This window comes from Leptothoe sp. LEGE 181152, from assembly GCF_032906605.1.
In the GTDB taxonomy this organism is placed as follows: domain Bacteria; phylum Cyanobacteriota; class Cyanobacteriia; order Phormidesmidales; family Phormidesmidaceae; genus Leptothoe; species Leptothoe turfae.
Map to the genome: position 1 here is coordinate 114,853 of NZ_JASATU010000001.1, position 169,242 is coordinate 284,094.

Consider the following 169,242-nt stretch of genomic DNA (forward strand, 5'->3'; position numbering starts at 1 on the left):
AAGGCGATATGCCTAACTCAATTCGCATAGCGGTTGCATCCAATACAGATGAGCAATTAGACGGCCATTTTGGCTCCTGCCATCGATATTTGATTTATCAGCTATCGGCGGATGCTATTAAGCTGATCGATGTGCGCTCTGCTCTGGAGGCAGACCTGAGCGATAACAAAAATCAGTTCCGAGTGAATTTGATCAGAGACTGTCCTGTGCTCTATGTTGTGTCCATTGGAGGGCCTGCCGCCGCCCAAGTGATTCAAGCGAATATTTACCCCATGAAAGTGGAAGCTGGAGGAGCTATCCGGGAGATTCTTGCCGATTTACAACGGGCGATCGCAACATCACCCCCTCCCTGGCTGGCAAAAATCTTAGGCATTGGAGCAGACCAGCGGGTAAAGAATTATCAGGCAGTTGGTTAGGTCAACGATGAATATCCAACGACATAAATAACGCATTCAGACAATTCAAACAATCACGGGTCTTCGGCCTACCCATTTTGCCGATCTAATCCGAGTGGCACAACTTGTTTATGATCCCAGTGGTGGAATTTCAAGTTGCTCAACCAGTGATATATCTGATTGATTGTGAATACTTGTAGCATCGGTTATAGACATCGAGGAACTAACCTATAATAATGTTCTCGCAAAGACACCGGTCTATTATTGTTATTTAAACAAACAATTAATAGAAAAATTGCGATCGCAGCCACAAGTATTTGTATTCGTTCATTAGGCATTTCCGGCCTGGATAGTATTGCTGAAACCTATGGGAATTAACCATCGCTCAGAGTTAACCGTGCTTGGATTACCCGCAGAACGGGGTAGGTGGTTGTTAATTCCCTTGGGCACAGTCGTTTTAATGTGTCTGGGCACCGTTTATTCCTGGAGTATTTTTAGAACCCCCTTGGAAGGTGAGCTAAATTTAAGTGCGACTGAAAGTCTTCTACCCTATACGGTTGCACTGGTTTTCTATGCGGCTCTCATGCCAGTCGCAGGTTTTTTCATTCCTCGCATAGGCGCTCGCATGGTGGCGGTAATCGGCGGGATTTTCCTGGGGGCGGGCTATATTCTCTCCAGCTTTGCGACAAACATTGGCATGCTCGTCCTCACCTACGGAGTTATGGCAGGGACAGGCGTAGGCGTTACCTACGGTGTGCCCATGTTTGTCGTTGCCCGATGGTTTCCTGAGAAAAAAGGCCTAGCGATGGGAGCAACAATTGTCGGGTTTGGGCTATCGCCGCTCATTACTGCTCCGTTAGCCAATCGATTAATTGATAGTTACACCGTAAGGCCAACGCTGTGGATCTTAGGCAGCATCTTTATGATGATTGTTCTAGGCATTGCCATCATCCTAAAATTACCGCCCAAGGGCTGGCATCCCCAACAGAATTCTGCTAAGCCAACAGTCACAGGGTTCCACAGTTATCCCAAAAAGCTGCTCAAAAGCCAGTCATTTTATGGACTGTGGGGTTGTTATGCCATTGGCACCCTGATCGGCTTAAGTGCCATTGGTATCTCAGGTCCGGTGGGGGAAGAGATTATTAAGGTTAATCCAGAGACGGCAGCCATTAGCGTTTCTCTATTTGCCCTCTTCAATGGCTTCAGTCGTCCTTTATTTGGGTGGTTAAGCGACCGTTTTAAGCCTCAATATGTGGCAATCTCATCGTATACGCTGGTACTGATTGCCTGTGTGCTAATGATGAACGCACAAGAGGGTCAGTTAGCGACTTATTTAATTGCCTTTTGCCTGCTTTGGTTTTGTTTAGGAGGATGGTTAGCCATGGCTCCTACCATCACCCTCCGATTTTTTAACCCCGATCAATATGCTCAAAATTATGGCATTGTGTTTACCGCCTATGGGGTAGGTGCCCTAACGGGCACCCTGGCCATCGGACAAATTCGAGATTGGTTTGGCACCTATACCTACGCGTTTTATCCCATGGCCCTATTTGCCATCATCGGCATTGTGGTTGCTAGTTGTCTGCTCAAACGTGAGCAGACACGGTCCTAACCCAGATGCCTTACGGATACGTGCTTGCTCAAATCTAGGCTAGACAAGCGGCTAAATCTGCCTCGGGTATGGTGATGGGTTGGAGATTATAGGTGTCCGACAATAACTTCAACACATTAGGTGAGATAAATGCAGGCAGCGTGGGTCCCAAGCGAATATCTTTGATCCCCAGGTGCAGCAGGGTCAGCAAAATAGCCACCGCTTTTTGTTCATACCAGGACAAAATCATTGACAAGGGGATTTGATTAACATCGACCTCAAACGCATTGGCTAGTGCGATCGCAATCTGAATTGCAGAATAGGCATCATTACACTGGCCCACATCCAATAACCGAGGAATACCTTCAATAGCCCCTAACTCTTGATCAAAGAAACGGAACTTGCCACAGGCAAGCGTGAGAATCACACAGTCCTCAGGCACTTTCTCTACCAGTTCAGTGTAATAGTTACGATCAGGTTTAGCCCCGTCACAGCCCCCAATTAAGAAGAAATGACGAATTTTGCCAGCTTTAACCGCTGCAATCACCTGGTCAGCGACCCCCAGTAGCGCATTGCGGGCAAAACCAGTGGTTACCTGCCGGGGAGTCCCTATTTCAGTGAATCCAGGTAACTCCAATGCTTTCGTAATCACGGGGGTAAAATCAGGCAGCCCATTGGGCTGAGCGGGAAGATAATTCAATCCTGGATATCCCACAGGACCAATACTAAACAGCTTGTCCTCATAGTTTTCATGGGGTGGCATCAGACAGTTTGTTGTGATCACAATGGCCCCTGGAAATTTGGCAAACTCCCGAGTTTGGTTTTGCCAGGCCGTACCATAGTGCCCATAGAGATGGGGGTAGGTTTGTTTTAGACGCGGATAGCCATGGGCGGGTAACAATTCTCCATGGGTGTACACTGTGATAGCGGTTCCCATGGTCTGTTTTAGCACCGCTTCCAATTGGGGAATATCATGGCCAGACACGAGAATAGCTTTACCCACTCTGGTGTTGAGGGGCACCGATGTGGGCACCGGATGGCCATAATTACCCGTATGCCCGGCATCTAGCAACTGCATCGCCAGCAAATTGATTTCCCCAACCTTCAAGGCCAGAGTGACCCAGTCTTCCAGACTCAGATCTTGACGCTCCAATGCAGCTAGGGCCTCATAGCAGAATTGATCAACCCGTTCATCGGTTTGACCCAACTCCTGGGCATGGAATGCATAGGAGGCCATCCCCTTAAGACTGTAAAGAACAGTGAGTTTAAGGGAGAAAATATCAACATTGTTTTTCGATTGACCAATAAATTGCAGGGCGATATCCTCTCCCTGAGACGCTAAACTATCCTCAAAGTTGGGTTCATAGCACGTGATATCTGGCCAACTTTGGTCAGATTTTGTAACCTGTTGCACTTGAGTTTTGAGGTGTTCTCGATAGGCCAGCGCTCGACGAATGTAGCTGGTAAATCGTTTTTGATCAAAGTTGACATTGGTCATGGTGGCAAAGATGGCTTCACAGGTGAATCTATCGACCTCATCGGTGGAGATCATCAGATCACGGGCACGGAGAGCAACTGGGGCAAGGCCACGCAGAATATAGATCAGCAGATCTTGCACAGCATTGACCTCTGGACTTTTGCCACAGGCTCCCCATTGATGGCAGCCTTGTCCACTCGCAGTTTGTTCGCATTGTTCACAAAACATTGTCAGATCCTCTTGGGAAGCAGCTGGGTTTACTGTAGGAGAGGAGAACGTTCAATGCTTTGACTTAAGTCAAGGGAAAGGACTAAGGGTAATAAACTTTAGATTTTCTTCTGTATTTCTTGGAAACGGCCCATTAGTCTGAAGTTACAATATATCTCTATCTCTCACTACAAACTGTGACTATCCAATGGTGTTGTCTCCACTCTCAAATTTTTTGAGTCAGACGATGATATTCCAGGATTTACCATTGGAACAGTTGGAAGATCTTGAAGGTTTAGCAGTTACCAAATCCTATGGCAAAGGCGAGGTCCTCTTCCATCAGGGAGATGCTGGAATTGGATTTTTTGTGATCCAATCGGGGCGTGTAAAGGTATTTAAACTATCGCCCCAGGGTAAGGAGCAGATTTTGCATATCTTTGGTCAGGGAGATCATTTTGCTGAAGTGCCCGCTCTGGATGGCAAGTGCTTTCCCGCCTCCGCAGCGGCCCTTGAGTCATCGGAGCTTTTATTCTTTCCACGTCAGCCTTTTTTAAGCCTTTTAGAACAGCGTCCATCCCTTGCCATTAATCTGCTCAAAAGCTTTGCTCGACATCTTCGACGGTTTTCGAACCTGGTGGATAGCCTTGCTCTACAGGATGTTCCAGCTCGCCTAGCTACCTACTTGCTAAATTTGAGTGGGGAATTGAACAACGTAGATATTATCAAGCTTGATCTGCCCAAAAATCAGCTGGCGGCCCGATTAGGAACTATTCCTGAAACTCTATCACGGGCTTTTTCCAAGCTAAATCGCGCTGGTTTAATTTCGATGGATGGCATTGAGATTACATTGTTAGATTTAGAAAACTTAAAGCACCTGGCCAATTGCGATCGCTAGTCTGATCACCTCTTACCCCTTACTGCAACCGCTGTATCAAATGTTCTCCCACTCGCAACGCATTGGCCATTACCGTTAGCGCTGGGCTAACACTGGCGCAAGAGGGGAAAAAGCTGCTGTCTACCACATAGAGATTGTCAATCTCATGGGTGCGGCAGTGGGTGTCTAACACTGAGGTGGCTGAGTCAGTGCCCATGCGACAGGTTCCACTCTGGTAACCCACCACCTGAATTGGCACTTCTCCCCGTGGATATACACCACTGCGCTGCAGACCTTTAGACGTTTTCTCCAGGGCTTTTAACACCTCAATCCATCGGTACACCAGACGATCATGGGCTTCTATATTGTTGGGCGTAAACTCGTAGCGTAGTTTCCCATTTTGAAAATATATTCGATTGTTGGGGTTTGGCAATACTCCCGTTTGGGCTCGCCAGCCAATGGACCGCATTGCTAACTGTTTTAAGCCAGCCCCCGGCATAATCTTGGCAGCCACTGACAGCAATGGCGGAGATTCGGCAAAAATGATGTCTTGCAACAGTCCGCCCGTATTCTCAATGTGTCCCATGGGGTACTCATAGTCACCGTCACCCCAATAAAAATCATTGATGCTAACACTTTGGGGGAATGTCCCTGAATTGTTGGCGGCACTGCGCTCAACAATCATGGTCATCTGGTGCTTCATCAAGTTGCGCCCCACCTGGCCTGAGCTGTTGGCCAATCCCTCGGTGTGTTTGGCATTGGCAGAACTCAGCATCAACGCCGCTGAATTGACTGCACCGCAGGCCAAGACGACGATATCGCCAGCAAATAACATGGCCTGATCGCCAATTTCTGCCTGCACTCCTTTGATTTCAGTACCCGTTGGGTTGGTGTGCAGGCTAACAACTTTTGCCGACGTTTGTAGCGTCACATTGTCATACTTTAAAGCTGGATTGATACCAAAGACTTCAGCATCTCCCGTGGGATCATCATCCTGGCGGGTCAGACTGACGGGTAGGGGAGCCGGGTGCAGTCCCTGCTGTGCGATCGCCTCGACAATTGGCTGCATCAGCGGCTCATGATCCACAGCCCCATGGGGATATGCACTACTGTGGGTAGGCTCTGTTGGGTCTTTACCAGGATCACCATGTACCTGGTAAAGCTGTTCAGCCGCCGTGTAATAAGGTTCTAAATCTGCATACTGGATGGGCCATGCGGGGGCCACACCATCCTGGTATTTGACTGCTCCAAAGTCGCGATCGCGCATTCGCATCAGAGAAGCGCCATAGATTTTAGTATTACCGCCAATGGCATAGTTGGTTTGAGGAGAAAACGGCTCACCGGACTGGTCATACCATTGCTCCGAAGCATGGTATTTTGTCTTTTTCAGCACATCGACCCCTGCGGGATTTTGCTCTTCGAGGGCCATACCGGTTCCCCGCTCCAAAATCAAAATCCGTTTCCCCGTAGGTGCAAGTTTTTGTGCCAGCGTTCCCCCGCCAGCTCCAGTGCCCACAATGATGATGTCGTAGTGCTGGTCATCAATAATCATGGATTTCTCCTCTGCCGGTTACCAATGAGGGTTTTTAAATAATTAAGGTCTTGTATTGTCACGATTAGAGCTATTGCCAGACATAAATCAAGATAAACAGCACAATCCAAATGACATCGACAAAGTGCCAAAATAGTGATGTGGCAGCAACACCATACTCACCGCCAGCATAGTTATTGGGAATAAACGAACGGGCCAGCATAATACTCTGCAGCAGTACCCCAGTTAAAACATGCAGTCCGTGGAAGCCAGTCAACAGATAAAAGGTGCCGCCAAACACCCCTGACTTAAAACCAAAGGGCAGACTCATCCACTCCACAGCTTGACCATAGAGAAAGAAACTCCCCATGGCCATGGTCAACAGCCAAAATGCCCGGAACCCCCACAGGTTATCTCGGTGTAAGTAGCGCTCTGCAAAGTAGATCACAAAACTACTGGATACCAGGACAATCGTATTAATAAATGGCTCTCGTACCTCTAAGCCCTCTACCCCCGCTGGCAACCAGTCGGTGACATTGGTCTTGTAGACAATGTAGCCCGCAAAAAAGCTTAGAAAGATGACGCTTTCAGACAGTAGGAAGACAATGAAGCCAAACATACGATGGTCTTCTTCTTCATGTCCTACACCTTGGACAACCTGGGTATTAACAGTCTGATCAAGCTTAGCTGTGCTCACTGGCCAACTCCTTTGTTGGATTATTTTCAACTAAAGGTTCATTGCTGCCGTAACCATAGGGAGCCGACACAACAACCGGAATCTCATCAAAGTTCTCGTGGGGAGGTGGAGAGGATACCAACCATTCCAAACCAATGGCCCGCCAGGGATTATCTCCAGCTTCCTCACCCTTCACCCAAGCACTCAAAATATTCAAGATAAAGGGCAGTGTTGATACCCCTAATAAAAAGCCACCGAGGCTCGCTAGAACATTCCAGAAGGCAAACTCTGGATCATAGGAAGCCACCCGCCGGGGCATGCCCTGCAAACCCAGGGGATGCATGGGTAAAAAGTTGAGATTGGTGCCAATAAAGGTGAGCACAAAGTGCAATTGACCCAAACCCTCGTAGTACATGCGCCCAGTCATCTTGGGAAACCAGTGGTAAATGGCAGCATAGAAGCCCATCACAACGGCTCCATAGATAACGTAGTGGAAGTGGCCGACCACAAAGTAGGTGTTATTAACGTGGATATCAAAGGGGGCCGACGAGAGCATAATGCCGGTAATTCCGGCAAAGAGAAACATAAATAGGCCGCCTAGGGCAAACAACATGGGTGTTTTTAGCCGGAGCTTACCGCCCCAAATCGTCGCCACCCAGGCAAATACCTTGATCCCCGTGGGTACGGAAATCATCATGGTGGTAAACATAAACAACATGCGCATCCAGCCCGGAGTGCCACTGGCAAACATGTGGTGGACCCAAACAATACCACTCAGCCCAGTGATGATGAGGGACGATAGGACAACAATCTTATAGCCAAAGAGGGGTTTACGGGAATAAACTGGGAAGACCTCTGAGAATATACCAAAAATTGGCAGAATAATGACGTATACCGCCGGATGGGAATAGAACCAGAAGAAATGCTGATAGAGAATTGGGTCACCCCCGCGGGAGGGCTCAAAAAAGCTGGTGCCCACCGTCAGATCCAGCAGTAACATGACGGCACCTGCCGTTAGTGCTGGCAATCCAAACAACTGAATGATCTGAGCCGAAAACACTGTCCAGCAAAAGGCCGGCATTTTAAACCACCCCATCCCCGGAGCGCGCATTCTAAAAATGGTGGTAACAATGTTGACCGCACCCATAATCGACGATACTCCCGACAAGGCTACGGCCAATAGCCATAGGGACTGACCATTGATCAAGTTGCCGGTAGGATTCTGCAAACTGACCGGCGGATAGGCCCACCAACCCGATTGGGACGGTCCACCCGGCACAAAGAAGCTGAGGGTGAGAATGACCCCGAATATCGGCACCAACCAAAACGCAGCAGCGTTTAGCCGGGGAAACGCCATATCCCGTGCCCCAATCATTAACGGCACTAGATAATTGGCCAGGCCGTTGAGCATTGGAAACGTCCACATGAACAGCATAATGGTGCCGTGCATGGTGAACAGTCCGTTATATACGGTGCGATCCACCAGATCCGCTTCGGGAGTAATCAGCTCTCCCCGCATGATCATGGCCAACAAGCCACCAAATAAAAAGAAGACAAACGCAGTGACAATATATTGAATCCCGATGACTTTGTGATCGGTACTAAAACTAAAAAATCTGCGCCAGTTATCCGGGGCTCCCGGTTGGGGTTGGAGATTGGGGGGCGTCACCTCCAAAGATGCATTACTCATGGAAATCGTCCTCTGAACTGGCGTAATTTACAATCGGAGCAGGAGCTGGCTTAACCGTCTTCCACCCTAAACCAATGGGGTTTTGGGTGGTGGTGCGGTTGAACTCTTCATAGGCCACATTCTGGGCTGGCGTGGGGGGCAGAGAGGCCACTGCTGTCAGCCATTGTTCGTAGTCTTCAGCAGACTCCACAACGACGTTGGTTTGATTGGCCGCAAAATAAGTGCCACTATATTCTGAATCTCGCAACCGATAGCGCCCTTCTCGAATGGGGGTAAATTCAAATCCGATCTCCTGGCCTGGGACCACATCCTGTTTGACTCGAAAAGCGGGGACAAAAAAGCCATGGAGAACATCCTCTGAGGACAGCAGTAGCTTAGCCCGCTGATTCACAGGTAAATGCAGCTCGGTACTGCGAATATTGTGTGCTGGATAGTGAAATTCCCAGGCCCATTGCCGCGCATAGACATTAATGGGAGACTGTTCAGCCTCGGGGGATGCAATAGGTGCAGCCTCTGCCATCGACATCCCCATGGCCTTATGCTCCATGGGGCCAAGAATACTCATACGGTCATAGGTTTGATAGCTAAATGTACCAATCCAGATCACCAACAGGATCGGAATCGCCGTCCAAACCACCTCTAGGGGAATGTTGCCTTCAATGGGGGGGCCGTCACTGGCATCATATTTAGCCGCTCGCTGAAACAAAATTGCGTATAGCAGTGCCCCCACTACACCTAAAAAGATGAAGCTACCAATGGTGGTCATAAAGCTAAACAGATTGTCCACTAGTACGGACTCCGCCGAGGCTTGGGGCGGCATCCAGTGATAGGCTTGTTGACCCACCCAAAGGCTAATAAAGAGATCGGCAATGGCTAATCCCATTAAAATTAAAATCGTGCGTCGATTCATCGGTGTCAGGGTTCCTACTATTTGATGGAGAGATTCAGTTGGGTATTGGGATCAAGTCCGGCTCGAATCACCCGATCTGCACTGATGTGAAGACCAAAATCGGCTCCAAGATGTGCTCCTAAGGTGCCATGAACAAACATCAGTACAAAGATGCCAAGACCAGCAATTAAATAGCTCCACTGCACCTGACGTGCTCGATCCTGTCGCCACACATACCGCTGAAATCCACGCCAGACGGTCATGGCAACAATCAGACCTAACAAAAGTACGCCGCCAACACCGTGCCACACCATGGTATCCATTGCGCCCAATCCCCAAGGACTGACCATGTCCTGGGGGGGATCAGCTAACAGAATTTCGTAAAACCCAGCCGCTACCGTAAAAAAGGTAATGATCGCCGCTGCCAGCATGTTGTACCAGCCAACGTCGTAAAGGTTTGAGCTGGTGGCTGGAATGGCGAGAAATTTAAAGATTGCCTTTTCAAGGGGAAATAGGGCAGCCACAATATCAAATGCGATCGCAGCAATAAACAACCCCAACGTCAGATGTACCAGATTAGGATGGATTGGCAAACCATAGGGTAAACCATTGACTCCCATAGCGAACACTGGCGTTACAAGCTCACCGTTGAACAGTTCAAGGGTCATTGCAACAGACCTCCCCGTGCCGCCTCAACCACAGCTTCAGTATGGAGCCCATAGATCCACACCAATTTGTCCCCCAGATAGGTTTGAAATAAGACAATTCCTGTCAGGACAACATTCATCCCCATGTAGGCCATCGGTAATGTATCTGGGGTACGTAGTCGAATGATATAGCGCCAACCCGTAATGGCTGCCAAAATACCAGAAAGGGACCAACCCAGCAGGGTGTGCAGATTTAGATCTCCAGTAGCCACTGTGTAGGGCGTAGCCAAACCAGCTTCAATTTGGCCAAAAATAACGGCAATAAAAATAGAAATCGTCGCAAACATCATATTCCACCAGCTGACCTCATACAGGCGAGTATTTTTGGAGAAATACCCAATCACATCACAAAGAACAGCGAATAACACCATGGCGATAACAAAATGCACCACGATGGGGTGAATAGTATCGGGATAGGGCAGATTGTGATTATTGAGAGGGGGTAATAGATTTTGGAACACTGGTTGCCTCTATGCGAAGAAACGAAGTCAGCTCTTTCTGTATAGAGAATACTCTCTACTTCAAATTAGAATTGTCTATTGAGGAATATCCTCTTATCCATTAGGGCGCACAATTCGTCAATTGAGGCTGAACTTTCAACTCATTTTTATATCTTGGTCAATTGCTACCAAAAGACCCATGGTTTTATGAAAAACGGCTTAGGCACGGAACAACAAATATGAGATTTCTCTCATAAACAACAGTTCTTCTGGAAGGATACGGGCCTGGTTGATCCTTAAAAAAGTCTAAATAAATTCACCTGGATCGGGTGTCAATTCCAGGCGGGACGTTGTTCTAACGAGAGTTATGAGAAGTCAAGAATCAAAAGTCAGGAGGGGATCAGGCCCTCTCTGACGCTTAACTCCTGACTCCTGCACATCTAAAGATCTAGATAGGCTCGCAATTCACCTTGATCTCGCTGAAGGGTAAATCCCAGCTTTTTACAAAGATGCTGCATTGCCTGGTTCTCTGGCAAGATATCGGCTGAAATACGAGTGAGTTCTTCAGCTTGACCGATATTGATTAGCGATCGCAAGAGCTCTGTCCCCAATCCTCGTCCTTGATATTGGTCATTGATCAACATGCCAAATTCTGCTTCATTGAGACCATGAAGTCGGCTGAGGCGAGCTACTCCCAAGATGGTTCTTTGCTGCGTAGCTGGAGCATGATATTCAGCCACTAGCGCCATTTCCCGGTCATAGTCAATAAAACAGATACGGGTCAGACGTTCATGGGCAACCCGGGCCTTTAGGTTGATCAAATGAAAATATCGAAAGTAAATACTCTCTTCTGACAGGGTTTTATGGAAATCGACAATTAATGGCTCATCTTCAGGCGAAATGGGTCGAATTGTCACTCCCATGCCATCAGGTAGTGCCCAAGGCTTAATGTATTGTTTGGGATATGGGCGAATTGCAGGCTTGGGCAACTGATCTTCTGGTATATCGGACTCATGGAGCACCACGCGTGCATCCAAAGCCAGTAGCTGCTCTGCAGATGCCAACAGCGGATTGATCTCAATCTCTTTAATTTCAGGATAGGCCACCACCAGCTGACTAAATCTCACCAGCAGCTGTTCAAGGGCAGCAAGATCAATACTCGGCTGACCACGTACCCCCTTAAGCGCTTTATAGATCTGGGTTTTTTCCATTAGACGCCGAGCCAGGGTGGTATTGAGCGGTGGCAAACCGAGGGCGCGATCGCAATAGACTTCCACCAGCTGTCCACCACTGCCAAATAGCAAAACGGGGCCTAGCTGTTCATCAACGCTACTGCCCAAAATCAGTTCATAGCCATTGCGCAGCACCATGGGCTGTACCGTCACACCCAAACAATCTCCCGGTTGGCCAATGGCCATAATCAACCGATAGGCTGCCCGTACTGCCATTGCGTCTGGCAAATTAAGCTGTACACCGCCCACATCGGTTTTGTGAGTGATGGTATGGGAGTGCAGCTTCAGCACCACTGGATAGCCAATTTGTTCAGCCAGGGTTACCGCCTCATCTACCGAGGTAGCCAGTTTAGTGGTAACAGTGGGAATTCCGTAGGCGTTCAGTAACGCTTTAGACTCCCACTCACTTAACAGCAAACGGTGCTCTGCCCTCGCACGGGTCAATAACTCACCGATGGGGGTGGTATCAAACGTTGGCGTTGTTGTGAGGCTAGGCGTTTCATAGAGAGCATGGAGATTATCACTGTAGCGGGCCATTAACGTAAAGACCTGGGCCGCAGCATCAGGATACGGCAAGGTAAAGATACTGCTCTGATTGAGTTGAGCTTCACCTGTAGCCACCACATCTGTGCCCATCCAGCTAGCCAACAAGGGTCTATCTTTCCAATGACTTACCCTTGACTGTAGCTGGGCCGCTGTTTCAGCGGGCTGGGTCATGGCCTGGGGCGTTAGAATAACCAAAAGACCATCACTGTTGCGGTCTTGTGCCAACACATCGAGGGCCGCACCATACCTTTCTGGGGTAGCATCCCCTAAAATATCGATGGGATTCTGACGGCTCCAATGGTCGGGCAACAATGTATCGAGGGTCTCTACGGTTTCAGCACTCAGGGAAGCTAGTTCTCCTCCACTGCGAATCAGGGCATCTGTAGCCAACACCCCCGGTCCTCCAGCATTGGTGAGAATTGTTAGCCGTTTACCCCGAGGACGGGGTTGTTTGCCTAAGACTTCTGCTAAATTAAACAGCTCGTCAATGGTGTTAACCCGCAACACACCACAGCGCCGAAATGCCGCGTCCAACACCTCATCGCTACCGGCCATAGCGCCTGTATGGGAAGCAGCGGCCTGGGCTGCCAACTGGGTACGCCCTGACTTGATCACAATAATCGGTTTACTCAGGGCCACTTCTCGAGCTGCCGAGAGAAACGATCGGGCATTGCCTATGGTTTCCATATAGATAACAATGCTGTGGGTAGCCGGATCGTCACCCAGATAGTAGATTAAATCTCCCCAGTCGATATCCAACATTGATCCGATGGAAACAAAGGCACTAAAGCCAACATTTTCCCGGAGACTCCAATCCAAGATTGAGGTGCACAGAGCGCCACTTTGACTAATAAAACCAACGCTGCCTGGATTGGCCATGGTGCCCGCAAACGTGGCATTGAGACCGCTGATGGGACACATTAGACCTAAACAATTAGGTCCTAGCACTCTGAGTTGGTGACGTCGAGCTGTAGCTAAAACAGCCGCTTCTAAAGCAGCACCTGCTTCACCCACTTCTCTAAAACCTGCAGAAAGAATAATTACGCCTGCAACACCTGCGATCCCACATTGTTCAATAACCGCAGGTACACCTTGAGCAGGGATGGCTATAATGGCTAGATCGACTTGCTCAGGTACATGACCAATGGTGGGATAGGCCTTAATGCCAAGGACATTGGTCCGGGTTGGGTGAACGGGAAAAACAGTGCCTCCAAAAGAACTACTAATGAGGTTCCAGAGCACGGTGCGCCCTACACTACCGGGACGTTCAGTAGCACCGATAACGGCGACAGTTTGCGGCGCAAAAAAAGGTGAGAGTGGCTGATAATCGTAGCGGAGAATATCGTGGGCAGGATCTGGACAAAGAAGCTGATCTAACTGAAGAGAATTTTGATCTGTTTTATGGGGTATCGTTTCTGTTTCACCCATATAACCACTGACATTGAAGCTAGTCATAAATCGATAATGCCCCAAATACATCTAAAGGTTTAGCTGATTTCACGAGCGAGGCATGCTAGTAGCCTATTTCTAGTAGTAATCCCGAATGGTCTTCTTGGACTATCAATAGCTCAAAGTTTTCAAAGTTCTCAACTCTGAAAACTTTATGAAGATAATGTCCCATGACATTTGAACTTATAAAGTGTATCTTTTTTTTCTATGGATTATATTAAGCAGATATATAAATATTCTTGTTCTTGTTAAAGGTGTTTCTCAACACAAAATTCTTTCGAAATTGGTAACCCCGACAACCTTATTCTCCGGCAAGAAGTTTGGAAACAGGCAGGTTGTTTATTAAGAATGTTTCAATACATCATGATGTTTTTTAGAAACGTAACATAACCGTATCAGAAATACCTTTAGCCTCTATTTTTTTTGCTATGATGAACGAGTAAGCAAGATTACTCATTAAGTGTCGTCTGGGGGCCTTTTCAGATTTTACAGGTTGTAGATAGCTAATTTCTTTTCAGTTGTTTTAGACAGTCTTAGGTATGTAGGCATACGTAGTACGTAAGTAGCATTGAGGATTTATAACTAATCATTAGAATCTAGCTATCAGCATCAATCAATCAACCATTGGGAATTCTTGCGTGGTCAAAGGTGGAGATTGTCTATCGTACGTAAATTACTGAAATTCTGATTTTTTAACTTTGTGAATTTAGTTTTTTCCTTAGCGTAAGGATAACAAAGCGTTATGGAGGAATAAGGCCATGATATGGCCAGGGTTGTCATTTCTGACTATTGTTCACAAAATCAAGCATTTCATCATTCCATAACTGATGTTAGTTATGGTTCAAAACAGTACTGTTGCGAGGAGATCGTAAATCATGAGTGTAGCAAGCACAGTCAACCCTAAAAAACAGGCGACATCGGGTGTTGAAGCTATTCCTTCTTCGACTGAGCCTAAACAGCCATGGCGTCAGTTTTCCATGGGGCCATGGGGCGATGAGATTAATGTTCGAGATTTTATCCAGAAGAACTATTCTCCCTATGGTGGGGGTGGAGAGTTTCTAGCTGGAATTAGCGATCGCACCCGGCAGCTGTGGGAGAAAGTTACCGTGCTAATGCAGCTGGAGCGTGAGCGCGGTATTTTAGAGGCCGATAACCAATTACCCACCGGAATTACGGCCCATGCACCGGGATATATTGATCAATCCCTGGAACAGATTGTTGGGCTACAAACCGATAAACCCCTGAAGCGGGCCATTATGCCCCTGGGTGGCATTCGGGTGGTGAAAAAGTCTTTAGAAGCCTACGGATATCAGCTTGATCCCCAAACCCACGAGATCTTTACCAAGTATCGCAAGACCCATAATGACGGTGTGTTTGATGCCTACACCACAGAGATGAAAAGGGCCCGGCATTCAGGCATCATCACGGGATTGCCCGATGCCTATGGACGGGGGAGAATCATTGGAGACTATCGGCGGGTTGCCTTGTATGGTTGCGATCGCATTATTCTCGATAAGCACCAGCAGCTTCAATCCTTAGAGGTAGATACCCTGGATGAATCGATTATTACGCAACGGGAAGAGATCTCTGAGCAGATTCGTGCCCTACAAGAATTGCGCCGAATGGCGGCAGCCTATGGCTTTGACATTAGCCAGCCAGCTGTCAATGCCAAAGAAGCCGTACAGTGGACTTACTTTGGCTATCTGGGGGCGATTAAAGAACAAAACGGTGCGGCCATGTCCCTGGGGCGGATCTCAACGTTCTTAGACATTTATATTCAACGGGATCTGGCCAATGGCGAGTTAACAGAGCCCGAGGCCCAGGAACTGATCGATCAGTTTGTAATGAAACTGCGAATGGTGCGATTCTTGCGCACACCGGAGTATAACCAGCTGTTCTCCGGAGATCCGGTGTGGGTAACTGAATCCATTGGTGGCATTGGGTTAGACGGTCGTCCTTTGGTAACAAAGACCAGTTTCCGGTGTCTGCAAACCCTGTATAACCTGGGACCCGCTCCAGAGCCAAACCTGACCGTGCTGTGGTCAGAACGGCTGCCTCTGGAATTTAAGCAGTTCTGTGCCAAAGTCTCGAAAGATACCAGCTCCATCCAGTATGAAAACGACGACCTGATGCGGGCCGACTATGGAGATGACTACGGCATCGCCTGCTGTGTATCAGCCATGCCCATTGGCAAACAGATGCAATTCTTTGGTGCCCGGGTGAATTTAGCCAAAGCCCTCCTATATGCCATCAACGGCGGTAAAGACGAGAAGTCTGGAGAACAGATTACGCCTGCCTATGCCCCTGTGACCGGCGATATTCTGGACTATGACGAGGTCAACGCCAAGTTTGATGTGCTGATGGCCTGGCTGGCAAAACTCTATGTGAACACCCTCAATGTGATTCACTATATGCACGACAAGTACTGCTATGAAAGGCTGGAGATGGCCCTGCACGACAGAAATGTCTATCGCACCATGGCTTGTGGCATTGCTGGCCTATCCGTCGTAGCAGATTCGCTCTCCGCCATCAAATATGGTCAGGTGAAAGTGATTCGTAATGAGGCTGGCTTAGCCGTTGACTATGATGTCCAGGCTAATTATCCTGCCTTTGGCAACAATGATAATCGGGCAGACGATATTGCCTCCGAGCTGGTGCAGCGCTTTATGGATCACATTCGTCAGCACAAGACGTATCGCAACGCTGTTCCCACCCAGTCTATTTTGACCATTACGTCCAACGTGGTCTACGGGAAAAAGACTGGCAGTACCCCCGACGGTCGTAAAGCTGGTGAACCCTTTGCCCCTGGTGCTAACCCCATGCACGGTCGCGACACCAAAGGTGCGATCGCAGCTTGCGAATCAGTGGCTCAGCTACCTTACCAGCATGCTCAGGACGGTATTTCCTACACCTTCTCCATTGTGCCTGCTGCCCTGGGTAAAACCGAGACTGATCAGATTAACAATCTAGTCGGTTTACTGGATGGCTATTTCCACAACACAGGACAGCATATTAATGTCAATGTGCTCAACCGTGAGACGTTGTTGGATGCCATGGATCATCCTGAAAAATATCCTCAGCTAACCATTCGGGTCTCTGGCTATGCGGTGAACTTTATCAAACTCACCCGTGATCAACAGATGGATGTTGTTAATCGGACATTCCATAGTCGGTTCTAATGAGTCGGATGTCTCTCCTTCTCTCTAATGGAGAAGGATTTTAATCCCCCCTTCTCCCATTAAGGAGAAGGGGGGATTAAGGGCTCGAAACCTGGGACTACTCTCCGACTTGCTGGATACACGGTAGCCTTCGCTCGGAGAGGAGGGCTGACAACTCTTTAAAGCCGATATTGCCTGCTATGTTAATTCCTCAACCAGCTACAGTTACATCCACATCCACATCCACAGGTCGGATTCACTCTGTTGAAACCTGTGGTACCGTCGACGGGCCGGGGATCCGGTTTGTTGTCTTTACCCAAGGTTGCCCGCTACGGTGTCTGTATTGCCATAACCCCGACTGTCGAACGGTAGAAGGGGGCCGTGAAGTGACTGTCGATGAGCTGGTGACAGAAATTCTGCGCTACCGCACCTACCTGGAACTATCCGGAGGAGGGGTTACGGTCACGGGTGGAGAACCATTGCTACAGCCTGAATTTGTGGCTGAACTGTTACGTCGCTGTCAGGCTGAAGGATTACATACAGCTTTGGATACGTCAGGCTTTTCTGACTTAACAGCGGCTCAACAGGTTTTACCCCATACCAATCTCGTACTGCTTGACATTAAATCCTTTGATCCCGATCTATATCGTCGCGTCACCCACGTTTCCCAAGAACCGACCCTGCGTCTGGCTCGCTATCTCAATGATATTCATAAACTCACCTGGGTGCGGTTTGTTTTAGTGCCAGGATTGACCGATCCACCTGAAAATGTTGAGGGACTTGCTATATTTGTTGCAACCCTTACAAATGTTGAGTGGGTAGAGGTTTTACCATTTCATCAAATGGGGGCCTACAAGTGGGAAGCCCTGGGTTATGACTATCAATTAAAAGACACTCTGCCCCCCAGTCAGGACAACATTGAACGCGTTAAAGCACAGTTTCAACGCCACGGTTTAAACATTCGCTAGAGGACTGCTCTATTATGACTTCACCATCTTCTCCTGCTAATGTTCGGGTAGATACGCTACAGAGTCTCGAAGAATTGGCACTACGGGTGAAAAACGCTCAAGAGATTTATGCCAATTTTAATCAGGCTCAGGTTGATTTTATTTTCAAGCAAGCTGCGATCGCAGCCAACAATGCCCGTCTCCCCTTAGCTAAACAAGCGGTGGCAGAAACAAGCATGGGTGTGATTGAAGACAAGGTGATCAAAAATCACTTTGCTTCGGAATATATCTTCAACAAATATAAGCATGCCAAAACCTGTGGCGTCATTTACTCCGATGTTCACTACGGCATTCAAAAAGTAGCCGAGCCCATCGGGGTGATTGCTGGCATTGTGCCCACCACGAACCCCACATCCACAGCCATCTTTAAAGCGTTGCTCAGTCTCAAAACTCGCAACGCTATTATTTTCTCTCCCCACCCCCGCGCTAAAGCCTGCACAATTGCTGCGGCTAAAATTATTCGCAATGCTGCGGTGCAGGCTGGGGCACCCGCAGACTTAATTAGCTGGATTGATGAACCCACCCTGGAACTCTCCCAGGCATTGATGCAGCACCCTGACATTAAGCTAATTTTAGCCACGGGCGGACCCGGCATGGTCAAAGCCGCCTATTCCTCCGGTCATCCTTCACTGGGGGTGGGGGCTGGTAATACCCCCGCTTTAATTGACGAGACCGCCGATATTCAGATGGCGGTCAGCTCTATTTTATTGAGTAAGACGTTTGACAACGGCATGATCTGTGCGTCGGAACAATCCGCCGTGGTGGTCGACGACCTCTATGACGATGTTAAACAGGAATTTATCAAACGGGGGGCCTATTTCCTCAACCCTGAAGAACAGGCAAGGGTGGGTCAGCTGTTACTGAAAAATGGACGACTCAATGCTGAGATTGTGGGTCAGTCCATTACTCAACTCGCTCAGCTGGCAAACCTGACCGTCCCCGAAGGCACTAAGCTGCTGATTGGTGAAGTTAGCACCATTGGCACTGAGGAACCCTTCTCCTATGAAAAACTCTCACTGATTTTGGCGCTCTATCGGGCCTCAGATTTTGCCGACGGTTTAGACCAGGCAAAACGGTTGGTGAATTTTGCGGGACGGGGCCATACCTCAGTGCTGTATACCCACCCAGATAATCGCGATCGCATCACCCAGTTTGAAGACGAACTTGCCACAGCTCGTGTGTTGATCAACACCCCATCCTCCCAGGGGGCCATTGGTGATTTGTACAACTTCAAACTTGATCCCTCACTGACTTTAGGCTGCGGCACCTGGGGTGGCAACTCTGTTTCCGAGAATGTTGGGGTACAGCATCTCCTCAACATCAAAACGGTGACCGAACGGCGAGAAAATATGCTATGGTTTCGGGTTCCTCCCAAGGTTTACTTTAAGGCGGGCTGCATTCCCGTAGCCCTTGGGGATCTCGCCCATAAGAAACGAGCCTTTATCATCACCGACAAGCCCTTATTTGACATGGGGTTCACCAAAGAGATTACGGACACCCTCGACAGTCTCAAAATTGAGCATCACACCTTCTTTGATGTTGAACCCGATCCCTCCCTCTCCACAGTGCAGCGGGGTCTGGCGATCATTAACAACTTCCAACCCGATGTGATTATTGCCCTGGGCGGTGGTTCACCCATGGATGCCGCCAAGGTGATGTGGCTGATGTATGAGCATCCCGAAGTGAAGTTTGAAGGTCTGGCAATGCGGTTTATGGACATTCGCAAACGGGTCTATGAGCTGCCGCCCCTAGGTGAAAAAGCTGTTCTTGTGGCCATTCCCACCACATCGGGCACCGGTTCTGAAGTCACCCCCTTTGCCGTGGTCACCGACGATCGCGTTGGGATTAAATATCCCCTGGCAGACTATGCCTTGACGCCCACTATGGCCATCATTGACCCGGAACTGGTGCGCCATATGCCCAAAAAACTCACCGCCTACGGTGGCATTGATGCCCTCACCCATGCCTTGGAAGCCTATGTGTCTGTGTTGGCCACTGAGTTTACTGACGGTTTAGCTCTAGAAGCGATCAGCTTGTTGATCAAGTATCTCCCCCGTGCCTATCACAATGGCCCCAACGATCCAGAAGCCCGCGAAAAAGTTCACTATGCAGCCACCATTGCTGGTATGGCTTTTGCCAATGCATTTCTGGGCATTTGTCATTCTTTGGCCCATAAGCTAGGGTCCACCTTCCACGTTCCCCACGGTCTCGCCAATGCGTTAATGATTTCCCACGTGATCCGCTACAACGCTACGGATGCCCCATTTAAACAGGCGATTTTTCCACAGTATGAGTATCCCCAAGCAAAGGCGAGATATGCTGCGATCGCAGATGTACTGAAGCTGGGTGGTGACAGTGATGACGACAAAGTTAATCGCCTCATCGCAGCGATCGAATCGCTCAAACAACAAGTAGATATACCTGGGAGTCTGCGAGCAGTGCTGAGCGATGATGAACATACGTTCTTCGAACATCTTGATCTGATGGCAGAACAAGCGTTTGATGACCAGTGTACGGGAGCCAATCCTCGATATCCCCTCATTCAAGACCTCAAAGCGTTGTACATAGCCGCTTATCGGGACGATCTCCCACTGTCGTTATCAGAAGACAGTTCCCTATCATCACCCCCCATGCAGGAGGTAGCCCATTAGATCCTTGGCTGGTGGCACGTAACGGTGCCACCAGCCATCATTAGTTAGCTGCGAGTGGTGTTAGGACCGAGCACAATGACATGACCTTCAAAATATTGTTAAATGAGCACCCTCAATTTGGCCTAACTGTTCAGCCAGGAAATAGTTATCCACTGGGTGCCAGAGTACGTGACGGGGGGATTAACTTTTGTCTCTATGCCCGCGAAGCAAGAACGGTGGAGCTGTTGTTATTTGCCACACCCGAAGATCCTCAGCCCCAGACAACAATTCGCCTAGATCCAAAAATCCATCACACCTTCCACTTTTGGCATGTCTTTGTCGTAGGGCTAAAAGCGGGGCAAGTATACGCCTATCGAGTTGACGGCCCCTACTATCCAGAAACCGGTCTTCGTTTTAACCGCAACAAGGTGCTACTCGACCCCTATGCACGTTCGGTTGTCGGGTGGCAAAACTATTCTCGCCAAGCTGCCATTGATGGCTCTGATAACTGTGCCCAGGCCCTTAGGGGGGTTGTGGTAGACCCACTCCCCTATGACTGGGAGGGCGATCGCCATCCTAAAACTCCCTACGCTGAGACAATCATTTATGAACTACATGTAGACGGGTTTACCCAGCATGCCAGCTCTGGTCTTGTGCCAGAGAAACGGGGGACCTATGCCGGTCTGATGGAAAAAATTCCATATTTACAGTCCCTGGGGATTACGGCTGTAGAGTTGATGCCCGTGCAACAATTTGACCCCAGCGATGCACCATCTGGAAAAGTAAACTATTGGGGGTATAGCCCGGTAGCCTTTTTTGCCCCACACCGGCAGTACAGTTATCGCCAAGATAACTTAGGGCCAGTGGATGAATTTAGAGATTTGGTTAAAGCTCTCCATCGGGCTGGCATTGAGGTGATATTAGATGTGGTATTTAACCACACCACCGAAGGCAATCACGAGGGACCTACCCTATCGCTGCGGGGGTTAAGCAATGAGTCATACTACATTCTTGAAAACGACAAGGCCTACTATAAAAACTACAGCGGCTGTGGCAATACCCTGAAGACCAGCGCCATCAGCGGATATCTTATCCTAGACTGTCTGCGATACTGGGTCTCCGAGATGCACGTGGACGGCTTTCGCTTTGATCTGGCCTCAGTCCTCTCCCGTGATACCACGGGAGAGCCCTTACATAATCCACCGATTTTATGGATGATCAACACCGATCCAGCCTTAGCAGGGACCAAAATTATTGCGGAGGCCTGGGATGCAGCCGGACTATACCAGGTAGGACATTTTGCCGGGGAGCGCTTTGCTGAATGGAATGGCCCTTACCGTGATGATGTCCGTCGTTTTGTACGGGGGGATAATGGGGTTGTTCGTGCCCTGGCAGATCGCATTGTTGGTAGCCCCGATCTCTATGTGCAGTCACAGCGAGATCCCAACTACAGCGTTCACTTTGTCACCTGCCACGATGGGTTTACACTCTACGATTTGCTCAGCTACGACAGCAAACATAACTGGGCTAATGGGGAAAATAATCGGGATGGGACCGATGCTAACTGGAGCTGGAACTGTGGCGTGGAAGGCCCAACCCAAGATCCAACCATTCAATCATTGCGATTAAAACAGGCAAAGAACTTCTTTACGCTGTGGACCATGTCCCAGGGGACACCCATGATGCTGATGGGGGATGAAGTGTTGCGATCGCAACAGGGAAATAACAATGCCTACTGTCAAAACAATGAACTCAGCTGGTTTGATTGGAATGCCGTCATCACCCAAGGGGATTTTCTACGCTTTGTAAAAGGGTTAATTGGCTTTATTCAATCCCTACAGGTCTTCAAGCACGACCATCCGCTCATTGTCACACCCCAGTCAATCTCAGAGCCAGCTATCATTTGGCATGGAGTGAAGTTGGGGGCACCAGACTGGAGCTATACTTCCCACAGTCTGGCGTTTACCCTATCTCATCAAGAATATGGTGAATCGCTACACGTGATGTTAAACGCCTTTCATCAACCACTGATTTTTGAACTACCCCCTCTGCTTGAGGGACAATACTGGCATCGCATTGTCGATACTGCTTTAGCAGCGCCAGAGGACTTTTGTGAGCCAGACATGGCTCCAAAAGTGAAACAATCTTTTTATCAACTAGAACAATATTCTTCAGTCATCCTAATAGTACAATGAGTAACTAATACCAATTCCTGAAACTGTAGCTACAAATCTCAAGCCAAACCGCCTGTGCACAGGCGGTTTCTATACCTCAGAATTTAAAGCTCAAAACTGAGAACTGGTATAACATCTCCATCTCCAACAATCACTGCAAAGGAGACTTATCAAATGCAAACAGTTATCCAAGGTAAAAACGTTGACATTACTAATGCCATCCATGACTATGCCCATCAAAAAATCAACAAGGCTGTGCATCATTTTGAGGGGTTGTTGACCAAGATTGATATCACTTTATCTGTTCACAATAGTGCTCGAAAGCAAGATCAACAGACAGCCGAAGTAACCCTTTTTGCAAAGGGGACAGTTATACGGGCCGTTAAAAAACATAGCGATCTTTACACCGCTATTGATTTAGTAACCGATAAAATCACTCGACAATTGAAAAAATATAAGGAGAAGCAACAACAGCGAATTCCCGTTTCCACTGTTCAAGATGATGGTCTTGAGCCATCTATCAATCCTACAACCATTATCAACGAACAAAGCCCCACGCTGCCTCCCATGGTTGTGCGAAATAAATTCTTTGCCATGCCCCCCATGTCAATTCAGGCGGCTTTGGAACAGCTAGAACTCATTGATCATGACTTTTATATGTTCCACAATTTAAGCACTGGAGAGATTAACGTGCTCTATGAACGAAATCATGGTGGCTATGGCTTGATCCAACCCCATCAAACCTCTGAGCAGACTACCGTCAGCCATCATAAGCGATATATAGCAAGCCACTAATGCCTATCTCCAAAGGAGAGACTGCGCCAACAGCCGTTTGCTGCACCATCCTAAACATTAATGCACCCCCTACAGGTATCCATACACTCAGCATTTATCTGTAGGGGAGTTTGGTCGTACCAGAGAGATCTGTATCTGTTGTTACCATTGAATCTTTGAACGTTATTCATCTTTGAGCATTTCAGTATTATTTCAGTAATAATGAATACAGCTTCCCCAGACCTTGCGTTGCATACTCTGGGCATCATACGTCGATAGCATAGGTAATCCCTACTTTTAGGGAAAGACCTCACTGACCAAAGGTCCCTGAACTACTAAGGAACCAAAATTAGTTAGGCTCCACTATTGGATGCACAGACGTTGCATGCAACGTCTTTTCAGTTCTCTCAATTAATTGGTATGAGGATGGTTATCACACTCCGTTTTTAGAGAATTATTAGCTATGCAGTCTGCAACCCTAAATCCAGATGCCCTAGGGCAATTACTCTCTCCATTAGAAATTACGCCTACTCAGATCAAACAATTTCATCAGCAGGGATATTTTATCTTAGATAATCTATTGACTGCTAAACAAATTGCAACAATTGTTGAACGGTTCGATTCTCTTTTTAACACTCAGTTTGAGACCGGAGCTTCTCCTGACGAATGGTATGGTCGTCCGGGAGTAAGCCAGCCCAATGCTACCCAGCAGATGACTGGATTATGGCGTTGCGATCGCACCCTTGCCAGCTTTACCCTATCTGCCAAAATTGCCCAACTCAACGCCTCCCTCATGGGTTGGACCTCGGCCCGCTATGGCCTTGATACCTGCTGGATCAAGCCTCCCAATGCTCCCGAAGTTTATTTCCATCGCAATAATACCTACACCACAGCCATTGCTCCACCAGCTACCGTTACCTGCTGGATCGCCTTAAGCGATGTTGCCATGGAAACCGGCTCGTTAGAAATTGTGCCTGGTTCCCATTTTTGGAACTGCACCGATAAGATCCGCGTTCTCCACGCTCCCCGTGAGGATTATCGCGAGCCCCTTTGGCAAGCTGCAAAACAAGCAGGTGTAGAATCCCCCCAGATTGTTCCCATTGTTTTACCCCCTGGCAGTGCCCTCTTTCTCCACGGCAATCTGTGGCGTGGATCGGGTCAAAACCGTAGCGGCAGCAAAACACGCCGCAGTCTGGCCATCAGTTCTCTAGCCGGTCATGCCCGGTTTCAACTACCTGGCATGGGAGATGGCTATATTTTTGAACGCTACCGTCAGCAAGGAAGTTTAGACCTTGACGAAAGCCATTACCCCATATTGTGGTCTCAGGATGGCTATCGCACTCCCTTCTTAGCCGACTATTGTCCAGATGCACTGGTGGAATCCGACAAACAAGCTTAGGTATTCGCTCGTCTCCTGAACAACAGACATTTGAGCCTTGATGGGGTGGGTGGCGACTCACCACACGGCGTCCGCCATGCCTCGCCGTAGGACATTTCATATCCCAAATGTTAAGTTTTCCATTGTTGCCATTGCTGATTTACCCCATGACTCAATCGAAGCATGAGATTTAATCCGCCCCTCTTCAAGACCACACCCGACTGAGACTCAGCAACGCCCTAACGTTAGATCATCGTCAAAACATCAGTGAGTAATCACTGATGTTTAAGCTTGCCAGCCTACGTACCGCATCTGTCTTAAAATTTACCTGGACAGAGCATAAGAAGGGGCGAGTACATGCGACTGTATAAAAAGGTAAGTTTGATTACCGGTGCTGGGTCTGGGATTGGTCGTGCCACTGCTGAATGTTTTGCTCGTGAAGGTGCCACTGTTGTGGCGGTTGATGTGAATGCAGATGCAGCCCAGACAACGCAGGAAGTGATTGAAACAGCTGGGGGTAAATGCCTGGGGCTGGGGGTAGACGTCAGTGACGAAGAGCAGGTGATGGGTGCGATCGCAGCAACAGTTCAGAATTTTGGTCGTCTCGACATTCTCTTCAATAATGCAGGCATCTCTATGCTAAAACCCATTACAGAAACCACCGAAGACGACCTAGACAAACTCTTGGGGGTCAACCTCAAAGGTGTCTTCTTTGGCTGCAAACATGCCATCACTCAAATGTTGACTCAAGATGGAGGAATCATCATTAACATAGCATCAGAGCTAAGTTTAGTGGGTCAACCTCTCTATAGCGGCTACTGTGCCACCAAAGGTGGTGTGCTCGCCTTAACCCGAGCACTATCCACCGAGTGGGCAGCTCAGAATATTCGCGTTAATGCTATTTGTCCGGGTCCCATTGACACACCCATGATCCATACGGAGTTTAATTTGGGTCATGATCCTGCTGCCGAAGAGAAAGCCACCATCGCTACAATTCCTGCCGGACGTTTGGGTAAACCCAGCGATATTGCCCGTGTCGCCTTATTTTTAGCCACCAGCGATGCCGACTTTGTTCATGGTGCTGCCATTGTGGCAGACGGAGGCAAAACTATTATCTAAATGCTAGACATCTAAATGCTAAACATCTAAATGCTAAACAATCGCTGATAAATCTCCTCAACAACTGACTGGTGTCAACATCGTACTACTAGCTTGCTATTGAATCTTGTTGAAATTGATAAAACTTGAGTTTGCTGCGGATGCTTTTCACATGCTTTTTAACCGTGTTGAGACTAATGTATAGCTCAGCTGCAATCTCTTTATAGCTACGGTTGGCGCGCCTAAGCAACCAAATCTCAGTTTCGCGAGGTGTTAAACCATACTTTTTTGACTCAGTAGTTGCCAGACTATGGATAGAATGATTTTGGTCTTCTAAGACAATCAAAACCAGAGGTTGTTCATAGGCATCTAACTGCAAGAGTCGCGCTCGAATCCGTAGAATATTGTCATCCCCATCCCTAATTTCAGATTCAATCACCACAGGGTTGTCAGGATATAACTTATACCCATCAACAATAGCCTGATAGATCCGTCGCAGTTCTTGCCCCAGGATTTGAAATTGATTTTGAGTCTGAGTCAACCTCTCGATAATTTTTTGAGCATTGCTGTTGACATGGAGAAATTTGCTCTGCTGAGTCAAAATCAAAACGCCATCCATAAGCCCTTCAAGCACTCCCTTCACCAAAATACTATTGAAATGGCCACCGTGAGCTTTCAGATTTTTAAGTGCTTCTATGAAAGTATCCATCTAGCAGACCCTCTGTTTATATCCGCACAGCTGCTACATCACAGCTCCATATATCAGTAGATGTACGGATTTTGAGGTTATGCAGTTAGCCAGGCCTGAACTATGTGCGTCAAGCTATATTTCTTCGGTTTCAAGCTCCCTCCCATAGGGATAGTCCCTCCCATAAGGAGGGATTGAATAAACGATCAAAAAAGCATACACAACCGTTTATCCCCCAACTAACTTAAGAGAAGTCTTGTGTATACTTTTTTAAAGTAAATAAGCCTTAAAGAGTAATGGTTGGCAAGATTCCAGCTACAGAGTTTAAGGCTACATTTCTCCAGCAGAACATTCTAAGAAGACTACATTTTGAAATCCCATTCGAAGACTCTATTGTATCCTTCATCCATGTTCTTGCTAATCGTTACGATGAAATCCATCTCATTATCAGGATTTTCAAACTTAATGGTAACATGCACAATTTTTCCGTTAACAGTTTGACCCACGAGTTTTGACCCAATTCTCTGTTTGAACCGACCTTTGTTTTTAGTGTGCTCTTCCCATTGTTCCTTAAGTATGTCTGAAGAGAACTCACTTTCTTTAGAGGACACTAAGTTTTTCCAGGCTCTCGTGTAATTACCTTTGCCTAAGTCATCCACAAACTGTTCAGCAACTAATCGAGTAACCCATACATCTTCGTCGTCTTTAAAGATTGGTAGTTTAAACATCCTTTGCTTATCCTTTGATCCATCAACAGGGTCATTGGACTTTCTGTTTCGAGGGACCCATGGCTTCTCCCCATCACGATCATTGTCATGGGATCTTCGCTTCCCCTCTGAGCCATCAACAGAGTCATTGGGTTTTGTGTTTCGAGTGACCCATGGCTTTTCACCATCATGATCATCATCTTGAGATCTTTGATTCATTAAGGACTGAGACATTTTCTAATTCCCTCCCAAGGAACTCACAGAATAGATTGATGATTGAGAATAAGGAATAGCCGGAATACTACTACAATCATATAAGTGTGGGCAGATAATGCTTATGCAGTTTGCCCCCTAGAAAGTAGTAAAAAGTAGCATATTGTTAAGGGGACTTAGGTTACTTTTTCTGAGTAATCCCAACGACATAAATCCAAAATACACTGGATGGAAATAATAGAGGAATCAAAACATTAGCCCAGATATAAGCCTGTAATCCCCAAAATCCATAAAGCCCTGTCGTGATTGATAATGCAAATAGCCATTTTTGACGTTGATGGGCTTGCTGTTGAGTTAACGTTAGGGTTGCCCATTTTCCTAGTAGTGATGCCATAAGAATCATCCATAAGTCTGGGATACGAGCTACTTGATAGGATGATAATAAATGGTGAGTTGTGTAGGCATGAAGTTCGCCACCAGTAAATGATTGAGGGCAATCACTCTGGATATCTGTTTCTCGATATTTTGAGTTACACCAGTAGGTCAGAGCCGGTAATGGAGGATGGTTATCGCTAGCATCCACATATCCACCAGACGCGATAATTGCAATTTTTGAGTTGAACGTTTTTGGGTTTTCTGAATAGGTCAAAAACTTCCAAGCCGGAATCAACTGGTAAATCTGATCTGGTGAAATGGAGTAGTCAATAATAAGCGGTAAATTGAAGGGTGAACGAACTATTTTTAAAAAAGCACTGATGTCACTAGGTTCATCGTTCTTGGCTGTATCAAGAAAATCATGTATTTGTTGCTGTAAATCAGCTTTATTCTCTAAATTAGGTTGGGGAGGATTAAGTTGAGAGTTTTCGCTTAACGTATCGACGAGTGCCAACGTATAGGCAAAAGGGCATGTTTGAGCGCAGGTTTCATCATCAGGCAGCTTAACTTGCCAGTATCGAGCATAGGCATCACCATGTAAGCTCCACCGAGGGTCTGCGATACTGTCACGTGGCCGCAGGGAATCTCGTTCTCTAGTTGCAAATACAAACCAAGTATTATGGTGCACTATTGCTTGATGGATACTATCCACCAATTTGTCTTCTCTGGGTTCCTGCGTATCTAGAAGATAATCGATACCAATTACTTGGATAGATGAGCCTGATAACTGCTGAATTAATTGAGCAAGGTATTCACGATCCATTGGATGAAGTTGAAAACCGTCTATTTCTTTATCAGCCCTATTAATAGATTCTTGATCAATGGCAATCAGGAGTATAGGCGGAGCGTCATTCTTTTCAGTTTGACTGGTGCGCTCTCGGTACATCGACTGCATCCACAGCCGTCTATCCAGAAGGTCTGACTGAATAGAAGATACGGAACTCAGAAATATGGCGGTTGCAATTAGGAGAGCTTCTTGCTTTGTGGGTAACCATTGCTGAAGTTGACGTTTCCAACCAAACGGCTCAATGCGATAGGCCTCTACTCCAGAAACACCAAATAATGATGGAATCAGATAAGTAGAAGGATAGGCAAATTTTTCAGCTGATTGAAGATGATGACTAGCGGTTAGCAGCGCCCTATGAATATCACTGTGGGCTGCTAACTCTTGACAGAGAGGTTTGAGGAAACTTTGGGCTACATCGTTACGGATGGGTTCGCGCATCACGACGACTTGCAGTCCCAATGCAACCAAGGAATCAGCAATGCTCAGACCGCTACAAGAGTTAAAAATCGCTAGCTGTAGCCCATTTTCCCTTGCTTGAGTCAAGTATTCTTCAATTTCGCTAATGGATAAGGAAATATTGGGAGCAATGGCTATACGTCCCCCAGTCACAGTGGTTTCATGACTGTGACCAGCAAAGAATAAGATATCCCAGCCGCGGTTCTCACAGATTTTAGCGGCAAAGTTTTCTTTAATTTTGGTAGCACTATCCTTGGGTTGCCAGAGAAATCGTTCGATAGTGGCAATGGGTGCAAGCGATCGCACTGCCTTCCAGTCCTCCTGCAATGGCAACCCAGGATCATCGCCTAAAACAGTGAGGATACGAGGCTTACCCAATCGTGATGGTTTCACCCAACTGCCGCCAGGCTCATCCATGACTGTACGGATGATGCGTAGTGAGCCAGGGCGAATAATCTCAGAACCCAATGCCCATGCCCATGCCTCCCAAGGCAGCCTAGCCATCTCATCAGATTCACAGGCCAGGAAAATATCCACGCCCGACTGTTCCAAGACTGCTTTTTCGGATTTTGGATGGGCGGGCGTCAGTCGTATTACCTCATCTCGAATCTGCTGCTGAATAGCGCGTAATTCCACCGCGCCTAACCAGCGTTGAAGCGCTTGAACTAATTCTTTTTCTGCTGCCATCAGGTCATGGGCTAGATCACCTGAACCTGGATTAATGCGACCACTATTGCTGGGGTGGGGTGGGGACGTTAACTGATAAAATCTGTAGTACCAGCGTCGCCATCGCTGATAACATTTTTCGATATCTTTAGAGGATGGCAGACTAGCGTTGAGGTGTTTTTTGCGATTATCCCACAGCAATAAAAAAGTACAAGATTGTTTATCTTGCCGATGCCAGATCTTTAATTCAAACGCTGTACGCATTTCACTTTAGGTGAGAAATTCAGGAATAAACCAGGAATAAACATAGACGTTATCAATCTGCCAGCATGCTCTATCAAGGGTCAATCCAGGAAAGAGTCGCAAAACAGTAAGCTTCTTAAAATAAGTCACTTATCGTTTTTACTTATTATTCTATGGCAATGGCAGTGGTATCAAAACTATAGGACTCTGCTGGCAATATTTGCCCGGTCGGTGAAACAATCGTTGCCACAAGTTTTGTGTTTTGGGTAGCATTCACCCGAACGTAGACAAACTCAGTATCTAGGGCATCTTCTTCTTCACCCAGGGTCCCTGTCAGATCGGCAACGCGGAGCTTGAGGCCATCGGGCAAAAAATCCCCCATTTGGTTTCGCAAAATTAATAATAAGGTCCAGTGTGGACTTGGATCGGGGGTGACTGATGCCCAAGTCGCTGCACACAGCTGCAAGAGATCACCGTCACATTCAACCGTTTGGAACATAGGCCGCAACTCAGACGGCATCTCCATACCTTGATATCTGAGTTCGTCTATGGCCACCTTAAATCTATCGGCTGAGCGAAACTCAGGTGCTGCTGCTAACACTTGGTTAGAGAACCAACCCAGGCTCTGGGATAATTCGTCAAACTCTGCACTCAGCCATTGGGCCGTGTTAATCGTCTGCTGGGTCAAAAGGGTAAAGATTTCGGTGATGTGGATACGTTGGGATGTTGGTTGTTCTGGAGATTGTTGCCATTGGTGGAGCATTCTTAGCAACTCAGGTCTTTGTAGAAGTGAAGCGCCTTTTGCCCAGGGGAGGAGTTGCCAGAGGCATTGTTGAGATGAATGGGGTTGGGACAGAATAGTGTTGAGATCGATCTGGGTGATGGTGGGTAAGGGGGGCTTGGGGAGCACACCTGACAATGCCATCGCCGTAGGATCTAGAAGGCGTACATTAAACAACAGGTGATTGGGTTCTGTATCAAACAGAAATAAGGGAAAGGCATAATTCCAGCGCTTGTCAGCCGATAAATTAATAAGGTGTCGGTAGCTCACAAGTTGATCATAACGACCATAGCCTCGCACAACAACTTGTTTTTGCTCTTCTTGAACCTCAGTGAGGACATAGAAATGGGCTGAGAATTCAGGCAAATCGATCGCTGCTGCAGGTATTGAGATCGTCTCGTTCAATAAATTCTCAGCGGCAAGTAAGCACAGTTTGAAGCCACCGATCCTCAGATTACAAACAGCTGAGATCGCACCAGCATACTCGGGTTGTAAAAGAGAACAGTTCTCCTGATTGACAACAATACTTGACTCTTGCTCAGCAATCCATTGGATAAATCCTTGGAGTCCTAGAGCATTCAAATAGGTTTGCCACTGACAGCTTTCTCCAAGGACCTGGTCGCTCACATGAACGGCCCGATTAAAATAATCTGGCTCCAGGTCAATGACTTCCGGTGCTACCAGCCTCAAGTCATTAAAATCAATCGAAGAACACGGCATCTTCTGAACTCCTTGCTAGTTTTCTAGGTAGTGACGCAACCGTTGAGCGTACAGACTATTCATTGAACGGTTTTTGGCCGTTTTGATTTCTGCAATCGCTACTTGGAACGCTTCTGCATCGACAAAGGCTTCGATGTGCTGCATTAAATTCTGCAAGTAGTCTGGATCTGTCGATAGGGCTGCCAGATTTAGACTACTGACCTTTGTCGAAAGTACTTTAAAGAAATGATCCACAGTCCAATAACGCACGCGATTGAGCAGTGTGGTGGGATTGAGAACACGGCTTACTTGTGATTGATTTTTCATGCCTAATAGATCCGCAACTTTACTTTGAGATTGTCCCTGACAGTAAACCAGCTTTAAGATGGCAGTCACCTTGGATGCAAATATGGTGTATCTTGGCCGCTGATGCAAACTTTGAATATGCTCACGAATGCCTTGATTGATGGCCCAGTCCAAACATTCGATCAGTTGCTGAGCACAGAACTCCCTCAGTTCTTGCTGAGCGATATGGTCAAGATCGTTTGTTGAATGAGGATCACAAAACTCTCTTTGCAGACCAGAATACGGATCGGCGGCCTCTAACGATTCTGATTGAGGCGCACCGTTTTTGCTCCAGATGGCATACTGACGCAGGGTCTGGGCAATCTGCCTAAGTTCTGTAATCAGCTTCGATAGGTTAATGGTGATTCCCTGGGCTTGCAACTGTTGTTGCATTTCGTTGAGTTGGGTCGGGGTTGGGGCTGGGCAAGATTTATGATTGTGTCGTTGCTGGCGTCGATCGCGACGGTAGACAGCATGAAAAGCATTGATAATGTGGCGTTGGTGTGGGGAAAAACTCTCTAACTGGGGTTGGCGGGCTCGATTGAGTAATGCCCAGTCAGTTAATTTGTAAAATCCTCGCTCTGACAACACAGTCTTCAGGTCTTGATTTTGACGAACTTGCAGGTGAATCCAGTTGTCTAAGCTAGCGACCCGTTGACCATTGGGATTAAACTTGCGCAGGGCTTCGACTGAAAATCTCTGATAAGCAGAGGGCTGGGGCTTACCGCTACCGTTGAGCACCAGTTGATGTTTCGGGTCTTGGTCTAGCACAATTTGGATTTCCCCATCATCATCGAGAACGTAGGGCAGCAGATCCTTATGGGAGAGTTGTCCTGTGGCAGCAAACTTGCTTGCTAGAACTTTGCACTCCGCCACAATGGCATAGGAGACATATCCCCGCAGGCACAGGCCAGCTTTGGCTCGCTTCTGTAGGGATACGGCAGAGGACTGGGTTGTAAATTGGCGATGGAGTAACGTCTGAATAGTGCGATGTTTTTGAACCAGGGGTTGCGATCGCACCTGCACTGGCGCATCAGCCAGCACCTGCACTGACGCACTCGTTCGCACGGATCGGTCAGCTGGCACCGTCGATTCGAACAGGTCAGCAAGCTCCGCTTGGAAGAACTCAGACGCTAGAGGCAGCACCTGTTCCTTATATCCACGTCCTTCACCACCAGGATCGATTCTCAAAATTACCCAGTATTTTGATAGAGGCCCCATGATTCATTACCCTGCAGTGGAACCATTTTCCCAGACCTGATTGGGTTGTGTAGTACCCTCTTGGGTACTATTGCTCAGGATTTGCGCCTACATTGCATGGCTAATGCGGCCCTTCATCCTCGTTTTCGCATCTAACCTTCTACCCCTCACACGCCACCCCATCCTTATCGCCGTCCAACCGATGTGGGTCCTCGCCGATGGTCACCACGGTAAAGTTTCTGTCTTCGATCTCCCCACAATCAACGTCATCCGCCCTCGTCTTGTAAACCGGGATGCAGGCACCGGAGTAGTGCGGATCGCATTCTGGTTGCTGTTGATCCGGCTGGAGTTGGGGCTGGTTCTGCGCGATCGCAATCCCCGAAAGCAACTGCGAGGCGATTAATGCGGAAAGGATGAGTCTCATGGGGCCTGTGTACGTAAATGTACTATATATAGTACACGTTGAAATTGTTCGGCCTTCTTTAAAGAAAGCCGAATAACCATACAAGACCGTACTCACAACCGTGCTACTTTGAAACTTAGCATGTCATTGAGAGGTAGATGCTTCAGGTAAGCAATCGCCGCAAAGTGCAATGCTTTATTCAGTCATGATTCATACCTTTCAAATTCAGGGAAGCCCTTGTCGTCGACCCATAGCATTGGAGTATTAGAGAAAAAGGGCAACTACAAAAATACACAAATCCATTTCAGATACATTGTGTAGTATGCATGATACAAAAAGTTTATGGCATTGAGTTATTACCCATGACCTGCTTAGAACGTCTTGCCATGGACTATCAAGGTGTCTTTGTATTGTTGCCGTTGTTGATTTAGGGGATGAATCGATCTAACAAGATCGATCTAACAAGATTGTCCTACACTGGTATTTTCCAAATTAAATTCTTCCGGAGATCAGCAACACTATATTTTCTATAGAACTCTGGAAAAGGAGTTAGACCATCACAGCCGGGAGCATTGCCAATTATTTCTTTGCAGTCATTGCTAAGTCGTCAAGGGGTGATGGCATCAGGCCACATACTACTTCCATTAAGAATATTACGATTCAGAAGTTTTGATATTTCAGCGGAACTGACGGGTTTGCTAAACAGATAACCTTGTGCAGTCTCACAACCAAATTTTTGAAGTGTATAATATTGCTCCGCAGTCTCCACACCTTCGACAATAATCTTATGTTCTAGGTTGCGGCACATTTCTATCATGGAGCCAATCAAGACCCTTGATTTATTATTGATCAGCATATCATTAATGAAATATTTATCAATTTTCAGACAATCAACCGTCAGGTGTTTGAGAGAGGCAAAGGATGAATACCCCGTCCCAAAATCATCGATTGCCAGTAGTACACCTAGATCTTTCAACTCTCGAAAAATTGAGAGATTCTGCTGATCCGTCTGCACAACACTCTCAGTAACCTCCAGTTCTAGTTCCGATGGTACCATTCCTGTCTCATCAATAACACGCTTAATTAATGACACAAAATCCTTATCAAGAAAATGGATGGGAGAAATATTAACTGCCATGCGAATGGCTGGCAAACCTGCCTTCTTCCAGGCAACTGCTTGATTGCAAGCTGTTGTCAAAACCCATTCGGTCAGGGGCTTAATCATGCCTATTCTTTCGGCTGTGGCAATAAATTCGATGGGCGAAATCTGACCTAATTGTGGATGATTCCAGCGTGATAATGCTTCAACACCAATAATGTTGCCAGTGAGTATCTGAATCTGAGGTTGATAAACCAGTGACAACTGCTGTTTTTCGACTGCCTCCCTTAAATTTTGTTCCACGCGAAACTGATACTCTGCTTTTTGAGTCAGCTTAGACTTATAGAACGCATACTGATTTTTTCCACGTTCCTTTGCAGCATAAAGTGAAGTATCAGCTGCTTTTATTAAGGTTGAGAGGTCTTTTCCATCATTAGGGTAGTGAGCAATTCCAATACTGCAAGCCGGAGTGAATTTCCTAGCCGATAGCTCGACTGGCTTTGAGATCACTTCAAGGCAACGTTGAGCCATATGGGCAGCAGCATAATCATCATCTACATCATGCACAAGAATACAGAATTCATCACCACCAAGGCGTGCAACAAAATCAATTTCACGGGTGACCGCTTGCAGTCGTTTGGCAATTTCCTGCAGCAGTAGGTCGCCAGCATCATGCCCTAAACTGTCATTCACACTCTTAAAATTATCTAAGTCGATATATAGAAGACCCAGACGAGAGATATTTCTATCAGAACGTTGGATCGATGCTTCAAGATTTTGATAGAAGCTAGCACGACTGGCAAGCCCTGTGAGTTCATCAGTATACGCTAATTCTCGTATACGCTTCTGAGCTTGGTCTCGCTCCATAACAATCCCAGCTAGCCTTGCTGCAGACTTAAGATCGTTTGACTCCTCTTCATTGGGCAGCGCGGGATAGTCATAATACATGCCAAATGCTCCTAATACCATGCCTGAGGAATTTTTAATCGGTTCAGACCAACAGCAACGCATGCCATGGGGAAGAGCCACATGTTTGATTTCAGCCCATTTTGGATCTGTTTCAATATTCTCAACAAGAACACGCTTGCCGGTATAGGTCGATGTGCCACACGAGCCTACATTAGGACCGTTTTTTAGACCGTGAACTGCGTCGCAGTATTCCTTTGGCAGACTTGGGGCTCCTCCATGCATGAGTCGACCATCTTGTAATTCAAGCATTGAGCAGCGTAATCCAGGATGACGTGCTTCATACATTAATGCGATTTCTGGATAGATCTCTGATGCGGGTTTTCCGGTGGCGATCATCTCCAGAATTTCGGCATTTTTGTCATCAAATACTTCTGTTTTCTTTCGGGTTGTTATATCAACGTGGGTGCCCACCAGGCGAACTGCTTTTCCATCAGAACTACGATGTACCAGAAATGCACGGGATAGCACAAAAATTTCATGCCCTGCTTTATGCTGCATACGCATTTCAACATCAAATGAATCAACTTTACCGACTAAGTAATCTTGAACCATTGTCAAAACCCTGTCTTTATCATCTGGATGAACCAGGTTTTGCCAAGCATTTAAATCATTGGTCAGTTCATCATTTTGATAACCCAGCATGCTTTTCCAGCGTGGTGAATAATAGACTTCATTTGTTTCTAAGTTCCAATCCCAAAGCCCATCGTTGGCTCCGCGCATAGCCAGGGCAAACCGCTCCTCACTTTTCTGAAGTTTTTCCTCTGATTCTCTACGGGCAGTAATATTGCGTCCAATACCTAGTACTCCGATCAGGTCCCCATTGTTGTCATACATGGGAAGCCTTCTTATTTCCAGAAGCTCGCGGTGTCCATCATTGGCAAAGGTCATCCATTCTTCGTTTATGGATGAGGAGCCTGTCAGCAATACTTCTTTGTCGTACTCTCGCAATAAGTCTGCCAACTTAGTATTCACAAAATCGTAATCGGTTTTATCAAGTATCTCTTGTTCAGAGGCTCCGAAAAAATCTTCGAAACGATGATTGCAGGCTAGATACCTGCCATCAGAATCTTTCAACCATATGAGATCAGGTAGAGTGTGGATAATGGTGCTGTAAAATCCAATGTCTTCTCGGAGTTCTCGTGTTTTTTTTTCTGAAACAGAAACTTCCTCAAAGCCAAGGGCTAGAAACGATTGAATCTTACATCTCATGACAGGTTGTTATATGCCTAATATTTAGATATTTTCTGGGTTATACCTACAATATAGGTTAGAATCATAATCGGAATTCGTACTTTGACTGAATAACAACCATCAGCAATTGTGAGTTCCTGATAAACCATCTCTACAACCAAGCAAAAATACTGAAACCCTAGGTGTGATTTCCTGCACTATGCATGTGCACCACAAGTCCCTTCGTAGCTAACGTTGCCCATCATCCGCAGCGCGGGTAGCCTTTGCCTCACAACCGATCAATTTTTAGCATGTCAAGTGCGCTCGGAGGATCAACAAACTGGAAAATGCATTCGATTAATCTTGTCTCAATGAAGTCTCCCACTATCAATCTGCGTGGCAATACCTCACCATTATCTTGCTGCAATTAACACTGGAGTTGAAATATACCGAGAACAAGATTATGTCAGATTGTTAGTCACTTTGACTAGATTGTGACATGTTCAATCATGATGACCCCTTCCTGCTTCACCCTGTTTACTGATATTCCTGTTGTACTACATCGTTACAAATGTTTAAGTCTTATTCAACTTGTGAGGTGGGGGTAGAGAATTTACGTAGATCTTGTGTGTAATATAAATTTTATGTGAATACACCCACTCATTAGTTTCCATCATCTCAGTAGGCAGTATCCTTCATCGTAAGTACTTTATGAGTACTTTTACATCTTTATAAAGTTTACTCTGTTCTGGATATTACTCGCAGATAGTCCACAGATATCTGACTTAGAAGTCCTGACTGGTCGTTTAGCGGTGAATCTATGGTGCTGAGCCTCTACAGAGTTGAGTGAAGCTGTTAGATCAAGTTTTATAGCTAGTATCGACCTCCTGGTTAGACGGTCATACTTTTGGGTCTTGACAGTTATTTAACCGTTTGAGGTTTCTCGTAGTTGCTTGATATAGATTCTGACTTGAATTTGATGGGGTTCTCGATAACGAGGTTTTTAATACAAGAGATGATTACTCGCTGGTCCTCTACGATTTCAAAAGCTCTGTTTTCCTGGATATTCTGCCTCCTGGTAATTCTGGTGGCGTGGAACATGGGGGTGCCACCAGCGTATGCCCATCGGCCCCATGATGTTGTTCCACAGGTCGTTGTTTCGCCCAACTATGAGCAAGACAGTACGGTCTATGCGCTGGTTCGTAAAAATCTACTGCGGTCCAAAGATCAGGGTGAGACCTGGTTTCGTTTGAATAATGGTCTGGATAATCATGAGGCTTTAGTGGCCCTGGCCATTGCCCCTGGCGACCAGTCAACTCTCTACCTGACAACAGCTGGAGATGGCATCTATGGTTCCAAGGATGGTGGTAATACGTGGAAACCCTTTAATGCAGGTCTAGATGATCTGGATTTACAGTGGGTTGAGGCGTCTCCTGTGAATGCCCAGCTAGCTTTTACTCAAAGTCATGATGGTCGTCTCTACCGCACAGACAATGGTGGAGAGCAGTGGTCGATGGTATTGGCCAATGTTGCAGCCACTGAATTGGCGTTTGATCCAGAGAATCAATTCCTGCTGCTTGGGGATGATCAGGGGCAGATTTGGCGCTCGGAAGATAATGGCGTTACCTGGACAACGCTCACTCAAATACCAGACACCGGTATTGTTGAAGCAATTGCCGCTAGCCCATCAGTCATTTACGTTGGTACTGAGTCAGACGGTGTTTATCAATCCACTGATAATGCCAAGTCTTTTTCTCCTGTAAGTGATGGCCTCTTGGATCTGCGCACTCAGGATCTGGCGTTTACTCCTGACGGCAACCTATGGCTATCCACATGGGAAGCGGGTACGTGGCAGTGGGATCCTACAGAGAAGGTGTGGATTACCCTGGCCCAGGGATTGACTCGGGATCAGCAAGCCGACGACATGGAGGTGCCTCATTTTGAGGAGTTGGCTGTTTCCCCTGGCTATGCCAAAGACAGCACGTTGTTTTTGGGTGGGTTTGATGGACTATTTCGCAGTCAAGATAATGGCCAACAGTGGGAGCAGCTAGAGGTGCTGTCCTTGGGCACTGTAGTCAGTATGGCGGTATCACCCACATTTGCTGAGGATCAGACGGTTGCGATCGCAACCTACGTGGGTGAACTTTACATCAGTAATGATGCCGGTAACACCTGGCAAAGCATTAACGAGGGACTACACCTGCCTCTATTTACCAATAGCTTTAAGCCCTTGGATGCAGCCACTAGTGAGCAAGATCCCCGCCGCTTTTTTGACATTGCCCTTTCTAGTAACTACGCCGACGATCAAACCCTCTTTTCATCGATTCTCTACACTAAAATTCTACGGTCAGCCAACGGTGGTCAGAACTGGTCTGTGCATCCATTAAGTCAGGAAGTCCGAGGTGTCAGTTTGGGCGTTTCCCCCAACTTTAAGGCGGATCAAACGGTCTTTAGTACCAACCAGAAGGGACTTGTTTTTCGGTCTCAAGATGCCGGTAAAACCTATGAACGTGTCGGCCAGCTAGACAAGCAACTGGGCAATGATTCCCCATCCCTGGTGATCTCACCTGACTTTGCCAATGATCAGACCCTTTTTAACACGGGAATTCGCGGTGTTTATAAAAGTGAGAATGCCGGTCAGAAGTGGTCGCTATTAACAGAGAATACTGATTTAGAAGAGCTACCGTTTGCACAGATAGCTGTTTCTCCTAACGTTGCTAGCGATCAGACCCTATTTGTGGCCTCAGGCAAGGGCCTATATCGCACTGAAGACGGAGGCAAAACTTGGGAACATCTAGACGGTAAAGGCTATGGAGCCAATCCCTTTATCGAAGCGGTGGATATCTCCCCCAATTACGCCAACGATAAAACTGTGATCGCTAGCGTTCGCGGACGGGGTCTCTTCAAAAGTGAAGATGGCGGCAATTCATTTAAGGCCATCGGCGATCCCAATCTGGCGTTCTCACGATATACCCATGTTCCCTGTGCGGGTCGGGCGCTTCAGTTTTCTCCAAACTATGCAGAAGATAACACCATCTTTGGTTTTGGGGCCGTTGACACCGCCATCTATCGATCCACTGACGGCGGTGAGAACTGGGATGTATTGTCTGTGCCTCGGCTCAAGATCGCTCAAATTGCGGCTCCCAGTACGCCGGAAACCGTGGGCATGTATCTGCGTCTGAACAAACGTAAGCTAACTGGTTTTGGGGTACTGGTAATCTTGGCAGCCAGCGGCATTGCCCTGTTCAAGCGGATTTCGTTTGAGCGCATCTCCACCCGCAACATTCGCTTAATCATTTGTCTAGCAGGTGTGGTGGGCGCAGTCGGCTGGGTTGCCTTTGAACGGCTGTTTGCACCGCAACAGTCGGCAGAAAATGGCTTCTTTATTTGCCTGGGATTTGCCGCCGTTTCCTGGCTGGTCACAAGCCCCTGGTTTGCCCGACGTTTTGTTCCCGAAACCACTGCCGAATCCTTGGCCGCAATTCGCATTGTTAGCTGCGGCACGCTAGTACTCATGACCCTGTGGATGGAGGATCTGCCTAGCAGCGCCCTCCTGCCAATTGAGATTCGTCATTCCATGGGGGTGATGGATTATTTCTACAATATTCCTGGATTTGAGGCGTTCTCTCGTCATCAGCCCAGCCTCCAGCTTTTTGAGTGGATAACGGCCCTGGTACTGATCTTAGGTACCATCGGCTTGAAGACTCGCTGGGTACTGCCATTGGGAGCCCTTTTCTATCTGGTTTTGGGCGGTATTTTACGACAGTACACCTGGTTTTACCACACTGGGCTGCTCCCCGTTTACCTGCTGGCCGTTCTCTCCTTTGCACCGTGTAATGATGCACTATCGGTTGATCGCTGGTTAAAACAGCGGCGCGGTGAGCCCGTGCCCGTCGCCGATGAACCCGCGCCCATTTATGCTTGGGCACGCTATGCTTGTTGGTTAATTTTGGGGGTTTCGTATATTCAGGCCGGGCTGAGTAAGATTTACTTCTCTGGATTCTACTGGTGGGCCCCCCAGAATCTCAAGGCCAAACTACTCTCTACCACGTTAGAGCCACTGCAAACTGACTGGACTATTTCCCTACATTTGGTTCATGCCCCTGACATTGTGTTTGGCTTTTTGGGCTTTGTGGGGATATATGGTGAGCTGGCCTATGGTTTAGTTCTCTTCTCCCGCTGGGCCCGCTGGATCATGCCAGCTGCCATGGCTGCCATGCATGTGGGCATTATCTTTCTGCAAAATATTGTCTTCTTTGATTTAATTCTGGTGCAGCTAATCTTTTATGATTACACGGCAATCCGTCGTTGGTTGAATAGGCGTGGCTGGTTTAAGTTTGCCCAGAGTAACTCCCCTAAAGGAGAGACCTTACGTCCCAAGCGGATATTTTTCTATCCGATTTTAGTTTCGGTGCTGATTGTTACCATGTCATTTATCTGGGTGAAGCATCGGGAGTATTACCCACTAACTTCTCTCCAAATGTTCTCTGGCTATGACGACTCAGGTATGGTTGGCTACAATAAGCTGATTGCCCATTATGATTCTGGGGAAAAGGTGCATGAGCCGACTCATAAATTTATCTATGCACCCATGAATACTCGCTATCGTTTAACCTTTAGAGATTGTCATCAGGAGGTTACTGCCAAGGTTAAAAAGTGCGACAGCCTACTCCAAGCATTTGGCGATGTTCATAATCAGAAAGCCCAGGGAGAAAATAGGATTACTGCATTTGAAGTGCAACGATGGGTTTGGGATTACTTTAATAATCCATCTGATCCAAACTATGGAAAATTAGAGAAAACGCATTTTTATAAGTACAGACCACGGAGCTGATCAGGTTCTCGCAGCCTATTGCCCTAAAAATGTGGCATGGTCTCAATCCAAAACAAACCGGATATACGGCGCATAGAGATCTGGCTCTAGCAAAAAGGAATCATGGCCTTTATCAGAATGCACTGTGATGTGTTTCACATTCATCTGGGCTGCTTTCAAGGCCCTGACAATGACCTTTTGTTCTTCTGGGTAAAAACAAACATCAGAATCGACGCTAAAAATCAGATACTGCTGGTGGGCACATTTTTCAAATAAGGCTGGCTGTTGTGCATTGAGGCTAAACCGCTGCCACATATCCATAATGCGCAGATAGCTATTGGCATCAAATCGCTCTGCAAATTTTTTGCCCTGATGGAACATATAGGACTCAATCGGGTTAGATAGTTCGTAAAACTGCCCGATGGGCTGGTCTATGGTAATTTCTTGCCGAGCCCGTTTTTCCATTATGGCCAGTGACACAAAGGTTTTATGGGAAATAATCCGAGCTAATAACAACCCTTCTTTGGGTGGCTCTGTATCGTAGTAGTCGCCGCCTTGAAATTTGGGATCATTACGAATTGATAGAATTTGCTCAAAGTTATGGACCCGATGGAGCACAGTGGTTTCTAACCCGGTTGCGATGGGCAAAACATTCTTGACCCGGTGGGGGCAGCGGGTGGCTAACAAAATCGAAAGCATACCGCCCATTGACCCACCAATCACAGCATGCAAACAGTCAATACCCAGAAAATCCAGCAACTGTAGCTGACTGCGGATCACATCCCAGGCACTCACCTGGGGAAACTGGCTGCCGTAGGGCTTACCCGTGCGTGGATTAAGAGAGCGTGGCCCTGTTGACCCATAGCACCCCCCCAAGTAGTTAGCACAGATAACAAAATAACGATTTGTATCCAGGGCCTTACCTGGGCCAATAAAGGTGTCCCACCAGCCAACAACACAGTCATCTGTCCACAGGGACTCCGCCCCTGGTAATGTTTTGTTGATACCAGCGGCATGCTGACTACCCGTTAGGGCATGTAGAACCAGGATGGCATTACTGGCATCGCTGTTGAGGGTGCCATAGGTTTCATAGGCCAGGGTGACGGCGTCAAAAGATTCTCCTGAATCTAAAGGAAAAGGTTTGTCTAGGTGGAAAAACTTGGTCTGGACTGAGCCAATACTCATTAGGTAAGCGATGGGAGAGAAGAGTTGAAAGGGGATGACGGAGGCTTGAGTAGTTGATGTGTTAAGCCATGGGACTAATGTTTAGATTGCGCAGAAGAAACAAGACATTCTTATAAAACTACTTTATTTACATGCTTTCCTGCAAACGGAAAAATGAATCAGCCCTACCTTTAATCCCTTTAATCCTCCCTTTAAGAGCTACGATGTACGCACATCTCGGCAGAGAGTTCAGACTCCTGCATTACCTCCCCTCAATCCCCCCTTGGTAAGGGGCTACGGTGTATACACATCTCATGTTGAACCTCAATCTCCTGCACTACCCCCCTCAATCCCCCCTTACCAAGGGGGGAAGCTCCAGTCCTCCCCCTTACCTTAGGCTTTAACCCATGCCCGGAGGGCTTTAGGGGGAGTTAGAGGGGGTGAGGCAATCGTAAAGGCTATTGACGAGCACTTGTGTGTACACCTCCCCTTATGAAGGGGAGGATAGTCCGATGCACCTTCGTAATCAAGGTGCATGTCCTCTATGCGGCTAGGGCCTGTTTGAGGTCATCGATAATGTCATCGATGTCCTCAATGCCAATGGCTAGACGGATTAGTTCGGGAGCGATGCCGGCACTTTGCAGGTCAGACTCTGACAGCTGCGAGTGGGTTGTTGTGGATGGATGAATGGCCAGACTTTTCGCATCCCCTACATTTGCCAGATGAGAGAATAACGTCAGCTGCTCAATGAACTTCTTGCCTGCGTCAGCCCCCCCTTTGATACCAAAGACAACCATGGCTCCAAATCCATTTTTCAGATACCGTTTAGCAGTGGAGTGGGCTTTATCGGTCTCTAGGCCAGGGTAACGCACCCACTCTACAGAGGGATGCTGTTGCAGAAACTCGGCCACGGCCATGGCATTTTCACAATGGCGCTGCATGCGTAAATGCAGGGTTTCTATACCTTGGAGGAATATCCAGGAATTATCTGGGGAAATGCAGGCTCCTAGGTTACGTAGGGGCACAAGCCGCATGCGCAGGGTATAGGCGATCGGGGTCAAGGGGCCCAGGTCATGGGCATATCGCAAACCGTGGTAGCTGGGGTCTGGCTCACTCATGAGGGGAAACTTGCCGGAGGTCCAGTCAAATTTGCCGGAGTCTACCATGATGCCGCCGATGCCTGTGCCGTGGCCTCCTAACCACTTGGTTAGGGAATGGATCACAATATCGGCACCATGTTCTATGGGGCGAATTAAATAAGGTGTTGTAAAGGTACTGTCAACAACAAGGGGCAGGCCATTTTCATGGGCGATCGCAGCGATCGCATCTAAATCCGATACTTCTAACCCTGGGTTACTGACCGTTTCACAGAACACCAGCTGGGTCTTCTCCGTAATCGCGGACCGGAAATTCTCTGGATTGCGGGGATCGACAAAGTTCACCTTGATGCCAAACTGGGGCAGGATGTCCTTGAACATGGTGTAGGTCCCGCCATACAGCGTATTAGCGGAAACAATTTCATCCCCAGCCTGGCAAATGTTAATAATGCTATAAAAAATAGCGCTGGTTCCAGACGCCACGGCCAGGGCTGCAGCTCCACCTTCAATGGCAGCAACCCGCTTTTCTAAAACATCCTGGGTAGGATTCATCAACCGCGTATAGATATTGCCCAGTTCTTTCAGGGCAAACAAGTTAGCTGCGTGTTCAGTATCCCGAAAGGCATAGGCGGTAGTGCGATAGACGGGCACAGCGCGAGCCATGGTGGTGGGATCAGGCTCTTGACCTGCATGTAGACACTTTGTCCCCAATCCGTGTTCTGCACTCATGAAAAACCCTCTTTACAGTGATAAATCGTCATGAAATTCTAGCTCAGGCAAGATAATCCCATGAAAGTCGTCGGTGGATTCTTTACGACCTGACTGCAGTTAATCACAAAACATCTCAAAACATTTCAGACTGACAATAATATTAGAGGGGACCTGGGCAAGAACTGTTACGGTACAGCTAGAACAGCGACGCGACAAAGGTTGTCACGGTCAAAGACCTGTCATCGTCGGCATACTGGCTACGAGCTAGGAATCTGTTTGAATTAGAGCCAGGGCTTGGTCAAGTATGTCAACGGCTTCCTGGGTTTCAGCAGGGCTTAACCAGGCGCGCAGGGGATAGGGCAACCGTTGTACAAACCGGCCCCAGGCTGAATGGTTGGATGGGTTGGTATGTTGGGCTGCGATCGCAACCAGCACAGCAGCCTTAGTCTCCGGTCCGGTCACGGTCTGCGCCACTTCCATGGCCTGATCAAACTGTCCTTGTCTTGCAAATGCAGTGGCCGTACACTGACGGAGCCAAGTTACAGGGTGAGAGTTTGTTTCGCTCAAGTACTCAAACAAAGGCACCACACGCTCCGGTAGTTCCATCCTACAATAGGCGCTGCCAACCTGGGGCAGGAAATCTAACCTGTCAGATTGCTTGGCCAGGCGTTCAGCCTCAGCATACTGTTCAGTTTCCAAATAGGTACGGATCACCTCTCGTTTAGCAAAGTCAGGCGTCCCTATGGACTCCACAAGGCTATTGGCATCCTCCACCAATCCAGCCTTAGCATAGGCCACCGCAATGGCCCCATAGGCCCGTTGTCGTGCACTAACATTCTCTATGGTCTCTGCCAAAGCCAGGGCTCGCTCAAAGTCTTCTGACTCTGAGTATGCTTGTACCAGCGCACGCTGCGCCGATGACTTAGTAGAGGCATTAGGCATTTGCTCTACAATTGTTCTGGCTTTTTCCCAGGTACTCTCGGCTTGATCACTGCCCAGCTTGCTATATAACTGTGCTAAATCGATCCAGCTATGGGCCTCATCTAAAGGAAACCTTGGCGAAGGCTGAATAGTCGGTCTCGTTGCGTCTAAAACAGCGAGTGCTTGTTGCGTCTTGTCAATTTCGATTAACAGTCTTGCTAAACCTAGCACCTGGTAGGTTTCAAAGTCATCTTCAAGAACATCGGTACCCTTATCTTCGAGGAAAGAGAGTATTTCACTCTTTTCTATGACCAATTTTGCCAGATCTTTCTGCTCTTCAAGGATCAACAGACCTGTTGCTGCCAAAAATAGTTGGTTAGCAGTGACGACATCCACCAAGTCTTCATTTTCATACTTCTTCATCTCAGCAACAGCCTGGGCAATCATTTGTTGTGCTTGCCGTGGTTGACCGGCTCGCTCATACTCTGCCGCAATCTCTGCCATTGCCAGGGGGTGTGACCAAGCCTGCACCTGTTGAACCAGGTGCACAGCTAACTCTAAATGGCCCGCTTCAGCATATTCAACCGTCCGGTTAAGCATTGATTCACTGGGCGATGTACCACTAGAGGCGCATTTTCCTTCGGTGTGATCGATAGCAGTCTCCACTGCCCGAGTTAGAAATGTTTCGGCTTTACTGGACTGGTTTACGGCTCGATAACCCACCCCGATTTTTAACCATGCGTTGCTTTCAAAGCAGTCTCCTCCTGCGTATGTAGCAGCTTGCTCCAGCAGGGGAATAGCTTTGTTGGGCTGGTTTGCGATCGCATAGCCAAATGCAATATCTGCCAGCTGTTTAGCCTGGCTAAAATCGGTCGATTGTGCCAGGGCAGAGTGGCCAGACGAAAGCAAAGCAATGGAAGCAATGCCACTACTCAAGAGCGATTTCAAAAAAAGAGTTGACATAACAAGGTATTTAGTAAGGGAATGATCTATTGACAAGTCAAGGAGTTATCTATTGACAAGGGTTTTATGGTTGAAAACCATAGCTATAAACTGTTGATTTGCACTCAAGCTAACAACACCTAATTTGTGTATGTGTTTGTTATACGGATCTTTTTCTAAATTTAAAGGTTGTAAAATATCGATCTCGACAGAAATAGAGATATTTGTGGAAACGCTCCTAAATACTCGTCTCAACCCGAAAAGATGGCAAGTTTACAAAACGAATATATGCTTGGAAAGCAAAATCAATTAACTTCCAAATTTTGAATGTACAGACGTTCCCTGGAACGTCTCTTCAACAGTTACGTTTGGATGTTATTTATGGCTTGCTCCTTACTACAAAAATCATGCTCTAATGCGACTGTAAGCACTCTTCACCAGCATATTGTTAAATAGCTCAGTCTTGTTATGCCTAAATTGCAGTTTATTTATAAGTTTGTCAAATAGTGGAATGCCATCGCCTAGTAAGACAGGGACTCTGGTGATAATCATTTCATCAATCATGTCCTCCGCCAGGAAACTTTGGATGGTGCGACCGCCATCAATATACAAATTGTGGTACCCACGTTTATCCAACTGTCCAACCAGTGTTTTGAGATCGTTGCCACTGACAATTTCCACACTGTCTACTAAGTTATCAGGAACATGCTTTAAGCGATTACTCAAAACAAAAACCAGCTTTTCATAGGGCCAAGTACCAAATGAGAGAACCTTCTCAAAACTGTTTCGTCCCATTAAAATGGCATCGACACGCTTGATAAACTCACCGTAGCCAAAGTCACTCTGATCAGGATTGGGGATGTCGTCAAGCCAATCAACACCACCGTCGGGTGTAGCGATAAATCCGTCGAGGCTGGTTGCAATATAGACGTAGTTGGCCATCGCTTAAAAATCTCCATCAATCTCTGGGATTTGGGCTAAATTGCCGATTATCAAGCTCAGTCAACCAGCAACAGCTCAGCTCCAGCTCCAGCTTCCATGGTTAGAGGCTAACTGCCTGGTAGCTGAATACTGCCACCTTACCGTAGCCCATGGCCATTGTGCAGAACCATCCCTCTTGCCCACCGAATCCAGCCGAATCGGTGGGCAGCAAGATCATCGTTGATCGGATCTCCAACCTCAAGTATAGATATATAGATGTCTACATCAGGGTCGGCTCTGTTGGCATACCCGGCAAGCGGCTCCACTCATTCCATGAGCCATCGTAATTACGTACATTTGGATACCCCAACAAGTATTTCAACACAAACCAGATAAACGCCGAACGCCCACCAATGGCACAGTAGGGAAACACCTCTTTATCCGGTGTAATGCCCCGTTGGCTATAGAGATGCTTGAGATCATTAAATGATTTAAATGTGCCGTCATCATTAACCGTATCGGTATGTTCCACATGCACAGCCCCAGGAATATGCCCTGCCCGTTCCTGTCCCTCCGGAGGCTTCATTATAAAGATCTCACCACGATACTCTTCAGGTGTGCGCACATCCAACAAGACTTGATCAGACTTCTTTAAAGAGGTTTCTACTTCGGCTTGTAAAACACGCAATTTAGAATTCAGGGGTTTAGCCTGATACCGAGTAGGTGCAAACGTAGAGAACTCAGTCGTAACTGGGCGAGATTCTGCTATCCATTTCTGATGACCACCGTTTAAAACCTTGACATTTTCATGGCCGAATAGGGTCAGTAACCAGAAAACAACGCCACCTATGGCGATGTCACTGCCATAGGCAACAACTGTTGTCTCAGGGCTAATGCCAGAGCGTGAGAGTACGTTTTCAATGGTTTCTTGATCCAGCTGGATACTCATGTCTGGCTGGCTTAAATCAGGAAAAATACTCCAAAATACAGCTCCTGGAATATGGGCGTTTTCCAGCAGATCTGGGCCCATGGCAAGTTCAACAATGCGCACGTTGGGATCATCCAGGTGATCGGCTAGCCATTGGGTATCGACAAGAGTATCAGGACAGGCGTAATCAGTCATGGTTTTCTCCTAGAAACTATCTGACAATCTTCTACCTAGCCTAAATTTCAGCTATTTTTCTCGGTGAGACAATTCGCCATGCCCGATGCACCAGCGTAGAGGAAACAGAAACTAAAAAGAACCCCACTAAGGGATGTACAATGGCTAATGAAACTGGCAAAAATGGTGGATGCCAATGAATTGTCAAAAACTGAACTCCTAACAAAATAGGCATACTCACTGTCAGGATACGAATACGCCTTGAAAAAGCGGCCCCATAGGCCCACATGACTAGCACCAGGGATAAACCACTGTATCCCCTCACCAGCCATACATGGGCTTGCCACCAGCTAGGATTCTCAAAATAGGCTACACCCGCTGTCAACAGTTGCACCCCCAAAAGGAGGTTAAACACAACAGTTACGACATAAAACCCAACAACACTAAATCTTGGATTCGGAGTTGTGTCAACAGCCATTGGCAGCGCATCTATCGTCTTAGATAAAGAGGATGAAGGCATAATTATTTTGCTTGCTACACTTCTACCCTAAGGCGGCTATTTTCTGACGCCTAGACCTCGATCGGGTACACTTTTGGCTAGCGGCAAAAAGTGAGTGCCATGGAACCCCTCATCAAAGCTCCTCTACAAAGCTTGTTTCAGACAATTGCCCAGGCACAGACGGAAGCTGAGCTGAGCCAGGTATTTATGGCAGAGGTTGGGCAGTATTTTGCAGCTAAGCGATGGAACCTGTATTTTCTAGACCAATTGCCAACCCTTGATGACCGTACGCCACCATTGCTAAAAAAGGCTTTATCCTTGGATCATAATCCTGTGCTGCGCTACTTGATGCAAAATCATGCAGCGGTTCATGATGAAGTGATCTTGCCCCCTGGTGTATGGCAAACGATTTGCCCTCGCGCCGATCATGGTCATGTTATGGTTGGCCCCATTGTCAGCCAGGGGCATCTGGTGGGCGGCATCGCTGTGACTCGCCATCGCCAGGACCCCAAGTTTACGACTGAAAATCTAGCGGATTTAAGTGCTCTCTGTTTACATGTGTCTACACGATTGGCTGTTTTACAGGCTAAGCCCGCGCCTATTGTGTTTCACAACAACTGCCTCACCCCACGGGAAGCTCAAATCGCAGAGCTGGTTGCCCGAGGGATGACTAATAAAGAAATTGGTACTGAACTGTGGATTACGGAGAACTCAGTGAAACAGGCATTAAAGCGGATGTTTCGAAAGTTAAAGGTTTCATCTCGAGCTGAGATGGTGGCACAGTTGGTGTCTTGATTTAGTCTTTGGTGTTTCGAGGCTTTTGCTGCTTTGCAGAAAACTACAAAGCTACATCGCGCTTTTTAGTCAGAAAGTTGGTGCATTTGATCATTTCAAAAATATTTGTAGGAATTTAAAGTGAGGACATTGAAGCATACAGAGACTTCAATAAACGTCGGTTATTTTTCTGCCACCCTTACGAGGAAAAGCCAATGTCACCTGCAGTTCTTGTTTTTCTACCGTTTGCATTACTGCTTCTGATGGCCAAGGGAGCCGGTGCTAATTCAGAAACTCCAAAGAAAGAGAAAACGTCCTCCGGCAAAATCATGGGCATTTTGACAGAGCAAGGCGATTTCATCCCTTTTTCAGCACTAACTGACCACAACGTTCTTGATTCTGACAACAATGGTATTGTGCTGGAACAGAATGGCAAGCGCTACTTTTTAGCCGCTGCTAGCAAGCAAAATTAGGTTTACAAGGGGGCAGAGCTATCTTCCCCCGGCTACTTCAATAAACGTACCGGTTGTATAGGACGCTTCGTTTGATAACAGCCACAGAATAGCCTGGGCCACTTCCACCGCTTTCCCACCCCGTTTCATGGGTAAAAATTCTTTCACTCGATCCACACGTCCTGGCTCGCCACCATCGCCATGAATGTCCGTATAAATAAATCCTGGACGCACGGCATTGACTCGAATCCCTTCTTCGGCTACTTCTTTAGCCAACCCTAGGGTCATAGCATCTATCGCCCCTTTAGATGCAGCGTAATCTACATATTCACCTGCCGCCCCTAGACGGGCGGCGACTGAAGAGATATTGACAATGGCCCCTCCTGGGCCGCCGCGCTTGGTAGACATGCGTTTGATAGCTTCTCGGGCACATAGAAATGCCCCGGTGACATTGGTTGCCAAAACTCGATTGAGGCGGGCGGCATCTAGATTCTCTACGCGGGTTTGTTGTTCTAAAATTCCTGCATTGTTGACCAGGGCTGTGATTGTACCTAGCTGATGATCTACTGCATTGAAGAGGGCGATCACCTCGGCTTCTATTGCGATGTCAGCTGCGATCGCAACTCCCTTACCCCCTTGTTGTCGAATCTTCTCAACAACCGCATTTGCCGCCTGATGGTTCCGACGATAGTTTACACACACCGCATAGCCACGTTCTGCGGCTAAAGACGCCGTTGCCGCCCCAATGCCACGGCTGCCTCCAGTAATGACCATAACCTTGTCTGTGTTCACGACATGTATGCCCTAATAACAAATACCCCGTCGGGATGCACGGCGAGGCATCCCTGCATTCTGTGTGCCCCAACATCCTACGCTGCCTTTAAGGACCCAGGTTTACCCTGATAGAGATCAAGCCCCACTTGCACAATTCCCATCAGGGCAACAAAACTCATTACCCCCATGGCGGAGAGCTCAGTCCCCACTAGCGCCACACCCAGCATAGCGGCCATACCCACTAATCGATGGCGGGTTCGGGCCTTACACATGAAAATCACCCCCATGCGATGTAGTACGGCCAATGAGCCATAACAAAGTGCCACTGAACCACACAACAGCCATCGTTCTGGAGTGGCTAAAACTCCAGCATGGCCAGCCGATAAAATACCTTTTTCCACACCGATACCGGTTGCTGCTAACCCAATCACCAGGGGTAAATGGATATAAAGCCACAGCTGTAAAATCTGGACGCGGCCAGAGGTGCGGGCAGTTTCTAGGGCAGAGCCGGACACATTTTCAAAGTATAGCCACCAGAGAGAGAAGGCGATGGTGAAACCTGCTATCGCACATAGCGTACTGGCAAACTCCCAATGCATCTCAGACACGCCGTTGACCACCGCAATAATAGCCTCGCCCAACACAATGATGGTAAACAAACCAAAACGCTCAGGCAGGTGCTCCGGATGTGGCGGCAGCTGTTGCACCATGGTCCTCGCTAACATGGGTGTGATAAAATCCACTGCCAGGCCAACCGTCCAGAGCACGAAGCGAAGCGACAGCGGTACAAAGGCCGAAATTAGCCATAGCAGTGCGCCTACACTAAACCCCACAGCGTAGCGATTCGTTAACCCTCGCGCTTGCGGAATATGCCAGCCAGCCCAAAGGTATTCCAGCACCAGCATCAGTCTAGACGCAACATAGGCCAGGGCAAAGCTACTGGAACTGTCATCCAGGCCATGGTGCACATTGACGGCCAGGGCCGCCACCGCCAGCATTTGCAGCCCCATTAAAATGCGCCGGACCACATCGTCATTATCAAACCGGTTGGCATAGAAAGTTGTGCCAATCCAGACCCACCATAGGGGCACAAACAGGGCTGCAAAACTTAGAAATCCATAGACTGAAACATCTACACTGAGTTTGTGTGCCAGCTGAGAAATGGCTACCACAAACACCAGATCGTAAAATAGCTCTAGCCAAGTAGCATGGCGGGGCTGTTCGTCGCGGGGCTGTTCGTCTGCGGTCTCACCTACCCAGAGGCGAGGGGGGCGGAGCCAGGATTTCATCATGGTGGGTTCGAGTAAAACAGAACTGTGATACGAGCATCTTAGATCTGATTCAAATCAGTTTGAATTCTGATATATCCCCCAGGTACACTGTGCTCACCAATGGCTCAATAGCCAAAGCGATTACGAATCTTTTGAGAACTCCGCTGTAGCTGATCGATAATGGCTTTAACATGGGGTCTCTCCAGTTCAGGAATGCCTGCTGCTGTGGTATCAAACACGCCAATTTCTGCCCGTAAAAATTTACCAATAACAATCTGAATATTTCGTATCTCGATCCATTGTTCCAGAGGGATGGAGCCTTCATAATTTTCTTCTAGCAGCTCAATAAGATAGTTGTGATATCCCCAAATCACCTTGGCTGTCGTGGGTGTTAGCAAAATGGCATGGGCAGAAATCCACTCATCATATTGGCGTTGAAATTCGATGAGCTGTTGTTTGTCGGGCGAACTATATTCAATTTTATGGTTGAGCTGATTCAGGGCCTTAAACAGAACAGGATAGACCTCTAAGCGTTTGTCAAAGAGTGACGTTGTGTAGGTCTGTTCTAATTGTTTCGTCAGCTTGCGGAATTCAGTACGGGATTGATAAACCGCGATTAAGGACGATGCCAACAATGTAATTAGCCCCGATACGATAGCTATTACCAATTGCATAATTCTTGCTTATCTATCCTTTCTGATGGCAGCGTTAGTGAGGCTAACATAACTCGAACACTACTCCCGATTCAAACTGTCCCAACCCTCTCGATTGAGGCGATAAACAAAACAGTCACTGCCTCCAAACTGACGACGCTCGATTTGCTGAAAGCCTAGCCGTTCATAAAAACGGTGGGCTCGGGTATTGCTAACCAATGGATCAATCAGCACAGCCACCACAGCTGAGTCGGTAAAACAGCGGGTCAGTGCCAGACGCATCATCTGCGTTCCATAGCCTTTGCCCAGGTCAGAAGCCGCACCAATCCAAAGGTCGATAGCCCTCAAATTGGCAGGCACATCGCCCCAATAGTGACTCTCTTCCAGGGCTGGATCAATAATCTGAATACAGCCAATGGGTCGCCCATCTAGTTCAGCAATCAACTGCTCACGCCAGGTCGGTGAGCGGCTGAGTTCTATCTCCCACTGCCAGTCATCATCAGGATCGGAGGCGATTACATGGGGCTGTTCGTCCCAGTGACGCAGTACAGCTAAATCGTCAGATGTGGCAGGACGTAGAGTAATCATTGGGATAACCTTGGCAAAGTGGATCAGCTCCTGGGTACTTGGCGGGGGCAGGCCATCGCCTATCGCCCAGACTGGGTTGACGACTGTTACAAAAGCGCACCATCTCCATCACTGGATGCTAGAGCCCTCGATTAACTCCACGAGACCGTGAAATAAATCATATTGCCTTGGGGATCAAGATCGACTGAGCCAAAGCCAGCTCCACCGTTGGGGCTAATGGTATAGCGAAATTTGCCCGACTCCAATCGGGTCCCTTCGTCTAAATTCAATCCTGGCGAGTCTTGAATCCACTTTTCTAGAATCGAACGCTCAGCGGAAAATGAGCCCCTAAAGGTTCTAGAAAATGAGCTACCCGACGTCATAATCTGCAAATCCGTCGCCTCGGGTGGGATAGGCGCAAAATTTCCCCATTCCCAGGCCACATCGATCATATGTTGCTGCATGAACGGGTTATGGTTTTCGACCCAGTTAGGAGCCAAGAGCCATAGACTGCCGAGGCCGATGATAATTGCAAGCATGCCAGCACACCCCAAGCATCCTAGCTTTAGTCCATGACTTTTGGGATTAGGCTGATTCAGAACAGTCATGGGCTATCAACAAATGGGCTGCTACTCTCGACGTGCTAGCTAGAGCTTTGATTCAAACACATCAAAATCCATAAAAACTTACCACTAACTGCCTTATCCTCCTAACTAAATATTTCATTCGATTTGGCAACTCACTGGCCATGGCGAAGTAACCTTTTTGGACTACCCTGCCACTATTTATTAGCCAGTTAGTTTTATAGAGCAGACATGCCTGAGGAAAACGATCAGGAATTAATTTTTCTAGTACGGCAGGGAAATAAGGCCGCATTCGGTCAGTTGGTATTGCGTTACCAACCGATGGCCCAACGTCTGGCAAAACGTTTAGTGGGCAATGATGATTTAGCTCAAGAGTTAGTGCAAGAGGCCATGTTACAGGCCTATCTGTCTCTAGAGAAGCTGCGTGAGCCAACCCGTTTTAAGAGCTGGCTTTACGGCATTGTGTTAAACATCTGCCGCAATCACCTCAAACGCCATAAAGTTATCTGTTTTTCCCTTGAAACCATGGTTCAAAAGCTAATGGATGAGCCATTGACTGGTAGTTCAGCCTCTCCTCAGAAAATTGTTGAACAAGAGGAACTGCGCATTACTGTTCTGAATGCAGTTGAGCAACTATCTGAAAAAAATCGATTAGCCACGCTGCTGTTCTATGAAGAGCAACTCAGCTTAAAAGAAGTGGCGGCTCACTTAAATATTTCAGTGGGTGCTGTCAAAGGACGGTTGCATAAATCACGTCATCAACTCAAAGAAAAATTATCACTGCTACAGCCCCAATCTGTTTTCAATATGGAGAATAAAACAATGTCCACTAATCATGCTGCTCAGATACCCACAAAATTTTGCTGCTCATTTTGTGGCAAGAATCAGACTGAAGTTAATTTACTGATTGCAGGATCAGCATTAGATGCAATACCTGCTTATATTTGCAACGAGTGTATTGATATATGCAATCAAATTATCAGTTCCCATACAGATTCAGAAGGTGTTTCTACATCAAAAGTATCTGGCTAAAGGGTTGCTCTGATAAAATCTACAGAGATGTTAAACCATGGTTTTGTTCTTTTGTAAAAGGAGAGAACTAGCGCAAGACAAAGGGCAGGCGGCGAGGCCCGATTTTAGGAGCCTATAGCTGTTCCCACAAAACCTTAACTCCGTCTGGGAGGTAACCGGAAATTTCCTGTACAATTTCTGTGGGCAGTTCATTTCTTACGGTTGAAAAGACAGCGATGGTCACCCCCTGTGGAGTGACATCTTTGGGAACACTGCCTTCTTGGGTAATGCGACGCATAAAGATTTCGGAGTCAATTTTAAGTGGGGGGCGCAATCGACTAATTAATCTCACAATCGGATTGTCGTCTCGCCAGAGCTTAGCAATCTCTTGATTGCTAAAGGCCGCCTCAATACGATCAGATGCTTCAGTTGTCATCATGTCACGCATGGTTCGAAACACAACAACAGTGGTATCACGAGCATCATAGATGTCGGGGAAATTAGCCTTTTGCATTATCTGCTCTAAAAAGCCCTTCTGAGATTCATTGATAGCTGCTCCCGCCATGACATCCTCCTGATATTATCGATTTTAATTTTCGATAATACTCACTAGCTATTGCTAATAACATTTATTTGATTATAACGAAACTTTTAGCGATTGATTGTATGGAAGATTTCAAACAACAAGCACTATATGCTATCTAGTATGGTGGGGGTGTCGACTACTGTTGCGTACTCTTGATGCATATTGGCTAAGGCAAGGGCGTGTACTCGCTCAGCTGGGTGCAGATTTTGCTCTAAATCGAGCTTGTCAAACGTCGCTGTGGCATCTGAAACAACATAGGTATCAAAATTAAGGTTACCTGCAACTCTAACAGTTGCCTCAACGGAATTGTTTGTGATGACCCCTGTGACTATTAGGGTCTGATAGTTATTTTGTCTTAGCCACTGTTCTAAATCGGTACCAATAAAGGCACAATTTACGTGTTTGCTAACAATCTTTTCACCACGGTTAGGAATCACAATATCCTTAAAATCGCACCCTTGCTGTCCTGGACGGTAGGTGGAGTTAGGATCAGTTGAAAGATGACGAACATGAACAATTGGACGCTGAGTAGCCCGCCAGGCACTTAGCAGTTTTGCAATATTTGCCTCAGCTTGTTGATTATTGCGTCGTCCCCAACTGGAATGATCAATAGCCTTTTGCACATCAATAATAATGAGGACGCTATTGGACGGAATCTGCATCAACTTAACCTCCGTAGGGCTCTAGGTGACGCCAACTATGAAAACACCATGGGCATTGCTTGGCTGTGGGGGTACGGGGTACTTTTGCGCAATTGGGGCATCGATTTAGCAAGGTAGGATATTCTCTGACAATGCGATCGCGCAATAATTCTGAAAAAGCTTGCTCGCCAAGCTCAATCAATGCTAAAGCGTTGGGTGCAGTTACTTGACTTTTTTGTTCTAGAGTAGTGGCTATTTTTCCACCATAGAGTTGGGCTTTTTTCCTAAGGCGGAAGTGTGACAGTGCCGCCAATTCAGCTGTTGTCATTACGGATGTACAATGCTGTGAGACATATCCTAAAAGGTGCTCTTGTTCGTTGTATTCCATAGAGCTTATTAAGTAAGCTTCGGCTAAGGCTCAACGATAGCGTAACTATCGGTTAAAGCCATGCTCCAGGGGGGGATAGGTGAGCAAGTTGGTGCCTAGCTTACAGCGACGGGCCGCCATCGGGTTTCGGGGTCTCGGCTCCAGAGGTTGTATTTGGTTTGCCGCATGGCAATGGGATGATCCTAGCGGCTCGAGGTCGGGGGGCGAGCCCGGCTTTGAGTAGGCCTGTACAGCGGAATTTGCCTGCTGGGATTTTGGGTGCGATCGCGCCAACGCTGACCTGTCAGGTCGCACCCAAAATCCGATTAAAAATGGACAATCCTGTAGGGGCATTCCCTTGTGGATGCCCTTCGATATCGAAGGCTATCAATCAGGATTGCGTATCAGAAGTCAGTAAGGGGCTAGATTCTAACCCCTGATTCCTCTTTTTGGAAAACGTCCCGATTTAAACTGTTACCCCTTATCTTGCTCCCAACGTTTCTTCTACAAACGCTTTGACGGTTGCCCGGTCATTGTCTAGCACCGTAAATTGCTCTTCTCGCTCAAACAAATCACTGAGGAAGTTGGGCAGATGGGGGAAAACATCTACGGCCCCCTTAATGGCATCGGGGAATTTGGCTGGGTGGGCGCAGGCGAGGGAAACGTGGACGGCATCATCGGGTAACTCCCGCAATAAGTCGGGGGCGCAGGCAATGGCCGTGTGGGGATCAATCAGCTCACCCGTGGCGTGGTAGATTTTCTGAATGATTTGAGCGATACTGTCATCATCAAATCGTCTGCCGGCAAAGGTTTTGCGCAATTCTGTCAGCACATCGGGCGATACGCTAAAAATGCCGGTTTTCTTAAACTCAGCCATGGTTTTCATGACATGGTCTGCGTCATTTCCATAGGTATGAAACAGTAGCCGCTCAAAATTGCTGGATATTTGGATATCCATACTGGGTGCGATGGATGGGGAAACGGCATCGGTGCTCATTTTGCCAGAATCGAAGAAGCGGGCCAGAATATCGTTTTTGTTGGTCCCTATGGCTAGCTTACTAATGGGCAATCCCATACGCTTTGCGACATAGGCAGCGAATACATTGCCAAAGTTACCGGTGGGTACGGCAAAGGATAGGGTGCGCTCAGGGGCACCTAGATTCAGTGCGGCATACACGTAGTAGACGACCTGCGCCATGATGCGCGCCCAATTGATGGAGTTTACTGCTGACAGTTTATATTTGTCGCGAAAGTCTAAATCGTTAAATAGCTCCTTGACAATTGTCTGGCAATCATCAAATGGTGCGTTTAGTGCAATGTTATGGACGTTTGTCGAGAGCACCGTCGTCATTTGCTTACGCTGAATCTCGGAGGTGCGATTGTGGGGATGGAGAATAAAGATGTCAATGGTATCTTTGTCGCGGCAGGCCTCGATGGCAGCGGAGCCAGTGTCTCCAGAGGTTGCACCAAGGATGGTAACGCGTTCGCCTCGTTCTTGTAACAGGTGGTCGAATAGCTTACCGAGAAACTGTAGTGCGTAGTCTTTGAATGCTAGCGTTGGGCCGTGGAATAGTTCCAGTAGAAAATGGTTGGTGTCTAGTTGCTTGATGGGGGCAATTGCTTTGTGGTGGAAGCCTGCATAGGCTTCATCAATCAGCGTTTTGAGTGCATCTGGCTGGATGGCATCGCCGATAAAGGGCTTCATTACTTCGTACGCCACCACTTGGTAGGGCTTGCCGCGTAGTTGTCGCCATTGCTCTACGGAGAACTGTGGATAGCTCTCTGGCACATATAGACCACCGTCTCTGGCTAGACCGGTGAGGACTACATCGGCGAAATCAAGAACGGGGGCTTGACCACGGGTGGAGTGGTATTTCATTTATTCTCCTGGAAAAGTGATATTTGTGTATCTCGCTAGCATATTTTATATGTTGAGCGTGAACATCAGTGGTTTAGTTCAAAACCATCAACAGGGCAATGGGTTAAGGCGTTGCCGTAATGGGGATTGCACAAAAATAGAGCCCCAGCTTTGGGTTGTGGATGAGTGATGGGGGAATTGGGTGATGGGGGAATCGGTTGATTAGTTAAGCGCAGCGTGTAACTAATGACGCCTATGGGTAGGATCGTTCCGCCGCCCCATGTATGACCCAACGTACTAGATTATTCCTACTCACCACTCACTTACACAACCAGACTGTATTCAGTTGCTCCCGAAGTGTTCTTTACTCTTGAGCAGCAGTACGATGGTCAAACTGCCAATGAGTTTGAATGTTTCAACAGAATTGGCCTGGTACTCTCGCAAAATCTGGGGGCCTAAATTGTCAAAGATCTGAAAATTGTTTAGTTCGGGATAGTGGGGTGGAACAACTTTTTTTGATTGTCGAGCATCTTTTCAAGACAACAAGTTAATAGACTAGATTCTCTCTTGATTTATGAGAGAATCTTCATCAAGCTAAGGCCGTCCCAAATTTGATAGAAAAAATGCATCGTGATGATAGAAATGTGCGTGGCTTGTTAGGACCTTATGGGTTGCAGCTCTTAGTTTAGGCTGGTTAAATTAAGTAAAAAAAGCTTTATGCCAGCGCGTTTACCCCGCTCATCCCTGTCGGATGCATTTATTGAAGAAACCTATCAACGGACACGGCGACATTTATTGGGAGGTGCGATCGCACTAGGCTGTGTTGTCTTATCAGGTGTGCTTTGGTACCGGGTGATTGAGGGCTGGACCTGGCTAGATGCGACCTATATGTCTGTCATTACCCTGGCAACGGTAGGGTTTGCAGAAATTCAACCATTAGGGGCCAGAGGTAGACTATTTACTATTATCTTAATTTTAATGGGCGTTGTTGTCATCGCCTATATCTTAAATTGTTTTACAGAGGCTCTAATTCAAGGTCACCTACAAGCCGGTATTCGTTTGAGACAACGGCGTAAACTTATGAAATCTTTGGCAGGTCATTATATTATCTGTGGGTTTGGCCGCACAGGTCGGCAAGTCGCAACAGAATTTGCGTTCGAGGCTATCCCCTTCATTGTGGTTGATTCCCATGAAGCATCTGTACAAGCCGCTCAGCAGATGGGATTCATCACCTTTCAAGGGGATGCTACCCTAGACCAGGTTCTCTTTCATGTGGGTATTGACCGAGCCCATGGTTTGGTGGCTGCGCTCCCATCCGATGCCGAGAATCTATATGCCGTCCTCTCAGCCAAAACTCTGGCCCCCGGCATTCGCACCATTGCTAGGGCCAGTACTGAAGAAGCTGTCCAAAAACTCCAGCGCGGTGGCGCAGATGTGGTGGTTTCTCCTTATATTACAGGAGGCAAACGCATGGCGGCTGCGGCTATTCGTCCCCAGGTGGTTGACTTTTTAGATGGTATTCTCACCGGAGCAGATCGCACTGTTTATATAGAAGAGTTTCTGATTTCTCCAAAACACTGTCCTCAAATTGGCAGAACCCTGGAAGAGGCCCAGTTAAGAGTAAAATCTGGAGCTTTGATCCTGGCAATTCGTCGCGCGGATAGCTCACTCATTGTTGGCCCCAATGGTGATACTTTACTTTGTTCTGGAGATTTGGTAATTGTCATGGGCTCATCCGATGAACTGCGGCGACTTAATCAAATTCTTGGCCCCATCCATCGAAAATATCGATAAATCTGAATTGATACCCCAAAAACAATCTAATCTTCATTTAAAGGCATAGAATAGATATAAATCTATCAGAGTCCCCTTACAGGTTTAATGAATAATAAAGAACTGCTAAAGGCCTATGAGGCTGGCGAGCGTGATTTTTCTGGGTTAACACTCTTAGAGTTAGAGCTACTTCAGCTTGATTTAAGTGATGCAAACTTTAGTCAATCTGATTTACGGCAGTCTCGCTTAGGTCGAACGCACTTCTGTCGTGTAAATTTTGAAAATTGTAACTTAAGCGAATCGATTCTTTGGGGTAGCGATCTTCGCAGTGCTAATTTAAAGCAGGCACAGCTACGAGAAAGTGACTTAAGCAGTGCCCTATTAACGCAGGCCAACTTAGAAAAGGCAAATCTTATCAAAGCCAGCCTTTGTGGAGCTAATCTCAGCGATGCAAATCTTGCTAATGCTTGTCTGTTGGATGCCGATTTGCGCTCTAATTCTGACCAGAGAACGGATCTAGGACAGTCTAATTTGAGTGGGGCTGATTTAAGCTATGCATTTTTAAGCGGTGCCATTTTACGGGGGGCCAATTTAGCCCAAGCGAAGCTGTGTCGCGCTAAATTAGGCAAAGACTATCGCCCTGGGGGATTTCCCTCCGATCTCAGTGAGGCCAACCTGCAAGGGGCTGATCTTAGCTATGCTGATTTGACAGGCGTGAACTTGAAAGAGGCCAATCTAAAAGGGGCTGACCTAACGGGTGCAGTATTGCATCAGGCAAATCTCTACCATGCCATCATGCCCGATGGTCAGCCCCATGGCTAACCAAGGACTTTTTAACGTACGCTCTCTCCCATAGCCTCAGTGTCTATGGGAGAGAGCAAGGACAGCCGCCGCCGCTCTCCCGTAAACATCTATTGATCATCTATTGATAACTTTCTAGGTATAAATGCCATAACATAGTGCATCCATGCCGCCACAGGCATCATATTTTGTAAGCCATCAGCCGGTCAGCCCAAAGGGATATACGGCAGACTCATCCATAGGTTAGAGCTGCAACTCAGCAAAACGAAAAAATACTAAAGATTCCATGCCGTTTTTCTAGAATTTAAGACTTACCATAAAGCGTAAAGTTTTGAAAATAGGGATCCAGTAATCGTTTAATCGCTATATAGTAATTAAAGCTAAGCCTAACGTTTTTAGCCATGAGTCTTCAAGCCAATCTACCGCAGGCAAATGCAGATGTCGCTTCTCCCCTTCACACATTGGCAATATGGTTATGGGCCCACACCTGAGACGCCAGAAGCAGAGCTATCGAGCCTCCTTCTCAAATCCCAAGACTGGGTGGGCTGGGTCTCAACATCTTGATATTTTCTAAGTTATCTGACAAGTTTTCTGGCAAGAAATATCAATGAGTATCTCCAACTACTTAGAGGTATGCACGTCACAAGGAGGGCTCCTAATTCGTGCCTATGCTCCAATCAGCATTATTTCTTGCCTTTTTTCTTCTTTTAGGCTCCACAGCCAGCTCGATGCAGCAATCATTGAGGGTATACCATGAACCACAACTTAGCTATGCAGTTGCGGGAAGGGACACAGAAGTCTCATGCACTGGCAGAAAACACAGCATTTATGAAATGCTTTCTCAAAGGTGTTGTTGAAAGGGACCCCTTCCGTCATCTAATCGCTAACCTATACTTTATTTACAGTGCTCTAGAAGAGGAAATGCGACGGCATGCCCATCATTCTGTCGTGGGTACCCTGTATTTCCCTTCCTTAGAGCGAGTGCCACAATTAGAAAAAGACCTTGCTTTTTACTATGGCAAAAATTGGCGTGGTGGGATTATGGCGTCCTCAGCCGGTCTCCACTACATAGAACGCATTCATCAGGTGGCTAACCAGAATCCATCCTTATTGGTTGCCCATGCCTATGTGCGCTATATGGGTGATCTCTCCGGCGGGCAAGCTCTAAAGGCCATTATCCGTTCTGCTTTACAACTACCGGAAGGCTATGGGACGGCCTTTTATGAATTTGACGATATCTTTGACGATATCTCTACTGTGGAAGCTCGACGGGCTTTTAAGGGGCAATACAGAGATGCTTTAAACTCATTGCCCATTGAGATGAGTCTAGTACGAAAAATTGTTGACGAAGCAAATGTAGCATTTCGACTGGATTGTAATATTGTTAATGAGCTAGAGCCTCTGGTGAAAGCAGCCATTGGCGAACATGTCTTTGACTTGATTACTCGCCAGGATACACTTGGCCGTACAGAATACCATCATCGGTCACCGACAGTATCTACTGAACTCGTGTCTTCAGTAACTGTCTAATCATTGACTTGTTCATCGGCTACCTCCTCTTCTATGAACCTCCATATCCCCCGCAAGGGGGATTTTTTCATAACTGCTCGATTGACCATATCCAGTAACTAGGAGAAATACGATGCCACTAGCCGAGAAAGATACAACTATACCGCCCAATCACCTCAATATTATGGGGTATGTAAATCGCTCTGAAGTCAACGGTCCAGGGCGTCGGGCCGTGGTATGGGTACAGGGCTGCTTACGAGAATGTCCAGGATGTTTTAATCCGGCCTCCTGGTCTTTTGAACCTAACCAGATAGTATCCATTGATGAACTGGTCAGCCGTATCCTGAATGATCCTGAAAACGAAGGGGTGACATTCTCAGGGGGGGAACCCTTTTGGCAAGCAACTGCCCTGGCAGAAGTAGCCCGACAGGTTAAAAAACATGGGTTAAACGTCATGTCGTTTAGCGGGTTTACATTAGACGAATTACAGAAAACTGATGCCCCTGAAGGTTCCCAGGCACTGTTAAAACAGTTGGATATTCTCATTGATGGTCCATATGTTGAGTCCCTAGCCATCAATGAACCCACTTCACCGGTCTCATCTCGCAATCAACAAGTACGGATCTTTAATCCGGACCTAGCCAATCGCATTACATGGGCCAGTGATCAAATAGAAGTCCATGTTTTCAAGGATGGCAGTCGCCTGGTTACGGGGTATCAAGGCTATTCATATGAATAACTGCGTTGAGAAAAACTAGGGTGTGACTCCGAGCTAATAGGTCGTTTCATAGTGTCGTTGCTAATAGGTCGTTTCATAGTGTCGTTCTTTTTGTAGATATGGCTGCAACCCCTGATGGCCTGGATTTAGCCAAGCGTGCACATCGGTCAATGGTTGAATATCAGCCAATAATGTTTTCAGAGTGTCACCTTCAAGGCTCTCCGCCGTCAGCAGTTTTTGGGCAATTCGTTCTAAGACTGCTTGGTTCCTCGCTAAGAGCGCAGTGGCCATTTGATAAGCATGATCAATTAGCTCTTTGATTTCACCATCAATAGTCTCCGCCAGATGAGGACTAATGGGGCGACGAGGCTGTCCAAATCCGTCTAAAAATTGTGCTTGGTTACGTTCTACAGCCATGGGACCTAGGGTTTTGCTCATGCCATAAAGCGTGATACAGCGTTCGGCTAAGTCTGTTGCTTTTTGGATATCATCACTGGCCCCAGTGGAAACCTTGTTGAAAATCAATTCTTCGGCGGCACGTCCCCCCAATAGCATCATCAATTGGCCTCGAATCTCATCTTCCATCATTAAGAACCGATCGTCCTCTGGTAGCTGGAGTGTATACCCCAGAGCAGCCACACCTCTAGGTACAATTGAAATCTTCTCAATGCTCCCAGTGCCGGGCATTAGGGCACCGATGATCGCGTGTCCAGCTTCATGGCAGGCCACTGTTTGCTTCTCTAGCTCGCTAAGGATCCGTGACTTTTTCTCAAGCCCAGTTAACATTCGCTCAATGGCTTCATTAAAATCAGCCATTGTTACAGCTTCACGGTTTTTGCGAGCAGCTAATAAGGCTGCTTCATTGATTAAGTTGGCTAAATCCGCCCCAGCAAAACCGGGGGTACGGGCTGCTAGCTTAGATAACACAACATCATCTGACAGCTGCACCGTCTTAGCATGAACATCTAGAATGGCTTTTCGTCCCTGGCGATCAGGGCGATCCACGACAATACGACGATCAAATCGACCTGCCCTTAACAGCGCTGGATCTAACACCTCAGGGCGGTTAGTGGCTGCCAGCAGAATCACACCCGCATTGGGTTCAAAGCCATCCATCTCCGCCAAAAGCTGATTTAATGTTTGTTCCCGTTCATCATTGCTAGCGAAAGGGCCATTGGCAGTCCGCGATTTACCTAAAGCATCTAGTTCGTCGATAAATACAATACAAGGGGCTTGTTGTTTAGCCTGCTCAAACAAATCTCTTACCCGTGAGGCCCCGACACCCACGAACATTTCAATAAATTCTGATGCTGAAATACTGAAAAAGGGCACTCCGGCTTCTCCAGCAATGGCTCGTGCCAGCAACGTTTTACCGGTTCCTGGCGGGCCCACTAATAAAACTCCCTTGGGAATTTTGGCCCCCAGGCGAGTATATTTTTTTGAATCCTTTAGAAAATCAACAATTTCTTGGAGTTCGGCCTTAGCCTCGTCTACGCCAGCCACATCGTCAAAGGTAACGCTATTCCCACTTTGGGAATATATGCGTGCTTTGCTTTTACCAACACTGAGGGCTGCGGGGCCTGCTTGCATTCTATTGGCAAAGCTTCCCCATAGTATCCACACTATCAATAGTGGAAATAATAGGCTCCAGAGACCCCCTACCCAACGACCATTGGTTGGTAAGGCCGTAATCTCAACGTCATGTTGTCGTAGGATGCGAGATAAATCTGGGTCGGCGGGTAAGGGCGTTGTCGTTGCCACCTCTGGTTGAGTAGCCGCTTCATCGTTGAGAGATGTATCAACGGGTATGAGCGTATATTCAATTTCATGTTCGCTGATTTTTACGGTGGCGACCTGACCGCTTTCAACCTGGGTGAGGAATTCACTGTAGGGAACTGCCTCAGGGCGTTCTGGCATACGAGTCATCGTAAATACCATAATTAGCAGCCAGACCATAAGCCAGCTGAGATTAATTAGCGCAGGCCTCCAACCGGTTGGATTGTCTTTGGGTGGAGATGAACGAGGAGGGGTACGGTTTTGCATAGCATTGCACGGATAAGTGATGATGTTTACAGGCTTGATCCCGAAGCATTTGCAGCCATATCGTTCAGGGCCTAATGCCACATACTTTGAGTGTAAACAGCTGATTTGAGGAACTTATGAGTATGATCCCCGTGGCGAGACAGGCCTGTCTCCTCGTGCAGTTATCGCCCATTACTGAATTATTATCTCCTGAGCCCTAATTACCCACCTAACTCAAATCTCCCTGCATCACTATCTGACTTTTCTAGGGTCTCTTCTGCACGACTCAGCATTGTTTCCTTTAAATGCTCGGTTGTCTGGCGTTGTTGTGTAACATGTTCACGTTCTTCAGCAGCCACTGAATCCTCAGTATCCAAACTTTCTACTGCTCGATTTAACATCTTTTCGTCTAACTGCTCTGCATGCTGACGCTTTTGAGTGTTAGCGGCTCTAGTTTCCTGTTCAATATTCATGGTGGTTTTTAACTGTAATTAAGCCATGGATAGGGTAATCAAGCATTCTGAGGATATTGTGAGGATTGAGGCTGCCCTGGGGTGTGCGATCGCAACTGAGCATCGGGCTGACGGCAATCATGTCCGGTGCGATCTCATTAACGTGTTGTTACACCCCTCACAAATTCCTCAAGTTTTTTGTCTAAGATCACCACAAGAGTAACAGTGACGCATTTTTACGTTTATTTAATTTGAGTAACTGCCGATAGAAATAATTCCTTGTTTACTAATAGCCAGTATGGTGGCAAATTCAACGTCAAATCCAGCATCCATGATGCCTCCTGCCGTCTTTCATATGGAGCAGGTCAGTAAGGTCTATGTAATGGGCGAGGTCAAGGTGCATGCACTGGAGTCAGTGGATTTAGACCTTTACGAGGGAGAGTTTGTCGTACTACTGGGACCATCAGGTAGCGGCAAGTCGACACTGTTAAATATTTTGGGCGGTTTAGATGTCCCCTCCGGTGGCCAGGTTTATTTTCGCAACCAGGCCATGAATAAAGCCAATGAACAGTCTCTGACTCGATTTCGCCGCCAGTCGGTGGGGTTTGTGTTTCAGTTTTATAACCTGATTCCCAGCCTGACAGCCAGGGAGAATGTGGCCCTGGTGACAGATATTGCTCGCCATCCTATGAAACCGGAAGATGCCCTAGAGCTAGTCGGTTTAGCCGATCGGTTGGATCACTTTCCGGCGCAGCTGTCGGGGGGAGAACAACAGCGGGTTGCGATCGCCCGTGCCATTGCCAAACGTCCCGAAGTTCTCCTCTGCGATGAACCCACCGGAGCCTTAGATTTCAAGACTGGCAAGCGAGTATTAGAGACCCTGGAACGAGTCAACCAAGAATTTGGCACCACAACGGCTGTAATCACCCACAATGCAGGCATTGCCGCCATGGCAGATCGCATCGTCCACATGCGCAGTGGCAACATTGCCGATATTAAACGAAATGAACAGAAAGCGTCTCCGGCGGAGTTGGAGTGGTGAGGGGATATGGCACTGAAAGCCTTAGACCGTAAACTATTTCGAGATCTCCTGCGTATGCAAGGGCAGGTGCTGGCAATTGTCCTGATTGTCACCTGTGGCATGGCCAATCTGATCACCATGATGAGCACCCACGGGTCACTACAGCTCACCCAGGACACCTACTACGACCAGTACCGGTTTGCCGATGTATTTGTCCAGCTAAAGCGCGCCCCCAAAAGCCTGACCGCCCGGTTTGAGCAAATTCCGGGGGTGGGGGTTGTGCAAACGCGCGTGGTCCAGGATGTAACCCTGTCCGTAGAGGGCCTGGCGGAACCGGCTACCGGACGATTAATCTCGATTCCTGAGCACCCCACCCCAATGCTCAACGATCTGTTTATTCGCAAAGGGCGCTATCCAGAACGAGGGGATGAGGTGCTGGCCAGTGAAGTCTTTGCTGAGGCCAATCACCTGGAACTCAACGACACGGTTGGGGCAATTCTCAATGGGCGCTGGCAAACCCTACGGATCGTTGGTGTTGCCCTATCACCAGAGTATATCTATGAGATTCGGGGCACGGAAATTGTTCCCGATAACCAACGCTTTGGCATTCTCTGGATGCAGCAGGAGGCCCTGGCAACAGCGTTTGACATGGATGGGGCCTTTAACGATGTCAGCTTAAGGCTGATGCCAGGTGCCAGTGAAGCCGAGGTGATCTTTCAGCTAGACCAGCAGTTGGAAACCTATGGTGGATTAGGGGCCTTTGGTCGAGAAGATCAAATTTCCCATACCTTTATTTCCGATGAGATTCGTCAGCTGTCGGCCCATGCTGTCTTTGTACCCAGCATTTTTCTAGGAATTGCCGCTTTTTTGTTAAATCTGTTGCTCAGTCGGTTAGTGAGCACCCAGCGAGACCAAATTGCAGTGATGAAAGCGTTCGGCTATGACAACTTTATGGTGGGGCTGCACTATCTAAAACTCGTACTGATCGTGGTGTTGCTAGGTGTCGTTCTAGGCAGCGGTCTGGGTTGGTGGATGGGGCAAGGTATGACCCGCTTGTATGCGGATTTTTATCACTTTCCGGTGCTGCAATATGAGGTGCGACCATCGGTACTGGTGACGGCGCTATTGGTCAGTGGTGGTGCCGCAATATTAGGGGCGTTTCTGGCGGTGCAGCGCGCGGTGTCGCTTCCACCAGCTGAAGCCATGCGGCCTGAACCTCCGGCCACGTATCGGCCTACATTAGTGGAGAAACTGGGCCTACAGCGGTGGTTTTCTGCACCTAGCCGCATTATTCTCCGGAATTTGGAGCGACGTCCGGTGCAGGGATTGTTGTCGGTGGTGGGCATTGCGGTTGCGATCGCAATCCTGGTACTGGGCCGTTTTTTCACCGACGCCATGGATGCCCTTGTGGATATCCAGTTTCGCACCATTCAGCGAGAAGACATTACCCTGGTCTTTAACAATCCCCTATCGAGCCGCGCCCAGTTTGACCTTTACAGCTTGCCAGGGGTATTACGGGCCGAACCCTTTCGCACGGTGCCCGCTCGGCTGCGCTTTGGTCACTATCAAAAACTCAGCGGCATCAACGGTGTGGAGCCCGGTAGCGAACTCCGTCGCCTGCTGGACCGCGAGCAGCGGCCAGTAACATTACCGCCTGAGGGAGTTGTTTTATCCACAAAGCTGGCGGACATTTTACAGGCCCACCTGGGAGACCAAATCACAGTGGAGGTGTTAGAAGGAGAGCGTCCCACGCGTACCGTGCCAGTCACCGGCATCTTTGACGAGCTGGTGGGCATTTCCGCCTACATGGATATCCATGCCCTCAATCGCTTAATGCGAGAAGGATTTACCCTTTCCGGTGCCTATTTACAGGTGGATGAACACGAACAACAGCAGCTTTATGCCGAGCTTAAACAAACTCCTGCTGTGGCCAGCGTCGCCATGCGTCAAACCACCATTGATCAGTTCAACGACATTCTCACCAGGAGCATGGCAGGATTTACCATGGTATTGGTAGGGTTCGCGTCGGTCATTGCCTTTGGGGTGGTGTACAATGCCGCCCGCATTGCTTTATCAGAACGGGAGCGGGAACTGGCCACCCTGCGGATCATTGGATTTACCAAAGGTGAAATTGCGTTCATCTTATTAGGAGAACAGGCGGTGCTATTAACGCTATCAATTCCCATCGGGTTTGCTCTGGGCTTTGGTATGGCGGCACTGATGACTGAGATTTATGACTGGGAGCTGTTTCGCTTTCCTTTGGTCATCACTCCAGCCACCTATGCCTTTGCTTTTGTCGTGATTATGGCGGCAGCGTTGGCTTCTGGCTTACTAATTCGACGGCAGCTGAATCGACTGGATTTGATTGCTGTTTTAAAAACAAGAGAGTAATAGAAGTTATGAAAAGAGCGCACAGGAGATAGGGGCAGCAGAGGATACCGGGGGGAAAGGTTTATTATTAACCACTAATTCTTGGAGCAAAAATCAATGCAGTACTCTTATATAAAAGCTAAAACTTGCTTCCCTCCTGGGATGGCAACGGGGTCGGTTGTCCACTAACACTCCTCAAAACCACTCATCAAGTTCCTCTGCCTAAGGAGATCTCACTATGACTCAGGCCCAGAAACAAACGGTCAAAAACTTGTTTCGACGGAAGCCCAAGGATCCGTCGACTCCTGCGACCCGACGGCAACTTCGTTTGCCTCGCTGGTTGCCCTATGGTCTAGCTGGTGTAGGTATTACTGTTCTGGTGGGTCTCGCCTTTCGACCTACCCCCATTCCCGTGGACATAGGAACCGTGACAACTGGTCCGTTGCAGGTGACTATTGATGCTGAGGGAGAAACGCGGGTTAAAGATCGATATGTGGTCTCAGCACCTGTGGATGGACGCTTACGGCGAATCGATCTAGAAGCAGGGGATCTGGTGGAGGCCAATGCTGTTGTTGCACAGCTTGATCCATTGCCCCTAGATAGTAAAGTACAGACGGCCCAAGCACGATTGCAGGAGTTGCAGGCTGAGCTGGTGGGGGTGGATACCCAGCGACCTAAGGCAGAAGCTTTGGCCCAGGCGTCTGCTCGACTACAGGCGGCCCAGGCAACACAACAGGCTGCCGCCGCAGAGGTGGAAGAGACTCGGGTGGAGCTGGAGCAGGCACGTCGCGATCGCAACCGAGCCCAAGATTTAGAAACACGGGGTGCCATCTCTCGTCAGGCCAGAGAGGCGGCTGAACTTGAGGAAAATCGTCTGACACAGGAACTGGCAGCGGACGAGAAACGATTGGGCAGTGCGATCGCAAATGTGACAGCTGCCCAGGAAGCCCTAGCGTTGCTGCGAGAAGAACAACGCGACCCTGATTATTTAGAAGATGCCTACCGCGCCCAAATAGCTGGGGTGGAGGCAGAGCTAGCCAACCTGGTGGATGAGGCACAACGCACAACAATCTCGGCCCCCATTAGTGGCTCGGTGCTACGGGTACCCGATGAGAGTGCTCGTTTTGTTCAAGCCGGAGACCCCTTACTAGAGTTAGGAAACCCAGGTGATTTGGAGTTGGAGATTGATGTGCTGTCTACAGACGCAGTGCAGATTGAACCTGGCGATCAGATTATTGTTGATCAATGGGGTGGCCCCAAGCCACTGGCAGCTACCGTCAGCTATATTGAACCTGCGGCCTTTACCGAAGTGTCTGCCCTGGGCGTAGAAGAACAACGGGTCAATGTTATTGGCACGTTGACTGAACCTACAGCCAATCCTTTGGGGGATCGGTATCGCATTGAAGCCCAGATTGTCACATGGGCAGACAAAAATATCTTACAAGTGCCAGTTAGCGCACTTTATCGCTGCGGTGAGAGCTGGTGTGTGTTTGTTGTGGAAGATAATCAGGCCCAGCCCCGTGAGATTAACATTGACCACCGCAGCACTATGGCGGCTGAGGTGACGGAGGGATTAAGGGATGGAGAACAGGTGGTGCTACATCCCAGTGAGGAACTTGAAGCTGGACGTCAGGTTAAGGAGAGATAGCTGACTGGCTGAAAAAAAAGTTGCCCAGACTATGAAATAAGAAGATATCGAGAGTAATTCTACTGAATTTGGAGATATAGACGATGAAGGTTTTATTCACCTTGATTGATGACAATCTGCCAAATTTATTCCCAGGTAACAGCACTAAAAGAGTCTGAGGATAATCACTTGTACCTGCGTCATTACAAATAAGAAGTCCCCCATAATCAATAAGACTTATGGAGGACTTCGGTTTAGAGATAGGGGGTTAGTTGATAGAGTGTTCTATCGACCAGATATTGGGTTAGACATAGAGAGTTTGCAATAAAGCATGTTAGCCGTTTGGAGCCACTCTATGCCAGCATGGTTAATACAGACACATGTGAGGAGCAGTCCCAACTCTGTTTTAATATAACCATCAATTTTTCTTGGATTGTGTCTCAGATCACAGCATAGAACTCCGGATAGTGAGGCTCATCAAGGCTTGAACAACTAGCCGTATAAAACATCACGGTCTTCAATAAACAATGGGCTCAGTAATCTAAAGCCTTTATAATTTCTAACATTGAGCGATGGCCGGCTCAATTTTAACAACAGATCAACCGCTACAGATCCGTTGGTAGTTGCCATATGCTTCTTAAAGCAGCTCAATTTTTACATCAGAAACGTAACAGAAAAATCTTGTCTAGAGTAGCGATTGTTACATACTGAGTAAAGTGATAAAAGCTAGTGTCAGAGTACGTAATTACGCCAGAACGAAATATCGAATACCCAATACTAAATGTTGAGTGGATCCATGAGTCCGCTAACTAACTGATCCAAAATTTACGTCTACCTCGTTTATCAGGGAAGTCAACAATATGCCTCAAACATTGTTTAAGGTGGATCTGACAAAATCCATGTCAGAACAAGAATTGCCGGGTCATAATCGCTGGCATCCAGACATTCCAGCCGTTGTTTCTGTCAATCCTGGGGATGTGTTTCGGATTGAGTGTAAAGACTGGACAGATGGGCAAATCAAAGATAATGATAGCCCTGACGATATTCGAGATGTTGATTTAACAGTCGTACATGTGCTCAGTGGTCCTATTTGGGTCAATGGCGCAGAGCCAGGGGATATCCTGGTGGTAGATTTGGTCGACATTGGGGCACTGCAAGGAGATGAGTGGGGATTTACTGGCATTTTTGCCAAGAACAATGGCGGTGGTTTTCTAACGGACCATTATCCTGAAGCTGCTAAAGCGATTTGGGACTTCCAGGGGATTTACACCACATCTCGCCATATTCCAGGGGTAAAATTTGCCGGGATTACCCACCCAGGTTTGATTGGCTGTGCGCCATCCCATGAGTTGTTGGCTACATGGAATAAGCGAGAGGCAGAATTGGTTAATACTGCCCCCGATTTACGTACCTACGGTACTGGGCTATCGGGCGATCAGCCAGTGTTGGCAGCCTTGCCGAATCCAAACAATGCCATTTTAGGCACTGTATCAGCCGCAGAGTTTGATCGAATTGCTGCAGAAGCAGCTCGTACGGTTCCACCCCGAGAACATGGGGGAAACTGCGATATTAAGAATCTCTCTAGAGGCACCCGCATATACTTCCCGGTATATGTGGAGGGTGCCAAACTCTCCATGGGAGATATTCACTTTTCCCAAGGGGATGGAGAGATTTCTTTCTGTGGAGCCATTGAGATGTCTGGGTTTATCGACCTACATGTGGATATTATCAAGGGTGGCATGGACAAGTATGGCATGGTTAACCCCATTTTTAAGCCAGGTCCAGTCGAACCTCACTATTCAGAATACCTGGTGTTTGAAGGTATTTCTGTCGATGAGTATTCAGGTAAACAATATTACATGGATGTGCATATTGCCTATCGCCGTGCTTGTTTGAATGCGATTGAATATCTGAAAAAGTTTGGTTTTACAGGTGAGCAGGCCTATTTACTGTTAAGTTGTGCCCCTGTAGAAGGTCGAGTCAGTGGCATTGTTGATATTCCTAATGCCTGTTGTACGTTAGCGATTCCGACGGAAATCTTTGACCAACCTATTTTGCCAGTTTAGCAAGGAGAAAAATATATGCCACTTTACGATTATAAGTGTGCCGACTGTGGCCCCTTTGATGTGTGGCGAAAGATGGCTGAGGTGAAAATACCCCTGCCCTGCCCTGGCTGTGGTGTGATTGCCACCCGAGTTTTTACAGCACCTAACATCAGTCTCAATACAGGCAGTTTAAGTCGAGTGAGTCACTCCGCTGAACCTCGGTTTGTTAAGCGCCAAGATGTACCACCGACGCCCACTAATCAAAGCTCCAAAGGGGGGCGTCCTTGGATGATTGGCCATGCATCTCAACGCCTTTAAGTTAACTAAGACCAAGACAAAAGGTGTATAAATTCATAGCTGTGGTGTAGGCCGATTAATAAACGGCCCCTAAGCTTTGCGCTTTAGCAAAACGCGTAGAAATCGATAAACCCCCCGACTGATGTCCAGTAAGGCGAGAGGAATACGAACCCTTAGAGGCGAGAGAAAAGGTCTATAAACCCAATAGTAAAATGTCTTTAGATCGTCCCAGGCTAAACCAGAACCTGCTCGCAGAAAGTCTGAAATATCAACAACAAGGCCCCGGCCTTGTTGTATCATGACATTTTTACCATGGACATCGTGGGGGCGTAGTCCTCGACTGCGAGCATAGTCTAAAGCTTGATCAATATCTAAAATCACCTGTTTAGGAATGCGTCGACCCTGGTGTAGACAGTTATATAAGGTGACGCCCTCTAGGCACTTAAGGACTAAAAAATTATCTCGGGCGTAGAAACATTGAGAGAAAGCGGGATGAATGCCTATTCTGCGATAAACTTCGGCTTCATCTTCAAAACCAGGGCGATCTGGGGCATAGATCTTGACGGCTAAATCGGCATAGTCGGGATGGGTAAATACCGCCGCATAGTTGCCCGTACCTAACAACTGCCACGGAGCCGGAATATGCTTGACCTCAATGGGGTCATGGGGCCTAATACTTTTAAGGCTAACCTGAGGACGCAGTTCTTGTTCAATCATCGCCACCAGAGTCTTAATCGACTGGTTGAGCAGCACATTATCCACAACAGGGCTGCTGGTTGAATAATCAGCTCTGTCATACAAGAACATCTTGCTGTAGTGATTATGCATGGCTGACCAGATCGATATGGGGGCATTGCAGCCATTATATAGGCCACGTTCTAAAGTTGGAGCTAGCTGATTGCGCCCATATATAGATAGTAAGAATAGATAAAACTCTTTGCAGGTTGTCTAAGATGGTCACCTTTGATCACAGCGAATAGGATATTGGATTGAATCTCTGGCTCTATATCCTCTCCAGAATATCGTGGTTTCCATTAACTAACCTGAACGTGAAATCTTTAAGAGATATCTTTACCAGTTTATAAGTGCACACACTGGATTTGTTGTTGAACCACTCGCGCACAATTCTGGAAAGCCGATACCTCCGCCTCATTCAGTCGAGTTTCCAAACGATAATGAACACCCTGGCGGCCAACAACACAAGGCACACTGAGGCAACAGTTAAATACATCACAGTACCCATCGATTAATACCGTCACTGGTAGGGTATATCGCGAATCCTCTACGATACTGCGTACAATCATCTCCATGGCTAAAGATACCGTGTAATTGGTATACCCTTTAGCTTTGAAAATAGTCCATGCTGATTGTTTCGCCTTTTCCACCATCTGTTGGCGTAAAGGATTGGCATCAATTAATGCACCACCGCTTGTAGCCGAACTAAGAGCGGCAAATTGACTGTCTCCGTGTTCTCCTAAAATATAGGCGTTGATATCGGCAGGGTGGATACCTAGTTGAGTGGATAACAGATCACGAAATCGGGCTGAATCAATAAGTGTGCCAGTGCCAATTACCCGTTGCCAGTTGATTTCCTCAGACTGTTGTCGAGCAATCTGTAAGATTTGGTAAGTTAATGCGTCAACGGGATTGCTGACATTCACAAAAATAGCGTTCGGGCTATAGCGCGCCAGAGGCGGGATCAACGTTTGCATGATTTGAGTGTTTTGCAAGTACAGCTCATTGCGGTTTATCATGTTTTTAGGCATCGGGGCACTGACTGCAATGACAATGATGTCTGAATTAGCAGTGTCTTCTAATTCACCATCTCGGACCACAAGTCGATAGGGGGTGAGAGCTACAGCTTGCTGAATATCGATGGCTTCAGCATGGGCAATTTCTCTGGTGCGGTTATATAGCACTAATTCGGATGCTAAACCGCCTTTTGCTAAAACAAAGCTAATGGTTGAACCGACTTTACCGATGCCAATGACAGAAATTTTCATGGCCTGTAGTTTCCTGCATACACTACTTAATTCTACTCACCACTTTTCAGTGGAAGGACGAATTTCTACATCAAAGGACCAGGCTGATCGGGGTTGATGGGCGATGTGAAATGTTTCTTCGGCAATATCAACTGGTTGGCAGAAGAACTCTTTAGAAATTGTTATTTGTTGGTTCAAAGGGTGAGTGTTGAGGCCTTGAACAGGTAGATCTTTTGACCAGGGGGTTGCGATCGCAGCATCAATGGTCAGATAGGCTACATGAATGCCTTTGGGTCCCAACTCGCGGGCCAGGGACTGCGCTAAAATCCGCTGTGCCGCTTTCGTGGGGGCAAAGAGAGCATAGGTGGGAATTCCTCTATGGGCTGCTGTGTTGCCAGTCACAATAATGGTGCCACTACCCGTTTGCACCATCGGCGGTGCCAGCTGACGCACCAGGTAAAGCAGAGAGGTCGTATTGACTCGAAAATTATGTTCTAATGTCTCCGGCTCAGCGTTTAGAAACGTTCCAAACGTAGCACTAACGGCATTGTGAATTAGCACAGAAGGGTGTCCCATCTCTGCTTGGATATGTTTTACGGTGGTGAGTAATTCCTCTAAATTACTCACATCACAGCCATAGGCGTGAGCCTGAGGGATTTCCTGCTCAAGTTTCCGGAGCCGCTCGCGGTTACGGGCAAGCATGGCCAACCGATAGCCACTTTTAGCAAATCGGCGGGCAATTGCGGCTCCTGTCCCCTCTCCCACCCCTGTGATTAAACAAATTGGCTGAGTCATGGGTTATCTCCTGATGGAATGGTTATCTCTCCCTGGCTGACTTGAACTGAATTTCCACCAACGCGAATGGCAGATATTTTGTTACCGTCTTTATCGGCCTCAATGTCTAGAAAGCTGGGCCGTCCCATGTCAAATCCCTGTTCAATCACCCAGCGTAATTTTCCAGGTTTTGCAGTTTGGCCCAGATAGCCTGCAAAAGCGGTGGCGGCGGCTCCAGTGGCTGGATCTTCTTGGATACCCATGGCGGGTGCAAACATCCTGGCTCGAAAATCGGAGCCTTCTAATTCTGGATCAGGGGTGAACAGATAAATGTGGGGAGCCCAATAGGAGGCTAATGTTGCTTCCCATGTGGTGAGATTGAGTTGCGCTTTGGCTAGGGTGGTGCGATCGCAAATCGGAATAAACAAAAATGGTACCCCGCAGGATAACGCCTGAGGTGTCCAGTTATCTGCGTGTAAATCTGACGGTTGGAGAGACAGCATAGAAGCTAGCTTAGCCAAAGGGGGAGGCTCTGGGCCAAACTCTGGCAGTTGAGCTGCTGAAAACTGTGCAAAGGTGGGTTGACCATTGGTGCTATGAATGACAACTGGAATATCGCCAACGCCTTCTTCGAAAATAATCGTTGTCTTATTTTCGCTTAAAGGCACCTTGCCGATGGCTGCCAGTACATAGGCCGTACCAATGGTGGGATGTCCGGCAAAGGGTAACTCAGTGCCTGGGGTGAAAATCCTCAGGCGATAGGTTCCCTCTGTGGTCTCTGGCGACAGAACAAATGCAGTCTCAGATAAATTAAACTCATTGGCAATCCGCTGCATTTGCTCTGGTTTTAACCCGTCTGCTTCTGGAAAAACAGCCAGGGGATTACCGCCAAAAATATGTTTGGTAAAAACATCAACGGTGTAAAAACGGTAACGCATAGAGCACTCCAGTAGGTAAGGATTGTTCGTTGGGCCGGGTAACAGAGAAAGCGAGATTCCTGGACGATTTTATCGGTAGTGTCGTTGATCTAACCAGATGCGAACCTCGTTTTCTGAGCTGAAGTAATGCATTTTCTCATCCAGCGGATCGTAGATTCGGTAGTAGCGCTCACCGTTTCTATCCTGGTGTTCTGAAACCACGGGTTCAGTGCTCACTTGATCGTGCAAAAACTGCGCCACGGTCTGAGCCATTGCCATAAAGGCTGCTTGAATTCTGTTTTTGGTGAAGGTTGCCGGAGTCTGCTGATGGGATCTACTTTTAGCAGTATCCGCCAACCGATTTGAAAATGAGGAGGACTTCATGACTGTCTCCTTAATCAGGATGACTAATTGGTATAGTGGGGTGAAATTTAGACTATGGAAAAGAGTTGAATGATGACAGCGAGGGTGAGTGCGATCGCAGTAATAACAACAACTTCTCGATCTGTCTGTTTCATAGCTTTAGGGGTTGGCTGTGACCAATCCTTTGTCTTCTACAAGCTTTGTCAGCCCATGGGTGTCAGTGTTGTAGACATAGCCGTAGATGTTGACATGTTTGGGTGTACCTTTCGATTCCCTGACTAAGCGAGTGTCATACTTCAGGGATGTGGCAAAGTCACCAATGGAGATGCTGGCCCGCTCATAAAGAGCCGCAATGTCCTGATGATGTTCACGTTTATAGGCCTCGATCAGCCCATCCGGTGTGAATGTGGTGGCTCCGCAATAGGTATGATGGACGATGACAATATTCTCAATGCCAAATAAATGTTGTGCCACTGTAATTGAGCGCAGTGCATCCACGGCTCGCCCCCCGGCCACAACAACTTCAAAGAGAGTGGCCGACGAAGCAACTTTATTTCCCTGGACATCGGTGACAATAGTGCCCGGATACACCTCGTCAAATTCTTCTGCCACAGCGATGGGAATTTCAATCACCCTGGGATCATAACAATAGACCACAATTGTTCTCAGATTTGGTACGGCCTTGGCAAATTCCTGACGTACCGTTGGTTCATGGTAGTTAGGTTGTTTTGAGAAGATGTAAGCATCAAAATTTGGTACTGTAGAACTCATGATGTAACTCCTTTGGGTTAATAAATTTTCTCATTTGAGCTGAACTAAGCCCTGGGCCTAAATATGAAGCCAAAACCTAATCCCTTTCTGGGATGGGAAACGGGGTGGGTTAACCGCTAACACCTTAAATTGCTCCCCTCATTACGCCAATTTTTCAACAAAAACGCTGTTGTCATCTTTCGGATTTATTTTCCCAATCCGCATCACCTGATGAATCCGCTTATCCACTTCGTAGACTCGAACCCACTCTAGATCTCCAGCCTGTTTTAATAACCCAGAATGGGGCGATCGCACCGTTTGCCTGTACTGCACCTGAGTCATGCGGCAGGCTTGGCCACCATAGCGATAGAGGTATCCAGTGGTCCCTTCTATCACCCAACGAGCCTGATACAGCTTCCAGAACTGACCGTCATGTTCGTAAATATCAAATGTCATCTCATACTGACTCTCTATTTGAAGATGCCAGGGGTTCCCCTCGATCTTTTTCCAGTCAGTAACCAGACTGCCGTCTTCAAATTCTTGACCTGGAATTTTCCATTGCAGTGTGTTTTTCATGATTGTTGCATGATTAAAATACGACCAGTCGTCTTAAAATAACGATAATTTCTCAATGTAGGGCCGCACAGCTGTGCGGCCAATGCAGGATATTCGCTATTTATCTAAATTTGGACACACGCAGGTGCGTTCTTGCATGGATTGTGGAGAGGTTTAGGGAGCCACCAAATAACTGTTGAGCAACTGCCATAATTTCCGGATGGGTTCTACCGATTGTTCGACCTGCATGCGCAGTAAAGCGCCTTCATAGGCATTGATCAAAAAATCTGCAAGGTCTTCGGCAGAAATATCATGCCGAATTGAACCTTGGGTCTGGCCCCGCTTCAGGGTTTGGAGAAACTGGTTTTTCATGGCGGCAAATCCCTCAATCATGGCCTGTTGGCATCGCTCACTGCTTGCCCCCAACTCTGCTCCTAAATTACCGATAATGCAGCCTGCTTTCACCTCCTGATGTCGCTGCATTTCTTGCTCAAAAAACTGTTCAAGGGCAATCAGTGCGTTGTCCTCTGAACCATTGAGCCAAGCGGCCATGTTTGTCACAACCCACCTGGCATAGTGCCGAATGACATCAGCCCCAAACTGTTCTTTGCTGTCAAAGTAGTTGTAGAAAGACCCCTTGGGAACCTTGACTAAATCCACAACTTCCTTGATGCCAGTGCCATGATAGCCCTGATCCATAAACAGCTTAATGCCTTGGTCCAGTAACTTTTCTCGAGTATTGTCGTTGCGTTTTGGTCTAGCCATGGGCTTATTATATGACCGGTCGTCTTAAAAGTCAAGTGACTGACTCATGGTTGTCAGGAACTTTGTGGGTGGCAACTGGGTATTCATCTCCTTGTAGGGGGCATAAAGAAGACGAGGCAAGGGGTTTGAGTGTGACATGTATAATAGACAAACCACTTGCCCATTGATATTTAGAAGACAACTTGAGCGCCAATAATCAGTACTGCAGCCCAAGAGACTAGGTAGGTGGGGGTTCTCAGGTAAGGGACACCCAGAATGTAAACACTAGCGTGGAATATTCTGGCCCAGAAAAAGACAGCGGCCCAAATGTTAACAATGTCGTTGTTAGCATCGGTTAGATAAGCTGCAAGCACGACAGCGGCAAAGGCAGGTAAGGTCTCAACCATGTTGAGGTGGGTGCGTTGGGCCCGTTCTGCCCATACTGGAATTGCCGGGGCTTCGGCTGGGAACTTTTTGCTGGGATAGTTGCTGGCAAATGCTGGAATGCCCCATACAAAGACTCGATTGAGAATATAGGGGGTCCAAAGGAGGACGCACAGCATGCCGCTGGCAGCGAGATAAAACAAGGATGAGTTCATGATTTTCTCCTGATGAGTTATCAGACTGTGATCCTCTCACATACAGAGGATCACAGTCTTCTGTTGAATTAATTCAGAGAAGGGGATTGTCCGATCAGCTGATCATCGATCAATAAAATTTCTATGGCTATTCAGTGCCACGGAAGGGATAGTTGTTGGGAATGACGTATTCCAATCCCTGAATTAGGAAGTCAAAGCTGATGCGGGAAAAGGGATGGGTGCCCAAGTTAGCTAGGTAGATATGACCGTTGGGTTTGATCAGAAAAAGGGCGGGTTCACTAAACAGAGTGGGCTCATTATCAAAATGTCCCTTGCTTAGGTATAGCCCCCAACGGCGCATATCGTCATAGGTTAGGCCATATCCCAGCGTTAGCTGTTGTGAGTTAGTTTTTGCTTGCAATTGAGCCGCCTTCTCCTGATCATCGCCACTAATGGCAATAACGGTGACACCGAGCTGACTAAAGGCATTGAGTTTTTGTTCTAGTTCGCTGATGTATTGGACGCAAACAGGACAATGCAGACCTCGGTAGAAAACTATCATCGTGTAGTTTTCAGGCGTCTGGTCAGTCAGATTCCAAAGGCCATGGTTCAATGTGTTCACTTCCAAAGCAGGAGCTGTATGCCCCATGACCAGTTTGGCAGAGGTTCCATTTACAGTGGCTGTCATAATTGTTGTTTGAGTTTAATGTTCGCGTTGTTAAGGGATAAGGGCTTTGAGAAGTTATCGTTTGCCCTTGTCTCCTTAATGGTGTCCCAGGTTAAACTATTCAACAAGGCTATTCTGAGTATAAAACCTATAGAAGGTACCTATAGATGGATTTATATCAAGTGCGTTATTTCCTGGCAATTGCTGAAACAGGTACATTTTCACGAGCGGCTGAGCGGCTTTATCTGTCCCAGCCCTCTCTCTCCACCGGGATTAAGAAATTGGAGCAGGAGTTGGGGGTATCTTTGTTTGAGCGCGGGGGGAGGCGCACGGTGCTGACGGCGGCAGGGCGATCTTTTATGGAGAAAGCCCAGGTGATTATGGAGCAGTACCAGGCGGCTTTGCATGAGCTGAAGGGATTTAATGATGAGACTACGCTGCGTCTGGGTGTTTTGAGTACGATGCGCGTTGCGGTTTTGGCTAATTTAGTCAGTTCCTTTCAGCAGCATTACCCCCATATCACGGTTGAGTTACACGATGGCACGCTGGAGACGTTGCAGGATGGGTTAGAGCGAGGGGATGTGGATGTTGTTTTAACGGTGTTGAGTTTGCGTGGGGTATCTCAACCGGTGGTTCATGCTGATTCTCAGACGTCTACTGTGCTCTTTCGGCAGCCGTTGCGGTTAGCGGTGCCGCTCAGCCATCCGTTTTCTCAGCGGACTTCAGTGCGTCTGGCGGAGCTGGAGGGGCAACCGTTTATTGACCGGATTAATTGTGAGTTTTTTCCCCAGGAATGTCAGATGTTGGATGCTGCTCATATTCGTCCTAAGGTTGTTTATCGGGCGAGCCATGAGGAATGGGTGTTTTCGTTGATTCAGGCAGGATTGGGGCTGTGTATTATGCCTTACTGGCAGGGGATACCGGGTATGGTGTATCTACCGGTTTCAGATTTGGACTTTGAGCGCACCATTGGACTAAAATGGCGGCCACATCAGCAGTCTGAGCTGGTGGAACAGTTTTGCCATTTTGCTGCTAGCTATGATTGGCAGTCAAAGGAGCATGCTGCTCTTTAGTTTTTGGTGGGGTGAGTTTACAGTCGATGGCGGCTTTGACGCTGCATTCGACGTTTTGAATGTATGCCTTGATGCCTTATGTTACCTGCATATTTTGCAGCCACTAGTGGCTGTTCTTGGGATGAACTCATCCCTGGGAGACGAGGACTTTTTGCAGCAGCATGAGTAGATCTCGAGTAGTAAACGGTTTATTTAGGGTGCCATCTAACCTTAATTCGTTCGCTACCGAATCTGCCTGCGTTGGGATAATCGCTCCAGTCATGGCCACCACCTTCACCTCAGGCTGAAGCCGTTGCAACAGCGGAATAGCAGTTTGACCATCCATATCTGGCATCATCAGGTCGATCAAAATGCAGCGTACTAAAGCGCGGTGTTCGGCTAGCATTGCGATCGCACCCAATCCATCATTAGCAATCAGCACCTGATACCCATAGGTCTCCAACGACAGCCGCATCACCTTACAAATTGCCGGATCATCATCCACCACCAGAATCACCTCTTGGTGACCGCACAACAATTCTAACGGTGGTGTTGGTACCGAAACAGAATTGGGATCAGCGGGCAGATAAACATGAAACTGACTGCCCTCACCCACCGCTGTTTGCATCGTGATAAAACCATTGTGGCTTTTCACAATATTGAGCACAGCGGCTAACCCCAGCCCCGTACCCTGACCGGTGGATTTGGTCGTAAAAAACGGATCAAAAATATGTTCTTGAATTTCTGGTGCAATCCCTGTGCCCGTATCTGTCACGGTCACCATCACATGGGGACCCGGCGTAGCATCACCATGCATTTGTAAATAGGGCTCATCAATCACCAAGTTTTTTGCAGAGACCCGCAAGATGCCCCCCTCGGACATGGCATCTCGGGCATTGACACAGAGATTCATGAATACCTGGTGCAGCTGTGTCTCATTACCTTTGACCAACCATAGATCGGCAGGCACCTCAACATGAACATTTATAGACTGAGGCAAAGTTTGTTTTACAATCTGATTTGTCTCTGCTAACAAATCGCCGATGGATAGGACACTGCTAACACTCTTGCCATCTTGGGCAAATGAGAGAATTTGCTGGACGAGTTTGATCCCCCGCTGAGCACTACAGTTTAAGGTTTCAATCAGCTGCTGCGACCGTTCGTCGATGGTCTCCAGGGTAATCGGTAATAATTGCCCAGCGGCCAAAATAGGAGTCAAAATATTGTTAAGATCATGGGCAATGCCACTGGCTAACGCCCCTAGACTTTCCAGTCGCTGGGCCTGCAAAAATTGAGATTCCAGCTGTTTCTTTTCAGTAATATCCAAATGGATGCCTAACATTCTCAGGGGTTTGCCATCCTCCCCGTTGAAAATGCGACTGCTGACACTAATCCATCGAATACCGCTGGGGTGGGAGATTCTAAACTCACTGTTGAGACCCTTGCCCACGGTGACAGAGCGCCATAAATCTTGCTCGACCCGAGACCGGTCTTCACTGTGAATTGCCTTGATCCAATTATCATAGGACCCATCAAAGTCACCCCGAGATACCCCATAAAGTGCCTCTAATTCTGCACTCCAGGTAACTTCGTTGGAGCGAATATTCCATTCAAAAATGCCGGTTTTACCCGCCTTTTGGGCCAGGGCTAGCCGCTCCTGCACCGTTTGACGATAGTTGACCTCCTGGCGTAGTCGCTGATTGGCCAGCTCTAACTCCCGCGTCCGTGCCTGCACCCGATGTTCTAAGGCTTCATTGGCTGCCCGTAGTGCCTCGGCCTGCTGCTTGCGCTCAATGGCATAGCGGAGCGATCGCACCAACACCTCATGGTGCATTTGTCGTTTAATCAAATAGTCTTGCGCCCCTTGGCGCACAGCTTCAACCGCAAGCTCAGGATTGTTGGTATTGGTTAAAACCACAATCGGAACGCTGGGTGCCTGGTGGAGGAGCGCATTCAGTGAACTCAGGCCATCGCTATCGGGCAACGTCAAATCCAACAAAACAACATCATAGGTGTTGTCCTGTAGCTGCTGTAGCGCCTTACCAAGACGTTCCACATGGGTCAAGAGAAACTCATCATATAAGGTTTCCCTGAGAAACTCTTGTAGAAGTCGAGCATCGGCAGCGCTATCTTCAATCAATAACACTCGGGTGCTAGTCCCTAGTCTAGGATCGGTCAAAGTTTGGGTAGCGTAGCGGTTTTCAGCCAAAACTCTTCAATTCCTTGGATGATGGTAAATAGCTGAGCTAAATTACGAGATTTGGAAATGTAGCAGTTGACATGTAAGTCATAGCTATTAAGAATGTCATCTTCATTGCGCGATGTCGTTAATACGACCACTGGAATATGTTTAAGCTTGGGATCAGCTTTGATTTCGGCTAAGACCTCTCGACCATCTTTTTTAGGTAAATTGAGATCAAGAAGGATTAAATCAGGCATCTTGACTTGCTGAAAGTCGCCCTCGCGACGCAGGTAGGCCATAGCTTCTACACCGTCTCTAGCGACAGCAATATCACAGGCGGTACCCGCGTGTTTGAGGGCTTCTTGAATCAGGCGAATATCGCCCCGATTATCCTCGATCAAGAAAATAACTTTGCGTCCTGCGTCCACTGGTACGATCTCGACCTCCGACTGGCAATGTGAAATAGAATGTCGCGCCTTGACCTACTGCAGAGTCCACCCAGATACGACCTCGGTGACAGTCAGCAATCTTCTTGCAAATGGCTAAGCCCATACCTGAGCCAGGATACTCATCACGGGTATGTAACCGTTGGAAAATGACAAAAATACGTTCAAAAAATTCAGGATCGATACCAATGCCATTATCCCGTACTGAGAACAGCCAGCTATCTTCCTCACGGTCTACACCCACATGAATGGTGGGAGACACTTCAGAACGTCGAAACTTAATGGCGTTACCAATCAAATTCTGGAATAGCTGCATCAGTTGGGTGCCGTCAGCCACTAACGTCGGCATTGTGTCGTAGGTGACAACTGCCCCCGTTTCATGAATTCGTCCCTGTAGATTCTTTAAAGCTTTCTCTAAAGCTACATCAACTTCTGTTAGGGCACAGTCTATCCCTTGGATATCCACCTTGGAGTATAGCAATACGTCATCGATCAGGGTTTGCATTTGGTGCACACCCCCCACCGCATAGTTGATAAATTCCTTGGCGTCCTGGTCCAGTTCTTCGCTATAGCGCATTTCCAATAGCTGCACAAAATTGGCTACCTGGTTCAAAGGCTCCTGTAGATCATGGGAGGCGATGTAGGCAAACTTTTTTAATTCCGCATTAGATCGCTCTAGATCTTGAGCCAATAGGGCAAGTTCTTCGGCCTGGCGTAGAACTACATTGACAACAGCCTTGCGCAGTTCTAACGCTGCTTTAATTTCGATTGGTTTCCAATGGAGTGACTTGCATCGCACAGTCTCTTTCCACAGGGCAAACGACTGCCGTGGCGAGAGCTTTAGACCCTGTTCAGATTCTTCTACAGCATAGGCATTGTTAGGGTCACCGCCCCAATTGACCGTTTGAATCACCTCTGGACGGAACCAGAGCACATAGCTGCGCTTAGAAATGGGAATAGCCAATAACCCACTGGCTAAATGCTTAAAACGCTGGGCATCTGAATAGATTAGGGGTAAAGCATCGGTGTAGAAAATATCATCATCTAGCTGTTTCCCTAACCATTGGGTTAAATAGTTCAGCTCATTTTCTGACGGGGTGGCTCCCACTAAAGTCCACCGATTACCAAAGTAAACGGCTGCCCCACTAGCGCCAACCAGCTCCAGCAGGCTGGCTTGATCGCCTGTTAAACCCTCAACAAAATAATCCGCCTGGGACATAGCCTCAATCAGGCTGGACTGGACATTGGCGATCCGAATACGGTGGGCATGATCGGCAACTTCCTCTCGGGTGGCAATCTCGGAAAAGATCACCCGTCCTAAAAACTCACAAGCTTTACGGAGTTCGTAGGGAACATATTTAGCGGTTCGATGATGGCAGGCAATCAATCCCCATAGCTTGTTATCCTTCATCAACGAAATTGTTAATGAAGCCCCCACACCCATATTGTGGAGATATTCCAAGTGACAAGAATAGGCGCTACGCAGGATCGAGTGCGTTAAATCCGTAGGCTGTTGCGTCACCGGATTTTTAGCAGGATAGAGATCCACCGCAGTAGCCGCTGCGTCGGGAATTACCCGAATCCAGTTGGAGAGAAACATCTGGCGAGCTGTTTTGGGGATGTCCGATTCGGGATAATGCAGCCCCAAATACGGCTCCATGTCCTCACATTTTTCTTCTGCTACCACCTCACCATGGCCATCATCATCAAACTGGTAGAGCATAACCCGATCAAACCCGGTCACCTTGCGCACTTCTCGGACAATGACCTGGCAAAACGCATATAGCTCCGCTGTAGATTCCAGCTGATTAATTGAGGCCCTAGCCAGGTGATAAAAGCTTAAAAAAGGAATATTTTCTTGGGTAAGGGCAGGCTCAAGTTCAAGCACTAAAAAGCCATCGTTGCTGCGATGAAAGACAGCATCAAATACCTGATAATCATCCCCTTCTCTGCGTACCCATATCTTGACCGGATTAATAAAATCTAACTTCTCTTCTGTCAGTCCTACCTTAAATTGATCAACTTGGAAAGGATCGAGAATTTCATCTAAAGGCCTGCCGATGACGTCCCTGACGTCCAAGGCAAATTCATCAATTGTGTTGGTACTCGCCTGCAATACGGTCAGGTCATTGGGGTCTAGCACCAACACAACCCCATGGGGTTGAATCTTTGTCAGACTGGTGATTGATGGCTGTTTTAAGGCTGCCAGGTTGGGACTTGATTGAGTTAGATTTGTATGTATCATACTGTCCTCCGTAGATGATCAGTGAAGTGAACACCAAACGAACGATCAGCACGGCACTGTTCGCTAGGCGCAACGCCATCAATTATTGACAGCTACCTTGCAGAATATCCCAGGTCTCTCTCTGTGCCTTGTTTGAATTGTTAAATAAATAGGGAGTTCTTGAAATGCTGTCGTAGTCATGTGTTGAGGCGACTAAACTACTCTCTCAATCGCAACAATTATCATGACTTTTTACACATAAATAGATGCTTAATTGGCTTAGTTCATTTTGGCTGAAGTGTTTACTCCAGTGGCAGCGTTACAATGTTAAGCCAGAATGATTCAATCACCTGTATGACATCGGTTAAACTTGTTAAATCCTGAGGTTTAATCACATAGCTATTACACTGCAGTTGATAGTTACTGATGACGTTAGTCTGATCAGCTACAGGGCTGAGAACAATCGTAGGAATACGACGGAGAGACACGTCTGTTTTCACCTCTGAAAGAACAGCCTGGCCTTTGCCATCTGCTAATTGTGGGTCCAGTAAAATTAAATCAGGGCGCGGCACCTGAGGATAATCTCCTTTATGCCGCAGAAAATCGATGGCCCGATGGCTGTCAGCGATAGAAACGATGTGACAAGGAACAGTGCCATTGGTGAGGACCTGTTCAATAATTTGTAAATGCTCTGGCTGATCGTCAATTACTAAAACCAGTCGCTCGCGTTTACGGTCATCCATAGCAATCCTAGCTCCCCATACCTTGACGCCCAACTGGGCAACAAAATTGTTCAGATACTAGCTTTGATTCATTGGCTATGACCTCCCATAACTCATCTAGCACATTAATTTTCATGATTTTTAATGTACTAAGATGCCAGTCAATTGGTTGGGTAGGCAGTCTTTTCTTTCTGATTCCATTCCCAAGGATAGTGGCTATGAAAGGGCGGTATCCACGGACGATAGGAAATGTGGGGATTACCGCCATGTACTAGGGCAAAGTATCTTGTTTCTGTATAAGCGGGAGCATGGGGTATAAAGGCTGGCTGCCAAAAACACAGCCTGGGGTCATCTGTCTAACCTGGGTAGTCAGGCTTCCTTGGAGAACAAATTCTTCTTCAGGCATAGGATGATACTCGGATTAAATTGTTTCCCAGGGCACCGTTTATAATCAATTCAATCATTACAATTCAGCCACTAGAGACCGCTGTGAGGATTTTGCTATGGGTACTAAGCGCGAGATTATAATTCCTGAAGGAATGGAAATTTTGTATGAAAAATATCGCTATTGTCCTGGGATAAAAGTGGGAGATACCTTATATATTTCAGGGCAAGTGGGAAGAGATGAAAATATGCAGGTGGTGGAGGGCACAGAAGCTCAATTTGACCAGGCATTTAAGAATGTGGAAAAGGTTCTATCATCAGCAGGAGCCACGTTTGATGATGTGGTGGAGATGATTACGTATCATGTTGTTGATACTCCGATAGAGAATCCACAGGATTTAAAAATTCCTCACTTGTTGTTGTTTATTCAGGTAAAAGATCGTTATTTCACAAAGAACTTCCCTACATGGACTGGTATGGGGATTGTGGCCCTATCTACACCAGGGCTGATTGTTGAGATTAAGTGTACGGCGGTGTTGGGGAGTTAGTTGTTGGCGGTGAGGGAAGATTGGTGATGGAGTAGGGGAGTGTTCCATCACCCCATCACTCTATCACCCCTCATTAGACTGCACCTTTCAAAAAATCAAGTACCATATTCGCAATCTCTTCGGCCATCTGACTCATCATGCAGATAGTTCCCTCGGGAATGTCGATCACCTTACCATGGGGGATTACCTGGCTAACAAAAAATCTGTCTTCTGGTTTGGAGAGACCCAGTCTTTCGAATTCTTTGACATCGTCTAAGCCCCAGAAGATCAGGGTGGGGCATTTGACCTGTTTTAATCTTTCCTCAGCTTCTAGACAATATTGTGCAACTGCCCAAACAGCGTACAGGGGGTGACCAAAACATTTGAGGTCGTCCAATACCCAGCGATGGTTGAGCTCAGACGTGCCGATATAACGGGAACGGGCCTGCCATCGTTGCATGAGATGGGAGCCATCGTCTTGGATCTTAAAGCCCTGTTCAAATAGTTCCATGAGTCTGGCTTTGCCCTGTTCTCCAAAGCCAGGGACATTACCTAAGATCAGTTTGTTGACCCGCTCAGGGTGGGCGGCGGTGACTTCTCCGGCGATAAAGGCACCGGTATGGTTGCCGAGAATGTTGGTTTCTTGAATGTCTAATTCGTCCAGTAATGCCATTACGGTTTTGGCATAGTCGTAAATCGTGTACATTCTGGGGGGTTTATCGGAATCGCCAAAGCCCATGGCGTCCATGGCAATTACCTGATAGTGTTGCCCCAAAATTGGCATCAGTTCTCGGTATTCGTCGCTGCTGCGGGGGTTCATGTGGAGTAGTAGGAGAGGTTCGCCTTCGCCGCCGATGCGATAGTGAATTTGGCCATCGGCGGTATCTAGAAAGGCTCGTTTGATGGGTTGCATGGGATGTCTCCAGGAATCAAACACGTGTAAATCTTCTTTTCTTACTGAATTCGTGCTTCTTTGATTAGTGTTCGTTGATAGATTTCTCCATTTTTAAACCAGTGCCAGGTGCGGGCGCGATGGTTGTTGCACTTACTCAGGTGGATCATTTCGTAGACAAAGGCATCTGGGATTCCTTTGTAGGCAAACCAAAGGATTACAATGGAATCGTCTGCGTCCCAGGCTTTGCCTTCGATGCGTTCGGTGTCAAACCAGAGCTTGTTATCTCGATACATACCAGGGAACTGATATTCTTCTACTTTGCCGTCGGCCCAGGTGTAGCGATTGGTTTGAAAATAAGGATGGGGCTGGTCGTCTGGAAACTCGCAGGTAATCAGACATTGGTGTTGATCGAGAATTTTTCCATCATTATCAACCACTGTGTAAGTTCCGGTCCATTGGCCTTCATGGCGAGTGAGAACGGGCATTCCTTCTTTGATTGCAGACATTTGACTGGCTCCTAATTTTACTAAACAGCCTAAAATTATGGAACGATAACAACTTTTCCCATAAGATGATTCTGTTCCATTTGTAATAATATTTGTGGCACACACTCCAGGCCCTGAACCACATTGATAGCAGGCTGTACTTGACCGTTAACAATAGCGGGAACCACCAAATCACGCAGGGTGGTTAAGGTGGTTCGATAATGCTGGTTATACCAGAGGGCAATGCCAAATAGCTGTACATTACGACCGATGAGTTTGACCAGCGGCAGCGTTGCTTCCACACCTGTTGTATATCCATAGGAGATAATGCGACCTTCATTGGCAACAACTGTTAAACATTGTGGCAAGGTGACCTGGCCGCCGCCGTCTAGAGCTACCTGTATACCTTTATTTTCTGTAATACGTTGTACCTCTGTAACGACATTTTGCGTGCGGTGATTGAGGGCATGGTCAACGCCTAAATCCTGTAAATGGGTGATTTTTGATTCAGAGCTGGCAGTGGCAATAACGTGGGCTCCTAGCAATTGGGCAAGTTGGATGGCGGCGGTGCCCACACCACCGCTGCCGGGATGGATTAAGACCCACTCACCTGCCTGCAGATTTGCTTTGCAAACCAGGGCCATTATGGCTGTGAGATAGGCAATAGGGAGACTGGCAGCCACCTCAAACGGGATAGTCTGCGGCAGTGGGAGGAATTCGGCAGCGGGTCCCAGGGCAGTCTCGGCAAAGGCTCCACTAACATGGCCGAAGACCCGCATTCCAGGGGTAAATTCAGTGACACCAGACCCGATAGCCTCAATTTCTCCGGCAGCCTCCTGTCCCAAAATGTGAGGTAATCCTTGATGCCCATACCCCCGATAGGTGCCATGGGTGGTTTGCAGGTCAGAGTTGTTCAATCCTGCTGCCCGCACTCGGATTCTAACTTGATCAGGACCAGGTTCTGGCACATCTATCTGATCAACTTGAACAGATGTGGGACCCTGATAATGATGAATACGACATGCTTTCATAATTTTCTTTAAAACCACCAGGGATCGTGAATCGAGCTGGTTTTAACTAAAAAGACCTGTTTGCGCATAAATCGCTGAATCGAGGCGGGTCCCATGCGAGATCCCCCCAGTCCCGATAACTTGAAGGCATTTTTCTCGCCTTCGTGGACCAGGGCGGTTAATCCGGCGTCGTTGATGCTGATGGCCCCGGCCTGGATCTGTTGGCCAATGATCTGGGCCTCATCTGCTGAACCGGCAAATACGGCAGCGCTGAGGCCGTAAACGGTATCATTAGCCAGCTGGATGGCTTCATCTATGGTGTCAAACGGCATGATGGGCATAATTGGGCCAAAGGTTTCTTCTGTCATAATTTTCATGGTGTGATTGACCTGGGTGAGCACGGTGGGGCGACACCATAGACCACCCTCCAGGTTTTCAACGGTACCGCCACAGTGGACAATGGCTCCTTTGTGGCGGGCATCTTGTAAATGATCTGCGATCAGATCGGCCTGTCTGGCGGCAATGATGGGGCCGATTTGACCGCTGTTGGGTTTGGGATAAGCCAGGTTAAGCTGTTTCGCTTTTTGGACCAGGGTTTCAACGAAGCGATCGCAAATCCCTCTATCCACATAAATTCGCTCAATGGACAAACAGGACTGTCCGGCATTCACCACCGATCCCCACAGTAATGCGGTGGCAGCCTGGTCCACATCGGCGGAGGCTAACACAATGGCGGGGTCTTTACCGCCCAGTTCTAAAAAGGCGGGGATCATGCGTTTGGCAGCGGCCATGGCCACGGTTTTGCCAGTGGCGACACTGCCGGTAAAGCAAACCAGATCCACCTGGTCGATCAAGGCTGCGCCGGTTTCACCGGCTCCTTCGATCAAGGTGAGGACAGATTGAAGGGCGGGAACGGCTGCGATCGCAGCCATCATCACCCGAATAAAGCGGGGGGCAATCTCACTGGGTTTAACAACTACAGCACAGCCCGCCAACAGTGCCGGCACCGTATCAATGGTGGCTAGCAACAGGGGAAAATTCCAGGGGCTGATCACCCCCACCAGACCGTAGGGCACTACCTGGGGACGCAGTTGGATAAAGGGAACCGCCGCTGTTTTAGTTGGGGCTGGTGCGATCAAGTCCGGTGCCAGCCCACACCAGCGATCCAGCCCTGAGAGAAATGAGTCCACTTCCAAGATAGATTCCGAGAGTCGGCCCGTATCTGCCACAATTGCCTGAATTAAGGCGTCTTTGCGGTCCAGCAATGCTTGTTTCCATGCCTGCAAAGCCTCAATCCGATGGTTCACTCCTTTGGTGTGCCAATCTTGCTGGCCCTGGCGTAGATGTCCACAGGTGGTGGTCAACTGTTCAGACGTGGGGGGAGTCATCTCATAATCTAGTTGGCCCGTGCGGGGATTGCGTACGGCGATGGTGACTGTGTCAAAGGTGACCATGTCAAATAACCCCCAACTGCGTTAATCGTTCAAGGGCTGTTTTCTGGGTGGCGATAAAGTGACTGCGCTCCACCCCACCGGCTGCCATGGAATTGGCTGGGTAAATGGAAGACTGACTATAGAGTGTAGTATAGGCATCCAGGCGCTGTCGGGACAGCAGGTTCTTGATGCTGGGGCGTTGCCGGTACCGACGCAGGGCCTCTAGATCAATGTCGCCATAGGCGGCCATACTTTCTCCGGATCCAGTTTCCGCTAACACTAATCCCCGGTAGTCGATAATCTTCGAGCCCCCATCCACCGAGGCTTCTAAAATGGGCGTATTGGCAATGCCAGCGGTATTGGCCGAGACCACATACATCATATTTTCCACCGCCCGAGAGACTTTGGCCGCTTCCTTGGGAGCCCGCGCATTGCCATACACTTCAGAGGTGGGATGGAGCAGAATTTCAGCCCCCCGCAGCATTAAACAACGGGCCACCTCAGGAAAAAGAATCTCATCGGAGGCAACGGCAGCCAGATTACCAATGGCGGTTTTGGCCACCGGAAAAATTCCTTCAATGCCGTAGATATCGAGGTATTTGTCCCACACATCATGGGGGGTGGGGGCATACATAGAATTAATGCGGCGATACCGCAATACCATGTCCCCTGAGGGATTTAGCACAAAACAATTCTGAAAATAGAGATCGGGGAAATTAGGGTCCAATTCGTAGGCATTGCCTGCCAGAAAAATTCCCTGTTTTTGGGCAATCGCTCCCAATGTTCCATAAATGGGATCATCCATGGTGAGACAGGCCTTGGTGCCCCATTCAATAATCGATTCTCCCATGGGGAAGCCGGTGAGCCAGTATTCTGGTAGTACTACCAGACGACAGTCGGCACCGATAAAGGCACGGGCCGCAGCGATTTGAGGACCCAGTTTTGCGATCGCGCCTTCCATAATTGCCCGTGCCTCGGACGAAGTCCTTGCCCGATTAACCGCTTCAGACTTTAGCTGCATAGCTAAGGCCGTAAATGCATTTGAAGTAGATGGGGATGCCATAAAGAATGAATTCTTAATCCTAAAAGATTTCCAATTACATCCCCTCTCGGTAGGGATGCTGATCAGCCGGGGTGAGTTAACCGTTAGCGCTACTGATCGAAACCCATCCCGTTGCCCTTTCCAGGAGGGGATGAAGTATCGAACTTCGTTATTACAGCCTGCATCAGTAAACCTCCGAATTCTAAAAGAGACTAATTTACGAGAGTGCCAGGGGCCGTTTCAAATACTTACCCTGGGGTGTTCCCATCACCTGACCGCGATCATAAATTAACTGCCCCCGTAAAAACGTTTGTTTTACCCGTCCGGTTAACTCCACCCCTTCGAAGGGGGTATATCCCTGTTGCGATGGGGATTCATCCGCCTGGACAACAAATGTCTCATCTGGGTTTAACAACACCAGATCCGCATCATAACCAACCGCAATATCTCCCTTACAAAACAGTCCATATCGCTGTGCTGGATTCCAACTCAGCAGCTCCGCCATCCGATGATAAGGTAGCCCCCGCTTACTACCTTCGCTAAACACCCCTGAGAGTAAATATTCAGTGCCACCAAAGCCTGATTTAGCCAGCCAAATATTCTCCGGGTCCTTAAGACTGGCTTTTTTCTCTGCAGAACAGCAGGCATGGTCGCTGACAACCCAGTCCACCTGACCCGCTAATACCGCGTTCCAGAGAAATTCCACATCCTGTCGAGACCGGATCGGGGGATTTACCTTGGCCCACTTACCTGCTGGTGCATCCACATCCAACAACAGATGGCCCACGGTCACCTCCCGTCGAAAATTAATGTGGGGAAAAGTGCTCTGCATCATTAACGCGGCTGCCAAGGCTTTCTGGGAACTCAGATGTAGCAAATTAATGTTGACACAGTCTGTCTCATGGGCCAGATAGGACGCGATACAAATGGCCAGTCCCTCAGAGTGGGGTGGACGGGCAGCACTGTAGGCCTTCAAGCCAGAGAGACTAGTATCTTGTTGTACCAGTTTAGTGTAAGCATTTAAAATCTCGGCTACTTCGCAATGAAGACTTAAACTCAGGCTATCCTGTACTTCAGGATGCGCTTGCCGCAAACGGGTCAACCCCCGCATAATAAATTCAAAATGGGCAAAGTCGTAGCGATCTTCCTTATTGATCATCAAAAACAGACTTTGCTGATCGGAAAGCCCATGGAGACCATAGCCACCATAAAACATAAAAATCTTAAATGATGTCACCCCCTGGTCCAACAGCCACGACATTTCATCAATGTGATGGGGACTAATGGGGGCCAGATGATAACCATAATCCACAAAAAAGTTACCCTCTGACCGTGCCAGGACCTCTGGAAAAAATGACCGGTAGGGACCCCCCTTGTTCAGATAATACTGCCCTGTGCGCATATAGTTGAGACTGGTGGTCACACCTCCCATGGCCGCTGCCTTACTTTCCTCGACAGCATCCTGTTCCAGGGGTTGATAAATGCCGATATGCATATGGGCATCCACACAGCCAGGAAATCCTAGCCAGTGTTGGCCATCAATGACTTCCTTTGCCTGTTCAGGACTAATCTCTGGAGAAATTTGGGTGAATTTCCCATCTTTGATGCCCAAATCCAGTAGTTCTACTGATGACTGATTTGGACGCACCACTCTCACATGCTTGATTAATGTATCTAGCCCTGATATCTCAGTCACAGCGCCCCTCGATCTGAATCAAAATCTGAATCCATCAATTCGTTATGATTAAGGGTATCAACTCAAAGCGAAATGTTTTTCTCAGGATAGAATTAAAAATGCAGGGAGTCAGAATAGCTCCTCACTGATTTCTGGCTTCTGACGTCTGATTCCTGACTTCTGACTCCTGACCAGAACAGGAGTTTCAGCTTAAGTTAGTACCCATGATTAATCTTAGATAGGTGAACTAATTTTTAATGACAGCAAGACCACCAAGATATTAATCTTCTATTTTCTTAACAAGTAACAACATACAAGGATATGTAAGAGGGATATGCAAGCACTTAAAAAAGATTTTAACGACTATCATCAAGACCCCCAACAGTTTCCATTTCTGCATGGTTTGCAAGCAGACTGGCAAGCTATTAGAGAGGAGTTTTCTAACTTTATGGCCCAAAGCTCGGCTGCTGAGCAATCCATTGCGGCCCAGATGATGGGACCCCAAAGCAAAACCATTCGAACGAAGGGGGCAAAAAAGTATAGTGCCTTCGGTATTCTATTTCAGGGACAGCTGATTGACGACTATATTCGCACGTATCAGATTGGTTACCCGGATTGTACTACCACCAATGCTGCAAGCAAAGTCCAGGCGTTAAGAGAAACCTATTTCCCAAAATTGACTCAAGTTGTCACCCAAGTTAATCAGACAAACGCCAATATTCTTAGAAACGTTTACTTCGGCACGTTTCATCCTGGTTTAGATATTCGGCTCCACACCAACGATAATCCCCACATGTATCGGGGATATCTGGGATTGATTGTACCCAAGGGCGATGTGGCAATGAAAATCTGTCATGACAAACTCCACTGGCACGAAGGAGAGTTTATGGTGTTAGACCATAGCTATCCCCACTGCCCCCACAATCATACGGATTATGACAGAACGGTGCTGGTGGTGGACTTTTTTAAGCCTGATAAACCCAGGGAAGAGGTGATTGAGTTTGAACAAATCCAGGTGGCCCAGCGGATGCAGGCTAATCTTTATAGTTTGGGAGTATTTGGTCAAAGTGATAAAGCGAGCGAGGCTGACTTTGTTAAGTATGGGTTGGCCCATCAGCTGGAGTGGGATAAAGCATTGGGGAGTTAGAAGGTAAAGGAGCGAGATTTTTGCGAAAATCGATCCAAAATACCTATAATCGTCCTTGCCGTAACCCTAAATTTATGACTACTAAAGAAATGTTCGAAGCCCGCGACTGGGTTAAAATCCGCAACACAACAACAGGGGAGCAAGCGTTTCTCACCTGGAGCGGAAAAGTCTATGCCTTCTCGCCGGGTGAACCGAAGATCCATCTGTTCAACATTGTTGGTATGAACGTGAGTCGTTGTCTAGACAACCCGGATAAGGAGGAAAGCTGGAGTTTTGTTTCACGGGAGTTGACCTATTATCTAGATCCAGAAACCGATGAGATTTTGCATAGCTGGAAAAATCCTTGGACAGGGGAGACTGTGCCGGTGATGCATGTGGCTAATAGTCCGGTGCAGGGTCGGCAGCCATTTGAAGGGCAGTATGGGGCGAAAGTGGATGGAGATTTTACGACATTTGCATTTGATTTGTTTACGTCCTATCCAAATCCGTTAGGGAATGATGAACGTTTTGTGGAGTATAGCCCTCAGTCGCTTTATCAGGCGGTGGAGTTGTTTAAGTTAACGGTGCCCACACGGGAATTGAGAAATCCTGAGTCGACGTCTATTGCCAACGTAATTTTGGGGTGGGATCGGTTGGGACCATGGGTGCCCTGGATGAAAATGGGGGGCCGGGCGGGTCAGCTGATTTATAGCGCTAGTGGGCGTAAGTTAACGGGGTTTGAAGAGTTACCAGAGCTTTTGCAGGAGCAGATTAAGACGCGGATTCCGGCCTATCGGCATGCGCCTGAGGCTCGGATAGAGGGTGATAATGTTACTTCGTGGCGATATTTTAAGCGGCATTTTGAAGAGTATTTGGCGGGGAAGGAGTTTCCGTTGACGGATGTGGAGGGTGCTTAAGGGGACTGCACTTTCTCCTTCGACCTACCCCCTAAGTACAGTTTTACTGTTCGATTAAAGTCCAGAAATAACCGTCTGGAGCTATAAATGAAAAGCTTTGTTTCCCAAACTCATTGGTGACAATATCAGTAACGTGTGTAGCTGAACTAGAGTGAATCCGAACTCGGTACTCCTCCAGACCCTTTACCCGATAGGTATACAACGACAGTCCCAATACCCCTGGTCGGGACTGTTCTGAAAAATCCGGCAACTCCAAATCTTCAGGAAATCGCACAATATATAACCGGCCCGATCTCGCTGCTTGCCAATCGGTCTTTGATGAACGTGGATCATCAAAGGCGGTTACCCAAAATCGTTCTCCTGGCTGTAGGTCAAAAATCTGTCGCCCACCCCGCGCTGTTTCATAGGTGCTCTCCAGGGCATCCTGCACCCGCAGCAATCCCAATACTTGATCATAAAATTGCAGAGTTTCCTGGCTGTCGTCCTGTACCACCAGACCCATGTGGGTCACTTGACTCGCCTGAAATGCAGACCCTAATTGGGGCCGACCATAGTCCGGCACCGTATAGTTAAACCGCTCAAACATCACCTGTCGTGTCAAGGGTTGCAATAACAGCATTTCCCTCACACCCACCAACGGATCTAAAAACGGTCGTCCCTGGGCTGTGGGGTAAATCACCGTCCACTGGGGTGGCCCATAGCGAATAGGTAAACCATTGGCTTCTGCTTCTGCCGCATGGTTCCACAGATTAGTCACATCCAGGGTTAAACTGGTGGCCCAACGATTGCCCTGTGCCTTCATAGGGGCCATGCTTAATCCTTCATTGATGGGACTGTCCCACACCATTAACCGAATCAATCCATGGTCTGCCGTCTGGTGATGTAACCGTATGGACTGCACGGATGATGCTACTCCATAAAGTCGCTCAGCATCAGCGGCGGATAGTTTACCGGTTTCTCCAACGGTATAGCCAAACTGTTGCCAATACTGAATTAATGGTTGGGCATCTCTGACGCCGATACAGACTTCATAGATACCTTGAATGGAGTGGGATGGGGTTTGGGACATTGTTTAAGGGTCAGGCAAATAAAGAGAATATTCGTTTGACATATTCGTTTGACATTATGTTTTAGGATGTCCTCCCCTTTAGAAGGGGAGGTGCCGTAGGTGGAGGGGTTTCGACTGATAGCGCCAGTGTCGAAAACCCCTCCCTGACGGTTCCCCTCACGAAGGGGAACCAGATGTCACTAGGCCTCTAAAAGGGTACATTTTTCCACACATTCCTAAAGCCTGACAACAACTTTACCGCAGTTTTGACCGCTGAGGAGATAATTGACAGCCTTGGGAATGGCTTCAATTCCATGGAAATCAGTAGGATCAATGGCTACTTTGAGTTTGCCTTGTTCAAATAGAGCCAGAAGTCGATCGCAAGCCTCCGGTACGGCCTCACGATACTGGGGCAACAAGAATCCTCGCACGGAAGCTGCTTTCCAAAAGAGTTTTTCATAAATGCGGGGTTGGGAAACTATCTCTAACGATTTGCCATATTCGGAGATAAATCCCACAATTACAAACCGTCCCCGCACAGCTAAATGGTCTACGCCAGCGTCAAACATGTGTTTACCAACGCAGTCAAACACCAGGTCGATGCCATTGGGGTATTCTCTGGCCAGGACATCACTGACAGATTCTTGGTGGTAGTTGATGATGCGATCGCACCCCAAGTCCCTCAACAATTGCCCTTTAGCCGCTGACCCGCAAGTCCCAATCACATGGTTACCTGCCAATTTAGCCAGCTGTACCGCAATGTGCCCAATCCCCCCCGCCGCCGCCGTAATCAAAATGATCTCTCCACTCCCCATTTCTCCCACCCGTTCTAAACCCACCAGGGCCGAGATACCTGTGGGCATCAGTGTCAGAATCTCGGGAATAGCCTCAGATATTTTAATCGCCAGTTCGGCATCAATTACCTGATATTCCCGGTACCCCCCTCCTCTGACAGTTGTTGCCACAGCATCGCCGACGGTAAACCGGTTCACCACAGCCCCCATGGCGACCACCTCACCCACCGCTTCCACCCCCAGGTTAAAAGGGGGCCGAAAATTCACATAGGGCACCTCTCCCCGGCACAGCAACGTATCAAACCCGGCATTCACACCAGCAAACCGATTCCGAATGAGCACCTGGTTAGCCATGGGTTGTGGTATGTCCTCTTCCACAATGTCAATGGCAGATTGAAAATCATGGCTAAGCTGTCGAGCCACTAGTTTGCGATACTGTTTGGCCATGGGTTATCCCCCAATTTGAAAGATTACACCCAGGTATTCCCGGTATCCACAAACCTTGTCACCGGCTATATCAAAGGAAATAGCCGCCTGGTTTTCATAGGGATGACCCAACATCAGTCCCTGAGAACGCACTTCAAATAGAACCGTATTGCCACTGCTAAACGTGCGCTCTAGGGTTAGGGTCAGCCCCTCTGGAAAGACTTTTGAAACCATGGCAAAAAAGTCTGTAGCCTTTTCTTTGCCAGAATTTAGACCTTTGAAGGGACCGGCTGGGAACCAGAAGGTAAAATCATCACTCAGCCAGGCTAAAAAACGAGACCAATCTCCCGTTGATAGCCCCTGGGAAAAGTCTTGGAAGGCGGCTTCGGCAACGTTAAGAGTTTTAGGGCTGGCAGTTGTCATCAGTAGTTATCCAATTTACAAATCAACTGTGGCTAGACTATCAACGAAATCAGGTTGTCAAAACTGTTGGGAAAACTTATAGCAGTGCCTATATTTCTATGCTTAGGCTGTATGTATAGACTCTTCTTCAGTTAAAAATGGTAATGACAAAATACCCAAAATCTTGTCAATCTCTTTAACGTAGTATTCTTCTAAATCAATGGCCACAATTGGATAGGTCAAACGCAAGAATTTCCAGATAACGCCAGTGGTCACCACCCCATAGATAGTTGATATCTCCTCTTCTTGCTTTTGATTAAACCTATAGGCTGCCACCATTTCAGCAATACACTGCCCCAAACCACCTTTAATATCTTCATTTTTGGCTTCTACTAAGGTAACCACTGGAGAGCGAACCTCATATAAGTCTGCTGATGCTGTCAAGATATAGTCGCAGTAACCAGATAGACCCGCATCGGGATCAACCGTAAACTCAGTCCCTGAGAAAAAACCTACTTTACCCTTATATTGTCGCCTGAGTTCTAGCAAAATAGGGGCAATGATTAGTTCAGAGCGGGCTTTTTCGGTATTAACTGCATTGGCAAGCGGTAAATAGTCTTGCAAAGTCTCCTTTAAACGAAGATCTGGCTGCAGAGGTTTTACATCGTTGAAAAGTCTATGGTGTTCGTCAAGGGTTAAGTCAAAGGCTGCTTCTACCTGGCTGAGGGTTGTGAATTTGCTGTAAGGCATATTGCTGACTTCCCTTGCTCAAAACATTCTAAGCTAATAGTAACGTTATTAATAGTAATGTACTACTCCCATATCTATAGCAGCAGGTATGCTCGCAGACTAAGGAGCCACAATATTAAAATTCGCTAAAATTAAGGGGCTGCCATGGGTCTTAATGAATGCCACGGATTGTCCTAATTGCTGGGTTTGAAGCCTTTAATACACAGCTATATCAGCAGGCGGCGGATATGGCTCAGAAGCGCTGTCCTGAGTTGGACATTCGGGTATTTTGCGATTTGCCTAATGAACCTTATAAGATCGCATGTATTAATTGAACTAATATCACAGAGATAGCTGAATAAGAGGATAATGGCAGCCAAAGATCGATTTCATAAAGTCGTTAAAATTGCTCTGGAGAAAGAACAATGGACAATTACTGATGATCCATTGCGACTTGACGTTGGTGGAACAAAGTTTGAAATTGATTTAGGTGCGGAACAACTTTTAGCAGCAGAACGAGGAGCAGAGAAAATTGCGGTTGAAATTAAAACCTTTTTAAGTGACTCACCACTAACGGACTATCATGCTGCGTTAGGGCAATTTTTGAACTATAGACTTGCTTTGGAGATCAGTGAGCCGCAACGTATTCTCTATTTGGCAGTACCTGTTATAGCCTATGAAGCCTTCTTTAAACGGGAATTTGCACAACTTTCAGTGGAACGATATCAGATTAAGCAAATCATTTATGACCCTATTCAAGAGGTAATTGTTCAATGGATAACATAACGTCTTATCGAAATACAATTCAAACATTATTGACTGAGTATGCAGCAATTCCAATCTCCAATGGCGAGATTGAATGCCATACCGTTTTTGATATACAACAAGACCATTACCAGGTGATGAATGTGGGTTGGGACGGTCACCGACGAGTGTATGGTTGTGTGCTGCACCTGGATATTAAAGCAGGAAAAATTTGGATTCAGCAGAACATGACTGAGATTAGAGTAGCTCAAGAACTGGTTGATCGAGGAGTGCCGAGAACGGATATTGTCCTTGGGTTCCAAGCTCCTGAGATGCGGCAGTATACTGACTATGCAATGGCTTAGCCGCCAAAGAGTATTTAGCCAATTTTGATGGAGAGATATGGGCGGCTCAGACCAAACCATTAAAACTCGTTAAAATTAAGGGGCTGCCATGGGTCCTAATGAATGCCACGGATTGTCCTAATTGCTGGGTTTGAAGCCTTTAATACACAGCTATATCAGCAGGCGGCGGATATGGCTCAGAAGCGCTGTCCTGAATTAGACATTCGGGTATTTTGCGATCGCGACCTCACCACCCAACCTGACACCATTGCAACGGCCTTAGATGGAGCCGACGTATTCTTCGCCAGCCTAATTTTTGACTATGACCAGGTCCTCTGGTTGCGGGAGCGCGTGCAGGATATTCCCATTCGCCTGGTCTTTGAATCCGCCCTGGAGCTTATGGCCCTCACCCATCTGGGTAAGTTTGTCATTGGCGCGAAGCCAAAAGGTATGCCTAAGCCGGTCAAGTTTATCCTCAGTAAGTTTGGCAGCGGCAAAGAAGAAGACAAACTGGCTGGGTATATTAGCTTTCTCAAAGTTGGCCCCAAGCTACTGAAATATATTCCCGCCAAAAAAGTACAGGACCTGCGCAACTGGCTGATTATCTACGGCTATTGGAATGCAGGCGGTACTGAGAATGTGGCCTCCATGCTGTGGGTGCTGACAGAGAAATATTTAGGCCTGACCGTCGGAGAGATCCCAGCGGTGATTGAGACGCCGAATATTGGATTATTGCATCCGGATTATGAAGGATATTTTGAGTCGCCGAGGGCGTATGTAGATTGGTATCGGGCTAACTCCATAGGAGACGCTATGCGAACGACTTCGCTCAGCCCCCCGTTGACTGAGCGGAGTCGAAGTCAACCCCGTGTTGGCATTCTCCTGTATCGCAAGCATGTCATTACCAAGCAGGCCTATATCCCGCAGCTGATTCGCTACTTTGAGGAAGCAGACCTGATGCCGGTGCCCATATTTATCAACGGTGTGGAAGGCCACGTAGCCGTGCGGGACCTGATGACCACCGGATATGAACAGGCCCAGCGAGCCTTGGGCAATGTGGAATGTGCCTCTCTTTCCAACGAAGCGGCACAGGTGGATGCCATTGTGTCTACCATTGGCTTTCCCCTGGTAGGTGGTCCAGCAGGGTCTATGGAAGCTGGGCGTCAAGTGGCCGTGGCCAAGAAGATTTTAGGGGCAAAAAATGTGCCCTATTTTGTGGCAGCACCGCTGTTGATTCAGGATATTCACTCCTGGACTCGTCAGGGGGTGGGGGGACTGCAAAGTGTGGTGCTGTACGCTCTACCGGAACTGGATGGAGCCATTGATCCGATTCCGCTGGGGGGCCTGGTGGGAGACCAAATTTATCTGGTACCGGAACGGGTGCGTCGTCTGACTGGACGGGTGACACAGTGGATTGCACTGAGGCGGAAAGAGCGGTGCGATCGCAAAGTCGCCATTATTCTCTACGGATTCCCCCCAGGCTATGGAGCCACCGGTACAGCCGCGCTTTTGAATGTACCAAAATCTCTCCTAACCCTTTTACAAGCCCTAAAAGCCCAGGGATACCAGGTGGGAGAACTCCCCGAAGATGGCGAGAAAATCATTGACTGGGTGAAAGCAGCCGACGATGAAAATCAATGGATGACTCCCAAACAGGCAGAACAAATAACCAATAACGAAGAACTCCCCCCACTCTCCGTCCCAGCCACTGTCAATGTCAGAACCTTAGAAAAATGGTTGGGCTATTTGAAAACCTCCAAAATTGAAAAACAATGGCAGTCCCTTACCAAAAGCGGCATTAAGACCATCGGTGAAAATTTCCATGTGGGTGGCATTCAGCTGGGCAATGTGTGGATTGGGGTGCAGCCCCCCTTAGGCCTAGCGGGGGATCCCATGCGGCTGATGTTTGAACGAGATTTAACCCCCCACCCCCAGTACGCAGCGTTTTATACCTGGCTGCAAGAAGAGTTTCAGGCGGATGCGGTGGTGCATTTTGGCATGCATGGCACCGTGGAATGGCTACCGGGTTCCCCATTGGGAAATACGGGCTATTCCTGGTCTGACATTCTGTTGGGCAATCTTCCACACCTATATGTGTATGCAGCCAACAACCCATCAGAGTCCATTTTAGCCAAGCGGCGAGGTTACGGAGTGCTGGTCTCCCACAATGTGCCCCCCTATGGACGAGCAGGGTTATACAAAGAACTGATTACGCTGCGAGAGCTGATCGCTGAATTTCGAGAAGAGCCCCAGGCAAACCGAGTTTTGCAAGATGCCATTCTCACCAAGATTACCGATACAGGTCTGGCCACAGATTGTCCGCTGCCGGAGTTAAAGCAGCAAGGATTAGAGTTTACCCCAGAGCATGCCAAACTGTTTAGTAATGCCGTCTTAGATGCCTACTTTGTCACGGTATATGAGTATCTGCAAGTCTTGGAAAATCGTCTATTTTCCAGTGGCCTCCATGGGCTGGGTCAATCGCCTACGACAGAAGCTATTACCAGCTATCTTGCTGCCTACTTTGGAGAACGCCTGCACCCTGAGCTAATAGAACACATCGCAACGGATACCCTACCGGAGAAACCTCAGATCGACGTCCTGAACAAGCGTTATCCAGCCAGCGCGCCCATCACCGCAGCGCTATTGGACGAAGCCAGAATTATTCGTCAGGGCCTGATGCAAACCACGGATGAACTCACCAATCTGTTGCGAGGCCTTAACGGCGAGTACATTCCTCCAGCCCCCGGTGGCGATCTGTTACGGGATGGTCCCGGTGCTCTCCCCACAGGCCGAAATATCCATGCGCTAGATCCCTATCGTATGCCTTCTCCAGCTGCCTATGAGCGGGGACGTGCCATTGGACGGAAGCTGATCGCTCAGAATGTGGAGGACTCTGGTGAGTATCCTGAAACTGTTGCTGTGATGTTATGGGGACTGGATGCCATCAAGACTAAGGGAGAATCTTTAGGGATTTTGCTAGAGCTGGTGGGGGCGGAACCGATTAAAGAAGGTACGGGGCGGATTGTGCGCTATGGGCTAATCCCTCTAGAGCAGATGGATCATCCCCGCATCGATATTTTGGGCAATCTCTCCGGCATCTTTCGCGATAGCTTTGTGAATATCATTGAGTTGTTGGACGATCTGTTTCTCCGCGCTGCCGAGGCTGATGAACCCCCAGAACAGAATTTTATTCGTAAGCATGCCTTAGAGCTGAAAGCCCAAGGGGTGGAGAATGTGTCGGCTCGATTATTTTCCAATCCGGCTGGGGACTATGGGGCGCTGGTGAATGACCGGGTGACGGATTCTAACTGGGAGTCGGGGGAAGATCTGGCGGATACGTGGCGAGATCGCAATGCCTTTAGCTACGGTCGTAGCGATAAAGGACAGGCTCGCCCAGACGTGCTCAATACTCTTCTACAAAGTACAGGCCGCATTGTGCAGCAAATTGACTCTGTGGAATATGGCCTCACCGACATTCAGGAGTATTACGCCAACACCGGAGCCCTCAAAAAGGCTGCCGAAAAACGTCAGGGTAAACGAGTGACTGCTAGCTTTGTGGAGAGTTTTTCCCAGGACACCACCCCCCGCAAGCTGGAAGAGGTATTGCGCATGGAGTATCGCACCAAGTTGCTTAACCCTAAGTGGGCTGAAGCCATGGCAGACCAAGGTTCTGGTGGAGCCTATGAAATTTCTCAACGGATGACGGCCCTGATTGGCTGGGGAGGGACCACTGGCTTCCAAGATAATTGGGTTTATGACCAGACCGCCCAAACCTATGCCTTGGATGAAACCATGGCGAATCGACTGAGGGAAGCCAACCCAGAAGCATTCCGTAATATCATTGGACGGATGATTGAGGCTAATGGACGTGGGCTATGGCAAGCTGAAGAAGAAACCCTGGAAAAACTACAGGAGCTTTATGATGTCGCTGATGAGACACTGGAAGGTGTAGGGCTATAATGGCCATAATTAAGGAAATTGCCAAATCACTTGACCATGGCATCACCGTTTCCAGTTGGGAATCTATTTGCCTTCAGCTTACAACAGACTGTTCCCCCTATTCCAATTCCGCTGTTGCCCGGTGAATCAGATGTTTTACTAGAGCTCCAGCCATTACTCGATCAGGTGTATAAAAAGGGCCGATATCATTTGGCTATTGACTACAGTCAACCTCCTAGTCCTAAATTCGCTCCCGAACATCAGCAATGGGTGTTGGAACTCATAGAAAATCAATAACTGAAACTTGCTTATGGTAAGGCTTACTCGAAGATTTATTTCTGTTGGGCTGACTTTGACAATTTCTATTTTTCCTGTAATAGCTTGTACCCCGCAGCAGCAGACAGCGCAAAGAATTAGCCAAACCCCAAAAGACTCTCCCTGGCAAGAAATTGGTCAGTTACCAACGCCTTTAGAATCCCACCAAATGATGGTATTGGGTGACTATATCTATGTGATTGGTGGCTGGAATGAGACCAAAGGCATTCATGAGGATGTCTTTTTTGCGCCCCTAACGTCAGAGGGCACATTTGGTGACTGGCAAGACACAACGGCTCCGTTGCCTCTAAAGCTACAACACCATATGGTGGCTATCCATAAGGGTGCTTTTTATGTGTTTGGAGGAGATAATGGCTTCTGGGATGGCAGTGAGGTTTCTAGCCGAATTCTGCGGGCGGTGCCCAATCAGCAAGGTGATATTACAGAATGGGTAGATGTAGGAGAGTTACCAGAGCCACTAACAATCCATGCCGTCACTAGCCTGAATAATCAGCTTTATATTCTGGGTGGCAGCAATACGTTTCGCCCCAACAACACGACGGTAATTGATAAAGTGTTTACAGCGACCATTGCCGCTGATGGAACGGTGGGAGATTTTCAAGAGCTGGTCCCCTTTCCTACACCCATCGGCTGGGTAACGGCAACAACTGTGGACAATCGCATTTTTGCAGTGTCTGGCACTGCCCAGTTTAGACCGAGTGAATTACTTGATCAGGTTTGGGTGGCTGATGTTCAAGTGGATAAAACCCTGTCACCGTTTGAACCGGTGGGGACAATTACAGCACGACAGCGACATGCAACTGTTTTGGTGGATAGAACATTGGTTGCGATCGCAGGTGGTGCAACCAACAAAGTTCTCTCCACCGTCGAAGCCGCCACGGTTGATGACCAAGATAATCTCGGATCCTGGACAGAGCTACCGCCTTTACCCGAATCCCGCTATGCCCATGCTGCCTTTGTCCATAATGGTTACATTTATGTGTCCGGTGGTTTCATAAAATATGGTAGCAATGAGACCAGTACTCAGATATTTAGATTACCTTTTGAGCAGGGGTAGTACCAATTGTTAATGCATGAAAATGGACGTTTACAGCGTTGAATCATAAATCCCACAGGGCGGCTAGGGTATACGGTCCACCGTCCACCTGCCAGAAAGTGCCGTCCACATAGCGACGGTTTAAATCTAGCTCGGCTATTGTCTGCATGTCGGCGGCAGTTAGCGACAAGTCAGCAGCGGCCAAATTTTGCTTAATACGGTCAGGATTAACTGACTTAGGAATCACTGCGGTGCCTCGCTGCATGGCCCAGCTCAGCAGTACCTGAGCGGGTGTGGCTCCATGGTGTTTAGCAATGGTTGCAATGGTTGGATTTTCCAACAGAACAGGTTCGTCATCGGCCTTCAAGCTATCAGGCCGATCCGCTGACCCCAACGGTGAATAGGCCGTCAGATAAATATTGTTTTCTTTGCAGAAATCCAGCATTGAGGTTTGCTGTAGGTAAGGATGCAGCTCAATCTGGTTCATTTCTGGCTTTAAGCGGGCATTTTCCAGTAAATCCTGTAGTTTGGCCATACTGAAGTTAGACACCCCGATGTGACGGCATAGCCCCTCATCTGCCAAACCCTCCATTTCACTCCAGGTAATTAAAATGGGCAATACTTCCAGCGAAACTAATTTTTCGGGCGTCAGGGGAAACGTTGCCCCCTTTTTCAGGGCAACAGGCCAGTGGATAAGATACAGATCCAGATACTCTAACTGCAAATTCGAGAGGGTTTCCTTCAGGGCAGGCCGCACATCCTCCGGCGCATGGGAATCATTCCATAGCTTTGAGGTAATCCACATTTGCTCACGGGTGACCATGCCTTCACTAAATGCGTCTGACAGAGCATGACCAACTTCGGCTTCGTTGCCATAGATGTGGGCACAGTCAATGTGGCGATACCCCGCTGCAATGGCTGCCTTAACAGCCTTATACACGTCGCCAGGTGCAGACTTCCATGTGCCTAATCCTAAAATCGGCATCTGGTCGCCGTTTTTAAATTTAAATGTAGTTACCATTTATCTGCTCCGAGCGATGAACATTTTCCATCCTGTCTTTTCATCAAAGTAGCAGGGAAAATTAAATTTGCGTCAAACTCAGCATTTAATCCTGTGATTAGGGGCCTTAACCTGCCTGATTTCAAGACGGCGTTTTCAGGCGATAATCACTAACATATTTTACTTTTACCCAACGCTGAAGCATCAAGTTGTAAAGCTAACGGCACGTTGCTATTGGAGTGATGTTAACGTCATGGGAGATTCTCACAACTCAACCTGGGTTGATGTTTAGAATCCTCCCAAAACTGAGACGCATGAATGAAATTTGGTAATAGGCCTACTATGTTAACAATTTCTTCAGCATTAGAAACTATAGCAAGCCTTAGCAATCAACCTCTACACAGTACAGGAGCATGGCAACCCTATGCAATTTTGACCCACTGTGCCCAGAGTGTTGAATGTTCCATGGTGGGATATCCCATACAACAACCTGAAATCTACAAAGCCACGGTTGGTAAGCTAGCTTTCACCCTTTTTTCCGCCCTCGGTGCCATGCAGCATCCCTTAGATGAACCCATTCCTGGTGCCCCAGAATTGGAAGCACATGGCAATCTCAAAAAAGCTTTGGCTCGCTTAAAAAAAGCTTACATTGATTTTGACAACTACACAGATTCCCTGGCTCCTCATTTTACCTATGGAGACCTATCAAAACAAGACTATATCCGTGCCCATGTGATGCATTTAAATAATCACCTTGAGGAAATACGAGAATATTCAGCTTGATTCACCATCAGCATCCTTAAGGTTAATTCAATAACAATCCGAGCGCAATTACTGTTAGCCCCCTCGACGACTGGAGACTATTGTTATGTTTGATAATTTTTGGCACAAACTGCCGACTCCGCTGGCGTTGTTGCAGTTATTAAAGCTTCGCAATGATCTTAGGGAGAAAAATCTCCACGATACATCTCAGCTGCCTGATAGTGGTGAATTGCCCAAACCTCACCCCAGCTCTGATGGGAGTCACCTAACTGCTCGTACAGCAGACGGTAGCTTTAATGATTTGCAACAGCCCCAAATGGGTATGGCGGGCACCCGTTTTGGCCGTAATGTTGCTCTGGGTGCCGTTGAAGCAGAAGCAGCCCCTAAGCTGATGACGCCAAATCCACGTGAGGTCAGTCGCATATTGATGACGCGCGATCGCTTTCAGCCTGCCACCATTCTTAATCTGTTGGCTGCGGCCTGGATTCAGTTTGAAAACCATGATTGGTTTTCCCACGGTGATAACGAGCCTGACGATAAGCTGGAAATTCCTTTGGAGCCCAATGATCCGTGGCCAGAGGAGCATCGCCCCATGGCCGTTGGCAAGACGCTGGCAGACAAGTCTCGACCGGACGGTGCCAGACCCAAAACGTTTATCAATACGGTCACCCACTGGTGGGACGGCTCTCAGATCTATGGCAGCGACCCAGAAACGGTGGATAAATTGCGATCGCACGTCCATGGCAAACTCACTATTCAGGATGACGGTCTGTTACCTGTGGATCCCGAGACTGGCCTAGATGTCACCGGTTTTAACGATAACTGGTGGATTGGATTATCCATGTTGCATACTGTGTTCACCAAAGAACACAACGCTATTTGCGATCACCTAAAACAAGAATATTCCCATTGGTCCGACGATGTTCTCTTCAACCATGCCCGGTTGATCAATGCAGCACTAATGGCAAAAATCCACACCGTTGAGTGGACACCTGCGATTTTACCTCTGCCGGCAACGGATATTGCGCTGAATGTGAACTGGTCTGGTTTCCTAGGAGAAGACCTGAAGCAAGTTTTAGGCAGCGTCGGTGAAGGAGAACTCACTGATTTGTTGTCGGGGATTGTGGGGTCTGAGACGGACCACCACACCGCACCCTACTATTTAACTGAGGAATTTGCGTCTGTGTATCGCATGCACCCGCTGATTCCTGATGAACTCCAGTTTTATTCTCTAGATAATAATCGGCCATTACAAGCCGCCGACTTTTTCCAAATCTCAGGCAAACGCAGTCGGACATTGTTAGAATCAATCCCTATGCCGGACCTATACTATTCGTTTGGTATCGCCCATCCTGGTGAAATTAGCCTTCATAACTATCCGCGTTCCTTGCAGCAATTGGTGCGAGACAATGGTGAGGTCTTTGATCTAGCAGCGGTGGATATTTTACGCGATCGCGAACGGGGAGTGCCCCGCTACAATCGTTTCCGAGAGCTGATCGGTAGAACTCGTGTGAAATCCTTTGAGGAAATTAGCAGCAACAAACAATGGGTCGAAGAAATGCGTCGAGTCTACTACAACGACATCAACAGCGTAGACCTGATGGTCGGTCTGTTTGCTGAAGATAAACCTGAAGGCTTTGGCTTTAGCGATACCGCCTTCCGCGTGTTTATCCTCATGGCCTCTCGCCGCCTGAAAAGCGATCGGTTCTTTACCAAAGATTATAGGGCTGAAGTTTATACCCAGCTGGGCTTAGACTGGATTGCCAACAACACCATGGTAACTGTTCTACAGCGCCATTTTCCCACGCTAGCTCCAGCGTTGTACGACATTGACAATGCATTTAGACCTTGGCGTCGCATTGGCACCTAGGGTGCGGTGGGTCCTCAAGCTCTTTGCACTGCCACATAATCGCAAGGGTGGGTCAATCAGTATTGAGCCAGGAACTTCTCAATCATAGATAGCCCAATGATAGAGAGGCATGGATAATATTAGATATAAAGTCTCCTAATATAGACCGACAATCTAAAGAAAATATGGGGAAGAGTAACGTTGCCCAATGGCCCAACCAGCCTTTGCTACTCCTCATAAGTTCCTCAACTTGTTTTGTTACGATCAAGAAGGAAGAGATAAAAATCTTCCACATTTGTTGATCCAACAATATATCAGGAGAAAGCGAATGATTCGCAAAATTGTGGTTGGCTTGGATAGTTCTGATTTAGGGTTGAGGGCCTTACAAAAGGCGATCGCATCTGCACTTAGCTACAATGCAGAGCTAAAACTCGTTCATGTTTTAGTAGATAGCGAACCAGGCGCGCCAAAATTTAGTGGTTATTTTGGCGGACCTCTATACCCCAGCGTTAGCGCCACCGTAGTGGAATCCTACCAAGTTGCCTGGAATCAGTTTGTAGATCATTCGCAAGCTTTACTGAATCAGCAGATTGCCGATGCTCAAAATTATGGCATAGAAGCATCGGGCACCCTACTGTATGGCAATCCAGGCGCACGATTGTGTGAAGTCGCACAAACCTGGGAGGCCGACTTAATTATTGTGGGCAGTCGTGGCCTATCGGGAATGAGTGAATTTCTAATTGGCAGCGTTAGCAACTATGTGTTGCACCATGCTCCCTGCTCCGTTTTGGTCGTACATGCTAAGCAACAACCCGTTGAGGATACTCCGATTGCTCGCAAAAATGAGCAGACTGACACAGCATCCAGCGAGGGGCCCAAGCAGATTTTGGTGGCGCTGGACAAGTCAGAAATGGCTCAAAAGGCAATGAAAACTGCCATCGAACTGGCAAAGCTACATCAGGCTGAACTCAGGCTACTTCACGTCATTGACGAAGATGAACCAGGTTTGCCTCAAAAGCTGATTTTTAGCGATAGTCAATACATATCCCAACATAGTGAGCTCCTATTTGCAGAGTACCAGCAGGAATGGAACAAATTTGTCAGTGGCTGGTGGCAAACCTTACAACTCTATGTTGAAGAACTGGAAACTGAAGGTATTGAAGCCATTTGTGATGTCATGCAGGGACGCACGGGGCAGCAGATCTGTGAAGTCGCTAATGATTGGCCTGCCGATCTGATTGTCATGGGCTGTCGCGGATTGTCAGGGCTTAAAGAGTTACTAGTGGGTAGTGTCAGCTACTACGTCAGCCATCGAGCTCCCTGTGCTGTTTTCGTCAATCGACCTAAGTCATCTACGTCAACAAAGGCGCATCAAGAACAAGAAACACGCCAGGTCGCCCAAACTAGAGGGTAAATGGTGGAATTACTCCCGAACCAGGCTTAAACCGAGTTTGGGAGTAAGGTTCTTCATAATTTCCTCAACTTTCTCCACTAGCGTGAAATTATTGCTCAGACACAGGTGGCATCCATCAAGCACGCTTATGAGACCTGATGTAAAACCCAGACTCAATGTCCATGTAGGTTTACCTCGGATTGTCCTGATTAGCGCCTTTCGCGTCAGTATGGTCTGGGATTTGCTCACTACATTTTTAGGGAGCCTGCTCATTCTAAATGGTATTCATTTCATTGCCATTGGCTTAAGTCTAGTCGGTACTTTAATTGCAGGGGCCTTTAATTTCTCGACTCGTCCTATATGGGGACATAATCAAGGCAAACAGCGTGAAATTTACCTGCTAAGACTTGCTTGGATACTCGCTATTCTTTTTGACTTTTGGACATCATTTATCTGTAACGTCACCTACGTTGCCTTAGGACGATTTGAGTTAGGCCGAGCGGCTACCTGGGATTACATGGCTCGCATAACATGGGATCAGCATCTGATCGTCCTAGTGATCACCATCTTCACAGTTATGAGTCCGATGATGGTTGGCATCATTAGAAAGCGCAATCCTGAATTTTTAGCTTAGATTCGACTGCGGGGTGGTATCAAGGCAGAGCGGGAAGTTTTCCCAAGGATAGAATTCAATCGTCAGACGTCAGGACTTCACTAACGTCTAACGTCTGACTCCCCAGCCAGCCAAGCTTTTCTGGCGTAAGTTGATGCCTGGTAGGTGCAACTTGCCAAAGGCGATTGATCACGGTATCTATGAAATATCTATGTTTAGATACCTCTATTAAATCAATCGCTAACTGTTGTGAGCGCAGCCTTAAACGTCATTACGATTACCAATATCATTAGTGTTGTCGTACCCATTGTCATTATCTTGGGTGCGTTTTTTCTAGGAATAATTGTTGAACGTCAAGGGTTAAATCGCCTGCAGGCGCTCTCTTCCAGGATAGGTTGGGGTGGTGCTGATGTGATTATCAGCTCCCTCAAAGGATTAATCCTGTTTTGGTTTATTATTGGCGGTATTTTTGCAGCGATTCTGACGCTGCCCATTGACAATAATTTATTTCTCACAATTCAAAGGTGTCTCTTAGTAGCCGCTATTGCCTCTGGTACCTTAATCGTTGCCCGTTTATCTGTAGGCTTTGTCCGCTACTTTTCTGAGACAAAAGGGGCAGGTAATCTGACATCTCTATTTGAGATGCTGACCCAAATTGTGATTTTCACCTTCGGTGTACTGATCACACTGCAGTCCCTTGGCATTGCCATTACACCTTTACTCACAGCTTTGGGTATTGGTGGTGTTTCCCTTGGTCTAGCTTTTCAGAGTACCCTAACTAATTTTCTGTCAGGCTTAAACCTAGCCACATCTAATAAATTAAGGGTTGGGGACTTTATCCAGTTAGATTCTGGTGAAGAGGGATACGTGGTGGATATTGCCTGGCGGCACACTATCCTGCAAGACATTCGCGACAACATGGTAGTGGTACCCAATACCCGAATCCTCAATAATGTCTTCAAGAACTATGGTCTACCAGATAAAGAAGCTCTGATTATCCTTGAAGTGGGTATTAGCTACGATACGGATTTAGAGAAAGTAGAACAAGTCGCCCTTGAGATCGCCAATGAGGTGATGAATGACGTTGTTGGAGGCGTGCCCAATTCTGACCCCTGGATTCGCTTTAAAGAATTTGGTTACTTCGCGATCACCATGACGGTTTACCTGCGCATTCGCGAATATTTTGACCATCTGGTGGTGCGCCACGAGTTTATCAAACGGCTGCATAAGCGTTTTCGCAACGAAAATATTCCCATGCCGTTTCCGATTCAAACCTCGTTAATTCCTATTCCCCATGAGCAAACGCAAATTCCTAAGCGCAGCACGTTGAGTCACGATGGTTTGCCAGACCTGCCGTTTTTACATGACGATCAGTAATCGTTCCCTGAGCGCAGTCGAAGGGAACGATGGCTGATGGTGATTAAACGCAGAGGCTAAGCGATTGCTGATCTTGCCCAGCTTGATCCTGTGCATTCAGTAAACGGTTAAGACCATTAAGCACAGCCAAGATTGAGGCTGTTGTGATATTGCGATGGGTACCCACGCCATAGTATTTCTGTGACTGTTCCGGACCAGTAACGGCAACTAGGGCAATGGCCTCGGCCCCACTGCCTGCATGTAGCGCGCGCTCTTCATAGTCAGCAATCTCGATTGCCAAGCCACCAAGCCGTAGAGCTGCCACTAGGGCATCGATGGGACCATTGCCAGCCCCTTGCAAACATAGCGGTTGGTTGTCGTAGTTAACCTGCATCACTAGCTGTTGCACCTGGTCATTGTCACCTGCCGTCTCTAGATGGTGGGATTGATAGACCACTGGCCCCGGTGCTGTGCCATAGGTGCTACCAAACAACTGCCAAATTGCCGATGATGACATTTCGTCGCCAGTACTATCCATAACCTGCTGTACTATCTGGCTAAATTCCACCTGTAAAGCCTTGGGTAGAACAACGCCATAGTCTCGCTCTAGCAAGAAGGCAATGCCCCCCTTTCCTGACTGACTGTTAACCCGCACAATGGCCTCATAGGAGCGACCCACATCTGCCGGGTCCATGGGCAAATAGGGAATCTCCCAGTAGTCCTCCGGCTGTCGTTGAGCAAATCCTTTTTTGATGGCATCTTGGTGAGACCCAGAAAAGGCTGTAAAGACCAAGTCACCCACATAGGGATGCCGTGGATGAATGGGTAGCTGGGTGCATCGCTTAACCACCTCGGCCACCTGATCTATTTGCGAAAAATCTAGGCCCGGATGAATGCCCTGGGTATAGAGATTCATCGCTAACGTCACCAAGTCCACATTGCCGGTACGTTCGCCATTGCCAAACAGACAGCCTTCCACTCGATCCGCCCCTGCCATTTGGGCCAGCTCTGCCGCTGCCACACTACAGCCTCGATCATTGTGGGGATGGACACTCAGGGCCACTGCATCACGGTAGTCTAACTGGCGATGCATCCATTCCACCTGATCGGCAAATATATTGGGTGTAGCGACTTCAACGCTGGCTGGTAAGTTAATAATCGCTTTGGCGTCGGGTGTGGGTTGCCACACGGCCAAGACTGCATTGCAAATATCTCGGGCAAAGGGTAGTTCAGTTGAAGTAAAGACCTCAGGAGAGTATTGAAATCGCCAGACTGTTTCTGGTTGTTGTTGGGCCAGCTGCCGAATCAGGGTGGCAGCTGACACAGCTAGTTCAATGGTCTCTGTTTTGTTATTGCGAAAGACAACTTGTCGAAAGACGGGAGCTGTCGCATTATAGACATGGACAATTGCTTGTTTTGTTCCTCGCAGTGCTTCAAATGTTCGACGGATAAGCGATTCCCTTGCCTGGGTGAGGACTTGTATGGTGACATCTGCGGGGATCCGATCTTCTTCAATCAGTCGTCGGACAAACTCAAATTCTGTTGCCGAGGCTGATGGAAACCCTACTTCAATTTCTTTAAAGCCAATGCGCACCAACAGTTCAAAGAAGTGCAGCTTTTGCTCAATCGACATGGGTTGAGCCAGGGCCTGGTTGCCGTCACGTAAATCGGTGCTGAGCCATGTGGGGGCTTGGGTAATGGTGCAACTGGGCCAGGTGCGGTCAATCTGAATCGGCTGAAACGGACTATATTTCTGAGCAGGATGCTTCAACATAATGGTTTTTGTGAGTGCTTAATGGTTGGTTGTTTAATTCCTTTTCTCGGGAAGAGCATGCAAAGGATGCTGTTGCGTTTCGCTCTTGGGAGGGGTGCCCAACGGGCGGTGTGGGTAAAGTCTGCGAGCAACAATGTTTACAGGCAAAAAGACTTAAACCTCTCAAGCCACAACAATTCCTTTAAAAAGCAGAAGGATTGATGTTGAGAGCTCGAAAAATTGCGCAAGGGAAACCCACCCCGGAGCCCCTCCCATGAGGGGATAGGGTATCGATAGACGTGGGAGATTTTGGAGATAGGCAGGCTAGGGAGACAACCTAAGAGAACGCTTTCATTTCAGCAATGGGGCTCTTCCAAAAGTGGAAGAACCTGGGTGAAATGATCGTCCTATGATTTCAGGTATGACATCCAAAACTCAAAAGTTCCTGTATATCAGGAACGTTGGGTAATGGATCAATTAGAAAAAGCCTACCTATCGTATGGATTGGGGTGTGATCTAGTTAGTATGCGCCAGGCGCAGCAGCAGTCCTAGCCCACCGAGGCTAGTTAGACTGTGTAGTGATAGCTGCTTGACTGCGTTCATGACAAAAAAAGTTTGTGAAAAACTCAATGACGAGATTCTAGCTTACTCTTTTTTAGACCGTCAACTAAATTATTGGATGGTTATTGGTTCCTGGTTCTTAGTTCTTGGCTGCTCATTCTTTGTTTTGAGGCATTGTCTCCCATAGTTTGTTAATGACTTAACGTGTCTAACTTAACTAACTAAGAACTAAAAACTAGTAACTCAAAACAATTCCTGATTAGCGCTTAACCAGGCATCCTGATATTCTAACAAGGTTACAAAACTTTACGTCTTTGCTTTTATGGCTGCCAAGTCGCGCCTGCCGCTGCAGTTTTGGATTGTCACGTTGGTGGCATTCATTAACTCCGTCAGTTTTACCATCATTATTCCAACGCTGTACCCCTATGCTAAAGAGTTTGGTCTCAGTGATCTGGCGGCGAGTCTTCTGACCACGGCGTTTTCCTTGTCCCAGTTTTTGGGTACCCCGATTCTGGGGCGGCTATCGGATCGCATTGGGCGTAAGCCGTTGTTGGTAATTAGCTTATTGGGCACGGTGGTGGCTAACCTGCTGGCGGCGGTCAGTCCCTTTGCCTGGTGGCTGTATCTGGCCAGGATGCTGGATGGTCTAACAGGGGGTAATAATTCTGTAGCCCAGGCGGTGGTCAGCGATATTACGACCCCGGAGCAGCGGACCCAAGCTTTTGGAATTTTTGGCGGCATATTTCGACTGGGGTTTGTCGTGGGGCCGCCACTGGCCTATTTTGCCCAGACTTTACCCCCGATACCGGGTATCACGCCTTTGGGTATGAGTTTTATGGTGTCAGCCCTGATGGCCCTGGTGGCAGCGATTCTCTGTTTTGCGGTATTGCCGGAAACACGGCCATCGTCAGAGTGCGATCGCAAACTCAACCTATCCCTCAATGACTTTGGTTTTGGCCGCCTGGCCACCTCCTTCCGCAAACCGTTGGTCGGTCGCATTTTCCTGATGACCTTTCTCAATGGGGCCACATTCACCGTATTTACCTTTGCGTTTCAGCCCTTCTTCTTAACGGTGCTGGGGCAAGATACCAAGAATCTGGCATTTGCGTTTGTATTCTTTGGCGTTCTAGCATTTTTATCCCAGGTGTTCTTATTAGGGCCTCTGCGAAAACGGATGAATCTTGTCACACTGCTGGTGACTGCCCTGATTATGCGGGGAATTTTGCTGATTCTTTATCCGTCGTTCCCCACCATTGAAGCGTTCTGGGTATTGCTATTCTTCTTTGGTATTGTCAATGCATTTCCGATGCCGCTGATCGACTCACTGCTGTCGTTACGTACATCTAAAGATGAACAGGGTGAAGCCCTCGGTACCAATTCTTCTTACCTGAGCATGGCCAATGCCATCGGCCCGGCTGTTTCCGGCGTACTGGTCACCTTTGGGTATGGCATGCCTTTTTTGGTGGCAGGTGGGTTAACTATAGCGATCGCAATCTTTGCGTTTTCCCTAAATTTGCCAGACAACAAAGCCCCGGCAGTGTGATCAATGAATAGAACCAGCGGATGGGCAATGCCCATCCGCCGATTAAATTAATCTTGCAATAGCGCTTCTTTTTGCAGCACCATCAGCTGCTTAATGCCCACTTCTGCATAATCCAGCATCTGATTTAGCTGTTGACGATTAAAGCTTTCAGCCTCAGCAGTTCCCTGCACTTCGATATACCCCAATTCCCCATTGAGCACCACATTAAAATCAATGTCGGCTGCAACATCTTCTGGATAATTGAGGTCGAGAAACGCATCGCCTTCTAACAGACCGACAGAAACAGCGGCAATCTGATGCTTTAAAGGTGAGCTTTGCAGGGTGTTTTTGGCCATGAGTGTGGCGATCGCATCTTCTAAGGCCACATAAGCCCCCGTGATTGCCGTCGTGCGAGTACCGCCATCAGCTTGGATCACATCCGCATCTACCGTCAGCGTTATTTCCCCTAACGCCTCTAAGTCTAGGGCAGCCCGCAAACTGCGACCGATCAGCCGCTGAATCTCTTGGGTACGACCCGATAGTTTCATCAGCTCACGCCTTGTCCGGGTGTGGGTCGCACTGGGCAACATCCGATATTCTGCCGTGAGCCAACCTTGCCCTGAGTCCTTCAGCCAGCGAGGCACGTCTTCAGACGCTGACACCGTACATAGCACTTGAGTATTGCCGCAGTGGGCTAAGACTGACCCAGCCGCATAACGGGTAAAACGTCGCTCGAACTTAACTGGACGTAGTTCATTCGGTTGCCGACCATCAGGACGCTGCCAAACCATAGTGTCAATGCTCTGTATAACTATTTTCCAACATACCTAGTCTGCCGGAGTGTTGAGGACTTACCACCAGTTTTTTTAGGGTTTGCTTAGATGTCCTTACAAAAATACTTTTATCAAAGAATTATCAGATTTGTTCGCTAATCACCTGAAAAATATAGAGCGATGGAACCTAACTACCTCAGATCATCGTCTTAATAGAAACATGTCGGCATTGCCCCCTTTGCTAAAGCCCATTAAACATCTATGTTTTCTAAGTGATTGGGCTTTAAATCTGCTGCCTATTTCAAATAGGCAATCCCCCCCTTAAGAACCTCTTGGCTGTCAAACCACATTGAGGTGATGATTATATTTGCGATAGGGAACTATTGAAAAATGAGTGCTTTGCAGTAAAACTGCTAGTACCCAATGTGTAATAAAACCGTATGACAGGCCCACAGAGCTATCGAAATCACCCATGTTGGATAGTGGTAAAATCCTAACTGTTGACGATAGACCTGAGAACTTAGAGGTACTCACAGAGGTCTTAGCTTCAGCTGGGTATACGGTAGCAGCATCCATTAGTGGCGAGCGGGCTATCCACCGTTTACGGTCTTTTGTGCCAGACCTGATCCTGCTGGATATTGAAATGCCAGGACTTGACGGCTTCGAGACTTGTCAACAAATTAAAGCCAATCCCAGTACATCCCACATTCCCGTTATTTTTATTACGGCCCTATCAGATACTGAAAGTATTGTCAAAGGCTTTTCAGTGGGAGCAGTTGACTTTATTAGTAAACCATTTCAAGAACCGGAATTATTAGCCAGGGTTGCCACTCATTTACAACTAAGGCATGTTAATCAGCTCTATGAATTAGAACAGAAAAAAACAGAAGAACTGACTAAACTCAATAACAAACTTCTGCTGACTCAGTTTTCAGTTGATAATGCAGCCAACGGCATCGTTTGGCTGGATGAAGATGCTAAATGTTTCTACGCTAACACAGCGGCTTGCAACATCCTGGAGTACTCATCTGAAGAACTCACAACCTTATCAGTACCCGATATTGACATTAATTTCTCGCTGAAGCATTGGAAAAAGCTTTGGAACACCATTAAACAGAAACAAAGCGTTTCTCTTGAATCTCAACACCTCACCAAGAGTGGGCGGGTTTATTCAGCTGAAATCACGGTTAACTATCTTTCTTTTGCAGAACGAGAATGCAGTGTTGTTGTGTTTCGTGACATTAGCGATCGCAAACGGGTTGAAGCTGAACTTCAGTTAAGTCAGGCCCGCACCCAGGCAGCATTTGAGCAAGCGGCTGTGGGCTTTGCTGAAGCCAACATGACCACTCAAAAATTTACGAATGTCAATACACTCTTTTGCCAAATGATCGGCTATAGCCGAGAAGAGTTATTGCAGATGACATTTGGTGATCTCACCTATCCAGAGGATATCCAAGCGTCTCGTCAAGCGATGGAACGTCTGTATAGCGGGGAGGTAGATAGTTTCACCCTGGAAAAGCGATATCTACGTAAAGATCGTACCTATTTTTGGGCAGAGACAACCGTCTATTTGGTCAAACTGCAGGGGGAGCATGCGATCTATACCTTAGGTCTAATTCAGGATATCAGTGAGCGTAAAGCCACTGAAAAAGCACTGAGCCTGGCCAAGTTTGCCATTGATCACACTGCTACCAGCTGCTTTTGGGTGAATAAGGATGGACATTTTCTCTCGGTCAACAAAGCGGCCTGTCAAAAATTGGGCTACTCTCAAGCAGAATTAACCACCATGTCGGTGTGGGATATTACCCCCACATTTTCTCAACGTGAATGGCCTGCCCATTGGCAAGCCCTCAAAGAGCGTCATTACCAACGATTGGAAACGTTTCACCAAACGAAGGATGGGCATATATTTCCAGTGGAAGTTGTTGCTAACTTTTTAGAATTTGAAGGCGAACAGTACAATTTTGCACGGGCAATCGATATTACCGAGCGCAAAGCGGCTGAAGTCAAAATAAATCAACAGAATCAAGAATTGGAACAGGCGCTCAGACAGCTGCAAAACACTCAGCTACGGCTGATTCAACAGGAAAAAATGTCCGCCCTCGGCAATTTAGTGGCAGGTGTTGCCCATGAAATCAATAATCCAGTTGGTTTTGTCGGTGGCAATGTTACTGAGCTCAAACGCGCGCTATCGGATCTGATGGAACATCTAACCCTCTATCGTCAACAGGCCCCTACGGAGAAAATAGTTGCCCATGCTGCCGCCGTTGAACTGGATTACCTATTAGAGGATGTTCCTAAAATGCTGACATCGATGGAAACGGGATGCGATCGCATTCGTAACATTAGTGTTAGTCTGCGCTCATTTGCCCGTGCCGATAAAGAAACCAAGGTCGCCTTTAATTTACACGAGGGCCTGGATAGTACCCTACTAATTCTCAAACACCGCCTGAAGGCTAATAAACAACGGCCAGCCATTCAGGTGCATAAGCATTACGGTACCTGTCCTGAAATCACTTGCTTTCCAGGGCAGTTAAACCAGGTCTTTATGAACCTTTTGGCCAATGCCATTGACGCACTAGACGAAAAAAGCCAATACCAAGATTACGCAGCCCTGGAAACCACCCCTAACCAGATCACCATTAAGACCGAATTCAACCAGGGGAAAATCATCATCCATTTTATTGATAATGGCGCAGGCATGCCTGAGGACATTAAGTCGCAGATTTTTGATCACCTCTATACTACAAAAGAGATTGGCAAAGGAACCGGCCTGGGGCTAGCCATTGTGCAACAAATTGTTGTCGAAACCCACGGCGGGCAAATTACGGTTAACTCTGCCCCTAATCAAGGTACAGAATTTACGCTGACTCTACCGACCTCTGTAACGGAGTGATACCGCTAAAGATTGAGTTTTCTCAATTTTTCTACGCCATTGTGCCCATAAGCGGTTAAAACAGGCATATAAGACAGCAAACCATCTCTAGACCTGTAGTTTTTTGTAAATGAAAACTACAAGTCTAGATGTGGTTTGGTTTTGGCTCAGGGTTAATTTTTATCCCCTATAGAAACAAATTTAGAAATACAGTGGAGGGTCAGATGGACTTCACACGACGGGATGCGTTGCGACTAGGACTACTGGGTGCTGGCAGCTTATTTGCTTGGGGTCGAGGCGGCTATGCCCTGGCCGCTGCTGGAGACTGTGTCCCCCATGGCATGGGAGAACCGCCAGGACCTTTCATCACTCCTCGTTTTAGTCCTGATCTTCCTCTTTTTGATCGTCCTTTTGAACCTATGCAGGTGCTGCCGTCTAAGTCAGTCACATCTGGCTTAGATGGCTATACCATCACCATGCAAAAATCCCAGGTGGAGATTTTACCCGGTAAACCAACCACCATGTGGACCTATAACGGGCAAGTGCCAGGGCCACTGATTCGACAACGCCAAGATACGGGGTCTGTAGTACGTTTTGTTAATCAGCTGGGCAATGATGATCAGGGCAGGGGCATCAGCACCGTCATTCATCTACACGGTGTAGCATCGTTACCTCAATACGATGGGTATGCCGAAGATATTATTCCAACCCAGCACTATAAAGACTATTATTACCCTAACGATAGAGCCGCTACATTCTGGTATCACGATCACGTTATTGAGCACACGGCCCGCAATGTCTACATGGGTTTAGCCGGCATGTACATTGTTGAGTACGACGCCCAAGACTTCTGTAATCCGGATGACCAACAACTGCTCCCCCAAGGAGACTATGACATTCCCCTAATTATTCAAGATAAGCGTCTGACCCCCGAGGGTGAGCTTGTATTCAACGACAGAGCCCATCGAGGCATTTATGACGATGTTGTTCTGGTTAACGGCGTACCCTGGCCCAGGCTAACGGTGAAAAATCGTAAATACCGGTTTCGAGTCTTAAATGGCGGCCCATCACGCACCTTAAGTTTAGAGGCTCGGGTCAAACATAGCGATGGTTCCCTGGAGCCCGTGATGTTACAGGTGATTGCCAGTGACTCCGGCTTATTGAGTGCCCCCGTTACCACGGATAACCTGCGGGTAGGGGTGGCTGAACGGTATGAGTTTGTGATTGATTTTGCCGACTATGCAGGTAAAGAGGTACTGCTAGTCAACCCAATTTTCTTTGGCAACATAGACGGTAACCTGCGCAGCACTCAGATCATGTGCTTCCAGGTGAGTGGAGGAGCCCAAGACAATCCTCCATTACCAGAGCGGCTGACAACATTGACCCCCATGGCAACCCTATTATCCGAAGTGAAAGCGGAACGGAACTTCCGATTTGATCGAGCTGGTCGCTGGTTGATTAACGGTAAAGCCTGGGACCCCCATCGAGTCGATGCCTTTGTTGACCCCTGTGCCACGGAAATTTGGCGATTCACCGCAACCGGGGGTTGGGTCCATCCCATCCATATTCATTTGGGTCACTTCCGTTTACTGAGCCGCAGCCGTACTCCGGTTGCCCCCTATGAGCAGGGGCAAAAAGACACATTCTTTGTCAATGACTTTGAAACGGTGGAAATGATTGGTCGCTTTGGCCCCCACGAAGGCAAATACATGATCCATTGCCACAATCTGGTGCATGAAGATCATGACATGATGACTCAGTTCCAGGTGGGAAGCAACGGCTGTGAACCCTGTGCCGAGCCCGCCAAGCCATTACCAGCGCCAGCTAACTTTGATGCTCCACAATGTGTGCCCCCCCCTGAATGTGTCGTCGAGATGGACAATGGCGGCGCAGCCACCTGTGGATAAGGGGTAATTGATAAATACTCGTAGGGGTAGTGCCTCGTGCCTACCCCAAACAACTTGTGACTATCTTGCAATATTCGATCTATCTATTTAGCTCGATGGTCACCGGCATCAAATCGTTTAAGTGCCTTCATATCGTAGGGGTTAAACGGTTTAGACTGAGAGCGCTCAGACGATTGCTGCTCAGTTGTTGTCTGTTTAGGGGGTGTTTTCTCAGCAGCAGGCTGCGTGTCTTGTTGATTAGTATTCTTTTGACTGGGTTGTTCTTGGGGAACGTTGGCAGAAGATGTTTCCATTTGAGCGATCCAGTGTGTTGTCAGTGTGGCGTCAGGCGAAGCGAAGGCCCACTGGGGACCCAAAAACACAGCTACTCCCACAATTCCGATTAAACAGAGAAGAACGAGTTTTTTCACCATGGCTGTTCACCGGATACAGAAACAGCTGGGCTTAGCCATCATGCCTCAATCTTATGCAGTGTTTTTATCCCCCACGGCATCTTGTTACAAAGCTTACGCTTGCTTAGAAGGTTATTGGACGATGGGCGCGAGCATCATCAGTTCAGCATTGCCATCATCGGCTACGGCAGGCTGCAACAGATCGAAGAGATCAGGATATTGCTCGGCAATTTCTTGTTCGGTTAATGCAGCGTTTAGAACGGCACCTGACTCGTCAGCGACTGAGTAAAGGTATCCCTCGGGGTGGGAGGTGATCGTTACGGTGCGATCGCGAAGTTGAAGTTGAGCCACCACCGGCATCGTCTCAGGCTGACGTGTCACATCTTCTGCTAACGCTAACCCGGTCAAACCAGTTACAGATACAGCCGTCAATAGGGCTGCCATTGCAAATCGAGCCATCAAACTGACCTCCCACATATGAACATGCTCCAAGCCTATCGCAATCCTTTAGGAATGGCGGGAGGTTATGAACAGCGAGTGCTGTGTCAAAGCGAAAAATATGTAATGAACTGCAACTGTAACGAACAGTAACAGTCGTCGTTTAACTAAAGCTTCAGGAAAAACCAGGGATAACTTCTAAATAACTTCAAAGTAATTTAGTTACGCTAAAGGCGAATATGGGGACACCTGGAAACCGTAATCTGCTTTTACGTGGAGACGTGAGCACTTTGAATAAGATAATCATTACTGCTGGAGCCACCCTTTCAGCCATAGGCCTAATAGCTGGTGCACCTGCCCATGCAAGCACCCTATCCTTTAATTTTCAGCTAGATACATCTGCCGACGTAGGAGTTAGCCCATTTTTAGCAGGGCTCACATGGGCGGGCGTTACCTTACCAGACAGTTTTAATATTGATGCAGATGATGTTACAGGCAGTTTCATCGTTTTAGATGACCCCGATCAATTTACCGATGGTGAGATCGAGCTTGGCTATGACTTTATCGGTGCGGCACTAGGTAATTCCTACGAAGCCACACTGGACTCTTTGCTGGGTGACTTTGAACTAACCTCTGAGCAAGCTCTACAGTCCATTGATGATCTCTTTACCATCACTCAATTTACTGGCAAAGGCATCCTCAAGTCTGAATCTTTTGATGTAGCGGGTAACCCCAAGAATCCTAGCCCGTTTAATATCACCTACGACAATCAGGCCAATTCTGTGCTCATTAATGGTTATTCAGAGAAGGTAGCCAGTAGTTGTTTGCTAGCTGACTGTAGCCTAACGGGGAATGTTAGCTATGGCATCGGTGTTGTGCTCAGCGAATTGGTTACCGTTACGGGTGATTTGCTCGCTAATTCTGCAATTGAATTTAGTGAAGACACCAGCAATGCTATCCGTGGTCTCCGCCAGGCTGCATTACTTGTGCAGCAGATCAATCCATCCTTAGAAACCTTGAGTTTGGCAACGGTCAACACTACTTTTGCCGCCAACACTGAGTTTCTAAGCTTCAATCCCAATGGTTCAGCGGATGACATATCGTTTGATGTCACTGGGGGCACACTGAGTGCCAGGGCAACAACGGATGGTCAGGAAGAGCAGCTTTTTACTAGAGCTTATGCCACCGAGGAAGAGGCCACTAAGGAAGAGGTCACCGCGACCGAAAACTGGACTGCCACAAAGTCAACTTCAACGGCCACACTAACTGGTGTAACGTCTTCACCCACGACCTCTGCATCATCAAGCACTCCACAGCTATTGGCCACAGTTGATGATAGCGATGTGCAGGATGTGCCAGAGCCGTCAATTGTTCTAGGTTTCTTAGGGACTGCTGCCTGGATGGCTAAACGGAACCGTAGGAAAACGGTTGCTTAATCAAGTTTTACAATCAGGGCGGATATACCAATTACAAAAACTTCTTTGGGGGCGCACAGACTGTGCGCCCTTTTCTTATATTTTCTTATATTTGTTAGCTAGAAGCCGCCTGAAGAACGTCTGCCCCTATCTCCTGGGGTCTCAGGAGTTAGCGGGTCACTTAGAGACTTTTACTGTTGAGAGGCTTTGTATGCGGTCCAGCTGCCGTGGTGAGAGATGTCGGGCCAGTTGTTTTCTTCGATAAGAGCTTGGGGGTATAGAATTGCGATCGCACGTCCTCCACCCTCCAAACTCACCTCTGCCGGATACATGTTCGGCGGCTCCGTAGACACCAGATAGTCATATTGCTCCGCCGTTAATTCGTACAGTTCACCGGGAATCGAAATGCCTCCCGAGTCCACGGCATAGATGCCTGGATGCCATCCATCTTTGATAGAATGCAGTCGATAGCTGGCTGTCGTTTTCGCCTCTCCTACAAAGGTGGCAGCTTGAAGATTGCCATGATCCGGCTGTCCCCGTAGGGCTGAACCACAAATAAATACGACTTTAGTTTCGCTATCAGCCATAGATGCTCTCTCCTTAAATTGTGACCACAGTGTTAGCTGTTTTATTAAACCCCATAGGGTTTCATTTCAAGGAAAACCCCATGGTGGGTGAAGTGCTCTAATCAATTTCTCAACCTGTACTGGGTGGGGCCACCATCATCTCGGGGTAACTGGCGTTACAGATACCTGACATAAGCATTTATAAAATAAAAATAATTTAAACAAGTTAAGGTTGGGGTGATCACTCACTGCTACTAGCTTGTCGAGTTTATTTGGCTGGACACACCACTTATGTTGAACATCATTGCATCTACTCACATCGCACCTGCCGATACACTGACGGTCAATGGGGAGCGCCTCATGCAAATGATGACCGATGTAGGAGCCATTGGAGCCTTACCCAATGGTGGGGTACGGCGACTTGCCTTTAGCCCAGAGGACCGTGAATGCCGACAACTAGTCCGCAGCTGGATGGAAGCGGCAGGCATGACCGTCACCATTGATGCGGCAGGCAATATAATTGGTCGCTACGCAGGCCGTTTTCCTCAAGCCCCGGCTCTGGCAACGGGCTCCCATCTGGATACGGTGCCCAATGCCGGTATTTACGATGGCACCTACGGCGTACTGGCGGGTGTAGAAGTTGCTCGCACTCTGTATGACCAGGGCATTCGTCCCGATCATCCCATCGAAGTGATCGTCTTTGCCGATGAAGAACGCACCATGATTGGGAGTAAGGCCATGGCGGGTAAAGCCAATCTGGAGCCGAGCTTTTATGAGCATCCCCACTATGAACCCATTGATATGGGGGTGAATTTTATTGGTGGAGACTGGGCACAACTGCCCTCAGCCAAACGCGATACGGATGGTCTGGCTGCATTTGTAGAGCTTCATGTTGAACAGGGACCCGTGCTGGAGGCTGCTGGCAATTCCATGGGTTTAGTCACTGGTATTGTGGGTCAGCGTCGTTATTTGATTACGATTGATGGCACCGCTAGCCATGCGGGGACAACGCCCATGCCCATGCGCCAAGATGCGTTGGTGGCCGCCTCCCAAATTATTTTGGCGGTGAATCGCCTCGGTAATAAAACCGGTGATGGCTACGGTGAACAGGTAGCTACGGTCGGTGCCATGCAGCTATCACCCAATGTGGCGAATACTATACCGGGTCGGGTGGAAATGACCCTGGATATTCGGGATCTGTCGAATCAACGGTTGGATACCATGGTGGCAGATTTGGAGGAAGCAATGGATGCGATCGCCACCCAAACCCAAACCCAAATTCACATCAAGCCACAACTCCGCAACGAACCCGTTCCCGTTAATTCCCACATTTACAATGCCATTGCCCAGGTGTGCGATGAACTACGGCTACCGGCTCAATCATTGCCCAGCCGCGCCAGCCACGATGCCCAAATTATCGCTAGCATTACCGATATGGGTATGATTTTTGTCCCCAGCCAGAACGGCATCAGCCATTCTGAAACCGAGTACACAACGCCTGAACATTGCATTCAAGGCGCAAATATTTTATTACATACTTTGTTGAAGTTAGATCAACATTATCGTTGCCCAGAATATCCTCCAGCCATTAGAACAGAATCTAAAGTTTAATGGAACTTTCCACCTTCTGAAGGCAGCTATTGGTACGTTTTTACCCAGCTGTCTCCTAAGTTACATTCACTGTTGTCCCATGTTCACTGGTAACAGTTATTACTAACCTTCACGGCCCATAGTTGTATTCAGATTAAACATTTAGCTTCAATTTCGCACCCTTCTCATCCCTATAGGAGACATCCCCCATGGCGGTTAGCGCTGATCGGCCCTCCCCGATAGCCCCTCAAGAGCAGCCTCCCAAACCCACCATAGTATCGACTGAAGCTGCAGCAGGTGTTTCACTGCGCTCCGTCACCAAAAAATATGGCAATGTCATCGCCATTGAAAACATGACCCTGGATATCCCAGCAGGCATTTATTGCTGTTTGCTAGGACCCAGCGGATGCGGTAAAACCACTGCCCTGAGGATGATTTCAGGCCATGAGTCAGTCACCAGTGGCCAGGTCTTGATTGGAGATCGCTGTGTCAATGATTTGCCAGCCGCAAAACGGAACACCGCCATGATGTTCCAAAACTATGCCTTATTTCCCCATAAGACTGTCTGGCAAAACGTTGAGTTTGGCCTCAAAATGCAGCGTGTTCCTCTGACAGAGCGACGGGAACGTGTGGCAGAAATTTTAGAGTTGGTTGGTCTCAGTAATACCGCTAAACGCAAGCCTCATCAGCTAAGTGGTGGGCAGCAGCAACGCATTGCCCTGGCACGGGCCTTGGTCACCCGGCCCCAGGTATTGATGCTAGATGAGCCCCTCAGTGCCTTGGATGAAAACCTCCGAGTCCGGATGCGAGGAGAGCTCCGTAATATTCAAAAACAGTTCGGTCTCACATTTATTCAGGTAACTCACCATGTTGAAGAAGCCTTTTCCCTATCGGATCAAATTGTGGTGATGAACCATGGTCATATTGATCAGGTGGCCACACCGACTGAGCTGTTCAATCAGCCCGCGTCTCGGTTTGTTGCTCGATTTATCGGCGACAACAATATTTTCTCCGGTAAGGTATTAACCTCCACTGCCCAGGCCAATGGTAAGGATCTCATTCGCCTTGATGTTGAGGGCATAGGCTTACTGCACGCCATTGGTCACAGTAGTCAGCCTGGCACCAACGCCGCATGTTCTGTGCGCCCTGATCTTCTCACCCTAGGGAAGCCAGATTCTCCTACTGATTCTAAAACTCTTCCTACTAATACGCTGACCGCCCGCATCATCCAGGTGGAAATGACTGGTTTCGTCACCCGTGTCACCCTCATGGCAACCGCCACGGGCCAAACTCTACTGCATACGCTACGGACAGTAGACTTTCAAAACCTTGCCCTGCAAGAAGGCCAGACTGTTTCACTCAAATGGTCGGCCAACGACTGTGTTTTCCTAGCTAATTAGATGGGCATTCATCGCTGATCTAATCGAAGTCACAGAACTCACATGAATTTGTTTCTAGGACTAATCTATGACTAAAATCACTCGTCGTAAGCTACTTTACACTGGTTTGGCCGCTGGGGCTGCCGTTGCGACCACACGATGCGCGTCCTCTGCACCAGAAGGCACCCCTAACAATCCGGCTCCCGGCCCTGAAGTCAACACAAATCAAACTAAAGACGTCACCCTGCGCCTCATCGGTACTGGCGTTTCCCAGATCAACGAAATCCGCGATAAGGCCCAAGAGGACCTGGGCTTTAAGCTAGAAATGCGGGCTTTGAGTACTGAAGAAAACAACCAAATTGCCATCACCCAGCCCGACCAGTATGACATCTTTGACGGCGAATACTTTAGTTTGCCCCTAGTGGTTCCCTCCGGCAACCTGCAACCCATTGCCGTCTCTAAAATCAAAGATTGGGATAAGATCGTTCCCTTCTTCACCAGTGGCAAATTTGAAGGCATGCCGGTGGAAACGTCCCAGGGTACGGCTCCTTACAGAGTGATGTATCTGACTGGGGCAGATTCCAAAGAATTCTCAGCCACGCCCACAGATTTTGCCACCCTGATTCCCTTCCAGTACAATGCTGATACCCTGGGCTATCGTCCTGATCTTGTGGGTCGTAACATTGAAAGCTGGGGAGAACTCTTTAACGAGGAATTCAAGGGCAAGACCTCCATTCTGGATATTCCTCAGATCGGCATCATGGATGCGGCCATGGTGGCTGAAGCCCTGGGTCTGATGACCTTTGGTGACAAGGGCAACATGACCAAAGCAGAAATTGATCAGATTACCGATATCCTCAAAGAACAAAAGGCCAAGGGGCAGTTCCGTGCCTTCTGGAAGACCTTTGATGAGTCAGTAAACCTGATGTCCTCGGGTGAAGTTGTACTACAATCCATGTGGTCTCCTGCGGTGACTGCGGTGCAGGCGAAAGGTATTGAGTGCATCTACGCCCCCCTTAAAGAAGGCTATCGCGGCTGGGGTGGTGGCGTTGGCCTTTCCAAGAACCTCAGTGGCATCCAGCTAGATGCGGCCTACGAGTATATGAATTGGATGCTAGAGGGCTGGGTTGGTGCCTTCTTAGGTCGTCAGGGTTACTATAGCGCTGCACCAGAAAACGCTAAGAAGTATATGTCTGCTGAGGAGTGGGACTTCTGGTACGAGGGTAAGCCCGCCGCTGTGGATATGGTAGACCCCTTTGAGAAAACCCTAGCCAAGGCTGGGGCTGTTCGTGACGGTGGTGCCTTCAAGGATCGCTTTGGCAACATCGTCTGCTGGAACTCCACCATGGAAGAGAACACTTACCTCGTTCAAAAGTGGAACGAGTTTATTGCGTCGTAGTCGCCCTCACCCTAAATCCCTCTCCCCAGGGAGAGGGACTTTTAGTTCCCCTTCTCCCCAGGGAGAAGGGGGTAGGGGATGAGGGCCAACGTCTGCCAGCCAACCTTTTATTCAAGGCCCTATAGACCCATGGCTAAAGCCTGGACTAACCTAAAACCCTATTTCCTCGCAACGCCCCAGGCGCTAGCGCTGGGGCTATTCTTAATTTTCCCCATACTACTCATTGCGGTGGTCAGTTTCTGGGAGTTTAATGGCTACTCCATGACCCCCGCCTTTACCCTGGATAATTACATCGGCATTTTTACCTCCGATGTCACCCTTAAAACCTATTTCAACACCTTTAAATTTGTTGGGTTAACGTGGCTATTTACCTTGCTAATTGGCTACCCAGTGGCCTATTTTCTTTCATTTCACATTCCTAAACTGCGATGGCAGGTATTGTTGTTTTTGGTCTGTACCATCCCGTTTTGGACCTCGAATATCATTCGTATGATTTCCTGGTTACCGCTGCTAGGAAGAGAGGGGCTGGTTAACCAATTACTTCTAGGGGCAGGCATCACCCAGGAGCCGCTGGAGTTTTTACTATACTCAGACTTTGCGGTGGTGCTGGGCATGGTGCACCTCTATGTGATTTTTATGATTGCCCCTATTTTCAATAGCCTGATGCGCATCGACCGCACCCTAATCACCGCTGCAGAAGACATGGGTGCATCGGGGTTTGAGGTTTTTAGGGAAGTGATTTTTCCCCTATCAGCACCGGGCATTGCCATTGGTTCGATTTTTATCGTCACGCTGGTGATGGGGGAGTTTGTCACGGTGCGGCTGATGGGTGGGGGGCAGGCAGCTTCCATTGGCAAGCTGATTCAAACTCAGATTGGCAGTTTGCAATATCCCCTAGCAGCCGCCAATGCCATTGTGCTATTGGCCGTGACGTTACTAGTGGTCATTTCGATTTTGCGCCTTGTGGATATTAGAAAGGAATTATGAAAAAACGCTCTCTCTCTTTTTATCTGCTAGCTGCATTTTTTGGGCTGTTTGTTCTCTTTCTTTATGGCCCGATGATTACCATCTTTATCTTGTCTCTCCAAGGGCCAGATGGGACACTCACCTTTCCTGTCCGCAGCTTTGGCTTCTACTGGCTTGGGCAGGTTTTCCAAGAGCAGCGAGTGGGTAACTTTGTGGAGCCATTTAAGCGATCGCTAGTGCTGGGCGGTTTGGTAACCGCCTTAGTGGCTAGTATGGCCATTTCCGCAGCTATGGCCTTCCGACAACGGTTTCGGGGTGCAACTATACTGTTTTACTTGAGTATTGCCAGCCTAATTGTACCCAGCATTTTGGTTTCCCTGGGGCTGGGCGTCATGTTCCAAGTCATGGAGTGGCCCACCAGATGGTATAGCTCAGGTTTGGGAGCTCACCTGACCTGGACCTTGCCCATTGCATTTTTGATTATGTTGGGTATCTTTAATCGGTTTAATCCGTCCTATGAAGAAGCGGCCCGAGATCTAGGGGCCAGCGATGCCAAAACATTTTTGGAAATTGTCTTACCGCTGATTGCCCCTAGCCTCATCGGGGTGAGTTTATTAACCTTCACCCTTTCATACGATGAATTTACGCGTACATCGTTGGTGTCTGGACAGTACAATACATTGCCCTTGGAAATCTTTGGTATGACGACTAATGTTACGTCCCCGGCACTCTATGCATTGGGCACGTTGACCACTCTGTTTTCGTTTAGCTTAATTATAGTGGCCTATGTACTCTATAGACGTTTGTCAAAGCAACGTCTATCAGAGTGAAATGAGTAGCTTAGCCGAAAACCACCCGTCCCGGAGATGGCCAAACAGCTCATGGGGAAACTTTTTGGTGATAAAGGCTATGTGTCTCAGGCATTATTTGAAACCCTCTATCAGCAAGGGTTTACCTTGATTGCCATACGACGGAAAAACATGACCCATCGCTTAATGTCCCTTCTGGATAAAGTCCTCTGAACTCACGTTGCTTAGATTGTGAAATGCGCAGCCCAACAACACTTCCAGTGGTCGGAGCAGGCCTGGAGTTATTTGGAGACTCATCACAAATGAGAGTCTCTCTATTCTGATTAGATGACATGATGGTGCATAGTTGCGTTCTAGGCAATATCACGTACATGCCACTAGCTTAAAATATTCAGCAGATAACTCAACGGCTATAAGTTGTACATCCCCAGTGTTCCAGTTTTGGCATTTGGGGACCATGCCATCCTCGCTTTTTTAACTCTCTAGCAATAAATAAGTTTGTGATGCCATGACCCACCAGGACTACAGACCCAGTCTCATAAGATTTTTGTTCTAATAATTCAGTGGCTTTTCTAACTCGTTCTTTGTTATAGGTCTGAGATTGAGAGTGAGGAGAATAACCTAAACTCAATAGCAACCTATCAAGAAAAAGCCACATATGAAATGGTAACCGAATATTGAGCGGACACTCAAGCCAAAAGTCTACTTCACGAAAGATAGGATTCCTAATAGGGAGAATGGTAGGTTCAAGGATTTGAGCAGAGTGTATAGAACGAGGAAGATCGCTCGTGAACACTAGCTTTGCTGATTGAACTAGCGCTTGAATAGCTTCTGGAGGGAAAGAATCACTTGCAATTCTGGCTGATTGATAATGACCAATGACCTGTGATAAATCGGAGCTATTGATCCATCCTTGTGGTGTAATTGCTGGTTTCCCATGCCTAATCAAGGTGATAGTTGTGCTCATTGCTTAGGATTCAAAAGTTCACTATCAAAGATGTGCTAGCTAACTATTATGCATGCGGAAAGCTTCTGGATAACACACCTACAAGGACATTATCTAGAAGTGTTTTGCCCAATCCCCTGATTTACTAAATTAGGCAGCCATCGGCCAACCTACCATAGTGACCTAGTCAAACCCCATGCCAGTAATTCAATACTATGCATACAGAATTCATTCAGATCATTGCTCGATCTTGGAATTTGCGAGGGGGTAGACTGCAAGGGCTAGTTAATGAGGTCAAGAATGACTTTTTTAAAGTTGATATGTGCAGCGGGTAGTCTTGGATTCGGGATTATTGTATTGACGGAGGAATCCACTCCACCATCGGTTAAGTCAGCTATTTTAGTGTTGATTTCACTCCTCTTCTTGAGGCTTTATTGGCCAGCTAAGTTATCTTAGGAGCACCGCACAAGTGATGTGAAATCGCCCTCTCAAGAACCGGCTTCGAGATAATTTGAGTAACGCCAGCAGCACGATCAACAGCCAATATAGTAAGCCGTTTGAACACGTTACTGACGTTAGTAATGCGATTTGAGTTTTGAAGATTACGCCGTAAAACCCCTTTCTAGCGAACTTTCATGATGGCAGGGGAGAGCGGCAGCGGTTGGTTCGGGATTTGAAAGACGTCTGTGGTGGCTACTTACTGTTGGCGTTTTGCTGCTGCCTGCATATTTACTTGGAATCATTTTTAGCTGCTACATCCTTTTCAACCAGGTTTTCAACACGCTACCCTATTGGAGGGCAGCGTTTATCATAGTTCGCTAACCAGGGGACTATGAGCGGTAAGCGATGACACGAATCTCCACTAATGCACCTTCAGTGATGAGTTCGGAAACACCAATAGCTGACCAAGCAGGATAAGGATCTTTCACATACTCATCTTTGACCTTCGTAAAGGTGTCAAAATATTTACGTAGAGAAACATGGTAGGTTGTCATTTCTACAACATCATCGAAAGAAAGCGTGGCTTCTGTCAAGTATAGTAGAACCGTTTCAAAAGCCTCTCGGAACTGCGCCTCTGGGTCGCTTGAGATACTACGATCAGGACGTGTTCCTGTAGCACCTGAAAAGAATACGAACTTGTCAATTTTGACAGCAGGTGCGAAGTGCCAGTCGTTGTAATAATGAGAGAACTCTTTTGGAATAATCGGCTTTTTCATGTTTTACCTCTCGGAACTAAAGGGAAGGGTGGAATAAGTCCTTCAACCCAAGCCTATAAGCATTTACCCCCTACCCCTACCACGATAGCCTTCCATCAGCCTGGGAATGCTAATGAAGTATGAAGTATGCGCTAGCACACAACGCCCTTATCCGTTAGGGCGTTCTTTTTTTGAAAAAAATCCCTCAGCCATTACCAGCCAAGGGATATGAAAAAGTGCATTTAGATAGAGTCCGGTAGTCCCCCTTTTATCTTGTGTAATACATGAAATTGACTACCGAATGTCTTTAAAAGTTGCAAAAGAATGCTCAATGGATGGTATTGAGGGAGGTTAGCCGAGCTAGTGCTCGTAACCGTGCTGGTGACCGTTAACTTCTCTGTAACGGCTTTAATAACAGGTTTAGCCCCGTACCGCTGGTAGTAGCCCAAACAGGAAACCCGCTAATAGTTCAATGGCACACATTAGCGGGTGATAACTTTATGTGACTCTCTGTGCTAACGAAAAGTTCAGGCTCATGCAGGTAAAAGTTCAGGTTTGTTCAGATCTAATAGGGTTGAGTGAGCTAATATTCAATATGCTGTGATATTGATGTGACCGTGTTTTCAACAAACATTGATGTGCTCACATTCCAAAGGAAGATCCATATGAAACACCAAGTTTTTGCACTAAATTAGAGTTAGCCTTAATCCACTAAACCCTGATGCATTAATGAATAATCAGGGAATCGCATTTGCGACTAAGCCATAGTTGGTGCATGCTCTGGCCAAGATATGTATCAACTATTTATTTAAGAGCATCAGGGTACCCCGCATATACCCAAAGAATTAGGGTGGGGTGAAGCGATCTTATTCTCCAGAAGTATTATTTATAGCTCAACTGTACCGTTAGCCTGTAGAAAGATTGGGGCAATCTTATAAATGACTTTGTTAACAAGGCATTGAGTTTTGTGCAACACAACATCTAAAAGAAGGTCTATGAAGTACATATTGTGTACATTATTTTTGACATTGGGATTGGCAGTTTCACCTGCCACTGCTCAGGTAGAAATCATTGAAGAAGAGGTAATCCTTGAAGAATATGTCGAAGAAGAGGAAATCTATGAAGAGGAAATCATTGAAGAAGCAGTAATCCTTGAAGAAGCAGTAATCCTTGAAGAATATGTCGAAGAAGAGGAAATCTATGAAGAGGAAATCATTGAAGAAGCAGTAATCATTGAAGAAGAGCTGATACTTGAAGAAGAAGTATACGTTGAGTAATCAACCCTCTCTCTAGGGCGGCGATGGGTCTGTTGAGGATAGATTTTACGCCGTCAGCATTACCGAATACAACCACCTTTTTTACCAATATTTCTCCCTTTTCAGATCACCATCAATCCATTATGCCAACGGCAATTGCCAGGCTGCTATGCTAATGGCTGTTGTGATAAAGCACTGAACCATGAAAAAACTATAGATACATTAGATCAACTTTTTTCACTGGATGAGCTCTGTTTATCTTGGTCCTTATCTGAAAGCGTGTAGTGAAAAACTTTTGAGATGATTGTCCACTGACCGTCTAAGTAAATGAGAGATAGCAGATCGATATAGTTTTTGGAGAACATAGAGCTGCGAACTTTCGCGATCGCAGTTACTGCACCTGCAAACTCAATCGAATCAATGGAAAACCCATAGGGCTCACCATTATGTTCTGGTGAAACACGGGTTTCAACCATTGGTAAATAGGTATCCATATCAAGATGTAACAGTTCTCCATCGGATGCTGTGAAATATTGTGCCTTGGGATGAAACACCTTTTTTAAGAGCGATACATCACATCGATATAGACCGTCATAATACTGCTTGAGCAAGTCAATTACAGCATCATATTGTTGTTCTAGGATCAGATCTGGGAGCATGGTTGCCTCCTGTTTATAGTTACAGCTTGATATACGTTTGCGAGCTAAAACTATTCTGCTTTATGTGGGTAGAGAGAAAAAGCCAAGCTGTTGAAACATTGCCAACTGGTCTAAAATTTCCCATTCCTCGATAATTTTATCTGCCTTAAAACGGCTGAGAATCATGCCATGGACGTTCACTGGTTTGCCAGTTGCAGGGATTCCCATCAGGTCGCCATTATGGGTTCCGGTTAACGTAAAGCAGGTCACAACCTTGTTCTTTTCAGTGGCCAAGTCATCAACCTGTATCTTCAGGTCAGGAAAGGCTGTGCGAAATGCTTCAATAAAGCCCTTTAACCCATCGGCTCCCTGGACTTCTTCACTGGGACTACCAAAGATATAGTCTGGATGAACAAACTCCTCTATAGCTGAGAAATTGCCTTTATTGATCACCTCTTCAATGTAACGACGGATGATTGCTTGGTGAGTATCAGACATAAAATTCTCCTCGATTAGGTGCCAATGTTGAAGCTGTCAGCCTGTTTACTCGGACCCTTTAGCTGCGAACGTGGATAAGGTTTAGCTAAAGACATAGGGAAAGGGTGAATACAGCTGCTGCCAAAAAGGATGCTTCTGTCCGCACATGGTCCAATGTAGAATTCTGTAGGGGCAAGCCTTGTGCCTGCCCTAAGATAGCGAATGCGTTCTTCAGTAAGACAAACTTGGTGCTTGACGAAGATAGGTATCATTGAACAGCTGCTTCAAAATAAAATCCGCCACATCCGCGCGAGTAATTTTCAATTTCGAAGTTTTATCGGTGCCTGGAAACCCATGGCGGTATTGTCCTGTTCGACCACCCTCAATCAATGCCCCAGGTCGAACAATGGTCCAATCCAGGTTGCTTTGTTGCACATAACTCTCCTGTAGCTCATGATCTGCAAACACATGGCGCAGAATAAAGCCAAACATAATGTACTTCCAGAAGACGTTCAGGCTACCCCAGCTATCTCCGGCACCAAGAGTGCTTTGACAGATAAATCGTCGTACACCCGCGTGTTCCATGGCACGGATGATCTGCTGTGTTCCTTCTGAGCGAATATTACTTTTTAGCTGTTGACCAGACCCGAGGATACATACAACCGCCTCTTGACCTTGGACTGCCTGCTCTACCGATGGCAGATCCATCACATCTCCCTGAGCCACGTTAAGGTTGGGATGCTGAATATTCAACTTAGCAGGGGTCCGGACAAAGGCTGTGACCCTATGCCCCTGGTCCAGTGCCTGTTCGACAACCTGACGCCCGGTACTGCCTGTAGCTCCGAAAATAACTAGTTTCATGGTGTTTGCTCCTAAGCAATGACACCCTTAGCTTAGGCAGGCGATTATTTCTGGGCTTTCTATTTTTTGCGGCCCTGTCACAATCTTGCGGGGAGTTGTCAAATGTGGACATGAAACGCAGAAGAGGCAGAGAAAGGCTGAAATCTAAAGTATGTAAGCGAAGTTACCTGATTACAGTTAGATAACCGATATAATTAGGTGCTGACGTCATGGGCTGACTCCGTGCAAGAACCTGCTATACCATCGGTTCAAACAAGTTCTTCGTTCGACCAGACACAGGACGTGGAGCCTATTCGTATCACACAACTCCTAAATCCCCCTGGCGAAGGGCATTATCACTGTGGGACTAAACACACGCTGTTTATGTCCCTTGTGCCTCGGCCTATTTACTATTTGCAAGCACAAGATGGCAAAACCCATACGGGATTGTACAAAAAAGGGGATATCTCTATTACTCCAGCGAGTACCCCATTTTTTGCTCGGTGGGAAGGAGATGAAAATTGTTTACAGATTCAGCTGAGCGATGCCTTTGTGAAACGTATCGCTCAAGAGACGATTCAGCAGGATTGCGATCGCATTCTCCTTCTTCCCCAATTTCAAACCAATAATCCCCAGCTTGAATCCATTGCCACCATGCTCCTCACCGAGTTCAAGCAAAACGCAACAGGCAACAGGCTATACCTGGATTCCCTAGCTAATGTTCTGGCGGTCAATTTACTCAGACAGCACACCACCACCAAAACATCAGTTCCCACCTATGGGGGTGGCTTACCCCAGTACCAACTGCAGCGAGTTTTAGACTATATCGATGCCTATTTGGATCGCGAGATCAAACTGGCGGACCTGGCCCAGCTATTAGACATGAGCCAATTTCACTTCAGCCGCTTATTTAAACAGTCCATCGGCATTTCTCCTCACCAATATCTGGTACAACAACGGGTAGAACGAGCTAAACAGTTGTTGAAACAAACAGACCGTCTCATTGTTGATATTGCCTTAGAGTGTGGATTTAACAGCCACAGTCATTTAAGCAAGCAGTTTCGTCAAGTGACTGGCATGAGCCCCAAAGCATTTAGGGCAAGCTAATCATCAGACTCAGTGTCTTCAAACATCTAACCTCAAAAATTTAATAATTTACGATAAACAATCTTGTCAGCGCCTGCTTCATAAAAGTCACGAATGCACGCTTCTTTCCCATAACCACACTTAAGATAAAACGCTCGTGTCCGTTCGAAGCTTGCTAATGTCTCCACCAATAATAAGTGCGCCCCCCGTGCCGCCAACGTTTCTTCAACATGGCGCACCATTGCTGTGCCCCGCCCTTGCCCCTGTTGCTCGGGATGGACAGCGAGAAAGAGTAGATTCCAGGTCCCATTGGTCATCCGCTCAGGCGCACAGTAGGCCGCCGCCACTAGCCCGTCATCATCGTCCGTCAGCCAAAAATGATCGCCATTTTCACCGCTAAAGTAATCATTTAGGCTTGATTTCAGCTCCTTCAACTCCTCTGGTGAGAAGCCAATTGCCTCACTAGCTAAGGCAAGTAGCGCAGCCGTGTCATCGAGCGTAGTCGATCGAATCATTACATCACAACAGTTGTTATGTCGCTCAAAACATAACAACTGTTGTGATAACCTGTCAAGGTAGAGTTGCTAAACGCTATGGGTCATGAAGATCGCCGGATTGAGATTGCCAAAGCTGCATGGCAAGTGATTGTGCGGGAAGGGTTAGACCGGACGAGTATGCGTGCGATCGCACAGGAACTCGGCTCCTCAACCGGTGTGGTCACCCACTACTTTCGCAATAAGGAAGAGCTCACCCTATTTGCCCTAGAGCAAGTGGTGAAAGGCACCCTTGAGTATATGGAAACCCGTGCTCAAGGGTTAGACGGCATCAGCAGATTAGAAGCAATGCTTTTCTCGGCTCTACCTTTGGAGGTTAGTGATAGAGACGACTGGACAGTATGGATAGCATTTTTAGGCTATTCCATTGGTCGTGAACACCTGGTTCAGGCGCATCAAAAACGCTATAGCCAGATACAACAGGTGCTCAGAAAAGAGCTATCTGATTTGCAAACCGCCAAATTAATTCGAGCCGATCTTGATTTAGCACTTGAAGCTAATGCTCTGATTGCCCTAGTCGATGGCATTGGCATCGGAGTCGTCATCAACCCTGATCAGGTCTCTATAGAGCAGCAACAATATCTCATTCAGCAGCACATCCATGGTTTACAGATAACAGCCTGAACTGGGTTAAGTAGGGTCTAACGCATGTTGAATGCGCCTAAGGAGTTAGGCGTTGCTATGGGTATCCCAAGTAATCACCACTTTCCCCTTAGCGTGCCCTTCCCCAAGATAGCAAAGGGCTGCTGCTGTTGCCTTCAATGGATAACATCGATCTATCACAGGGACGACTTTGCCAGATTCAAGCAGTGCCCCAATAGCGGACAGGTCCTTTTCCTCTATTTGCGCTACCCCCATAAATGAGAGTTTTCTACTGTCAACGTTGGATAATATGGGTCCCACAAGCAATGCCTGCATAATTTGAGCCAGTGCTCCCCCAGCCGCAACATAGATGCCTTTAGGGCATAATGCCCGACGGTAATTAAAAATCGAGTTATAGCCATTGACCGCAAAAATCAGGTCATACTGCTGCCCACGGGTGGTGAGATCGTCTTGTGTGTAATCGATAACGTGATCTGCGCCAATTGAACGGGCAATATCAAGATTTCGGGTGCTACAGACAGCCGTTACCATTGTCCCAAAAGATTTAGCTAGCTGCACGGCAAATGACCCCACGCCCCCAGAGGCTCCATTGATGAGAACTTTTTGACCTGGGTGAATTCGACCTTGCAGCGCTTGCAGCGCTGTCAGAGCTGCAACGGGCGTAGCGGCTGCGGCCTCAAATGATACGTTGGTTGGTTTCAGGACCAACTCATGTTCGTCAGCACAGGCATAGTCTGCGAATGAGCCTTTGGCGATTCCAAAAACCTCATCCCCTGGCTGAAACGTTGTTACGCGATTGCCCACAGCCTCAACCCGACCTGCTACATCCAGGCCCAGTGATATCTCTTTGGGCTTAAACAGTTCACCGTTGAGTAAACGGATCCCCATGGCCCCTCTTAAACGATGCCAGTCTAAAGCATTGACAGATGCCGCATAAACCTTGACCAAAACCTGATGATCACTGGGTACCGGTTGCTCGGTCTCGATCAGTTCAATGACATCCGGGGAGCCATATTTTGTGTACACAATCTTTTTCATTCAGATCTCCTTCTGTTCAACATTTACCCCTTTAACCAACAATGAAAACCAGAGCATTGTTTCACGCATTCTGGAGGGCAAGACTCAAAGATCCCAGAATGCGGGGGGCTGAATAATTGAACTTCTTTTCTAAAAATGTCCTTATCACCCACATAAGTAGCTTATGGGCAAGACGGGACAAGCGTCATACCACCCAGGTATTAATTGAGGAGTAATTACCAGGGGAAATCTGATGACTATCTATGTTGAGGACAAAATGCCGAAAACACGGGCTTTTGCAACGGCATCGGCTCGATGATGGGCATCGAGTTTGCCATAAATATTTCGCGTATGAACCTTCACTGTATTCACCGAAAGGCAGAGATTGGCTGCAATTTCCTGATTGGTCTGACCCTCGGCTATCAGGTGGAGCACTTCGATTTCTCGCTTACTCAAGGGTTCGAGCAAGGTGGTTGCTTGAGACTGTGTTGTGAATGATTTTTTAGGCCCTAATGCGTTCGGAGGAAACGCAGCTAACACGCGCTGCACATAATTAGGGTTTATTTTGTGAGAAAGAGCCCCATAGAGCAAACGGGCCATGGGCTGACCTTCATTGACAAAGATACGCAGGTAACCTTCAGTTTCTGCTAGTGTGAGCGCGCGTTCTAAAAATTGGAGCGCACACGGGATGTTTTCTTGGGCTTCATTGATGAGTGCTTGTAAGACAACAATCTCAATCATGCTGCCTAATCTACCGCCTGTTTCTGCCATCGAGTATAGTTGTTTCAGCAGTGATATTGCTGTTTGCAACGTTTCATCTGTCTGGTCATGTCTGTACTGAGCAATGAGCACTCTGGTGAATGTAATGTACTCAAATTCTTGCAAATAACTGAGCTCATTTTCAACAGATAAGCCTTGTCCACGCAGCCAACTGAGAGCTTCGGCCAGTCTATCTTGACGGAGCCATACCCGTGTCTTTAATGCGGCTACAGAACAAACATTGGGAACCGGACTTTTTTGGTATATCTGTTCTGCCTTGTCGAGTAATGTGAGGGCATCATCGAGTTCTCCCTGTTCAGTTTTTAATTGAGCCTGAACGAGATATAACCCATAGGGCCATTCTGGTAATGCCGCTTGCTTCCCAAGTGCCAGACATTTTTGAAGCTGCTGTTGAGCAGCTTCTTCATTGCCCTGTTCATGGTAAAGCTTGCTCAACCCCAGATGTAAGTCAGTTGTGCCCACTGGTTCGCCCTGCGCTGTCGCAAACCGTAAGGCCTCTGTGTAGATATTGGCTGCATCAAAGAGACGGCCCTGGGCGATCTTAATGCTGGCCAATGTATAGGAGCCACTGATGGCAAACAGTATATGTCCTGTGGTCCGTAAGCGTGCGATCGCATCAGTCATATACTGAGCCGCTGTCTCCAAATCTCCATTTCTCCAATAGGCCAGACCTAGCAGAGAGCTTGCCAGGCCAGCTATATAGTGATTTGTCTCAGTCAGCAGGCTGAGGGTTTTCCGGGCATATTTGATCGTGCCAGCATGATCACCAAGGGCTTGGGAATAAAATGCCCAGGCCAGGTCCAATAACTCTTGTGGTGACTGGACTCTGCTCTCATCTTGACTGCTTAACGAGACCTCCAAAGAATCTCTGTTGTTGACTGCCAATAAACGACTTGCATCCTTTAGTCGGCTCTCTGCAGCCTGCAACTGACCTGAAAAAAGCAACTCCCATGCCAGGCCAATGCTGAGCGTTGGCCGCGTTCGGACTAACTTATCCGGCAAGGTCTGCACCCATTTTGTCCAGGTTGCATTCTGATAGTAGGAGCCAATATTCGCTGACCATTCCCATTCGATCAGATCCGCCGCCCGCTCAAACTGTTGCGCAGCAAGGGCATGGCGGATCGCATTGAGTCGCAAATTATTTTGCTCGTACCAGGCACAGGCCCTTAGATGTAGCTCGGCTACATTGCCCGGCTGAAGCTTAGCTAAGCGCGCCTGTAGAACATCCTTGAAAAGATGATGGTAGCGATACCACTGGCGTTTATCATCGAGCGGAATCAACAACAGATTTGTACGTTCTAAAGAGTCTAAGATTGCTTGGCCTGATATGGAAGACTGTGGCACAACAGCATCACAAAGAGACCCACACAGTTGGTCAAGAATGGATGTGAACAATAGAAAATTCTGGATACGTTCAGGTTGTTTTTCCAGAATCTCTTCCACCAGATAATCTAGTATAAAGTAATGGTTACCGGAGAACGATTGGATAAAGTTGCTTGTGTCCCGATGGCCTTGTAAAGATATGGCTGCCAGGTGTAGTGCGGCAATCCAGCCTTCAGTGCGGGTTTCAAGTGCGGTCATATCGTCTGCCGACAAGTTGAGCGCCATTACCCGGTTAAGAAATTCCGCCGTTTCGATTGGGGTGAAGCGCAAATCAGATGCACGCAACTCAGTTAGTTGATCACGGGCACGCAGTCGTGCCAGGGGCAGTGGTGGGTCTTTGCGGGTGGCAATAACAAGGTGTATGGAGGATGGCGGCAGGTGATTGACCAAAAATTCTAGCGCCTGATCCACCGGTGCAGACTTAATCAGGTGGTAGTCATCCAGGACGAGGATAAAATTCTCAGAAACCGCTGTAATTTCATTGATCAATGTCGTTAGAATTGCATTGATTGGAGGCAGTTGGGGGGAGTTTAGTGAACTTAAAATCCTCTCACCCAGTGGAGCCTCTCCCTCAACCTTGCTTAAGGTGAGCCTTTGCAAGGCAGACACAAGATAAACCAGAAAGCGAGTTGGATCATTATGCTCCTCATCCAGTGATAACCATGCCACTGGATATTCACAGACCGCAACCCATTCGCTGAGTAACGTTGTTTTGCCAAAGCCAGCAGGGGCGGAGATGAGAGTGAGTTTTCTGTGTAACCCCCTATTTAACTGTTCAAGTAGCCGTGGACGCCGCACAGCATTGCGTCGTGGGGGTGGGATATATAGTTTGGTGGTTAAAATCGGCCTGTACATTATTAAATTATGTACATTACTCAAAAAATTGATCCCGCGAATTTGATCCCGCTTCAACGTGAGGGGAGTAGTGAGTCTACCGTACCCATCACCACTATCAAGCTCTTCCTTGTTTATGCCGCTCATCTGCTGGAACCCAGCCACGATTTGTTAAACAGGGTGTTTCTAATCCAAGTATTGTTGAAGATAGCTGAGGGTAAGCAGCTTAGTTTCTGCCACCAGTTCTTGACGGAATTCCTGATCTCCACTGAGGGAAATCCATAAAAGTTCAGTAATTGTTTTAGTAATAACCATAGCGATGCGCTCACATTTTGTTATTGATAAACTTGGCTTACGCGCATGGAAGAAGCGAGCGAGTTCATTGATCACCTGATATTCAAAGTCATCGATTTTTTCAATGGCAGACCAGGTGATGGTGTCTAAAAGCTGTTCAAAAATAGCGCGTGACCCCGGATAGTCTGTGTAGAATTGGTCAAACACATCAATCATCCGATCAACATAGCTGCGTAACGTTAGGGTGACTGTGTCGGGGGTATGCAGATCGAGAAATCGCTGATATTGCGTCTGCATATAGCGAATGGCCAGGGCCTTAAGAATTGCTTTTTTGTCGGGAAAGAATTGGTAAAGTGAGCCAACTGACACCTTGGCACGGGCTGCGATCGCACGCGTTGTCGTTGATTCATACCCAACCTCCAAAAATAGCTGCTCGGCAGCATCCAGAATGTGCTGGACTCGCTCCTGACTACGCGCCTGTTTAGGCTGTCGTCGCATCTTATTAAGTTTGGGTGAACTAGAGGAATCCGGTAGGGACATTGATTTTGGCTGTTGCTGATTGCGAAGACGGATCGACTGGGTAGCAGGCATCTATCTATTCAAGATGAAATCATACCGAGGATCGACGGCAACTATTTTTTTGCTAGGTTGACAAAACATGAATATTATTCGTATTTTTGAAACATGAACATTGTTCAGTTTTCTGCTTCTTTGAAGGCCCATTTCCCATGCGAACTATTACTCGGCGCATTCTGGTGTCCCTGCTAGCGGCTATTCCCTTCCTAAAAAAAACTCGTCAACCCATTGCTGCGCCAGCGTTGCCAGATCAAACCCACTATGACACCATCGTGATTGGTGCAGGGGCGGCAGGGTTAGCCGCCGCTCGGACATTGCAGGAGGCTAACCAGTCTGTACTCCTGCTTGAAGCTCGCGATCGCATCGGTGGCAGAGTCCATACAAATTACGATTTTGCCTCGCACCCCATTGAATGCGGTGCGGAATACCTCCATGGTGACAACATTGTGACCTGGGACTGGGTGCGTCGCTACCGGCTAGGGACATTGCCCGTATTTGATGAATATCGACACCAGTTCATGTACGTCAACCAAAAGCTGCTTCCGTTCAGACGTTGGTCAGCCATTCCTGGCATGGAAGTGCTTGATTGGATGGATGACTCGCCCATTGATACATTGATCACCTCATGGATTGATGCTGGCAAACCCGATGTCAGTCTGGCGCAGTTTCTCTTAGATGCTCAAATCGAGCTGTCAACCGATGTGCGTCGCATTGTAGACCATTTTCTCAGCGGTAGCTATGCAGCTAATCTCGATCAGCTGGGGATATATGGGTTCGCGGAGTTGACCTATGCCGGCGACGGCGATCGCTATTCTCGGCTAATCGAAGGATACTCTCATTTATTTGAGCAATTTGCAGCCGGACTCAAGATTCGTTATAAAACACCAGTCACACGCATTCACTGGCGTTCATCGGGGATAGAGATTCATACAGAAACCGGCAAAACTTACACCGCACAACAGATTGTGATCACACTGCCCCTGGCTCTGTTGCAAGAGAATGCAGTGGAGTTTGAACCTGAGTTGCCCGATGCCAAACTCAATGCCATTCACGGCCTCGCTGCCGGACAGATTACCAAACTCATTCTGAAATTTGATCAGCCCTTCTGGTCTAGGGAATTAGAGTCTTGCCTGACCACACTGGATACTCAACTTTGGTGGAGACCGGGCTGGAAACGTCACCATGAGGCACCTGTTTTAACAGCCTTTACAGGCGCAACCGGAGCCAATAATCTGGGGCAGCTGGGACAAGCAGGCGCGGTTCAAGCAGGCTTACAAAATTTAGAACAGATGTTTGAGATGCCGTTGGCAGATCGATTAGTGGATGCGCTTTTTGTTGATTGGCAAGCAGATCCCTATGCCCGGATGGCCTATTCCTATGTTCCTGTAAATGGGGTGGGGTTGAGATCGCAACTTGCCCAGCCGGTTGATCAGGTCCTTTTCTTTGCTGGCGAAGCAACCCATACAACCCGTGCAGCCACCGTCCACGGCGCGTTAGAAAGTGGTATCCGGGCAGCTAATGAGATTCTATCTTTGAATACCAACGAAAATAAGAAAAAGAAATAGGAGGACAACTAAACCATGAACCGAAAACTAATACTCGATATCTTTATGGGATCTGTCATCCCTATCCTGGTCCTAAGCAGTCTGAATGAACAACTCGGAGCAGAAATGACCTATGTTGTTGCTGCCCTTGTTCCAGTAGGCTGGGTGTTTATTGATTTATTTTTTATCACTAAACGATTTAACTTTATTACCAGCTATATTGGCACGTTTGCGATTATTCGCGGCCTACTAGCATTCTGGTTTGTCGATGGTATTCAGTTTGCCTTTAAAGATAGTGTTGGATCTATCTTTCTGACCGTGGTATTTGGTGCTTCAATCATCATTCGCAAGCCGATCATCTACTATTTTCTGATGCAAGGCTTTAGTCCGGAGTCGCCGGAGCAAGAAAAATCATTAAAAGCATTGCTTACAGAGTCAAGGGTCTATCGGTCACTTGTCAATGGCACAATAATTATCTTGATGGTTAATCTATGGACAGGCATTGCCAATTTCTCTCTCAATCTCCGGATTGTGGTAGCCGATTTTGGCACAGCTATGTTTAATCAACAAGTGGCACAGGTGAATGCTATGACCCGCATCGCGCTGGCGATACCCGAGTTTATCGGATTTGTGATTGCTATTGTGGTGATCCGCCGGGCGATGTTTTACTATCTTCCTCAGGAGAATGGTAAAGAGCACAGTGAAAGTGATTTCTGGGATCTCTTACAACTACGCGAGGCTCAGAAGATCACGACAGACCCATAAAATCTAAAATGAGGGACTAAGAACTACTATTGGTGTTAAGTCAATCCTCCTACAAAAAAACGTGATATATGTCCTATGCGATTTATGAAGTTTGCTACAAGCGTTCAGCAAGCCAAATTGCATAGGATGGGCATGTTCCAGCCAAAGAAACAAATTAGTGACTCATTGGAGCATCCCCATGCAATTTCAAATTACTCGAAAACGAATTGTCAATACTGTGTTGATCGGCACTCTAGCCCTGGGTCTGGGGAATTTTAATGGTCAGCCTGCTACAGCCCAACTTGACCGCAGTACCTTTCGGGAAGTAGCGCAAGAGCTTGACTTAAGCCGCTCTCAGATGAGACAAGTGGGCGGTATTATGCGAGACTTAAACTCTGAACTCGAAGAAATCCTCACCCCTGGGCAACTTGAGACACTACAATCTGCACGGGAACAGCAGGAGTCTCAGGACCCTCAGGACCTACAGGAAGCCTTAAATTTAACAGATACTCAGTCGGAACAGCTTGCTGTGGCCCATGCAGAGACGGTGGCTGAGCTACAAGAGGTTCTGACACCTGAACAGCTTGAAGGAATTATGGAAGTGACTGCCTTCAGTCGGCTCTAAAAGGCCATCCTAGCGCATACTACATCACTAAACTCACACTTCACCACAGGGCTCCTCTTAAGCTGATTTAAGAGACTAAGGGGGGCTTTTTCTCATTGCTAATAATGCGTTCGACCTGAATCAAATATTCAGTCTTGCTATGGATGATCACACTGACGCGACTAGTACACTAGCGATCGCAACCGAAGACTCCCATGCCACACCCCCCATATTATCTGAGAAAAAAGGGCCTCGTCGTCGTTGGCTGCTTTGGCTGAGGAGAGCACTGCTCCTCAGCTTACTGTTACGTCTGGGGGTGGGGATAGTATTACGCTTCCCATCTATGCCTCGCGGCAATAATCAGACAGAGTCACTGGAATCTTTGACGGTACCGGTAACCCATGGGCCTTTGGCAGTTAGGGTTGAGGGTAATGGCACTGTTATTTCAAAGGACACCGTGAACCTCAGTCCAAAAACAACGGGTCGTCTGGCCGATCTCTATGTCCAACAGGGTGATCGCGTGGAGGCAGGCCAGGTGGTTGCCCGCATGGAAATCGGGAGTTTAGCCGCTGAGCTACAGCAACGAAAAGCTCAGCTGGACCAGGCCGAAGCTGATTATGCCAGAATTTTAGCAGGCAACCGAGAGGAGGATATCCTTCAAGCTGAAGCCCGTTTGGTTTCCGCTCAATCCCAGGTTGATCTAACAACAACTCGTCTGGAGCGGTTTGAGGATCTAGCCCGTCAGGGGGCGATTTCCCAAAATGATTTAGATCAGTATGTGAATGAAGCCCAAAGTGCTGTGGCAAATTTTAATGAAGTACAACAACAGCTTAAGGAAACCACCAACGGCTCGCGTCCCGAAGACATTGCAGCGGCAGCAGCCAATGTAGCAGCGGCTCAAGCGCAAATTGAGGTGATTGAAACGGAATTGGCAGACGCGAATATCCTGGCCCCCTTTGCTGGGTATGTAACCCAAACCTATGCCACCATTGGCGCAATTGTCACACCTACCACCACCGCATCCGCCACCGCATCCGCCACCTCCAGTTCCATTTTGGCCTTATCCTCAGGTCTCGAAGTTGAGGTGGATATCTTAGAAGCCAACATTGGCCAAATTCAGGTGGGCCAATCAGTGGAGATTGTCGCAGAGGCATTTCCCAACCAGGTCTATACAGGTCGGGTGCAACGGATTGCTCCAGAGGCGATTATTGAAAACAATATCACCACATTTCAGGTGGTTGTTGAGCTATTGACGGGCACTGATCAACTGCGATCGGGTATGACGGTGGATGCCACTTTTATGGGTGAGACCTTAACAGATGCTTTAATGGTGCCAACTGTTGCGATCGCCACCCAAGACGGACAGCTGGGCGTGCAAATGCCAGATAGTGAGGGCAATGCTGAGTTTCAACCGGTTACTGTCGGTATCACCCAGGCAGGGAGTACTCAAATTGTTGAAGGCCTAGAAGCAGGGGAGCGAATTTTTCTGGAACTGCCACCGGAGGAACAACGCCCTGGTCAATCTGGTTTTCCTTTACCTTAGCTGGTGACAAATTCAATTCACTCTCACACCTTTGAAACCAATGGGACTTAATGTTCTTGAAAATGCCAAGATGGCCTTTAAGACCCTGGCGGCCAACAAACTGCAAAGTGGTCTTACCATGCTAGGTATTATCATCGGCAACGCCTCTGTTATTGCCATGGTGGCAGCCGGAGAAGCAGCCCAAGGGTTTGTCACGGCACAGTTTGAATCCTTAGGCACCAATCTGTTGTTTATTACCCCTGGTGATGCCCAGCGGGGGCCGCTTGCCGGTACAACTCAGGCAGATACCCTGACGCTGGCGGATGCTGAGGCGATTACTCAAGAAGTATTGGCTGTTAGTGCGATCGCACCTCAAAAAAATACGCGGTTACGCATTACCCAGGGGGCCGCCGAGACCCAGGCCAATGTGACAGGAACTACACCAGACTACCAGGTTGTGCGAGATATCCAGATCGCCCAAGGACAGTTCTTGAATCCCATTGATGTCCAAACTAATTTACGGGTCGCTGTTCTCGGTAGTGAAACCGCTCGCACATTATTTGGAAATCAAGATCCGGTCGGTCGCAAAATTCGCATTAGTAACCTGAGCTTTACGGTTAGCGGCGTTGTGGAAGAGCGCGGTTCTTCATTTGGCCAAAACCAGGATGAGCTAGTCTACATCCCAATCAATGTGATGGTGAGCCAGTTGACAGGGCAAGAGACCGGCAAGATTAGCCCAACGGTGCAGGTGATTTCAATTTCTCTGGAAAGCCCAGACACAACTAATGCAGCCGTTTATCAAATTAGAAATTTGTTGCGTCTGCGCCACAACATTTTGCAAGGAGACGACGACTTTGCAGTACAAAGCCAGCAGGAATTGTTGGAGAGGTCTAGCAGCATCACAGATATTCTGGTGCTAGTGCTGGGGTTTACTGCCGGTATCTCCTTGTTAGTCGGGGGCATTGGCATCATGAATATCATGTTGGTTTCGGTGACAGAACGCACGGGGGAAATTGGTCTCCGTAAGGCAATCGGGGCCACTGGGACAGATATTCTGGCCCAGTTCACCATTGAGGCTGTTATCCTGGCGGCAACGGGCGGCATGATTGGTATTGGTGTGGGGCTTCTTGGAGTGGTGGGTCTGACATTGTTTAGCCCCTTGGAGGCTGGGGTCAGCCTGAACGCTGTGATAGTTTCGTTTACCGTGTCGGGCAGTATTGGTTTGATTTTTGGCATTGCGCCTGCCCAGAGAGCGGCAAATCTTGATCCGATTGTGGCCCTGCGGAGTTAGAACAACACATGCTATGAGCCATCTTATTCAACTGCAAAACCTATCTAAAACCTACGGCATAGGCGATCTCCAGGTGTATGCCTTGAAGGCTGTTGATCTGACCATAAATTCAGGAGACTATTGCACCATTATGGGGCCATCTGGCTCGGGAAAGTCAACGATGATGAATATGATTGGTTGTCTTGATCGTCCTACCCAGGGGGACTATTGGCTGGATGGTGTGAAGATCTCACAACTAACTGCTAAGCAATTGGCTGGCATTCGTAATCGTAAAATTGGTTTTATTTTTCAACAGTTTCATTTGCTCCATCAGCTGACAGCCGTAGAAAATGTTGTTCTGCCCATGGTCTATGCGGGGGTGCCTGCTGGCGAACGGGAGTCACGGGCCATTGCGGCATTGCAGCGGGTGGGTCTAGGGGACAGGCTAGGCAATCGGCCTAATCAACTCTCTGGCGGACAACAGCAACGAGTAGCGATCGCACGGGCCATCGTCAATCAACCCAAATTGCTCCTGGCCGATGAACCGACGGGGGCTCTGGACTCTCAGATGAGCCAGGAAATCATGGATATCTTTGCCGAGCTGAACCAGCAGGGCATGACCCTGGTGATGGTCACCCATGATCCGGAAGTCGCCCAGCGCTGTCGACGTACCATCACCTTTCGGGATGGGAGTGTTTTACAGGACTCGCACCACCAACCATCTCGCCCTATTCCCAGTGATTTAGCCCCAGGGCCATCTAATACCTAAGTCGAACTTTTAAAGACAGTCTCTGGGCAAACGCATCTTCATTGAGGCTCAAGTGGCGGGGAATATGACCTGTACGCTGGCCTACCTCGAATTTTTGCAATCTCAGTTTCCAGACCAATGCTTGATTGTGTTGTGGCATGGTGCCAGTTACTATTGGGGGGTATGGGCAATGAGCTCAATTCAAGTCTGCCAGCCCCCAATAGCGGATTCATTTCATTCGCTTTGCCCCCAATGGTCCAAATCAAAATCCGAGTCAACACATGTGGTTGTAGGCAAAGACTTGGGTCAGACATATAGCTGAATTGAAACCTCCATTTACAGTGCTTAATGCCCTTTCTGGATATTTTTGTGCACCCGAAATCTTTGATTTTCCGAACATGTAAATATACGAGATATTATCACCAACCAACTAGGTAGAGGCTATACAGAAGACGTGTAAAAATGACAAGTGTAATTTATCTCGAAGAAAACGGCCCATGGTTATCTAGTTTGGGCGATGTTTATGAGTTTTATGAACAATCTTTATCTAGCAATACGGTTAGTCCACAAACCTATGGTTTTGAGGTAGAGTTCTACGCTTTACAACAGCAAAGCGATTATGCAGGACATCTGGCTAATGTCGCTCAAGTTCAGCGTGTATTAGATGATTTAAAGGTTTCGAATACGGATTCCAGCGATGCTGTTTATACACTAGACCTGGCTCAACAATTAGAATTTGCCTCTGCCCCCCGCGATTCTATCACTGCGCTCTATCAGCATGGTCAAGAAGCCGAGCAATTACTGCAAAAAACAACTGAGCGTCATGGCCTTAGACCATCAGCATTATCTGTTCACCCTAGCGCAAATTGGTCTGATCCAGACTACATTAACCATATTGATCAAGAGCTAATTTCTGATGAACGCACCCAACTAGTCATTCCATGCTTTCAGCGTAGCATCGACAGTGCAAAACAACCGTACTCTGCCCATGATCTTTTGGCAACCTGCGGTATCCATACCACATTTGCGATTCACAACAAAATAGTACTCGAAGAAACACTAACCCTTGTTGGTGCAGTAACCTCACTCATTGCTGCGGCCAATCATGCTAGTCCGTTTTCCTATTTTGAGAATGCACAAAATTCTGTCCGTGAACTCTTATGGGATGCAAGCCTCACTCGCAGTGATAACCGTTTTGGTTTGCCACCGCAGCTTTCTGGTGCAGTGACCCTCGATGATGTCATCACACATATCATCAATCAACCGATGTGGTATGGCATTGACCAATACAATAATCTTCATGAGATTGCTAAACCAGTTACATTTGCCGATCTCATACGAACTGGCGGTATACATCTCGACGATACGTTTATTGCACCAACATTAGAGCAATATATCAATCATTCCCGCACCTGTTATAACAGTTACCGTGTGAAACCAACCTTTGCTGATGATGGCATGATGTGTCTCACGGAGTTCCGAATTCCCGACGGTGGTGGTATGGGCAAAGCTGTCATGAATGTGGCGCTTATTCATGGCTTGACCCATAGTACCGAAGCCCGTGGCCAATTCCGTCAGATTTTAGAGCGTTATGGTTTGCTTGATGTTACAGATAGTAAACAAGATGCGTATGAACGCAATAGGATTTTGCAGCAGAACTTATTAAAAAATAGTCTCTACGGAACAACTTTACCCTACAGAGGAGAAACTGCCATCACAGTTTGGCAAGAAATTATTGATTTGGCCTGTCATGAATTATCTGCTAAAGAAGATACACCAGAAATTCAACAAGTTTTGAACAAACTACAGGCAACAACCTATGTGAGTGAAGCAGAACAGCATCGTAAGTCCTTACAACGACTCGATATCGATCCGCAACAGCTTAGTAAACCGCACTATGCCGACAAGTTAGATCTGTTAACGGGCTATGCCCAGTTTGGGGAATACTACGAACTACCGCCTGCTCGTGTACTCTATCATCGGGCCGGGGACGGGCGGTAATGGTTTTCTATGACCCACAAAGTCTTTATCTTTAATTCCATGATGCAGAAAAATGTGTTATTCATCACTGACCCTATCGATTCCTTAGAGCCAGGGCACGATACCTCATTGGGTTTGATGGAAGCTGCCATTAAACATGGCGATCGAGTGTTTGTCACCACCCCTAAAGACTTCGTGATTAACTCCGACAGCCATGTTGGTAATATATATGCCGCTGTTCGAGAAGTCACTAGCTTTGCGCAACAGCAACATCCAACCAAAAATAAAAGGGTCTCAGCACCTATTACTAATGGCACTGTTGTCAATATGACACTTAATTACCCACCTGGAAGCAGCGCAGGTAAAAATTCTGTTGCAGCACCAGTTGCGGTTTTGCAGCGGCAGGATGACCGTAGTGACTGGTCAACCCAGCAAATTGCCACCAGGCTACATCCCAAGATTTGTGTCCTCAATGGTGGTGAAGCCACTTTAAGCACAGAAGACAAAATTGCAATCGTCACAGATTTTCCAGATCTTTGCCCACCCAGTATGATCACTGCCGACGCAGATAAACTGATTAGGTTTGCAGAGCACATGAAGTATGAAGGTGATCAAAAACTGGTGCTTAAGGCAACCCAGAGTTATGGTGGCAACGATGTTAAAATCATTCAATTAACAGATGTAAATTGGCAGCAGCAAATACGAGACTATACGCAGGAAAAAAACGCAACTAAACGTCCTATGATTGTTGCCCAAAAATTTCTGTCCGATGTTAAGAATGGCGATATGCGTATTTTCTATATCAATGGTAAACCCATTGCCGCTGTAAATCGTGTCCCCTCCCATGAAGAAACCCTAGCAAATATGGCTCAAGGCGGCATTGGCATTGCTGTTCCGCTGAGAAATATCTCACCAACTACTATGGCAGCCGTGCATCAGGTTGTTGACTGGGGTAAAAGACAAGGGATTGTTATTGTTGGCATTGATGTAATTGGGCAGGACAGACCCTATATTACTGAGCTTAACCCAGGTTCGCCAACCGGACTGATTGAAGCTCAAGAGCAGTTGGGCCAAGATGTCTGCAGTGAAGCTTGGGTTGCGATCAAAGGAGCTATTCATGAGCATCAAATAGCTCATGGAAATCTTTTATCCTTACACTGGCAGTTTATCTCAGAGCTATTTCAGCATCCAGGTTCCTACCTTGCTAACGTTACTGCGTTAGCACAGCGATGGCTTATTACAAGGTTCTCTTAGACGTTTGCTAGCTTTTAAGTCTTTAAAGAAATTACATGAAAAGGTAGATGTATACCTTATACGAACACCGTTTCACCCATAATCATTGGTGCGCTCTGCTCGGTGGATTGTCACTAGTGCCCATGGGATGAGAGAGTTTATGTACAAGCAATAATTTGTGCTAGATAACTTTCTACCTTTGTCGCTGGCAAGGGTTTAGAAAATAGATATCCCTGGCCTGCATCACATCCCAGTTCATGTAATTCAGTCAGCTGCTCATGGGCTTCAACCCCTTCGGCAATGGTGTTAAACCCTAATGCTTTAGCCAGGTTTACAATCGCACTCGTAATTCTAAAATTGCGATCGCTATTATTTAACCCATCGACAAAAGAACGATCGATCTTAATTGTTGAGATCGGAAATTGTTGCAAATATCGCAGAGAGGAAAACCCAGTGCCGAAGTCATCAAGACTCAGTTCAATACCTCGATTACAAATCAACTTCATAATTTCAGTGGCCGCTTGGGTATTTTGAATGAGACTACTTTCAGTAATTTCTAATTTGAGACATTGTGGATCCAATTGAGTCTCTGTCAGGATAGTATCAAGGGTGTAAATTAGAGACGGATTCCGAAACTGTTGACCAGACAGATTAACACTTAAGTATACATCCATCGTCACCTTTCCCTTGGCTTGCCAGGTTTTTAACTGCTTGCAAGCATTTCGTAAAACCCATTCATCTATGACATTAATTTGTCCTGTTTCTTCAGCAATGGGGATGAATTCAGAGGCTGGGATAAGACCTTGGTCTGGGTGATGCCAGCGCAATAGAACCTCAAATCCTTTCAGTTGATGGGGAGGATTAAGATTGACCAGGGGTTGATAATACAAGCAAAACTCTTGTGTTTTTATGGCTTTTCGCAACGCTGTTTCGATTTCTACTAAACGCAGGGTTTGAAGATACATCGTTTGATCAAAGATGGCGTAGCTTGATTTTCCCTGGCTTTTAGCCCGATACATAGCAATGTCGGCATCGCGGATAATGTCATCAACTGATTGATACGATAAATTGGAAAAAACAACACCAATACTAGCACTGGTAAAGATTTCCCGAGCCCCCAATTGAAAAGATTTTTGTAACTCCTTTTGTAGGCGATATACCGTCTTTAAAGCATCATTCAGATGATCTAGTTTTTCTAGCAGAATCAGAAACTCATCACCCCCCAAGCGCGCCACGCCATCTATCCCTCTGACTACCGCCTTCAGCCTTTGGGAGACCTGAATCAGTAGCTGGTCACCCACTAGATGCCCAAGGCTATCATTGATATACTTAAAGTTATCGAGATCCACAAACAGAACCGCAAAATGTTCATGGGGCTGCCGTTTCTGGTGCTCGATGGCAAGTTCCAGGCGGTTTAAACAACAGACTCGGTTATCCAAGCCAGTTAAACTGTCGTGTAATGTTTCGTAAGTTAAACGGGCTGCAGACGCCTTGCGTTGAGTAATATCGCGCCCACTACCGTACAATAAATTCTCTTGGGGGAATGGCACTAGATTCCAGGCTATCCAATGATAAGTTCCATCTTTTGATCGCACTTGAAATTCCAGCCCATTGATGTCTTGTCCCTGGGCTAGGGTATCCTGTAAATCCTGTTTACTATGCTGATCTTCGGGAAGCATGAATTGCCAGAAAGACTGGCCTAACAAATCATCAGCCGCATAACCCAATGTAGCCAACCAGGAAGGATTGATGCGCTTAAATACACCGTCTGCGTCTGCAATAAATAATAAATCAATCGCAAGGTTGAAAAAACGATCGCGTTCTAGTTCAGCTTGCTTACGTTCGGTAATATCATGAATCATGCCAAATCGTAGGGTTTGTTGTTGCGCTTTGACCCATGACTCAGACAATAACACGGTTCGATCTAGCCCTATGGAAGATTCCAGGGACAGCTCAGTTTTGAATGTAGAGTTTTTTTGTGTTTGACGGTTTTGGTTTCCCTGGGATAACAATTGTTGCAATATTGGAGATTGCAGTGGGTCTAGTGGTTGTCCCAATGTTGGTTTAGCTGGGTGGGTGCAAAGTTGTCTAAGGGATTGATTTAAAAACAGTAACGCTCCCTCTTCAGTCGCCATATATACACCATCATGAATACTCTGAAGCACATGGGTTAATAAGCATATTTCCGCTGCCGCTTGAGTGCGTTCTATCGCATGCAAGATTGAACGTTCCAGGAGTGGGCCGGTCAACAGGTTACCTTTAACTAAATAGTCTGAGGCTCCCATCGCCATACATTGACGATCGATATCGTAGTTGCTTAACCCTGTCAAAAGGATCACTGGCTTACGTAGACCAGATTCTACAGCGGCTTGCAATAGCTCTAAGCCAGTTTTTGCCCCTAAACGATAGTCCAATAAATAAACATCATAAAAATCAGCATGTAGGGCCTCAAGGCCAGCTTGAAAAGTATTTACCCAGTTCAACTCAAAGGATGCTTGTTCTGAGTCTTGTAATAAGTCTCGGGTAACAATATAATCATCTTCATCGTCGTCGATTAGTAAGACTTGGTATGACAAATCACTCATTGTTATCATTTTCCTAAGATCCGTGACGATAAGAGTTGAGTCTTTAAGATGGATAACCTTTGATAGGAAACCTTTCAGTACTTTAGATTTCTAGCGCTCTTAAGAGGTTGCAAAGCTGAATGCATAAGGTATAAAAACGTTGACATGTAATTCAAAGAGTGTCTTAAGGCCTTGATGCTGAGCTGACCTCATCTGGCAAATGTACAATTTGAAACCAGTATGTACCAAGGGTTTTCATAATATCAACCATGGATTGAAAGCCCACAGGTTTAGTAATAAATGAGTTAGCACCCAAATCATAGGTTTTTAAAATATCTTCTTCGGCTTTAGATGTGGTTAATACTACGACTGGAATACTGCGTAGTACAGGATCCTTCTTAATCTCTTCCAGGGCTTCACGACCATCTTTGCGAGGCATATTCAGGTCCAATAAAATTAACGTGGGACGGGGTGCAACATCAGGGTCACTGTAGTTTCCTCGTTGATATAGATAATCCATCAGGTCTTCCCCATCTTCAACGAAATACAGCTCGTTAGCAACTCGATTTTCGGCTAAGGCTTCCTGGGTAAAAAGGCGATCGTCCTCATCGTCGTCGGCCATTAGAATAATCGCAGGTTTACTCCGTTGTTGAGACATTCTCCTCTCCTTGGGAATGATGAACTGGTAAGGTGGCGATAAATGTGGCTCCTTCTCCAGGCTGACTTTCTGCCCGGAGTATTCCCCCGTGACGGTGAATCACCTTACGACAAATTGCTAAACCAATACCACTGCCCTCATAGGCTTTGCGTCCGTGAAGGCGCTGAAATGGCTGAAAAATGCGATCGCAATACTTAACATCAAAACCTATTCCATTGTCGATCACTCGTAATTCACAAAATTCTTTTCCTCCCGTAAAATAACTCTGCATCCTCACCTGAACCTGGGGTACTACATCTGGTTTATGAAACTTGAGGGCATTACCGACAAGATTTTGAAAGACCTGTTGCATTTGCATGCGGTCAGCATCAATGGTCGGTAACGGGTCCACATCTACGGTAGCCCCAGTTTGCTCAATGCGAACCTCTAGATCTGATAAAACCCCTGCCATGACTTGTGATAAGTCAGTGGGAGTAAAGGGTTTAGCCTGCGTTGTCACCCTCGAAAAGCTAAGCAAATCATTAATCAGCGCCTGGGCACGCACTGCCGCATTTAGCATTCGTGCCAAATAGTCTTGCCCTTTCTCAGAAAGCCGATCTTGACAGGTATGGCTTAAGCGATCGCCAAAGACTTGCACTTTCCGCAGAGGTTCCTGGAGATCATGGGAAGCCACATAGGCAAAATCCTGAAGTTCTTGGTTACTTTCCTCTAGGCGTTGGGTAGTAAGTTGCAACGCCTGAATCACTTGCTGACGCCTTTTCACTTCCGCCTTAAGTTGATCCTCTGCCGCCTTACGGGCGGAAATATCTCGCATAATTTTTGAGCCCCCAATCACCTGGCCAGTTCGATCCCTTAGGGGGGAAATGGTCAGCGACACGTTTAAAAGCGTACCGTTTTTATGACGACGAACCGTTTCAAAATGGTCAATGCTCTCGCCCTGAGTGATCTGTGCAAGAATATAAACTTCTTCAGAAATCCGATCATTTGGGAAAAGCATGGTGATCGGTTGTCCGATTGCTTCTGATGCTGAATACCCCAGAAGTTTTTCTGCTCCTACATTCCAACTGGTAATGGAACAATTGAGATCCTTGGTAATGATGGCGTCTTCGGTAGACTCCACCACCGCAGCCAGTAACCGAGCCGTTTGTAGCGATCGATAATGCTGCATTGTGTGCCAGACCAGATTGGAAATCAACTGCACCGTCTCAACATCCATATCGGTGTAGCTGCTGTCCTTGTTGCCAACTCCTGTGAGCATCACGACTTTGCCATTTTCAATGACAGGAATACTCAGGAGGCAACTAAGGTGCTCATGATTTTGCAATAATCCTTGTGTTTGAAGAAAGTCTTGTTCTTGTAGAGCGGGACCACAGGCATAATTGCAAATTATAGACTTGCGCTGATGTAGAACATCAGCCAAAATCCCCGCCTGATTAATTGGCAGACCAGCCTTAGCGACGGTATTACCAAAGTCAGTTAAGGTTTGCTGCCCCCCACCCATCAATTCAAAGGTTGCTTGATCCTCATAGACAAGATAAAGGAATGCGACCTGACTACCCGTCAGGTTTTTGGCAATGTCCTGGGCCTGTTGTATAAATTCATGTTCATTCAATTGCTCAGCTAGCTGAGATAGCTCTAGCAAAGCCTCCGCCCGACATGTCTGGTGGGTCAGGGCTAACTCAGCTGTATGGATTTCTGAGATATCTCGCACGCTGACGACAGCCCCGGTAATCGTTCCATCTACTTCGTGATAAGGGGCATAGGTAACATCCAGATACTGCTGTTGCTGTCGCTCATCAGGCAGGGAAAATAGACTTTGGTAGTGAACTGTTTCCCCTGCAAAGGTGCGATCAAGATTAGGTTTAATAGTTTGCAAAAATACGCCCTCGCCCAGAAGCTCTGCTACGGAATGACCAATAATCTCGGCTTTGGATTTACCAAATTTTTGAGCATAGGCATCATTGACCATGGAATAGATATAATCGCAATCCACAAATGACATATGGTCGGGTGTAGTACACACCGCACGCTCATAGAGACGCAGCATTTCTTCCGTTTGTTTGCGAGCAGTGATATCTTCTATCACCTCAATAAAATAATCCGGCTCACCATTCTGAAACCTTACCAAGGAAACCGTCACATGGGCCCACATAAGAGTTCCATTCTTGCGGATATAGCGTTTTTCCATGGAGAAGGTCTGAATCTGATTTGTAAGAACCTGCTGTGTATAGTGCAGGTCATGCTCCACATCCTCTAGGTAGGTAATGTCTTGAAACGTAAGGTTTAAAAGTTCTTGTTGTGAATAGCCAAGAATTTCACAGTAGCGCTGGTTAAGACGAATAAATTGCCTGGTGATAGCAAGATGTGCAATGCCTACCGCCGCTTGCTCAAACGTGTTTCGAAACAGGGCCTCTTTTTGCGCAACTTCATCTGTAGCAGCTTTCAGTCGAAGTTCTGTTTGTTTACGCTCGGTAATATTAGTCAGACACCCTATATAGCCGATCACTTCATGGGCGTGATTGAATTCTGGGACCGCTTTCTCATATACCCAAGTCACTGGGCCTGATGGATTTCCAAATCGATATTCCACTTGAAAGGGAAGATTCTGGCTAGTAGCGTTATGCCATTCTGCCAAAATAATGTCTCGATCCTCTGGATATATAGCCTGAATCCATCCTGCTCCTAACATTTTCTCCGAGGGCAACCGGGCAATCTCGCATAAATGTTTGTTGACATAAATACAACTTCCCTCAGTATTTGCCCGAAAAATGCCTACGGGAGCCGTAGCCGTAAGGCTAGCAAAGCGTTCTTCACTCGCCATCAACTGGTGTTCGGCCTCTTTCCGATCGGTGATGTCGTAGTTTGTCCCAATCATACGAATAGGGGTTCCCTCGTCATCCCGTTGCACCAGGCCATCCGCTTTCATATAGCGAATTACGCCATCGGCATGAACTACCCGAAATTCAATGTCATAGACGGCTTCATTGCGTAAAGCACGCTGTATAGCAGCTTCTGCATGCGGTCGATCCTCTGGATGAACACGCTTTGCCCAGGCTGAGTAATCTCGCTCAAACGCTTCCGGTGTAGTGCCATAGAGTTCATAGAACCGACTATCCCAGATCAATTTATTGTGAGTGATGTTCCAATCCCAAATACCAATGCCCACTGCCTCCAGAGCTAAGTCTAGCCGGGTCGATAATTCTCGTAGCTCTACTTCAGCTTGTCTACGCTCAGCGATTTCCTGTTCCAATTGTTGATTTAAGGCTTCTAGCTTAGCTGGGGTACGTAAGTCTAGAGCTTTAGGTAGCATGGGGATGAGGGCAATCGCAGTATACGTAGAAATACCGGCTGTGATCGCCTTAAGAACACCAGAAACCCAATAGTCTGAATGCCATAGGGTCCAGACCTCAACTAAATGTGTAGTACCACATAAAAAAATAAACGCTGCAAAAAGCAGAAATATTTTATAAAAGGGGATACTCTCACGCTTTTTCAGGAAACAGACTAAGGTGATGGCAATAGAATAGTAAGCCAGCCCAATGAAAGTGTCTGATACTAAATGTAAGCCAACCAGACTGGGCCTCCACCCATAGCAGTAGCCATGGGGCATATATTGGCTAAGCCATGAAATACTCAACATTTTGGAGAACAACCCTTGACTTTCTCAAATTGAACTCAATACGCTTCTAATTATTAATTTATTTTGATTAATATTCCCATCTTCAGACAGCCTAAACTTGTCTATACCAATCTCATAACACGTCAACTTTTCCGCTAAAAAGCCAGAATTAGCCACCTTTTCAGCCTTCCAAGAAAGCATTGCCTACCCTTGCAAGGAATTAAAATAAATTCACAAAAGGATTTTACTCGTCTTATTCGTTTGTGGAGAAGATTCAATGCCTTTGGCGTGTATACTTTTGAGGGTGAGAAAGAACATAAATCTGTTGCTGCCCTTCAAGAACAAAACGTTGAATACTTGATGAGATTGGCACTTATACCCTTTAGGTTGATTACATTCAAGAAGCTTAGTAACTATGGTCGTAGTGTGAGTCATGCACCGCTTACCCTCTTTGGTAGGTGCTAAACCCATCATTTGATGAGACTATGATCTGAAAAGTTAAAGGAGGAATCTGATGGATTACTTTCTCCAGATCTATGGAACCTTGCCGCGAGCTGGCCCTGGCTCCAACGAGCTGACTCGGAGAGCCTTCGAAATGATGTCGAATCTCCCTGAGTTACCCAAAATCCTGGACGTTGGCTGTGGCCCTGGTATGCAGACAGTCGAGCTTTTGCGTATCACATCGGGTACAGTTGTCGCCCTTGACCTCCTCCCAGAAATGATTGCCCAAGTAAGAGCTAGAGCTGAAAATGCTGGGGTCTCTGATCGCCTCGAAACATTAGAGCAGAGTATGACGGAGATGGCTTTCCCAGAGTCGAGCTTTGATGTTGTTTGGTTTGAGGGCTCGATCTATTTCTTAGGTTTCGAAACGGGCCTCAAGAAAGTTAAAAATTTCCTTAAACCAGGTGGCTACGTAGCGGTCAGCGAGGTGGTGTGGTTAAAATCTAACCCCCCGGCTGAGGCAGTTGAATTCTGGAAAGAGTATCCCGAGATTGATACTGTAGCTGCGAAACTTGACGTTATTAAGCGCATTGGCTACGAGTCCGTCGGGCATTTCGTATTGCCAACTACCGCATGGACTGAGCATTACTACAACCCAATGGAGGAGCGCATCGCTGAGAAAACAGCAGAGTGGAGTGGCATACCGGAGGCAGAGGCTGTCCTGAAAGAGGCGAGAAACGAGATCGCAACCTTCCGCAAGTACTCTGACTATTTCAGCTATGCATTCTTCGTCATGCGCAACTGAGTGTATGCCTTACCAGGACTATTGTCCTACCGAAAGTCCCATAAAATTAGGACTTAGGTGACTGGGCGGCTCAATTTCGCAATGGTAAATTAGGGATTATTTCAAGCAATGCCCTAGGTTCAAGATGCTCTAACCCAAGGTTCCCCTTGACTAAGGCTACCGTGTATATACATCTCGGAAGTGAGCTCAAAATCCTGCATTACCCCCCTTAATCCCCCCTTGGTAAGGGGGGAAACTCCAGTTCTCCCCCTTACTAAGGGGGAGTTAGAGGGGGTAGTGCAACAAAAAACGCTAGTTTCCAGTACTTGTGTGTACACCGTAGCCTTGACTAAGGGGAACCGCAACTGTCGTCATCAGACAACGTCGCATAGAGCTGTATACAGGCTAGCCTGAACCCTAGAGAGAACCCCTTTGTGTTAAGAGTTGAAGCCTAATGGTCCTAAATCCACCCTCCCGGCTATTCCCAGATTTCACAGTCACCAGACCCTTACGCATACTGCTGCATATTGAGTGGATTTTGCTCAGTATGGGTGTGCTGGTTAGCATTACGGCCATGGTTTTCCATCGGACATTTCAGGTTACCTGGCTAGAACTGCTCTTGTTTGGTTTGATTGGCGTCATGGGGCTTTATTTACCGCTGACTCAGTGCCGGGCCAAGATTCTTTATACCGCAATCGAGCTTAGCCTCTTCGGTATTTTGGTTCTGCGTTGTCTCGATAATCCTTTGATGGTCAGGATTATCCCACTGCTGGGATTGGTTATTATCATCCGTAGTTGTCAAATCTTTCACACACGAGGGCGACTCGTAGTGGCCGGCATTACGTTTGGCTCACATTTATTTTTATCATTAACTTTGGGTCAGACGGCCATGGGCCGAAATCTATCCCGACTGATGTCAACCCCTGAGGCATGGCAGGTAAGCGTGTTTCAGACCAATGCCATTATTCTCTTTACCCTGGCGCTACTGTTTGTTTTTTTACTGGTGGATGCTTTGCTCAGTCTTCATAGGAATCAACAGAAACTGGAGAGCGCCCATGGTCAATTACAACAATATGCGCTACAGGTGGAAGGCCAGGCCGCATTACAAGAACGTAATCGCATCGCCCGCGAAATTCATGACTCCCTCGGACATTCCCTGACCGCTCAAACTATTTTGCTAGAAAATGTTCTCCTTTTTTGGGGACAAGATAATGGGCGGGCAAAATCCTATCTGCTTGAAGCTAAAGATTCATCTTATCAGGCGCTCAAAGAGGTTTCACGGGCTGTTGCGGCTCTGCGCGACTCTCCTCAAACGGATAAATCTTTGCAGGTGGCGATTACCGAATTGGTTAATAAGGTCTGTCAATCCACACCGATAACGCCAGCGTGTGAGATTAATATTACGGCACCGCTGTCCGATGAGCTGAGTCTGACCGCCTACCGGATTGTGCAGGAAGCCCTCACCAATGTGGTGAAACACGCCCAAGCCACACAGCTATCTGTGCAGCTATCGACTAAACCACAGAGTCTATATGTAGAAGTGTTGGATAATGGCAAGGGGTTTGATCCTAGCAAAAATACGACCGGGTTTGGCTTACGGGGCATGAAGGAACGTGCGATCGCACTTAGTGGAACCTGCCAAATCTGGAGTGCATCAGGGACTGGCTGTCGCATCAGCGTAGTTTTGCCTCTTCCTCAGACTCTAGAGTCTCCTCTACCTCTACCAAATTTGAATTCAGTATCGGTGACAGGTGACCAGAACTTTATATGAGAGATTGATGAATGGGGAGATCTAAGGAGGTCAAGAGGATGATTCGTGTCTTACTGGTGGATGACCAACCCATTATTCGACAAGGTTTGGCCAATCTGTTGGAAAATCAACCTGATTTACAGGTAGTTGGCGACGCAGCCAATGGTCAACAGGCGATTGATCACGTCTCAACACTCTATGGCACCTCCAATCAACCTGATGTAATTTTAATGGATGTGCGGATGCCGGTGGTGGATGGTGTCGCGGCAACAAAACAGATCTGTGCCGACTTTCCAGCGGTAAACATTCTTGTGCTCACCACATTTGACGATAGTGACTATGTCCAGCAAGCCATGGGTTGGGGGGCTAAAGGCTATTTGCTTAAGCAAACCCCTATTCAGGACTTGGTGATGGCTATTCGAGCTGTCTATCAAGGCTATACCCACATGGGACCTGGTCTTTTTGAAAAGACGTTAGGCGCTTCTCAAGCACCAGGGGCACCTCTTGTTCATGCTGAAACTGCACTTCCTGAAAAGTTGAGATCGCTATCCCCCCGCGAACAAGAGGTGCTCCAATTGATTGTTACAGGACTCAATAATCGCGAAATTGGAGAAAACCTTTTTATCTCTGAGCGCACCGTTCGGAACCATGTCACCAGCATTTTGAGCCAACTCCAACTGCGCGATCGCACACAAGCAGCTTTGTACGCCAGTCAATTTTGGCCCCAGAGTATGCGCTAAACCTATACAGCCTTAAAAGCTACTTCATGATTGATTTAAAAAAGGACTATAGAAAAAGAAAGATTAGAGTCAAGGCACACCAAAAATAATATGAGTACATTCCGTTAATTCAAATCCCAATTTGATATATCCAAACTGTATTCAGTTTCTAAGCGATGACTATCGTCCTTTAGCATCGCCCGAATGAAATCTTTTTGCGCATCTGTTAAAGGAGGGACTTTACCCTGATCCTGATTCATCAGTGGCCTCGCTAGCACATTACGGGCATTGTTCTTGATTGAGTCAGGGAATATATTTTTGAGCGGATTTAAATATCTGGCCTCCCTTAAGTAATGCCAAATTGTGTCAGTCCTGTAGGAGTTTTTGGAATTATGTATTTTTCCAAGGGAAAATTCGAATGATGGTTCTATCTCCAAAAAGGGACAGATTTTACATTTCAAAGTCATAGAAATAACGTCTTTCTTTAGTTCATCTGTTTTTAGTAAAAGTATTTGCTCCCTTGAAAAGTTGCGTGTAAAAGCATCAACTATTGCTGCATAGCTAACAGATTCAATTACATTTAACGGCAAACTGTTTGGTGTTTCTTTTGCCAAATGTTTAGCATACCAGCCTTGATAAATACCCTGCTTCCTCATAGATTCAATTTTTTGAACAGGGTCTCTCAAGATATAAATAAACTTATACCTGATGTCCACTGTTTTCATGCGCTGAATAACTTTTCTGACATTATTCAGAGAACGAGTGTAATTTGGTGAGGCTTCTAATGCTGTTAAATGGTTGTTTAAATCCCACGCATATAGGTTCTCGTAGTAGTCAATACCTTTGCCCCACTTACCGTCTTTTAAGAAGAAGTCAGTTTCTTTCATCTTCGACTTTGATACCTGTGGATGCTGAGATAGATAATTAAATAAACTGCTTGTGCCGCCTTTTTGAGTACCAATAATTATACTGATTTTACTGAATTTCATACTAGGGCTCGATATTGAGTTTGCAGTTTACAGGGGGATGCTCACTTTCCAGAGGAAGAAGATCTCTGACGGCGCTATCCCTTAATAATTCTAAGGAAATAAAATAAATCAACGTCCAAATTTTGGACGTTATGGATGGCTTGCTCCTAAATGGAACTTACTGGCCTCCTGATCACTGGCATCATCTGTCGCACGAGCAATACATATGTCTTGTAGATACCGTACTGTGTCTAAGCATGTCGTCATCGTTGATGAAAATTGGCTTCTAACCTCAGCAGCCTAACCTGTACTCACTCAATGGGCCACTCGCTCACGTCCTGCCTTCACACTCAGCACTTTGTGCCAGTAGCCTGTCCACTGGCACAAAGTGCGATCACTGGCCTCGATCAAATGCCAGGTGATAGGGCAGCGGTTGCATTGATGAGTCGCCTCAAACCGCCTCTGATTCCTAACCAGCAGCATTCTTCTTGAAACCTGCCTGTTTTTATAAACGGTTTTGCAATTAAGCCTTACGGAGCCGTTTACGGTGGTTACCGGTGGGAGACTTTTTACCCTGGGCAGGACGTGCTTGAGTGTTGGATGAATTGTAATTTCTCCGACGTGACTTAGAGCGTTGACGCTTTGGTTGCTCTCCCTGATGATTAGGGGCAGCCGTTGGTTCATAACCGGGAAGGACAGACTGAGTGAGTTTGCGCTTGAGTAACTTTTCAATTCTCTTTAACAGAGATTGTTCATCATTGGAAACTAGCGAAATGGCTTGGCCTTCATTACCAGCCCGTCCAGTCCGACCAATCCGGTGTACATAGTCTTCCGGCACATTGGGTAATTCAAAATTGACGACGTGGGGAAGCTGGTCAATGTCTAACCCCCGTGAGGCAACATCGGTTGCAACCAGCACTCGCACCTTACTTTGCTTAAAGTCTCGCAAGGCACGGGTACGAGCGGCCTGACTTTTGTTGCCGTGAATGGCGGCTGTTTTCAAGCCATCTTTAGCCAATTGTTCGGCCAGACGATTGGCACCATGTTTGGTACGGGTGAAGACAAGCACCTGTTGCCAATTGTTAAAGCCAATTAAATATGACAGGAGTTCTCGCTTACGCGTGCGATCAACGGGATATACGAGTTGTTCAACTTGTTCAGCCGCCGTGTTACGGGGGGCAACTTCAATCTGCACTGGATTGTGTAGCAGCGTGCTTGCTAGTTTCCGGATAGCCTTTGAGAATGTGGCGGAAAACATCAGGGTCTGCCGCGATGCAGGCAGTTGTGCCAAAACCTTGCGAATGTCATGGATGAACCCCATGTCCAACATGCGATCGCACTCATCCAGCACCAGCATTTCGATCTGAGATAGATCAATTGTATGTTGACTAACATGGTCCAGCAAGCGACCTGGAGTTGCGACCACAATGTCACTCCCCTGCTTCAACGCTTTAATTTGGCGCACAATGCCGACGCCACCAAACACCACCACTGATTTAATGGGCAGGTATTTGCCGTAAGTATTGACACTATTGTGAACTTGAGCAGCCAATTCACGGGTGGGAGTCAAGATTAGAGCCCGTGGGGCTCGTTGCGTTTTGGTAGGGGGATTGCTGCTGAGGCGTTGCAGCAAGGGTAAGGTAAACCCTGCTGTTTTCCCCGTACCCGTCTGAGCACTGGCAAAAATGTCATTTCCTTGCAAAATGGCAGGAATTGCCTGCTCCTGAATCGGAGTTGCTGCTGTGTAGCCTTCCTCAGCCACAGCACGTAGGAGTTGGGCCGTAAGACCTAGCGTCTCAAATGTCATGGGTTTTTAGTAGCTCCTAAATGCGCCCCTAACCCAAATGCAATGCTGGGACCAGTCTTAAGAGCAATAAACGTATGGTTGCGTTGGATGACTTGGGTCAACAAGTACCAAGGCTGCAACAATAGACCGGAACTAAGTTGCAGTTTATTACCCTAACACACACTGGATGCTTAGATAGATGTTTCAAATGGCATAGCCCTCATTACGCAATGGAGTTAATGGCAACCGCGATCCGCGGCTTTGGCTGGTCTAGAGCTCTTGGTTACGATGCTGGCTTTCTTGCTTGCTGGTTTGCAGAGCTATGTGTACGCGTTGCAGCCCTAATCTACGCAAAAGACTACAGATACCTGTCATGTCAGCTTTGAAAGCTTTAGCAATTTGGATGACAGTGGCTTTCGTGAGCCGATCCAAGCAAATTGTTATAGCGTCTATCCATCACTTTTATAAATTTGTTTTGAGGATTGATGCAATCTCAACCATTAATCTCTGACGACTTCGATCTCCTTTTATATATTCAAGATTTGCAGACCAATTTAGGATATCTATCATAGTTTCTCTTAATTGAGCTGAATGCAACTCGTTGGTTGTTACAACTGCCATGAAGTGTTGGGTGGCTGATGCGCAATTAGAACTTATCTTATAAAAAGCAACAGATCAAACTCTTGGCGGATATCCAAAAGAGAACGATCAAGCAACGGCTCAAACTCAAGAAATGGCAGCAGTTTTGGGCGGTTGCGAGTTTTAAACCAAATTGGAATTAATTCTAAAAGTACCCCAGGAAGCACCCTCAAAATTGCTCCGTATAGCCACAGCGAGCCCTTGTCTCTGATCATATCTTCATACATCACATCAACGGCAGGGGAGTTTTTCATCTTCAAGTACACCTGAAACGTACATTCACTCGTCCACCAAAATAGTGGCAGAATTTTTAGCTCATCGTACATTCCTGTATCACAACCGTAAATCACATGCCCTACATCGTGCGATCGCAAAATTTTGCCGAAGTCTGAAGGTTGTGTCGCTGGATCAGTAACGTGTGGATTGAGAGCATAGTACTCCGCTAGACCTGCTCGTAAGGTTTGAGTACTGTGCTTGTCCATGTAAAGAGGTTTTTGGGGCATAGCATTTACGATACGGTACGGTATCGTAAATTATAATAGCATCTATGAACGATACCAAAAAAAAATCTCCCGGAAGACCTCGTAGCGCAGCCTCTCACCAGGCAATGCTGAAAGCCGCGCTAGGTTTGTTGTCAGAAGTCGGCTTTGAAGCGATGAGTATTGAGGCGATCGCCTCTCGTGCTGGAGTTGGCAAGACCACCATCTACCGGCGTTATAGCAGTAAAGATGAACTAGTTGCTGATGCAATTGAAAGCATTAGGGAAGAGGTGTTAATTCCTGATACAGGAAACCTTTGGAGTGATATAGATGCACTTATTGAAAATGCAGCACAAATAACCCTTACTCCAATTGGGCGGCAGGCTGTTGCCATGATTATCAGTAGTGCATCAAGCAATCCTGGGTTTGCTCAAGTTTATTGGGAGAAGTATCTACAACCCCGTAGACAAGCCTTCGACATTGTCATCGAACGGGCAAAAGCAAAAAACGAAATTTCAACAGACTTAGATTCAGGTTTGGTTTTCGACACAATGAGCGGCATCATGCTCTATACATTGATCTTCCCGCCGACAGAATCTTGGAAAGTCTATATCCGTCGTGCCCTAAGTTTACTTCTCAAATGAACTTCAACTGAATTGGCTCCAATTGCTCACAAACAACCTTTAGGTCACTATCTCCGCATAATTAAACCGTAGCAAAGTTTACGAGTTACATAACCCCATACATCGCTTTTGCCCGCTTAGCCAGTTCGTCTCAGCGAGTTGTGAGCCAGCCGAACCCGCTTGCCCATTACTCACTCGGTAAGGAGGCAATGAAGTCAGCAACCAAGTTTATGAGCTGTTTTTCAGATTTCCAAGCCTTGGCATTATGGGCACCTCTATTTATTAGGCTTCTGAAAAATCGAGTCTCATCTGAGACTGTTATCCTCCCCTTTTTTTAGATGTTGAAGGGTTCCAAACGGACAAAATCTGTTCATGGGGGCTGTTTTAGAGCTGG

143 protein-coding genes and 1 pseudogene (1 of these 144 only partly in view) are annotated in these 169,242 nt (G+C 47.4%); 66 read left to right on the top strand and 78 right to left on the bottom strand.

Annotated features, from left to right (window positions below):
* Both QGP82_RS00540 and QGP82_RS00545 read left to right on the top strand, forming a co-directional pair.
* Positions 1-416 carry the 3' portion of a dinitrogenase iron-molybdenum cofactor biosynthesis protein gene (locus QGP82_RS00540; protein WP_163659239.1) on the top strand. The gene continues 319 nt to the left of window position 1, outside the view, so the window shows 416 of its 735 coding nt (coding positions 320-735); the start codon falls outside the window, past its left edge; it ends in the stop codon at positions 414-416.
* Between the two features lie 346 nt (positions 417-762).
* Positions 763-2,007: an L-lactate MFS transporter gene (locus QGP82_RS00545; protein ID WP_499056616.1), complete on the top strand. Its 1,245-nt coding sequence runs from the start codon at positions 763-765 to the stop codon at positions 2,005-2,007.
* A 34-nt stretch (positions 2,008-2,041) separates the two neighbouring features.
* Here QGP82_RS00545 and hcp read toward each other — a convergent pair whose 3' ends face one another.
* Positions 2,042-3,691: a hydroxylamine reductase gene (gene hcp / locus QGP82_RS00550; protein WP_499056617.1), complete on the bottom strand. Its 1,650-nt coding sequence runs from the start codon at positions 3,689-3,691 to the stop codon at positions 2,042-2,044.
* Positions 3,692-3,917: 226 nt separating this feature from the next.
* On the opposite strand from hcp, the gene QGP82_RS00555 reads away from it, so the two are divergent.
* Entirely contained in the window at positions 3,918-4,565 is a 648-nt protein-coding gene (locus tag QGP82_RS00555) for a Crp/Fnr family transcriptional regulator (RefSeq protein WP_499056619.1), read from the top strand.
* A gap of 19 nt (positions 4,566-4,584) precedes the next feature.
* On the opposite strand, the gene QGP82_RS00560 is transcribed toward QGP82_RS00555, so the two are convergent.
* The 7 genes from QGP82_RS00560 to QGP82_RS00590 form a co-directional block, all read right to left on the bottom strand.
* The gene (locus QGP82_RS00560) at positions 4,585-6,096 is read right to left on the bottom strand and encodes a GMC oxidoreductase (protein ID WP_163698954.1); all 1,512 of its coding nucleotides are present in this window, start codon (positions 6,094-6,096) and stop codon (positions 4,585-4,587) included.
* 70 nt (positions 6,097-6,166) lie between these two features.
* Entirely contained in the window at positions 6,167-6,694 is a 528-nt protein-coding gene (locus tag QGP82_RS00565) for a cytochrome c oxidase subunit 3 (protein WP_431732099.1), read from the bottom strand.
* Positions 6,695-6,758: 64 nt separating this feature from the next.
* The gene (ctaD, locus tag QGP82_RS00570) at positions 6,759-8,441 is read right to left on the bottom strand and encodes a cytochrome c oxidase subunit I (RefSeq protein WP_499056620.1); all 1,683 of its coding nucleotides are present in this window, start codon (positions 8,439-8,441) and stop codon (positions 6,759-6,761) included.
* Positions 8,434-9,351: a cytochrome c oxidase subunit II gene (locus tag QGP82_RS00575; RefSeq protein WP_163702010.1), complete on the bottom strand. Its 918-nt coding sequence runs from the start codon at positions 9,349-9,351 to the stop codon at positions 8,434-8,436. Before QGP82_RS00575 ends, ctaD begins: the two co-directional genes overlap by 8 nt.
* Before the next feature lie 17 nt (positions 9,352-9,368).
* Positions 9,369-9,998 (bottom strand): DUF2231 domain-containing protein, encoded by a 630-nt coding sequence (locus QGP82_RS00580; RefSeq protein ID WP_163659231.1) that lies wholly within the window; start codon positions 9,996-9,998, stop codon positions 9,369-9,371.
* Entirely contained in the window at positions 9,995-10,498 is a 504-nt protein-coding gene (locus QGP82_RS00585) for a DUF2231 domain-containing protein (RefSeq protein WP_499056621.1), read from the bottom strand. Before QGP82_RS00585 ends, QGP82_RS00580 begins: the two co-directional genes overlap by 4 nt.
* 419 nt (positions 10,499-10,917) lie before the next feature.
* A complete protein-coding gene (locus tag QGP82_RS00590; RefSeq protein ID WP_499056622.1) occupies positions 10,918-13,710 on the bottom strand; it encodes a bifunctional acetate--CoA ligase family protein/GNAT family N-acetyltransferase in 2,793 nt (930 codons plus the stop codon).
* An 869-nt stretch (positions 13,711-14,579) separates the two neighbouring features.
* On the opposite strand from QGP82_RS00590, the gene pflB reads away from it, so the two are divergent.
* The 7 genes from pflB (at position 14,580) to QGP82_RS00625 (ending at position 25,944) form a co-directional block, all read left to right on the top strand.
* The gene (pflB, locus tag QGP82_RS00595; protein ID WP_499056624.1) at positions 14,580-16,883 is read left to right on the top strand and encodes a formate C-acetyltransferase; all 2,304 of its coding nucleotides are present in this window, start codon (positions 14,580-14,582) and stop codon (positions 16,881-16,883) included.
* 179 nt (positions 16,884-17,062) lie between these two features.
* On the top strand, positions 17,063-17,830 hold the full coding sequence (gene pflA / locus QGP82_RS00600; protein ID WP_499056625.1) for a pyruvate formate-lyase-activating protein: 768 nt from the start codon (positions 17,063-17,065) through the stop codon (positions 17,828-17,830).
* Positions 17,831-17,844: 14 nt separating this feature from the next.
* On the top strand, positions 17,845-20,520 hold the full coding sequence (gene adhE, locus QGP82_RS00605; protein ID WP_499056626.1) for a bifunctional acetaldehyde-CoA/alcohol dehydrogenase: 2,676 nt from the start codon (positions 17,845-17,847) through the stop codon (positions 20,518-20,520).
* A gap of 80 nt (positions 20,521-20,600) precedes the next feature.
* Entirely contained in the window at positions 20,601-22,694 is a 2,094-nt protein-coding gene (gene glgX / locus QGP82_RS00610) for a glycogen debranching protein GlgX (protein ID WP_163659226.1), read from the top strand.
* A gap of 153 nt (positions 22,695-22,847) precedes the next feature.
* A complete protein-coding gene (hpf, locus tag QGP82_RS00615) occupies positions 22,848-23,468 on the top strand; it encodes a ribosome hibernation-promoting factor, HPF/YfiA family (RefSeq protein WP_163659225.1) in 621 nt (206 codons plus the stop codon).
* 442 nt (positions 23,469-23,910) lie between these two features.
* Positions 23,911-24,846, top strand: coding sequence for a phytanoyl-CoA dioxygenase family protein (locus QGP82_RS00620; RefSeq protein ID WP_163701998.1), 936 nt, complete (start codon positions 23,911-23,913; stop codon positions 24,844-24,846).
* 336 nt (positions 24,847-25,182) lie between these two features.
* Entirely contained in the window at positions 25,183-25,944 is a 762-nt protein-coding gene (locus tag QGP82_RS00625) for an SDR family NAD(P)-dependent oxidoreductase (RefSeq protein WP_006514450.1), read from the top strand.
* An 88-nt stretch (positions 25,945-26,032) separates the two neighbouring features.
* Here the strand turns inward: QGP82_RS00625 and QGP82_RS00630 are convergent, their stop codons facing one another.
* The 6 genes from QGP82_RS00630 to QGP82_RS00655 all read right to left on the bottom strand — a co-directional run bounded on the left by QGP82_RS00630 (position 26,033) and on the right by QGP82_RS00655 (position 33,372).
* Complete coding sequence (locus QGP82_RS00630; RefSeq protein WP_499056628.1) at positions 26,033-26,632, bottom strand: helix-turn-helix transcriptional regulator; 600 nt, start codon at positions 26,630-26,632, stop codon at positions 26,033-26,035.
* Between the two features lie 341 nt (positions 26,633-26,973).
* Complete coding sequence (locus tag QGP82_RS00635) at positions 26,974-27,552, bottom strand: DUF3887 domain-containing protein (protein ID WP_163659221.1); 579 nt, start codon at positions 27,550-27,552, stop codon at positions 26,974-26,976.
* Between the two features lie 160 nt (positions 27,553-27,712).
* Positions 27,713-30,139 (bottom strand): CHASE2 domain-containing protein, encoded by a 2,427-nt coding sequence (locus QGP82_RS00640; RefSeq protein WP_499056630.1) that lies wholly within the window; start codon positions 30,137-30,139, stop codon positions 27,713-27,715.
* A 145-nt stretch (positions 30,140-30,284) separates the two neighbouring features.
* Positions 30,285-31,619: a DUF1822 family protein gene (locus QGP82_RS00645; protein ID WP_499056631.1), complete on the bottom strand. Its 1,335-nt coding sequence runs from the start codon at positions 31,617-31,619 to the stop codon at positions 30,285-30,287.
* Positions 31,620-31,634: 15 nt separating this feature from the next.
* The gene (locus tag QGP82_RS00650) at positions 31,635-33,164 is read right to left on the bottom strand and encodes a hypothetical protein (RefSeq protein ID WP_499056632.1); all 1,530 of its coding nucleotides are present in this window, start codon (positions 33,162-33,164) and stop codon (positions 31,635-31,637) included.
* A gap of 139 nt (positions 33,165-33,303) precedes the next feature.
* Positions 33,304-33,372 carry an excalibur calcium-binding domain-containing protein gene (locus tag QGP82_RS00655; RefSeq protein WP_499056720.1) on the bottom strand — a complete coding sequence of 23 codons (69 nt, stop codon included), beginning with the start codon at positions 33,370-33,372 and terminating at the stop codon, positions 33,304-33,306.
* Between QGP82_RS00655 and QGP82_RS00660 the strand changes: the two genes are divergently transcribed.
* Positions 33,346-33,546, top strand: coding sequence for a hypothetical protein (locus QGP82_RS00660; protein WP_499056726.1), 201 nt, complete (start codon positions 33,346-33,348; stop codon positions 33,544-33,546). The two genes, QGP82_RS00655 and QGP82_RS00660, sit on opposite strands and share 27 nt — an antisense overlap.
* Positions 33,547-34,153: 607 nt before the next feature.
* Here QGP82_RS00660 and QGP82_RS00665 read toward each other — a convergent pair.
* A complete protein-coding gene (locus QGP82_RS00665) occupies positions 34,154-36,823 on the bottom strand; it encodes a bifunctional diguanylate cyclase/phosphodiesterase (protein WP_499056633.1) in 2,670 nt (889 codons plus the stop codon).
* A gap of 976 nt (positions 36,824-37,799) precedes the next feature.
* Between QGP82_RS00665 and QGP82_RS00670 the strand changes: the two genes are divergently transcribed.
* Positions 37,800-41,618: a VPS10 domain-containing protein gene (locus tag QGP82_RS00670; RefSeq protein ID WP_499056635.1), complete on the top strand. Its 3,819-nt coding sequence runs from the start codon at positions 37,800-37,802 to the stop codon at positions 41,616-41,618.
* A gap of 42 nt (positions 41,619-41,660) precedes the next feature.
* Here QGP82_RS00670 and metX read toward each other — a convergent pair whose 3' ends face one another.
* From metX to QGP82_RS00700, 6 genes are all read right to left on the bottom strand, one after another.
* Entirely contained in the window at positions 41,661-42,782 is a 1,122-nt protein-coding gene (gene metX, locus QGP82_RS00675; RefSeq protein WP_499056636.1) for a homoserine O-acetyltransferase MetX, read from the bottom strand.
* Positions 42,783-43,303: 521 nt separating this feature from the next.
* A complete protein-coding gene (locus tag QGP82_RS00680) occupies positions 43,304-44,587 on the bottom strand; it encodes an O-acetylhomoserine aminocarboxypropyltransferase/cysteine synthase family protein (RefSeq protein WP_499056637.1) in 1,284 nt (427 codons plus the stop codon).
* Between the two features lie 246 nt (positions 44,588-44,833).
* Positions 44,834-46,453, bottom strand: a complete 1,620-nt coding sequence (locus tag QGP82_RS00685; RefSeq protein WP_499056638.1) for a tetratricopeptide repeat protein — start codon at positions 46,451-46,453, stop codon at positions 44,834-44,836.
* 384 nt (positions 46,454-46,837) lie between these two features.
* Entirely contained in the window at positions 46,838-47,374 is a 537-nt protein-coding gene (locus tag QGP82_RS00690; RefSeq protein WP_163701984.1) for a dihydrofolate reductase family protein, read from the bottom strand.
* 259 nt (positions 47,375-47,633) lie between these two features.
* Complete coding sequence (locus QGP82_RS00695; protein ID WP_499056639.1) at positions 47,634-48,476, bottom strand: sulfurtransferase; 843 nt, start codon at positions 48,474-48,476, stop codon at positions 47,634-47,636.
* Positions 48,477-48,516: 40 nt separating this feature from the next.
* The gene (locus tag QGP82_RS00700; RefSeq protein ID WP_499056722.1) at positions 48,517-48,933 is read right to left on the bottom strand and encodes a DUF6220 domain-containing protein; all 417 of its coding nucleotides are present in this window, start codon (positions 48,931-48,933) and stop codon (positions 48,517-48,519) included.
* 141 nt (positions 48,934-49,074) lie between these two features.
* Here QGP82_RS00700 and QGP82_RS00705 point away from each other — a divergent pair, with 141 nt between their 5' ends.
* Both QGP82_RS00705 and QGP82_RS00710 read left to right on the top strand, forming a co-directional pair.
* The gene (locus QGP82_RS00705; protein ID WP_499056640.1) at positions 49,075-49,749 is read left to right on the top strand and encodes a LuxR C-terminal-related transcriptional regulator; all 675 of its coding nucleotides are present in this window, start codon (positions 49,075-49,077) and stop codon (positions 49,747-49,749) included.
* A 194-nt stretch (positions 49,750-49,943) separates the two neighbouring features.
* Positions 49,944-50,201, top strand: coding sequence for a hypothetical protein (locus tag QGP82_RS00710; protein ID WP_163659209.1), 258 nt, complete (start codon positions 49,944-49,946; stop codon positions 50,199-50,201).
* An 18-nt stretch (positions 50,202-50,219) separates the two neighbouring features.
* Here the strand turns inward: QGP82_RS00710 and QGP82_RS00715 are convergent, their stop codons facing one another.
* The 5 genes from QGP82_RS00715 to QGP82_RS00735 form a co-directional block, all read right to left on the bottom strand.
* Entirely contained in the window at positions 50,220-50,954 is a 735-nt protein-coding gene (locus QGP82_RS00715) for an SDR family oxidoreductase (protein ID WP_499056642.1), read from the bottom strand.
* Between the two features lie 95 nt (positions 50,955-51,049).
* Positions 51,050-52,243 (bottom strand): low temperature requirement protein A, encoded by a 1,194-nt coding sequence (locus tag QGP82_RS00720; protein WP_499056723.1) that lies wholly within the window; start codon positions 52,241-52,243, stop codon positions 51,050-51,052.
* Positions 52,244-52,350: 107 nt separating this feature from the next.
* Complete coding sequence (locus QGP82_RS00725) at positions 52,351-52,899, bottom strand: hypothetical protein (RefSeq protein ID WP_163659208.1); 549 nt, start codon at positions 52,897-52,899, stop codon at positions 52,351-52,353.
* Between the two features lie 60 nt (positions 52,900-52,959).
* Positions 52,960-53,466, bottom strand: coding sequence for a GNAT family N-acetyltransferase (locus QGP82_RS00730; RefSeq protein WP_163659207.1), 507 nt, complete (start codon positions 53,464-53,466; stop codon positions 52,960-52,962).
* Positions 53,467-53,597: 131 nt separating this feature from the next.
* Positions 53,598-54,053 (bottom strand): hypothetical protein, encoded by a 456-nt coding sequence (locus QGP82_RS00735; RefSeq protein ID WP_163701974.1) that lies wholly within the window; start codon positions 54,051-54,053, stop codon positions 53,598-53,600.
* 207 nt (positions 54,054-54,260) lie between these two features.
* Between QGP82_RS00735 and QGP82_RS00740 the strand changes: the two genes are divergently transcribed.
* Positions 54,261-55,061: a sigma-70 family RNA polymerase sigma factor gene (locus QGP82_RS00740; protein WP_499056643.1), complete on the top strand. Its 801-nt coding sequence runs from the start codon at positions 54,261-54,263 to the stop codon at positions 55,059-55,061.
* Between the two features lie 112 nt (positions 55,062-55,173).
* On the opposite strand, the gene QGP82_RS00745 is transcribed toward QGP82_RS00740, so the two are convergent.
* From QGP82_RS00745 to thrC, 5 genes are all read right to left on the bottom strand, one after another.
* The gene (locus tag QGP82_RS00745) at positions 55,174-55,605 is read right to left on the bottom strand and encodes a DUF2267 domain-containing protein (protein WP_163659204.1); all 432 of its coding nucleotides are present in this window, start codon (positions 55,603-55,605) and stop codon (positions 55,174-55,176) included.
* A gap of 125 nt (positions 55,606-55,730) precedes the next feature.
* Positions 55,731-56,288: a cysteine hydrolase family protein gene (locus QGP82_RS00750; protein WP_163701967.1), complete on the bottom strand. Its 558-nt coding sequence runs from the start codon at positions 56,286-56,288 to the stop codon at positions 55,731-55,733.
* Positions 56,289-56,292: 4 nt separating this feature from the next.
* Positions 56,293-56,595 carry a hypothetical protein gene (locus QGP82_RS00755; RefSeq protein WP_163701966.1) on the bottom strand — a complete coding sequence of 101 codons (303 nt, stop codon included), beginning with the start codon at positions 56,593-56,595 and terminating at the stop codon, positions 56,293-56,295.
* Between the two features lie 105 nt (positions 56,596-56,700).
* Positions 56,701-56,988 carry a hypothetical protein gene (locus QGP82_RS00760; protein ID WP_499056645.1) on the bottom strand — a complete coding sequence of 96 codons (288 nt, stop codon included), beginning with the start codon at positions 56,986-56,988 and terminating at the stop codon, positions 56,701-56,703.
* Between the two features lie 127 nt (positions 56,989-57,115).
* On the bottom strand, positions 57,116-58,513 hold the full coding sequence (gene thrC, locus QGP82_RS00765) for a threonine synthase (RefSeq protein WP_499056646.1): 1,398 nt from the start codon (positions 58,511-58,513) through the stop codon (positions 57,116-57,118).
* A gap of 696 nt (positions 58,514-59,209) precedes the next feature.
* Between thrC and QGP82_RS00770 the strand changes: the two genes are divergently transcribed.
* The 4 genes from QGP82_RS00770 to QGP82_RS00785 all read left to right on the top strand — a co-directional run bounded on the left by QGP82_RS00770 (position 59,210) and on the right by QGP82_RS00785 (position 63,314).
* Complete coding sequence (locus tag QGP82_RS00770; protein WP_250564632.1) at positions 59,210-60,286, top strand: potassium channel family protein; 1,077 nt, start codon at positions 59,210-59,212, stop codon at positions 60,284-60,286.
* A gap of 87 nt (positions 60,287-60,373) precedes the next feature.
* A complete protein-coding gene (gene hetL, locus QGP82_RS00775; protein ID WP_163659200.1) occupies positions 60,374-61,087 on the top strand; it encodes a heterocyst differentiation pentapeptide repeat protein HetL in 714 nt (237 codons plus the stop codon).
* A 732-nt stretch (positions 61,088-61,819) separates the two neighbouring features.
* Positions 61,820-62,596, top strand: a complete 777-nt coding sequence (locus tag QGP82_RS00780) for a biliverdin-producing heme oxygenase (RefSeq protein ID WP_163701958.1) — start codon at positions 61,820-61,822, stop codon at positions 62,594-62,596.
* Positions 62,597-62,708: 112 nt separating this feature from the next.
* Positions 62,709-63,314: a 4Fe-4S single cluster domain-containing protein gene (locus QGP82_RS00785; RefSeq protein ID WP_163701956.1), complete on the top strand. Its 606-nt coding sequence runs from the start codon at positions 62,709-62,711 to the stop codon at positions 63,312-63,314.
* Between the two features lie 60 nt (positions 63,315-63,374).
* Here the strand turns inward: QGP82_RS00785 and ftsH are convergent, their stop codons facing one another.
* A complete protein-coding gene (gene ftsH / locus QGP82_RS00790) occupies positions 63,375-65,336 on the bottom strand; it encodes an ATP-dependent zinc metalloprotease FtsH (RefSeq protein WP_499056647.1) in 1,962 nt (653 codons plus the stop codon).
* Positions 65,337-65,536: 200 nt separating this feature from the next.
* Positions 65,537-65,788: a hypothetical protein gene (locus QGP82_RS00795; protein ID WP_163659196.1), complete on the bottom strand. Its 252-nt coding sequence runs from the start codon at positions 65,786-65,788 to the stop codon at positions 65,537-65,539.
* 25 nt (positions 65,789-65,813) lie between these two features.
* Between QGP82_RS00795 and QGP82_RS00800 the strand changes: the two genes are divergently transcribed.
* The 6 genes from QGP82_RS00800 to QGP82_RS00825 all read left to right on the top strand — a co-directional run bounded on the left by QGP82_RS00800 (position 65,814) and on the right by QGP82_RS00825 (position 73,148).
* A complete protein-coding gene (locus QGP82_RS00800) occupies positions 65,814-65,990 on the top strand; it encodes a hypothetical protein (protein WP_163659195.1) in 177 nt (58 codons plus the stop codon).
* A 75-nt stretch (positions 65,991-66,065) separates the two neighbouring features.
* Positions 66,066-66,809 (top strand): ABC transporter ATP-binding protein, encoded by a 744-nt coding sequence (locus tag QGP82_RS00805; protein WP_163659194.1) that lies wholly within the window; start codon positions 66,066-66,068, stop codon positions 66,807-66,809.
* 6 nt (positions 66,810-66,815) lie between these two features.
* Positions 66,816-69,179 carry an ABC transporter permease gene (locus QGP82_RS00810; RefSeq protein ID WP_250564630.1) on the top strand — a complete coding sequence of 788 codons (2,364 nt, stop codon included), beginning with the start codon at positions 66,816-66,818 and terminating at the stop codon, positions 69,177-69,179.
* A 217-nt stretch (positions 69,180-69,396) separates the two neighbouring features.
* A complete protein-coding gene (locus tag QGP82_RS00815; RefSeq protein ID WP_499056649.1) occupies positions 69,397-70,806 on the top strand; it encodes an efflux RND transporter periplasmic adaptor subunit in 1,410 nt (469 codons plus the stop codon).
* A gap of 839 nt (positions 70,807-71,645) precedes the next feature.
* Positions 71,646-72,851 (top strand): formamidase, encoded by a 1,206-nt coding sequence (fmdA, locus tag QGP82_RS00820; RefSeq protein WP_163659192.1) that lies wholly within the window; start codon positions 71,646-71,648, stop codon positions 72,849-72,851.
* A gap of 15 nt (positions 72,852-72,866) precedes the next feature.
* The gene (locus tag QGP82_RS00825; protein WP_163659191.1) at positions 72,867-73,148 is read left to right on the top strand and encodes an FmdB family zinc ribbon protein; all 282 of its coding nucleotides are present in this window, start codon (positions 72,867-72,869) and stop codon (positions 73,146-73,148) included.
* Between the two features lie 69 nt (positions 73,149-73,217).
* Here QGP82_RS00825 and QGP82_RS00830 read toward each other — a convergent pair whose 3' ends face one another.
* The 10 genes from QGP82_RS00830 to QGP82_RS00875 all read right to left on the bottom strand — a co-directional run bounded on the left by QGP82_RS00830 (position 73,218) and on the right by QGP82_RS00875 (position 80,478).
* The gene (locus QGP82_RS00830) at positions 73,218-73,955 is read right to left on the bottom strand and encodes a serine/threonine protein kinase (protein ID WP_499056650.1); all 738 of its coding nucleotides are present in this window, start codon (positions 73,953-73,955) and stop codon (positions 73,218-73,220) included.
* Between the two features lie 251 nt (positions 73,956-74,206).
* Positions 74,207-75,130, bottom strand: coding sequence for a malate dehydrogenase (locus QGP82_RS00835; RefSeq protein ID WP_499056652.1), 924 nt, complete (start codon positions 75,128-75,130; stop codon positions 74,207-74,209).
* Between the two features lie 36 nt (positions 75,131-75,166).
* Positions 75,167-75,904 (bottom strand): SDR family NAD(P)-dependent oxidoreductase, encoded by a 738-nt coding sequence (locus QGP82_RS00840; RefSeq protein WP_499056653.1) that lies wholly within the window; start codon positions 75,902-75,904, stop codon positions 75,167-75,169.
* Positions 75,901-76,821 carry a PhzF family phenazine biosynthesis protein gene (locus QGP82_RS00845; RefSeq protein WP_499056654.1) on the bottom strand — a complete coding sequence of 307 codons (921 nt, stop codon included), beginning with the start codon at positions 76,819-76,821 and terminating at the stop codon, positions 75,901-75,903. Before QGP82_RS00845 ends, QGP82_RS00840 begins: the two co-directional genes overlap by 4 nt.
* Positions 76,822-76,890: 69 nt before the next feature.
* Positions 76,891-77,184, bottom strand: coding sequence for a hypothetical protein (locus QGP82_RS00850; RefSeq protein WP_499056655.1), 294 nt, complete (start codon positions 77,182-77,184; stop codon positions 76,891-76,893).
* A 138-nt stretch (positions 77,185-77,322) separates the two neighbouring features.
* A complete protein-coding gene (locus tag QGP82_RS00855) occupies positions 77,323-77,934 on the bottom strand; it encodes a carbonic anhydrase (protein ID WP_163659186.1) in 612 nt (203 codons plus the stop codon).
* A gap of 141 nt (positions 77,935-78,075) precedes the next feature.
* Positions 78,076-78,489, bottom strand: coding sequence for a hypothetical protein (locus tag QGP82_RS00860; protein ID WP_499056656.1), 414 nt, complete (start codon positions 78,487-78,489; stop codon positions 78,076-78,078).
* 153 nt (positions 78,490-78,642) lie between these two features.
* Positions 78,643-79,233: a TetR/AcrR family transcriptional regulator gene (locus QGP82_RS00865; RefSeq protein WP_163701935.1), complete on the bottom strand. Its 591-nt coding sequence runs from the start codon at positions 79,231-79,233 to the stop codon at positions 78,643-78,645.
* Between the two features lie 170 nt (positions 79,234-79,403).
* Positions 79,404-79,811: an MAPEG family protein gene (locus QGP82_RS00870; protein WP_163701933.1), complete on the bottom strand. Its 408-nt coding sequence runs from the start codon at positions 79,809-79,811 to the stop codon at positions 79,404-79,406.
* Between the two features lie 127 nt (positions 79,812-79,938).
* Positions 79,939-80,478, bottom strand: a complete 540-nt coding sequence (locus QGP82_RS00875; RefSeq protein ID WP_499056657.1) for a redoxin domain-containing protein — start codon at positions 80,476-80,478, stop codon at positions 79,939-79,941.
* A 146-nt stretch (positions 80,479-80,624) separates the two neighbouring features.
* On the opposite strand from QGP82_RS00875, the gene QGP82_RS00880 reads away from it, so the two are divergent.
* Positions 80,625-81,530 carry a LysR family transcriptional regulator gene (locus QGP82_RS00880; RefSeq protein ID WP_499056658.1) on the top strand — a complete coding sequence of 302 codons (906 nt, stop codon included), beginning with the start codon at positions 80,625-80,627 and terminating at the stop codon, positions 81,528-81,530.
* A gap of 127 nt (positions 81,531-81,657) precedes the next feature.
* Here QGP82_RS00880 and QGP82_RS00885 read toward each other — a convergent pair whose 3' ends face one another.
* From QGP82_RS00885 to QGP82_RS00900, 4 genes are all read right to left on the bottom strand, one after another.
* A complete protein-coding gene (locus QGP82_RS00885) occupies positions 81,658-83,688 on the bottom strand; it encodes an ATP-binding response regulator (RefSeq protein WP_250565928.1) in 2,031 nt (676 codons plus the stop codon).
* Positions 83,685-84,119, bottom strand: coding sequence for a response regulator (locus tag QGP82_RS00890; RefSeq protein WP_006514402.1), 435 nt, complete (start codon positions 84,117-84,119; stop codon positions 83,685-83,687). Before QGP82_RS00890 ends, QGP82_RS00885 begins: the two co-directional genes overlap by 4 nt.
* Positions 84,079-86,382: an ATP-binding protein gene (locus QGP82_RS00895; RefSeq protein ID WP_490793310.1), complete on the bottom strand. Its 2,304-nt coding sequence runs from the start codon at positions 86,380-86,382 to the stop codon at positions 84,079-84,081. Before QGP82_RS00895 ends, QGP82_RS00890 begins: the two co-directional genes overlap by 41 nt.
* A 281-nt stretch (positions 86,383-86,663) precedes the next feature.
* Positions 86,664-87,104, bottom strand: a complete 441-nt coding sequence (locus QGP82_RS00900) for a response regulator (protein WP_163659178.1) — start codon at positions 87,102-87,104, stop codon at positions 86,664-86,666.
* A 482-nt stretch (positions 87,105-87,586) separates the two neighbouring features.
* Between QGP82_RS00900 and QGP82_RS00905 the strand changes: the two genes are divergently transcribed.
* Positions 87,587-88,015 (top strand): RidA family protein, encoded by a 429-nt coding sequence (locus tag QGP82_RS00905; RefSeq protein WP_163659177.1) that lies wholly within the window; start codon positions 87,587-87,589, stop codon positions 88,013-88,015.
* Positions 88,016-88,088: 73 nt separating this feature from the next.
* Here the strand turns inward: QGP82_RS00905 and QGP82_RS00910 are convergent, their stop codons facing one another.
* From QGP82_RS00910 to QGP82_RS00935, 6 genes are all read right to left on the bottom strand, one after another.
* Positions 88,089-88,907, bottom strand: a complete 819-nt coding sequence (locus QGP82_RS00910) for an alpha/beta fold hydrolase (protein WP_163659176.1) — start codon at positions 88,905-88,907, stop codon at positions 88,089-88,091.
* Positions 88,908-88,948: 41 nt separating this feature from the next.
* Positions 88,949-89,395, bottom strand: coding sequence for a DUF3598 family protein (locus QGP82_RS00915; RefSeq protein ID WP_163659175.1), 447 nt, complete (start codon positions 89,393-89,395; stop codon positions 88,949-88,951).
* A 35-nt stretch (positions 89,396-89,430) separates the two neighbouring features.
* The gene (locus QGP82_RS00920) at positions 89,431-90,405 is read right to left on the bottom strand and encodes a quinone oxidoreductase family protein (protein WP_499056660.1); all 975 of its coding nucleotides are present in this window, start codon (positions 90,403-90,405) and stop codon (positions 89,431-89,433) included.
* A gap of 8 nt (positions 90,406-90,413) precedes the next feature.
* Positions 90,414-91,838 (bottom strand): aldehyde dehydrogenase family protein, encoded by a 1,425-nt coding sequence (locus tag QGP82_RS00925; protein WP_499056661.1) that lies wholly within the window; start codon positions 91,836-91,838, stop codon positions 90,414-90,416.
* A gap of 1 nt (position 91,839) precedes the next feature.
* Positions 91,840-92,880 (bottom strand): nitrilase-related carbon-nitrogen hydrolase, encoded by a 1,041-nt coding sequence (locus QGP82_RS00930; RefSeq protein WP_499056663.1) that lies wholly within the window; start codon positions 92,878-92,880, stop codon positions 91,840-91,842.
* Positions 92,881-93,076: 196 nt separating this feature from the next.
* Positions 93,077-94,555, bottom strand: a complete 1,479-nt coding sequence (locus tag QGP82_RS00935; RefSeq protein ID WP_163703362.1) for an amidohydrolase family protein — start codon at positions 94,553-94,555, stop codon at positions 93,077-93,079.
* Positions 94,556-94,868: 313 nt separating this feature from the next.
* Between QGP82_RS00935 and QGP82_RS00940 the strand changes: the two genes are divergently transcribed.
* Both QGP82_RS00940 and QGP82_RS00945 read left to right on the top strand, forming a co-directional pair.
* Positions 94,869-95,681, top strand: coding sequence for an aspartyl/asparaginyl beta-hydroxylase domain-containing protein (locus tag QGP82_RS00940; RefSeq protein ID WP_163703363.1), 813 nt, complete (start codon positions 94,869-94,871; stop codon positions 95,679-95,681).
* 74 nt (positions 95,682-95,755) lie between these two features.
* Positions 95,756-96,577 (top strand): DUF1838 domain-containing protein, encoded by an 822-nt coding sequence (locus tag QGP82_RS00945; RefSeq protein ID WP_499056725.1) that lies wholly within the window; start codon positions 95,756-95,758, stop codon positions 96,575-96,577.
* 43 nt (positions 96,578-96,620) lie between these two features.
* On the opposite strand, the gene QGP82_RS00950 is transcribed toward QGP82_RS00945, so the two are convergent.
* The 4 genes from QGP82_RS00950 to QGP82_RS00965 all read right to left on the bottom strand — a co-directional run bounded on the left by QGP82_RS00950 (position 96,621) and on the right by QGP82_RS00965 (position 99,997).
* Positions 96,621-97,646 carry a VOC family protein gene (locus QGP82_RS00950; RefSeq protein WP_163703365.1) on the bottom strand — a complete coding sequence of 342 codons (1,026 nt, stop codon included), beginning with the start codon at positions 97,644-97,646 and terminating at the stop codon, positions 96,621-96,623.
* Between the two features lie 215 nt (positions 97,647-97,861).
* A complete protein-coding gene (locus tag QGP82_RS00955; protein WP_499056665.1) occupies positions 97,862-98,866 on the bottom strand; it encodes a zinc-binding dehydrogenase in 1,005 nt (334 codons plus the stop codon).
* Positions 98,867-98,869: 3 nt separating this feature from the next.
* Positions 98,870-99,268, bottom strand: a complete 399-nt coding sequence (locus tag QGP82_RS00960; protein WP_163669042.1) for a nuclear transport factor 2 family protein — start codon at positions 99,266-99,268, stop codon at positions 98,870-98,872.
* A gap of 102 nt (positions 99,269-99,370) precedes the next feature.
* Entirely contained in the window at positions 99,371-99,997 is a 627-nt protein-coding gene (locus QGP82_RS00965; RefSeq protein ID WP_163669040.1) for a hypothetical protein, read from the bottom strand.
* A 158-nt stretch (positions 99,998-100,155) separates the two neighbouring features.
* On the opposite strand from QGP82_RS00965, the gene QGP82_RS00970 reads away from it, so the two are divergent.
* The 6 genes from QGP82_RS00970 (at position 100,156) to QGP82_RS00995 (ending at position 106,396) form a co-directional block, all read left to right on the top strand.
* The gene (locus QGP82_RS00970; protein ID WP_499056666.1) at positions 100,156-100,311 is read left to right on the top strand and encodes a hypothetical protein; all 156 of its coding nucleotides are present in this window, start codon (positions 100,156-100,158) and stop codon (positions 100,309-100,311) included.
* Between the two features lie 34 nt (positions 100,312-100,345).
* Positions 100,346-100,762, top strand: a complete 417-nt coding sequence (locus tag QGP82_RS00975) for a XisH family protein (RefSeq protein ID WP_499056667.1) — start codon at positions 100,346-100,348, stop codon at positions 100,760-100,762.
* Positions 100,750-101,085, top strand: a complete 336-nt coding sequence (locus tag QGP82_RS00980; protein ID WP_163659074.1) for a XisI protein — start codon at positions 100,750-100,752, stop codon at positions 101,083-101,085. The genes QGP82_RS00975 and QGP82_RS00980 overlap by 13 nt, the downstream gene beginning before the upstream one ends.
* A 102-nt stretch (positions 101,086-101,187) precedes the next feature.
* The gene (gene bchH, locus QGP82_RS00985; RefSeq protein WP_499056669.1) at positions 101,188-105,024 is read left to right on the top strand and encodes a magnesium chelatase subunit H; all 3,837 of its coding nucleotides are present in this window, start codon (positions 101,188-101,190) and stop codon (positions 105,022-105,024) included.
* Between the two features lie 36 nt (positions 105,025-105,060).
* A complete protein-coding gene (locus QGP82_RS00990) occupies positions 105,061-105,300 on the top strand; it encodes a DUF4058 family protein (protein WP_250565124.1) in 240 nt (79 codons plus the stop codon).
* A 55-nt stretch (positions 105,301-105,355) separates the two neighbouring features.
* Positions 105,356-106,396, top strand: a complete 1,041-nt coding sequence (locus QGP82_RS00995) for a Kelch repeat-containing protein (protein ID WP_499056670.1) — start codon at positions 105,356-105,358, stop codon at positions 106,394-106,396.
* A 43-nt stretch (positions 106,397-106,439) separates the two neighbouring features.
* On the opposite strand, the gene QGP82_RS01000 is transcribed toward QGP82_RS00995, so the two are convergent.
* On the bottom strand, positions 106,440-107,396 hold the full coding sequence (locus QGP82_RS01000; RefSeq protein WP_499056672.1) for an aldo/keto reductase: 957 nt from the start codon (positions 107,394-107,396) through the stop codon (positions 106,440-106,442).
* A gap of 321 nt (positions 107,397-107,717) precedes the next feature.
* Here QGP82_RS01000 and QGP82_RS01005 point away from each other — a divergent pair, with 321 nt between their 5' ends.
* From QGP82_RS01005 to QGP82_RS01025, 5 genes are all read left to right on the top strand, one after another.
* Entirely contained in the window at positions 107,718-108,158 is a 441-nt protein-coding gene (locus QGP82_RS01005) for a DUF1569 domain-containing protein (RefSeq protein WP_499056673.1), read from the top strand.
* 85 nt (positions 108,159-108,243) lie between these two features.
* On the top strand, positions 108,244-110,007 hold the full coding sequence (locus QGP82_RS01010; protein WP_499056674.1) for a peroxidase family protein: 1,764 nt from the start codon (positions 108,244-108,246) through the stop codon (positions 110,005-110,007).
* A 307-nt stretch (positions 110,008-110,314) separates the two neighbouring features.
* Positions 110,315-111,400, top strand: coding sequence for a universal stress protein (locus QGP82_RS01015; RefSeq protein ID WP_499056675.1), 1,086 nt, complete (start codon positions 110,315-110,317; stop codon positions 111,398-111,400).
* 127 nt (positions 111,401-111,527) lie between these two features.
* Entirely contained in the window at positions 111,528-112,013 is a 486-nt protein-coding gene (locus tag QGP82_RS01020) for a hypothetical protein (RefSeq protein WP_006514376.1), read from the top strand.
* A gap of 228 nt (positions 112,014-112,241) precedes the next feature.
* Complete coding sequence (locus QGP82_RS01025; RefSeq protein ID WP_163669028.1) at positions 112,242-113,369, top strand: mechanosensitive ion channel domain-containing protein; 1,128 nt, start codon at positions 112,242-112,244, stop codon at positions 113,367-113,369.
* Positions 113,370-113,412: 43 nt separating this feature from the next.
* Here the strand turns inward: QGP82_RS01025 and leuA are convergent, their stop codons facing one another.
* A complete protein-coding gene (leuA, locus tag QGP82_RS01030) occupies positions 113,413-115,122 on the bottom strand; it encodes a 2-isopropylmalate synthase (RefSeq protein ID WP_499056678.1) in 1,710 nt (569 codons plus the stop codon).
* A gap of 862 nt (positions 115,123-115,984) precedes the next feature.
* Here leuA and QGP82_RS01035 point away from each other — a divergent pair.
* A complete protein-coding gene (locus tag QGP82_RS01035; RefSeq protein ID WP_163666457.1) occupies positions 115,985-117,205 on the top strand; it encodes an MFS transporter in 1,221 nt (406 codons plus the stop codon).
* Between the two features lie 47 nt (positions 117,206-117,252).
* Here QGP82_RS01035 and rph read toward each other — a convergent pair whose 3' ends face one another.
* Positions 117,253-117,975 (bottom strand): ribonuclease PH, encoded by a 723-nt coding sequence (rph, locus tag QGP82_RS01040; protein WP_163666459.1) that lies wholly within the window; start codon positions 117,973-117,975, stop codon positions 117,253-117,255.
* Positions 117,976-118,429: 454 nt separating this feature from the next.
* On the opposite strand from rph, the gene QGP82_RS01045 reads away from it, so the two are divergent.
* Together QGP82_RS01045 and QGP82_RS01050 are read left to right on the top strand one after the other, a co-directional pair.
* The gene (locus tag QGP82_RS01045; protein WP_163697816.1) at positions 118,430-120,853 is read left to right on the top strand and encodes a PAS domain S-box protein; all 2,424 of its coding nucleotides are present in this window, start codon (positions 118,430-118,432) and stop codon (positions 120,851-120,853) included.
* A gap of 203 nt (positions 120,854-121,056) precedes the next feature.
* Positions 121,057-122,739 (top strand): multicopper oxidase family protein, encoded by a 1,683-nt coding sequence (locus tag QGP82_RS01050; RefSeq protein WP_163666461.1) that lies wholly within the window; start codon positions 121,057-121,059, stop codon positions 122,737-122,739.
* Positions 122,740-122,822: 83 nt separating this feature from the next.
* Here the strand turns inward: QGP82_RS01050 and QGP82_RS01055 are convergent, their stop codons facing one another.
* Both QGP82_RS01055 and QGP82_RS01060 read right to left on the bottom strand, forming a co-directional pair.
* The gene (locus QGP82_RS01055; protein WP_163666463.1) at positions 122,823-123,152 is read right to left on the bottom strand and encodes a hypothetical protein; all 330 of its coding nucleotides are present in this window, start codon (positions 123,150-123,152) and stop codon (positions 122,823-122,825) included.
* Between the two features lie 111 nt (positions 123,153-123,263).
* Entirely contained in the window at positions 123,264-123,590 is a 327-nt protein-coding gene (locus QGP82_RS01060) for a hypothetical protein (RefSeq protein WP_163661783.1), read from the bottom strand.
* A 269-nt stretch (positions 123,591-123,859) separates the two neighbouring features.
* Between QGP82_RS01060 and QGP82_RS01065 the strand changes: the two genes are divergently transcribed.
* Complete coding sequence (locus tag QGP82_RS01065) at positions 123,860-125,005, top strand: PEP-CTERM sorting domain-containing protein (RefSeq protein ID WP_499056680.1); 1,146 nt, start codon at positions 123,860-123,862, stop codon at positions 125,003-125,005.
* A 170-nt stretch (positions 125,006-125,175) separates the two neighbouring features.
* On the opposite strand, the gene QGP82_RS01070 is transcribed toward QGP82_RS01065, so the two are convergent.
* Positions 125,176-125,571 carry an allophanate hydrolase-related protein gene (locus tag QGP82_RS01070; RefSeq protein WP_499056681.1) on the bottom strand — a complete coding sequence of 132 codons (396 nt, stop codon included), beginning with the start codon at positions 125,569-125,571 and terminating at the stop codon, positions 125,176-125,178.
* Positions 125,572-125,841: 270 nt separating this feature from the next.
* Between QGP82_RS01070 and QGP82_RS01075 the strand changes: the two genes are divergently transcribed.
* The 6 genes and pseudogenes from QGP82_RS01075 to QGP82_RS01100 all read left to right on the top strand — a co-directional run.
* Complete coding sequence (locus tag QGP82_RS01075; RefSeq protein WP_499056683.1) at positions 125,842-127,161, top strand: Zn-dependent hydrolase; 1,320 nt, start codon at positions 125,842-125,844, stop codon at positions 127,159-127,161.
* A 188-nt stretch (positions 127,162-127,349) separates the two neighbouring features.
* Positions 127,350-128,540: an ABC transporter ATP-binding protein gene (locus QGP82_RS01080; protein WP_250565724.1), complete on the top strand. Its 1,191-nt coding sequence runs from the start codon at positions 127,350-127,352 to the stop codon at positions 128,538-128,540.
* 67 nt (positions 128,541-128,607) lie between these two features.
* Positions 128,608-129,918, top strand: a complete 1,311-nt coding sequence (locus tag QGP82_RS01085; RefSeq protein ID WP_163665019.1) for an ABC transporter substrate-binding protein — start codon at positions 128,608-128,610, stop codon at positions 129,916-129,918.
* Between the two features lie 129 nt (positions 129,919-130,047).
* Entirely contained in the window at positions 130,048-130,905 is an 858-nt protein-coding gene (locus tag QGP82_RS01090; RefSeq protein WP_163698320.1) for an ABC transporter permease, read from the top strand.
* Entirely contained in the window at positions 130,902-131,714 is an 813-nt protein-coding gene (locus QGP82_RS01095; protein WP_250564963.1) for an ABC transporter permease, read from the top strand. The genes QGP82_RS01090 and QGP82_RS01095 overlap by 4 nt, the downstream gene beginning before the upstream one ends.
* 33 nt (positions 131,715-131,747) lie before the next feature.
* Positions 131,748-131,906, top strand: a pseudogene (locus QGP82_RS01100) (transposase); the annotation flags it as partial.
* A gap of 190 nt (positions 131,907-132,096) precedes the next feature.
* On the opposite strand, the gene QGP82_RS01105 reads toward QGP82_RS01100, so the two are convergent.
* Together QGP82_RS01105 and QGP82_RS01110 are read right to left on the bottom strand one after the other, a co-directional pair.
* The gene (locus QGP82_RS01105; protein ID WP_163669347.1) at positions 132,097-132,660 is read right to left on the bottom strand and encodes a histidine phosphatase family protein; all 564 of its coding nucleotides are present in this window, start codon (positions 132,658-132,660) and stop codon (positions 132,097-132,099) included.
* A gap of 809 nt (positions 132,661-133,469) precedes the next feature.
* Positions 133,470-133,856 carry a RidA family protein gene (locus QGP82_RS01110; RefSeq protein ID WP_163669346.1) on the bottom strand — a complete coding sequence of 129 codons (387 nt, stop codon included), beginning with the start codon at positions 133,854-133,856 and terminating at the stop codon, positions 133,470-133,472.
* 974 nt (positions 133,857-134,830) lie between these two features.
* Here QGP82_RS01110 and QGP82_RS01115 point away from each other — a divergent pair.
* Entirely contained in the window at positions 134,831-135,112 is a 282-nt protein-coding gene (locus QGP82_RS01115) for a hypothetical protein (RefSeq protein ID WP_499056686.1), read from the top strand.
* A 206-nt stretch (positions 135,113-135,318) separates the two neighbouring features.
* On the opposite strand, the gene QGP82_RS01120 is transcribed toward QGP82_RS01115, so the two are convergent.
* From QGP82_RS01120 to QGP82_RS01130, 3 genes are all read right to left on the bottom strand, one after another.
* Positions 135,319-135,750, bottom strand: a complete 432-nt coding sequence (locus QGP82_RS01120) for a nuclear transport factor 2 family protein (RefSeq protein ID WP_499056688.1) — start codon at positions 135,748-135,750, stop codon at positions 135,319-135,321.
* Positions 135,751-135,810: 60 nt separating this feature from the next.
* Complete coding sequence (locus tag QGP82_RS01125; protein ID WP_163669341.1) at positions 135,811-136,227, bottom strand: ester cyclase; 417 nt, start codon at positions 136,225-136,227, stop codon at positions 135,811-135,813.
* A 210-nt stretch (positions 136,228-136,437) separates the two neighbouring features.
* The gene (locus tag QGP82_RS01130; RefSeq protein WP_499056689.1) at positions 136,438-137,067 is read right to left on the bottom strand and encodes an NAD(P)-dependent oxidoreductase; all 630 of its coding nucleotides are present in this window, start codon (positions 137,065-137,067) and stop codon (positions 136,438-136,440) included.
* A gap of 282 nt (positions 137,068-137,349) precedes the next feature.
* On the opposite strand from QGP82_RS01130, the gene QGP82_RS01135 reads away from it, so the two are divergent.
* On the top strand, positions 137,350-138,153 hold the full coding sequence (locus tag QGP82_RS01135) for a helix-turn-helix domain-containing protein (RefSeq protein WP_163669337.1): 804 nt from the start codon (positions 137,350-137,352) through the stop codon (positions 138,151-138,153).
* Positions 138,154-138,185: 32 nt separating this feature from the next.
* Here the strand turns inward: QGP82_RS01135 and QGP82_RS01140 are convergent, their stop codons facing one another.
* Complete coding sequence (locus QGP82_RS01140) at positions 138,186-138,647, bottom strand: GNAT family N-acetyltransferase (RefSeq protein ID WP_499056691.1); 462 nt, start codon at positions 138,645-138,647, stop codon at positions 138,186-138,188.
* Between the two features lie 78 nt (positions 138,648-138,725).
* On the opposite strand from QGP82_RS01140, the gene QGP82_RS01145 reads away from it, so the two are divergent.
* On the top strand, positions 138,726-139,310 hold the full coding sequence (locus tag QGP82_RS01145) for a TetR/AcrR family transcriptional regulator (protein ID WP_499056692.1): 585 nt from the start codon (positions 138,726-138,728) through the stop codon (positions 139,308-139,310).
* A gap of 45 nt (positions 139,311-139,355) precedes the next feature.
* Here the strand turns inward: QGP82_RS01145 and QGP82_RS01150 are convergent, their stop codons facing one another.
* The 3 genes from QGP82_RS01150 to QGP82_RS01160 all read right to left on the bottom strand — a co-directional run bounded on the left by QGP82_RS01150 (position 139,356) and on the right by QGP82_RS01160 (position 144,137).
* Positions 139,356-140,327 carry an NAD(P)-dependent alcohol dehydrogenase gene (locus QGP82_RS01150; RefSeq protein ID WP_499056693.1) on the bottom strand — a complete coding sequence of 324 codons (972 nt, stop codon included), beginning with the start codon at positions 140,325-140,327 and terminating at the stop codon, positions 139,356-139,358.
* 240 nt (positions 140,328-140,567) lie between these two features.
* The gene (locus tag QGP82_RS01155; RefSeq protein ID WP_499056695.1) at positions 140,568-143,450 is read right to left on the bottom strand and encodes a winged helix-turn-helix domain-containing protein; all 2,883 of its coding nucleotides are present in this window, start codon (positions 143,448-143,450) and stop codon (positions 140,568-140,570) included.
* Between the two features lie 39 nt (positions 143,451-143,489).
* Positions 143,490-144,137 carry a TetR/AcrR family transcriptional regulator gene (locus tag QGP82_RS01160; protein WP_163703473.1) on the bottom strand — a complete coding sequence of 216 codons (648 nt, stop codon included), beginning with the start codon at positions 144,135-144,137 and terminating at the stop codon, positions 143,490-143,492.
* Between the two features lie 188 nt (positions 144,138-144,325).
* Between QGP82_RS01160 and QGP82_RS01165 the strand changes: the two genes are divergently transcribed.
* From QGP82_RS01165 to QGP82_RS01200, 8 genes are all read left to right on the top strand, one after another.
* The gene (locus QGP82_RS01165) at positions 144,326-145,738 is read left to right on the top strand and encodes a flavin monoamine oxidase family protein (protein ID WP_499056696.1); all 1,413 of its coding nucleotides are present in this window, start codon (positions 144,326-144,328) and stop codon (positions 145,736-145,738) included.
* Between the two features lie 15 nt (positions 145,739-145,753).
* Positions 145,754-146,482, top strand: coding sequence for a VC0807 family protein (locus QGP82_RS01170; RefSeq protein ID WP_499056697.1), 729 nt, complete (start codon positions 145,754-145,756; stop codon positions 146,480-146,482).
* A 178-nt stretch (positions 146,483-146,660) separates the two neighbouring features.
* Positions 146,661-147,086: a hypothetical protein gene (locus QGP82_RS01175; RefSeq protein ID WP_499056699.1), complete on the top strand. Its 426-nt coding sequence runs from the start codon at positions 146,661-146,663 to the stop codon at positions 147,084-147,086.
* 139 nt (positions 147,087-147,225) lie between these two features.
* Positions 147,226-148,608: an efflux RND transporter periplasmic adaptor subunit gene (locus tag QGP82_RS01180; protein WP_499056700.1), complete on the top strand. Its 1,383-nt coding sequence runs from the start codon at positions 147,226-147,228 to the stop codon at positions 148,606-148,608.
* Between the two features lie 40 nt (positions 148,609-148,648).
* Entirely contained in the window at positions 148,649-149,878 is a 1,230-nt protein-coding gene (locus QGP82_RS01185) for an ABC transporter permease (protein WP_163698341.1), read from the top strand.
* Positions 149,879-149,891: 13 nt separating this feature from the next.
* Positions 149,892-150,626 (top strand): ABC transporter ATP-binding protein, encoded by a 735-nt coding sequence (locus QGP82_RS01190; protein WP_499056702.1) that lies wholly within the window; start codon positions 149,892-149,894, stop codon positions 150,624-150,626.
* Between the two features lie 441 nt (positions 150,627-151,067).
* The gene (locus tag QGP82_RS01195; RefSeq protein WP_499056703.1) at positions 151,068-152,606 is read left to right on the top strand and encodes a glutamate-cysteine ligase family protein; all 1,539 of its coding nucleotides are present in this window, start codon (positions 151,068-151,070) and stop codon (positions 152,604-152,606) included.
* Between the two features lie 9 nt (positions 152,607-152,615).
* On the top strand, positions 152,616-153,839 hold the full coding sequence (locus tag QGP82_RS01200; RefSeq protein WP_499056705.1) for an ATP-grasp domain-containing protein: 1,224 nt from the start codon (positions 152,616-152,618) through the stop codon (positions 153,837-153,839).
* Positions 153,840-153,976: 137 nt separating this feature from the next.
* Here QGP82_RS01200 and QGP82_RS01205 read toward each other — a convergent pair whose 3' ends face one another.
* The 3 genes from QGP82_RS01205 to QGP82_RS01215 form a co-directional block, all read right to left on the bottom strand.
* Positions 153,977-156,403 carry an EAL domain-containing protein gene (locus QGP82_RS01205; RefSeq protein ID WP_163669314.1) on the bottom strand — a complete coding sequence of 809 codons (2,427 nt, stop codon included), beginning with the start codon at positions 156,401-156,403 and terminating at the stop codon, positions 153,977-153,979.
* 163 nt (positions 156,404-156,566) lie between these two features.
* Positions 156,567-157,040: a response regulator gene (locus QGP82_RS01210; RefSeq protein ID WP_250565135.1), complete on the bottom strand. Its 474-nt coding sequence runs from the start codon at positions 157,038-157,040 to the stop codon at positions 156,567-156,569.
* A complete protein-coding gene (locus QGP82_RS01215; RefSeq protein ID WP_499056707.1) occupies positions 157,021-160,680 on the bottom strand; it encodes a PAS domain S-box protein in 3,660 nt (1,219 codons plus the stop codon). The genes QGP82_RS01210 and QGP82_RS01215 overlap by 20 nt, the downstream gene beginning before the upstream one ends.
* 493 nt (positions 160,681-161,173) lie before the next feature.
* On the opposite strand from QGP82_RS01215, the gene QGP82_RS01220 reads away from it, so the two are divergent.
* The 3 genes from QGP82_RS01220 (at position 161,174) to QGP82_RS01230 (ending at position 164,374) form a co-directional block, all read left to right on the top strand.
* Positions 161,174-161,905 carry a class I SAM-dependent methyltransferase gene (locus QGP82_RS01220; protein ID WP_499056708.1) on the top strand — a complete coding sequence of 244 codons (732 nt, stop codon included), beginning with the start codon at positions 161,174-161,176 and terminating at the stop codon, positions 161,903-161,905.
* Between the two features lie 433 nt (positions 161,906-162,338).
* The gene (locus QGP82_RS01225; RefSeq protein WP_499056710.1) at positions 162,339-163,655 is read left to right on the top strand and encodes a sensor histidine kinase; all 1,317 of its coding nucleotides are present in this window, start codon (positions 162,339-162,341) and stop codon (positions 163,653-163,655) included.
* Between the two features lie 38 nt (positions 163,656-163,693).
* Positions 163,694-164,374, top strand: a complete 681-nt coding sequence (locus QGP82_RS01230) for a response regulator transcription factor (RefSeq protein ID WP_163669308.1) — start codon at positions 163,694-163,696, stop codon at positions 164,372-164,374.
* Between the two features lie 104 nt (positions 164,375-164,478).
* Here the strand turns inward: QGP82_RS01230 and QGP82_RS01235 are convergent, their stop codons facing one another.
* On the bottom strand, positions 164,479-165,342 hold the full coding sequence (locus tag QGP82_RS01235) for a sulfotransferase domain-containing protein (protein WP_499056712.1): 864 nt from the start codon (positions 165,340-165,342) through the stop codon (positions 164,479-164,481).
* A gap of 297 nt (positions 165,343-165,639) precedes the next feature.
* On the opposite strand from QGP82_RS01235, the gene QGP82_RS01240 reads away from it, so the two are divergent.
* Positions 165,640-165,813 (top strand): hypothetical protein, encoded by a 174-nt coding sequence (locus QGP82_RS01240; RefSeq protein ID WP_499056714.1) that lies wholly within the window; start codon positions 165,640-165,642, stop codon positions 165,811-165,813.
* A 31-nt stretch (positions 165,814-165,844) separates the two neighbouring features.
* Here the strand turns inward: QGP82_RS01240 and QGP82_RS01245 are convergent, their stop codons facing one another.
* Together QGP82_RS01245 and QGP82_RS01250 are read right to left on the bottom strand one after the other, a co-directional pair.
* Positions 165,845-167,128 carry a DEAD/DEAH box helicase gene (locus tag QGP82_RS01245; RefSeq protein WP_499056715.1) on the bottom strand — a complete coding sequence of 428 codons (1,284 nt, stop codon included), beginning with the start codon at positions 167,126-167,128 and terminating at the stop codon, positions 165,845-165,847.
* Positions 167,129-167,760: 632 nt separating this feature from the next.
* Complete coding sequence (locus tag QGP82_RS01250) at positions 167,761-168,249, bottom strand: hypothetical protein (RefSeq protein WP_499056716.1); 489 nt, start codon at positions 168,247-168,249, stop codon at positions 167,761-167,763.
* A gap of 44 nt (positions 168,250-168,293) precedes the next feature.
* Between QGP82_RS01250 and QGP82_RS01255 the strand changes: the two genes are divergently transcribed.
* Positions 168,294-168,869: a TetR/AcrR family transcriptional regulator gene (locus QGP82_RS01255; protein WP_163669299.1), complete on the top strand. Its 576-nt coding sequence runs from the start codon at positions 168,294-168,296 to the stop codon at positions 168,867-168,869.
* Positions 168,870-169,242: the final 373 nt, after the last annotated feature.

Bases quoted from the DNA above. Each gene is read 5' to 3' on its own strand.
- QGP82_RS00545 (WP_499056616.1), top strand. From the start codon at position 763: ATGGGAATTAACCATCGCTCAGAGTTAACCGTGCTTGGATTACCCGCA.
- hcp (WP_499056617.1), bottom strand. From the start codon at position 3,691: ATGTTTTGTGAACAATGCGAACAAACTGCGAGTGGACAAGGCTGCCAT.
- QGP82_RS00555 (WP_499056619.1), top strand. From the start codon at position 3,918: ATGATATTCCAGGATTTACCATTGGAACAGTTGGAAGATCTTGAAGGT.
- QGP82_RS00560 (WP_163698954.1), bottom strand. From the start codon at position 6,096: ATGATTATTGATGACCAGCACTACGACATCATCATTGTGGGCACTGGA.
- QGP82_RS00565 (WP_431732099.1), bottom strand. From the start codon at position 6,694: ATGTTTGGCTTCATTGTCTTCCTACTGTCTGAAAGCGTCATCTTTCTA.
- ctaD (WP_499056620.1), bottom strand. From the start codon at position 8,441: ATGAGTAATGCATCTTTGGAGGTGACGCCCCCCAATCTCCAACCCCAA.
- QGP82_RS00575 (WP_163702010.1), bottom strand. From the start codon at position 9,351: ATGAATCGACGCACGATTTTAATTTTAATGGGATTAGCCATTGCCGAT.
- QGP82_RS00580 (WP_163659231.1), bottom strand. From the start codon at position 9,998: ATGACCCTTGAACTGTTCAACGGTGAGCTTGTAACGCCAGTGTTCGCT.
- QGP82_RS00590 (WP_499056622.1), bottom strand. From the start codon at position 13,710: ATGACTAGCTTCAATGTCAGTGGTTATATGGGTGAAACAGAAACGATA.
- pflB (WP_499056624.1), top strand. From the start codon at position 14,580: ATGAGTGTAGCAAGCACAGTCAACCCTAAAAAACAGGCGACATCGGGT.
- pflA (WP_499056625.1), top strand. From the start codon at position 17,063: ATGTTAATTCCTCAACCAGCTACAGTTACATCCACATCCACATCCACA.
- adhE (WP_499056626.1), top strand. From the start codon at position 17,845: ATGACTTCACCATCTTCTCCTGCTAATGTTCGGGTAGATACGCTACAG.
- glgX (WP_163659226.1), top strand. From the start codon at position 20,601: ATGACCTTCAAAATATTGTTAAATGAGCACCCTCAATTTGGCCTAACT.
- hpf (WP_163659225.1), top strand. From the start codon at position 22,848: ATGCAAACAGTTATCCAAGGTAAAAACGTTGACATTACTAATGCCATC.
- QGP82_RS00620 (WP_163701998.1), top strand. From the start codon at position 23,911: ATGCAGTCTGCAACCCTAAATCCAGATGCCCTAGGGCAATTACTCTCT.
- QGP82_RS00625 (WP_006514450.1), top strand. From the start codon at position 25,183: ATGCGACTGTATAAAAAGGTAAGTTTGATTACCGGTGCTGGGTCTGGG.
- QGP82_RS00630 (WP_499056628.1), bottom strand. From the start codon at position 26,632: ATGGATACTTTCATAGAAGCACTTAAAAATCTGAAAGCTCACGGTGGC.
- QGP82_RS00635 (WP_163659221.1), bottom strand. From the start codon at position 27,552: ATGTCTCAGTCCTTAATGAATCAAAGATCTCAAGATGATGATCATGAT.
- QGP82_RS00640 (WP_499056630.1), bottom strand. From the start codon at position 30,139: ATGCGTACAGCGTTTGAATTAAAGATCTGGCATCGGCAAGATAAACAA.
- QGP82_RS00645 (WP_499056631.1), bottom strand. From the start codon at position 31,619: ATGCCGTGTTCTTCGATTGATTTTAATGACTTGAGGCTGGTAGCACCG.
- QGP82_RS00650 (WP_499056632.1), bottom strand. From the start codon at position 33,164: ATGGGGCCTCTATCAAAATACTGGGTAATTTTGAGAATCGATCCTGGT.
- QGP82_RS00660 (WP_499056726.1), top strand. From the start codon at position 33,346: ATGTGGGTCCTCGCCGATGGTCACCACGGTAAAGTTTCTGTCTTCGAT.
- QGP82_RS00665 (WP_499056633.1), bottom strand. From the start codon at position 36,823: ATGAGATGTAAGATTCAATCGTTTCTAGCCCTTGGCTTTGAGGAAGTT.
- QGP82_RS00670 (WP_499056635.1), top strand. From the start codon at position 37,800: ATGATTACTCGCTGGTCCTCTACGATTTCAAAAGCTCTGTTTTCCTGG.
- metX (WP_499056636.1), bottom strand. From the start codon at position 42,782: ATGAGTATTGGCTCAGTCCAGACCAAGTTTTTCCACCTAGACAAACCT.
- QGP82_RS00680 (WP_499056637.1), bottom strand. From the start codon at position 44,587: ATGAGTGCAGAACACGGATTGGGGACAAAGTGTCTACATGCAGGTCAA.
- QGP82_RS00685 (WP_499056638.1), bottom strand. From the start codon at position 46,453: ATGTCAACTCTTTTTTTGAAATCGCTCTTGAGTAGTGGCATTGCTTCC.
- QGP82_RS00690 (WP_163701984.1), bottom strand. From the start codon at position 47,374: ATGGCCAACTACGTCTATATTGCAACCAGCCTCGACGGATTTATCGCT.
- QGP82_RS00695 (WP_499056639.1), bottom strand. From the start codon at position 48,476: ATGACTGATTACGCCTGTCCTGATACTCTTGTCGATACCCAATGGCTA.
- QGP82_RS00700 (WP_499056722.1), bottom strand. From the start codon at position 48,933: ATGGCTGTTGACACAACTCCGAATCCAAGATTTAGTGTTGTTGGGTTT.
- QGP82_RS00705 (WP_499056640.1), top strand. From the start codon at position 49,075: ATGGAACCCCTCATCAAAGCTCCTCTACAAAGCTTGTTTCAGACAATT.
- QGP82_RS00710 (WP_163659209.1), top strand. From the start codon at position 49,944: ATGTCACCTGCAGTTCTTGTTTTTCTACCGTTTGCATTACTGCTTCTG.
- QGP82_RS00715 (WP_499056642.1), bottom strand. From the start codon at position 50,954: ATGGTCATTACTGGAGGCAGCCGTGGCATTGGGGCGGCAACGGCGTCT.
- QGP82_RS00720 (WP_499056723.1), bottom strand. From the start codon at position 52,243: ATGAAATCCTGGCTCCGCCCCCCTCGCCTCTGGGTAGGTGAGACCGCA.
- QGP82_RS00725 (WP_163659208.1), bottom strand. From the start codon at position 52,899: ATGCAATTGGTAATAGCTATCGTATCGGGGCTAATTACATTGTTGGCA.
- QGP82_RS00730 (WP_163659207.1), bottom strand. From the start codon at position 53,466: ATGATTACTCTACGTCCTGCCACATCTGACGATTTAGCTGTACTGCGT.
- QGP82_RS00735 (WP_163701974.1), bottom strand. From the start codon at position 54,053: ATGACTGTTCTGAATCAGCCTAATCCCAAAAGTCATGGACTAAAGCTA.
- QGP82_RS00740 (WP_499056643.1), top strand. From the start codon at position 54,261: ATGCCTGAGGAAAACGATCAGGAATTAATTTTTCTAGTACGGCAGGGA.
- QGP82_RS00745 (WP_163659204.1), bottom strand. From the start codon at position 55,605: ATGGCGGGAGCAGCTATCAATGAATCTCAGAAGGGCTTTTTAGAGCAG.
- QGP82_RS00750 (WP_163701967.1), bottom strand. From the start codon at position 56,288: ATGCAGATTCCGTCCAATAGCGTCCTCATTATTATTGATGTGCAAAAG.
- QGP82_RS00755 (WP_163701966.1), bottom strand. From the start codon at position 56,595: ATGACAACAGCTGAATTGGCGGCACTGTCACACTTCCGCCTTAGGAAA.
- QGP82_RS00760 (WP_499056645.1), bottom strand. From the start codon at position 56,988: ATGCCCCTACAGGATTGTCCATTTTTAATCGGATTTTGGGTGCGACCT.
- thrC (WP_499056646.1), bottom strand. From the start codon at position 58,513: ATGAAATACCACTCCACCCGTGGTCAAGCCCCCGTTCTTGATTTCGCC.
- QGP82_RS00770 (WP_250564632.1), top strand. From the start codon at position 59,210: ATGCCAGCGCGTTTACCCCGCTCATCCCTGTCGGATGCATTTATTGAA.
- hetL (WP_163659200.1), top strand. From the start codon at position 60,374: ATGAATAATAAAGAACTGCTAAAGGCCTATGAGGCTGGCGAGCGTGAT.
- QGP82_RS00780 (WP_163701958.1), top strand. From the start codon at position 61,820: ATGAACCACAACTTAGCTATGCAGTTGCGGGAAGGGACACAGAAGTCT.
- QGP82_RS00785 (WP_163701956.1), top strand. From the start codon at position 62,709: ATGCCACTAGCCGAGAAAGATACAACTATACCGCCCAATCACCTCAAT.
- ftsH (WP_499056647.1), bottom strand. From the start codon at position 65,336: ATGCAAAACCGTACCCCTCCTCGTTCATCTCCACCCAAAGACAATCCA.
- QGP82_RS00795 (WP_163659196.1), bottom strand. From the start codon at position 65,788: ATGAATATTGAACAGGAAACTAGAGCCGCTAACACTCAAAAGCGTCAG.
- QGP82_RS00800 (WP_163659195.1), top strand. From the start codon at position 65,814: ATGGATAGGGTAATCAAGCATTCTGAGGATATTGTGAGGATTGAGGCT.
- QGP82_RS00805 (WP_163659194.1), top strand. From the start codon at position 66,066: ATGGTGGCAAATTCAACGTCAAATCCAGCATCCATGATGCCTCCTGCC.
- QGP82_RS00810 (WP_250564630.1), top strand. From the start codon at position 66,816: ATGGCACTGAAAGCCTTAGACCGTAAACTATTTCGAGATCTCCTGCGT.
- QGP82_RS00815 (WP_499056649.1), top strand. From the start codon at position 69,397: ATGACTCAGGCCCAGAAACAAACGGTCAAAAACTTGTTTCGACGGAAG.
- fmdA (WP_163659192.1), top strand. From the start codon at position 71,646: ATGCCTCAAACATTGTTTAAGGTGGATCTGACAAAATCCATGTCAGAA.
- QGP82_RS00825 (WP_163659191.1), top strand. From the start codon at position 72,867: ATGCCACTTTACGATTATAAGTGTGCCGACTGTGGCCCCTTTGATGTG.
- QGP82_RS00830 (WP_499056650.1), bottom strand. From the start codon at position 73,955: ATGCATAATCACTACAGCAAGATGTTCTTGTATGACAGAGCTGATTAT.
- QGP82_RS00835 (WP_499056652.1), bottom strand. From the start codon at position 75,130: ATGAAAATTTCTGTCATTGGCATCGGTAAAGTCGGTTCAACCATTAGC.
- QGP82_RS00840 (WP_499056653.1), bottom strand. From the start codon at position 75,904: ATGACTCAGCCAATTTGTTTAATCACAGGGGTGGGAGAGGGGACAGGA.
- QGP82_RS00845 (WP_499056654.1), bottom strand. From the start codon at position 76,821: ATGCGTTACCGTTTTTACACCGTTGATGTTTTTACCAAACATATTTTT.
- QGP82_RS00850 (WP_499056655.1), bottom strand. From the start codon at position 77,184: ATGAAGTCCTCCTCATTTTCAAATCGGTTGGCGGATACTGCTAAAAGT.
- QGP82_RS00855 (WP_163659186.1), bottom strand. From the start codon at position 77,934: ATGAGTTCTACAGTACCAAATTTTGATGCTTACATCTTCTCAAAACAA.
- QGP82_RS00860 (WP_499056656.1), bottom strand. From the start codon at position 78,489: ATGAAAAACACACTGCAATGGAAAATTCCAGGTCAAGAATTTGAAGAC.
- QGP82_RS00865 (WP_163701935.1), bottom strand. From the start codon at position 79,233: ATGGCTAGACCAAAACGCAACGACAATACTCGAGAAAAGTTACTGGAC.
- QGP82_RS00870 (WP_163701933.1), bottom strand. From the start codon at position 79,811: ATGAACTCATCCTTGTTTTATCTCGCTGCCAGCGGCATGCTGTGCGTC.
- QGP82_RS00875 (WP_499056657.1), bottom strand. From the start codon at position 80,478: ATGACAGCCACTGTAAATGGAACCTCTGCCAAACTGGTCATGGGGCAT.
- QGP82_RS00880 (WP_499056658.1), top strand. From the start codon at position 80,625: ATGGATTTATATCAAGTGCGTTATTTCCTGGCAATTGCTGAAACAGGT.
- QGP82_RS00895 (WP_490793310.1), bottom strand. From the start codon at position 86,382: ATGATACATACAAATCTAACTCAATCAAGTCCCAACCTGGCAGCCTTA.
- QGP82_RS00900 (WP_163659178.1), bottom strand. From the start codon at position 87,104: ATGGATGACCGTAAACGCGAGCGACTGGTTTTAGTAATTGACGATCAG.
- QGP82_RS00905 (WP_163659177.1), top strand. From the start codon at position 87,587: ATGGGTACTAAGCGCGAGATTATAATTCCTGAAGGAATGGAAATTTTG.
- QGP82_RS00910 (WP_163659176.1), bottom strand. From the start codon at position 88,907: ATGCAACCCATCAAACGAGCCTTTCTAGATACCGCCGATGGCCAAATT.
- QGP82_RS00915 (WP_163659175.1), bottom strand. From the start codon at position 89,395: ATGTCTGCAATCAAAGAAGGAATGCCCGTTCTCACTCGCCATGAAGGC.
- QGP82_RS00920 (WP_499056660.1), bottom strand. From the start codon at position 90,405: ATGAAAGCATGTCGTATTCATCATTATCAGGGTCCCACATCTGTTCAA.
- QGP82_RS00925 (WP_499056661.1), bottom strand. From the start codon at position 91,838: ATGGTCACCTTTGACACAGTCACCATCGCCGTACGCAATCCCCGCACG.
- QGP82_RS00930 (WP_499056663.1), bottom strand. From the start codon at position 92,880: ATGGCATCCCCATCTACTTCAAATGCATTTACGGCCTTAGCTATGCAG.
- QGP82_RS00940 (WP_163703363.1), top strand. From the start codon at position 94,869: ATGCAAGCACTTAAAAAAGATTTTAACGACTATCATCAAGACCCCCAA.
- QGP82_RS00945 (WP_499056725.1), top strand. From the start codon at position 95,756: ATGACTACTAAAGAAATGTTCGAAGCCCGCGACTGGGTTAAAATCCGC.
- QGP82_RS00950 (WP_163703365.1), bottom strand. From the start codon at position 97,646: ATGTCCCAAACCCCATCCCACTCCATTCAAGGTATCTATGAAGTCTGT.
- QGP82_RS00955 (WP_499056665.1), bottom strand. From the start codon at position 98,866: ATGGCCAAACAGTATCGCAAACTAGTGGCTCGACAGCTTAGCCATGAT.
- QGP82_RS00960 (WP_163669042.1), bottom strand. From the start codon at position 99,268: ATGACAACTGCCAGCCCTAAAACTCTTAACGTTGCCGAAGCCGCCTTC.
- QGP82_RS00965 (WP_163669040.1), bottom strand. From the start codon at position 99,997: ATGCCTTACAGCAAATTCACAACCCTCAGCCAGGTAGAAGCAGCCTTT.
- QGP82_RS00970 (WP_499056666.1), top strand. From the start codon at position 100,156: ATGCCACGGATTGTCCTAATTGCTGGGTTTGAAGCCTTTAATACACAG.
- QGP82_RS00975 (WP_499056667.1), top strand. From the start codon at position 100,346: ATGGCAGCCAAAGATCGATTTCATAAAGTCGTTAAAATTGCTCTGGAG.
- QGP82_RS00980 (WP_163659074.1), top strand. From the start codon at position 100,750: ATGGATAACATAACGTCTTATCGAAATACAATTCAAACATTATTGACT.
- bchH (WP_499056669.1), top strand. From the start codon at position 101,188: ATGCCACGGATTGTCCTAATTGCTGGGTTTGAAGCCTTTAATACACAG.
- QGP82_RS00990 (WP_250565124.1), top strand. From the start codon at position 105,061: ATGGCATCACCGTTTCCAGTTGGGAATCTATTTGCCTTCAGCTTACAA.
- QGP82_RS01000 (WP_499056672.1), bottom strand. From the start codon at position 107,396: ATGGTAACTACATTTAAATTTAAAAACGGCGACCAGATGCCGATTTTA.
- QGP82_RS01005 (WP_499056673.1), top strand. From the start codon at position 107,718: ATGTTAACAATTTCTTCAGCATTAGAAACTATAGCAAGCCTTAGCAAT.
- QGP82_RS01010 (WP_499056674.1), top strand. From the start codon at position 108,244: ATGTTTGATAATTTTTGGCACAAACTGCCGACTCCGCTGGCGTTGTTG.
- QGP82_RS01015 (WP_499056675.1), top strand. From the start codon at position 110,315: ATGATTCGCAAAATTGTGGTTGGCTTGGATAGTTCTGATTTAGGGTTG.
- QGP82_RS01020 (WP_006514376.1), top strand. From the start codon at position 111,528: ATGAGACCTGATGTAAAACCCAGACTCAATGTCCATGTAGGTTTACCT.
- leuA (WP_499056678.1), bottom strand. From the start codon at position 115,122: ATGTTGAAGCATCCTGCTCAGAAATATAGTCCGTTTCAGCCGATTCAG.
- QGP82_RS01035 (WP_163666457.1), top strand. From the start codon at position 115,985: ATGGCTGCCAAGTCGCGCCTGCCGCTGCAGTTTTGGATTGTCACGTTG.
- rph (WP_163666459.1), bottom strand. From the start codon at position 117,975: ATGGTTTGGCAGCGTCCTGATGGTCGGCAACCGAATGAACTACGTCCA.
- QGP82_RS01045 (WP_163697816.1), top strand. From the start codon at position 118,430: ATGTTGGATAGTGGTAAAATCCTAACTGTTGACGATAGACCTGAGAAC.
- QGP82_RS01050 (WP_163666461.1), top strand. From the start codon at position 121,057: ATGGACTTCACACGACGGGATGCGTTGCGACTAGGACTACTGGGTGCT.
- QGP82_RS01055 (WP_163666463.1), bottom strand. From the start codon at position 123,152: ATGGTGAAAAAACTCGTTCTTCTCTGTTTAATCGGAATTGTGGGAGTA.
- QGP82_RS01060 (WP_163661783.1), bottom strand. From the start codon at position 123,590: ATGGCTCGATTTGCAATGGCAGCCCTATTGACGGCTGTATCTGTAACT.
- QGP82_RS01070 (WP_499056681.1), bottom strand. From the start codon at position 125,571: ATGGCTGATAGCGAAACTAAAGTCGTATTTATTTGTGGTTCAGCCCTA.
- QGP82_RS01075 (WP_499056683.1), top strand. From the start codon at position 125,842: ATGTTGAACATCATTGCATCTACTCACATCGCACCTGCCGATACACTG.
- QGP82_RS01080 (WP_250565724.1), top strand. From the start codon at position 127,350: ATGGCGGTTAGCGCTGATCGGCCCTCCCCGATAGCCCCTCAAGAGCAG.
- QGP82_RS01085 (WP_163665019.1), top strand. From the start codon at position 128,608: ATGACTAAAATCACTCGTCGTAAGCTACTTTACACTGGTTTGGCCGCT.
- QGP82_RS01090 (WP_163698320.1), top strand. From the start codon at position 130,048: ATGGCTAAAGCCTGGACTAACCTAAAACCCTATTTCCTCGCAACGCCC.
- QGP82_RS01095 (WP_250564963.1), top strand. From the start codon at position 130,902: ATGAAAAAACGCTCTCTCTCTTTTTATCTGCTAGCTGCATTTTTTGGG.
- QGP82_RS01105 (WP_163669347.1), bottom strand. From the start codon at position 132,660: ATGAGCACAACTATCACCTTGATTAGGCATGGGAAACCAGCAATTACA.
- QGP82_RS01110 (WP_163669346.1), bottom strand. From the start codon at position 133,856: ATGAAAAAGCCGATTATTCCAAAAGAGTTCTCTCATTATTACAACGAC.
- QGP82_RS01115 (WP_499056686.1), top strand. From the start codon at position 134,831: ATGAAGTACATATTGTGTACATTATTTTTGACATTGGGATTGGCAGTT.
- QGP82_RS01120 (WP_499056688.1), bottom strand. From the start codon at position 135,750: ATGCTCCCAGATCTGATCCTAGAACAACAATATGATGCTGTAATTGAC.
- QGP82_RS01125 (WP_163669341.1), bottom strand. From the start codon at position 136,227: ATGTCTGATACTCACCAAGCAATCATCCGTCGTTACATTGAAGAGGTG.
- QGP82_RS01130 (WP_499056689.1), bottom strand. From the start codon at position 137,067: ATGAAACTAGTTATTTTCGGAGCTACAGGCAGTACCGGGCGTCAGGTT.
- QGP82_RS01140 (WP_499056691.1), bottom strand. From the start codon at position 138,647: ATGATTCGATCGACTACGCTCGATGACACGGCTGCGCTACTTGCCTTA.
- QGP82_RS01145 (WP_499056692.1), top strand. From the start codon at position 138,726: ATGGGTCATGAAGATCGCCGGATTGAGATTGCCAAAGCTGCATGGCAA.
- QGP82_RS01150 (WP_499056693.1), bottom strand. From the start codon at position 140,327: ATGAAAAAGATTGTGTACACAAAATATGGCTCCCCGGATGTCATTGAA.
- QGP82_RS01155 (WP_499056695.1), bottom strand. From the start codon at position 143,450: ATGAGCGGCATAAACAAGGAAGAGCTTGATAGTGGTGATGGGTACGGT.
- QGP82_RS01160 (WP_163703473.1), bottom strand. From the start codon at position 144,137: ATGTCCCTACCGGATTCCTCTAGTTCACCCAAACTTAATAAGATGCGA.
- QGP82_RS01165 (WP_499056696.1), top strand. From the start codon at position 144,326: ATGCGAACTATTACTCGGCGCATTCTGGTGTCCCTGCTAGCGGCTATT.
- QGP82_RS01170 (WP_499056697.1), top strand. From the start codon at position 145,754: ATGAACCGAAAACTAATACTCGATATCTTTATGGGATCTGTCATCCCT.
- QGP82_RS01175 (WP_499056699.1), top strand. From the start codon at position 146,661: ATGCAATTTCAAATTACTCGAAAACGAATTGTCAATACTGTGTTGATC.
- QGP82_RS01180 (WP_499056700.1), top strand. From the start codon at position 147,226: ATGGATGATCACACTGACGCGACTAGTACACTAGCGATCGCAACCGAA.
- QGP82_RS01185 (WP_163698341.1), top strand. From the start codon at position 148,649: ATGGGACTTAATGTTCTTGAAAATGCCAAGATGGCCTTTAAGACCCTG.
- QGP82_RS01190 (WP_499056702.1), top strand. From the start codon at position 149,892: ATGAGCCATCTTATTCAACTGCAAAACCTATCTAAAACCTACGGCATA.
- QGP82_RS01195 (WP_499056703.1), top strand. From the start codon at position 151,068: ATGACAAGTGTAATTTATCTCGAAGAAAACGGCCCATGGTTATCTAGT.
- QGP82_RS01200 (WP_499056705.1), top strand. From the start codon at position 152,616: ATGACCCACAAAGTCTTTATCTTTAATTCCATGATGCAGAAAAATGTG.
- QGP82_RS01205 (WP_163669314.1), bottom strand. From the start codon at position 156,403: ATGAGTGATTTGTCATACCAAGTCTTACTAATCGACGACGATGAAGAT.
- QGP82_RS01210 (WP_250565135.1), bottom strand. From the start codon at position 157,040: ATGTCTCAACAACGGAGTAAACCTGCGATTATTCTAATGGCCGACGAC.
- QGP82_RS01215 (WP_499056707.1), bottom strand. From the start codon at position 160,680: ATGTTGAGTATTTCATGGCTTAGCCAATATATGCCCCATGGCTACTGC.
- QGP82_RS01220 (WP_499056708.1), top strand. From the start codon at position 161,174: ATGGATTACTTTCTCCAGATCTATGGAACCTTGCCGCGAGCTGGCCCT.
- QGP82_RS01225 (WP_499056710.1), top strand. From the start codon at position 162,339: ATGGTCCTAAATCCACCCTCCCGGCTATTCCCAGATTTCACAGTCACC.
- QGP82_RS01230 (WP_163669308.1), top strand. From the start codon at position 163,694: ATGATTCGTGTCTTACTGGTGGATGACCAACCCATTATTCGACAAGGT.
- QGP82_RS01235 (WP_499056712.1), bottom strand. From the start codon at position 165,342: ATGAAATTCAGTAAAATCAGTATAATTATTGGTACTCAAAAAGGCGGC.
- QGP82_RS01240 (WP_499056714.1), top strand. From the start codon at position 165,640: ATGGGCCACTCGCTCACGTCCTGCCTTCACACTCAGCACTTTGTGCCA.
- QGP82_RS01245 (WP_499056715.1), bottom strand. From the start codon at position 167,128: ATGACATTTGAGACGCTAGGTCTTACGGCCCAACTCCTACGTGCTGTG.
- QGP82_RS01250 (WP_499056716.1), bottom strand. From the start codon at position 168,249: ATGCCCCAAAAACCTCTTTACATGGACAAGCACAGTACTCAAACCTTA.
- QGP82_RS01255 (WP_163669299.1), top strand. From the start codon at position 168,294: ATGAACGATACCAAAAAAAAATCTCCCGGAAGACCTCGTAGCGCAGCC.